The sequence below is a fragment of the Streptosporangium sp. NPDC002524 genome (genome assembly GCF_040295985.1).
Lineage (GTDB): Bacteria > Actinomycetota > Actinomycetes > Streptosporangiales > Streptosporangiaceae > Streptosporangium.
In genome coordinates this window covers 1-177,110 of sequence record NZ_JBEOWK010000019.1, presented here as the reverse complement: position 1 = coordinate 177,110, position 177,110 = coordinate 1, and the positions used below count along the sequence as shown (strand labels likewise).

Sequence of the window (177,110 nt, the reverse complement as noted above, 5' to 3'; positions counted from 1 at the left end):
GGTCGTCACGATCGCGCCGGCCTCCGGCAGCAGGGCGCGTCCGGCGTCGTCGAGGTTGTCGCCGTGGTGGGTGTGGGAGAGCAGGATGGCGTCGAGGGGTGGCAGGTCGGTGGCCGCGACGGCGGGGCCGGTGAGCTTGCGGGAGGAGGTCCCCCAGCCGAACGCGTAGGTCCGGCCGGGGGGATCGAAGGTCGGGTCCGTCAGCAGCCGCCAGCCGTCGAACTCGATGAGGACGGTGGGGCCGCCGATGTGGGTGAACCTGACGTCCGACATGGAACGCGCTCCTCTTCCGGGGGTGTGTCAGCTGTGCTGGAGGGCCCAGGCCAGGGCGTGGTCGGCGATCTCCTCCCAGCCCTCCTGGGCGGGCATCAGGTGGGAGCGTCCGGGATACTCGACGACCTCGGTGATGGTCTTCGCCGACTTGTAGTGCTTGGCGTTGGAGTGCTGGATCTTGGGGGGCATGAGGTTGTCGTTCTCACCGGCGACGAACAGCAGGGGTTTGCGCTGGTCGTTGTGGTAGTCGACCCAGTTGTCGTCCTTGCCGGGGTGGATGTTGGCCAGGGCGCTGCCCCAGAAGATGGAGCCGGAGGCGGGGATGTGGTAGCGCTCGTAGGCGGCGCGGGCCTGGTCCTCGGGGAAGGTGTTGGTGAAGGCGTACCTCCACTGTTCGTAGGTGAAACCGACCGCCTTGTGCCGGTTGGCGGGGTTCTTCAGCACGGGGAAGGTGGCGCGGATCTGTGACAGCGGGATGACCTGGACGCCCTCGGTGGGGGCGGAGTTGATCGCCACCCCGGCGGCGCCGTGGCCGTGGTCGAGCAGGATCTGGGTGAACACGCCGCCGGCGGAGTGGCCGATGAGGATCGGCGGGGTGTCCAGGCCCTTGATCAGGGTTTCCAGCGACTCGATGATCTGCGGGACGGTGACCCGCTCGATCGGGGCGGGGTCGGCGTTGAGCGCCTCGACCTCGACCTCGAAACCGGGGTAGGCGGGCGCGAGGACCGTGTAGCCCTGGGCCTGGTAGCGGGCGATCCAGTGCTCCCAGCTGCGGGGCGTCACCCAGAAGCCGTGGATGAGGACGATCGTGTCGGGTTTCATGAGGGGATTCCTTACCGGGGTGGCGTGACAGGTAGACAGGGCAGCCGCGACGGCGGCCGAGGGCACATCGTGACGACGAGGGGCGAGCGGACCTCACCGGCCTCGCGGACCTCCCGCCCGCGCGGGAAGGTCACGCAAACGCCCCTCGAGGTCTCGAGGTCTCGAGGTCTCGAGGCTTTCAGACCTACGGCTTTCAGGCCTTGAGGAAGGCGAGCAGGTCGGCGTTGAACTCGCGCTCGAAGGCACCGGCCAGCCCGTGCGGGGCGCCCTCGTAGATCTTGAGCGTGGAGCCCTTGACCAGCCTGGCGCTCTCCAGCGCCGAGGCGACGACGGGCACGATCTGGTCGTCGTCGCCGTGCGCGATCAGGGTGGGGACGTCGAAGCGCCTGAGGTCCTCGGTGAAGTCGGTCTCGGAGAAGGCCCTGACGCAGTCGAGCGCGCCCTTGAGGCCGACCTGCATGCTCCATCGCCAGAACGCGTCGACGACGCCCTGCGACACCTGGGCGCCGGGCCGGTCGTAGCCGTAGAAGGGTACGGCCAGCTCCCTGTAGAACTGCGAGCGGTCGGCTTCGACGCCGCCCCGGATGGTGTCGAAGACCTCGATCGGCAACCCGTTGGGGTTGGCCTCGGTCCTGAGCATCAGCGGCGGCACCGCGCCCAGCAACACGGCCCCGCTCACCCGGGAGGTGCCGTGGCGGCCGATGTAGCGGGTCACCTCGCCGCCCCCGGTGGAGTGCCCGACCAGGATCGCGTCGCGCAGGTCGAGCGCGTCCAGGAGGGCGGCCAGGTCGTCGGCGTAGGTGTCCATGTCGTTGCCGTGCCAGGGCTGGCCGGAGCGGCCGTGTCCGCGGCGGTCGTGCGCCACGGCGCGGAAGCCGTGGGAGGCGACCAGGTTGAGCTGGTTGTCCCAGGCGTCGGCGTTCAGCGGCCAGCCGTGGCTGAAGACGACGGGCCGGCCGCCGCCCCAGTTCTTGTAGAAGATCTGCGTGCCGTCGGCGGCGCTCACGTAGGGCATCTCGCGGCCTTTCGGATCGGTGGGAGTCGGTGGCGGATCGGTGGCGACGGGCTTGACGCTAGATCCGCGGACCCCGGCGGCAATCGGTCAGATGACTGCACCTGTACGGACCGGCGGGCCGCTCACGGTCTCGGTCAGGCTCCGGTGGCGGGTCTCCGGGGCGAACAGGATCGCGGTGAAGGCGATCATCGAGCAGACCGCCACCAGCAGGGCGATGGGCCAGGACCCGCCGCCGGAGCCCGCGACCAGGGCGGCCGCCACGAGCGGGGCGGGGCCGCTGACCAGCGCGGCCGTCCACTCGCGGGCGATCGCGACGCCGCTGTAGCGATGGCGGGTGTCGAACAGCTCGGTCAGCAGCGAGGCCAGCACGGCGAACATCCCGGCGACGCAGACGCCGTACCCCAGCGTGACCGCGAGGATCACCAGCTCGGGGCGGCCCGTGTCGACCAGCCAGAACATCGGGAAGGCGAACACGGCGAGCAGCAGCGAGGTGCCGAGGAAGACGGGACGGCGGCCGACGCGGTCGGCCAGCAGCCCGAACAGCGGCGTGACCGCGATCGCCACCGCGGAGGAGAGCAGTTTGGCGACCAGCCCCACCGTGGCCGGCAGGCCGAGAGTCCTGGTCACGTACGACAACACGAAAACACTCAGGATGTAGGCGATCGCGCCGAAGGGGGCGTTGGCCACGAAGGCGATCAGCAGGATCCGCGGCTGCCTCCTGGCGACCTCCAGCGCAGGGAAACGGCTCACGCCCCGCGCGCGCTCGCGCTCGAAGAGCTCCGACTCCCGCACCCGGAACCTGAGGAACAGCCCCACGCCCACGCCCACGAGGCTGAACAGGAACGGCAGCCGCCACCCCCAGGTCTCGAACGACGGCAGCGCCGTGGCCGCGGTGAAGACCAGCGTGGCGGTCAGTATCCCGATCTGGACGCCCACCCCGGGAAGCGAGGCCCACAGGCCCCTCCTGCGGGGGTCGCTGGTCTCGGCCATCATGACCAGGGCGCCCGCGTACTCGGCTCCCGCGCCGAACCCCTGCGCCAGCCGGAGCAGCACCAGCAGGACGGGCGCCGCCAGGCCCACCTGGTCGTAGGTGGGCAGCAGCCCGATGCCGGTCGTGGACAGCCCCATCAGCAGCAGCGTCACGACCAGCATGGGTTTGCGCCCGGCGCGGTCGCCGAAGTGGGCGAACACCACACCGCCGATCGGGCGGGCCAGGAACCCGACCGCGAACGCGGCGAAGGAGCCGAGGGTGCCCGCGAGGGGCATGCCGGCCGGGAAGAACTGTTCGTCGAAGACGATCGCCGCCCCGAGGCCGAAGAGGGCGTGGTCGTAGAACTCGAGCGCGGTGCCGATGACAGCTGCCTTGGTCACCGGTCTGCTTGTCATGTCTGCCTCCTGTTGTCAGGGCCGGGCGCTCGGGCCGGGAAGCGTCCGGCCGGGGGGTGAGCGGTGTCCGCCCCCCGTGAGGGCGGACGTCGTCAGGCGGCGGCCTCGCGGATGAGGTCGGCGACCGCGGCGGGCTGGGAGATGTGGACGGCGTGGCTGCCGATGACCTCGACGACCCTCGCTCCGGCGCGCTCGGCCATCACGCGCTGGGCGGGCGGCGGGATCATCCGGTCCTCGGTCGCGACGAGGTACCAGCTGGGCCTGTGCCGCCAGGCCGGTTCGGTGACCGGCCCGGAGAGGGCGTCCACCCCCCACGGGACCTGGGAGTCCGCCATGAACGCGGCCACCCGGCCGGGCAGGTCGGCGGCGAACGCGGCGGCGAACCCGTCGCGGTCGAGGAGGAGGAAGCCCTCCACGGGAGGAAGGAGGGGCGGCACCGGCGCGCCGGGCGGCGAGGCGGCGATGAGGGCGCCGGCCGATTCGCCCCTGTCGGGGGCGAACGCGGCGACGTACACCAGTGACGCGACGTTGGGATGGACGCCGGCCTCGCTGATGACGACCCCGCCGTAGGAGTGGCCGACCAGGACGGCCGGGCCGTCGAGGCCGTCCAGGATCCGGCGGGTCACCGCGACGTCGTCCGGCAGCGACAGCGTGGGGTTCTGCGCGACGTGGACGCGGAACCCGTTCCCGGTCAGCTCGTCGTGGACGTCCCGCCAGCCGGATCCGTCCACGAAACCACCGTGGACGAGCACGACGTTCCCGACGGTGGTCATAGCCGCTCCTGAGCTGGGTGGACGGGCCCGGCAGTCCGTCCCGGTGCACTCCATCAAAGGCGCGCGCGCACGGCCCGGCCACGCAGAACAGCACGCAGAAGTGGCACCGCAGCGGCACCGCAGTGGCACGGCAGTGGCACGGCAGTGGCGCAGAAGTGGCGCGGCAGTGGCGCAGAAGTGGCGCGGGAGCCGTCAGGGTGCGGGAGCCGTCAGGGCGTGACGTCCGCCAGGGCGCGGCAGCGGCCGCTCGCCTCGGCGTCGCCGACGGCCTCATACACCTCGGCCGCCCGCGCGTAGGCACGGCGGCTCTCGCCGGTCCGTTCCTCGCCGGCCAGCAGGGCCGCCAGCGTCTCCAGGGTGCGGGCCTGCGGGGCGGGCATCTGAGCCCGTTCCATGAGGCCGATCGCCTCGGTGAGCTTGACGATCGCCTCGGCCCGGTGGCCGAGCAGTCCCAGGCACTCGCCGACGCGGGCCAGCGCGATCGGCCGGGTGAACGCCGCGACGCCCGGCGTCACCCCCGACCGGTCGTCCTCCAGCAGGGCCCACAGGGCGAGGTAGCGCTCCAGCGCCTCGGCGTGCTGCCCGGCGTCGCGAAGACAGGTGCCGAGGGCGCCGAGACAGTGGCAGTACCGGTCGATGTCGCCTTCGGCCTTGAAGATCTCCGCCGCCCGGGTCTCCGACGCTATGGCCTCGTCGAGCCGTCCGAGCCGTCGAAGCGCGCCGCCCGCCTGGTGGTGGGCCAGAGCGACCTGCGCGGTGGCGCCGCTGCGCGTGGCCAGGTCCATCGCCTGGGCCGTGTGGCGCAGCGTGGCCTCCAGCTCCTCTCGCGGCACCAGGTGGACCCACGCCAGCAGGTTCAGCTGCCCGGCCTGGCGGGCCGGGTCGTCCAGGGCGGCGGCGGCCTCGGCGCCGAGGGTGAAGACCTCGTGCCAGTGCGGGGCGTGCATCCACCGGTCGGAGAACCAGTGCATCGACTCGGCGCAGTCGAGGACGGCGGCGAACCGGCCGGTGCCCGCCCCGTGGCGCAACGCGCCCAGCCAGTTGTCCACGTTCGCGCGCAGCCAGTGGTCGGCCTCCTCCGGGGAGGACAGGGCGGCGAGGCCGGGGCCGGACCGGTCGGAGGGGCCGTACGCGGGCTCGAACCAGCGCCCGGCGGTGGTGGCCGTCCGCAGCAGCCACGACGTCATCGTCACGGTGAGCGCGTCGCGTTCGGCCTCGGGTTCCTCCTCCCGGAGCCGGTCGCGGGCGAACAGCCGGACCAGGTCGTGGAAGCGGTGGCGTCCCGGCGCGCTGTCCTGCAGCAGGCCGAGGTCGACGAGCTCGTCGAGGGCGTCCCAGGCCCCCTCGATCGACGTGCCGCCCACCACGGCGGCGAGTGCGGCGTCGAAGGTGCGGCCCGGCACCAGGGCGAGCCGGCGGAAGACCCGCCGCGTCGAGTCGGCCAGCTGCTCGTACGACAGCCCGAACGCGGTGGCGATCCTGAGATCGCCGGCGCTGAGCTGGTCCAGGCGGCGCTCCTCGTTCGTCAGCCGGGCGGCGAGGTCGGCGGCGTTCCAGCCGGGCCGGCTGACCAGCCGGTTTCCGGCGATCCGGAGCGCGAGGGGCAGTCCGCCGCACATCTGCGCGAGCTGCCGGACGGCCGGTCCGTCGTCGGAGGTGCCGCGGTCCTTCAGGATCCCGGCCAGCAGGCCGGCGGCCTCCAGCGGGGGCAGGGGCCCGAGGCCGAGCCTGCGCACTCCCTCCAGGCCGGCCAGCAGCCGGCGGCTGGTCACCAGCGCCTTGCCCGCGCCCCCGCCGGGCAGCAGCGGCCGGACCTGCTCCTCGGAGGCGGCGTTGTCGAGGACGATCAGCACGCGCCGGGCGCGCAGCAGGGACCGGTACAGGGACGCGCGCCCGGCGACGTCGCCGGGGATCCGCTGGTCCGTGACGCCGAGCGCGCGAAGCAGCGTGCCCAGGGCCTCGTCGGCGGGCAGGGGCCGGGAGGACATGCCGAACAGGTCGAGGAAGAACACCCCGTCGGGGAAGTCCGGCCGCAGGGCGTGGGCGGCGCGGACGGTCAGCGTGGTCTTGCCCAGCCCGGCGGAGCCGGTGACGAGCCGCACGTCCGCGGCGCCCGGCGCGTCCTCGGCGCGCACCAGCTCACCGATCCAGGCCAGTTCCGCGGTCCGGCCGGTGAAGTCGTCGACGGAGCGCGGCAGCTCGCACAGCCCGGTCGGGCGGGCCCAGTGGTCGCGCAGACGGCCCTCGCGCGCCAGCTCGACGAGCTGCCTGCGGTCGGGACCGGTCAGGCCGAGGGCGTCGGCCAGCGCGGTGACGGTCCGGTGCTGGGGACCCCTGCTGTGCCCGCGTTCCATGTCCGACAGGGTCCGGGCGCTGACTCCCGAGGCTTCGGCGAGCCGCTCCAGCGTCAGGCGTGCCGCGTGCCGATGGCGACGCAGCACCTCCGCGAAGCCGGCCGGGGTGGTGATCGGGCGCTCCTTCTCCGCGACGTCTCCGCGACGTCTCCGCGATCCGGGATGTCCCGCGATCCAGGGTGTCTCCGTGATCCGGTGGAGATCACCTAAAGCTTACGCGGAAGGCCGCCGCATCCAAGATCCCCTGGGGGGCGGACGAGAGGTCCGGCGAGACGCCGCTGAGAGGTCCGGCGAGACGCCGCGCCGCCGTCCGGAGAAGTCAAGCCGCCCGCCATTCGTCACATGACGTACTTATGCGACAATTCGATCATCGGGCTCCGGGGGAGGTGTCACGTGCTCATGCTCTTCGGGCGCGACCGTGAGGTGGCCGGGCTCGAGGGCCTCGTCGACCGCGTTCACGAGGGCGGAAACGCCCTGGTCGTGTGCGGTGCGCCGGGTATCGGCAAGTCCGCCCTGCTGGCCGTCGCCGCCGCGCGGGCCGAGGCACGCGGTGTGACGGTGTCCGGCGTCTCCGGAGTGCAGAGCGAGACGCACCTGCCGTTCGCCGGGCTCCACCAGCTGCTGCGGCCGATGCTCGGCGCCGCCGACCGGCTGCCCGCCCGCCAGCGGGAGGCCCTGCTCGGCGCCTTCGGGATGGCCGAGGTGAGCGATCCCGAACCCTTCCTGGTGGCGCTGGCCGTGCTCAACCTGCTGGGGGAGGTGGCGGCCCGCCGGCCGCTGCTGATCGTGGTGGACGACCTCCAGTGGCTGGACCGGCCCACCATCGAGGTGCTGGGGTTCGTGGCCAGGCGCGTGCGCTCGGACCCGATCGTGCTGCTGATGGCCCTGCGCGACGGCTACCCCACCAGCCTGGACGACAGCGACGTACCCCGGCTGACGCTGACCGGCCTGGATCCCGCCGCGGCGGAGGCGCTCCTGGACGCCCGGTCCGCCGGGCTCGGCGCCGGCACGCGCCGCCGCGTGCTGAGCGAGGCGGCCGGCAACCCGCTCGCCCTGGTCGAGCTGCCGCTCACGCTGGACGCCGGGACGGCCACCGCCGAGGCGCGGTTGCCGCCGCTCACCGCGCGCCTGGAGCGGGCCTTCGCCGTACGGCTGGCCGAACTCCCGCCCGGCTCCCGGAGCCTGCTGCTGGTGGCCGCCGCCAACGACGGCCACGACCTGGCCGACGCCCTCGCGGGCGGCGCGATGGTGACGGGCACCGAGCTGACCGCCGAGGCGCTGGCCCCGGCCGTGGACGCGGGACTGGTGGAGCTGCACGAGCAGACCCTCCGCTTCCGGCACCCGCTGGTGCGCTCGGCCATCTACCAGAAGGCCGGCGGCGCCGACCGCCTGGCCGCCCACGCCGCGCTGGCCCTGGTGCACGAGCGCGACCCCGACCGCAGGGCCTGGCACCGCGCCGCGGCGATCACCCACCGGGACGAGTCCGTCGCCGCCGAGCTGGAGGAGCTGGCCGCCCGGGCCCGGCAGCGCGGCGCCGTCCCGGTGGCGGTGACCGCCCTGCGCCGCGCGGCGGAGGTGAGCGAGGAGCCCACGGCCGGCGCCGAGCGCCTGCTGGCCGCCGCCGAGCTCGCCTTCGACCTCGGCCGCGGCGACCAGGCCGCCGAACTGCTCGCGCTGGCCGAGCCGTCCGTCCGCGGGGAGCTGCCGCGCGCCAGGCTCGTCCTGCTGAGCGAGGTCCTGGGGGAGGAGCGCAACGAGAGCCCCGCACGGATCCGGCGGCTGGTCACGACCGCCGAGGCGGTGGCGGCGGCCGGTGACCGCGAGCTCGCGCTCGACTTCGTCCAGGCGGCGGCCGTCCGCTGCTGGTGGAACGACCCGGGCTGGGAGCAGCGCCGGCAGGTCATCGCCCTGGCCGAACGGCTCTCCGCCGGCGACGACGACCCCAGGCTGCTGATAACCATGGCCGCCGCCGGTTCGGTGGAACGCGGGGCGGACGTCGTCGAGCGCCTGGCCAAGGCGCGCGACGCCTGGCCGGACGGGGCCATGACCCGGCTGCTGGGCGTGGCGGCGAGCACGGTCGGCGCCTTCGACCTGGTCGGCGACTTCATGGACGCCTCGATCGCCGACCTGCGGACCCAGGGCAGGCTGGGCCTGCTCACGCGGGCGCTTAGCACCCAGATGTGGCGCCAGATCTTCTGCGGGGACTGGGCCGGGGCACTACTGGTCGCCGAGGAGGCCGGGCGCCTGGCCCGCGAGACCGCGCAGCCGCACCGGCAGGCCTCGTCCCTGGCCGCGCTGGCGTTGCTGGCCGGGCTGCGCGGCGAGGAGGCACGCGGCCTGGCGCTGGCCGCCGAGGGCGAGCGCGTGCTCGGCGCCGTCACCACCAGCTCGCCCGTGGCGGTGATGCTCCAGCACGCCAGGGGCGTGATCGCGCTGTGCGCCGGGCGGCACGAGGAGGCGTTCGGGCACCTGTGGCGGCTGTTCGAGCCGGGCGACGCCGCCCACCACCAGATCTGGCGGCAGTGGGTGATCGGCGAGCTGGCCGAGGCGGCCGTCGCGGCCGGCAGACGGGAGACGGCCAGGCGGGCGGTGGCGGAACTGGAGCCGGTGGCCACCCGGGCCGCCGCCCCGCTCCTGCACGTCGGGCTCCGGTACGCGCGCGCGGTGCTGGCCGACGACGCCGACGCCGAGGCGCTCTACCACGCCGCCCTGGACGCCGACCTGTCGTCCTGGCCCACCGCGCGGGCGCGCCTGCTGCTCGCCCACGGCATGTGGCTGCGCCGCCGGCGGCGGATCCAGGAGGCGCGCGGGCCGCTGCGGGCCGCCCGCGACGCCTTCGACGTGCTGGGGCTGCTCGCCTGGGGGGAGAAGGCCCGCCAGGAGCTGCGGGCCGCGGGAGAGGCCAGCGACCTGCGCGTCCCGCCGACCGCCGAACTCCTCACCTCACAGGAGCTGCACATCGCCCGGCTGGCCGCCGCCGGGCTGTCCAACCGCGAGATCGCCCAGCAGCTCTACCTGTCGCACCGCACCGTCAGCACCCACCTGTACCGGGCCTTCCCCAAGCTCGGCATCACCTCGCGCGCGCAACTGCGCGACGCCCTGGCGGATACGTCACGCGACTGATACCCGGGTCCGTCACGCGGAACGTACCGTCGCCACGTGCCGTCATCTCGCCGGGAACTCCAGCACGAGCCCGTTCCGCCGCTCGACGCGGGTGAGCGGGGCACCGTACGGCGCCGTTCACACCCGCCCGGTCGTGAGGGTGGCGTGGCCGTAGCCGTGCCACGGACGGCCGGGACACCCGCACAGCACGCCGCCGCCGGCATGCCCGGCGACCGGCCGGACGACCGCACCGAGGAGGCGAACCACATGGACATCATCGGACGCGCGAGAGAGCTGGCCGCGCTGCGGCGGGCGATCGACCGCGCCCCCGGCGCCCCGCCCGACGTCGTGCTGCACGGCGACTCCGGCGTGGGCAAGTCCGCGCTGCTGCGGGCCGCGATCGCCTACGCCGGGGAGCGGGGGATCCGGGTGCTGGGCGGCAGCGGCTTCGAGAGCGAGGCGCGGCTGGCCTTCGCCGGGTTGCACCAGCTGCTCGCGCCGGTGCTGGAGTACCTGGACCGGGTGGAGCCGTTCCACCGCGACACCCTGCGCCGGGCGCTGGGGATGCGGGACGGGCCGGCCCCCGACCGGCTGGCGATCTCGGTGGCGTCCCTGGCCGTGCTGGCGGCCGTGGCCGAGGACGGGCCGGTGCTGATCGCCGTGGAGGACGCGCACTGGGTGGACCGGCCCACGCGCGAGGTGATGACGTTCGTCCTGCTGCGGCTGCGGGCGTACGACCTGCGCGCCGTTCTCACCCGCAGGTCGCTCACCGCCACCGAGCACGTCACGCCCGGCGTCCACACGCTGGAGGTGGGGCCGCTCGACGACGAGGCGGCCGGGCGGCTGCTGGACCTGCTCCACCCGGGCCTGCCGCCGTCGGCGCGCGAGCGGGTCCTGGCCGAGGCCGCGGGCAACCCCCTGGCGATCACCGAACTGCCGCAGAGCTTCGTCGGCGTGGAGCCGCCCGCCGGGGCGTCCCTGCGCACCCGGCTGGAGACCGGGTTCGCGAACCGGCTGCTGGAGCTGCCGCCGCGCGTCCGCACGACGCTGCTGGTCGCCGCCCTCAACGGCGACCGGTCACACCACCGGGCCGAGCTGTCGCCGTACGAGCTGCTGGAGGCCGAGCGGGCCGGACTGGTCACCCGCGACTCGACCCCGGCCGGCCTGCGGTTCCGCCACCCGCTGGTGAGGTCGGCGATCGTCAAGACGGCCTCGCCGGAGGAGACGCGCGAGGCGCACGCCGTACTGGCCGACCGGCACAGGGCCGACCCCGAGCTGCGCGTCTGGCACCTGGCGGCGGCTGCGGCCGAACCGGACGAGCGGGTGGCCGCCGAGATCGAGAAGGCCGCCCGCGCGGTGAGCCTGCGGGGCGGCGGAGGGCCGGCGGTCAAGGCGCTGCGGCGGGCGGCGGAGCTCACCCCCGACTCGGCGGCGCGCGCCGCCCGGCTGGAGCGCGCGGCCGAGCTGGCGGGCGAGTCCGGGCAGCTGACCCTGGCCCAGGACCTGCTGGACCAGGCGCGCCACCACCTCGGCGACCCGGCCGGGGCCCTGGCCACCAGGGCGCGGATCCTCATGTTGCGCGACGGCGACCTGGACGCCGCGCGCCGCCTGCCGCGCGGCACCCCCGGGGCGGGACCCCTGGTCAGGGTGATCGCCGCGTCGTACGCGCAGGATCCGAAGGAGTGGGAGGAGGTGGGCGGCGTGGTCGCCGGCTGCGACGACGAGCTCGCCCGCCTGCTGCACGACGTCTTCACCGGCCGCGGATCGGCGGCGCTCGTGCGCGCCGCGCTCGACGCGCTGCCCGCCGACGCCCCGCCGGGCCGCGTGGCCGCGCTGTGCCGGGCCGCCGCCTGGATGGACCTGCTGCCCGGCTGCCGCGACCGCGTCCGCGCCCTGATCGACGGCGGGTCCGGGCGGGGCGCGGTGACGCACGCCGCCACCGGCCACTGGCTCGCCGCGCACGACCACTTCCTGGCCGGCCGGTGGGAGGCCGCCGAGAGCGCCGCCAATACCGGGCTCGACCTGTGCGTACGCCACGACCTGGGCCTGCTCGCCCACGACCTGCGCTGCAGCCTCGGCTGGATCGCCGCGGCCCGGGGCGACGCCGACGGCGCCCGCGAGTACGGCAGGACCGTCGAGCGGTGGGCCGCGCCGCGCGGCAGCGGCCTGCACCTGTCGCTGTCGGCCCGCAACCTGGCGCTCGCGGCGACGGCGCACGGCGACTACGACAGCGCCTACGCGTACTGGACGAGCATCAGCCCGCCGGGCGTCATCCCCCCGTACGTGACCTACACGCCGTGCGCGGTCTTCGAGCTGGTGGACTCGGCGGTGCGCACCGGCAGGACGGCCGAGGCGAGGGCGCACGCCGCCGCCGCGGCCGGGCTGGCCGAGCGGGCGGCGCCCCGGCTGCGGATGCACGTCCTGGCCGCCCAGGCGCTGGTGGCGCCGGAGGAGGAGGCGGTGCCGCTGTTCAGGGCCGCGCTCGCGCTGCCCGGGACCGAGCGCAGGCCGTTCGACCACGCCCGCGTACGCCTGGCCCTGGGCGAGCTGCAGCGCAGGCGCCTGCGGCCGGGCGAGGCGCGGCCCGAGCTGCGCAGGGCGGCCGACCTGTTCGCCGGGCTCGGCGCGACCGTATGGCGGCGGCGGGTCGAACAGGAGCTGCGCGCCACCGGCGTGGCCGTGACACGGCGGCCCGGCGCCGCGCACGGCCTGACCTCCCAGCAACTGGAGGTGGCCCGCCTGGCCGCCTCGGGACTGAGCAACAAGGACATCGGCGAACGGCTGTTCCTGTCCTCCAGGACCGTCGGCGCCCACCTCTACCGGATCTTCCCCAAGCTCGGCATCACCTCCCGGGCCGCCCTGCGCGACGCGCTGCGGGGCGATGCAGTCAACTGACCGATTCGCGGCGGCACCGCGGCGGCCGATGCTCGTGCCGTGACCGACGCCCTACCGGTACGACCCCGAGGAGACACCGCCATGACCGTCCGTTCCCAGCGTCGCGGCCTGAGACTGCTGCTCAGCACGCTGACCCTGACACTCGGCCTGACCGGCACGATCGCGCCCGCCTCGGCGGCGCCGTCCGCCGCGACGGGCACGACAGGCACGGCGACAGGCACGGCGACAGGCACGGCGACAGGCACGGCGACAGGCACGGCGTCCGGCACGGAGGCGGGCACGGAGGCGGGCACGACGGGGGACACGACGGCAAAACCCACGGTCGTGCTGGTGCACGGCGTGTTCGCCGACGCCTCCGGCTGGAACGCCACCATCGCCGCCCTGCAGGCGGCCGGCTTCCCGGTGATCGCCCCCGCCAACCCGCTGCGCGACCTAACCGGTGACGCGGCCTACATCTCCAGCGTCATCGACACCATCCCCGGCCCGGTCATCATGGTCGGCCACTCCTACGGCGGCGCGGCCATCACCAACGCCGCCCGCGGCCACGACAACGTCAAGGCCCTGGTCTACGTCGCCGCCTTCGCCCCCGACGAGGGCGAGAGCCCGCTGGAGCTGGCCGAGAAGTTCCCCGGCAGCAAACTGGAGGAGGCGCTCGTGATCCGGCCCTTCCCGGGCGGAGGCTACGACGGCTACATCGACCCGGCCAGGTTCCGCGACGTGTTCGCCGCCGACCTGCCCGCCTCCCAGGCCAGGCTGATGGCGGCCACCCAGCGTCCCGGCAGCGTGGGCGGCCTGTCCGGGCACAGCGGCGTCCCGGCCTGGAAGACCGTGCCGTCCTGGTTCGTCATCCCGAGCGGCGACAACGTCATCCCGCCCGCCGTGCAGCGCTTCATGGCCGAACGGGCCGGCGGCAGGGTCAAGCAGGTTCCCGGCGCCTCGCACGTGGTGATGATGTCCCGCCCCGACACGGTCGTCCGGCAGATCCTCACCGCCCACGCCGCCACCCGCTGAGCGCGCCCGCCGAGGCCCGGTCCCCTCGCGGACCGGTGCCTTTCCGGCCGTCCCGGCACCGTTTCGCGCGGCGAACGCCTTTGCGGGACAGGGCGTGCGCGCGGAGCGTCACCCGGCCCTGCCCGAGCGTCTACTCGGCAGCCCGGCGGGCTCCCGGGTTTTCGGGCTCACCGTGAGGATGCGGCGCCTCGCGACAGCCGAGAACAAGCGCGAAACCTTGACGAATTCGGCGTGTGATCCCTAGCCTCGCGAGGCGACCGGCCGGACGCGATATCCCCGGACGAGTGCTCCTCATCACCCCGGCCGAACGCCCCGGCGGCCGGGATCGCTCCACACCTGACCCCGCCGGGACCGGCGCCGAGACGAAGACCGGGGGCACGGCGCCGGCCCCGGCCCGTACGTGAGAGGTCGTGAGCGGGATGCGGGTCGGAATCTTCCTGGTCGCGGCGGGTTTCCCCGGCAGGCCGCAGGGACGGGTGCTGCGTGACTGCGTGGAGGCGATCGAGGTCGCGGAGGAGGCGGGCTTCGACGACGCGTGGATCGCCGAGCACCACTTCATGTCGTACGGCGTCTGCCCGTCGGCGGCGACGCTGGCGGCCGTGGCGCTCGGGCGTACGCGGACGATCGGGGTGGGGACGGCCGTGAGCGTGCTGTCCACGCAGCACCCGGTGGCGCTGGCGGAGCAGGCGGCGATGTTGCACCACCTGTCCGGCGGGCGTTTCACGCTGGGGGTCGGCAGGGGCGGGCCCTGGATCGACCTGGAGGTGTTCGGCACCGGCCTGGCGAGGTTCGAGCGCGGCTTCGCCGAGTCGCTCGACCTGCTGTGCCGGGCCCTGGAGCGGCGCACGGTGTCGGCCGAGGGGGAGTTCTTCCGTTTCCGCGAGGTCGCGATGGTCCCGGCGGCGTCGATGCGGCCCGTCGTGGCGTGCACCTCGCCGGAGACGACGCGGCTGGCGGCCGGGCGGGGGCTGCCGATGCTGCTCGGCATGCACCTGGACGACGCGGGCAAGGCCGCGATGCTCGCCGACTACGACGCGACACCTCCACCCGTGACGCCTCCACCCGTGACGCCTTCCCCCGCGATGTCTTCCCCCGCCCCGGAAACAGGCGCGGAAGCGGGTGCGGCCACGACCCGGCACGCGCCCCGGCACGTGGCCGCCGTCGTCGGGCACGTGGCCGACTCGACGAGGGCGGCCATACGGGAGCTGAAGGCCGCCATGCCCCGCTGGCTGGAGCCCGGCCTGGCGGGATACGTGCCGGTGGACGGCCGGAGGCGGCCCGTGCGGGACGTGGGGGAGTACGTCGACTTCCTGACCGGTGTCCATCCGGTGGGGGACGCCGGCCGCTGCGTGGAGACGATCCGGCGCACCCGCGAGGTGACCGGGCTCGAACACCTGATCCTCATGGTCGAGGGCGCGGGCGAGCACGCCCGCACCCTGGAGAACATCCGCCGGCTGGGCGCCGAGGTGCTGCCCGGCCTCGGCGGCTGACCTCCTGCCGACGGGAACACGGCGGATGTCCCGGGCCTCCGTTTTGATCTACATTGTAAAGGCGATCGGCGGGTTGTCCAAAAACCGTAACCCGCAAAACCAAAACAACTCTCCGGGTCCGCCGAAATTCGGCGCACAGGATTCCGTGCCCCATTCACCGGCTTTCTTATAACTGTATTGAAATATCCGCCACAAAGATTTCCCTGTCGATTATCGGGATGCACGTGAAATCGCAGCACATATGCCAACAAAACATTGCTTAACGATTTTAAATTTCTTGACACGACGGAATGGAAATGACACTTTTACTTACGCTTGGCGCGCCGATCGAGGTCAGCGCCGTGCACGTTCCCAACCGCCGTCAGGGGCGCGCCCGTCAGGGGGTGCGCGGAAACCCCTGATCCCGCTCGACTCAGCTCGGAGGTGCGGTCATGCGTAACCGTTTTCGTAGGATCTCCACAACGGCCGGCATCGTGGGTGCGATGCTTCTCGCGATGTCCCAGACCTCGGCGATCGCGGTTCCGGACAGGTCCGCCCCGCCGCCCGCGCCCGCCCCGGTTCCCTCGCCCGCCCCCGCGGGCGGCGAGGCGAACTCGAGAAACTCGGGTTCCCCGGAGAACGGCCGGGCGCCCGCCGCGGTGTGCGTCTTCCAGACCAGGGGCGACTACGTCCACATCTCCGGGTCCGCCTTCGAGGCCTCCGGGCACGGCTGGTGGGTCAACGGCAACTGCAACGCCACGCTGGCGATCGTCACGGTCCAGCTGCAGCAGTATTACGCCGACGGCAGCTGGAGGAACGCCGGTACGGCGGGCACCGCGACGGTGAGGTCCGGCGGCGGGGCGGGAAACCGCGCGACCGGGCGCGGGGTCTGCACCAGCGGCAGCCTGACGGGGTGGCGTAGCGTCGTCGACGTGGACCTGGTCGGCCTGGCCGACGACCCGGGCAAGCTCTACACACCGGGGCAGAACATCTACTGCAGGCGGTAACGCGAGAGGGGCGACGTGAGTATCAGACGACCCGGCAGCACCATGTTCGTGGCTCTGTACGGCGAGCTGGAGCCGCATCCGTGGCGGGATCCTCTCGTCGCCTCCTCCGACGCCTACAGCCTGTTCGTCGCGAGGTCGTCCGCGATGGGATGGCTCACCGAGGCCGAGGAGAACGCCTCGGGCGGTCTCTGGGGGATGAACGACGCCGGGCAGGACCCGGCTCCGGCCTCGGCCTCCGAGTCGCGGCCGGCCCGTGTCGCGTGGTTCCAGGTGTCGCCGACCGGGCCGGTCCCGGCCGGGGGGCCGTCGCCGGTGCGGGCTTTCCTGTCGTGCGTGGACGACGTCGTGGCCCGCATCGGCACCGTTCGCCTGCGGGCGGTGCGGCTCCTGCTGCCCCCCGTGCGGGACTTCGGCGCGCCGGAGGGCGCGTCGTCGCCCTGGGGTGCCGTGATGCCCCTGCTCCAGGAGGCCGGCTGGTTCGCCGACGGTGACCCGCGCCTGAGAGCGCGGGTGCGGGTGACGCTGGACGGCGGGCGGGATCCGTCCATCCGCGCGGCGGCGTCCGGGATGCTGCGGTGGATGCGGCAGTTCGACCAGGACGTCTTCTCGTGCGACGAGGTCTCCGTGACCGACGGCGACGATCCGGCCTCTTCGGCGGAGGACGACGACGTGGTCCTGGAGCCCGCCGTCATCGACGAGGTGTGGTCGGGGCCCGCTCGTCACCGGGCCGTCTTCCACGGCACCCTCACCGAGTGGTCGCTGGACGCTCTGGGGTGGCTGGCCGCCTTCCTCGCCGACGCGAGTTCCCAGCACGGGGTGGACGCTCCGCTGATGCTCACGGCGAGCCGTCTCGCGGAGCCCGGCCCGCGCACCGGCTGAGTCCGGCGCGGGCCCGTGCGGACGCGGGCTTGCCGAGCAGGCGGGCTCAGTCCTCGGAGGAACGGGTGGCCGGGCCCGGTCGACGCCACCCACCCTGGACGTCGGCGTCGTATCTCGTCCCGTTTCCGGTCGGGACGACGGTGGTCCGGCCGTTCATCCGGCGCCGGAGGTGGCGTGCAGGTGCATGCGCAACCGGACGTGGGAGCGGCCGCCGCTCTGGCAGATGGTGAACTCGTCGCAGAGCCGGCCCATCAGCCACAGCCCGAACCCGCGGACCGCGCCCGGCCCCGGCCGGCGGCGGTCGGCCTGGTCGGGGGCGAGGCGTCCGGCGTCGTCGACGACATCGACGACGAGGTCCGCCTCGTCGCGCCACACGCTCACGCTGCCGGCCGCGTCGCCGTGTTCCAGCACGTTGATGACGGCCTCGTTGGCCGCCAGCAGCAGGTCGTCGCGTCGTGTCCCGACCAGGCCCATCTGGCTCATGTAGCGGTACAGATGCCGGCGCAGGCCGATCAGGTCGGTGCTGATCGGCCAGTGGCCACGCTGATCGGTGTGCATACCCGTCCCCTTACGTGAGTACCGTCTGTGGCGTTCAGCGGGGGGCTGCCGACGTGTCCGCCATGATCAGAACGGTCGCTGTGGAAGTTGTGTATGGGAACTACCCGCTCTGACCTGCTCAATCATCGATCTTGGGTGGGAGCGCTCCCTCCCCAGGTGAAGTCGTCCGGATCGCGTCGCGCCCGCGGGGCCGCCGCCCTCCTGAGGCGGGGGGACGCCGGGCGTCCGAGGCCGAGGGCGGCCCGCCGCGGGTGGAGTCTCCCGCCCCTCGGGCGCCAATCCCCCCGGCGCTGATCCCTCTCGGTGTCGATCAGCACGGGCCGTTCCCGCGTTTCTCACGTTTCGCTGTCGCCGGACGTCTTCAAGGGTGAAGGGTGGGGGCCGAGGGGGGTTCCCGCAGGGCTGGAAGGGACGAAGTGAGATGGCCATGACCCACACCGTCATCGCGTCGCCGCTGGGTGACCTGACCGCGGTCGCCGAGGACGGCGTGCTGTGCGGGCTGTACTTCGAGCGGCACCTGCGCGGCCCCGGGCCGCAGGAGCGGGGCGTCCGCAGTGATTCGGGCTTCGAGGAGGTACGGCGCCAGCTGGGGGAGTACTTCGCCGGTGAGCGGACCCGCTTCGAGCTCCCGCTGGCGCCCCGGGGGGATGAGTTCCAGCAGCGGGTGTGGAAGCTGCTGATGGAGATCCCCTTCGGTGAGACGCGCTCGTACGGGGATCTGGCGCGGCGGCTGGGGAAGGTGTCGCTGGCCCAGGCGGTCGGCGCCGCGAACGCCCGCAACCCGGTGAGCGTGATCGTGCCGTGCCACCGGGTGGTGGGCGCGGACGGCGGCCTGACCGGTTACGCGGGGGGCCTGGAGCGCAAGCGGTTCCTGCTGGACCTGGAGGAGCCGGCCGCACTGAAGGAGGCGAGGCTGTTCTGAGCGGTTCTGTTCTGAGAAGGACCGCTCTGGGTGGGGGTGTTCTGAAACGCCCCGGCCCGCCCGGACGAGACGAGCCGCAGCTCCGAGCTAACCAGGACGAACTTCGCGAACCCGGGCGAAGGCGAAGCGGCGTCAAGAACGCGTATGGATCCGTATGATTTTCTAGGCGCCCGGCGGCCGGACCGGTAGGGAATATGGCGTGTCTCGTCTTCTCCTCCGGCGATCCCTCCCGGTTCCTCCCCTCCCGGCCTCTTTCCGGCGCCCCCTCCCGGCCGCGCCGTACCGTCCCGGGCGCCTCGCCGTTCCCTCGTCGGCCGGTGGCCACCGGCCGTGCCTCCCGTGCCTCCCGTGTCTCTCGTGCCTCCCGCGCGGTCGCCGGGCACCCATCGGCCGTCCGCTCCGGGCTCGCCGCCGCAGGACGTGACCGGCGGCAGGGCGGACAGCGGCACCTGGCGGCCGATGGCGCGACAGCGCGCCGTCCCCACCCGCCAGGGGCCGGGCAACGACGTGGAGCGCAGGGAGAGGGAGAAGGAAACAGTGGCAGTTACGTCGACACCGGCACCGGCGCGCTCGGGGCTGCGGGGGTGGTTGCTGAAGGGGCTGCAACGCTCCGACCCCAGGACCAGCGGCCCGCACCACGAGGAGCCGCCCGAGCGCCAGCACTCCTGGTGGCAGGTGATGTGCCTGACGGGAGTGGACTACTTCTCCACCCTGGGCTACCAGCCGGGCATCGCCGCGCTGGCGGCCGGGGCCCTCAGCCCGCTCGCGACGTTGCTGCTGGTGGCGCTGACCCTGTTCGGCGCGCTGCCGACCTACCGGGCGGTGGCCGGGCAGAGTCCCCACGGCCTGGGGTCGCTGTCGATGCTGGAGCGCCTGCTGCCCGGCTGGCGCGGCAAGCTGCTGGTGCTGTTCCTGCTGGGGTTCGTGGCCACCGCGTTCATCGTGACCATCACCCTGTCGGCGGCCGACGCCACCGCCCACATCCTGCACAACCCGTTCGTGCCGGAGTTCCTGTCGGGCTGGCAGGTCCCGGTCACCCTGGCGCTGATCGCCGCGCTGGGCGGGGTGTTCCTGGTCGGGTTCAGCGAGGCCATCTCGATCGCCGTCGTCCTGGTCGCCGTCTACCTGGTGCTGAACGTGGTCGTCCTGGGCACGGCCCTGCGGCAGGTCCTCGCCGACCCCGCGCTGGTCACCGGCTGGGGCGAGGCGCTGACGACCGAGCACTCCAGCCCGCTCGCGATGGTCGCCGTCTCGCTGTACGTGATGCCCAAGCTCGCCCTGGGCCTGTCGGGCTTCGAGACGGGCGTGGCGGTGATGCCGCTGGTCAAGGGGGACCTTCCCCGGCGGATCGGCGGCGCGAAAAAGCTGCTGACCACCGCGGCGGTCATCATGAGCGTCTTCCTGATCACCTCCAGCTTCGCCACCACCGTGCTCATCCCGGCCGAGGAGTTCGCCGAGGGCGGCGCGGCCAACGGGCGCGCCCTGGCCTACCTGGCGCACGAGTATCTGGGTGACGGGTTCGGCACCGTCTACGACCTGTCGACCATCGCGATCCTGTGGTTCGCCGGGGCCTCGGCGCTGGCGGGGCTGCTCAACATCGTGCCGCGCTACCTCCCCCGCTACGGCATGGCCCCCGACTGGTCGCGCGCCGCCCGGCCGATGGTGCTGGTCTTCACCGCCATCTCCTTCCTCATCACCCTGTTCTTCGGCGCCGACGTGGAGTCCCAGGGCGGCGCCTACGCCACCGGGGTGCTCGCGCTGATCCTGTCGGCCGCGGTCGCGGTCACCCTGGCCGCCTGGAACGAGGGCCGCCTCCGCGCGGCGGCCTCGTTCGGGGTCATCACGCTGATCTTCGCCTACGCCACCGTCGCCAACGTCATCGAACGCCCCGACGGCCTGGTGATCGCCCTGCTGTTCGTGCTGGCCATCGTGATCACCTCGCTGATCTCCCGGGCTACCCGCTCCACCGAGCTGCGCGTCACCAAGGTCACCCTGGACGACCTGGCCCGCCGCTACGTCAGCGAGTCGGGGGAGATCCGGCTGATCGCCAACGAGCCGCACGAGCGCGACTGCAAGGAGTACGTCGACAAGGCCCGCGAGGCCTGGGAGCTGCACCGGCTGCGTACCAAGGAGGGCCTGCTGTTTTTGGAGGTGAGCGTCTCCGACGCCTCGGAGTTCGCCGGTGAGCTGCACGTCGTGGGCGAGGAGCGCCACGGGTTCCGCATCCTGCGGATGGAGAGCCCCACCATCGCCAACGCCATCGCGGCCCTGCTTCTGTACCTGCGTGACCAGACCGGCAAGACGCCGCACGTCTACTTCCACTGGGCCGCCGAGGGCAACCCGGTGGGCGCGCTGCTGCGCTATCTCGTCTTCGGCGGGGGTGACATCCCGCCGCTCACCCGCGAGGTGTTGCGCCAGGCCGAGCAGGAGACCGCCCGCCGTCCCCTGGTCCACGTCGGCTGAGGCCGGCCCCGCTCCCCTGCGGCCCGCGAGGTCGTTTCCGGTTCCGGACGAGGGCGGTGAGGCGGGCCGCGGCGGGCTGCCCGAGGAGGATGCCGAGGAGGACCAGCGCCAGCCCGCAGACCTGTCGTGCGGTGAGGGCCTCCCCGGCGATCGTCGTGCCGAGCAGCACCCCGGTCACCGGGTTCAGCAGCCCGACGAGTCCCACCGTCGCCGCCGGCAGGTGGCGCAGTCCCGAGAACCAGGCGGCGAAGGCGAGGGCCGTCGCGACGACGGTGACGTAGCCGAACCCGAGGACCGCGGGCCCGTCCAGGGCCGGTGGCGGGCCCTCCAGCGCGACGGCGAAGGGCAGCAGGACCAGGCCCCCGGCGACGAGCTGCCACGAGGTCGACGCCAGCGTGCCGGCGCCGGTGGCCCATCTCCTGGCCAGTACGTAGCCGAACGACGACATCACCATCGCCGCGACGGAGGCGAGCACGCCGAGGGCGTCGGCGGCGCCCTCGCCGGTGAGCAGCATGAGGCACACCCCCGCGATGCCGGCGCCCGCTCCGGCCAGGTGCGGGAGGCGCGGCCGTTCGGCGAGCATCGACCAGGCCAGGCCCATCATCACCAGCGGCGACGTCGCCATGATCGTCGAGGCGACGCTCGTCGGCAGCAGCTGGGCCGCCAGGTAGACGAGCGCGAAGAACGCGCTCATGTTGAGCGTCCCGAGGACGAGGGATCTCCACCACCACGGCCCGTGCGGGAGCCTCCTGCTCAGCAGCAGGAGCAGGAGGCCCGCGGGCAGTGCCCTGATGGCCGCTCCGTACAGGGGGTAGCCGGAGGGGAGGAACTGGTGGGTGACGAAGTAGGTCGTCCCCCAGGCGATCGGTGCCGTCGCCGTGACCAGTGTCCAGCGAAAGGTAGCTTCCATGGAAGGAATATAGCTTCCCGGGAAGCTATGCTGGTGCCATGAGCGAACCCCTTGACCACGTCGCCCGCATCCAGCGTGAGTGGGCCCGCGAGCGACCGGACCTGGATGTGAGCCCGCAGGGGGTGATCGGGCGCCTGCACCGCCTCGCCGGGCACCTCACCGAGCGGCTCTGCGTGGTCTACCGGCGCTACGGGCTCGGGGAGGGGGAGTTCGACGTCCTGGCCACCCTGCGGCGCGGGGGAGCGCCCTTCGAGCGCGCGCCCGGGGAGCTGGCCGCCTTCACCATGGTCACCACGGGCGCGATGACCAAGCGCGTCGACCGGCTGGAGCGCGACGGGCTCGTCACCCGCCGTCCGAACGAGAGCGACGGCCGGGGGCGGGTGGTCGCGCTCACCGCCGCGGGCAGGGAGCTGATCGACCGGGCGTTCGCCGAGCACATGCGCAACGAGCGCCGCCTTCTCGACGACCTGTCCCCCGAGGAGGCGGCGCTGCTGGAGTCGCTCCTCACCACCTGGCTGGCCCGCTTCGAGGCGCCTCACTGAATAAATCTACATTGTAAAGGCGATCGGCCGGAGTTCAAGATCATTTACAGCGGACTAAAGACTCATCACCGAAAAACAAGGCCGCCCCGGTGCGGTACGGGGGCCGGGGCGCGCTGGGTGTGTTGTTATGTGGTTTTTTGGGGGCGGAGCGCTCCGGCGGTGGCGGTCATGAAGGCGGCGAGCAGGGCGGGGATGCCCAGGGCCGCGGGCAGGCCGACGAGTTCGGGCGGCACCGATGACGGCGGGCCCGGCGACGAGGCCGGCGTAGCCGGCGGTGGGGGGTGTCAGTGGACGGAGAAGCCGCCGTCGACGCAGATGGCCTGGCCGGTGATGTAGGCGCTGGCGTCGCTCGCGAGGAGGAGGGCGATGCCGGCGAAGTCGGCGGGGTGGCCGTTGCGGCCGGTCATGGTGCGGGCGGCGAGTGCTTCGACGCGGCCGGGGATGGCTTGGGCGGGTTCGGTGAGGGGGGTGAGGACGAAGCCGGGGATGATGGTGTTGGCGCAGACGCCGTGGGGGGACCAGGCTTCGGCCTGTGAGCGGGTGAGGCCGGTGATGGCGGCTTTGGAGATGCCGTAGGCGCCGCTGTCGCCGAAGGCCTTGTGGGATTGCTGGGAGCCGATGTTGATGATGCGGCCCCAGCCGCGCCGGGCCATGCGGGGGCCGAAGTGCTGGCCGAGGAGGTAGGGGGCGGTGATGTTGACGGCCATGGTCTTTTGGTAGTCGTCGGGGGTGAGGTCCGCCATGGGGGCGCGGATGTTGTTGGCGGCGTTGTTGACGAGGATGTCGATGTCGCCGAAGTGGGTGGGGGCCTGGTGGCAGAGGCGGGTGATGTCGTCGGGGTCGGCGAGGTCGGTGGTGATGGCGGCGGCGGTGATGTTCTGGTCGTGGAGTTGGGTGAGGGCGTGGGTGAGGTGGGTGGTGCGGCGGGCGGCGATGACAATGTTGGCGCCGGCGTGGCCGAGGGTGTGGGCGATGGCGTTTCCGATGCCGGAGCTGCCGCCGGTGACGAGGGCGGTGCGGCCGGTGAGGGAGAAGAGGGTGTCGGTGGGTGCTGTCACAGCGACAGAACCTATCATCCCACCTTTTTGTGGGGGTTGTGGTTCTGCAGGGTGAGGGCGGCCTGCTGGATCTTCTCCATGACGACGGACAGGTCGTGCAGGGTGGGGGTGTCGAGGTGTTGCAGGAGGCGCCGGAACTCGGTGAGGCCGGCGTCGGCGATCTGTTCGATGAGGGCGCGTCCGGCGGGGGTGAGGCGGGCGCGGCGGATGCGGCGGTCGTGGGGGTCTTCGCGGCGGGCGACGAGGCCGTGGGCGACGAGGCGGTCGACGATGCCGGTGACGGTGCCGAGGCCGACGTCGAGGTGGGTGGCGAGGTCTTGGCCGGAGGCGGACTCCTGGCCGGAGAGGATCATGACGACTTTGAGCTGGCGCATGGTCAGGTTGGAGTCGAAGAGGGGGGACGGGGCGCGGTGCTGGGCCATGAGGCGGCCCAGGTCGCGTTGCATGGCGCCGATCTGGTCGATCAGCTGTTCGCGGTCGTCGTTCACGCTCACCTCTCGCTTCCTGAGAAGGTTATCAGGATTGGTAAGCATCGTTAAATATTCGTATGAGGCGAAGTGTTAGTGTAGGGCGAATCTTGTTGTGATATCCCTCCTTGAGGAGCCCGCCCCCATGACCTCCCTGGCCAGGTTGAGCCTCGCCAACCGCAGCCTCGTCATAATGATCGCGCTGGTGTTGAGCGCGTTCGGCCTGTTCGCGATTCCCTCGCTGAAGCAGCAGCTGCTGCCCTCGCTGTCGTTCCCGGGGGCGTTCGTGGCGGCCTCCTACCCGGGTGCCTCTCCTGAGATCGTCGAGGAGCAGGTGACCGAGCCGATCGAGAACAGCTTCCAGGGGCTGGAGGGGGTCTCGGAGGTGACCTCGACGTCCCGGGAGGGGATGGCGCAGGTCCAGGTGGCGTTCGAGTACGGCACCGACATCGACGCGGCGGTCGCGGAGATGCAGCAGGCGATCTCGCGGATCGAGGCGCAGCTGCCCGAGGGGGTCGATCCGCAGGTGTTGTCGGGCGGGACCGACGACATTCCGGTGATGCAGCTGGCGGTGGGCGACGGCGGTGACCAGCGGGTCATGGCCGAGCGGCTGGGGCGGCTGGTGGTGCCGGAGCTGCAGGCCGTGGAGGGGGTGCGGTCGGCGACGGTGACGGGCACCCGTGACGAGGTGGTGACGATCACTCCGGACGTCCGCAAGCTGGCGTTGCTGGGGTTGTCGCCGACGGCGGTGGCCGAGGTGCTGCGGGCCAACGGGCAGCCGGTTCCGGCGGGCAGCGTGACCGAGGACAAGGTGTCGCTCACGGTTCAGGTGGGTGAGCGGGTCTCGACGCTGGAGGAGCTGAAGGGCCTGTACCTGACGCCCGCCGCCCCGGCGGCGGCGCCGCAGCAGCAGGTGCCCTCGCAGGCGCGGCAGGCGCCGGGTGGTGGTTCGGGTGGCGGTACGGCGCAGCAGATCCAGCAGGCGCAGCGGGCCCAGGCTCAGGCGCAGCGTCCTGCGGCGGCTCCCAAGCCGGTGCGGCTGGGGGACGTGGCGACGGTGGAGCGGACGCTGGCCGAGGGGACGTCGCTGACGCGGACCAACGGGCAGCCGAGCCTGGGGTTGTCGGTGACGATGACGCCGGACGGCAACGCGGTGACGATCTCGCACGCGGTGCGCGAGAAGCTGCCGGAGCTGGTGCGGGCGATCGGGGACTCCTCGGAGATGACGGTGATCTTCGATCAGGCGCCGTACGTGGAGCGGTCGATCGAGGACCTGACGACCGAGGGCCTGCTGGGCCTGGCGTTCGCGGTGCTGGTCATCCTGATCTTCCTGTTGTCGGTGCGTTCGACGCTGGTGACGGCGGCGTCGATCCCGCTGTCGGTGGTCATCGCGCTGATCGCCCTGTGGGTGGGGGACTACTCGCTGAACCTGCTGACGCTGGGCGCGCTGACGATCGCGGTGGGCCGGGTGGTCGACGACTCGATCGTGGTCTTGGAGAACATCAAGCGTCATCTGGGTTACGGGGAGGCCAAGCGCAAGGCGGTGCTGGCCGGGGTGCGCGAGGTGAGCGGCGCGGTGACGGCCTCGACGCTGACGACGGTGGCGGTGTTCCTGCCGATCGCGGTGGTGGGCGGCATGGTGGGGCAGCTGTTCGCGCCGTTCGCGATCACGGTGACGGTGGCGTTGCTGGCGTCGCTGCTGGTGTCGCTGACGGTGGTGCCGGTGCTGGCGTACTGGTTCCTGAAGGCGCCGGTTTTGTCGCCGGAGCAGGCGCGGGTGGTGCGTGAGGAGGCCGAGGCCAAGGAGATGCGCAGCCCGCTGCAGCGGGCGTACCTGCCGGTGCTGCGGTTCGCGACGCGGCGGCGGCTGGTGACGGTGCTGATCGGCGTGGTGGTGTTCGCCGCGACGATGGGCCTGGCCGGGCGGCTGGAGACCAACTTCATCGACTCCTCCGGCCAGGACACGGTGTCGATCAGCCAGCGGATGCCGGCCGGGACCGATCTGGCGACGACGGACGCGGCGGCCAAGAAGGTCGAGGAGGTCCTGGCGTCGCTGAAGGGCGTGCGCGACTACCAGGTGAACGTGGGCGGTGGCGGCGGTTTCCTGGGGACGGGCGGCGGTGGCGGTGACCGGGCCTCGTACTCGGTGACGATCGCCGAGGAGACCGACAGCGCGGCGCTGGAGGAGGAGCTGCGCGGGCGGCTGAAGGAGCTGCCCGAGGCGGAGATCGGCGAGGTCACCGTGGGCGGCGGCCAGGGTGGCCCCGGTGGCGGGGCGACCGACCAGCTGCAGGTGATCGTGCAGGCGCCGGATGTGGCGACGCTGCGGACGGCGACCGAGACGGTCCGCGCCGCGATGGCCGACATGGGCGGGCTGCGGGACGTGACCTCGAACCTGGCGGCCGGTGCCGAGCGGGTCGAGGTGCGGGTTGACCGGGAGAAGGCGGCGGCCAGGGGGCTGACGGAGACGCAGATCGGGCAGCTGGTGGCGCAGCAGTTCCGGGGGGCGCCGCTGGGTGAGCTGACGCTGGACGGCCGTTCGGGCGCGGTGGTGCTGCGGACGGCGGACGCGCCCGAGGACGTCAAGGCCGTGGGCGCGCTGAAGCTGCCGACGGCGACGGGCACGGTGAAGCTGTCGCAGGTGGCGGAGGTCTCCACGGTGGCCGGCCCCACGCAGGTGACGCGGATCGACGGTGAGCGCAGCGCGACGGTGTCGGGCACGGCGACCGGCAGCGACCTGGGCGCGGCGACGACGCAGCTGACGACGAAGCTGGAGGCGCTGGCGCTGCCGGCGGGGGCGAGTTTCACCATGGGCGGGGTGAGCGCGGACCAGGCCGAGGCGTTCGGGCAGCTGGGGCTGGCGATGCTGGCGGCGATCGCGATCGTCTTCATGATCATGGTGGCGGCGTTCCGGAGCTTCGTGCAGCCGCTGATCCTGCTGGTGTCGGTGCCGTTCGCGGCGACCGGCGCGATCGGGCTGCTGCTGGCGACGGGCACGCCGATGGGCGTTCCGGCCCTGATCGGCATGCTGATGCTGATCGGCATCGTGGTGACCAACGCGATCGTTTTGATCGACCTGATCAACCAGTACCGCGAGCAGGGCATGGGCGTGGTGGAGGCGGTGATCGAGGGTGGCCGCCGCAGGCTGCGGCCGATCCTGATGACCGCGGTGGCGACGATCTTCGCGTTGATCCCGATGGCGCTGGGGCTGACCGGCTCGGGCGGGTTCATCTCCCAGCCGCTGGCGATCGTGGTGATCGGCGGCCTGCTGTCGTCGACGCTGCTGACGCTGGTGTTGGTGCCGACCCTGTACGTGATGGTGGAGCGGCTCAAGGAGCGGCTGCGGCGCACGCCCAAGGACGGTGGTGAGCGGCCGCCGCTGAAGGTCTACGACAAGGACGAGCTGGCGCCGACGACGGCCCGGTAGCCGGTAGGCCGTAAGGAGCCAAGGAGCCTGCCACCCTTTCGTCGGGGGCGCGGGTGTGCGTGTGTGTGTCCGCGGGGCGCCCGCGCGGGCGACCGGCTCTCACGCTTCCCCGAGCGGCCGTCCCGGGCTTCCCTGGTCCGGCGGGGCTTCTTGGCGGGCGCCCCCTGGTCGGGGCGGGCGAGGGCGGCGGAATATACTGACGCAACGTGACTGCCAAGCCGCGTATCCCCAATGTCCTTGCCGCCCGCTACGCCTCCGCGCAGCTGGCCCGCCTGTGGTCCTCCGAGTACAAGGTGGTGGCCGAGCGGCGCCTGTGGCTCGCCGTGCTGGCCGCGCAGGCCCGCCTGGGGGTGGAGGTTCCCCCCGGGGCTCCGGCCGACTACGAGAAGGTGGTCGAGCACGTCGACCTGGAGTCGATCGCGGCCCGCGAGCGCGTCACCCGCCACGACGTCAAGGCCCGCATCGAGGAGTTCAACGCGCTGGCCGGCCACGAGCAGGTGCACAAGGGCATGACCTCGCGGGACCTGACCGAGAACGTCGAGCAGCTGCAGATCCGCGACAGCCTGGTGGTGGTCCGCGACCGGTGCGTGGCGCTGCTGGCCGCGCTGGCGCGCCTGGCGGCGCAGCATTCACACCTGGTGATGGCCGGGCGCTCGCACAACGTGGCCGCGCAGTCCACGACGCTGGGCAAGCGGTTCGCCTCGGCGGCCGACGAGCTGCTGGTGGCGTTCGCCCGGCTGGAGGAGCTGATCGCCCGCTACCCGCTGCGCGGGGTCAAGGGGCCGGTCGGCACCGCCCAGGACATGCTGGACCTGCTGGGCGGCGACGCGGCCAAGCTGGCGGCGCTGGAGGACGAGGTGGCCGCGCACCTGGGCTTCGCCCACCGGCTGACCAGCGTGGGGCAGGTGTACCCGCGGTCGCTGGACTACGAGGCGGTCACCGCGCTGGTGCAGCTGGCCGCGGCCCCCTCCTCCCTGGCCAGGACGATCCGGCTGATGGCCGGGCACGAGCTGGTCACCGAGGGCTTCGCCGAGGGACAGGTCGGCTCCTCGGCGATGCCGCACAAGATGAACACCCGCTCGTGCGAGCGGGTCAACGGGCTGGCGGTCATCCTGCGGGGGTACGCCTCGATGACCGGGGAGCTGGCCGGAGACCAGTGGAACGAGGGCGACGTGTCGTGCTCGGTGGTGCGCCGGGTGGCGCTGCCGGACGCGTTCTTCGCGTTCGACGGGCTGGTGGAGACCATGCTGACGGTGCTGGAGGAGTTCGGCGCCTTCCCCGCGGTGATCGCCGCCGAGCTGGACCGCTACCTGCCGTTCCTGGCCACGACGAAGATGCTGATGGCCGCGGTGCGGGCCGGGATGGGCCGCGAGAGCGCCCATGAGCTGATCAAGGAGCACGCGGTGGCGTCGGCGCTGGCGATGCGCGAGGGCGCGGGCGGCAACGAGCTGATCGCCCGCCTGGGGGCCGACGAGCGCTTCCCGCTGGACGAGGCGGCGCTGCGGGCCCTGCTGGGCGAGCCGCTCTCCTTCACCGGCGCGGCCTCGGCCCAGGTGGAGGCGGTCGTGGCGCGGGTGGCGCAGGTCGTGACCCGCTACCCGCAGGCGGCCGCCTACCGTCCCGGGGCGATCCTCTGAACGGCACGAACACCATGAACAGCGTGAACGGCGTGAACGGCGCGCCGGTGCGGCTGAAGGACGCCGCCGAGATCGCCGAGGCCTGCTCGGGCGACGCGCTCGTCCTGTGGGGGGCCCAGGCGATGGCCCCCGGGGTGCGGGCGTGGGCGCTGGGCGAGGCGGTCGCGGTGGCCTGCCCCGACCTCAACCGCCGCGACCGCCTCACGGTGTACGGCGAACCCGGCCCGGTGAGCACCCTCGTGCGGCAGGCGCTGCAGGAGACCGGCCCGTCCTACCGGGTGACGGGGGAGCGGGCACTGGTGGAGGAGGTGGCCGCCCGGGACGCGCGGCTGCGGGTGGTGGGCACGTTCGAGTGGATGGACACCCCCGCCGGCGCCCCGGGCCCCGCGCTCACCCCGCCCCTCCCAAACCCCCTCCCGGGACGGGCGGGGTGGCTGCGTACCGCCGAGGAGGGGGAGGTGGGCGACCTGCTCGCGCGGGCCGCCCCCACCTCCTGGGCGGTACCGGGCGTGCCGGGGGTACGGCGCTGGGCCGGGGTCCGCGACGACGACGGGAACCTGGTGGCGGTGGCCGCCGACGCCTGGTCCTGCCCGGCGGTGGGATTCGTCGCCGGGGTCGCCACCGCACCGGCCCTGCGCGGCCGCGGGTACGGCGAGCGGGTGTGCCGGTTCGCCCTGGGGGAGCTGGCGGCCGCCCATGAGCGGGTCGCGCTGATGGTCGACACCGCCAACCACGCCGCCGTCTCCCTGTACGAGCGGCTGGGGCTGCGCGGGCGCCCGCTGGCCGCCGCGGGACTGGACGGCACCTGACCCTCTGAAGGGGGCCGGCCCGGGGCGGGGGAAAACCTGGTGCGGGGCGCGGCCCCGGCAGGCAGAGTGGACGAAATGATGTCCAGTTTCATACCTGGCCTGGAGCTTTCGCGTGCTTTCTACGCCCAGGTCGTGCGGCCGATCGTGGCCGACGTGCCACACAGTGCCGCGCTGATCGGCGCCGGGTCGGAGGTGCTGGCGTTCGACACCGAACGCTCCACCGACCACGACTGGGGGCCCCGGGTGGTGGTGTTCGTCGCGGCGCACCGGGCCGAGCGGGTCCGGCGCGCCGTCGGCGACCACCTGCCCGGGGACTTCCGCGGATACCGCACCACCGTGACCGGGGAGCGCCACGGCGTGCAGGTGAGCGATCCGCAGAGCTGGTTCACCGAGCGGCTCGGCTTCGACCCGCTGGGCGGGGTGAGCGTGCTGGACTGGCTGTCGACCCCCTGGCAGCGCCTGGCCGAGGTCACCAGCGGGGAGGTCTTCCACGACGGCCTGGAGGTCCTGGAGCGGGCCCGCGCCGCGCTGCGCTGGTACCCACCCGACCTGGAACGCTACGTGCTGGCCGGGCAGTGGCGGCGCCTGGCCCGGCAGGAGGCCTTCCCCGGCCGGTGCGGGGAGGTCGGCGACGACCTGGGCTCGGCCCTGGTCACCGCGGAGCTGGCCCGTGACCTGATGCGGCTGGTGGTGCTGACGCGCCGCCGCTACCCGCCGTACGCCAAGTGGCTGGGCAGCGCCTTCGCCCGCCTGCCGGGCACGGCGGAGCTGGGGGACGCGCTGTCGGCGGCGGTGGCGGCCACCGGGTGGCGCCGCCGCGAGGAGCACCTGGGGGTGGTGTACCGGCGGGTGGCGGCCCTGCACAACCGGATGGGGGTGGCCCCGGCCCTGGAGGCGACCCTGCGCCCCTACCACCGCAGACCCTTCCAGGTCATCGACGCCGGCCGGTTCGCCGACGCCCTGGGCGGCGCCATCACCGACGCCCGGGTGCGGGCGCTGCCGCCGGTGGGCTCGATCGACCAGTTCGGCGACTGCGTCGACCTGCTGACCGACCCGCGGCGCTGCCGGGCCGCCGCCCGCGCCGTCCTGGACCTCTGATCGACCTCTTGACCTCTGATCCGAGGGGTGGGGCTCAGGCGGTGACCGGCTCGCGGTGGCGGGCGAGCATGCGCCGCTCGAACCACAAGGTGGCCAGCGGCGGCACCGAGCACACCAGGCCGACGATGATCGTGCCGAGGCTCCAGCGGGCCTGGCGGGCCGCGTACAGCACCGCGGCGAGGTAGAGCACGAACAGGGCGCCGTGCACCGGGCCGAAGATCTTCACGCCGAGGTCGCCGGTGGCGGCGACGTACTTGAAGTACATGCCGACGAGCAGGCCCGCCCACGAGCACGCTTCGGCGATCGCCACGTAACGGAACAGGCGGAGTGCGGTCGGCACGGCGGGTACACCTCTCCACAAGGGGACGGCCCGCCCGAGGGGGCGGGGGCGTCCGGACCGGGGGTCAAACGGCCTCCAGCCTAGGGGGGCGGGGCACCGCCCACCCAGCCGGGCCCCGGCCCCACCCCACCCCGCCCGGGCCCGGGGCCCTGGGTCCCGTCCGGCCCGAGGCCCGGCGGGGTGGGGGAGGCGATCGTGAACGGAGGGAGACCGTGAGAGACCACGGGGGAGACGGCGGGACGGCGAAGACGGCGAAGACGCCGTCCTTGACCTGAAGTTGACTTCAGCTTCTAGGGTCGTGAGGTGGCACCACCCGCGCGCCCTCGCCCGGCGCCGGCCGGCGCCGCGCAGGACGCACGGACCGGACAGACCGTGGGCCGCGAACGGCCCGGCCGGCGATCCCCCCGCATGACGAGCACAGGAAACACGGTGATGTGTGATGAGCATGGAAATGGCGGCCTGGAACTCGCTCTACACCACGATGCACGCCCAGGACGACCGGCGGCCCTTCTCGATGGCCACGCTGCGGCGCATCGCCGCCTTCGCCCGCCCCCACCGCACCCTGCTGGTGTGGTTCCTGCTGATGAGCGTGGTGTCGGCGGTGCTGGCGGTGGCCACCCCCGTCCTGGCCGGGCAGGTGATCGACGCGATCGTCGGCGGCGCCGCGGCGGGCGTCGTGGTCAGGCTGGCCGTCCTCATCGCGGTGATCGCGCTGGCCGAGGCGGCACTGGGCCTGGTGACCCGGTGGATGTCGGCGAGCATCGGCGAGGGGCTGATCCTGCGGTTGCGCGGCGCCGTCTTCGACCACGTGCAGCGCATGCCCATCGCCTTCTTCACCCGCACCCGTACCGGCGCGCTGGTCAGCCGGTTGAACAACGACGTCATCGGCGCCCAGCGGGCCTTCAGCGACACCCTCTCGGGGGTGGCGGGCAACCTGGTGACGCTCACCCTGACCCTGGTCGTCATGATCGGCATCTCCTGGCAGCTGACCGCGCTGGCACTGGTGCTGCTGCCGTTGTTCGTGCTGCCGGCCCGGCGCGTCGGCGCCCGGCTGGCCCGGATGGAACGCGAGGCCGCCGACCACAACGCGGCGATGAGCACCCAGATGACCGAACGCTTCTCCGCGCCCGGCGCCACCCTCGTCAAGCTGTTCGGCCGCCCCGCCCAGGAGTCGGCCGAGTTCCTGGCGCGGGCCCGGCGGGTGCGTGACATCGGGGTCCGCACCGCGATGGTGCAGTCGGTGTTCGTCACCGCCCTCACCCTGGTCTCGGCGCTGGCACTGGCCCTGGTGTACGGGGTCGGCGGCTTCTACGCGCTGAGCGGGCGCCTGGAGCCGGGCGCGCTGGTGGCGCTGGCACTACTGCTGACCCGCCTGTACGCGCCGCTGACCGCGCTGGCCGGGGCGCGGGTGGAGGTGATGAGCGCCCTGGTCAGCTTCGAGCGGGTCTTCGAGATCCTCGACCTGCGGCCGCTGATCACCGACCGGGCCGACGCCCGGCCGGTGCCCGAGGGGCCGGTGACGGTGGAGTTCGACCAGGTCGGCTTCGCCTACCCCTCGGCCGAGAAGGTCTCCCTGGCCTCCCTGGAGGAGGTCGCCACGCTGGACGCGCGCGGCGGCGCGACGGTGCTGCACGAGGTGTCCTTCCGCGCCGAGGCGGGACAGATGATCGCCCTGGTGGGCTCCTCGGGGGCGGGCAAGTCGACGATCGCGCAGCTGCTGGCCCGCCTGTACGACGTCGACAGCGGCGCGGTGCGGCTGTCGGGGGTGGACGTACGCGACCTGTCGGCGGCCTCGATCCGCCAGGCCCTGGGCGTGGTGACCCAGGACGGGCACCTGTTCCACGACACGATCCGCGCCAACCTGCTGCTGGCCCGCCCCGAGGCCGGCACCGAGGAGCTGTGGCAGGTGCTGCGGCGCGCCCGGCTGGCCGACCTGGTCCAGGCGCTGCCCGACGGGCTGGACACCGTGGTCGGCGAGCGCGGCTACCGCCTGTCGGGCGGGGAGCGCCAGCGGCTGACCATCGCCCGGCTGCTGCTGGCCCGCCCCCGGCTGGTCGTGCTGGACGAGGCCACCGCGCACCTGGACTCCACCTCCGAGGCCGCGGTCCAGGAGGCGCTGGCGGAGGCACTGGCCGGGCGGACGGCGCTGGTCATCGCCCACCGGCTGTCGACGGTGCGCGCCGCGGACCTGATCCTGGTGGTGGAGGAGGGGCGGATCGCCGAGCGGGGCACGCACGCCACGCTGCTGGCCGCCGGGGGCCGCTACGCGCAGCTGTACCGCACCCAGTTCGACCGCGGGGCCACCACGGCGGCGGGGACCGGGGCGGGGACCGGGGCGGGGGAGCCCGACGGCGTCGTGGCCGTCCGCTGACCGTCCCCTTCCCGGAGCCCGGCCCTGGAGGGGGCGGCGGAACCGCATCCCTCCTCCGCTCCTCCGCTCACCGCGCGGCGGGGACCGGGGCGGCAGTGACCTTGGCGGCCTCGGTGGTCTCGCGGGTCTCGTGCAGGGTCAGCAGGCCGGTGACGACCATCAGCACCGCGGTCAGGCCGTGGACGCCGAACGCGGCGGCGGCGGAGCCGTCGTGGGCGAGCACGTTGGTCATGTCGCCGAACGGGATGAGGGCCTCCACCAGCAGGACCCAGCCCAGGGCGCGGCGGTGACCGGTCAGCAGCAGGACACCCAGGACCAGGCCGCCCGCGATGTCGCGGATGCCCTTCAGGATCAGGAAGCCGCCGCCGTCGCCGGAGGGCCAGTCCGGCAGGCCGAAGCCCGGCGCGACGGTCTCGGGAGTCACGACGAAGGACACCCCGAAGTAGAGGATGAAGAGGACACCGGCGGTGGTCAGGGCGGTGTTGACGGTCTTGAGCGACATGGTCGTCTCCTTACGAGATCGGGATCGGGTCAGCGGGTCGCGTTCGCGTCCGTGCCGGGAAGGGCAGAGGCGAGGGCGGGGCGGGGTTTCGGACCGGGAAGGGCAGGGGGGCGGGGTCAGGCCGCGCGGACGCGGCGGATGTGGCGGGCGTAGCGGGGGCGGCCGATGACGTGCCAGACGCCGCGCACCGGTGCGGGAAGGCCGGACAGGAGCGTGGCGCGCTCGGCCGGGTTCGCGTCCTCCAGGACGAGGCCGAAGAGCGTGAGCAGGGTGAGCTTGGGGGTGTTGGCCACCAGGTGCTCGCCTAGGGAGGCCCATTCCCTTTCGGTGATGTGCTCGGCCGCGAGCGGGAGGAGAGTGGACTCCTCGTCGTCGAGGTGTTCGAGCAGGACCGCCCGGTGATCGGCGAGGACCGCCACGAGGGTGTCGCGCTCGTCGGCTCCGGCACCGGCCTCCCACGCCGGGACCGCGGCGTCCAGCCTGGTCAGCGTGGCCGCGATGCGCTCGTGCTGGGCCTGCATCCGCAGGACGACGTCCGCCTCCAGGTCGACCCGGGACAGCAGCGGCGGCCACAGCAGCTCGTCCTCGCCCTCGTGGTGGTTCTCCAGCCCCACCCGGTAGACGCGGAAGTGGCCGGCGATCACCTTGGCGCGGGCGGTGTCGCCGGGGGCGACCGCCGCGACGAGTTGTGTCAGCAGCCGCGACTCGCGGCGCAGGGCGCGGTGGACGATCTCCATGTCCCGGGTGTCGACGCTCATCTGTTCCCGCCTTTCGTTCGTTCTTCGCGTTCTTCGTTCGTTCGATGTGCTCAAGCCTGCCGACGGGGTTTGGAAGGCACTTGGAGCCGGCTTGGAGGGCGCGCGTGAGGTGGCCGCGCGTACGATGTGTCACGTCATGGTGTTGATCCGGGTGCTGGGCTCGTTCGCGGCCGAGGCCGGCGGCGGGCCCGTTCCCCTCGGCGGGCCGCGGCAGCGCGGCGTGCTGGCCCTGCTGGTGGCGGCGCGCGGGCAGGTCGTGTCGGTCGACCGGATGGTCGAGGACCTCTGGCGCGGCGAGCCGCCGTCGCGCGCCCTGGCGTCGCTGCAGGCGTACGTGTCGAACCTGCGCCGCCTGCTGGAGCCCGGCCGCCCGCCGCGGACCCCGGCCCGCCTGCTGGTGAGCGCCTCGCCGGGTTACGCGCTGCGGTTGCCGCCGGGGGCGGTGGACGCGTGGCGTTTCGAGGAGCTGCTCGAACAGGCCCGTACGCTCGCCGATCCCCGTGCCGCCCGCGAACGGCTGGAGGAGGCGCTGGCGCTGTGGCGCGGGCCCGCGTTCGCCGAGGTCGCCGACGAGCCGTGGGCCGCGGCCGAGACCGCGCGGCTGAACGAGCTGCGCCTGGTCGCCCGCGAACGGCACCTCGCGGCCGGGCTGCGGCTCGGCGACCCCGCGGCGGTCGTCGCCGAGGCGCAGGGTCTCACCCGCGACGAGCCCCTGCGCGAGGAGGGCTGGCGCATGTACGCCCTCGCGCTGTGGAGCAGTGGCCGCCAGGCCGACGCGCTGGCCGCGCTCCGCCGCGCCCGCGCCATCTTCGCCGACGAGCTGGGCCTGGACCCCGGCCCGGACCTGGTGGCCCTGGAGGAGGCGATCCTCGCCCAGCGCACGGACGTCCTGCGCGCCGCCGTCCCCCCGCCCCTCGCGGACACGCCCCGGGTCGCCGCGCCGCCCGCGGGCGACGGGCCCGACGCGACGTTCGTGGGGCGCGAGGGCGAGCTCGCGGCGCTGATGGCCGCCGCAGGGGAGGCCGCCGGCGGCGGGCCGCGTGTCGTGCTCGTCACCGGCGAGGCGGGGCTCGGCAAGTCGACGCTGCTGGAGCGTCTCGGCGGGCGGCTCGGACAGGCCGGGTGGCTCGTGGCCGCCGGGCGCTGTCCCGAGGTGGACGGCGCGCCGCCCGCGTGGGCGTGGGTCGAGGCGCTGCGCGAGGTGGCCGTGAGCGTTCCTCCGGGGGAGTTCGCGGCCGACCTGGCGCCGCTGCTGTCCGACTCCGCGCCCTCCGCGCCGGTGGGCGGTGACGCGGCGGCCGGGCGGTTCCGGCTGCGGCGGGCCGTGTGGAACTGGCTCGCGGCGGCCGCCGCCGACCGGCCGGTCGCCGTCGTCCTGGACGACCTGCACTGGGCCGACGCCGCCACCCTGCAACTGCTCGGCGGCGTCGGCGCGCGGGCTCCGATCCTGGTCGTCGCGGCGTACCGCGCGGACGAGAGCGAGCGCCTCACCGGGACGCTCGGCGTCCTCGCCCGCACCGCGCCCCTGCGGCTGGAGCTGCCCGGGCTGAAAGGCGACGCCGTCGCGGAACTCGTCCGCGCCGAGTGCGAGGCCGACGACGCGACCGTGGCCGGGATCGCCGAGCGCACCGGCGGCAACCCGTTCTACGTGCGCGAGAGCGCGCGGCTGCTGACCGGCGAGGGCGCGCTGGTCGCGCTCTCGGAGGTCCCCGAGGGCGTACGGGACGTGCTGCGGCGCCGGCTGGCGAGGCTCCCCGGCAGCGGCGTGTCCGTCCTGCGGCTGGCGGCGGTGGCCGGCCGGGAAAGCTCGGTGGAGGTGCTCGTGCGGGCCGCCGACTGCGACGAGGACGGCGTGCTGGACGCGCTGGACGCGGGCGTCATCGCCGGCCTGCTCGACGAGCCCGGCCCCGGCCGCGTCCGGTTCGTCCACACACTGGTCAGGGACACGCTGGTCGCCGACGTCACCCGGTTGCGGGCCGCCAGGATGCACGCCCGGATCGCCGCCGCCCTGGAAGGCGGCGGTGACGTCGCGGCGCTCGCCCACCACTACGCGCGCGCGGGATCACCGAAGGCCGTCGGCCACTGCGTACGGGCCGCCGAGCTGGCCGAGGCGCGCTACGCCCACGACGTGGCCGCCGCCCTCCTCACCGACGCGGTCGCCAACTCCGGCGAACCGGACGAGCGCGTCGGCCTGCTCGGCAGGCTGCTGCGCGCGCAGATCAGGGCCGGAGCCGTCGCCGCGGCCAGGCACACGCGCGAACAGGCCGTGGAGTACGCCGAGTCGATCGGCCGCGACGACCTGATGATCGCCGCGTTCACCGCCTGGACCGAGGCCACCCCCTGGCAGGCCCGCACGTACGGCACGGTCGACCGTCCCCTCGTCGGCCGCCTCGCCCGCCTGCTCAAGCGGGCCGGTCTCGCCCCCGAGGTGCGCTCCCGCCTGCTCACCGCGTACGCCAACGAGCTGGTGGGCGAGGACGACCCGACGGTCATGGCCGCGGCGCGGGAAGCACTCGGCCTCGCCACCGATGCCACCGATGCCACCGATGCCACCGATCCCCGCCTGCGGGCCGCGGCGCTCCTGGTCCTGGCCCGCGACCCCGGGCACGAGGAGTACGCCCGCGAGCTGGTGGAGATCGGCGTCGAGCACGACCTGCCCGTCTACCGCGTGACCGGGCTGCTCAACCAGGCCGCGAACGCCGCCGCGGCCAACGACCCGGCGACCATGCGCCGCGTGACCGGGGAGGCGCTCGGCCTCGCCCGCGCCTACCGGATGCCGGAGGCGATCAGCGCCGCCGAGATCGCGCTGGCGACCCTGGTGCTCATCGAGGGCCGGTTCGCCGACACCGAGCGCCTCTACCTCGAGGCCACCGCGCGCATGGAAGGCGCCGGATCGGTGCACACCGGCTTCGTCCGCCTGGCGCTGGCGGCGATCTGGCTGAACGACGGCACGCTCGGCGACCACCTGGAGGACGTGCGCGCCCTGCACGAGGCGCTCGGCCCGATGGCCGCCGACCTGCTCGTGCTCGCCCTGCACGCCGCCGGCCGCGGCGACGACGCGCGCCGGGCCCGCGTGTCACCGGCCCCGATCCGGCCCGACTTCTTCTTCACCTTCCTGACGAGCCTGCGCGCGATGGCGATCGTCGCGCTGGACGACCGTGAGGCCGCCGAGGAGGTCTACGCGGACCTGCTGCCCCACCGTGAAGGTCCTCCGGCCGGCGCGGAGAGCCTGTCGCTGGCACTGCGCCCGGTCGCCCACACCCTCGGCGAACTCGCTCTCCTCCTCGGCCGCGACGACGAGGCCGCGGCCCACTTCGCCCGGGCTGCCGCGATCGCCGACCGGTGGAACGCCCCCCACTGGTCCGCCGACGCCCGGACACGCGCCGATCTCGCCCTCGGCGTCCATGTCTCGCCCCCACGGGACCGCTGAACGCGAGAACGGGCGCCGGAGCGCCTCCGAGCGCCTCAGCAGCCGCGAAGCCGCTGCCGGGCAACGCTTGTCACGCGCTGCCCGCCGTGGGACTCATGGCCTTTCGGGGTGGAGTCAAGCCTCCGGGCCCGGGGCCGGGGTGATGTCGAGGACGGTCTTGCCGGTGACCTTCCGCTCGCGGACCACCCGTACCGCCTCCTCGGCCCGCTCCCAGGAGCCGCGCCAGCCGACCTGCGCCGACAGCGCCCCCGAGGCGAGCAGACCGGCCAGCAGGCCCAGGTCGGCGCCGACGGCGGCGGCGTCGCCGAAGGAGCTCAGCGTGCGCGCCGTACCGGGGAAGAAGGTCGAGCCGGGAGGGAAGACGGCGGGCTCGCCACCGGCCCAGCCGATGCTCTGCAGGGTGGCGCCGGGGGCGAGCAGCGCCCAGGCGGCCACCAGGTACGGGCCGCCGACGGTCTCCAGCACCACGTCGACCGGCTCGGCCAGCCCCTGCAGGCCGGTGAGGCCGACGACGACCTCGTGGGCGCCGAGCGCGGTCAGCGCGGGAGCGTGGGCGCCGTCGCGGACCGAGGCGACGACGTGGGCTCCGGCCCGGGCGGCCAGCTGCACGCCGTAGCGGCCCACGGCGCCGCTCGCCCCGGTGACCAGCACCCGCCGGCCCAGCACGGACCCGGCGGCGCGCAGGGTGCGCAGGACCGTGACGCCCGCCATGGGCAGCGCCGCGGCCTCGGCGAGGGCGGCTCCGCGCGGCAGGGGGGCGACGTCGGCGCCGGAGACCGCGAGCAGCTCGGCCCACGCGCCGGGGCCGAAGGCGAGCACCCGGGTGCCGGCCGCCGGTCCGGTGCCGTCGGCGGCGGGGCGTACGACGACCCCGGCGGCGTCGTAGCCGCCCACGTGGCCGGCGGGCAGCCCGGCGAGCATGCCCAGCTCGCCGGGGTTGAGGGAGGCGTGGCTCACCTGGACGAGCAGCTGGCCGGGGCCGGGTTCGGGGTCGGCGGCCACGCCCAGGCGCAGGCCGCAGGGAGCCGAGGGGTCGACGACGAGAGCGCGCATGGCGGAAGCTCCTGACCGGGAGGGCGGTGCGCGAGAACCCCGCACACCGAACAAAGCGGACCAATGGTCCGGTTATGTGTGGGCTAATATACGGACTCACGGTCCGGTTACGCAAAGGGGACGGCCAAACAGGCCTGTCGTCCGAACAGGCTTGTCATCCGATCCGGGACGGTGACACGAAGCCGGTCACATAAGCCGGTCGCGTGAAGCCGATGACACGTAGCCGGTCGCATGGAGCCGGTTTACGCGAAGGGGAGAGGGGGCGGGGGATGAGCGAACGCGCCGACGCCGCCCGCAACCGGCGGGCCATCCTGCGCGCCGCCGAGGACCTGCTGGCCACCCACGGCGCCGGCATCTCCCTGGACCAGGTCGCCGCGCACGCCCAGGTCGGCAAGGGCACCGTCTTCCGGCGCTTCGGCAGCCGTACCGGGCTGATGCAGGCCCTGCTGCAGGAACGGGCCGTGCAGCTGCGCGAGGCGCTGGAGTCGGGACCGGCGCCGCTGGGCCCCGGCGCACCGCCCGCCGAGCGCATCGTCGCCTTCCTCGACGCCCTCTCCCGGCTGGCCGCAGGCAACCTCTCCCTGCTCGCCGCCCACGAGCGCTCCTGCGCCACCGACCGCCACGCCGACCCCACCTACGTACGCTGGCACGCCCACCTGGAGAACCTGATCGCCCAGGCCCGCCCCGACCTGGACGCCGCCTTCGTGGCCCACGCCCTGCTGGGCATGTTCGACGCCGACATGGTGCGCCGCCTCACCCCGCAGGAGGACCCCGGCAGGTTCGCCCGCTCGCTGCGCCAGCTGGTGGGGGAGCTGCTGGCCTGAACCGGCTCAATCACCAGCCACCCCAACCGGCTCGGACACCGGGAGCGGGCCCGGCCGCGGCACCGGCCCCCGCCCGGCCTGCCTAGCGGACGGCGCGGCCAGCGTGGCCGACGCCGTCTCGTCCCCGCCGCGTGACACGCCACCGGCCGCCCAATACCTGTACCGGTATTGTTATCACGCTTGCTAGGATCGGGCACATGGTGCGACCCCCGCTGACCGAACTCGACCGCGAACGCGGCCACCGCCTGGGCGCGATCCTGCGCCAGGCGCGCGGCACGCGCAGCATGACCGAGGTGGCCGCCGCCGCCGGACTGTCCGCGGAGACCCTCCGCAAGATCGAGACAGGCCGCATCCCCACCCCCGCCTTCTTCACCGTCGCCGCCCTCGCCCACGCCCTCAACGTCTCCCTCGACGTCCTGGCCGAGGTGTGCGCCGAGGAACGCGCCGCCTGAACACCCGCCCCGCCCAGGGGAGCACCCCCGCCGGTGAGCCGGATCAGCCCGGCGCCGGGCCGCGCAGCAGCGGATGCGACCGCATCGCCACCTCCAGCTCCCCGGGCAGCTCGTCGCGGTAACGCCCCAGCGTCGCCAGGTCACTGTGCCCCAGCACCCGCCGCACCGCGTCCATGTCCACCGCGTCGGCCAGCAGATGCGTGGCCGTGGTGTGCCGCAACCCGTGCGGCGTCACCGAACGCCGGCTGTCGGGATCCACCCTGCGCTGCACCCGGTCGATCACCGCCTGCACGTCCCCCCGCGCCAGGCGCCGCCCCCGCCACGACAACAGCAACGCCTTGTCACCGGAGGCCATCCGCCCGTGCAGCAGATACGCCTCCAGCACCAGCGCGACATCACCGGGCAGCGGCACGTCCCGCGTCTTGCCGCCCTTGCCGAAGATCCGCCAGTAACGCACCCCGTCGTTGGTGTAGAAGTCCTCCACATTGGCCCGCACCAGCTCCGACACCCGCGGGCCCATCGTCGACAGCATCAACACGATCAGCCCGTCACGCAACTCGGTGTGCTGGTCACGCCGCCGCACCCGCCCCGCACCCGCCACCGGCGCCTCGGCCACCACCGCGCCACCGTCCGGCCCGCCCCCCAGCTCACGCGCCGCGCCGATCAGCCCCCGCGCCTGCTCACGGGTGAGCGCCCGCCGCTCGGGCCGCAACCCCCCGCGCTCCCTGGCCGTCACCGTCGCCATCGCCATCGGATTGACCTGCACCCACCCCGCCAGCACCGCGTGCTTGAACAACGCCGAGATCGACCGCCGAAACCGCGCCTGGGAGGAGGCCGACTGCGAGGCACCCGCCCGCTCACCGGGCTGCCCAGGCCGCGAGCGCCGCCGGCCGTCGGGCTTGCGGGCGAACGCCAGCAGGACGGCGTCCACGTCCTCACCGGTCAGGTCGTCCAGCACCACCTCCTCGCCCACCAGATCCACGAAGGTGGCCACATCACGCGCGTACACCTCCGCCGTCGACGTCGACAGCGCACCGGTCAGGGTCTTGGCCCGCACCAGCTCCACGTAACGATCGGCCGACTCGCCCACACTGAGACGATTCAGATCAGCTGGCCGCATGATCCCGGCGACACCCCTCCCGCATCCGGGCCGCCGTCAACGGCCGCTCACCCCGCACCAGTGCCACATCCCCGCCCGCCGAAACCCCGCCACCGGGAACGGGAGCGGCGGCGGGGTCCGCCCGCCACGCCGCCGTCACCGGCGACACCCCGGACGCCACCACCGGCCGCGACCACGGGGGAGTGGCACACCCGGCAGAGCACCGATCATGTACATCCCCCCACGGTAGACGAACGCCCACGCCCGCAGGGCCCGCGCGAGAAGTCCCGCCACCCCGCCCCGAAACAGCCCCGCCCCGCCCGAGACAGGGCCTTCTCATGCCGACACCCGGGCCAGGAGAGCGCGCACCTCCTCCACGACGACCCCGGGCGCCTCCACCGGCACCATGTGCCCGCTGCCCTCGGCCCACACATGCCTGCCCCGGGGAAGCGACCGGGCCAGCCGCAGGTGACTGGCGGCGATCCGCGCCCCCATGCCGCCGGAGCGCCTCCTGCCGGGGGCCGCAGAGATGAGCGTGACGGGCACGTCGGGCAACGGCCTGCTCGCGGCCACTTCCCGCAACGCGCGAAAGCCCTCCGCCAGGTGCCGTACCTCGGCCCGGTGGGCGCGCAGGGCGGCCGCGCCGAACTCCTCACCGCGCATCTCCGCGATCATCTCGGGCGGGAACCGCCCGTAAAGGCGGCGCCTGGCCAGGGCACCCATGATCCCGAGCCGGGCCAGGGGAGCGGTGAGGAGGTTGCCCACGGCACCGGCCACGGCGAAGGCCCTGCCGGAGTAGAAGTCACAGTCCTCCGCGGCCTGGTCCACCAGGACCAGACCCGCCACCAGGTCGGGACGACGGTAGGCGAGCAGGCGGCAGATCGGTCCTCCGAGACTGTGCCCGACAAGGACACACGGACCACGGGCGACGGAGCCGAGCAGATCCTCCAGGTCGTCGACGATCCGGCCCAGGACACGAGGCGCGCCATCCGGCCGGCTACGGCCGAACCCCGCGCGATCGTAGGCGAGCGTGGCGGTGATCCGGGCCGTCTGTGGCTGCACCAGCCCCCAGATCGTCCGGGAACCGCTGCCACCGGCCTCGAACACCACCAGCGGCCGGCCACTGCCCGCGGTGACGTGGTGCAGGGTACGGCCGTCACGCGTGGTGGCGTATCCCGGCCTCCCGAAAGCACTGGCCTCGACCACGATCAGGACCCCCTGGCCTCTCGACGGTGAGACCACACTAACGACAGGAACGGAGCCCTACGGGAGGTTCCTCTCACAAGGAACCGGTGCCGCCGGGCAGGTCAGGGGTAACAATGAACCCCGCGAACTACCCCAGTCGCAAACAACCCGAAACCGGGGTGAACAGTGTGTTACGGCCTGCACACACCTCTACCCGAACCGCCACACCAACAGGGAGGCTGACCTCATTCCCCACCCCCAGGGAACCCACGGAGGACGCCCATGCTCAGGCGCACACAACTGTTCGGCCGCAAAACCCGCGTCACCTTCGCCCTGCCCGCCGACCACCCCTCCGGCACCGTCAGCGTCGTCGGAGACTTCAACGACTGGCAACCCGGCCTGCACGAGATGCGCCGCCGCCGCAACGGCACCCGCACCGTCTCGGTCATCCTGCCCCCCGGAACCCACCGATTCCGCTACCTCGCCACCGGCGGCCTCTGGTTCGACGACGACAGCGCCGACCACATCGACCACCACAGCAGCGTCATGCGCCTGTGACCCCGGCACCGGCCCGCCCAGGTGCTCGCTTCACCCAGACGGCCATCTCAGCTCAGGCGGTTCTCGCTCAGCGCGCGTCTCCGGCGCCCTCCGCTGGAGCATAGTGCGAGGCGACCGGCCGGATCTCGTGGGGCACCGGGACCACGGCCGCCGCTCAGCCGACCCGTACCGGGGGAGAGGCACAGTGCCGGGGGAGCCTACCTGCCCTACCGCTTCGACGGGACAGTGCGGTGAACCGTGAGGCCGACGCGGCGCCTCACATTCCGGGGCGCTGCGCCGTCGGACCGATGAGACACCATCCAGCACGCGGGAGACCGCTCCGTGACGGGCCGCTTCATGGCGGTTCGGGAAGAGGTCCGTGATGGATGGTGTCTCGAACACCGCACCGTTCTCTCGGCCCCGAGGAGAAAACTCATGCCGGCAACCACGGCGACGCACAACAAGGCGACGTTCGGCCGCCTCCATGACGCCCTCAACAGCGGCGACGCGGAGGTCATCTTCAAGACGATCGACGAGGTCGTCGAGCCGGACGTGCTGTTTCACGCGCCGGTGCCGATGGACACGACGGGAGCGCGGGCACTCAAGCACGTGTGGGAGGTGCTCCTTCGCGCGTTCCCCGACATTCACGTCACGGTCGAGGACGCGGTCGCGGAGGGGGACAGGGTCGTTTTCAGGAACACGGTCACCGGAACCCACCAGGGCGAGTACAGGGGCCTGCCACCGACCGGCAAATCCGTCACCTACCAGGAGATCTTCATCGTCCGCTTCACGGGCGGCCGAATCGCCGAGATCTGGGGAGTCGTCGACGTTTTCTCGCAAATGCGACAAATTGGCGCAATTCCGGCTTAGGGGTATTAGGCATGTCTCTGATGCCTCAGCGTGCCGAAGTCGGGTGACAGCCGCCGGGCGGCGGCCGGGGGCCGAAGTGCGGCGGCGACGGTTTCGAAGGTGACGACTCCGAACGAGAAGATCATGAACGACCATGATCGCAAAGTGGGGTAGATGATCATGTCTGCGGAATGGATCAAGAGGGGAATGCGGGGCTCGCCGCGTCTACGCGAAGCGTCTTTACCGAACAGGCCGTGCGAGCCGGATCCGATGTCCGGGCAAGCCGCCCGAGGTGGATCGGTAAAAGGCTGGATTAGCGATGTTCATCCTATACCAGACAGAAGGTCAATTCTGTCTGGTATAGGATGTCGTGATTTATAGGGGTTCCCAGAGCGCTACGCCGCAGGGAACCTCACACTTCTCACTCGTCGACGGGCCGCTCGACGCCGGACGGTTTACGGTCCGGCGTGTCCGCCGGCATCTGGTCCACCTTGTGCTTCTTCGGGTCGCCGGTCGGCAGTTGCTCCACCTGGTCGGCGGGCGGGGCCGTGACCGTCACCGGGGTGCCGAAGTCCTCGAAGTCCAGGACGTTTCGCTGGCCGTCGTCGGCGAAGACGACCTCCAGCCGCCTGACCCGTCCCTGCTCGTCCACGTTCACCGCTCCGGTGATCTCCACCGGTCCGCCCATGGCCTCCTTGAGGCCGGGCTCGCCCTCGTCCTTCAGCGAGAACGTGAACCGCCGGCCGGTCCAGCCCGGGCCGGAGGCGGAGCCGTCCTCCCGGACGTCGGTGGCCGAACGGAGTCGCCGCAGGGCCGTCTGAGGGTCCAGGGGGGCGAGCTTGACCAGGGCGGTGACCTGCGGGGCGCTCTTCAGCTCCTCCTCGATGCGCGGGGAGACCGTCCACTTGCCCTCGCGGTGCTGGCGGACGTACATCAGGTCGCCGACGAAGCGGGTTTCGGCTCCGTCTCCGGCCCTGGTGATGACGCCCACGCGCTGGGCGGGGTCGAAGGCGCCGTCGAAGGTCTTGGCGCCGCTGGTGCTGTGGATCCGGTAGCTCTCTCGGCTGGTGTTCTCGGCCGCGGCGGCCACCTGGGCCTGTGCCGAGGGCTGGGCCGCCGGCAGGAACAGCGCGGCCACCCCCACCGCGGCCGCGACGCCCATCGAGGCGATCGGGACCAGGATCCGGGCCGGCCCCCGCCTCGGCCCCGGCTTCGGTGTCGTTGGTGCCGGGGTCGCGGGCATGAGGTCGATGTCCGCGGGGCGGTCCTCGGTGGCTCTGACGAGCAGTGCGCGGATTTCCTTCTCGTTCATGAACGGCTCCTCGTGGTGGTGTCTCACCGGATTCCACTCCCCTGGGTCTCGGTTCGGTTGACCGTCGTGTCCGGTGTGATCATCCGGCGCATGGCCCGCAGGCCGCGGTGTGTGTGGGTTTTGACCGTCCCGGTCGAGCAGCCCATCAGGTCGGCGACCTCGGTCTCCGGTAGGTCCACGAAGAAGCGCAGCACCAGGGCCGTTCGCTGTCTGGCCGGCAGCCTGGCCAGGGCGTTGCGGACCTCCTCGGCCACCGCCCGGGCCTCTCCCCCGTCCCCGAGACCGTCCCCGGGGGCGGGCAGGTCGGGCAGGTCGGCGCGCGGGATCTCGCGGCGCCATCGGGCGCGCCACCAGGATCGGTGGGTGTTGACCAGGATGCGGCGCAGGTAGGCGTCCGGTTCGCTGCTGGTGTCCAGCTGGTGCCATACCCGGTACAGCTTGCCGAGGCAGGACTGCAGCAGGTCTTCGGCCGTGTGCCAGTTTCCGGTGAGCAGGACGGCCGTTCTCAGGTGGTGGTCGCCCCGGTGCCGTACGAAGTCCGCGAAGTCCGCGTCCACCCGGTCTCCTCTCGTCGATGAAGTCTCGTCGGTGAAAGTCACCCCTGACACTCTTCGGGCCGCTCCCGGGGTTGACCGGAAGAAGAGGAAGTATCGGGAATTTTCCGCTGTGCCGGTCCGGTCCCCTGACGTCTCGGGTCGGATCAGAGGACGGGCCCGCCGATGACGAGCCGGGGCCCGGCCGTCGGCGGGTGCTCCCCCGCCGGGCAAACTATGCATCGGGTAGCTCTTTGAACTGCGCAAACCTGTCGATCGGCCTGGGTGGCGGTGGGCATACGACGGTTGTCGGCCGGAGGGGTGTGCCCTGCGGCCTGGCTGCCGGGGCGGGGCCGGTCTTGCCGGTGGCGAGCCGGGTGGGCCGGGAACGGTGAGGGGGCGGGGCGATGGAGATCCGGCAGTCCGACACCGCGGTGGTGTTCATCGACCCGCAGAACGACGTGCTGAGCGAGACCGGGACGAGCTGGGAGGCCGTCGGCGCGAGTGTCACCGAGAACGGCACGGTCGAGAACATGGAGCGTATCTTCAGGGCCGCCAAGGAGCGGGGGTACGACGTCTTCATCTCGCCGCACTACTTCTACCCCACCGACGGCGGCTGGACGTTCAACGGGCCGCTGGAGGCCGACGAGCTCCGGACCGGCACCTTCGCGCGGAGCGGCCCGCTGGATCTGACCGGTTTCCGTGGCTCCGGCGCGGACTGGCTGGATCGCTTCAGGCCCTACATCGAAGACGGCGCGACGATCGTCGCCGGTCCGCACAAGGTGTTCGGGCCGCAGACCAACGACCTGGTCCTGCAGATGCGCAAGCGGGGAATCGGCAAGGTCGTCCTCGGTGGGATGCTGGCGAACCTGTGCGTCGAGTCCCACCTGCGGGAGTTCCTTGAGCAGGGTTTCGAGGTGGCGGTGGTCAGGGACGCGACGGCCGGCCCGCGGCATCCGGACCGGGGCGACGGTTACGAGGCGGCGATCGTCAACTACCGGTTCCTCGCTCACGAGGTGCCGTCGACCGAGGAAGTGGTCGCTCGCATGCTCCGGTAGGTCTTGTTCGTCTGCTCGCCTGTTCGTCCTGCGCCGTGAGGTCGGCGTGTGCGGAAGAGACTCGCAGCGGTTCACCACGGTGCACGGTGCACAGGCGTGGCTACCGCTGCGAGACGGATCTCCGGCACGGGCCGGCGACGCGCCGGGGCCGGGGGTCGCGTGTCCTGGTTATGCGCCGGTTTCGGGTGTGGGGTGGTGGACGGCGCGTCGTACGTTGATCTCGCGGTCGTGGCCGAAGGGCAGTCCTTCGAGGTTGAAGCTCCACGACACGTCCGGGGTGATCTTCATGTAGGTGCCGGGTCCGAACTGCCCGTGGTGCTGGACGAGTTCGGCCTCGCCGTAGATGCGCAGGTAGCGGGGTATCCAGGGGTCGGTGGAGGGCAGGTCGTCGACGACGATCGCGATCTTGGTGTTTCCGGCCTGTACGTTGCGGAACTTGCGGGTCTTGACCGGGTCTCTGCCGCCGACGTACATGTGTGTCCCGTCGAACTCGAATCCCACCGGCGCCACGTCCGGCTGGTCGTCGTCGGAGATGGTGGCGATGCGGGCCAGGGGCTGGGAGCGCAGGTAGGCGATCTCTTCCTCGGTGAACGACACTTCGGGTCTCCTCGCGTTCCGGGTGCGCGCAGCCGCCGTGATTCGTGAAGCGTACTGTACGCGTCGTTAACTATATTTGCCGGGTACCATAATGCCCATGACCACAACGGGGCAACCGATCGCGGCCACGGCGCCGGGGCGAGAGGCCGCGCCGGAGAGCCGGTGTGCCGGCGCCCACCTGGACATCGCCGTCGGCCTGGTTCAGCTCACCGGCCTCGTGCAGGGCATGTACGCGCGTGTCTCCGAACGTCACGGCCTGACGCCCGTCCAGGCCAAGCTGCTGTGCGTCCTGCTCGACGGCCCCCGGGGCATGGCCGAGCTGGCGCACTGCTTCGGTGTGGAGAAGGCCGCCCTCACCGGTCTCACCGACCGGGCCGAGCGGCGCGGCCTGGCCCGGCGCTCGGCCGTGCCGGGAGACCGGCGCGCGCTGCAGGTGACGCTGACCGACACCGGCCACCAGGCCGCGCTCGCCTTCCACGCCGAGGTCACCGCGGAGCTCACCCGCCTTCTCTCGCCGCTCTCCCCCGGCGGCCGCGAGCACTTCCGCGCCGCGATGGCCGAGATCATCACCGAGCACCGTGCGGCCTCGTCGCGGGACGAGTAACCGACGACGAGTGGCCGACACCCTGACTCCCCGCTCCCCCGTGGCCCGCGACGCTCAAGCCGGGTGGGCGGGTCAGAGGTCCAGGCCGGAGCCGCCGAACCGGTCCTGGAGGAACCTGCCCTGGTCGCGCAGGGCTTGTTCGTCGCCGTGGTAGACCGACTCGGCGACTTTGCGCAGCTGGGTGTCGAGCAGGTCGAGCTGGGCGAGCAGTTCCTCGTGCGCGCTGCGCTCGCGCTCGGCGCGCCGGGTGAGCGCGTGGGAGCGGGGCAGGTTCGCGTACGTCTCCAGGCTGGAGGGCAGGTAGTCCCTGATCGTCTGGGACACGATGTGCAGGTGGTCGGGTGAGGAGGTGAGGGTGTCGGCGCGCCGCAGGATGTCGCGCAGCACGCCGGCGAGCGCGGTGACCCGCGTCGTCACGTCGTCGGGGAACCGGTTTCCGGCGACGTTGGCCAGCAGGGTGTCCAGGTCGGCGAGCAGGTGCCGGGATTCGACCTCGGCGTGGGAGATGGTGAGCCTGACCCGGTCGGCCGGGGCGAGCAGTGCCCCGACGCCGTACAGGCCGGCGACCACGACGGGCCAGTAGGTTCCGGCGAGGCCGAGGAAGACCAGGGCCACCCCGGCGAGGGCGAGGGCGCATCCGGCGATGTTCCTGGTCGATCCGGCGTAGGCGAGGATCCGCCTTCCCGCGTCACTGGTAGCCACGGATCTCCTTGAAGGCCGTGGCCAGTGAGCCCTGGCGGGCGTCGAAGGTCGCGCCGCCGGTGAGTTCGGCGATTCGCCGCATCTCCTGGACGTCGCTGTCGCCGAAGAGCACGACGAACGTCCTGGCCTTCACGGGGAGGGAGGCGTAGTAGGTGGCGAAGTCGTCGTAGGAGCTGCCGTCGGTGTTCTCGCCGTCCGTCATCAGCACGACGGAGGTGAGGTCCTGCGAGGGGGTGGAGCGGATCTGCTCGTAGGCGGCGCGCAGGCTGTCGAAGATCGCGGTGCCGCCGTCGACGCTCAGGCCCTCACTGTAGGAGCGGATCCGCTGCAGGACCGGTCCGGCGTCGTGGTCGGGCAGGGTGAAGGTCCGCGGGGTGCCGGGGCCGGTGTTGAACGGGATCATCGTGACCGTCTCGCGGTCGCGGAAGCGGGAGAACGTCCCGCTGACGGAGGTGTCGGCGCCGGACAGGGCGGTCAGTGCCTGCTTGAGCGCGGCGATCCGTTCTCCGTTCATCGAGCCGGAGGTGTCGAGCACGAACAGGGTCCGCGACGGCCTGCGCACCTGGTTGAGGTAGACGCCGATCAGTGTGTCGGCCGCGTCGCGCCGGTTGGGGAAGGGCAGTTCCACCAGGGAGGCGGTCCCGAAGCGCGGGTCGGGGGCGACCGCGGGGACGATGGGCCTGCGGTGGGTGGTGGTCATGATCTCCCGCTGGATCTCCGGGGTGCGCAGCCAGGTGGCGAGCTTGCCGTAGAGCTCTTTCTTGTCCGGGGGCGCGGAGCTCAGGAGGGTGAGCGGGTAGTCGGCGGTCACCACCCCGTCGCCCGGGTAGATCAGGGTGAGCGGTTCGGGGAGGTTCGCGGAGGCGTTGAGGCCGAGCAGCACGGACTCGTAGTTGACGAGCCCGTCGACGGTGCCCTCCTTGGTGTAGGCGTCGGCGAGCCAGCCGGAGGAGCCGGAGGTGAGCGTCTGCGCGGAGAAGAACTCCTTGAGCCGGGGGGTCGCCGCGGTGATCTGGGTCTCCTCCAGGGCCTCTCCGGCGTCGGAGAGCGCCGCGGTCACGCCGACCAGTGCCGAGAATCCGGAGTTGGAGGCCGCGGGGCTGGTCATGCCGAAGGTGAACCTCTTGGCGCGCGCGGCCGAGGCGATGTCGTTCCAGGTCACGGTTTTGGTGGTCCAGCCGAGTTCGCGGGCCTTGGAGGTCTTGAGGCCGAGCAGCACGGGCGAGGCCATGATCTTGGTCTGGGTGGAGAGCCGTGCGGCGGCTCCGTCGATCAGTGACAGGTAGCGGTTGGAGGAGAACCAGGTCGCGTCGTGGTGTCCGTCCGCGCCGCCGCTCGCCACCTGGTCGGCTCCGTCGAGGGTTCCGGCGTACGACAGCGCGACGCGGACGCCGGTGTCGTCCTGGGCCCGCCTGAGCAGGGGTTCCAGGTCGGCGATCTCGCTTCCGGCGAGGACGCGGAGCACGTCGGGCCCGTCGGCGGGGGTGGCTGGGGTGGTGGTGGGTTCGGCTCCGCCGCACGCGGCCGCCGCCAGCAGGGCCAGCAGAGTGAGCAGGGTGAGCAGGGCCGGTGCCCGTCTGGCCGTGCGGGGCGTGCCGGCTCGTGCGCGGGGTGGCGGCCCGCTCACGGGGTGTTTTCCCGGTCGTCGTCTCGCCGTGAGCGCTCCAGGTAGGTGCGCGCGTGGTCCAGTTCGACGGTGAGGCTGTCCACGGTGATCGCCATGTTCTCCACGGCCTTGGCCTTGAACGTGTCGATCATGTCCATGGTGGAGTAGATGTCGTCGAACGCGGTGCGCAGCGCGTCCATGCCGACCGTGGTCGAGGCCGCCTGGGTCTGGATGTCGGCGGCCTGGGTGCGCAGCATCCGGCCGGTCGCCACGATCAGGTCGGAGGTGGTGGTGTTCAGCGCGGTGATCTGGTCGAGCACGAGTTTCTGGTTGGCGAGGGCCTGGGCCACGGTCACGGCCGTGCGCAGGGCCGCGACCGTCGTGGTGGTCGCCCGGTCCACGCCTTTGATCAGTTCGAGGTTGTTCCTGCGGATCAGGTCCAGTGCGAGGTACCCCTGGGCGGAGACCGCGAGCTGGGTGAGCAGGTCCTGGTGTTTCTGCCGGATGCCGAACAGCGCGTCCGAGCGCAGGGCGGTGGCCTTCTCCGGTTCGGCCGCCTCGGCGTGCAGGATCTTTTCCTCGACCGCGGTGTCGAGGGCGGCGGCGAGCAGGGCGTACTCCTGCAGGCGCTTCATCGACTCCCACAGGTTGGTCTTCTCCCCCTCGATGGCGGCGTTGTCCTTGCGTAGTTCGTCCTGCCCGGACTTGAGGGCGCGGATGATGTCGTCGAGGTGTTTCTGCGCCGACCGGTATTTCGCGAAGTAGTCGCGCAGCCTGTCGCCGAACGGGATCAGTCCCAGCAGTTTCCTGGCCGGGCCGGAGGTCTGCCGGGGGTCGAGGTCGACGATCGTGCGGCGCAGCGCGACCAGTCGCCCGGCCACCGCCGCCTGCGCGTCCCGGCCTTCGCCCCTGGCGGAGGCCAGTGCGGCCACCGGGCGTTTCAGCATGCGGTTGGCCACCTGGGAGGTGGCGCGGATCTCCGCGTCGCCCATGGAGGTGATGTCGTGCACCTTGCGGGTGAACTCCGGTGACCTGGGGTCCAGGGCGCTCAGCTCCTCGGCGAAGTCTGCGGCCTTGCGGGCCAGTTCCGCCTCCCGCCCTTCGGGGACCGGCAGCATGGTGGCCGCCTTCTCCGTGGGCACCTTGGCCACGGGTTCGGGCGGGCTGAGCACGAGATCGCTCACGGTGGTCTCTCCTCCAAGCGCTGCGAAGGGTGAGTCAGGGGGTGGGTGAGGGGGCCGTGCCGGACCGGTAGAGCGTCTCGACCGCGGAGATCATGCCTTCCAGCCGGTCGTGGTCGGGGGGCTCCACCACGTCGACCAGGCCGGGCGGCAGCGGGGCTCCGGCTTTCGCGACGAGGTCGTCGAACGCCTTGGCGGCGGCGGTGCGGAAGCCGTGCAGGGCCGCGAGGCGCCCGAGTTCGGGGTCCTCCTGCAGGAGCCTGCCGACCTCGGCGCCTTGAGTGCTCAGCGGTACGAGCGTGTGCTTGCTCAGGACCGTGGGTGAGGGGTAGAGCAGGCGCATGCCGGGGCGGATCGAGCCGTCTCCGGAGAACAGGCGTGAGGCGTACTGCGCCTCGTAGATCATGACCATGGGTGTCTTCCCCATCCCCAGGGACAGGTAGTCCTCGAACGGCGCCTCGGTGGAGGTCTCGGAGTATCCCTGGTCGAGGAAGAGGGGGGCGACGGTCCGGGCGACCTCGGCGCCCTGCTCTTCGGAGGTGACCACGTCGTCGCCGTTGGCCACGTATCCGGCGATCGACAGGTACATCGCCGCGGAGTTGGAGGTGCGGATGTCGGTGGTGGTGAGCAGCACCCGCTTACGCGCCGGGTAAACAGTATTTCCCGGTAATTTGTCCCACCGGGTGCCTTTCGCCACCATATCCAGATATTTCTGGATATCGAGTACCTGGTAGCCCTGGCCGGAGTCCCGTACGACGCCCGCCGTGGTGAGCACGTCCACGATCGGGGTGAACGTCGCGATCGCCATGGGCGAGGAGAACGGCGCGAACGTGCGGGCGGCGCCCCGGTCACGCCTGATCTTCTCGGCCGCCGGGGCGCTGGAGGGGAACGCGAAGCCGTATTTCCCCAGATCCACCGAGGTCGCGATCTGGCGCGACCCGGCGGTGTCGACCTCCACCCGCAGGCCGTGCCCGGCGAAGACCGCCCGCACCCTCGGATCGTCGAAGAACGGTTTCTTCTCCGAACCGATCACCCCGCGGACCAGGGCGGGCTCCCGCGTCCCCGCGCCGTCACGGTTGCCCGCCACGATCGCCGCCACCACGGCGGCGCCGAGGAGCAGCGCCAGCCCGACACCGATCCAACGCCTCATGTGATTCCTCGAAAGCTTGCCCCGTGTCGCTATGAATAGCGGCCGTAATTGAATTATGGGAGCGACGGCGACAATGCGGAGCGAGGTGCTCACAACGTATGGACAATTCATTTTCCGTTCACCGATGCGCCGTTCGGCGGGTGCTCGCCGTCGCCGTACCGGGCGCGCGGGACACGGGCCGGGGGCCCGTCCGGGGCGTCCGCGTGCGCTCAGGCGGGTTTCCGGATGAGCCGGGCCAGCTCGGCGACCGTGGGGTTGTCGAGGATGAAGCGCAGCGGCACCTTCAGGCCCGCGGTGTCGCGCAGGCGAGAGGCCATCCGGATCGCGAGCAGGGAGTGACCGCCGAGCTCGTAGAAGTCGTCGTGCCGGCCGACCCGCTCCAGTTTGAACACGTCGCACCAGATCGCGGCGACCAGTTCCTCGGCCTCCCCGCGCGGCAGGGCGTCGGGCGCGTCGCTCATCTCGCCGTCCGTCCCGGGGCGGCACACCCTCGGTGTGCGCGTACGACAGGGGTCGTAAGGGTCGTGGAGGTCGTCATGGTTGGCTCCAGTGGTCGTAGAGGCTGCCGGAAGGGCCGGAAGGGGCGGCGGCGCCGCTGATGAGGAAGTCGAGACCGGTGCCGCGCAGCCAGGTGTCGCCGAGTGTCGCCGGGTCGGTTTCGGCTCCCGAGCGGCCGGTCTCGCGGGCGAGCTGCGACCAGAGCCCGTCCAGCCGGTGCTCGCACGCCGCGCAGGCGACGTCGGCCAGGTCGAGCACCGCCGTGTTGCCCTGTTCGGCTTCGGCGAGGTCGGCCGAACGGGCGAGCACCACCGACAGGCCAAACAGCTCGGCCGCGATCCTGCCGACGAGCGCGAGGGAACGCTGCCTGGTCAGCAGTTCGTCCATCGGGACGTCACCGGTCATGACCCGGCAGTGTCCGGCGAGCCTGTCGACCTGGGCGGTGAGACGGCGCAGGTGATCGCGGTACCTCGGCGGAAAGGGAAAGGGGCCGGCCGTCCCCGCTCCTCCCCCGGGCGGCGCGCCGGGCCCGGATGGTCGCGGGTCCGTCTCCGGTTCCGCTCCCCCCTCGGACGGCCCGCCAGGCTCACCGGGCTCGTGGCGCGGCCACCCCGCTCCCCTCTCGAGCGGCCCGCCGGGCCGGGACGGCCTCGGGTTCGCCCCCGGTTCCGGCTCCGGGGCAGGCTCCGCTCCTCCCCCGGGTTCGTAGTACGGGCGCAGGTTCGCCTCCGCCGACCACAGGTCGAGCATGAACTCGACGCCGCCCGCCACCCGCAGCCCGCGGGCGTCGCGGAAGCAGCGTTCCACCGGCAGCGGCGGAGCTCCCCTCGCCGCCTTGCTGCGGGCGGTCTCGTACCCCTCCCCTCCCAGCAGCGCCATCGTCCCGTCCACCGCGCGCCAGCTCGCCAGCGCCACGAGGTTCTTCGCGGCGGTCAGGTCGGGACGGGTGTCCGCGCGCTCCCTGCCGAGCAGGCACCAGACGAGCAGGCTCTCGATGAGGAAGACCTCGGCGGCGTTCTCCGCCACGCGCCGCCGGATCTCCTCGTACTCGCCGAGCGCGCGGTCGTTGATCCTCCGCCTGTTGACGAAGTCGCGCGACCACAGCAGCGACGCGCGCGCGACGGCGAGGGCGGGGGGCGCGATGACGAGGTGGCGTCCGAAGAGGGCGAGCTCCCCGAGGTCTACAAGATCATCGACGAGATCGCCAGCCGTCTTACCGGCCGCCGCGCCGGCCGCCGCGCCCGATGCTTCACCGGGCGCCTCCCCCGCGACGGTCCCGCCCCCGGAAGCAGCCTCCCCGATGGCGTTCTCACCCTCGGAAGCGACCCCGCCGGTGGCGCTCTCACCGGCAGCGGTCTCGCTCCCGGAGGATCCGGAGGACCCGGAGGGTTCCGGCCGCATGCGCCAGCCGCCGGACTCCTCCGGCATGAGCTGCTCGGCCGGTACGCGCACCCGGTCGAGGCGCAGCATGCCGAAGGCCGCGCCGCGCAGTCCCATGAACTCGTGCGTGCTGACGACCTCGAAGCCGGGGCTGCGGGTGTCGACGAAGAAGAGCCTGACCTCCTCGGTGCCGTCGTCGCCGACGACCGTCGCGGAGACGTCGACCAGCTCCGCGACGGAGCCGTTGCCGATGAACACCTTCTCGCCGCTGATCAGGTACGCGTCGCCCCCGTCGACGGGTACGGCGACCGTGGTGCGGCCCCGGTTCCCGGCACCGGCGACCTCGGCGTCGGCTGTGCCGGAGACGACGCCCGCGGCGATCCGCTCGGAGATGAGGTCGCGGAGCGGGCCCGGCGGGAGCGCCCGCAGGTAGACGCCGGAGCCGAACCCGTTGTGGACGGCGAGGGCGAACGCCACGGGCATGGACCAGCTCGCCGCCGTCTCGACGACCCGGCAGGCGTTCAGCCACGAGAGGCCGAGCCCGCCGAGCGAGGGATCGATCATCAGGCTGAGCAGGCCGGAGTCCTGGAGGGCGCCGAGGAACCCCTCGGGCAGGCGCCCGTCGGTCTCGACCGCCGCCGGGTCGACGCGGTCGAGCAGGAGACGGCTGAGGCGGGCGACGGCCTCGTCCCCGGCGCGGCGGTCCTCCGGGTCCTGCTCAGGGAAGGGGCGCAGCAGGTCCCAGCGCACGCGGCCCAGGTACAGCTCCTGCAGAAAGCTCGTCGAGGCCGGTGGCGAGGTGTCGGAGGAAGTCATCGGTCCGCTCCCGGAAGTAGAAGTGGTCGCCTGGGAAGATCCGCACGTCGCACGGCCCGGTGGTGTAGTTGCTCCACGCGGTCAGTGCCTCGCCGCTCTCCTCGTCCCGGTCGCCGCCGAGGACCGTGAGCGGGCAGGTCAGCGGCTCGCCGCGCACGGGCCGGTAGGTGGCGACGATCGTCAGGTCGGCGCGGACGACCTCCAGCGCCGCCGCCAGGACATCGGGGTCGGCCTTGACCTCCCCGGGGAGGGGGCCGTGCTCGCTCTCGATCACGGCGACCAGGTCCCGGTCGCGGAGCGCGGCGGGGTCCGGTCCGGGTTCGTGCAGGTGAGGGGCCCGGTAGCCGGAGAGGTACAGCGCGGCCGGGCCGGGCGAGCCCTGTTCGCGCAGTGCCAGGGCGGTCTCGTACGCGACGAGCGCGCCCAGGCTGTGCCCAAACAGGACGTACGGGGCGACGAAGTCCACCTCGGACACCACAGCCTCGACCAGCTCCGCCATGCTCGTCGCCGGTGGCTCCTCCCGCCGGCTGCCGCGCCCGGCGAGCTGCACCGCCCAGACCTCGACGTCCGGCAGCGCGTCGGACCATCGCATGTACTCGCCCGGGGAGCCGCCGCTGTGCGGGAAGCAGTACATCCGCAGGCGGGCCTGCGGGCGGCGTTCCCGGCACAGCAGCCAGCGGGGGCGGGGTCGGGGACCGGTCACGGCCGCTCCTGTTCGTCGGGAGGTGAGCCGGGAAGCGAGTCGGGAAGCGAATCGCGGGACAGGTCGCCGGAGGAGTCGCGGAGGGGGCGGCGGGATTCGCGGGGAGGTTCGGGTTCGAGAGGGGCGCCGGGGGGACCGCCGAGGGGGGAACCGCCGGGGTCACCGGGTTCGCCAGGTTCACCAGGTTCACCGGGGTCACCAGGTTCGCCGGGTTCGCCGGTGAGGGATTCGTCGACGAGGGAGGCGAGCGCGGCCACGGTGGGTGCGCGGAAGAACGCGCGGACGCCGAGTTCGACGTCCAGCTCCGCCCGGATCCCCGCCACCAGGCGGGTCGCGATCAGGGAGTCGCCGCCCAGGTCGAAGAAGTTGTCGTGCACGCCCAGCGACGCCAGGCCGAGCGCCTCGCGGAAGGCGGCGGCGATGATCTTCTCTGTGCGGGTCTCCGCCTGGACGTAGTCGGCGTCGAGCTCCGGCCGGTCGGACCCGGCGGGCTCCTCCGCCGAGGCGGCCTCGCGCGCCGGATCCGGCCCGTCGAGCCGGAAGCGCCGGCGCTGGAACGGGTAGGCCGGAAGCGCGGTGCGCCGGGGCCGACGCCCGTGGTGGAGCGCGGACCACTCGACGGGCACGCCCGCCTGCCACAGCAGGCCGGTGGCGTGCAGGAACTCCGCGGCCCCTCCCCCGGCGTCGGCGGCGTGCGGGAGGCTCTGCGCCACCGGGCGGTCGGCCCGGTAATCGGGGTGCCGGCGGGCCAGGCCGCTGAGGGTGCGGCCGGGGCCCAGCTCCAGCAGCGCGTGCTCGCCGCCGGTGAGCAGCGTCCCCAGCGCGTCGGAGAACCGCACGGTGTGGCGCAGGTGAGCCGCCCAGGAGGCCGGGTCGCACGCCTCCCGGGCGCTGACGGGTGCTCCGGTCCTGTCGGAGATCCAGCGGATCGCCGGTGGCCGCAGGGTGATTCCCCCGACCAGTTCGGCGTATCCGGCGAGGGCGGGTTCGACGAGGGGGGAGTGCGCGGCCGCGCTGATGCGCAGGAGGCGCGCGTCCACGCCCTCGGCGGCGAGGCGCTCTCGCAGGCGGTCCACGGCGGCGGCGGGGCCGGTGACGACGCACTGCGCCGGGCCGTTGATCGCGGCGATCGACAGGCCGTCCTCCAGCGAGGGAAGGAGTGCCGCCTCGCCGAGCGGTACGGCCAGCATCGCGCCGGAGGGCAGGGCGTCGAGGATCCGTCCCCGCGCGAGCACCAGCGTCAGCGCGTCGGCGGGTGAGAGCACCCCGGCGGTGGTGGCGGCGGCGTACGCGCCGAGGCTGTGGCCGAGCACGACCTGGGGGGTGACGCCGCGTGCCCGCCACAGCAGGGCGAGCCCGTGCTGGATCGCGAACAGCGCCGGCTGGCACACCGTCATCGTGGCGAGCCGCGTCTGCGCCCAGGACTCGGTGCCCGCGCCCGGGTACAGCACCTGCCGCAGGTCCAGGCCCAGCTGCGGCGCGGCCAGGTCGGCGCAGGTGTCGACCGCCTCGCGGAACACCGGTTCGCGCTCGTACAGGTCGCGTGCCATCCCCAGGTGCTGGCCGCCCTGCCCGGGAAACAGGAAGGCGACGCCGCTCGCGCGGGCGGTGGTGCGGCCGGTCACCAGGCGGTGCGGCTGGGCGCCGGTGAGCACGCTCACCGCGTCCTCGCCGTCGGCGCAGACCGCGAAGGCCCGGTGCGTGAAGCCCCTGCGGCCGCTCTGGAGCGTCCAGGCGACGTCCGCGAGCGGCGCGTCGGCGCGCTTGAGGTGCTCGCCCAGGCGGGTCGCCGCCTGGGCGAGCGCGCCGCCGGTGCGGGCCGACAGCACCAGCAGCTGGGGCCCGCCGGAGGGGGCCGGGGAGTCCGGGAAGTTTGGGGGCGCGGGGTCGCGCCATTCCTCGACGACGACGTGGGCGTTGGTGCCGCCGATTCCCAGGGAGTTGACGCCCGCCCTGCGGGGGGTGGCCGTCTTCGGCCAGGGGGTCGCCTCCGCCCGCACCACGAAGGGGCCGGCGTCGAGGTCGATCTCGGGGTTGGCGCGGCGGAAGTGCACCGTGCCGGGGACGAGCTCGTGCCGCAGCGACAGGACGACCTTGATCAGCCCGATCACCCCGGCGGCGGCGTCGGTGTGGCCGATGTTCGACTTGACGGAGCCCAGCAGGCAGAACCCCTTCTCGCCGGTGCCGAGCCCGAACGCCTTCGACAGCGCCCGCACCTCGATGGGGTCGCCGACCGGGGTGGCGGTGCCGTGCGCCTCGACGTAGCCGATGGTGGCCGGGGACACCTCGGCGAGCAGGTGTGCCGCGCGTACGGCCGCGGCCTGCCCGTCGACGCTCGGCGCGGTGAACCCCACCTTGCCCGCGCCGTCGTTGTTGACCGCGGACCCGCGGATCACCGCGTGGACGGCGTCGCCGTCGGCGAGCGCGTCCTCCAGCCGCTTGAGCACGACGATCCCCGCGCCGTCACCGGACACGGTGCCGCTCGCCCCGGCGTCGAACGGGCGGCAGCGCCCGTCGGCGGCGAGGACGTCGTCGTCGCCCTGGCCCTCCATCGGGTGCGGGACCCGGATCGTCGCCCCGCCGGCGAGGGCGACGTCGCACTCCCCGGCCAGCAGCGCCTGCGTGGCCTGGTGGACGGCGACGAGCGAGGTGGAACACGCCGTCTGCACGGTCACGGCCGGGCCGTTCAGGTCCAGCTTGTACGCCACCCGGCTGGTCAGGAAGTCCACCCCGCAGGCGAGCCGGAACTGCCAGTCCGTGACACCGGGGAACAGGTCCCGGTGCTCGCGCAGCAGGGCCAGGTGGTCGGTGTCCCCGCAGCCGCCGTACACGCCGATCACGCCGGGGTAGGCGCCCGGGTCGCAGCCGGCGTTCTCCAGGGCCTCCCACGCGCACTCCAGGAAGATCCGCTGCTGGGGGTCGAGCATCAGGGCCTCGCGCGGCGAGAAGCCGAAGAAGGCCGCGTCGAAGAGGTCGGCGTCCGGCACGACGCCGTAGGCGAAGGCCCTGCCGGTGCCCTCCTCCTCGGGGGATCGCGTGATGAACTCGGTTCCGGCGGCGAGCCCCTCCCAGAACGCGTCGGCGTCCGGCGCGCCGGGGAAGCGGCCCGCCATCCCGATGATCGCGATGAACGTCTGCAACGTCTGTTCGGCGTACGGCGTCGTCTGTGCGGCGTGCGGCGCGGTCATGCGAGGTCTCCCGTCCGCGCGCGCTCCGCGCCGTCCCCTGGTCCGGCACCGTCCCCGGTTCCGGCACCGTCCCCGGTTCCGGCACTGTCCGCGGGTGCGGTGCTGTCGCCGGGGCCGTCCGGGGCCTGGCCGTCGCGCAGCCTGCGTACCGGGGAGAAGAGGGGAGGCAGCATCGACAGGACGGTGAGGACCGCGGCGATCCAGAACACCCCGCGCAGCCCGACCGGGGCCACGAGCAGTCCCCCGACGGTGGCGCCGAGGGGGATCATGCCCCAGGTGACGAAGCGGAAGACGGAGTTCATCCGGCCCAGCAGCTGCGGGGGCGTCACGATCTGGCACAGGCTGACCTGCAGCACGTTGAAGATGTACGCGCCCACGTAGATGACGAACAGGCCGGCGGCGAAGAGCACCGGGCCGGTCGACAGCGGCAGCAGGATCGTGCCGCCGCTGAACAGGACGATCGACGTGATGAAGGCGGCGCCGGTGCCGAAGCGCCTGGAGAAGGGTTCGGCCGCGAGCGCGCCGACGAGGCCGCCGGCGTTGCCGACCGCGAGGACGATGCCGATCACACCGGCGCTCAGGCGCAGCTCGTCCGCCGCGTAGACGATCTGGAGGGCGAGCACGGCCGCGAACGCGAGTTCGGCGAGGGTGGCGCAGAGGATCAGCGGGCGCAGCAGCGGGTGGGAGAACACGAAGCGGACGCCTTCGGCGATCTCCCGGCGCAGGCCGAGCTGTTCGGCCGGAGCGGGCTTTCGCTCCTCGACCTTGATGAAGAGCAGGAAGACCGCCGAGACCAGGTAGGTGATCGCGTCGGCCAGGAGCGCCAGGGGCGCGGTGAGCACCTCGACGAGGAAACCGCCGACCCCCGGGCCGCCGAGCTGCGCGACCGAACGCGACAGCTCCAGCTTGCCGTTGGCGTCGACGAGCTTGTTCTCCTCGACCAGCTCGGGAAGGTAGGACAGCTGCGCCACGTCGAAGAAGAGCGTGCCCAGCCCGATGGCGAACGCCACGGCGTAGATCAGCGGCATGCTGAGCACGTCCAGCCACACGGCGACCGGCACGGCCAGCAGTGCCGCACCCCGCAGGAGGTCGGTGAGGATGAGCACCGGCCTCCGGGGAAGCCGTTCGAGCCACACCCCGGCGGGCAGGCCGACGAGGAGGATGGGCACGTACTCCACCGCCCACACCAGGCTGACCTCGAGCGCCGAGGCGTCGAGCAGGAGCAGCGCCGCGAGCGGCAGGGCCAGCAGGGTGATCTGCGTGCCGAACAGGCTGACGGTCTGGGCGGCCCAGAGGTTCCGGAAACCGGCGACGCGCCAGAGGCTCTTTGCCGTCACCTCATGCCTCCGTGTCGCGCGGGCCCGACGGCCGGACGCCGGACCGGGTTCTCCCGGCGCCGGTGCCCCCGGTGGTGCTCCCGGTGGTGGTGCTCCCGGCACCGAGGTTCCTGGCGGTTCTTCCAGCGCGGGTTCTTCCGGCGGCGGTTTTCCCGGCGACGGCGACGGAGTGTCGCCGTTCGGCGTTGTCATGGAAATGGAAGGTGTCGTGGAACACGGGTGGTCTCTTTCCTCACGAGGTGGCGCGGTGGTCGTCGGTGCGGCGGCGCTGAAGCCCGAGGCGGGCCCGGCCCGCCGCCCGCCTGCTCGCCTGCTCGTCGCCGGAGCCGGAGCCGTCGTTGCCGTTGCCGTTGTCCTGGAGGGCCGGCGGGGCACCGGTGGCGGGTACGGGGCCGGTGGCCGGAGCGTGGCCGGTGGCCGGTGCGGCCCGTTCGTCGAGGTGCCGGGCGAGGGCCGCGATCGTGGGGAACTCGAACAACGTCACCATCGGCATCCGCCGGCCCAGGGCCTCGGTGAGCCGGGCGTGGACGGTGGCGAGGCTGAACGAGTTGCCGCCGAGGTCGAAGAAGTTGTCGTGCGGGCCGATGTGGTCCAGCTCCAAGACCTCCTGCCAGATCCGCCGCAGCGTGAGCTCCCGTTCACCGCCGCCGGACACCGGGAAGCCGGTGGACACCGGGGAGTCTTCGGATGTCAGGGAGCCCTCTGACGTCAGGGCACCCCCGGGGTCCGGGGAGCCGGTGGAGGCCGGGAGCGCGCCGGGGGCCTGGGGGTCGCCGGGGGTGCCGCCCGTGGGGAGCGGCCACGGGAGGGCGTCCCTGTCGACCTTGCCCGACGTCCGGATCGGCAGGTCGGCGACGACCGCGAGGCGTGGCACGAGCGCGGCGGGCATCGTCTGGCGCAGCCGGGCCCGCGCGCTTCCCTCGTCGAAGCCGGAACCGGAGCCGGAGCCGGAGGCGGAATCGGAGGCGGAATCGGAGGCGGGCACGATGTAGCCGACGAGGATCTGGTGGCCCAGGCGCGTCGTACGGACCGCGGCCGCGGCGGCGCCGACGCCCGGCAGCCGCCGCAGGGCCGCCTCCACCTCGCCGAGCTCGACGCGCCGGCCCCCGAGCTTGACCTGCTCGTCGATCCGCCCCACGAAGACCAGGCCCTCCGGCTCGGCCCTGACCAGGTCCCCGCTGCGGTAGGCCCGCTCCCAGCCCAGGGACGGCAGCGGGGCGTACTTCTCGGCGTCCTTCGCGGGGTCCAGGTAGCGGGCCAGGCCGACCCCGCCGATCACGAGCTCGCCGCTCTCCCCCATGCCCACGGGGTCGCCGTCCGGGCCCACCACGGCCAGGTCCCACCCGTCCAGGGGGAGCCCGATCCGCACCGGGTCCCCGGGCGAGAAGAGGGTCGCCGACGAGGTGACGGTCGCCTCGGTGGGGCCGTAGCTGTTCCACACCTCCCGGCCGGGGGCGGTGAGCCGCTCGATCAGCTCCTGGGAGCACGTCTCGCCCCCCAGGATGAGCAGCCGTACGCCGTCGAACACCTCGGCCGGCCAGCGTGAGGCCAGCGTGGGCAACGTCGAGATGACGGTGATGCCGTTCGCCCTCATCCACGGCCCGAGGTCGGTGCCGGTACGGACGAGGGCGCGCGGGGCGGGCACCAGGCAGGCGCCGTTGCGCCAGGCCAGCCACATCTCCTCGCAGGAGGCGTCGAAGGCCGCCGACAGCAGGGCCTGCACCCGGTCGCCCGGCCCGATCGGGCTGTCCCTGAGGAACAGCCGGGCCTCGGCGTCCACGAACGCCGCCGCGCCGCGATGGGTGGCCACGACGCCCTTGGGAGTCCCCGACGAGCCGGAGGTGAAGATGATCCAGGCGTCGTCGTCCACGCCGGGCCGGGTGCTCTCCCCCGGTTCCGCCTCCACCGGCTCCCGCGGTTCGCCCGGGGCGCGCGCCGCGGAGGTGAGCGTGATGTGGCGGCTCTCCCCCACGACGACGCGGACCCCGGCCTCGCCGAAGACGAGCTCCCTGCGTTCGGCGGGATCGTCGACGTCGACCGGTACGTAGGCCGCGCCCGCGGCGAGGACGGCGAGGATCGAGACGTACAGGTCGGCGGTGCCGGAGGGCACGCACACCCCCACCCGGTCACCGCGCCGCACGCCGGCCGCCCGCAGCCTCCCGGCCAGGGCCTCGACCTCGGCCCGCAGGGAGGCGTAGTCGAGCCGTACGCGCCCGTCGTCGAGCGCGGCGGCTGCGGGGAAGCGGGCGGTCGTCTCGTCGAGCACGTCGAGCAGGGTTCGGGGAGCGGGTGCCCGGCCCGCCGAAGCGAAGATCGCCGGCGCTGCCGGCGCCCCCGGTGTCGCCGGTCCTCCCGCGACGCTTCCGGCCGGTTGCCCCGCGCTGCTCCCGGCCGGTCCTGCCGTGACGCTTCCTCCCGCGACGCCCGCTGTGACGTCGGCCCTGTCAGCGGTCATGTCACCGGCCGCGTGCCGCGGTCCGGGGACGGTGAGCGGCGGCAGGGTCCACAGGGGAGCCTCGGGGTCGGCCACCGCCGCGGCGAGCAGCGCGGGGAACCGGTCGCCGATCGACCGGATCGTGCCGGATCCGAACAGGCCGGTGTTGTAGGTGATCGTCAGATCGAAGGCGTCACCGGCGGACCGGAAGATCGTGAAGTCGAGGCCGGCCTTGGCGCCGGTGGGCATGAGGTCGATCAGCGACGCGGTGAGGTCACCGAACCGAGGCTCGGCCATCGGGGTCGGCTCGAAGCTGAACAGGGCCTGCACCAGCGGGTCCCGGCCGGGGTCGCGCCGCGGCGCCAGTTCCTCCACCAGCTTCTGGAACGGAACCCGCTGGTGGCCGAGCATGTCCATCACGGTCTCCCGGGTCCGCCGCACGACCTCGGCGAACGAGGGCTCACCGGACAGGTCGAACCGCACCGGCAGCGTGTTTACGAAGAAGCCGATCACGGGTTCGAGCTCCGAGGACAGCCGGTCGTTGGCCGGGGTGCCGATCAGCAGGTCGCGTGCGCCGGTGAGGTGACTCAACAGTGCCGCGTAGGCCGCGATCATCGGCACGAACGGCGTCACGCGCATCCGCCGGGCCAGGGCGAGGACCTCCACCATGAGCGGTCCGGGAAGGGTGACGTGGTGGTTGGCGCCGCCCCTCCGGCGGGGCCGGTCAGGCCCGTCGACCCCGCCCGCACCGTTCACACCGTCCGTGCCGCCCGCGCCGTACGCGGCATCCGCGCCGTTCGCACTGCTTGTGCCGCTTGTGGTGTTCGCGTCGTCCCGCGCCGGGTGGGGGCGGTCGGCGGGGAACTCCAGCGTCGTCGGGGCGCCCGCCAGCCGCTCGTGCCACCAGGCGAGGTCGGCGGCGTCCACGGGCTGCCGCCGCTGCCGGGCCGCGTAGTCGCCGAACTGGACGGGGAGCGGCGGGGGCTCGGGGGCGCCCGCGTACCCGTCGGCGAGTTCGTCGAAGAGGAGATGGAGCGACGGCCCGTCGCAGACCAGCTGGTGCAGGAACACGCCGAGTATGTGCCGGTCGGTATCGAGGCGGATCAGCCGTTTGCGGATGAGCGGCCCGGTCGTCACGTCGAAGGGCTCGTCGGCCCACCGCCGCAGCAACGCCTCGGCGAGGTCGTCGCGACGCTCGGGCGGCTCCGTCGTCAGGTCGACCAGCCGCGGGCCGAACGGCGGCGACGGCGCGACCCGCTGGTACGGCTCGTCCCTCCCGGCCGGGAACGCCGTGCGCAGGATGTCGTGCCGGGCCAGGACCCGTTCGATCGCGCGCTTCAGCGCTCCGAGGTCGAGCGGCCCGTCCAGGCGTACGGCCACGGGCACGTTGTAGGCGGAGTCGCCGGGGTGAACCTGCTCGATGATCCACAGCGCTCGCTGCGCGACGGTGAGCGGGACCGGTTCTCCGGCGCCTTCGCCGGACGGTATCGCCTGCCGTCGCACGGGCATGATCTTTCTGTCCATGCTGTGGATCCACCGCCTCGCGGTCGTGGGTGGGGGCTGGGGGGGTAACCGGGGTCCTGCACGGGATGGATCGGCCGCCGGCGCCGGGCGCGCAGGCCGTCGCCAATCACAAAACCGATCTCAAAACCGATCTCGGAGCCGACCCCGAAGCCGATCATGGAAACGGACCTGGAAACGGGGCCGGAAACGAGCCGGTCCGTTTCCGCGGGTTTCGTATGTCTCAGGTGTCCCCGCCCGATACCGGCGCAGGGTGAGAACGACGCGCGGAAATTGTTCGGGCCGGGTCGTGCCCGCCCCTGCTCAACGGCGAAAAAATGGCCCGGTAAACAGGGGTGAGAAAACATCGAGGATGCGGCTGGAAAGCCGGGGATTCTCATCGCATTTCATACGACGATGAGAGAAAAAGAAGGCCGGATCGTTCCGATGCCTGTTCGGGGAGGCATTCGGTCACGGGCTGATGTCACACGGAGTCCTCCGGCGGCGCCCCCGCCGGCGCGGATTTCCCGCACGGCGGTGAGTCATCGACATTACGGGCCATCGGTGAGTTGCGGACGGTAGTCAAGGGGGCGGTACAGATGTTCTCGCAGGTGATGAGCATCTGTCACATTTCCCGGACGTGCGCTCGTTCGCCCCAATGCTGAGTTGGTCAGGTTAACGAAGGGTTACCGAAGAAGGTGTGAACGGGAACGCAGTGGTGGCCATTTCGCGAGTGAGGTGCCGTGTACATTACTCTGCGTCAATATTTCAGTTAGGCCCGCAAAAGCCGTCGGGTGCCGTTATCCCGGCGTGTTGCCACCGGCCGAACCGGTATGTATTGTCCGTTCGGGCGAAGCCACAACTCATGCGGTCGACCAGCCGGCACCTTTCCGGCCGCCCCCGTCCCGTAGGCCGAAACGTGCCGAAGACGACGCGTTTTCCCGCGATCCTCTCCCCCGTTTATCACGCCCTTTAAGGCTGCCCATCCCAGCCTCGCCATTCGGTGTGTAGACCCTGTACCAGTGAAGGAGCGTTCCCCCATGCCCGGAATCCAGGAGACAACCGAGGTTGAGCAGACGGTCAGGTCGATTCTGGTGACGGACCTGTTCGTCGAGGTGCCGGAGATAGGGCTCGACGACGGCCTGCGGGGCATCGTCGGGCTCGACTCGCTGGGCTTCGTCGAACTGCGCGTCCAGTGCGAGGACAGGTTCGGCATCCGCATCTCCGAGGACGAGTTCAGCCCGGAGAACTTCGCCAGCATCCGCTCGATCTCCGAGCTGGTCCGCAGGCTGCAGGCCACCGGACCGGCCGCGCCCGGCGACGGCGACGGCGACGTGAGCGCGGATCGGACGGCGGACCGGACGCCGGGCGGGGAGCGCTCCGATGCCGGCTGAGAACGGCACCGGCCCCGCCCCGTACGGGCCCGGCGACGTCTGGTTCGACCGGACGATGCACATGAACCACTACGGGAAGAAGCTGCCGTTCGGCTGCGTGGGGGCCAAGGGGATCGTCCAGCGGTTCGTCGAGCTCGACGGCCCGCGGGCGGGGCGGACGCTGGAGGTGCTGGACGCCAGCGGGGGCTACGCCTCCGCGTGCCTCGGGGCGGGGTCGCCGGTGGTCGTCCCGGCCCTGGCGCGCGCCGTCGCGGAGAGCGGCTACGTGACCGACGAGATCGCGTCGCTGGAACGGGCCCGGCTGCTGGAGCGCCTGTTCGGCACCGGCGGGCTGTGGGCGGAGAGGTTCCCCGCCGCCGACTACCACGTCACCGGCCGCAACTCCGGCTCCGAGGGGATGGAGCTGGCGCTGCGCCTGGCGCTGGAGTCCCGCTTCGACCGCCGTAACCTGCGCGCCACGAAGGGCGGGCAGGGACGCGACGTCGTCCTCGCCTTCGAGGGGGCCTGGCACGGCTGGACCGGCGGGCTGCTCCCGCTGCTGAACAGGCGGCACTACCGGGCGGGGCTGCCCGCCGTGGCGGCGGAGCCGTTCGGCTTCACGGCCGAGCACATCCCGTTCGGCGAGCTCGAGATCGCCCGGGAGTACTTCGCCCGCAACGGGCACCGGGTGCTGGCCGTGGTGATCGAACCCGTCCAAGGGGACGCCGGCATCCTGACCCCGCCCCCCGGCTATCTCCGCGAGGTGGCGCGCCTGTGCCGGGAGAGCGGCGCGCTGCTCGTGGCGGACGAGGTCCTCACCTTCGCCAAGACCGGCGGCTTCTTCGGGATGACCGACGCCGAGGGCCCGATCCCCACCGACGTCACCGTGCTGGGCAAGAGCCTCGGCATGGGCGTGCTGTCCACGTCCATGGTCGTCGCCCGCCGGAGCCTGAGCGTACGGGAGTCCGGTGCGGTCGCCACGTCGGACCTGCGCCCGATCACCTGCGCCGTGATGGGAGCGGGCATCGAACACGTCCACGCCGAAGGCCTGCTCGAACGGTCGCGGACGCTGGGCGAGCACCTGGGGACGTCGCTGCGGCGCGACCTGGTGGAACAGTTCCCCGCCCTCTACCGGGAGGCCAGGGGGGTGGGCGTCATGCACGGCGTGGAACTCACCGAGGCCGCGGCCGCGCACCTCGGCGCGTTCCGGGAATGCATGATCCGAAGCGGCGTGTACGTGGAGTTCATGGCCGGTGCCGGGCGGCGCTCGCACGGCCTGCGCTACGTCTTCCCCACGATGCGGGTCGCCCCGCCGCTCGTCGTCACCGTCGCTGAGGTGGACTCGATGGTGGAGCGGCTGGTCGACGGCTCGCGCGCGTTCCGCAAGGAAGCGCTGTGAGCACCGCTGCGACCGCCGCCGCTTCGACCACCGCTTCGACCACGGCTGCTGTGACCGCTGCCGCGACGACCGGCCGCCCCTTGCTCACCCGCGTCCGGCGCCGGGTCGAGCACGTCGACACCGACGCCTCCGGCGTGGTGCACTTCGCGCGCTACCCGTCCCTGCTCGAGACCGCGGCCCTGGAGAACCTGGACCGTCTCGGCGTCGGGATCGACGCCCTGGCACGCGAGGGCCTCGACCTCGTCGTGACGGAGATGAGCATGCGCTATCACGCCTCCGCCCGCTTCCTCGACCGGCTGGACCTGGAGATCTCCGTCCTACACGTCGGGGCCGCGAGCTTCCGGCTCTCCGGCACGGTGCTGCGCGCGCTGCCCGAGCCCGACTCCGCGACCGGGTCCGTGTCCGGGTCCCGCTCCGAGCGCGAGCCCAGGGCCGGGTCCGGGGCTGGATCCGGGGCCGGGCGCGAGGAGGAGCCGACGCGGCTGTCCACCGGCGTCCTCGTCTTCTGCGTGGTCGGCAGGACGACGGGCGCGGTGCGCGCGCTTCCCGAACAACTCAGGAAATCGCTGAAGGAGTGCCGCCACGATGCAGACATCTGAGCCGATCACCGCGACCCCGAACGGCACCACCCCGGCCACCCCGGCCACCGCGACCCCCGGCGTCACCACCGCGAACGGCGCGCCGACCGCCGCGGGTGACAGGACCCTCGGATTCACCGAGATCAAGCAGTGGCTCCGCCACCGGCACCCCATGATCTACATCGATCGCGTGCTGGACCACGAACCGGGCTCACACCTCACCAGCACCCTTCTGGTCTCCGGCACGATGGACGTCATCGCCGGCCACTTCCCGGAACGCGCGATCTTCCCCGCGAGCCACCTCACCCAGGCCTTCGCCCAGTCGGGGATCATCCTCTACCAGCTCAGCACGTCACCCGTCGCCGACGACGAGCTGACGCTCATCGGCTCGATGAAGTCGAGGTTCACCCGCATCGTGGTCCCCGGCGACCAGGTGGTCTTCACGGTGAAGAGCGAGCTGATCCAGGACTCCACCTTCTTCTTCTCCGGCCGCGCGACGGTCGAGGGCCGCACCGTGGCCGCGTTCAAGGGCACCCTCGTGCGCGTCAAGGTCGCCGACATGGGGCGGATGCTGTGGTGAACGGCCCGGACACCACGAACGCGCCCTTGAACGCGCCGGACGGGACGCCGGAGGTCTGGATCACCGGAATGGCGTGGTCCACCCCGCTCGGCACCGGTCTCGACGACGTGTGGCGCTCCCTGCTGGACGGGCACGGCGGCATCCGGCCCGTCCCCTCGGCGCACCCCCTGCGCAACGACAGGGCCGCCGTCCTCCCGCACCTGTCGCTGGACAAGGACCCGGGCGAGCGGCTGCACATCCTGAGCCGCGACACCCTGGCGGAGGCGGTGGCGGACGCCGGGCTCGACGTCACCGACCCGCGCCTGCGGACGGTCTTCGGAACCAGCTACGGCCCCCACCTGGACGATGCGGGCGTCACCGCCCTGGACGACTGGTGCGCGGAGGTGACCCGCGAGCTGGGCATGCCCCAGGCCCCGGTGTCGCTCACCACCGCGTGCTCCTCGGGGTCGGACAGCCTCCTGGTCGGTGCCGAGCTGATCGGGAACGGCGACGCGGAGATCTGCGTCTGCGGCGCGGCGGACGTCCTCACCCCCGCCAAGCGGCTGGGCCACTCGGCGCTGGGCACCATGTCGCCGACCTCGCTGCGCGCGTTCGACGAGGCCCACGACGGGACGATCCTCGGCGAGGGGGCCGCCTTCCTCGTCCTGGAGTCCGCCCGCTCGGCGACGGCGCGCGGCGCGCGGCCCCACGGCTACCTGCTGGGCGCCGGCTCGGCGAACGACGCGGTGAACACCGCGGCCCCCGACCTGTCCGGCGACAGCGTCGTACGCGCCGTGGGCAGGGCGCTGCTGGCGGCCGGCCGGCACGCCGAGGACGTGGCCGTGGTGAACGCGCACGGATCCGGTACGCCGGTCAACGACCTGGTGGAGCGCAGCGGCTACGAACGCGTGTTCTCCACGGCGGGCTCCACCGCGACCTCCCCCGCCACCTCCCCCACGGTCTTCGCGACCAAGGGCGCGTTCGGCCACACGCTCGGCGCCACCGGCGCCCTGGAGGCGGTCGCCGTCCTGCTGGCCCTGCGCGACGGGGTGGTGCCACCGATCCGCGGCCTGACGACCGTCATGCCCGGCTTCCCGCTCCCCCTGCCGATGGGAGGCCCGGCGGCGTTCGACGGTCGGGTCGACCGGATGGAACGGATCGGGCTGAGCGTGACGCTCGGGTTCGGCGGGTTCAACACCTGCCTGGCGTTCGAGGGAGCGAGATGACCGGCGCGACCGGTACTTCCGCTGGATGGTCCGGGGGTCCCGGGGAGGTCGCGGGCGAGGGCGTCGTCGTGGTGGCGCGGGGCGAGGCCGCCCGCGCGGAACTGGGCCCGGTGCGCAGCAGGATCCCCTCCCTCTACGCCGACCCCCTCTCCTGGCTCGTCGTCGACGCGGTCGACGACGCCCTGTCCACCTGCGCCGAGGACCTGGACGCGGTACGCGACGAGGTCGCCGTCATCCTGGTCAGCGCGCTGTGCACGCTCCAGACGATGGAGGCGGTCGCGCGGTCCGCGCGGAGCGGCCGGGTGTCCCCGCTGCGGTTCGCCGGGGCCAGCCCGGGCGGCGCGGGAAGCCTCGCCTGCGTCGTGCGGGGGTTCAAGGGCCCCTCGCTGACCCTGGCGACCGGCCCCGGGCGAGGGGTCCCCGTGGCCCGTACCCTGGCCCGCTCGTGGCTGCGCTCCGGGGCGGCCGAGTACGTCGTGGTGAGCGTCCACCACGCGGAGGGGGACGGCCGGCACCGGGTGCGTACCACGGTGGTCGGGGCCGGGCCGGATCTCCGCCGCGCCCTCCCGGTGCCGGGCCGGTGAGCGCGATGAGCACCGGAAACCCGGGGAGTGCCGGGAGCGCGGACGGCGTCCCCGGCCAGGACGTGATCGACGCCTTTTTGGCGAACGTGACCGACGCCGACCGGCCCGGCCGGCCCGGCTCCGGCGTGTCGCTGGCCGCCGTCGTCGACGAGCTGGCGGGCCTCGGGGTGAAGCCCGGCGCGGCGGTCGTGATCGCGATGCCCAACGGAAGGCCGCTGCTGCTCCTGTTCTTCGCGGTGCTGCTCGCCGGAGGGGTCCCGGTCCTGGTCCCCCCGTCGGCGAGCGCGGCGCGCGTCGCCGCGATCGGCCGCCGGTTCGGCGCCGACGCCCTGATCGCGCCCATGGTGAACGCCGAACGCCACGGCGCGCCGGCCAAGCACCCGGTCGGGGACGCCGAGATCGTGTTCTTCCCCTGGCCGGAGCGGCGGCACTACGCCGCCGGCGAGGTGATCCTGATGACGTCCGGAACGTCGGGCATCTTCAGCGGCTGCCTGCACGACACCGGCTCCCTGCTGCGCAACGCCGCCATGCACGCGCACGCCGTCGGCCAGCGCGACACCGACACGGTGCTGCTCAACCTCCCCCTCCACTACTCCTACGGTCTCGTCGCCCAGGCGCTCGCGTCGCTGGTCACCGGCTCGCGCCTGGTCGTCTGCGGGCCGCCGTTCACCCCCTCGGCGTACGCGGGGACGCTGCGCGAGCACCGCGTCACGCTCTCGTCGCTGACACCGGCGCTGGTCGCCCGGCTGGCGGCGGGCGACGCCTCCTGGTCGCGGCCCCTGCGGGTCCTCACCGTCGGCGGCGACCACCTGCGCCCCCGGTACGTCGAGGCCCTGCTCGCCGGGCACCCGGAGCTGGAGCTGTACCTGACGTACGGCCTCACCGAGGCGGGTCCCCGGGTCTCCACCCTGGCCGCCCACCTGGAGCCGCCCCGCAGGCACGCCTCGGTGGGACTGCCGCTGCCGGGCGTCCGCACCAGCCTGCGCCCGTCCGCCCTGGGCGACGGCTCCCGGGAGCTGCTGGTGGAGTCCGGCACGGTGCTGCGCCGCCGGGTGCCCGACGACCGTCCCGACCCGCTGGTGGCACCCCGCACGATCGCCACCGGCGACCTCTTCGAGATCGACGACGACGGCTACCACTACTACCGGGGACGGCTGTCGGACTCGGTGGTCGTCAACGACGAGAAGGTGTGGCTGCCCTCGGTCCGGGAGATCGCGGCGTCGATTCCCGGCGTGCTGCGGGCGACCACCCGGGTGTACCAGAGCGACGACGAGCGCCGCTACGACCTCGACGTCTACGTGGACCACCCGGACCAGGCGCAGGCCACCGAGATCGAACGGACTCTCGGGCGCCTGCTGCTGAGGGCGGAGAGACCCGCCCGGATCACGCTGCGCCCGATCTCGGACGCGGGCTGGCACAAGTGAGCGCCGTATCGAGCACGGCACCGAGAACGGCACCGAGAACGGCACCGAGCGCCGTACCGAGTGCCGCGCCGCGTGCCGCACCGGCCGGACCGGCTGGACCGGCCGCGACCCCCTCGACCCCCTCGACCCCTTCGACCCCCTCGACCATCGCGGCCCTCACGACTCTCGCGGCGAGGAAGGCAGGAAGAGACGATGAACGACCTTGAGCGGACGGCCGGGACGGACCGGCCGCCACCCGTGCTGCGGGCCGTCGCGGATCGGGTCCGCCTCGCCCCCGGCGCCGAGGCGGTCACGTTCCACGGGGACTCCGTGACGTACCGCGAGCTCTGGACCAGATCGGAGCTCGTGGCCCGCAGGCTCGCGGGCCTCGGCGCCGGGGCCGGCACCCGGGTCGGGCTCCACCTCGACCGGTCGATCGACCTGGTGGTGGCCCTCGTCGGCGTCATGCGGGCCGGCGGCGTCGCCGTCCCGCTCGACCCGGCCTACCCGGTGGACCGGCTGCGGTACATGTGCGCGGACGCCGGCGCCGGCCTGGTGGTCGGGCACGCGGGCCACCTCGACCGGCTGGGCGGCCTCCGGCCGCTCGTCACGGACGGCCCGCTGGTCTACGCCACCCGGCACGCGGACGACGGCGATACGAAACACCACCCAGCACGGACCGCCGGACCGGACGACGACGGTACGGGACACCGCCCGCCGCGAGCCGCGGCCCAGCCGGACGCCCCGCTCCCGCAGGTCTCCGGTGAGGACCTCGCCTACGTCATGTACACCTCCGGCTCGACCGGACGGCCCAAGGGCGTCCTGTTCGAGCACCGGAACCTGGCCAACCTCATCGCCTGGCAGATCGCCGCGAGCGGCTGCGGTGAGGGCGACCGGACGCTGCAGTTCTCTCCGGCGGCCTTCGACGTCGTCTACCAGGAGGTTCTCACCACGCTCGGAGAGGGCGGCACCGTCGTGTGCTGCACCGAGGACGAGCGGCTCGACCCGCAGTTCCTGTGGGAGCTGATCGCCCGCGAGCGGGTCAACCGGCTGTTCGTGCCGTTCGCCATGCTGCGCTCGCTCGCGCTCTTCGCCGACGACGTCACCCCCGGCACGCACCCGCTCCGCGAGATCTACTCGACGGGCGAGCAGATGCAGTGCGACGGCAGGCTCCGCGCCCTGTTCGCCCGGCTGCCCGGCTGCCGCCTGGCCAACCAGTGGGGGACGACGGAGACACACGTCGCGACCTGCGGGTGGTTGCCCGAGGACGTGACGGTGTGGCCGCGGCTCCCGTCGATCGGGACGCCGATCGACGGGACGCGGATCCACGTGTGCGACGAGGACGGCAGGCCGCTGCCCCCGGGCCGGACCGGAGAGCTGTGGATCGCCGGAGAGGGCGTCGGGCCGGGGTTCGTGAACCTGCCCGACCGCACCGCGCGGAGCTACGTGCCCGACCCCCTGGACCCGGCCGTCCGCGCCTACCGCACCGGAGACCTCGGACGGGTGGGCGGGGACGGGGAGCTCGAATGCCTCGGCCGGCGCGACGGCCAGGTCAAGCTGCGCGGCTTCCGGGTCGAGCTGGGGGAGATCGAGACCCTGCTCACCTCCTCGCCCTCCGTCGCCGAGGCGGTGGTCGCGGTGGTGGGAGAGGACGCCGAGGAGCAGAGCCTGCGGGCGTTCGTGGTGGCCACGTCGCTGCCGTTCGACCGCGCCGGGGTGCTGGCCATGCTCCGCGACAAGGTTCCCGCCCACATGGTGCCCTCGCGGATCGAGGTGGTCTCCTCCTTCCCCAGGACCCCGAGCGGCAAGCTGGACCGGCTCGCCGTCGCCACCTCGGCGGCCGCGGCCGCGTGTCCGGCCGGGCCGACGCACCAGTGCCACGACAGCAGCGAACAGGGATCCGGGTGAGTGCCATGAACCATCAGTTGGAGAACCTCAAGAAGGTGTACCTGCCCCCCGCCGAAGGACAGCCGAGCCTTTTCCAGATCTGGGAGGAGGGCGGCGCGCGCGACGACTCGGTGACCCCGTCCACTTATTCGGCGGAGTACCGGTCCTGGATGACGGAGAAGTTGACGGCCGAGCTCGGGCGCGGTGAGGGCGGCGGCCTGCTCAGCCTGGGCTGCGGCAACGCGGCGGTCGAGTCCGAGATCGCGCGCAAGGGACACCGGGTGCTCGGGGTCGACGCGATGGAGGAGGCCGTCGTCCTCGCCAAGGCCAAGGGCGTGGACGCGGTGTGCGCCGACATCGGCCAGTGGTCCCCCGACGAGCCCTGGTCGGTGATCTACATGGACGGCGTGCTCGGGCACCTCTACGACCCGGGAAAGGGCCTGCGACCGGCCCTGGAGCGGATCCGCGCCTGGCTCGCACCCGCCCGCGACGCGGGTGTCGCGACGTTCGTCGCCTCCAACGACGCCACCAACAACGGGGCGCCCGCGCAGCCGGCGCCCGGCATCGCCGGCTTCCACTGGCTGTCGGCGGAGTACATGCGCGAGGAGGCGATCGCGGCCGGCTACGACGACGTGGCGGTGGAGGAGATCCACTACAAGCGCCCCCGGTCCGGGGACCGGGTCCGGTCGATCATCGTCGCGCACGTGTACCCGTGACCGTGGAACTCGATTCAACAGGGAGTCACCCATGCCCATGAGCCCCGCCTTCGAGAACCGCCTCAAGGCCGCGCTGCCCCGGATCGTCGAAACCTTCGGCACGCCCTTCCACATCTACGACGCCGAAGGCCTGCACCGCACCTGCGAGCTGTTCGAGCGCGCCTTCCAGGAGATCGACTGCCGGGAGTACTTCGCGGTCAAGGCGCTTCCCAACCCCGCGGTGATGCGCCTGCTGGCCGGGCACGGCTTCGGCTTCGACACCAGCTCGATCTCCGAGCTGACCCTGGCGCGGACGGCCGGGGCGCGCGGCGAGGACATGTGTTTCACCTCCTCCAACACCAGCGTGGCCGAGCTGGAGGCCGCGCTGGAGGCCGGCGCCATGATCACCGTGGACGACGAGGCGATCCTGGACACGCTGGCCGGCCGGCTCACGGTCCCCGGAGCGCTCGCCTTCCGGGTGAACCCGGGACGCTCCCTCGAAGGGCAGGGCAACCACCTGTTCGGCGAGCCGGAGACGACCAAGTTCGGGGTGCCCGCCGACCGTCTGGTGAAGGTGTGCGCCCGGGCCCGCGACCTGGGCGTCCGCGAGATCGGCCTGCACATGATGACGACCTCCAACGTGCTGCGGCCCGAACCGCTGCTGCTCACTCTGGACCTGCTGCTGGAGCGGGCCCGCGAGATCGAGCACGAGGTGGGCCTGCCGGTGACGTCGATCAACCTCGGCGGGGGCATCGGCATCCCCTACCGCCCGCAGGAGGAGCCCTTCGACCTGATCGCGTTCGGCGCGGCCGTCGGCGAACGCCTGGCCGGCTGGAGCTCGCCGCACGGTCGCGGCCGGCCGGCGATCCGGTTCGAGTGCGGGCGCTACATCACCGGGCCGCACGGGGCGCTGGTGACGCGCGTGGTCAACCGGATGGACAAGTGGCAGCCCTTCGTCGGGGTGGACGCGAGCATGGTCTCCCTGATGAGACCCGCGCTGTACTCGTGGGCCTACCACCACATCACGGCGCCGTTCGCCGAGGGCCGCCCGCGGGAGGTGGTCGACGTCGTCGGCTCGCTGCCCGAGAACAACGACCGGCTCGGCAGGGAGCGGGACCTGCCCGTCCTGGCGGAGGGGGACGTCCTCGTCGTCCACGACACCGGCGCGCACGGGCACGCCATGGGCTTCAACTACACCGGGCGCTCCCGCCCGCAGGAGCTGCTTCTGCACCCGGACGGGTCCGTCGAGCTGATCCGGCGCGCCGAGACCGAGCGGGACCTGTTCGCCACCCTCGACTTCACCCCGCGCCTGCTGGAATCCCCCGCCGTTCAGGGGGACCCGGTGTGAGCGGAGCCGACACCGGCAGCACCCGGAGCACCCGGAACGCCGGGAACGCCGGGAATGTCGGCGGCGCCGGGAACGCCGACAGCTCCGGCGGCTCCGGGAGCGTCTGGAGCAGGGAACGGGCGTGGGAGCTGGCGGCGGCGTCGGGATGGCCGCCGCTGGACCTCTCGCTGGGCGTTCCCGCCGAACCCGCGCCCGCGATCTCCTCCCCCGGCCCCCGCGAGAGCCGCGCCCCGGCGGCCTACCCGCCCAGCGCGGGCACCGGATCACTGCGCACGGCCGCCGCCGGATACCTGGAGCGCCGCTTCGGTGTCACGGTGCCCGCGTCGGCGGTGGCGGCCTGCGCGGGGGCGAAGGAGTTCATCTCCACGGTGCCGTCGCTGCTGCGGCTCGCCCGGCGCGACCGGTCACCGCGACGCGACGTCGCCCTGATCCCCGCGCTGGGGTACCCGCCGTACGCGTTCGGCGCGCGGCTGGCGGGACTGGACGTCCACCGCGTCCCCGTCGACGCGGCCGGCCGGATGGACCTCGGCCGCGTCCCGGACCACCTGGCCGCCCGCGCGCTGTACCTGTGGGTGAACAGCCCCGCCAACCCGGCCGGGACCGTCGAGCCCCGGCCGGACGAGATCGTCGGATGGGGACGCGAGCACGGCGTCGTCGTCCTCTCCGACGAGGTGTACGCCGAGCTGACCTGGGACGGCGCTCCCCGGACCGCGCTGGCCGCCGGGCTCGACGGCGTGCTGGCCGTGCACGGCGTGGCCAAGCGGTCGAACGCGCCCGGGCTGCGGGTCGGCTTCTACGCCGGGGATCCGGCGCTGGTGTCCGAGCTGCTGCCCTCGCGCCGCGACGCCGGGCTCATCGCCGCCGGCGACTCCCAGCGGGCGGCGGCGGACCTGCTCGGCGACGACGCCCACGCGGCGGGCCTGCGCGCCCGTACCGCTCACCGGCTCGCCGGGCTGGTCGAGGCGTTGAACGACTGCGGCCTGCGATGCGCTCACCCCGAGGGCGGCCCGTTCGTGTGGCTCGCCGCCCCGGGGGGCGACGGCGTGGAGTTCGCCTACCGGGTCGCGGCCCGCGCCGGGCTCGTGATCGCGCCCGGGATCGCGTACGGCCCCTCGGGAGGCGGCCACGTCCGCGTCGCCGCCGTCCACGATCCGCAACTCCTGCGGCCCCGGCTCGCCGCGCTCGGCCTCCGGACGCGTGAGCGGTCCGGCGACAGAAAGGACCGCGTCCCATGACGCCGAGTACGTTACCGGCCGAGATCGACGAGCTGTGGGACAGGCGGACCGGCCTCACCCCGGCCGACGCCGCCGCCCGCGACACGGTCGTGGCCGCCGTCGGCATGCTCGACCGCGGCGAGGCGAGGGTGGCCCGGGTCGATCCGCAGACGGACCGGGTCCTGGTGGACGAACGGGCGAAGCGGGCGATCCTGCTGTCGTTCCGCCTCCTGGGCATGGTGGAGGGGCAGGTCGGCCCGTTCCGGCACCACGACCGGATCCCTCTCAAACGCTTCGGCCCGGGGGTGCGGGTCGTCCCCGGAGCCGTCGCGCGCTGGGGCAGCCACCACGCGCCGGGCGTGACCCTCATGCCCTCGTTCACCAACATCGGCGGTTTCGTGGACGCCGGAACGATGGTCGACACCTGGGCCACCGTCGGATCGTGCGCCCAGATCGGACGCAACGTGCACCTGTCCGGCGGGGTCGGCATCGGCGGGGTGCTCGAACCGCCCACGGCGGTGCCGGTGGTCGTGGAGGACGAGAGCTTCGTCGGCTCGCGATCGCTCGTCGTCGAGGGAGCCCGGGTACGCACCGGCGCGAAACTGGGCGCCGGGGTGGTGCTGACCGGGAGCACCCGTGTCTACGACGCGGAGACCGGGGAGCGATTGCCGAGCGGGGAGGCGCCGCCCTGGTCCGTCTGTGTCAACGCGACCCGGCCCAGGACGTTCGGGGGCGGCACCTTCGGCCTGTCCTGCCTGCTGGTGATCAAGCGGCTCGAAGAGGGCGAGGTCCACGACAAGCTGGCCCTGGACACGCTGTTCCGCGAGCACGGGCTCGGAGGGTGAGGCCCGATGCGCGCGTCCCGTCCACCGGCGAGAAGGCTCCCCCGGTGAGCGGTAAGGCTCCCCCGGCGAAGGTCAAGGTCCCACAGGTCCCGTCGTTGAGTGGCGAGGCTCGGACGACGGGCGGCGAGGTCCCGCCGGGGAGCGCGAGGACTCCGCGCGCGGGCGAGAAGACTCCCCCGGCGGACGCGAAGGCCTCAGCGCCGAGCGCGAAGGCCTCAGCGGTGAGTGAGAAGACTTCACGGGCGAGCGAGAAGGCGGGAAACCCATGACGGACACCCTCCGGCTGTGGATGCGGCACGAGGCCCATCCGACCGAGGCCCGGGCACCGATCGCGCCCGCCGACGCCCGGATCCTGACGGCGGACGGGATCGCGGTGACGGTGGAGGACTCCCCGCAGCGGATCTTCCCCACATCGGACTACGCGCGGGCCGGCTGCCGCATCGCCGAGCCGGGCACCTGGCCGGACGCCCCGGACGACCACCACGTCATCGGGGTGAAGGAACCGGAGGAGAAGCCGTTCCCGCTGCGGCATCGGCACCTGTTCTTCGGCCACGCCTACAAGGGGCAGGAGGGCGCGGGCAGGCTGCTGCGCCGGTTCGCCGAGGGCGGCGGCAGTCTGCTCGACCTCGAGTACGTGACGGACGCCGACGGCACCCGCGTGGCGGCGTTCGGCTACTGGGCCGGGTACATGGCCGCCACCCTCGCCGTCCTGCACAGCAGGGGGCGGCTGGAGCGGCCCCTGCGCCCCCTGCCCGAGCGGGCCCTGGCCGCGGTGCTGGCACAACGGGGAGAACAGCGGGAACAGCAGGAACAGCGGGGAGGACCGCGGGAAGGACCGCGGGGAGAGGGAGCGCCGACGGCGCTGGTCATCGGCGCGCTCGGCCGGAGCGGGCGCGGGGCGCGCAGCGCACTGGCCGCCGCCGGCGTCGCGACGACCTGCTGGGACGTCGAGGAGACCCGCGACCTGGACAAGAAGGCCCTGCTCGCCCACGACATCCTGGTCAACGCGGTGGCCACGACCGAACCGGCACCCGCCTTCCTCACGCGCGCCGACCTCGACGCCCCCGGCCGGAGGCTGAGCGTCATCAGCGACGTGACCTGCGACTTCACCTCCGACCGCAATCTCCTGCCCGTCTACGACCGTCCTACCGACTGGCACCGACCCGTACGGCGCTTACGCGAGGGGCCGCCGCCGGTGGACGTCATCGCGATCGACAACCTGCCCTCCCTGGTGCCGCGAGAGGCGAGCGAGGACTTCTCCGCGGACCTGCTGCCCCACCTGAGACTGCTGGGCGTCCGGACACCCGCCTGGCAGCGCTGCCTGGAGATGTTCCACGCCGCCCGCCCGCACGCGGCCCTCACGAAGGAGACCGATGTCTGAGCAGATCACCCCCACCGGACGCGTCCACTGGGTGGGAACCGGCCTGTCGACCGGCAGCGGACTCGGAATCGTCTGCGACCTCGCCTCCCGCACCGTGCTGTGGGGCCGGACCCGGCGCAAGGCCGAGGACTGCCTGGCGCGCCTGGGCCAGGGAGGCCGCGCGGAGACCCGGGCGTTCGGCCTGGACGCGCTGGCCGCCGAGCTCGCCGCCGGTGACGTCGTCGTCTCGATGCTCCCGGCCGCGCACCACGCCGCCCTGCTGCGGCTCTGCCTGGAGCGCGGCGCGCACTTCGCCGCCTCCAGCTACGTCTCCCCCGAGATCTCCTCGCTGGCGGCCGGGGCCGCCCGGGCCGGCATCGTGGTGCTGACCGAGGCGGGCCTCGACCCCGGCATCGACCACCTGCTCGCCCACCGGCTGGTCGCCCAGGCCAGGGCCGCCACGGGCGACGGCGGCGCCTCGGCCACGTTCACCTCTTATTGCGGCAGCAACCCCGCCGAGCCGAACGAGTTCCGCTACCGGTTCAGCTGGGCGCCGCGAGGCGTGCTGACCGCGCTGCTGACCCCGGCCCGATACGTCGACCAGGGCACGGAACGCGTCGTGGACCGTCCCTGGGAGGCCGTCCGCGAGCACGCGCTCGGGGACGAGAAGGTCGAGGTCTACCCCAACCGCGACAGCGTCCCCTTCGTCGAGCAGTACGGCCTGCCCGCCTCCTGGCGGCTGGACACCTTCGTCCGCGGCACCATCCGCCTGGACGGCTGGAGCGAGGCGTGGGCGCCCGTCTTCGCGGAACTGCGCGAAGGCGACGACGACCGCATCGGCGCCCTGGCCCAGGAGCTCGCCCTCCGTTACCCGACCACGGCAACGGACCGCGATCGCGTCCTGCTCTCCGTCGCGCTCGCCGTACAGGCGGACAACGGGTCCACCTGGTCGGGTGAGTACGTGCTCGACGTCGAGGGCGACGAGAAGGAGAGCGCGACGCCGCGCCTGGTGTCGGTGGCGCTGGCCTGCGGGATCGGCGACATCCTCGCCGGCCTGACCCCCGCCGGCCTGCACAGGGCCGCCGAGGAACCGCAGGCGGTGCGGCGGTGGCTGGGCTTCCTCGAGGACCACGGCGTCGTCTGCGAGTTCCGGGGCTGACCACCTCACGAGATCCGCCCGCGATCCCGTACGACGCCACGAGCGAAGCCCGTACGACGCCGTGAGCGGGGCGAGTCCCGCACACCGGCGCCGGTGGCACAGCACCGAACCAACCTGGGAGTTTCACCATGATATTTCGTAACATCGCCGATGTTCTCGGCACCGACAGGGACGTCAGCAACGAGAACTACCGCAGCACGCGGCTGCTCCTGGCCGAGGACGAGGCAGGCGTCGGCCTCACCGACACCGTCCTCAGCCCCGGGGTCAAGGGCACCTACGGCTATCCCGACCGCACCGAGATCGCCTACTGCATCAGCGGTGCCGCCACGGCCGTCGACCTCGGCACCGGCGAGGAGCACGCCATCACGCCGGGCGTGCTGTGGGTCGCCCCCGCCGGGTCGGCGTTCACCCTCGTGGCCACCGAGCCCCTGCGGCTCATCTGCGTGTTCGACCCGCCGCTGGAAGGAACGGAGACGGGGATCCTGGACCAGTGAATCGACCGGTGAGCCAACCGGTGCGTCGACCGGTGCGTCGACCGTGATCGGCGGCCACGGGTCACCGGCCGGTGTCCCGTGACCGCCCCGCGCGGGACGCCTGCCGGCCGGGGGCTCGGAGAGATGTCTTCCGCCGTTCATCCCGGCCGGGTGACGGCGGTGGCCGCCCCGTTGGCAGCATGGCGGGCGAAACGGCAGGCCACGACTCTGGAGCACGCACGGTGAGACCGACCAGCCCCGCCGCCGACCCGTCCGGCGGCACCTACCTGCTCCGCGAGTTCCTCCGGTCCCCGCTGCTGACCGCCACGGTCGCCCCGAGCTCGCGACGGCTCGCCGCGCACATGGTCGTGCCGATCCCCGAACGCGGGGAGCCGACGATCGTCGAGCTGGGACCGGGAACCGGCGCCTTCACCCGGGTCATCCAGGACCGCCTGGGCGGCAGGGGCCACCATCTGGCCGTCGAGCTCAACCCGCGCCTGGCCGGGCCCCTGGCCCGTCGCTTCCCCGGGGTCGAGGTCGTGCACGCCAGCGCGGCCGAGCTGCCCCGGTTGATGGCCGAGCGCGGCCTGAGCGCCGACGTCGTGGTCAGCGGCCTGCCCTGGGTCGCCTTCCGGCCGGTGGCGGGCGTGCGGCTGCTGCCGCTGGTGGCCGCCTCCCTGTCCCCCGAGGGGGTGTTCACCCAGTTCGCCTACCGCTGGACGCGATGGGCGCCCCCCGCGCGAGAACACCTCCGTGATCTTCGTACGACCTTCGAGGAGGTACTGCTCAGCAGGACGGTGTGGCGCAACCTGCCCCCCGCCCTGGTGTACCTCGCCCGCCGCCCCCGGTGACGGTCACGGCCGGTTCCCGGTGGCCGCCGGCGCCTAGCGGGTGGCGGCCTGGTGGTCCTGCTCCAGACGGGTGCGGAAGAAGTCCCGGACGTCCCCGGCGAGCAGGTCCGGCACCTCCATCGCGGCGAAGTGGCCGCCGCGCTCGAACTCCGACCAGTGCGTGACGTCGTACAGCCGCTCGGCCAGCGGCCGCACCGACTGCGTGATGTCGTGCGCGAACACCGCCACGCCGACCGGCACCCGGCACGGCACGGGCCGCCCGCGCGGGACGTCGTGGTGCAGCCGCGCCGAGGAGGCCGCGGTGGCGGTCAGCCAGTACAGCGAGACGCCGGTGAGCAGCCGGTCGTCGTCGATCGGCGAGCGGGGGTCGGTCCAGTGCGCGAAGCGCTCGGCGATCCAGACCAGCTGGCCGACCGGCGAGTCGGTCAGCGCGTAGCCGACGGTCTGCGGGGTGAGGGCCTGCAGCGCCTGGTACGGCGGGCGGTTCGCCATCAACCGCCTGACCTTGTCCAGCCGGGCCTCGTCCGTCGCGGACAGGTGGATCCCGGCGTCCGGGTCGGGGCGGGTCGGCAGGTAGTTGACGTGCACCCCGGCGACCCGCTCCGGTGCCAGCGCGCCGAGCGCCAGGGAGATGCCCGCGCCGAAGTCGCCGCCCTGCGCGCCGTAGCGCTCGTACCCGAGACGGCGCATCAGCTCGGCCCAGGCCCGCGCGATCCGGGCGGTGTCCCAGCCGCGCTCGTGGGTCGGCCCGGAGAAGCCGTAGCCCGGGATGGACGGGATCACCAGGTGGAACTCCTGCGACAAAGGCTCGACGACGTCGAGGAACTCCAGGAACGAGCCGGGCCAGCCGTGGGTGAGGATCAGCGCGAGCGCGTCCGGGTTCGCGGACCGGACGTGGACGAAGTGGATGTTCTGGCCGTCGATCTCGGTGGTGAAGTGCGGGAGCTCGTTGAGCCCGGCCTCGTGCTCGCGCCAGTCATAGCGGGTGCGCCAGTGTTCGGCGAGCTCCTTCAGCCGCGCCAGCGGGAAGCCGTAGTCCCACCCGGCGCCGGCGACCTCGTTGGGCCAGCGGGTGCGGGCGAGCCGGTCGGCCAGGTCGTCGAGGTCGGCCTGGGGGATGTCGATGCGGAACGGCTTGATCATGGTCTCGCCTCCGGGGAGATTCGTTCGGCGGCTTAATGTTTATACGCCTAACGTTTACTCCGCGAACGATAACACAATCATTAGTAGGCCGAACGACTTGCTAGGCTCCTCACATGAAGAACCCGCCCGAGGAGACGCCCGCCCGGTGGGAGAGCCTGCCCACCTGGCTGCTCAGCCGGACCGCCGGCCACGCGCACCGCCTGGTGGGCGACGGGTTCTCCTCCGTCGGCGCCCGCGGCTACCACTACCGCCTGCTGGCGACGCTGGAGAGGTCCGGCCCGGCGAGCCAGGCCGCGCTGGGCCGCGGCAGTGGCATCCACCTCAGCGACATGGTCGCGACGGTCAACGAGCTCGCCGAACACGGGATGGTCGAGCGTGCCCCGGACCCCTCCGACCGGCGGCGCAACATCATCTCGCTGACCTCGGCGGGCGAGCGGCGGCTGCGGCGGCTGGAGGAGCGGCTGGCCCAATGCCAGGAGGAACTGCTCGCCCCGCTGTCGCCCGAGGAGCGGCAGGGGCTGACCGGGCTGCTGTCCAAGCTGCTGGACCACCACGACCGGCGCGCCGCCCCCTCGGAGGAACCCTGGCGCTGACCGGGCCCCGGCGCCGGTCGCTCTGTGGTACGGAGCCGGGTGCGGTACGACCCGGCTGCGCGATCGGTGCCGGGCGCCGATCGTCTCGGTGACGGACGAGAGGACGGCCGGTGGCAGCGACGAGTTCCCGGGGGCCCTCCCGGGGGCCGTCGTGAGCCGGTGTCGGAACCGGAGGTGCCCGTTCTCGCGGGGTGCCTCTCGCGTCGTCCGCGCGATCACCGCTCGATCATGAGTGCCAGCCGTTCGAGGGTCTTCTCCATCGAGGCCCTGTTCTTGGCGGGGAAGCGGAACAGCGGGAAGAACGCGCCGCCCTTGGCCGTCGACCAGTCGAAGGTCTCGGTCACCCGGGTGGTGTGCTCGCCGACGGGTTCGAGCCGCCAGCGCCACCGGTGGCCGCCGCTGTGCTGCCAGGCGATCAGCCGCCCCTCCTCGAACTCCACCACCTGGTTGTGGACCCGGTAGCCCAGGCCCATCCTCATGTTCATGCCGAAGCGGGCGCCCAGGCTCAGCCGGTCCGGCGCGCCGGCCTGCGGGGCCAGCACGGTTCCCGATCCGTCGATCAGGGCGTGCTTGCGCGGGTCGGCCAGCAGGCCGAAGATCGTGTCGCTGCTCGCGTGGATGATCTGCGTGACCGAGACCTGTCGTTCGTTCATTCGTCCTCTCCTGGTGGTCGGGCTTGCCCGGCGACGGTGGCAGCGCCGGGTCGTCCGGCCGGTCGGCGGAAGCGGAGTGCGGGTCACGGTCCCGGCCGGAACGGCCCGGGGTCGCTCGGGGTCATGTCGGCGATCGGCGGACGTGGCGCGGGAAGGAGTCTTCCACGGGCGCTGTGAGGATCCTGCCATTCCCGTGGCGAGCCGGCCAGCCGGTCGTCCGATACGAGGCGCTCGCCATGATATGAGGCAAAAGCGCAGTTCGGGGGGTATGCGGCAGTCCCGCCGGGTACGGCCCGGCCGTCCGGAACCGGGTACCCCGGGGGTGGCGGCCGAGCCGTGCGCGACGGCGGTCGCGGGGGTTCCGCGTGGGACGGGCGGACCCGTCCCACGCGGTGCGGCCCCGAGCGGTCAGCCGGCCGCAGTCAGTCAGCCGCGGTCAGCTGGCTGCGGTCAGCCGCGGTCAGTCGGCCACGGTCAGGACCGTGCCCGCGCCGACCGTGAGCCCGCCCTCGCGGATCGCGAAGCCGAGGCCCGGTTCGGCCGCCACCGCCCTGCCCAGCTCCACCGACACCTCCACGGTGTCGCCGGGCCGGGCGGGCGCGGGCAGCGTCAGCTCACCCGGCACGTCGGTGGTGCGCAGGTAGAACTGCGGCCGGTACCCCGAGGCGATCGGCCGGCGCCGGCCGCCCTCCTCGGCCGTGAGGAGGTACAGCCTGGCGGTGAACGACCGGCGGGCGCGCTGGCTGCCCGGGGCCGCCAGCACCATCCCGCGCCGCACCTGCTCGCGCCTGACCCCGCGCAGCAGGACGGCGGCGTTGTCACCCGCCTCGCCCCGCTCCATCGTCTTGCCGAACGTCTCCACCCCGGTCACCACCGCGCCGAACCCGTCGCCGAGCCCGACGACCTCCACCGTGTCGCCCACGCGCACGGTGCCCCGCTCGATGGCGCCGGTGACGACCGTGCCCCGGCCGCTCACCGTGAGCACGTTCTCCACCGGCATCAGGAACGGCGCGTCGACGTATCGGACCGGCACGGGGATGTGCTCGTCCACCGCCCGCAGCAGCGCCTGGATCGACGCCGCCCACCCGGGGTCGCCCTCCAGCGCCCGCAGCCCGGACACCCGCACCATCGGCACGTCGTGGTAGCCGTGCTCGGCGAGCAGGTCCTGCAGCTCCAGCTCGACCAGATCGGTCAGCTCGGGGTCGGCGCCGTCGGCCTTGTTGACCGCGACGACCAGGTGCTCGACGCCCACCCGGCGGGCGAGCAGGACGTGCTCCCTGGTCTGGGGCATGATGCCGTCGCGGGCGGACACGACGAGGATCGCGCCGTCGAGCTGCGCCGCCCCCGTGATCATGTTCTTCACGTAGTCGGCGTGGCCCGGCATGTCCACGTGGGCGTAGTGCCTGGTGGCGGTCTCGTACTCGACGTGCGAGATGTTGATCGTGATCCCCCGCTGGTGCTCCTCGGGGGTACGGTCGATCCGCTCGAACGGCGTGTAGGTGGCCTGCCCGCGCTCGGCGAGCACCTTGGTGATCGCGGCGGTCAGCGTGGTCTTGCCGTGGTCGACGTGTCCCATCGTGCCGATGTTGAGGTGCGGCTTGTTGCGCACGTAGGCCTGCTTGGCCATGATCTTCTTCCTTCGCACTGCCTGGATCCGGGGTGACCCGTCACGGGCCGGCTACCTCCCCCCGCCGGGTCACCTCGGGACTCACGGGAAGAGGTCAGCGCTCCAGGCCGTCGCGGACACGCTCGAAGGCACCCGCGGCGGCGGGTGTCACGAGGCGAGCGTTCCGGAACATGGCGACCATGATGACCGCCTCAGCAGCAGCGCACAACGGATTATTCCCACCGCCCGCTCGCCCGCCCGTCCGTCAACCTGCCTGTCTGCCGGTTCGCGGTCACGGTCGTGGCGGGACACGTCGGTGCCCGATTCCTCCCGCTTCTCCCGCGCCTCGGCGTGGCGGCCCGGCGAGGCTTCCCGCCGGGCCTCGACGGTGGTGAGAGATTGCCGGAGTAGCCGCCGCGCGGTTTCCGGGGGAATGGCAAGGATCATGCGGGTCATCGGGGCAGGTTTCGGCCGTACGGGAACGCTCTCGCTCAAGACGGCCCTGGAGCGGCTGGGGTACGGGCCGTGTCACCACATGAAGGAGGTGATCGAGCGGCCGGAGCAGATCCGCCGGTGGCTCGCCCTCGCCGAGGGGCGGCCGGTGAGCTGGGACGAACTCCTGGAGGGGTACCACTCCTGCGTGGACTGGCCCTCGGCCGCCTACTGGCGTGAGCTCGCCGAGCACTTCCCCGAGGCGAAGGTCGTGCTCACCGTACGGGATCCGCGGCGCTGGCTGGACAGCATGAACGCCACCGTCCTGGAGCAGCGCAGACGCGGGCACGGGCTTCGCGGCAGGGCGGTGCGCGGCCTCTCCTCGGTGCTGGGCACCGACTTCGCCGCGTTCGTGAAGATGACCAGGCTCACCGTCGACGAACGGGTCTTCCACGGGCACTGCGAGGATTCCGCGTCGCTGCTGCGGGCGTTCCAGGCGCACATCGACGACGTCGTGGCGGCGATCCCGCCCGGCAGGCTGCTGCGGTTCGAGGTCGGCCAGGGCTGGGAGCCGCTGTGCGGGTTTCTCGGGGTGGCGGTGCCCGAGGGCCCGTTCCCCCGGGTCAACGACAGCGCGGACTTCGACAGGAACGCCCGCGCGAACATCGGCGCCATGCTGCTGCGGCGGAGCGGCTAAAGGTCACTCCCCCGTCCGGGCTCGGGCCCGGCGCGGACGATCCCGGTGACGGAACCGGTGACGGTCCCGCTGACGGTATGGCCCGGCCACGGTGGGGGCCGGGTCCGGCACGGCTCGCCGCCTCCGGCCGGTGCCGGGGGTCGGTACGGTGCTCATGGGCGACTTTCCCGCATAAATATATACACTGTGTACATATGCGTTCCCGGGAGGTAGACCGTGACCCACCCCAGCCCGCCCGCCCGACGCGGGCGTGGGCGCCGCCCGGCCGACCAGGTGCGCCAGGAGGTCCTGCGGGCGGCCGGTGAGCTCCTGCTGGCCGAGGGCATGGCCGGTTTCACCGTCGAGAAGGTCGCCAGCCTGGCGGGCGCGAGCCGGGTCACGCTGCACAAGTGGTGGCCCTCCAAGGGGGCGCTCGCGCTGGAGGGCTACTTCGGCGTGGTCGGCCCCGTCCTGGCCTTCCCCGACACCGGCGACATCGCCGCCGACCTCACCGCGCAGCTGAAGGCGTTCGTCCGCCTGATGCGCGACACCCGGGCCGGGACCGTCGTGCCGCAGCTCATCGGGCAGGCCCAGACCGATCCCGACCTGGCGGCCGTCTACCGGGAGAGCTACTCGGGCCCGCGCCGGGCCCTGGCCGTACAGGCCCTGGAGAGGGCGAAGCGGCGCGGCCAGCTGCGGCCCGGCCTGGATCCCGAGGTGGCCGTCGACCAGCTGTGGGGCGCCTGCTACCACCGGCTCCTCATCCCCGACCGGCCGCTGGACGAGGAGTTCGCCGAGGCCCTGGTCGCCAACCTGCTGGGCGGCATCGGCTCGTCCGCCCCGGCCGCCCCGGCCGCTTCGGCCGCTCCGGCCGCCCCGGCCGCCCCGGCCGCTTCGGCCGCTCCGGTCTCTTCGGCCTCCGAGGAGGACGGGCGCGGGAGCCGGCCCTAGAGAGCGGTGGCCGACGGCAGGGACGTCGGACCGCGACGTCACGAGGCCCACCGCCCGTCCCCGCAGGCGTCGGTGGCCGGGCGTCGGTGGCCGGGGACGTCCGCCGTGCCGGGGCGCTCACGCGGCGGTGCTGCCCCGGCGCGCGGCGGCGAGGGCCGCGTCGGTGTCGGCGGCCACCAGGTCGGCGTTGATGCGCGCACCCGCCAGGGCACCGGCCGCCGCGGCGGCGCCGACCTGCGCGAACAGGTCGGTGGCGTTGCCCGCCACCCACACACCCGGCACGGAGGTGCTTCCCGCGAGGCCGGTGGCGAAGTGACGGCCCATGCCCTGGGGCATGTCCTCCATCGGCAGGCCCAGGCCGGTGATGCCCTCGGTGCGGGCCCGCAGGACGGTGGCCACCGCGATCACGCGGCGGGGCACGAGCCGCCCGTCGGCCAGCCGTACGCCCGTGACGCCGTTCCCGGTGGATTCGACCTCCGCCACCGGGGTGTCCACGACGCGGACGCCACGGGCGGCGAAACGCGCGCGGGTGTCCTCGTCCAGGCCGGTGCCGTGGGTGAAGTACACCAGGTCGTCGGTGAGCTGCCGGAACAGCAGCGCGTGGTGGACGGAGGCCGGGCCCGTGGCCAGGATCCCGATGGGCTCGTCGCGCACCTCCCAGCCGTGGCAGTACGGGCAGTGCACCACGCCGCGCCCCCAGTGCCGGGCCAGCCCCGCGACGTCGGGCAGCTGATCGCGCAGCCCGGTGGCGACCAGCAGCCGTCGCGCGTGCAGGATGCCGCCCCCGGCCAGGGTGACGGTGAAGCGGGGGTCGTTCCCGGCGGAGGGGGCGGCCGGGACGGCGGAGGTCACCTCACCGGCCACGATCCGCCCGCCGTAGCGGCTCACCTCCTCGCGGCCGGTGCGCAGCAGCTCCGCCGGCGAGACGCCGTCCAGGCCGAGCAGGCCGTGCACGCCCTCGGCGGGCGCGTTGCGGGGCGTGCCGCCGTCGATCACGACGACCGAGCGGCGGGAGCGGGCGAGCATCAGGGCGCCGTTCAGCCCGGCGGCGCCGCCGCCGATCACCACGGCGTCGACGGTCTCGTGGGGCGGCTTCCCGGTCGCGTACCCGGTGGGTGTGAGGGGCATGAGCGTGGCCTTTCTCGCGGCTGGCGGGACCCCGGGCGGGGTCCCCTGGAGCCGACACTAGGCACGCTTTGCGCTTCACGCATACAATCTTGCCTATGACGCAAGACGATGGCGAGTTCGACAGCCTGGTGCGCAAGCGGATCCGTGCCCTGCGGGTGGCGCAGGGCTGGTCCCTGGACGATCTGGCCGCCCGGGCCAGGCTCAGTCCCTCCACGCTCAGCCGGATCGAGAACGGCCGGCGCCGCCTCGCCCTGGACCAGCTCGTCACGCTCGCCCGCGCCCTGGACACCTCCATCGACCAGCTGGTCGAGACGGCCACCGACGACGTCGTCGGCAACCCGGCGCACGACGCGGCCCGCCAGCAGATGCGGTGGACGGTGCGCGCCGACCCCGGCATCACCGTCGTGCGCCAGCGCGTGGTGGGCCCGCCGCCGGACGATCTCTCGCGCCTGCGCGCCCACCCGGGCCGGGAGTGGCTCGTCGTCCTGTCCGGCACCGTGGTCCTGATCCTGGGCAACCACCGCTTTCGCGTGGAGACCAACCAGTCCGCGGAGTTCCCCACGATGCTCCCGCACGCCATCGGCGCCGTCGGCGGTCCGGCCGACATCCTCGGGATCTTCGACCGCGACGCCCGCCGTGGTCACCAGACCCGCGAGGACACCTCCGAGGCGAGCCACTTGCCGCGGTGACAGGTCCCTCACGACCGCTCTTTCCCGTTCAGGACGGTCCGCGTCCTTCCCGGTCAGGACGGTCCGCGCTCGGATCCGGTTGCGCGCCACGCGGCCCGGCGGGTCATCGTCTTGCCTTATACGCAAGGTTCTTCGCCTCTGGCGCATGATGCCCCTAACGTGGTCACCATGACATCAACAGCCCCGCACGCGGCGCACCACCACGGCGCGCAGCACGATCATTCGCACGGACAGGACCATCCGCACGGACAGGATCACGACGCCGAGCACGAGATGGGCCAGTTGCTCGACCTGGACGCGGAGGTGCTCGCCGAGCACATCGCGTCCATCATCGCGTGGCTGCCCGTCACGGCCGCCCCCCGGCGGATCGTGGACCTGGGGTGCGGTACCGGCACGGGCACCTTCGCGCTCCTGGAGCGCTTCCCCGAGGCCGAGGTGACCGCCGTCGACACCTCGCCCCACCATCTGCGCCGCCTGCGCGACAGGGCGGCCTCGGAGGGCGTCGCCGGCCGGGTCCACCCCGTGGAGGCCGACCTCGACGGCGCCTGGCCCGACCTCGGCGCGCCCGAACTGGTCTGGGCGTCGGCCTCGTTGCACCACATGGCCGACCCCGACCGCACCCTGCGCCAGGTCCACGACGCGCTCGCGCCGGGCGGGCTGCTCGCCGTCGTCGAACTGGCCGGCTTCCCGCGGTTCCTGCCGGAAGACGCCCCGCAGGACCGGCCCGGCCTCGAGGAACGCTGCCATGCCGCGCTCGCCGACCAGCATGCCGAGCGGCTGCCGCACCGCGGCGCCGACTGGGGCCCCCGGCTGGCCGCCGCCGGCCTCACCGTCGAGGGTGAGCGTACGATCACCGTGAACCTGGAGCCGCCCCACTCCGAGGCCGTCGGCCGCTACGCGCTGAGCAGCCTCCGGCGCATCCGCGACGGCGTCGCCCACGCGCTCCAGGCCGAGGACCTCGCCGCTCTCGACCGGCTGCTCGACACCGACGGTCCCCATTCCATCCTGCGCAGGGACGACCTGACGGTGCGCACCGAACGCACGGTGTGGGCGGCACGACGGACCTGAGCGGACACACGCCAAGGCCGGGAACGCCGCCTCCCCCGGGCCACGGTAATCCGGTGAGCGGTGCGGCGCTGAGGGCTCGTTCCTATCGCCGCGACGCGTCCAGGGCGGCGCGGGCGCGGGCCGAGCGGATGGCCGAGGAGAGCCCGTCGAGGTCGAAGGCGCCGTGGTGGCGCCGCCCGTTGATGAAGAACGTCGGCGTGCCGGACACGCCGCTGACGTCGGCGGAGTCGACGTCGGCGGCGATCCGCGCGGCGGCGGCGTGGTCGTGGAGATCGGCGCGGAACCGTTCGACGTCGAGGCCGAGGTCGCGGGCGTGGCCGACGAGGTCGGCGGGACGCAGGCGGTCCTGGTGGGCGAGCAGGCGGTCGTGCATCTGCCAGAACGCTCCCTGCGCGGCGGCGGCCTCCCCGGCCTGGGCGGCGAGCTGGGCGAAGGGGTGGACGTCGGTGAGCGGCAGGTGCCTCCAGACGTAGCGGACGTCGCCGAGGTCGGCCAGGACGCGGCGCACGACCGGTTCGGCCTGGCCGCAGTAGGGGCACTCGAAGTCGCCGTACTCCACGACGGTCACCGGCGCGTCGGCGGGGCCGCGAAGGTGGTCGCGGCCGGGATCGACGGGAGCGGCCAGGTCGACGATGGTCTCGGCGGTGCCCAGCAGGGCGCGGATGCGCAGCCGTACCGGGAGCAGCGCGGTCGCCCGGGAGACGGCCCAGGTGACGACGGGCGCGCACACCGCCGCGGCGAGGATGCCGAACTTGGCCTCCTGGAGTCGCGTGCCGTCGAAGGCGAGGGTGGCGATCAGCAGGGAGACGGTGAAGCCGATACCGGCGATCGCGCCCCCGGCCGTCACGGCGGCCCAGCCGACCGGCGGGCGGACGCGGCCCCGGCCCAGCAGGGTGACCAGCCAGGAGGAGGTGATGATCCCGAGAGGTTTGCCGACCGTGTAGGCCAGCAGGATGCCCAGGGTGATCGGGGAGACGAGGGCCCGCGCCAGGAAGTCGCCGCCGAGGGGTATCCCGGCGTTCGCCAGGGCGAACAGGGGGACGACGACGTAGCTCGTCCAGGGGTGGTAGAGCTGCTGCAGCCGCTCGTTGGGGGAGATCGCCGAGGTGAGGCCGCCCTGGGCCGAACGGGCCAGCTCGGGGGTCGGCTGCTCGCGGAAGAGGCGGAACAGGTCGGTGGCGCGTTCCAGGTCGCCGCGCGAGGCCGGGGAGGCGTAGGTCAGCAGTCCCATCGCCAGGCCGATGATCACCGGTTCGACGCCGGAGCGCAGCAGCGCGAGCCACGCAGCGGCGCCCAGCAGGGCGTAGACGAACCCGTGGCGCACCCCGGCGGCGCGGACCGCCAGGATCACGGCGAGGACGGCCGCCACGGCCAGCAGCGGCATCGGGGTGACGTGCTCGCTGTAGAAGATCGCGATGACCACGAGGGCGAGCAGGTCGTCGACGACGGTGACGGTGAGCAGGTAGGTGCGCAGCCGGGCGGGCAGGCGGGAGCCGAACAGGGCGAGCATGCCGAGCGCGAACGCGGTGTCGGTGGACATGGCGGCGCCCCAGCCGTGGACGGCCGGGGTGCCCGCGTTCAGAGCGAGGTAGATCGCAACGGGGACGATCATGCCGCCGGCACCGGCGGCGAGGGGCAGGGCGAGCCGCCTGCGGTCGCGCAGCTCCCCCATGTCGAACTCCCGGCGCGCCTCCAGCCCCACGACGAAGAAGAAGAACGTCATCAGGCCGGTGTTGATCCACTGGCGCAGGTCCTGCGAGACACCCGAGTCCCCGGCGGCGACCGACAGCGGGATGCGCCAGAACCGCTCGTAGGCGGCGGGGGCGACGTTTGCCCAGGCCAGGGCGGCCAGCGTCGCGGCGAGCAGGACGACGGCGCTGCCGGTCTCGGTGCGCAGGAAGTCGCGCAGCGGGGTGGCGGAGGTCTGCGCCCACACGGTCCGCGCGGGCGGCGGGGTGGCCTCCTGGCGGGGGGCCGTCATCGTCGGGTCCTCGTCGGGCGCATCGTGGTCTCCCCCGTGCCTGGCGGTCTCGCGTCGCGCGGGACGCGGACCGGTGGATCACGTGTTGTCCGGCCGGTTCGTGCCGTCCGTGGCCTTGCGGGCGGGGGGTGGCGCTCTCGCGCCGGCGCGTTCTCGTGTTCAGGTGCCGCCGCCCGTGTCTCGCGCCGTCGTGGTGACGGAGGCGGGTGCGGGTCCGATCGTACGGCGGGTGGTGCTCGCCGAGGTCGCCCCCAGGGTACCCAAGGGTCCGCACCGGTTCTCGCCGGCGCGGGCCGGGGAGGCGGGCCAGGCGGTACGGGGCGAGGCGGAGGGGGCCGGGACGGAACGGGAGGGGGTGGAACGGGCCGGGCGGGCGCGGTGGCCGTTTCGGCCGGCGCGCCCGCCCGGGACGGGAGACGAGGTGGGGGGTGGGAGGTCAGGGGGCGGGTGAGGGTGACGACCTGAGTTTCCTGACGAAGCGGGCGGCGGCGCGGTGGCTCATGCCGGTCTCGCCGCGGACCAGGAAGACGGCCTGGTCGAACTGGTCGGAGGCCTTGAGTTCCAGGAGCCTTTCGACGAGCTCGGGGCCGATTCCCCCGCCGACCAGGGCGTTTCTGGGGCGCTGTGCCGCCCGTACCGCGAAGACGATCAGGGCGATGACCGCCGCCACGACGACCGCCGTCAGGAGGAGGAGGACGATCGGGTTCGACATGGGCTGAGCGTACCGCCGCGAGACCGTCAGTTGGAGGGGGTGATCACCATATTCGGCGTGAATGCGGTGATCTCAATCGGTTTTCGGCTTCTGAGCCGAAAACGGCGGCTTCGGACTTGAAAACGGCGGCGGGGCCGGTCCCTCAGGGCGCCCCGCGCAGCAGGAGCATGGCGTAGGCGGCGATCGAGTTGCTGTCGGTGATGGCGCCGTCCAGGATCATCCGCTCGAACTCGGCGCGCGACACCCAGTCCTGGCGCATGTCCTGCTCGGTGTGCTCGCGCTCGTGGGCGCCCGGGGTCAGGCCGGTGGCGAGGAAGATGTCGTAGTTCTGGCCCGTCGTGCCGTGCGCGTTGTCCAGGCGTCCCAGGTGGGTCATCGAGGTGGCGCGCAGGCCGGTCTCCTGGGTGAGCTCGGTGTGGGCGGTGACCAGGGGCGAGGGGCTGTCCTTGACCCCGCCCTGGGGGAAGTTCCAGGTGCGGCGCCCCACCGGGTAGCGGTACTCCTCCACGAGGTGGAACCCGTCGTTCTCCATGGGCATGACGATGGCGAAGTCCGGCACGTCCACGACGCCGTAGATGCCGTGCGAGCCGTCGGGGCGCTCGATGCGGTCCTCGCGCACGCTGATCCACGGGTTGGTGTAGACGACCAGGGAGTCGAGGGTGCGGATCGTTGGTCCGGATCCGGATACGTCGGTCATGCGCGGAGCCTACTGAGCGGGCCGGGGCCGGGCGGGGTGAACGGCTGGACGGCGGTCACCGCGCTGACCGGCAGCGGCCCGTAGATGTGCGGGAACGCCTCGGGCGAGTCACCGGGCACCTCCTCCATGCGGACGTCGAGCCCGGAGGGGTCGACGCTGAGCAGCACGAGGGGGTCGGTGACGTCGCCGTAGAAGCGCTCCACGACCCCGCGCAGCTGCTCGTGGTCGGCGCAGGCGTGGATGAAGCCGACGTCGTCGAGGGAGTGGCCGATCGTGGAGACGCGGTACTCCCCCGCCTGACGGGCGGCGTCCCAGTCGGAGGCCAGGGCGAGATGCAGAATGGTCATCGGATGACATGGTGCCCTGCGCGCGCCCGTCGTTCAACCGGAGGTTCGTCGTCGGGGACTCGATCGGGTGCGCGGCCGGGCCGGTGCCGCGAGGTTCACCAGCGGTCCCCGGGTTCGCCGCCCGTCCGGTCCGGCCGTACGGTCCGCTCGTCCGGTCCTCCCGTACGGTCCACTCGTCCGGTCCGGCCGTATGTCTCAGCGGTACGGCTCAGCGGTACGGTTCAGCGCCGGGCGTGCCACTCGCGTCGCAGGATGGCGTAGACGAGCTCGCTGGTCCACTCGCCCTTGACGATCTCGTTGTCGACGAAGCGGGCCTCGCGGCGCATGCCGAGTTTCTCCAGCACCCGGGCCGAGGCCTCGTTGCGGGCGTCCAGGCGTCCGGTGACGCGATGCAGGTCCAGGCCGTCGAAGGCGAGCCCCAGCATGACACGGGCGGCCTCGGTGGCGTATCCCCTGCCGTGGTGGCCGGGGTGGAAGACGTAGCCGATCTCGCCGGAGCGGTGCGCGCGGCTGTGCCAGACGAGGAGGACGTCGCCGAGCAGCTCGCCGGTGGCGGCCAGTTCCACCGCCAGGGTGAGGGACTGTCCCTCCTCCAGCAGCGCCGTCTCGCCGATCTTCCTTTCCAGCGCCTCGCGGGTCTGCTCGCGGTCGCGCGGCTCCCAGTACAGGTAACGGGCGACCTGGGGCAGGCGGTGGATGGCGTACAGGGCGTCGAGATCGGCCGGGGTGTACGGGCGCAGGATCAGGCGTTCGGTCCGGATGGGATAGGAAGGCTTCAGCACCGGCCCAGATTAGGACGAACGCCGCGTGATGGGCGAAGTGTTTTATCGGGGGCGGGGCTCAGTGGGCGCTCCCGGCCAGGTTGAGCACCACGACGCCGCCGATGATCAGGACGATGCCCGCGATCTTGGCGAGGCTGATCGTCTCTCCGAGGAAGAGCACGCCGATGACGGCGATGGCGGCGGTGCCCGCCCCGGCCCAGACCGCGTAGGCGACGCCGACCTCCATCTGCATCTTGAGCGCCTGGGCCAGCAGGACGAACGCGGCGACGTAGCCGACGACGACGAGGACCGACCAGCCCTTGTGGGCGAATCCGTCGCTCAGCTTGAGCGCGGTGGTCGCCACGAGCTCCGCGATGATCGCCCCGGCCAGGATCAGCCACGCCATGATTCCCCCACTCCCCAGAAAACGGGCATAAACCTACCATTTCCCTTGATCGGGGACGGTCCGGCCCTCCCGGAGCGGGGCCGTCCGGCGCCACGACCTGCCCGGCTTGCGAGCGGTGTCGAAAGCGTGTTCCACTGGGCCGCATGCCATGGGACGCGCCCGCCCTGCTCGACGCGCCGCCCGACGTCAGGCCGCGCATCGAGCGCTCCGCGCTGACCAGGGTCCACGGGGCTCTGACCTGCTACGAGGTGCAGGCGCGCACCGCGCTGGACCGCACCCCCGAGGGGTGGGCGGTCAGCCCCTACCGGGGATGCGCCCAGGCCTGCCGTTACTGCTCGGTGCGCCGGGGGCACCGCTACCTGGGGCTGAACGCCGAGGGCGACTTCGACTCCCGGATCGTGGTGCGCACCAACATCGTACGGAAACTGCGCGGGGAGCTGAGGTCGCGCTGGGACGGCGAGCACGTCACCGTGGGGGTGGGGGGCGACTGCTACCAGGGCGCCGAGGACGTCTACCGGCTGATGCCGGGCCTGGTCGCCGCGTTGCGCGAGGCCGGGGCGCCGTTCACCGTGTTCACCAAGAGCCGGTTGATCCTGCGTGACGCCGACCTGCTGGCAGCCACCCCGGGGGCCGGGGTGGTGGTCTCGATCGCCTTCGTCGACGACCGGATCCGCCGCAGCGTGGAGCCCGGCGCCCCCAGCGCGCAGAAACGCCTGGAGCTGGTCGCCGAGCTGAACGAGCGGGGGGTGGCGTGCGGGGTGGCGATGGCGCCGATCCTGCCGCTGCTGACCGACTCCCCCGACCAGCTCGCGGCCACCGTGCGCCGCGTCGCCGACGCCGGGGCCGTCAGCCTCGTCCCGCACGTGCTGCGCCTGCCCCCCGGCGCCCGCGAGTGGTACCTCGCCTGGCTGGGTGAGCACCATCCGGCGCTGGCGCCTCGCTACGCCGAGCTGTACGGCAAGGGCTCCGACGCCGAGCCCGGCTACGTGCGCGGCCTGACGGGCCAGGTGTCGCGGCTGGCGGCCCGCTACGGGATGGGCCCGGCGCGGCCCGAGCAACCCCTGCCCCTCGCCCTGCCCCGTCAGGCCCAGCTCTCCCTCCTCTGAGCCCCTCTGAATCCACGTGAGTCCCTCCGAGTCCCCTGAGCCCCAAAAGGGGCATTTCTCTAAAAAGGTGCAGTGAGCGGCAAAGGGAATCTTTGTTCTGATTGTGGCGTTCGCCGGTGCGCCCTGGGGAGGGCATAGCGCGTACGGGCCCGCACACCGGGCGGCCGGACGACGGCGACGAACGGGGACGACCATGGGCAGTGCGATGGCGCCGGGCAGGAGACGGCGGGCCACTCGGACGCGCCGGGGCTTCGTGGAGAACCCCGACGGAAGCTACGCCACCTCCGGGCGCGGCCTGGAGGTCCTGGACAACCCGCTGCTGAACAAGGGCACGGCCTTCACCCCGGCCGAACGCGAGGAACTGGGCCTGGACGGGCTCCTGCCCGCGGCGGTCGAGACGCTGGAGGAGCAGGCGCTGCGCGCGTACACGCAGTATCTGGCGCAACCGGACGACCTGCGCAGGAACATCTACCTGACGGCGCTGCAGGACCGCAACGAGGTGCTGTTCTACCGGCTGCTGAGCGATCACCTGTCGGAGATGCTGCCGGTCGTCTACGACCCGACGATCGCTCAGGCGATCGAGGGATACAGCCACGAGTACCGCCGCCCCCAGGGCCTCTACCTGTCGGTCGACGACGTGGCGGGCATCGAGCGGGCCTTCTCCAACCTGGGCCTGGGAGCGGGCGACGTCGACCTGGTCGTCGCCTCCGACGCCGAGGAGATCCTCGGCATCGGCGACTGGGGGGTGGGCGGCGGCGCGGGCATCGCCGCCGGAAAGCTCGCCGTCTACACCGCCGCCGCCGGGATCGACCCCGCCCGGGCCGTCGCCGTGGCGCTGGACGTCGGCACCGACAACGAGAAACTGCTCGACGACCCCCTCTACGTCGGCAACCGGTACCCGCGGGTGCGGGGGCGGCGCTACGACGACTTCGTCGACGCCTACGTCTCCGAAGCCACCGGCCGCTTCCCCGGCGCGATGCTGCACTGGGAGGACTTCGGCCCCTCCAACGCCCGGCGCATCCTGGAGCGTTATACCGGCCGCCTGCCCACCTTCAACGACGACATGCAGGGCACCGGCGCGATCGTGCTGGCGGCCATGCTGGGCGCCGCCCGCGTCTCGGGCACGCCCATGCGCGACCAGCGGATCGTCGTCTTCGGCGCCGGTACGGCGGGCATCGGCATCGCCGACCAGCTGCGCGACGCGATGACGCGCGACGGCCTGGAGGCCCGGGAGGCCGTCCGCCGGATCTGGGCGGTCGACCGGCAGGGCCTGCTGACCGACGACATGTCGGGCCTGCGCGACTTCCAGACCCCCTACGCCCGCCCGGCCCCGGAGGTCGCCGGCTGGCTCAGGGACGCCAAGGAGAACGGGATCGGGCTGGCCGAGGTCGTCGGCCGCGTCCACCCGACCATGCTGCTGGGCACCTCCACCGCGCACGGCGCCTTCACCGAGGAGATCGTCCGCGCCATGGCCGCCGCCGTCGAGCGGCCCGTCGTCTTCCCCATCTCCAACCCGACCAGCCGCGTCGAGGCGATGCCCGAGGACCTGATCCGCTGGACCGGAGGCCGGGCCCTGGTCGCCACCGGCATCCCGGTCGCCCCCGTCACCCACGACGGCGTCACCCACGTCATCGGCCAGGCCAACAACGCCCTGCTGTATCCGGGGCTGGGACTGGGGGTGATCGTCTCGCGCGCCCGGCGGGTCAGCGACGGCATGCTCCAGGCCGCGGCCGAGGCGGTCGGCTCGCTGGCCGACGTCTCGGCTCCCGGAGCCTCCCTGCTGCCCCCGGTCGGCGACCTGCGGGAGGTCTCGGCCACCGTCGCCGTCGCGGTCGCCCGCCGGGCCGCCGCCGAGGGACTGGCCCGTGTGGACCTGCCCGATCCCGTCCGGCAGGTGCGGGACGCGATGTGGCAGCCGTGCTACCGGCCGGTCAGGAGAGCCTGACGGCGGCCGCCCGCCACCGTCAGCGGCGAGGCCCTCCACGACGAGCCCCTCCACGACAGGGGCGTCGACCCCGACGCCTCACCCTGCCCGGGGTCACCCGAGGCCGCCGTCCCTCAGAAGTGGTCCAGCAGCTCGGGGAACCTGTCCAGCCGCAGCACCCGCTCGTCGCCGGGGTCGAGGTCGCTCTGCTCCAGCGCCCAGGTGTGGTCGTTGGGGATGAACACGGCGTTCATCCCCGCCTGCCGGGCCGGAAGGATGTCCGACTTCGGGGAGTTGCCGATCATCCAGGTCGTCGCGGGCGCCAGCGCGTGCTCGCGGGCCAGCCACCGGTAGGTGCCGACGTCCTTCTCCGCCACGATGTGCACGTCGCGGAAGTGGTGGGCCAGCTGTGAGGCCTCCAGCTTGCGCCGCTGCTCGTCCAGGTCGCCCTTGGTGAGCAGGAGCAGCTCGTGGCGCCCGCCCAGGGCCGTGAGCGTCTCGGCGACGCCCTCGACCAGCTCCACCCGGCGCTCCACGAGGGCGAGGGCGAGCTCGTCGATGCGGCGGCGCTCGGCCGGGGTCGCCGGGCGCTCGCTCAGCCGCTCGAAGCACTCGCCGAGGCTGCGCAGGAACATCGTGCTGCCGTAGCCGTGGGTGACGGCGTTGGCCGCCTGGATGTCGTCGAGGACGGCGCGGATCTGGGCCCGCTCCAGGGTCGGATGCGCCAGCCAGTCGAGGAAGTCCTCGACGACCCGCTCGAACAGCACGTTGTTCTCCCACAACGTGTCGTCGGCGTCGAAGATGAGCACCTGCTCCCGCAGCCTCACGCGGTCCTCCCCCGAGAACGTCCTCACCGGCCGCGCCCACCGCGCCCGCCGTCGTGTCCGCCGCACACGGTACCGCGCCCGGTGGGGCGGGCGCGGCCCCTTTTTCCGCGCCTTTCCCGCCGTCGGGAAACGGTGACGAACGGCGGACGGCGCGCGCACATCCGGCGCCGATCGTGGTTCGTCATGAACGAGCCACGCACGATCCCCCCTCGGCCCCGCGACCGGCTGTACGCCGCGGTCACGCTGGTGCTCGCCGTGTTCCTGCTGCCCGTGGCGTTCGCCCGCCGTCCCGGCCGTGCCCGCGAGCTGGCCTGCCGCTGGGCGTTGCGCACGCGGTTCCCCGCCGAGGACCTCACCGGGCTCAGCGACGGCGCCCTGGCGGCGTTCACCGCGGCGCGCACCCGGGCGCTCTGGCGTCACGGACAGCTCGTCGGCCTCACCTCGGGATACCGCGACCCCCACGTCCAGCAACGGATGTTCGACGAGGAGGTGCGCCGCTGCGGCTCCCCGGCGCTGGCGCGCATGCTCGTGCTGCCACCGGCGGAATCCGGCCACGTCAAGGGCATCGCGCTGGACGTACGCCCCCACGAGGGCGCGCGCTGGCTGGAGGAACACGGCGCCCGCCACGACCTGTACCGCATCTACGACAACGAGTGGTGGCACTTCGAGTACCGCCCGGACCGCGGCGGCAGGCCACCGCGACGGCGGCCCCACCCCGGCGTGGACCACGTCGGTGAGTACACGGACCGGCTGTAGCCCGGCGAGGACGACCGGCTCGCCCCGCGTCCGGGCTACAAGACCGCCGAGCCGAGCCGAGCCGAGCCGGGACGAGACGAGACGACGGCGGGCGGCGCGACCGTGACACGACCATGACACGGCGCGGACCGGGCGAGGACACGGCCGGTCGACAGTGGACGAGGCCGACCGGCGCCTGTTCCCCCGCGGCGGGCCCGGCCGTCTCCGTACCCCCGAGGAAGGCAGAGCGATCGTGACCGAACGCTTACGCGTGGCCGTGCTGGCCGGTGGGCCGTCCGCCGAGCACGAGGTGTCGCTGCAGTCGGCGCGGGCCGTGCTCGACGCCCTGCCGAGGGATCTGTACGAGCCCGTCCCCGTCATCATCGACCGGCGGGGCAGGTGGCCGGTGGACCTGCGGCACGATCCGCCGGACGTGGTCTTCCCCGCGCTGCACGGGCCGTTCGGCGAGGACGGCGTCCTCCAGGGACACCTGGAGACGCTGGGCGTCCCGTACGTGGGCTGCGGCGTCATGGCCTCCGCCGTGGCCATGAACAAGGTCGCGATGCGGCGCGCGTTCCTGGCGGAGGACATCCCGGTCACCCCACATGTGTGGTTCACCGAGCACGAATGGCGCACCACCACCGACCACTGGGCCCTGGTGAAGTCGCTCGACTGGCCGATGTACGTCAAGCCCGCCGGCATGGGCTCCTCCATCGGCATCTCACGCGTCACCTCCATGGAGGAGCTGCGCGCGGGCGTGGACCTGGCGCTGACCTACGACCGGGTGGTCGTCGTCGAGCGGGGCGTGACCGCGCGCGAGATCATCTGCGGCGTGCTCGGCGACCACGACACCCCGGACGCCTCGGTGCCCGGCGAGCTCATCGTGCCCGGCGACTGGCTCGACTACGAGGCCAAGTACCTCAGCCGGGCCGAGATCGCCGCCATCCCCGCCACGCTGCCGGAACGGGTGGCCGAGGACGCGCGCGAGCTGGCCCTGCGCGCCTTCCGGGCGATCGGCGGCTACGGCCTGTCCCGTGTCGACTTCCTCTACGAGGAGGACACCGGACGCCTGTACGTGCTGGAGATCAACACCATGCCCGGCTTCACCTCCCGTTCCGTATACGCCAGGGCCTGGGCCGCGAGCGGTGTCCCCTACCCGGACCTGCTGCGCCGCCTCATCGACCTCGCGTTCGCCAGGAGCGCCTCGTGATCCCCATGACGCTGGACGAGATCGCGCGGGTCGTCGGCGCGCGCCTGCACGACGTACGCGACCCGGAAGCACTGGTGACGGCGCCCTCGGCGGTCGACTCCCGCGAGGTGGTGCCCGGCGGCCTCTTCGCCGCGACGGCCGGCGCCCGCGCCGACGGTCACGACTACGCGGCCGGGGCCGTCGCGGACGGCGCCGTCGCCGTGCTGGCGTCCAGGCCCGTCGGCGTGCCCGCCCTCGTGGCCGAGGACGTCCAGCTCGCGCTCGGCCTGCTCGCCGGGCACCTGCTCGGCCGCATCGGCCCGGCCGTGATCGGCCTGACCGGCTCGGTGGGCAAGACCACGACCAAGGACCTGCTGGCCCAGGTGCTCGAACGGCACGCCGCGACGGTCGCCACCGACAGGTCGTTCAACAACGAGCTCGGGCTGCCGCTCACCGTGCTGCGCGCCGACGCCACCACCCGGTACCTGGTGCTGGAGATGGGCGCGGGCCGCAAGGGCGACCTGACGTACCTGACCGGGATCGCACCGCCCCGGGTCGGGCTGGTGCTCAATGTCGGCACCGCGCACGTGGAGCGCATGGGAACCGGGCCCGCCGACGTGGCCGAGGCCAAGGGCGAGCTGGTCGAGGCCCTCCCGGCGGACGGGTTCGCCGTGCTCAACGCCGACGACCCGTACGTCCTGGGCATGGCCGCTCGCACCAGGGCCCGGGTCCTGCTGTACGGCCGGTCGGCGGAGGCGCGGGTGCGGGCCGAGGACGTGCGGACGACCGGCCGCGCGCGGGCCGCGTTCGAGCTGGTCACGCCCTCCGGCCGCGCCCCGGTCGAGCTCGGCCTCATCGGCGAGCACCAGGTGGGCAACGCCCTGGCCGCCGCGGCCGCCGCCACCGCGCTCGGCCTGGGCGCCGCCGAGATCGCCGACGGGCTGAACGCCGCGCGGCGGCGCTCGGCGGGCAGGCTGGAGATCGTCGAACGGCCCGACGGCGTCACCGTCGTCGACGACGCCTACAACGCCAGCCCCGAATCCATGCGGGCCGGGCTGCGGGCGGTGCGGGCCCTGGCCGGCACCCGCCGTACCGTCGCCGTGCTCGGCGCGATGGGACAGCAGGCCGACGCCTCCCGCGCCCGGCACGCGGAGATGGGCCGGCTCGTCGCCGACCTCGGCTTCGACGTGCTGATCGCGGTCGGGGCGGGAGATCCGCTCGCGATGGCGGAGGCGGCGGAGTCCGCGGGCCGGGACGTGGCCGTCCACACCGCCGAGGACGTGGCCGAGGCCCTCAGGCTGGCCACCGCGCTCCTCGAACCGGGAGACGTGGTGTTCGTCAAGGCCTCCAGCGAGATCGGGCTCGGCGCCTGCGCCCGCGCGCTGGCCGGCACCTGACCGCCGACACGCCATCGAGGGCCGAGGGGATCGGGTGGATCGGCCGGACCCGGCCGGGCCGGTGGCGGCACCGTGGCCGGCACAGGCCGCCGAAACGTAAGAACATCGAAACGTCGGAACGGGGTTCCATGCGCACCATCGGTCTCATCGGCGGGCTGAGCTGGGAATCGACGATGATCTACTACCAGGTCATCAACCAGCGGGTACGAGAGCGACTCGGCGGCAGCCACTCCGCCAACAGCCTCATCTGGTCGGTCGACTACACGACCGTCGAGGACCTCGTCTTCGCCGGCCGCTGGGACGAGGTGAGTACGCTGCTGGCCGACGCGGGCGGGAAACTGGAGGGTCTCGGCGCCGAGGTCCTGCTCGTCTGCAGCAATACCTTCAGCCGGGTGAGCGACGACGTGGCGCGGGCCGCGAGCGTGCCCGTGCTGCACATCGCCGACGCCGTGGGCGCGGAGGTCCGCGCCAGGGGGATGCGCAAGGTCGGCCTGCTGGGCACCCGCTTCACCATGGAGCAGCCCTTCTACCGGGACCGGCTGGCCGCCCACGGCTTCGACGTGGTCGTCCCGGGGCGCGAGCGGCGGGAGCTGGTCCATCGCGTGATCTTCGACGAGCTGGTGCGCGGGGTGCTCCGGGAATCCTCCAGGGACGCGTACGCCCAGATCATCGCCGATCTCGCGGCCGACGGGGCCGAGGGCGTCATCCTCGGCTGCACGGAGATCGAGCTCCTGATCACCGAGAAGGACACCGCGATCCCGCTGCTGCCGAGCGCCCGGCTGCACGCGGAGGCGGCGGCCGGTTTCGCACTGACCGGCTGACCGGCCTCGCACTGACGGCCTGACGGCCTGACCGGCCTCGTACTGACGGGCCGACCGGCCGGCGCGCCCTCGGTCGCGCTCTTTCGGGGCTTTCGGGGCTTTCGCGGCGTGCGGTCGCCGCTCCGGGCGTCACCCGTGTCCGGTGCCCCCCGCTCCCCGCGCGGCCACCCCGCCTCGCCACCGCCGGCGGTCGTACGTTCCACCTGATCCGCCCGGGGTGACCGTCACCCCGGGCAGGTCCGGGGGCCGACGCTCTGCCCGGCACCGACGACGGTGACCTGGACCCTGCTTTCCGGCACCGTGGCGGCGGCCGTGCACACGATCTGCCGGACGGCCAGTGCGGACAGCTCGCCGGCCGGGATGGACAGGGTCACCACCACGTGGCCGGCCGGTCCGGCGGTCACCGAGAACGGGCCGGCCTCGGGCGGGACGTCGGTGCCGAATCCGTTCGCCCGTTCCCCGGCGGTGGGTCCGTCGGCCAGCAGCGCGAGCGTGCCCGCAGGGAGCATCGGAAGATCGGTGGGCCGCGTCACCGCGCTGAGCCGGTCGTTCCTCACCAGGTAGAGGGTGATCGTCGTGGGTGGCGCGACGCGTCCGCTCGGCGGGTCGCCCGCGAGGATGACGTCGCTGGGCCGCACGCCGCAGCCGGTCACGGCGACGAGCGACACGAGGCCCGCGGCGAGCGCGCGGCAGGCGGGTCCGGTCCTCATTCGAGGCCTCCGTCCGGATCGGGTGACCGGGGTGGCGTGAACACAGCGCCTCCGTCCGGATCGGGTGAGTGGGGTGGCGTGAACACAGCGCCGTCGTCCGGATCGGGTGACCGGCGCGGCAGGCGCAGCGTGAACACGGCGCCGCCGTCCGGGGCGTTGGTGACGGTGAGGTCGCCTCCGTGCAGGCGCGCGTTCTCCCGCGCGATGGCGAGGCCCAGGCCGCTGCCCTCGGACCTGGCCCTGGCCGCGCTGGCCTTGTAGAACCGGTCGAACACGTGCGGCAGCACCGCCTCGTCCAGCCCCGGTCCGTGGTCGCGGACCTCGAGAGAGATCCGGTGCGGGTCGGCGCGAAGCCGTACCGACACCGGTGGCTCGCCGTGCCGCAGGGCGTTGCCGACCAGGTTCGCGAGGATGACGTCCACCCGGCGCGGGTCCAGCCGCGCCGTCACCCCGGACGGGACCTCGGTGCGCACCCGCTCCGACCAGCCCCGGACGCGCAGGGTCGCGCGCACCAGTTCGGCCACGTCGATCTCGTTCGGCGCGAGGGCCGCGGCGCCGGAGTCGAACCTGCTGATCTCGATGAGGTCGTTCACCAGAGCGGTGAGGTTGAGCGTCTCCCGGCTGACCAGCCTGGCGGCCCTGCCGGCGGGCTCGGGCATCCGGGCCGCCTCCCCGTCGAGGACGTCGGCGACCGCGGTGAGCGCGGCCAGCGGGGTGCGCAGCTCGTGGGACACGTCGGCCACGAACCGGCGGGCGTCGGCCTCCATCTCGCGCAGCTGCCCGACGAGCCGTTCCAGCTCCGCGGCGGTGTCGTTGAACGTGCGCGCCACGTCGGCCAGCTCGTCGGAGCCGCGCACCGCGATCCTGGTCCGCAGCTCGCCCTCGCCCAGCAGGCGTGCCGCCCGGCCGAGCTCGCGCACCGGGCCCAGCACGCCACGGGTGGCGAGCAACGCCAGGAGGACCGCGAACGCCAGGGCCACCCCGCCGATGGCCCAGGCGCGGGCGGCGAGCGCGTCGATGCTGCGCTGTTCGGGAAGCAGGCTGCGCACGCTGTAGACCTCGATGCCGGACACCCGCGTCGTCCGGTCCTCCTTTATGATCATCAACGGCATGCCGATGATCAGGCCGGGCTCGCCCTGCCACACCACCCGCTGCCACGCGGTACGGCCGCCGGCCACCGCCTTCCGCATCTCCGGTGAGATCACCCCGAGGTCGGGGATCCGGGCCCTCCCGCCCAGCCTCAGGCGGCCCGGCGACGGGGGCGGGGGCGGAGGGAGCGGCGAGTGCGTCTCGCCGTGGAGGGCGACCGCGAGGCTGTTCTGGTCGGCCGCCGCGGCGGCGATCTCGCCGAGCTCGTCCGGGCCCGGCGTCGCGCTCCGCAACGGGTAGACCGCCCGCAGGCGGCCGGTCATCGCCTCCACCGCGGCGTCCTGGGTCCTCTGCAGGATGGCGTTGCGGGCCTCGACGTAGAGCCCGCCGGTCACCGCCGCCGCGGTGACCACGCACAGCAGCGCGAAGGCGAACAGCAGCCTGGCACGCAGCCCCAGGGCCGGCCGAGGCGTCACCGGCGGTTCACACCGGCCCGAACCGGTACCCGAACCCACGGACCGTCTGCACGTAGACGGGCGCCGCGGAGTCGTCCTCGATCTTCGCGCGCAACCGCTGCACGCACGCGTCCACCAGGCGCGAGTCGCCGAAGTACCCGTGCTCCCACACCGACTCCAGCAGCTGCTGGCGGCTGTGCACCCGGCCCGGCGTGCCGGAGAGTTCGAGCAGCAGGCGCAGCTCGGTCGGGGCGAGGTCCACCGGCACGCCGTGTTTGGCGACCACGATCCCGGCCCGGTCGACGGTCAGGTCCCCGTGCCGCTCCAGCTCCGCCTGGTCCCGGCCGATCCGCCGGAGCACGGCGCCGATGCGCGCCTCGAGCACCCTGGGCCGCACCGGCTTGACCACGTAGTCGTCGGCGCCCGCCTCCAGCCCGGCCACCACGTCCACGTCGTCGCCGCGCGCGGTCAGCATGATGATCGGCAGCTGGCCGGCGGCCCGGATGCGGCGGCAGACCTCGAACCCGTCCATACCGGGCAGCATCAGATCGAGCACGACGACGTCGGGAGGGTCCGTGCGCAGCCGCTCCAGCCCCTGCTCGCCGGACTCCACCGCGCGCACCCGGTACCCGTGCAGGGTCAGGGCCAGCTCAAGGCCCTCCCGTACGGCCGGGTCGTCCTCGATCAGCAACACCCGCGACACGCCCCCGAGCTTCACAACGCACCCCCGTAACTCCGCCCGTAACCCGTCCGCCGGCCGGCTCCGTCCACTGTCGGCCGGTCGTGTGCCCGCCTCGTCTTCGTCATGTCATGGTTGTGTCACGGTCTCGCCGTCGGCGGCGGACTGGTCACGGGCGGAGGCCGGCACCGGCACGGCGGCGGACGGGACGCCGGGGGACCGCGGGGGGGGACGCGACGGGACGCGGGGTCAGGCCTTGGGCAGGGCGCTGCCCTTGCTCCATTCCTTGAACGACAGCTGCCAGAAGCCCCAGCCGTTGTTCCACTCCATCTCGCGGTCGGTCCCCCTGATGGTGATCACGTCGCCGCGCTGGACCTGGTTGTAGTACCACCTGGCCTGGTCCGGGCGGGAGTTGATGCACCCGTGGCTGACGTTCTGGCGTCCCTGGGCCCACACGTTGTTCAGCGCGTGCACGTACTCGCCGCTGTTGGAGAACCGGACCGCGTGGTTGATCATCAGGTCGTAGTAGCCGGGGTCGCCCTTCTTGCGGCCCGGGGAGATCATGCGCTCGGGGTTGGCCTTGCCCATCGCCAGGTGGACGCCGCTGGTGGTGGTGTACTCACGCGTGCTGGCGTTGCCCGCGCTGATCAGCATGGTCTGCACGACCTTGCCGTCCCGCTTGACGATCATCTTGTGCTTGCGGGTGTCGATCGTGGCGATCTGGGCCGCGCCGATCTGGATGACCTTGGTCATGTCCTTCACGCCGTACATGTCCTTGCCGCCCTGCACGCCCTTGAGCCGGGCGGTGAAGGTCACCTTCTGGTGCGGCTGCCAGAACTTCGCGGTCCGGTAGATCACGGTTGTGTCGTTGATCCACCGCCACGCGCCCTGGACGGGCTTTTGCGCCTTTACCTCCAGGGCCTTCTCCACCCCGGCCTTGTTGGCGATCTGCTGGTTGAAGGTGACGATGATCGGCGCCCCCACGCCGACCTTCTCCCCCTTGATCGCCGGGGTGACGTCCGCCACCTCGAGCTCGTGCTCGGGCTTGAGCGTCTTGAAGGAGCTGGTGGCCGTCGTGCCGTCCACCGCCCGGGCCGACACGGTGTAATCACTGTCCGGCATCATCGGCGTGGAGGAGCTCCACTTCGTGCGCTCGGCGTCGAAGTCGCCTTCCAGCTCCCGGCCGCCGCTCTCCACGGTGACCTCCTCCAACGCGCCGTTGGAGGCCGCGACGACGACCTTCTTGTTCGGGCGCACGGTCTTGCTGCCCTTGGCCGGGCTGATCTTTATCTCCGTCGCGGCCGGGGCGGTGGCCGAAACGGCTCCCGATCCGGCGCCGGGGCCGGGGTCGGCGGAAGCCTGCGGGTCCGCCCCTCCGGAGCAGGCGGTGACCAGCACCGCCGAGGTCGCCAGGGCCAGACCGGCCAGCGGCGTCCTGAGGCGTCGGCTTTCCACGATCAGCACAATTTCTCTCCCCCACTACAGCAAACTGCTCTTAAAACACTAATAGGAGATGCATGGTGACTGAACATGGTTGCGCCTGATTTGGTAACGTTTCGGTCTCTTCCTAAAGTCGAAAAAAGTCAACCGAGAGTCATGAAAAGGCAAAGTGCCCACCTCGTGAGACCGGGCGTAAAAGAGCCGCTCCGGTGAGGCGGGCGCCCGTACGGGCACCGGGCACATGGGCCGCAAGTCGTCGCGCCCCGGCCGCATCAACGGCTCCCCGGGGGTAGGGACGGCCGAAGACCTCGCGGCGTCGCCGTGCCGGATCCCCTGGCCGTCTCGACGGCGAGAGAAGATAATCTGATCAATCCTTCTCCACACGAAAGCCTCGGGTGATGACAAGACCTCCCTCCCCGCGCGGCCCCGGCCCTGCGCTCACCGCCGACCTGGACGATGACCTCGGCCGTGAGGCGGTGGGGCGCGACCTCCCACGCGTACCGGGCGAAGAGCTGTTGCGCGCCATCGTGGAGGCCAGCGGCGAGGGGGTCGTGCTGTGCGGCACCGACGGCGTCGTGGTGATGCTGAACGCCGCCGCGGCCGGGATGGCACCCGAGATCGTCCCCGGCCGCCCCCTGTGCTCGGGCCCGGCCGCGCACCTGTTCGAGGGTGACCACCCCGAGGGCGAGGACCGCGAGAGCGATCACGGGCGGCGGCGGCTCCGGGTGCGCCGCGAAAGCTTCGGCCTCGGCCACCGAGCCTGGTACCTGCGTGACGTCACCGCGGAGTCCGCCAGGACCGACGCGCTGCTGGCCGAGCGCCGACGCACCGACTTCCTCATCGAGGCGGGCCGCAGGCTGTCGGCCTCGCTCAACATGCGCCGTTGCGCCCGCACCGCGATCGAGCTGGCCACCCCCTTCCTGGCCGACGCCGCCATGGTCGTGCTGCCTCCCTCGGGGCGCCGCCACGCCGGATGGCTCCGCCTGACCAGCGCCGAGCGCTCCCCGCAGGAGGGCAACGTCGCCGTCACCGACACCGCGCAGGTGCCCGGCCTGGCCGAGGCGCTGGCGGGTTTCCCGCCCGTGCCCAGCCGCTGGCTGGATCCGGGCCAGGTGCCCGGCTGGCTGCTGCCCGACAGGTTCGGGGCGGCCGGGCACCTCCTCGTCACCCCGCTGCCCGGCAACGGGGTGCCCGCCGGAGCGCTCGTGCTCGCCCGGCACGAGGACGGCCCGCCCTTCGACGAGGACGCCGAGACCCTGGTGCGGATCTTCGCCGCCCGAGCCGGGGCGGCCATCTCCGCCGCGGCCCTCTACCAGGAGCAGAGCGCCACCAACGCGATCCTCAGCAGCGACCTGCTGCCCCCGCCGCTGCCCGTTCTGCCCGGCCTGGAGCTGGCCGGATCGCTGCGCGCCGCCCGCCAGGCCGGGCTCATCGGCGGCGACTTCTACGACGTCTACCTGCCCGAGACCGGCGGTCCCGGCGAGCCGCTGGTGGTGCTGGGCGACGTCTGCGGCAAGGGCGCCCGCGCCGCCGTCCTGGCCGGGCACATCCGCCATTGCCTGCGCACGCTGCTGCTGCTTGAGGAGCGCCCCGAGCGGCTGGTGGCCCTGCTCAACCGCTCCCTGCGAGGCTCGCCCACGCCCAACTCCTACGCCACCCTCGTGCTCGGCACGCTCGGCACCGCCCCGGACGGGCACGTACGCCTGAACCTGGCGGTCGCCGGGCACCCGGCGCCGCTGATCCTGCGCCTCGACGGCACCGTGCAGGAGAGCACGGCCCGCGGCTCCATGCTCGGCGCGTTCGCCGACACCGTCCTGGACCCCACCGGGGTCGACCTGGCCCCCGGCGAGGTGTGCCTGCTCTACAGCGACGGCATCACCGAGGCGTTCGGCGGCCCCACCGGCAGGGAGATGTACGGCGCCCAGCGGCTGAAGGCCGCCCTGGCCGGCTGCGCGGGCATGCCGGTCGCGGCACTGGTCGAGCGGCTGGAGCAGATCAGCACCGAATGGCTGGGCGGCGAGGTCCAGGACGACCGGGCACTGCTGGCGGTGCAGGCGAGGCCGGCCCGATGAGCACGCTGAGCACCTCACCGGGCATCGGGAACACCGGGAACACCGGGAGCATCGGGGGTACGGCGGGCGTGGCCGCGCCGCCGGTCGCGAGCCCGCACGAGGCCGTCGGGCGATACCTGGAGCACATCGGGCGAGGCGACGAGTTCGCGGCCATCGACCTGGTGCTCGGCCTGCTGGAGGAGGGGGTGGACGCCGAGCGGCTGCTGCTGGACCTCGTCGCCCCCGCCCAGCGGCGCATCGGCGAGCTGTGGGCGGCCAACGAGTGGTCCGTCGCCCGCGAACACGGCGCCACCGCCGTCAGCGAGCGCGCTGTCGCCGCGATCGCCGCTCGCGTCCGGCCCGAGCCCACCCGAGGGCGCCTCACCGTCGCCTGCACCGACGGCGAGTACCACGCGCTGCCCACCCGCCTGCTGGCCGAGGTCCTGCGCCTGCGCGGCTGGCGGGTCGACTTCCTGGGCGCCAGCGTGCCCGGCCCGCACCTGATCACCCATCTGCACCAGACCGGGCCTGACGCGGTCGCGCTGGGCTGCGCGCTGGCCACCCGCCTGCCCCGGGCGCACGCCACGCTCACCGCCTGCCAGGCCGTCGGCGTGCCGGTCCTGGCCGGCGGGGCCGGCTTCGGCGCCGACGGCCGCTACGCCCGCCTGCTGGGCGCCGACGCCTGGGCGCCCACCGCCGACGTCGCGGCCGACCGGCTGGAGCGCGGCGACCTGGCCGGGCCGCCTCGACCGGCCGACGCTCCGGCCCACTTCGCCGACGAGGAGTACACCCACCTGACGCGCCGGCGCGCCGAGCTGCTCACCCGGGCGATGGAGACCCTGGCCCGCGCCTACCCGCCCATGGCGGCCTACGATCTGCACCAGGTCGACGCCACCGCCGCCGACCTGGGCCACCTGCTCGACTTCCTGGCCACGGCCCTGTACGTCGACGACGCGCCGCTGTTCACCGGCTTCATCGGCTGGACCGGAGCCGTGCTCGCGGCACGCGGTGTCCCCGTCGAGGCCCTGACGGTGGGATTGCGCGTTTTCCACGACGAGCTGCGAGACTTCCCCCGTGCCCGCCACATGCTGGTCCAGGGGATCGAGGCGGCCTCTCTCCCCGGCACCGATCAGGAGACCTGACGATTGATGTTCGACAAGACCCCGTTCCGTACCGAGGTGCGTGTCACCGCTCCGGACACCACTCTGCTCGTCCTCAGCGGTGACCTCGACTACGACACGGCCCCCGAGCTCTTCGGCTTCGCGCGAGAGTTGCTGCCCGGGGAGGTGCGCAACCTCGACCTGGACCTGTCGGGCCTGGAGTTCATCGACTCCTCGGGGGTGGCGGCCCTGATCAACGTCTACAACTGCGCCGCCGAGCACGACATCACCATGCGGGTCGTCGCCCTCACCCCCTACCTGCGCCACCTGCTGCAGGTGACCGCCCTCGACCGGATCTTCCGGCTTCCCCAGGAGCAGGAGTGAGCGCCACCGCCCGGCGGCGGGGACGCTTCGGCCGACGCCGAACCGTTCCCGGCCGATGATGGAGGCATGACGCCGACCACCCCGGTCCCGCTCGCGGCGCTGGCCGCCCTGCTCGCCGACGGCACCCGCGCCGCGTTCTGCCTCGCCCTGCTGGACGGGCGGGCCTGGAGCGCCGGGGAGCTGGCCCGGCACGCGGGGGTCGCGGCCTCGACCGCCAGCGAGCACCTGTCCCAGCTCGTCGACGGCGGGCTGCTGGCCGAGGAGCGCCAGGGACGCCACCGGTACGTGCGCCTGGCCGGGCCCGTGGCCCAGCTCGTCGAGGACCTGGCCGCCCACGCCGACCTCGGGGCCGCCGCCCGGCCCGCCACGCTGCGCGCCGCGAGCGCGGCCCGCGCGCTGGCCGGGGCCCGGACCTGCTACGACCACCTGGCCGGACGGCTCGGCGTGACGATCACCGACGCGCTCACCGCCCGCGGCCTGCTGCGCCAGGACGCCGGGTTCGCGCTCAGCGACGAGGGACTGTCGTGGTTCGCCGTCGAGCTGGGGGCCCGCCTGCCCACCGGCGGGCGCCGCCCGCTGGCCCGGCCCTGCCTGGACTGGACCGAACGCCGCCACCACCTGGCCGGCACCGCCGGGGCCGTGCTGTGCGCGACCGCGCTGGAACGCGGCTGGGTCGGCCGGATCGGCTCGGGACGCGCCCTGAACGTCACCCGCGCCGGGCACGAGGCCCTGGCCCGCCTGCTGGGCCTCACCGGCCTGGAAACCAGCTTGAAGACCGGCACGAGAACCGGCCTGGAGACCGGCTTCCGCAGACCGGCATGAGAACCGGCCTGGAGACCGATATGAGAACCGGCCCGAAGACGGACCCGGGAACCGGCCCGGAAACCGGTTCGGAGAACAGGGCACCTGGGACTATCCGGCCGGAATTAAACGCTAAGCCTCCCGCCGCAGGTCAGGCAGGGTTACGGAAGGGTGTGGGTGGATAGGGGGTGTCCACCTACGGTGTGACATGTCTGCCCTATCTGTAGGTCATAGGTCGGATACGGCCGGTACGATCGGGAGGAGATCACGAGCTGGCGTGCGGGCGTGGCACGAGGAGACTGGTTGAGCGACAGCGTGTCCGCCGATGCTGAGAGTGAGGCCGATGAGGTGGCTGTGCCGCCTCCGTTCGAGCCGGTGCGAGTGGTGCCGACTCGGCCGGATGGCTGGCCGGACTGGCTCGGCCGCAGGCCGATCAGCTCGGTCGACCGGGACAGGATCCTGAAGAATCTGAGTGCCGATCAAGAAGAGTTGGACGCTGCCAAGCGACGGGACGGCCTGCGCCTCGCACCGCTGTTCTCGTCCGTGACGATCGAAGGTTTCGGCGGGCAGGGTGATCCACGGAAAGTGGCCCGGCTGCGAGCCGCCATCAACGCGGCGTGCCGGGTCGCGGCGGGCGATCGGCGGACCAGTTATCACGCGACCGATGAGCGCATCACGATCGGGATCGCTGGGCCGGAAGCGCGTGAGCGGATCGCGGTGCTGCGCCGGCAGCTCGCCACGATCGGCGGTAGCCGCGGCTGGACGATCACCGAAGATCTGAACTGACTCAGCTCTTACGGTGAGCGAGGGTGGCGACTGTGATCCCAGAAACGACCGTCTATGAGATGAAGCGGCTGGGCCGAGACGCCGCCGAACTCACCGCCTTGGCCGACCACCTCACCGCCCACGGCCTGATCCTGGAGATGCTCGCCGGCCCGCTGCCCGGCATCTACGACCCCAGCGGTCCCGGCCGCATGCTCTTCGGCTTCTTCGCCGCCATGGCCGAAACCGAGCGCGAAGCCATCCGCGAAGCCCCCCTGGAAGGACTCGACGCCGCCGCCCGCAAGGGCAGGCACGGCGGTCGGCCGCCCGTCATCACCGAGGACATGCTGCACACCGTGCTCCGCCGCCGGGCAGGCGGCGAGTCCGTCGACCAGATCCGCCCCGACCTGATCATCCCCACCGGTAAGCGCAAGGGGCAAAACCCCGGCCTGGCCAGCATCTACCAGGCACTCGCCGAGCACGAGAAGACCCAGGCCTACCCCGAAGCCGTCGCCCAAGCACGGGCCGACTTCGCCGAGCTCAAGGTAGACGCCTAACTACATCACTGCAGATCAGACCCATATCTGTTGGATTTTCAGCCCAGGAGATTTGTCCTTACGCCGTGAGGTCGAGGAAATCCCGGACCGTCGGCACGTCTCGATGCGCGGTGAGTTTGTCCCTCAAGTCGTCCAAGGTCGCCGTCGACCGCGCCGAGTCGACGCCGCCGAGGCAACGGACGGCGTGTTCGGCGACGGCGACCGCCTGGTCCAGGTCGCGCAGCGCCAGGTGGGCGTCCGCGGCGCGCGCCAGGTAGATGGCGTGCGTGCGCGGGTACTGGTCGTCTCCGGCGTAGTTGGCGTCGATCGCGGCGTCGAACCGGCGGATCGCTTCTCGGGGGTCGCCGAGTTGGAGGGCGGACGATCCGGCGATCATCTCGACCTCTCCGAAATCGACCCAGTACAGGTAGGGCGGGTCGTCGTCGTGGAGCCCGGCGGCGAGCAGGTCGCGGGCCTGGTGCAGCGCGCGGGCGCAGGCGCGCCGGTCGCCGGCCTTGGAGTGCGAGCGGGCCAAACGGGCTGCGAGCATCGCGTGGAAGCGGGGAGTGGCCTTGTTCTTCGTCTGGACCTGGGCGGCTTCGATGAGGGCAACAGCGTCGAGAGGATCTCCGGCGGTGTAGTGCTGGATCGCCCGGAACGACAGAGCGTAGGCGCCGGTGAGCGGGTCGCCGGCGGTGGCCGAGGCGCGCAGCGCGGCGTCGAAGAACCGCTCGGCTTGGGCGTGGAAACCGTCGTCGAAGTGGACCCAGGCGCAGCAGCGGGCGGCCTCGGCGGCGGCCGCGTACAGCCGGCGACCGGTGTGCTGGTCGAAGCGGGCCTCCTTGACCAGGCCGACGATGAACGCGAACTCGGCCATCCCCAGCTCGCGTAGTTGGGCGCTGCCCAGGGCGTCGTCGAGATGGCGTAGGCGGTCCAACCGGGCCTCCACGTGCTCGACCATCGGCGCTGTGATCTGTCGGCGGCCGGTTGGGGAGGGGCTGGTCAAAGAGGCGAAGGCGTCTTGCCAGCCGGTGATCGAGGCGCTGAGCGCGGCCGACGTCATGATCAGGAACTCACGCCGGTCCACGGGGCCTCCCACTGCGAGATCGGTCAGCAGTTCTACGGTAGCTGCTTGATCGCCGTAGGTGGGAGTCCTCTTTGTCCGTTCACATGCGGTGGCCAGCCAGTCCGGCCACGGCAAGGTTCTCAGGAGGTCGGCTGGGATGCCGTGGAGGGCGGCCATCGCCTGCTGCGCCGACGGTTCGGGCACGACCTGCCCATGTTCCCACCGGTAGATCTTCTGTCGTTCGTGCGCCAGGCCTCCCAGCCCGAGCCGTCGATGGACGGCATCCAGTTCGCGGGCGTAGGCCGACTGTGACCAGCCGAGTTCGCCGCGCAAGACGGTCAACGGGTGCGGCTGTTCGAGCGGGGCCGTCATAGGGCTGCTCCTGGTGCGGGGGCCAGTACCTCCACCATCTCGCAGCCGCTGTCCGGCTGCAGCCCCGCCAGGCGCAAGAGACTACGGCCGCGCAGCGGAAGACTACAGATGATCACTGGCGGGCCGCCGGGCATCGGGTTTTCATGGCCTTCAGCACAGCAGAACCGCAGTAGGACAGCGCCCCGCTCTCCCTCGTCCTGCTGCTGACTCGTCCTGATCACCTGCCCGTGAAGGGGGCCTGTTTCCGCATGCCCAGACTCGCGCTCTACGGCTTGCCCGGCGTCGGCAAGTCCACCTTCGCCCATCTGCTGACCAAGCAGCTGGAGGCGGCCGGCGTTTCGTCCGCCGTCGTCAAGATCGGCGCTCCCTTGTACGAGCTGCAGACGCTCATCCACACCGTCGCCGGTCGGCCCCTGCTGACGCCGACCGTGCAGGACGGGCTGCTGCTGGGCGATCTGGCCGAGCACTTGCGCCGTATCAACCCCGCCTCGCTGACGGACCTGTTCGCCGCCAAGGTGTCCGCGGCCCCGGCCGAGACCGTGCTGGTGTGCGACGACATGCGCGCGCCCGATGTCGACGCGCTGGAACGGCTCGGGTTCCTGCTGGTCGAGATCCACGCTCCGCAGGAGGTGCGCCAGGGGCGCGGGCAAGCCCGCGGCGACCTCACCGCGGGCCGGGAGGATCAGCCCAGCGAGGCGCCCATCCACCGCACCCCCTACCACCGGGTGGCCAACCACGGCGGCCTGGCCGCGCTGCGCGGCCAGGCCGCGGCGCTCATCGAGCGGCTGGAGGTGAAGGCGTGATCCTCACCGGGCCGGCGATCGCCGGCGAACACCACAGCGGCCGGATCACGATCGACCCGTTCACCCCCGATCTGATCAACCCCAACAGCGTCAACTACCGGCTCGGGCCCACGCTGCGCGTGCACCGCAGCGCGGTGATCGACTCGCTCGGCGATCACCCCACCGACGAGATCGTCATCCCCACGAGCGGGATCGTGCTGCGGCCGCGCCGGGTCTACCTCGGCACCACGCTGGAACGGATCGGCAGCGACCACTACGTGCCGTCCCTGATCGGCCGCTCGTCCCTCGGCAGGCTCGGCGTGTTCCTGCAGGTGTCGGCCGATCTGGGCAATCTGGGCGCGATCCACCGCTGGACGCTGGAGATCGTGGTCGTCCAGCCCATCCGGCTGTACGCCGCGATGATCGTCGGCCAGGTGTCGTTCTGGGTGCCCGACGGCACGGTTCACGCCTACGACGGCCACTTCGGCCGCTTCTCCACCGCCGTCACCCCGCCACCGCGACTGCTGGCGCCCGCCTGAGCAGCATCTCTCCAAGGAGATTCGATGATCTTGACTGGTGCGGAGATCGCCCGCCAGCACGAACGGGGCCGGATCACGATCGACCCGTTCACCCCCGACCAGGTCAATCCCAACAGCTACAACTTCCAGCTCGGCCCGACGATCAAAACCTACACCGGCCAGGTCCTGGACGTCGCCCGGCCCAACCCCGCCCGTGATCTCACCATCGGCGAGCAGGGGCTGGTGCTGGAGCCCGACCGCATCTACCTCGGCCACACCCTGGAGGTGATGGGCAGCGACCACTACGTCCCCATCATCCGGGCCCGCTCGTCCATCGCCCGGCTCGGCCTGTTCGTGCACGTGACCGCCGATCTGATCGACATCGGCTCACACAACCAGTGGACGCTGCAACTACACGCCGTGCAGCCGGTGCGCGTGTATGCGGGCCTGCTCATCGGCCAGGTCACCTTCTGGCGCGTGCAGGGCGACATCGTCTTGTACGACGGCAAGTACCAAGGCGCGCGCGGGCCCCGCGAGTCGGAGATCTACCGCGATTTCCCCGCTGGTGCCGGAGTCGGCGCGTGAGCGCCCGGCCGGGCCGGGATCCGTCCACCGACTGCACCGATCCGACCAGCCGTCGGGTGGTGGCCACCGCCTTCGCGCTGATCTCCTCCCGGTACGTGCTGGCCCGCCACCAGATCGGCGCCGCCATCCTCGACCGCGAGGGCGGCCTCCACCTGGGCCTGCACGTGGATGCCATGGTCGGCCGCGCCGCGGTGTGCGCCGAGGCCGTCGCACTCGGCGTGGCCCGCATGGCCACCTCCGCGCCGCTGGTCCTGGTGGCCGCTGTCCGGCACCCCAAACCGGATGAGCGCACCCCTGCCCGGCTGGTGCCGCCCTGCGGGCTGTGCCGCGAGCTTCTGCTGGATCACGCCCCCGATCTGGCCGCCGTCATCGGCGGCCCCCTCGGTCCGCGCACCGCGGCGCTGGCCGAGCTGCTGCCGCACAAGTACGTCGGCACCAAGTGGGCCCCCACCGGCCCCTGACCTTGCATCCGGAGGAACTACGCGCATGGACTTCCGCACGCCCGAACTCGACCAGCTGACCGCCACCATCCCCGACGCCTACTTCGAGCTGAGCGCCGAAGACGCCCGCGACCGCTACTTCGCCGACACGCGCATGCTGGACGGCAAGCAGCTGGCCCACAACCGCTTCCGCACCAATCCGCGCACCATGGTCGACCACCTGCTCGACCAGCTGGCCCTGACCGGCAGCGAAGGTTGGCTGGACCTGGGCTGCGGCAACGGGTTCGTCGCCGAGCAGATCCGCCCCCACCTGGCAGACGGGCGCATCGTCGGCCTCGACATCGCCCCCGGCGTGCTGAACGCCGCCCGAACGCGGATGGCCGGCGTGGCCACTTCGTGCGAGTGGATCGAAGGCAGCGCCGAGGAGTTGTCCATGTTCGCCGACGGCGACTTCGACCGCGTCACGGCGATCTACATGATGCACTACGTTCCCGACATTGACGCCTGCCTGCGCGAGGTCGCCCGCGTGCTGGCCCCCGGTGGCCGGTTCATCCTGACCACTGACCGGCCCGACTCGATGGTGGAGATGTTCGACGTCCACTTCACCGTCATGAAGCAGATGGACGCCCCTCGGCATCTGTTCAAGGCCACGCCCAAGGCCCGCATCTCGCTGACCAACGGCCACGATCAACTCGCCGCCCACTTCACACAGGTCGACCTGCGCACATGGCAGGACCAGCTGCGCTTTTCCGCCGTCGGCCCGTTCCTCGACTTCTACGCCGCGCACAACTACTGCTGCGCCGCCTCCCAGCCGGGTGACGGCCTGGAGCCCGGCTTTTTCACCGAGCTGCGTGAACGCGTCGGCGAGCACGTGCAGACGGTGATCGACCGCGACGGCTACTTCGCGGTCACGAAGTTCACCGGCTCCTTCATCTGCCAGTAACCCCCTGTGGCGTCCCGGACAGGGCCGCGAGCTCTGTGACCTGGGCTCTGCCCGGGGAGTTGCCACCCTTCGCACACCGATCAGGAAGGAACCCTTCACGATGCTCACCGAGCTGGCCGAACTCGCCGGAGCACGCGTGCTCATCACTGGCGGAGCCGGCCTCATCGGCGCCGCCATCGCCCGGCAGTTGCGGGCCCTGGGCGCGACCACGACCGTCCTGGACGACCTGTCCGGCTACGACCGCGACACCTACGCTCTGCTCGGTGCCACCCCCGACGCCCCCGGCCTGATCGTTGGCGACATCAACGACCGGCCGCTCATCGACCGGCTCACCCGCGGCAGCGACTTCGTCATCCACGCCGCCGCGTTCTCCACCGTGGCCGGATGCGTACGCGACCCCGACGCCGCCTTCCACGCCAACATCGCCGGAACCCACCAGGTGCTGCGTGCTGCCGCCAAGGCCGCCACCCTGCGGCGGCTGGTGTTCATCTCTTCGGCCCAGGTGTACGGGCACGGCGTCGCCGGCCTGGACAAGGTACAGATCTTCACCGAAGACCAGCCCATGAGTCCGCTCAACCCCTACGCCACGGCCAAGCTCTGGGCCGAGACGCACACCAGGCACCTGCTGGAGTCGGCTGGGGTCGACTACGCGATCGTCCGGCCGTTCTCCGTCTACGGCGAGGGGCAGATCCCCAAGCCAGGCGCCTGGTCCTGGGTGGTGGCCCAATTCTGCATGTACGCCAGCCTCGGCCAGCCGCTGCCGCTCAACAACAGCGGCCGCCAGGTCCGCGACTTCGTCCACGTCGACGACGCCGCGCACGCCATCATCCGCACATTGATCGCCCCGCAGGCCAGCGGCGCCACGTTCAACATCGGCACCGGCCAGACCACCAGCATTTTGCAGATCGCCGAACTTGTCCGCTCCCACCTGGCCGCCACCCAGTTCGAAGCAGCTCCCAGGCCCGCGGGCGACCCGCTCGGCGGCCGCGCCGACATCACTCGTATGACCGGCGTGCTCGGCTGGCAACCGACCATCGCGGTGGCCGACGGCGTCACCCGCTACCTGGCCTGGCTGCAAGCCACCCCGCAGGCCATCCCCGCCTGGCTGCCCGGCGAACGCGACCGGGTCGCCGCCTGGAACACCAGCCGCTAACCGGATCTTCCCCGGGCCAAGCAGCACCTCGCGAACGACACAACCCTGTGCCCCTACCTCTGGAGGCGGTCGCGCATGAGCAGATCCCTTCGCGCTGCAGTCATCGGCCTGGGCTGGGCCGGCACCGTCCACGCCCGGGCACTCGCCCACATGGACGGCGTGAATCTGGTCGCCGTGGCCGATACCGACCCCGTTCGGCGAGTCGCCTATCCGGCGCAGCGCCAGGCGATCGACGTCAACGAACTTCTCACCCTCGACCTGGACTACTGCGTGGTGGCCACGCCGACCGCCACCCACGAAGAGGTCGGGCTCACCCTGGCCGACGCCGGGATCAACGCCCTCATCGAAAAGCCGCTCGCTCCCACCCTGGAGGCATCCTTGCGCCTGGTCGACGCCTTTGACAGGCGCGCACTCATCGCGGCCGTGGGCCACACCGAACGGCGTAACCCAGCCATCGGCGAACTGGCCGCCCGGCTGCGCACCGGCGAGTTCGGCACCCTCTACGCACTGGCCACCCGCCGCCATAGTCCGTTTCCGGACCGGATTCGCGACGTGGGCGTGGTGACCGACATCGGCATCCACGACGTCGACCTGGTGGCCTACCTCACCGGCCGGCACATCACCTCCGTCGCCGCCCGTACCGCCCACATCTCCGGCCGCGCCCACGAAGACCTGGCCACCGCCACCTGCGTCCTGGACGGCGCAGGGCTGGCCACCATCGAGCTCAGCCGCATCGCGCCGCTCAAGGAACGCCTGGTCACCGTCTACACCGCCGCCGGAAGGGTGAGCGTGGACGCGCTGACGTGCACCATCACCCACCACACCAACGCCAGCCTCCAAGCAGGAGAGCGGGCCGACAGGTTTCCCGGCATGACCACCGGGCCGATCATCAGCCGCCACATCGACGGACCGGAACCGTTCTACGCCCAAAACGCGGCCTTCCGCGACGCGCTGCAGGGCCGCCCACACGACATCGTGACCCTGCGCGAAGGAGCCGCCGCGGTCGCGGCCACCGAGGCCATCCTCACCGCCGCCCGCACCAATGCCAGCACGCCGGTACCCGCGCCGGTACCCACTGCGCTGCCCGGCCCGCAGGCCGCAAGCCACGACGCGCCTGCCGCCGCCTTCACCTCTCGCACCTCCTTGGAAGGAAGTCCGCTGTGAAGCTCACCATCGACACCGCCGTCCAGTTCTTCCCGCGCGGCGGCTCAGCCCAGGTCATCCGCTACCTGGCCACCGACCTGACCGGCCGAGGCCACACCTGCCGCATCCTGTGCGGCTCGCTCGGCGAGCCCGGCCAGTTCAGCCACGCCGCCACCTTCTATGAGAACCTGCACATCGCGGCGATGGACTACACGCCGGCCGCCGAGGTCTACGCCCGGGGCGGCAGCAGCGTGGAAGGCCAGCAAGCACCTTTCCACCCCTCCTACGAAGACCGCGGCCCGCGAGCGCCCGATCACATGTTCACCGCCGTTCCTCCCCGCGCAACGGCACACCTGATCGACGCCTGGAGGCGGCATCTGAGCGCCCACCGCAGTAGCCGCCCCGACGTCGTTCACGTCCATCACCTCAGCCACCTGCAAACAGCCGTCGCCCGCGCCTATCCGGCCGTGCCGACCGTGACCACCTTCCACGGCACGGACCTCAAGCTGCTCGACCAGGCCCGGCAGCACATCCGGCTGGCCGGCCAGATCGGGGTACCCCTGGCGCAGCTGGCGAACGCAGGCCGCCACCCCGACGTCGGCGCCCGCCGCGACGCCATCGCCCGGCTGCTGCCCCGCAGCCTCGCCCTCGCGCTGCGCGAGCGCGCCCACGCGATCGACTGGCGGCACTGGAGCCACGCCGATGTCTGGGCCGCGCGGATGCGCCACCATGTCCGCCAGGCCGGTCGGCTCGTCACGGTCTCGGCCGGCGACCAGGCCGAGGTCGAGCGGCTGCTCGATGTCCCCACCCACCAGATCACCATCATCGGCAACGGGGTCGAGACCACGCGGTTCACCCCACAACACCTGACCATTGGCCAGAAACTGGCGCTGCTGCGCCGCTGGCTCGTCGACGACCCCCAAGGCTGGGCGCCCGCCCAGGCGCCCGGCAGCGTCCGCTACACCGACGCCGACCTGGCCGCCCTGCTCACCCCTGAGGGCAGGCTGCGGCCCATCGTGCTGTGGATCGGCCGCTACCAGCAGGTCAAACGCCTCAACGTGCTGCTGGAGGCCTTCGCCGCCGCCCTCAAAGAGATCTCACCCGCGCCGGTCCTGCTGCTGTGGGGCGGCTACCCCGGCGAGAACGAGGGCGAGCACCCCTTCGAAGCCGCACGCAGGCTGGGCATCGAACGCCACGTCCACCTGATCGGCTGGCGCGGCCACGACGAACTGCCCGCCGGGCTGGCCTGCGCCGACCTCATGGCAGCTCCCGCGGTCAACGAGAGCTTCGGCATGGTCTACATTGAGGCGGCCGCGTGCGGCGTGCCCCCGATCGCCACCCGCACGGGCGGCCCCGCCGCCCTCATCACCAGTGACGGAGCAGATGCCGACGGCTGGCTGGTACGGCCCGACGATGCCGACGATCTGGCCGCCACCTTGATCGCGGCGCTCACCGACCCGGCCGAGCGCGCCCGCCGCGCGGCCAACGGGCTGGAGCGCGTGCGCCGGCAGTACGCCTGGCCCCGCGTGGCTGACCGCTACCAGCAGCTTTATGAACAGGAGGCGCACCGATAGCCACCGTCCCGATCAGCCGCCCCAACCTCAGCCGTGAGCTGCGATAGCCTCGATGCCCTACCCTCCACCCCCTCCGTGAGGGCGCGCCTGGAGGCCCTCACCGGGGATCGGCAGAAAAGCGGGGCACGCGCGTGACGATCGGCCAATCCACCACCCACGACCTCGACATCGGCGACGACATCGTGATCAAGAGATATCGCTCGTGGGACCGGCGAGAGCCCCATCGCGAATGGGCGGCGCTGACACTTTTGGCCGAGCACGCGCCCGGCCTGGCGCCCGCGCCCGTCCGGGCCGACCTCGACACCGATCCGCCCACCGTGGTGATGAGCCGGCTACCCGGCCGCGTCCTGCGCGGTGAGCACGTCAGCGCCGAACAGGCCTCCGCGATGGCCGCCGCCCTGACCCGGCTGCACCAGGCGATCCCCACACCGGTGGTCGAAGCGGTCGAGCCTGCCGCGTGGGGGGCCGCTGCGGCCGTGACCGAGGTCCGCACCTGGGCCGACAAGCAGCCCAACCTCGGCGACACACCCGCCGCGCACCAGGCATACCGGGCGGGAGCGGCGTGGCTGGCCACCACCGCTCCCGACAAGCTCACCACCGATCCACTGCCGCCGGTTCTCGGCCTGTCCGACGGCAATCATGCCAACTACCTGTGGGACGACCACGATCGCCAGGTGCGCATCATCGACTGGGAAGACTCCGGCCGCAGCGACCGCGCCTTCGAGCTCGCCGAAGTCTGCGAGCACATCTCACGCGTCGACGGCACCCTCGACGCAGAGCACCTGCTGGCCGCCATGGAGCTGACCAGGCAGGAGCGCGAACGCGTACGGGACTTTCGCCGGCTGCTCGCGCTGGGCTGGTTCCTCATGCTCGGCCCAGACGGGCCGTTCGCCGCCCGCAATCCCGCAGGGACCCTGGAACGGCAGGCCCAGCGGGTCCTTCACCTGCTCACCTGACACCTGCCCAGCGGCACATCCTCCCTACGCATCGAGCCCTTCCGGTGATGGCCGGCCAAGGCCTGCGAGAAGTCCCAGACCCCAGCCCCGGACACCAGCGCCACTGCTGTGCGCATCCACTCCAGCGGCGACACCTTCTTGCTCGCCGGCACGACCAGGGTCTCCAGCAGTTCCCGCCGCATCTGCACCGGCGTCTGCTTCACCAGATGGTCGTTGACCGCAGCCGGCTGCTCCGCCCGCACGTTCGTGACCAGCGGCGCCAGCGTCGTGATCCCCGGCAGCAACGCCCGGTTCTCGATCAGTCACACCATCGCCCGGTCGAACAGCTCCCGCCGCGAATCCCGCGTCTGCGCCGCCGGCGACGCCACGAACACCCGTAGCTGCGCCTCCGCGTCCGCGAACTCCCGCAACTCCAACAGCTCGCGGATCTCCCGCGCGTGCTCATGCTGGGTCGGGAGCTGCTCTGCGTAATTCTTGATGCACGAAGGGTCCGCCACCCCAACCTGCTCGGCGACGTAGTCGACCGCCACCTGCGGGACATCGCCCGGGTCGGCCAGGAACGTGCCGAGCATCCGAGCCGTCCCCCACTGCAGACCCCAGCCGAGCCGGTTGTGCGGACCGCGCTTCTTCGCCACCTCCGCCAACGCGTCCAACGCGTCCGCGTCCAGGTAGAAGAACCGCTCCGGATCCTCCGGCGACGGATCAGTTAAGAACCGCCGGTAGCGAGCCCTCTACTCCTCAGACAAATACTGAAACGACATGAACCGTGACGGTATGAGATCAATGACCATATACCAGCCGGTAAACCCAAACCGAGATCAACCCGTCCGCGATACCTCAGCCCGCAACCCGCTGACCTGCGGCGGGAGGCTTAGCGTTCAATTCCGGCCGGATAGTCCCAGGACCCCGAACAGCCCGCGGACCGGCCCGGCACCGCGTCCCTCGGCGGCGGCGCGGTCCGTACGGTCCCTCAGTGGCCGCGCAGGCGGTGGGTGAGGCTGGTGTGGCGGCGCCCGGCCCCCCGGGTGCGCACCGCCTGGGCGAGCGCGCGGCGCGAGCCGACGATGACGACGAGCTTCTTGGCCCGGGTGATCCCGGTGTAGAGCAGGTTGCGCTGCAGCATCATCCACGCGCTGGTGGACAGCGGGATCACCACCGCCGGGTACTCGCTGCCCTGGGAGCGGTGGATCGACACCGCGTAGGCGTGGGCCAGCTCGTCCAGCTCGTCGAAGGCGTACTCGACGTTCTCGTCCTCGTCGGTCAGCACGATCAGTTTCTGGTCGTCGGGCTTGATGTCGACCACCGTGCCCACGGTGCCGTTGAAGACCCCCGCCGCGCCCTTCTCGTAGTTGTTGCGCAGCTGGGTGACCTTGTCGCCGACCCGGAAGACCCGCCCGCCGTAGCGGCGCTCGGGCATGCCCTCCCTGGAGGGGGTGAGCGCCTCCTGCAGCGCGTTGTTGAGGTTGCCGGCCCCGGCCGGGCCCCGGTGCATCGGCGAGAGGACCTGTACGTCGCGGCGCGGGTTGAGGCCGAACTTGCGCGGGATACGGTTGGCGACCACGTCCACGGTCAGCGCCGCGATCTCCTCGGGCTCCTCGCAGGGGAACAGGAAGAAGTCGGTCATGCCCTCCAGCGCCGGGGGCAGGCCGGTGTTGACCCGGTGGGCGTTGACGACCACCCCCGACTCCTGCGCCTGGCGGAAGATGTGGGTCAGCCGCACCCGGGGAATCTCCTCCTCGGCGGCGAGCAGGTCGCGCAATACCTCGCCCGCGCCGACCGAGGGCAGCTGGTCGACGTCTCCCACGAAGAGCAGGTGCGTGCCCGGGGCGACGGCCTTGACCAGCTTGTTGGCGAGCAGCAGGTCCAGCATCGAGGCCTCGTCGACGACGACCAGGTCGGCGTCCAGCGGGTTGTCGCGGTCGAAGGTGGCGTCCCCGCCGGGCCGCAGCTGCAGCAGCCGGTGCACGGTGGTGGCCTCGTGGCCGGTCAGCTCCGCCAGGCGCTTGGCCGCCCTGCCGGTGGGCGCGGCCAGGATCACCTTCGCCTTCTTGGCGCGGGCCAGGGTGACGATGGAGCGCACGGTGAAGCTCTTGCCGCAGCCGGGGCCGCCGGTCAGCACCGCGACCTTCTCCGTCAGCGCCAGCCGTACCGAGTGGGCCTGCTCCTCGGCGAGATCGGCGCCGGTCCTGGTACGCAACCATTTCAGCGCCGCGTCCCAGTCGACGGAGGCGAAGGCGCCCAGCCGGTCGTGCTCGCAGGCCAGCAGGGAGCGCAGCGCTCCCGCCAGGGACAGCTCGGCGCGGTGGAAGGGCACCAGGTAGACCGCCGGGACGCTGCCGTCGCCGACCGGGACGTCCTCGCGGACCACGCCCTCCTCGGCGACCAGCTCCTCCAGGCACCGCGCGGTCAGCTCGGCGGGAACCTCCAGGATCTTCACCGCGTCGCCGACGAGGTTGGGCGCGGGAAGGTAGCAGTGGCCGTCGTCGGCGGCCTGCGACAGGGTGTAGCGCAGGCCCGCCTTGACGCGCTCGGGGCTGTCGTGCGGGATGCCCACGGCCTGGGCGATGGTGTCGGCGGTCTTGAAACCGATGCCCCACACGTCGTCGGCCAGCCGGTACGGCTCGCTCCTGACGACCGTGATGGATTTGTCACCGTACTGCTTGAAGATGCGGACCGCGATCGAGGTGGACACGCCCACCCCCTGCAGGAAGATCATCACCTCTTTGATGATCTTCTGCTCCTCCCAGGCGACGCCGATCATCTTGGTCCGCTTGGGGCCGAGCCCGGGGACCTCGACCAGCCGCTCGGGGGTGTTCTCGATGACCTCCAGGGTGTCGACGCCGAAGTGGTCGACGATCCGCTCGGCCATCTTCGGCCCGATGCCCTTGATCAGCCCGGAGCCCAGATAGCGCCGGATGCCCTGGATGGTGGCGGGCAGCACGGTGGCGTACGACCACACCTCGAACTGCTTGCCGTACTTGGGATGGGAGGCCCAGCGCCCGGTCAGCCGCAGCGACTCGCCGGGCTGGGCTCCCAGCAGCGGCCCGACCACGGTCAGCAGGTCGGCGCCGGAGCGGTCGGTGGCCACCCGGGCGATGGTGTAGCCCGTCTCCTCATTCGCGTACGTGATGCGTTCGAGAACACAAGAGATCGCGACGCCGGTAACCCCGCGTTGCTCCGGCTGCACGCCACCTCCTCCGCCCCGAACCCGCTCGCGCAAGTGTAGGACAGCGGCGGAAACCCCGGACGCGCGTTCTCCCCCTCCTCCCCCGGCTCACGGGATCCCTTCTCCCGGCTCACGAGACCCCCTTCTCCCGGCTCGCGGGATCCTCGTCCTCCGGTTCGCGGAATCCTTCTCTCCCGGTTCGCGGAATCACGGAGGGCGCGTCCGCCCGTGACGCGACGGCGGGGTTTCGCCGGTTTCGCCAAGCTCCATCCGGATGCGAGCGGCCCGGGTCCCCCGTCTTTCCCGGACACGCCGACGCCCCGCCCCACTTTCACGGGCCTCGCCGTCACTTTCTGTGATGGAGTATTCGCTGTTTGTGACGGCCCTGACGCCGGAGTACGGGTGCGACGACACCCGGCCACAAAGCACACGAAGCACATGAAGAGCACAAAGCACATGAAGAGCACAAAGCACATGAAAAGCACGAAGAGCACGAAGGATACGAAGGAGCGGCACATGCGAAGGACACTCATCGCCACCGTGATGGCACTGAGCACGGTGACGGCCGGTGCGACGAGCAGCGCGGCGGACAACGCGGCGGAGAGAACGGCGGACGGCGCGGTGAGGAGCGCGGTACCGGCGGCGGCCGTGCCCGGCTTCGACGCCATCGGGCTCACCGGCAACCAGCACCTGGTGGGCTTCGAGATCCGCTCCCCCGGCCGCGCCCGCGACCTCGGCGCGGTCAACGGCCTCGCCGGAGACACCGCGCTCGTCGGCATCGACTACCGCGTGCAGAACGGCAAGCTGTACGGCGTAGGCAACCAGGGAGGCGTCTACACGCTCAGCGGACCGTCCACCGCGCTCAAGGTCTCGCAGCTGACCGTGCCGCTGAGCGGCACCGGCTTCGGCGTCGACTTCAACCCCGCCGCCAACCGGCTGCGCGTGATCAGCGACACCGGGCAGAACCTGCGCCACAACATCGACGACCCGGTGGGCACCCCGGCCGTGGGGCAGACCGTCGCCGACGGCCCGCTGGCCGGCCCGGCCCCGTCGCCGGTCGTGACCGGCGTGATCGGCGCCGGATACACCAACAACGACCTCAACCCGGCCACCGGCACGACGCTCTTCGACCTGGACACCACGTCCGCCCGGGTGCTCCTGCAGTCGCCCGCCAACGCGGGCGTGGTGGTGCCGACCGGCAACCTGCGGGTGGCCGCGACCGGCGCGGCGGGCTTCGACGTCTACAGCTCGCTGAACAACGGCATCACCGTCTCCAACAGCGCCTTCGCCACGCTGAAGGTCGGCGGACGCTACCGGCTCTACGGCGTCAACCTGCTCACCGGCTCCGTCAACTACAACTACGGCGCCTTCCCCGCCGGCCGGCAGGTGGTCGACATCGCCCTCCGGCTCGACCGCGGCTGAGACGGACCCGTAGTAAAAGGGCGGCCCCGAGCCCCCGGCCCGGTTCCCGTCACCTGACCGCCGGCCGGCGGAGGCGTCGAATACCCTGGGGCGCCGGCGACCCGCGATCCCGGTCGCGGACCGATGTCCGGTGGAGGCCCCCGGCTCCGACGTCTCCGGTGCCGGGCGCCACGGCGGCGCCGGCGGAGAGGAAGACACCGTGAAGTACATGATCTTGATGTACGGCTCGCAGCGCGACTACGACGCCATGGCGGGCAAGGACGGCGACCGGCCGGCCCTGTCCCCCGAGGACTTCGCACCGATGCACGCGTTCATGGAGGCGTTCTCCAGGGACCTGGAGGAGTCCGGCGAGTTCGTCGAGACGCGGGGGCTGGCCGCCCCGGTCCACACCCGCAGGGTGGGGACGAAGTACGGCGTCCCGGTCGTGACCGACGGCCCGTACGCCGAGACCCAGGAGGTCCTGGCCGGCTACTGGATCGTGGAGTGCGAGAGCTTCGACCGGGCGACCGAGATCGCCGCCCGGCTGGGCGAGTGCCCCGCCCCCGGCGACATCGCCGCCAACTCCTACGCCGACGTGCGGCCGGTCGAGGAGTACCGGGGCGAGCTGGCGATCTAGATCGTCCCCGGATCCGGCACCGTGCCCGGCATCGAGTTCGAGGACCTGCTGCGCCGCCTGGCGCCGCAGGTCCTCGGCGCGGTGGTACGGCGCTACGGGCGGTTCGACGCCGCCGACGACGCGACGCAGGAGGCGCTCCTCGCCGCCGCCACGCAGTGGCCCGGGGAGGGGCTTCCGGACAACCCGCTGGGCTGGCTGATCACGGTCGCCTCGCGCAGGCTGACCGACCTGCTGCGCGCCGAGCAGGCGCGCCGGCGCCGCGAGGACACCGTCGCCCGGTGGACACCGCCCGGCCGGTGGCACGCGCCCGCCGCCGACCGGCCCGCCTCCGAGTCCGACGACACGCTCATCCTGCTGTTCATGTGCTGTCACCCCTCGCTGTCGGCGGCCTCGCAGATCGCCCTCACCCTGCGGGCGGTCGGCGGCCTGACCACCGCGGAGATCGCGCGGGCGTTCCTCGTGCCGGAGGCGACCATGACCCGGCGCATCACCCGGGCCAAGAGCAGCGTCAAGGACAGCGGCGTCCCGTTCGGCATGCCCTCGGGCGCGGAGCGCGCCGAACGGCTCCGCGTGGTCCTGCACGTGCTCTACCTGATCTTCAACGAGGGCTACGCCAGCACCTCGGGGCCGCACCTGCAGCGCGTCGAGCTGTCGGCGGAGGCGATCCGGCTGGCCCGCCTGGTCCACCGGCTGCTGCCCGACGACGGCGAGGTGACGGGGCTGCTCGCGCTCATGGTGCTCACCGACGCGCGCCGCCCGGCGCGCACCGGGCCGGACGGCTCGCTGATCCCGATGGCCGAGCAGGACCGGAGCCGGTGGGACGCGGCCGCCGTCGCCGAGGGCGTGGCGCTCATCACCGGCGCGCTCCCCCGGGGGACAGCGGGCCCGTACCAGCTCCAGGCGGCGATCGCCGCGATCCACGACGAGGCGCCGAGCGCCGAGGCGACCGACTGGCCGCAGATCACCGCGCTGTACGAGCTGCTGATGCGGATCTCCGACAACCCGATGGTGGCGCTGAACCACGCGGTGGCGGTGGCCATGGCCCGCGGCCCGCACGCCGGGCTCGCCCTGCTCGGCCCGCTCGCGGCCGACGGCCGGATCGCCGGGGACCACCGGCTGCACGCGGTCCGCGCGCACCTGCTGGAGATGGCCGGTGACCACGCGGCGGCGCGCGACGGCTACCGGGAGGCGGCCCGGCGCGCGACCAGCCTCCCCCAGCAGCGCTACCTGCACGCCAGGGCGGCCCGCCTGGCGGACGGGCGGCCCGGTTCCTGAGCGGGGCCACCGGGAAAACCGGCGCGCCCGCAACGGGACCGCCGGAAAAGCCGGCATGGTCACACCGAGGCCGCCGGGAAACCCGGCATGGTCACAACGGGGCCGCCGGGAAAACCGGCGCGGCCGCGGGCGCCGTCCCCGCGCGGCCGGCCCCCGACGTCAGGGACGGTCCGGACGAGAGGCGTGCGCGAACCGCACGGTGATGGACAGGCCACCCTCGGGGCGCGCTTCGGCGGTGAGGGTGGCCTGGTGGGCCCGCGTGACGGCGTCGACGATGGCGAGCCCGAGGCCGTAGCCGTCGCGGGGGCCGTACCGTTCGGGCGCCAGTTTCTGGAAGGGGTGGAAGAGGCGCTGGACCTGGTCGCGGGGGACGACCGGCCCGCTGTTGGTGACCGTGAGGGCCACGTGCGCGCCGGAGGCCCGGGTGGTGACCCGCACGTGCCCGTCCGCGTGGTTGTGGCGGACGGCGTTGTCGACGAGGTTGGCGACGAGGCTCTCGATCAGTCCCGGGTCCCCGGCCGTCACCGCGGGCGTCAGGTCTCCGGCGAGGTCGACGCCCGCCTCCGCCGCCCGGTCGCGGCGCGAGTCGAGCACCCCGCCGACGACGGGGGCGAGGTCGAGGGTGTCCCAGCGGGCGACGCCGCGTTCGCTGGTGGCCAGGGCGAGCAGCGCCCGCACCAGCCGCTCCTGGTACCCGCCCAGGGCGAGGGCCTCCCGGCAGGCCGAGCGCAGGGTCTCGGCGTCGGCGTCCGGGTCGGCGAGGGCGACTTCGAGGAGGGTACGCAGACCGGCGAGCGGGGTGCGCAGCTCGTGGGAGGCGTTGGCGACGAAGTGGCGCTGGGCGTCGAAGGAGGCGTGCAGGCGGGCGAACAGGTCGTCGAGGGTGTGGCCGAGCTCGGTCAGCTCGTCCGTGGGCTCGCCGAGGTCGAGGCGCCGGTGGAGGTTTCCGGCGGAGATGATCCGGGCGGTGGCGGTGATGGCGCGCAGCGGGCGCAGGAACCGGCCGGCGACGAACCAGCCCAGGGCCAGGGCGACGGGAATCAGGAGGACCAGCGCGACGGCGGACCCTGTGAGGAGCTGGGGCAGGCCGATCCCGGGCCCGGTCCCGGTGGTCACGGGGGACGGGGGGGACGGGGGGCGGCCCTCGGGGATGGCCGCGTCGACGCTGGCGAGCGGGACGGCGACGAACACGACCACCAGGACCCCGGCGGCGTAGATGCCCGCCGCGTAGGCGAGCGCGAGCCGCGCCCGCAGGGACCTCCTGGCGAGCGTCCGCGAGGTCATGACGGCCCGATGCGGTAGCCGCCCTCGCGGACGGTCTCGATCACGGGCGGGTCGCCGAGCTTGGCCCGCAACCGGTGCACGGTGTGCTTGACGGCACTGCTGAAGGGGTCGGCGGCCTCGTCCCAGACGCGTTCGAGCAGCTCCTCGGCGGAGACGACCAGGCCGGGCACGGCGAGCAGGCATTCGAGCAGGGCGAACTCCCTGGGGCTCAGGCCGAGGCGCCGGCCGGCCCGCGAGGCGACCCGGCGGGCCGGATCGAGGGTGATGTCCCCGCAGGCCAGGATGGGCGGCAGCGGCGGGGTGGCGCGGCGCGCCAGGGCGCGGACGCGGGCGACCAGCTCGGCGAACGCGAACGGCTTGGGCAGGTAGTCGTCGGCGCCGAGCCCGAGCCCGTCGACGCGGTCCTCGATCGTGCCGGAGGCGGTGAGCATCAGCACGCGGGTCTCGCAGCGGCCGTGGGCGAGCCGCCGGCAGATCTCGTCCCCGTGGACGCCGGGCAGGTCGCGGTCGAGGATCACCACCTCGTAGCGGGTGACGGCGAGGCGGTCGAGGGCGGCGGTCCCGTCCAGGACGACGTCGACGGCCATGCCCTCGCGGCGCAGGCCGGTTCCGATGGAGCGGGCGAGGACCTCGAAGTCCTCGACGACGAGGACCCTCACCGCCGCTCACCGCCGGTCGTCGTGCGCGCGGGACGGCCGGACCGGCCGCCGGATCGAGGTGCCATGGCCCAACGATGGCAGACCCCCGGTTCCAGCCGGGTCGCGGCCGACGCGACCCGGCCGGAACCGGGCGCCGCGTACAACCGTCGGCATGAGTTCATTCACGCCGCACCGACCCGGCCGGCGGGCCGGACGGGACGGCTTCCCCCGACTGCTGCGCGCCGAGTGGGCCGGGTTCCGCTCCGCGCGGGGCCTGGTGCTCGCCATGGCGGCCTCGGTGCTGGTCACCGTGTCGCTCGGACTGCTGATCGCCGGAGGCGCCCGCAGCACCTGCGTGACCTCGAAGGGCGAGGGCCCCTGCCCCGCACCCCTGGTGGGCCCCGACGGCACGGCGGTGCAGGACAAGTACTACTTCGTGCACCAGCCGCTCAAGGGGAACGGCGACATCACCGCCCGCGTGTCGGGCATGACCGGGCAGATGCGGCTGCCGGACGCCGTACCCGGGGTGCGCAACGTCAAGGAGGGGGCGGTGCCCTGGGCGAAGGCCGGTCTCCTCGTCAGGCAGAGCCTCACGCGGGGCATGCCGTACGCCGCCGTCATGACCACCGGCGGGCACGGCGTGCGGATGCAGCACGACTTCGTCCACGACGTGGCCGGAGGTCCCGCGCGGGAGCCGCTGTGGCTGCGGCTGACCAGGTCGGGCGACACCGTCACCGGCTACGAGTCGGGCGACGGCGAGACGTGGACCGAGGTCGGCACCGTCACGCTGCCCGGCCTGCCGGAGACGGTCGAGATCGGGCTGTTCGCCGCCTCGCCGGGCGTGCTGTGGGAGACGGCGAAGGCCTTCGCCGAGGCCACCGCCACCTTCGACCAGATAGGGCTGCGAGGCGCGAACGGTCCGTGGCGGCACGACGACGTCGGCGTCTCCCTGGGGCCCGACGGCAGGACCCCGCACCACCCGGGCGGGGTCGTCGAGTCCGGCGACAGGCTCATCGTGACCGGGAGCGGTGACATCGGGCCCGCCACGGTGGAGGGCGGCATGCGCGCCGACCTCATGCTGACCGGCGGGGCCGTGGGGCTGATCCCGGTGCTCGTGGCGGCGGTCTCGTTCCTCACGGCGGGACACCGGCGGAGGCCGTCCGGGACCGGCCCGCCGAACGAACCGGACGAACCGGACGCTCCGGACGAGCCGGATGAGCCGCGTCCGGAGCGTCCGGTACGCCGGCTGGTGGCCAAGGCCGTGGTGGTCGGCGCGGTCGCGTTCGTGACGGGGCTGGTGACCTCGGGGGTCGTGGTCCCCGCAGGTCTGGCGCTGTTGCGCGCCAACCAGAACCCGATCCAGCCGATCACCCTGGGGACCGGGCTGCGGGTGGTCGTCGGCCACGCGGCGCTGACCGCGGCCGCCGCCGTGCTGGCGCTGGGCCTGGCCGTGCTGGTCGGGCGGCGCGTCGTCGCCGCCGTGCTGGCCGTCGCGCTGGTCGTCGTGCCCTCCCTGGCCGTGCCCTTCCTGCCGTCGGGCGCGGGCCTGGCGCCGTGGCTGCTGACGGCCACCCCCGCCGCCGGGTTCGCGATCACGCAGAGCGTCCCCACGTTCGCGCACGTGGACGTGGGCTGGTCACCGCTCGGCGGCTACCACCCGCTCCCGCCCTGGGCGGGCCTGGCCGTGATCTTCGGGTACGCCGCCCTCGCCCTCGGGGCGGCGGCGGCCGTACACCGGGAAAACCGCGCGAAGGTGCCGCGTTAGGTTCCGCGCCCCCGGAGGCGCGGGTCCGGGGGCCGCCGGGCAGGGGGTTCCTCAGGCGGACCGGTCGCGGCGCTCGGGGCCGTGGCCGGGGTGGCGGCGCGGTACCAGCGTCGGGTTGACGGTGCCGAGCACGGTGTCGCGGTCGATCACGACGCGGGCCACGTCCTCGCGGCCCGGCACCTCGTACATCACGTTGAGCAGGATCTCCTCCAGGATCGCGCGGGTCGCGCGGGCGCCGGTGCGCCGCAGCAGCGCCTGGTCGGCGATCGCGCCGACGGCCCCCTCGGTGAACTCCAGCTCGACGCCGTCCATCTCGAAGAGCCTGCGGTACTGCTTGATCAGGGCGTCGCGCGGTTCGGTGAGGATCCGCGTCAGCGCCGCGTGGTCCAGCGGCCGGAAGGTCGCCACCACCGGAAGCCGGCCGACCAGCTCGGGGATGAGCCCGAACCTCAGCAGGTCCTCGGGCATGACCCCGGCCAGGACGTCCCGCTCGTCCCGCTCCCGCCCGGCGCTGGCCGGGCGGGCCGGGGTGCCGAACCCGGCGCCGCCCCGGCCGGTCCGGGCCTCGATGATCTGCTCCAGGCCGGAGAACGCGCCCCCGGCGATGAACAGCACGTTGGTGGTGTCGATCTGGATGAACTCCTGCTGCGGGTGCTTGCGGCCCCCCTGCGGCGGCACGCTCGCGACCGTGCCCTCCAGGATCTTCAGCAGGGCCTGCTGCACGCCCTCGCCGGAGACGTCACGGGTGATCGACGGGTTCTCGCCCCGGCGGGCGATCTTGTCGATCTCGTCGATGTAGACGATGCCGGTCTCGGCCCTCCTGACGTCGTGGTCGGCGGCCTGGATCAGCTTGAGCAGGATGTTCTCGACGTCCTCGCCCACGTAGCCCGCCTCCGTCAGGGCGGTGGCGTCGGCGATCGCGAACGGGACGTCGAGCATCCGGGCGAGGGTCTGCACGAGGTGGGTCTTGCCGCAGCCGGTCGGGCCGACCAGCAGGATGTTGGACTTGCCCAGCTCGACCGGCTCCCCGCCCGAGGCGTGCCGCGCGTCGGCGCGCACGCGCTTGTAGTGGTTGTGGACCGCCACCGCGAGCGACCTCTTGGCGTCCTCCTGCCCGACGACGTACCGCCCGAGGAACTCGTGGATCTCCCGCGGCTTCGGCGGCCCGCCGGGCCCGCCGGGCCCGCTCCCGGAGGGGGCGGGGGTCTCCCCGAACTCCTCCTCGATGAGCTCGTTGCACAGCCCGACGCACTCGTCGCAGATGTACACGCCGCCGGGGCCCGCGATGAGCCGCATGACCTGCCGCTGGCTCTTCCCGCAGAACGTGCATCTCAGCGGGTCGCCGCGGTCACCGGTGCGTGCCATGGGAAACGTCTCCTCGACGGTCGTACGGGTGGATCACGGGTGGATAGGGTCAGATCGTCACGAGCAGGGACGCCAGGCGCCAGGTGCCCGGGTCGGGCGCGCGTCCCGCGTTCTCCGGGGCGAGGGCCAGGTCGGGGAAGCGGCGCAGCAGCGCCGTGAGCGCGACCTCGGTCTGCACGCGGGCCAGCGAGGCCCCCAGGCAGAAGTGCGGCCCGTGGGCGAACCCGAGGTGGCCCGCCGTCGCGGTGGCCCGGCCCAGGTCGAGCAGGTCGGGGTCGGCGAACGCGCGCGGGTCGCGGTTGGCGGCGGCGATCGCGGCGGTGACGGGCTCCCCCTTGCGCACCCGCGTACCGTACAGCTCCACGTCCTCGCGCGCGTAGCGGGGGATCGACAGCAGCGTCGGGCCGCACCAGCGCGTCAGCTCCTCCACGGCGCGCGGCATGAGCCCGGCGTCCCGGCGCAGCGCGGCGAGGTGGCCGGGGTGGGTGAGCAGGACCTCCACGGCGTTGGCGATGAGGTTCGTGGGTGTCTGCCCCGCCATGACCAGGTGCCAGACCATGGTGACCAGCTCGGTGTCGCTGAGCCGGTCGCCGTCGTCGGCCTGGGCGCGGATGAGGTCCGACAGCAGGTCGTCGCCGGGTTCGGCGCGGCGGCGCGCGACCGCGGCCTTGGCGCCCTCCATGATGCCCGGGATGGCCTCGGCGAACCGCTGCCCGCCGCCTCCCACGACGGTGGCGCCGTACTCGCGCCAGCGCGGGCGGTCGGCGCCGGGAATGCCGACGAGCTCGCAGATGACGTCCATCGGCAGCGGCCTGGCGAAGTGCCCCAGCAGGTCCACCACGCCGTTCGCGGCCCGCTCGGCCACGCCGGGCAGGGTGTCGAGCAGGGCGTCGACGATGGGCTCGATCCGCGGCCGGAACTCGGCGGCGCGGCGCGCGCTGAACGCCGGCGACACCAGCCGGCGCAGCCGCAGGTGCTCGGGGCCGTCCATCTCGCTCATGGTCCGCATGTAGGGCAGGCAGTCCTCGGGCACGTCGGGCCGCATGAAGCTGGCGGCGTTGATCTCGAACCGCGGGTCGCTCAGCATCGCCCTGACGTCCTCGTACCGGGTGAGGGCCAGCATCGGGCCGAAGCCCGGGGCCACCAGCCGGGCCAGCGGCGAGATCTCCCTGGCGCGGCCGTACGCGGCGAAGGGGTCGCGCAGCACCTCGGCGTCGGTGAGGTGGATCTCGGGAACCTCGGGGACGCCGCCCACGGCCTGGTCGGCAACGGTCATGGATCCTCCTGAATTTCAGATGATATAAACAGATGATCCCGTCATCCGAGTGGTCACGGTATCTTGGATCGGGACCGACGGCAACGCGGCGACGAGGAGGACGATGACCCGGCTCAGCAGGGCGCAGCTGCAGGAGCGCAACCGCGCCAGGGTGCTGGCCGCGGCCCTGGAGGAGTTCGCCGAGCGCGGTTTCCGCGACGCGAAGATCGACGCCATCGCCGAGCGCGCCGAGCTCACCCGCGGCGCGGTCTACTCCAACTTCCCCGGCAAGCGGGCCCTGTACTTCACGGTCCTGGCCGACCTCGCCGAGCGCGCCCCCGAGCCGCCGGACCCGGACTCGAACCCGGGCCCGAACCCGGAGCCGAGCCTCACCCCCCGCGAGGCGCTCGGCGCGCTCGCCCGCGCCTGGCTGGCCCGGCTCCCCCTGACCACCGACGGGCGGCACGGCCTGGCCAGGATCGGCGTGGACCTGATGCCGGAGATCCTCGCCGACGAACGGACCCGGCGGCCGTTCGCGCAGCTGACGAAGCTGAACGCGCTCCTGCTCGGGCTCGCCCTGGAGCGCCTGCGCCCGCCCGCCACCCCCGGCGACCGCCTGGTGCGCGTGGCCGAGGCCGCGCTCACGACCTTGCACGGCGCGAGCCGGCTGGCCGCCGCCGCCCCCGGCTTCACCGATCCCTTCACCATCGTCGGCGCCTGCGAGCGGCTCGCCGGCCTCGACCTCGACGACGGCTGGCCGGCCACGCCGTGGATCCAGCGCGCCAGGCCCGCCGACGAGGCGTGGTCCCCGCCCCCGGTGCCGGACGCGGTACGCGCCGAACCCGTGCGGCTCACCGACGACGGCGACGGCGTGGTGGCGATCCTCGGGCTGCATCGCCTGGAGGCCGTCGAGGAGGCGGTACGCGCCGCGCCGCCGGGTGCCGCGATCACCGCCGTCCTGGTCACCGGCGACCCCGACGAGCTGGCACCGCTCGCCCGGCTGGCCCTCGCCGACTTCTGCGGCTGCCTGCGCCAGGCCTTCCCGCCCTCGGCGTGGCCCCGCCTGCGGGTGGTGCTCGACGGCTCGGGCACCCTGGCCGCGTCGGCCGGCGTCCCGGCCGTCAGCGACGCGACCGAGGTCGCCGTCCGCGTCGAGGCGGGCCGGATCGTCGTGCGCGCCGACGGCCGCGGCGCGTGCCACACGGCCGCCTCGACACCGGGCCGGGCCGTCGCAGACGAGGCCGGACGGCCCGCGCCGACCCGCTCCTCGGCGCCGGCCCCCGGGCGATGAGGCCGCGGGCACCGGATCCGGCCCGCCCGATCCGGCGTGACCGGAAAACGCGTGACCGGGAAACGCGCCCCCGGCCCCCGGGCGACGAGGCCGCCTGCCCGGGACGATGAGGCCGCCGGTGCCGGGTCCGGCCCGCCCGGCCCGGCGTGACCGGGAAATACGACACCGGCCTTACCGGCCTCGGACAGCGGTGCCGGCGCGCCCGCCGGAGAGCCTCGGGCGCCCGGCCAGGCGGTTCGTCGGCTGACGCATCATGTACGGTCACCTGTGACCTTTTCTCCCCCTTCCTCCCGCCGGGGAGGCTGATGCCCTCCCTCGACGCCGTCCAGTGGGTCATCCTGCTGGCCGCCCTGTTCCTGGTGGGCTTCTCCAAGACCGGCGTCTCCGGCACCGGGACGGTGGCGGTCGCCCTGTTCGCACTCGTGCTGCCGACCAAGGAGTCCACCGGCACGCTGCTGCCGCTCCTGCTCGTCGGCGACCTGGTCGCCGTCGCCTCCTACCGGCGCCACGCCGACTGGCCGAGGCTGATCAGGCTGTTCCCCTGGGTCGCCCTGGGCGTGGTCGCCGGGGCGGTGGTGGTGCGCTGGGTCGACGACGCGCAGATGAGGCGGCTCATCGGGGCGATCCTGCTGGCGATCATCGCCGTTCACCTGTGGAACCGGCACCGGGCGCCGGAGGACTCGCTCGCCCACCGCCGCCCGGTGGCCGCCCTCGCGGGCGCCTTCGCCGGCTTCGCCACCATGACGGCGAACGCGGCCGGCCCCATCATGGCCGTCTACCTCCTGGCGGCGGGCCTGCCGATACTGGGCCTCCTGGGCACCAGCGCCTGGTTCTTCCTCACGATCAACGCCTTCAAGGTGCCGTTCAGCGTCGCGCTGGGCCTCATCACCCCCGCCACCCTCGTCTTCGCCGCGCTGGGCGCCCCGGCGGTCCTCGCCGGGGCCGCGACCGGGCGCGCCGTCATCGGCCGCATCGACCGCACGCTCTTCGAACGGATCACGCTGACCCTCACGCTGCTCGCCGCCGTACGCCTCCTGCTGTGACGTCCCGCCCCGGTCACCCCTCGGGATCGCGGGCCAGCACCGTCCGGCCGCCGTCGACGGGCACGGTCGCGCCGGTGATGAAGGCCGCGTCGTCGGAGAGCAGGTGGGCGATCGCGGACGCGACCTCCTCGGCCCGCGCCACCCTGCCGATCGGATGCAGCATGGCCATCTCCCGCTCCACCCGGGCGGCCTCGTCCGGCCCGCGCGAGCCGAGGAACTCCGCGTAGCGCTCGGTGGCGACCGAGCCCGGCGCCACGGCGTTGACCCGGATCCCCCGCGACCCGTACTCGACCGCGAGCGCGCGGGTCATCCCCTCCACCGCGGCCTTGGCCGTCACGTACGGCAGGCAGCCCACCACCGCCTGCCGGGCCTGGTGCGAGGTGACGTTCACGATCGCCCCCGGGGTCGCGGCGGCGAGGAAGCGGCGGACGGCGGTGGAGCATCCCACGACGGCCCCGTCGAGATTCAGCGCGATCAGGTCGAGCACCTCCCGCGCGGTGGAGGAGTGGATCGAGGCGTCCCTGAAGACGGCGGCGTTGTTGACCCACCCGGCGAGCGGGGCGAGGTCCTGGGCGACGTCGGCGGCGCGGTCGGCGACGGCCTCGTCGGCGGCGTCCCCCACCACGGCGGCCAGGCGCGGCCCCGCCGGGTGACCGGCCGTCCAGTCCAGGGCCGCCGGATCGAGCTCGACGGCGACGACGGCACCGCCGTCGCCGAGCAGCCGCTCGACCACCGCCCTGCCGATGCCCCGGCCGCCACCCGTCACCACGTAGGAACCGTTCACGCTCTCCCCTCTCCGCGGACCGCCGTGGATCCGCGCTCGCGCCGGTCACGGCGACCGGCGAGGAACCCGGGGGCCTTCCCCGTCATCTGTCACGCGCGGGCCCCCGAGGACGCGTCTCGCTGCGGTCGCGGTGCCCGCGGGTGCCCCCGCGCAAGATCGCGACTTCCCCGGGCCGGGACCTCTACACGCCTCTCCACGCGCCGGGCCGGTGGGCCGCGCGCCGCCGGGTCACGGGCGGGCACCCCGCGGGCGGCCCGGCGGAACTGCGGAACCGTGGAACCGCGGAACGGCCGGACGCTCCGGGGATCCGGGGATCCGGGTGATCAGCCCCGATGGGACTCAGCGGCTCAGGACGACCACCCGGACGTCCCGCGCGCGGTGGAGGCGGGGTCGCGTTCGAGGCGGGCGAGGAAGTGGCCGAAGCCGTCCGGTGCCCTGGGGTCGCGGCGCGCCGAGGTCACCACGCTCACCCCGGTGGTGCGCAGGACCCGCCTGCCGGCCGATTCCAGGGCTCGGACCAGGGCGTCGTCCTCACCGGTCGGCAGCGCGCTGAACCCGCCGACCGCCAGGTAGGCCGCGGCGGTGAGGCCCAGGTTGGCGCCGTGCACGTGCGAATGCCATCGCGCGCCCTCGTCCGTCTCGGTGCCGTCCGCGTTCCCGCCGGTCGCGTTTCCACCGTCCGTGTTTCCACCGTCCGTGTTTCCGCCGTCCGTGTTTCCGCCGTCCGTGTTTCCGCCGTCCGCCTTCATGCCGGTCGCCTCGGGGTCGCCCGTCTCCGTGCTGTCCGCGTACCCCTCGGTGTAGGCGGTCTGGCACCACGACGGGTAGCCGGACCAGTCGGTGACCGTCACCGTGCCGACGACGGCCTCCCACCCCTGGGCGGCGTGCCTGAGCTGGCGGCCGAGCCAGCAGGGCGGCACCAGGGTGTCGGCGTCGGTGGTGGCGACCCAGACGGTGGCGGGGTCCAGGCCCCGGGTCCGCCGCAGGAGCACCTGCGCGCCCGCCCGCCGCGCCCGCCCGACGTTGGTCATGGTGCCCTCGACGACGGTCGCCCCGGCCCGCGCGGCGACGGACGCCGTACGGTCGCCGCAGGCGTCGGCGACGACGACCAGGTGGACCGCCACCCCGGGGACCAGGCGCCCGGCCAGGTCCAGCGAGGCCAGGCAGGCGGGGAGCAGCTCCTCCTCGTCGCGGGCGGGCACCACGACTCCGACGGCCTGGATCACACGATTCCCTCGGACTCGGCCACCGAGGGAGCCCCGCGACCGCGCAGGTAGACCTCGGCGAGGAAGTCCGGCTCGCGGTGGTCGACGAGGCGGGTCAGCTCGTCACGCCCGGCCAGGGCCCGGTGCACCTCCTCGCCGCCGCGCGGGTACTCCGCGACGGGATGCCTCCAGTGCACCGCGAGCAGGGTGCCCCCGGGGGCCAGCGAGGCGGTCGCCAGGTCCAGCATCCGCTCCAGGTCAGCCCCGCCGAAGTAGTAGAGCACCTCCGACAGCACGACGAGGTCGAACCCTCCCTCCCGCTCGGGCCACTCGCCGGGCAGGACGAGCCGCCGCACCCGCGTCCCCGGGTGGCCCGCGGTGCGCTCCGCCGCCGCCGCGACCGCGACGGAGGACAGGTCGCAGGCGAGCAGCCGGTCGCAGCGCGGGGCGAGCAGGGCGGTGAACACCCCGATGGAGCAGCCCGCCTCGAAGGCGTCACAGTAGCGGCGCGCGGGCAGCAGCGCGGCGCTGATGGCGTACTTGCGCTCCTCGTACCAGCGGGAGGTGAAGCCCCACGGGTCGGAGGAGGCCGCGTACATGTCCTCGAAGTACTCCGGTCCGAGTGTCGCCGGATGAGTCGTCATCGGATACCTCCAGCGTGGATGCCCCGGGCCCCGGTTCCGGGGGCCGTGGGGAGGGTGGTCAACGGAAGAGCACCTCGTGGTCGCGGGTGAAGTGGGCGACGACGCCGGGCGGGAGCACCGCCTCCAGGCCGGCGCCGCGAGGCTCCAGCTGGCTGGCGAAACAGCCGATCGCCGCCCGTTTGCGGGCCAGGACCGCCGGGGGCAGCGGGATCCGCAGCGCCCGATCCCAGGGCAGCCGCGCGTCGCCGGGCCTGGCCCAGTGCCAGGCCCAGATCGGGTAGAAGTAGGGGCGCAGCCCCGCCGAGACCGCGGCCCTGCCCGCCGCCTCGTGATCGGAGTGCACGTCCGCCTCCCACGGGGCCAGGCACACCTCGAACCCGGAGGCCGCCCGCCCCAGCGCCCGGACGAGCTCGCCCTCGCGCTCCGCCAGCCCGGTGTCGGGCATGCCCAGCCGCACGATCTCGACGCCGCCGGCCCCCAGTGCCTCCAGCGCGGACGCGGTCTCCCCCACCCTCCGCGCCACCAGGCCCGGCACGTCGGCGATCCCCGGATGGGAGGCCTCGCCGTCGGTGACGGCGATTAGGCGCAGCCGCACGCCCGAGGCCGCCAGCAGCGCCAGCAGGCCGCCGAGCCCCAGCACCTCGTCGTCGGGGTGGGCGGCGATCACCACCGCGCTGCGCCAGCCGCCGTAGGCGAGCTCCGGGAGGGCGCCGAGGCCCGGCCAGGCGCGCCACTCGGCCTCGAGGGTTCCGGGGGCGTCGATGGGGTTGGGGGCCGGATCGAGCCGGCCGTCCCAGTCGCCCCAATCCACCCTGTCGGCCCTGTCGGCCCGCTCGATACCGCCTGTCCTGTCAGTTCTGTCAGTTCTGTCAGCCCTGTCGGCCCGCTCGGTGCCGCCCGTTATGTCGGCTCGTTCGGTGCTCACCAGCCGGCTCCCTGCTCGGCGACGATGGCCCCCAGCGCGGCGAGGTCGCGTTCGGCGTGATGCTGGCGCAGGTAGACCGTGAGGTCGGCGACCCGGCGCCCGTGCGCGGCGTCGTGGCCAAGCGGCCCGGCGCCCAGCGCCCTGCCCACCCGCGCCATGACGTCGGTGGCCACGGTCTCCACCAGCGCCTTGAGACGCAGGGACCGCGTCCCTCCGGCGTTCTTGAGGTCGTACGGGTCGGCGTCGATCTCGTCGGCCGCCTCCTCCAGGGCGGCCCTGGCGGTCCGCAGCGCGACGTCGACCGCGCCCAGGTGGGCCAGGGCGTGCGGGCCGACGTCCCGCTCGGCCGCGGCGGCCAGCAACGTCTCGGCCACGCCTCTAGCCCCTCCGTACCAGCACGCTGCGACGCCCGCGCCGCCGTGGTGGAAACCGGGCCGCTTCACGTATCCGTCCACCGGTCCCACCGGTTCGCCGGGGATGTCGTCGAAGCGGACGTCCAGGGTGTCGCTGGCCGCCATTCCCGTCGCGGGCCAGCTGCCGGCCACCGGCCGCAGGTTCTCGACCGGTACGGCGAACAGCCGGGGGCCGTCCGGCGCGTCCGCGGTCACCAGGGCGTGGGTGCACACCCGGGCTCCCGAGCAGTACTGCTTGGTCCCGCTCAGCAGCCACCCGTCCCCCTCGGGACGCGCCGAGAGGGACGGGCCGGGAGGCCGCGCCGCCCACACGCCCCACCGGCTGCCGGCCGCCGGTACCGGACCGGAGAGCTCGGCGAGGATCGCGACGGCGTCGGTGTGCCCCTCGCACAGCCGCGCCAGCGACAGATCCCGCCGGGCCAGCGAGCTCAACGTCTCCCATCGCCGCCTGGTCCGCCCCGCGCCGGGCAGCGGGAGGTCCAGCCGCCCCGACTCCACCTCGGCGGCGAACCCTCTTTCGATCTCACCGCGCCAGGCGGTGGCACCGGTGACACCCTGCTGTTCCCCGTCCATGGACGGGGGCCTACCCGGCAAGGGGTGTCCATATCATTCCCGGTAAAAGGCTTAGTTCTCCTCCGGCAAGATCTTCGCTGGACTTCCGGAAAACGAAATCCGTGAACCCTTCGATGTTTTCGTTTACCTCCTCCGGCAAGTATTCGCGGCGATGAGGGGAGAATCGATGTTACGAGGACTTACCACCGTCAGGTTTCACGCCGCCGACCTGGACGCGGCCAAGAAGTGGTACACCGAGGTGCTGGGTGTCGAGCCGTACTTCGACAAGCCCGGGTATGTCGAGTTCCGGTTCGGCGACTACCAGCACGAGCTGGGCCTGCTCGACAGCGGCTACGCCCAGCAGCTCGCCGACGACGTGGAGACCGGCCCGGCCGGCGTCGTCACGTACTGGCACGTCGACGACGTGCAGGAGTCTCTCGACCGGCTGCTGTCCCTGGGAGCCGAGGAGCACGAGCCGCCCCGCGAGTTCGGCCAGGGATTCGTCGGCGCCTCCGTGGTCGACCCCTTCGGGAACATCCTCGGCATCATGTACAACCGGCATTATCTGGATGTTCTCCACTCGATCGAGAAGGCCTGACGCGGAATCCGGCCGCGCGACGGTTTCCTGTCGAGGTGAAACCGGCGGCCGGAACGACACACGGCACCGGAGAAGCCGGACGCCGCGCTCGACGGCGTCAGCCGGTCGCGTGCCACGGTGACGGCGGGGCCGGCCGAGGCCGGGCCCAAAGCCGGGCTCGAAGTCGGTCCAGCGGGCGGTCGCCGTGGGCGGTGGGCGCGGGCGGTCGGCGCTTCATCGTGCTGCGGGACGACCACCACGGCCCCGGAGCCGGCACCCTGTAGCCGCCCATGTGGTGGCCGATCATCGTCGAGCTCCTTCCCGACGCCCGGGAAGGAGCTCGAAGCGCGTCCGAGAACGGCGACCGTTCGGTCCCGCCGCCGATCTCTCCGCGTCGCCGCGGGCGGCGAGTGATTACCGGCGTCGGCCGGGGACGCCGCGGGACGACACCCTGCCGCGACCGTCGTACTCCCGCCGGGCGGGCCGGGTGGTTACGGGATCAGGAGGAAGAACGGCTCGTCGGTGGCGGTGCCGTTGACCCCGGTCAGCACCGCGACGGTGGAGGCGTTGACGACCTTGGCGTAGATCTCGCTGTTCCAGTCGGCCGACTGGTTCAGCGTCGCCTGCGGGACCGATTCCAGCGCGTTGACGTGCGGCTCCAGGGTGACGGTGTAGCGGCCGGCGCCGGTGCGCTGCAGCGAGACGATGCCCTTGGCGCGGGCGAGGGAGCCGTCCTTGGCCGCCACGGCCGCGGCCTGGGCGTAGGGGGCGGTGAGCTTGTCGGTCATGCTGTTCGTCCAATCGTGGTCAGAGCGATCGCGGCCGGTGACGCGGGGGCGCCACCGGACCGCGGATACGGCTGACTGGTTCTTGAGGGCCGGGGGTGGGTTGGTTGATCAGCCCTTCAACCAGCCATTACTACGCAGCGTATCTTATCAGTAGCTCTGCGTAATCATGACTTGACGGTGACGCCATCCTTACCCGGCCCAGCTTGGCCCGGCCCGGCCCGTCGGCGTAGGTCTCCCGCGTCGAACGGAGGCTCGCCGGCGCGGGAGCCTGTCCGCACCGCACCACACCACACCTCTTCCGCGGACGTCGGCGCGGTTTGGGGCCGACCGCTCGGCCGTACCGCTCACTGCGGCTCACTGCCGGTCGTGGCGGTTGTCGAGCAGGTGGGTGAGCAGGCCCATGGTGGCGGCGCCGGCGGCGCCGCCGCTGAGCAGGGCGGTGGGCCAGGTGGCGCCGGTGGCCAGCGTGAGCGCGCAGGCGATGGTGGTCACCAGCGTGGTGGTGGTCAGAATGAGCAGCACGGGTACGGAAAACATCGAGGTCACTCCTGAGGGGGCGTCGCCGGGGATCCGGCGGTCTGGTCATCGGCCCAGAACGCGATGAGCTCGGTGACGGTGAGCTCGTCGCTGGGGCGGCGGGGCGGGACGCGGCCGGTGGTCAGCGACCACACGGTCACCAGCAAGGTCAGCAGCTGGTCGTCGTTGTGCACCCACGGCGGGGGTGGGGAGCCCGGCCGGGTGGCGGTGACACGGAGAAAGGCCGGGGAGGCCAGGGCGTGCGCCACGGCTTTCTCCTTCGTCGTCGGCATCGGATGGCGCGATCAACGATGGGGCGCCGCCCGGGTGGCCGCCACCGGTTCAAACATGTCCGGAAAAGACCGGACAAAAGGTCATTTTTTAATTACGAAAAAAATTCACGTTTCGCTTTTGACGAGCATTCGGCCCGGCTGGACGCGACGAGATTCCGACGTCCTTCGAGGTGATCCGGCACCATCCGATTCCATCCACTTTCGTCCGGAGCTATCCGGACTCGTCCGGACTCATCCGCACTTGGCCGGACTCGTCCGTTGCCAACGAGCCCCGTCCTGAAGTCGACCCAGTTGTGTTAGTACAGGTCAACCGCCAGTTAATTCCGGATGAAGCAGAATGTGTGATCTCCCTCAGATTGACCGTCGGTGGTGTCAATATGACTTCCACAACCACATATAGATCATGGATCACTTCATTTCGGCTAAGGGCGATGGCTGAACAACACCCCGTTGCGGCGCTACGCGTTTTCGTCGATCAGCTCAACGAGCTGCACGGCCTGGCCGGCTCCCCGACGCTGGCCCACCTGCGCACGCTGTCGCTGCGCGTCCCCGAGGACAACCTGAAGAGGGGGCTGGCGACGAGCACCACGCACGACATCCTGAGCGGGAAACGCAAGCGCGTACCGCCTTGGGCGTGGGTGGCGTGCTTCGTGGCCACCTGCGCGCTGGCCGCCCAGGAGACCGGCCTGAACGTCCAGGCCATGGGCGACGCGCAGGCCTGGCACCGGCGATGGCGGGCCGCCCGCGACGCACGCCCTCCCGACCCGCCGGCCGCGCTCCCCTCACCCGCGCCCCTCTCGCCCGCGCTCCCCTCACCCGTGCAGCGGCCCGCGGTCCGGCACACGCCACCCACCCCGCCCACCTCGCCCACGCCGCCCACGCCGCCGCCCACCCGGCCGCCGGACGACGGCGCGGCCTGCCCGCCGACCGGCAAGATCGAATTCCCGCCGCTGTCCCCGGCCCGCCAGCGGCTGCTGCAGATCTACGGCAGGACCGGCGCCCGCCTGCTGACCCGAAGCGAGACCGGCGACGGCCGGCGCTGCATGCACCTGGCCGTCATCGCCCTGCTGAGGGGCTATTCCAACGAGGCGCGGCCGGAGCTGCGCCAGGCCCGCGCCGCCGATCACCCCGACGTGTCGAGACTGCTCGACGACTCCGGCCGGCTGCGGGCCGATCACCGACGGGCCGCGGCCGACCTCGCCTACGCCTACGGCCGTGACTACGAGCGGGCCGGCCCGGCCAAGCTCAGCGTCGCGATGTTCCTCTACCGGCTGGCCGGCGACCACGGTCACGCCGCGGCCACCTACCGGCTCGCGACGATCCACCAGGACAAGGGAGAGGACTGGGCGGCCGCGAGCCTGTTCAGCCGGGCCGCGGGCTTCGGCCACCCCCGGGCTGCCGCGAAGTTCAACGGCGCCTCCCACCAGCTCACCCAGGCCCCGTGGAACGTCGCCGGGGTCATGCCTCCGGGCCTGATCGAAGACGAGCCCGCCGGGGAACCCCCCTCGCCGGCGGGGGGCCGGCCGTGAGCTCGGCCAGGCCCGCGCGGGCGAAGCCGAGTACGCGGTCGACGAGGGGAAGGAGTTCCTCGGTGGTGGTGTCGGGGTGGTGGGCCTCGTGGGTCATGTACAGCTCGCGCAGGCCGCCCACCACGGTGTAGGCGGTCAGGCGCGGGGCCAGCGCGTCGGGCGCCAGGCCCATGTCCTCCCCGATGGCGGCGGCGATCAGGCGTTCCAGCTCGTAGTAGCCCGCGCGGCCGCGGCCGCGCAGGTCCTCGTCCTCGGCTATCAGGGTGGCGCGTTTGACGCGCAGGGACCAGGTCTCGCCCGGCTTGCGGCCCTGGTCGGCGTCGCGTTCGTCGAGGGCGTGCATCGTGTCGCGCATCCACTCGCCGACGACGTCGAGGACGGGGCCGGGCCGGGTGTCGAGGCGGGCGGCCAGCGACCGCGGATCGAAGGGGTCGTCGGCGAACAGCAGGTCTTCCTTGCTAGGGAAGTGCAGCGTGACGGTCCGCGTCGCGACGTCCGCGTGTTCGGCGATCGCCGCGATGGTCGTGTTGCGGTAACCGTGCGAGGTGAACAGCTCCAGCGCCGAGGCACGGATCTGCTCGCGGGTCTGCCGCTTCTTCCTGTCTCGCCGACCTTCCATGCGGTAACGGTACCATCTACTCAATTAATACACTCCATGCTACTGTTGCCATCGAAGGTACCGATTGGGGAGAGGTGAGGACGTTGTCCAAGACGTGGTTCATTACCGGGACGTCGAAGGGGTTCGGCCGCGAGTGGGCGGAGGCCGCCCTGGAGCGGGGCGACCGGGTCGCCGCCACCGCACGCGACCTCGGCCCCCTGCGTCCCCTCGCCGAGCGGTACGGCGACGCCGTGCTGCCCCTGCGGCTCGACATCACCGACCGCGCGGACGTGTTCGCCGCCGTGCGGCGGGCGGCCGGGCACTTCGGCACGCTGGACGTGGTGGTCAACAACGCGGGCTACGGCCACTTCGGCATGGTCGAGGAGCTGACCGAGCCCGAGATCCGCGCCGAGATGGAGACCAACTTCTTCGGCACGCTGTGGGTGACGCAGGCGGTCCTGCCCGTGCTGCGCGCGCAGGGTCACGGCCGGATCATCCAGGTCACCAGCGAGGGCGGGGTCCGGGCCTTCCCCGGCATCGGCGGCTACCACGCGTCGAAGTGGGCGGTGGAAGGGCTGTCTGAGTCACTGCGCCAGGAGGTCGCGCACTTCGGCGTCGACGTCGTCTGCCTGGAGCCCGGCCCGTACGCGACCGACTTCGGTGGCGGCAGCGTGCGCGCCAGCGCCGAGCACCCCGACTACGCCGGGGTCCGCGCGGCCACCGAGATCGCGTGGGACCTCGGCGATCCCAAGGCGACGCGCGGGCCGATCCTGGAGCTGGCCGACACCGACGACCCGCCGGCCCGGGTCTTCTTCGGCGCGTCGTTCGAGCCCGTCGCGGCCGAGTACGAGGAACGGCTCGCCACGTGGCGCAAGTGGCAGCCGCTCGCGCTGGCCGCGTTCCGTTGATCCATCTGATCCATCTGATCCATCTGATCCATCGCGTCCGACGGCCCGCGCCGGTCGCCGGTGACAAGATCAGGCTGGCCAGGAGTTCCCGGCTCCGGCCGGCCGTCAGGGAGTCCGCTGGAGGAGGACCGGTTCGGTGGCGCCGCGCTTGGTCACCACCAGGAAGCGCCGCCGGTCCCGGTCCGCGTTCGCCGGGGTCAGCGGCTCCCGCAGCAGGCCGATCGCCTGCACGACCTGCGCGCCGGCGATGTTCGCCGTGAAGTCGGCGAGCGCCTCCCGGCTGCCGTACGGCGCGTTCCTCGTGTCCGTCAGCCAGAGCGTGTAGGTCTCGCCGGGTCTCAGGCCGGACACCGCCATCTCCAGCAGGTCGAGCGGGCCCAGCGAGTTCACCGAGACCGTGGCGTGTCCCTTGCGCCGGTCGCCGCCGGGCGCGATCAGGGCGATGTGCCCGTTGCGGCCGGCGACACCGAGCGGGACCAGGCCCGAGGTGCCGGGCCCGGACGGTACGGCCCGGGGAACGTAGACGAGCGCCTGCGGCTGCTGGCCGACGGGGATCGTCGCGATGACCCGGTTGGCGAGCGCGTCGATCGCCAGGACCGCGTCCTGGTTCTCCAGCCCGACGTAGACCCGGGTGCCGTCCCCCGACCCCCACACGCCGTGCGGCAGGTCCCCGGTGGGGATCGTGGCGACCGGCCGGGGGTTCGCGCCGTCGCGGCGGTAGACCTTGACGACGTTCTCCTCCCCGACCGTCACGTAGGCGAACGCGCCGTTGACGTTGTCCACCAGGGTCACGTGGTTGGTGATGGGCCCGGTGTCCAAGGTGGTGAGGACGCGAAACGGCGGGGTGCCGCTCATCACCTGCGTCGTGCCGGAGTCCTTGAGGGTGAACCACACCTCCCGGCCGTCGCGGCTCACCGACAGGTTCGGGGAGAAGGGGCTGGCCTGGGGAAGGCGGGCCACCACCCGGTAGGTGCGGGTGTCGACCACGTCCACCTCGGGGGTGAAGCTGGAGGGCACGTAGGCGTAGCGCCCGCCGGGGTGGAACAGCACCATGCCGGGCCCGTTGGCGGTCCGCACCCGGCGGATCTCCCGCATCCCGACCGGGTCGATCACCGAGACGTAGTCCTGGCCGCGTACGGTCGCCCAGACCTGCTTGCCGTCGGGGGTGAAGAACGCCTCGTGCGGCGAGCGCCCGATGTAGACGACGCCCTTGACCCGGTTGGTGGCCGTGTCGATGAGGGTGACCGAGTTGGAGGCGATGGAGACGACCGCGAGCGTGCGCAGGTCCCGGGAGAACCCCAGGCCGTGGACGAGCAGCTGACCCTTGTACAGCGGGTTGAGCGAGGCGGGCACCGGGTCGCCCAGGCGGATGACGCCCAGCAGCCGGTTGGTGGACGGGTCGATCACCGAGACGGTGTTGGAGGTCTGGTCGGCGGTGTAGACGCGGTCGCGGCCGGAGACCGCCACCGTGGGCCCCGTCGCCGCCCCTCCCGGGCCGGGTCCCCGCGCCCGGCCGGTCCCGGTCCCGGACGGCGTCGCGGTGGCGGACGGCGTCGCGGTCCCGGACGGTGTCGTGGTGGCGGGCGCCGGTGTCGCCGGAGCGGGCGTGGGCGTGGGCGCCGTCCCCAGGTGACGGCGCATGACGTCGATCTCCTGCCGCTGGATGACGACGATCTCCTGGGCCAGCCGCCGCAGGACGGGGTCGCGCCCGTGGAGCAGCACGGCCCTGGCCATGTCGACGGCGCCCAGATGGTGCGGGATCATCATGGCCGCGAAGTCCCGGTCCGGGTCGCCGGTCACGGGCGCGGCCGCCATGTCCCGGTGCATCCGCCGCATGCTCTCCGACACCTCCGCGCCGAACGCCGACCCGCTCATCTGCGGTACGGCGCCGTGGTGCGGGCGCCCCTGACCCGCGCAGGCGGCGGCCAGGACGCAGAACGCCGCCGCGCCGAGCACGCCCAGCCGCCGCGGGCCTCCCCCGCCCCGGCGCGCGCCGATGTCCCTCATCCGCATCCCCGTCCGCCATGACCGCGACCCGGGGAGATACGCGGGGCCGGTGTCCGTCCGCCGGAACGGCCCCATTCGCTGGACGTCACATTCCCCGGCGACCGGCCCCGCAACCGCGCCCCGACCTCCGGCGATCGCCCCCGCCGGGCGCGGGCGGGGTCCCGGGCGGGCGGGCGTCGATGACGAGGGTACGGAGGCGCATAAGGAATCTCTCCTCAGGTCGGCCTTGCGTGGACGCGTCGACGGCATCCGCAGTTTCGCCGCGAAACGGATAAAAGATCGTTAAGCCCTTGCTAGGAACGGCCCGCCTCTTCCGGCGATCGGGGGTCTCCCGCTCGGGACGAGCACCGCCCGGGACGAGCACCGGCCGGAGGGCGGGCGGGCCGCGGGGGTTGGTTCGGGCGGGCGTCGCGACCCGCGCCGGGCGCCTCACCGGCCGCCCCTCCCCCGGCGGCCACCCCGCCAGACCAGGCGGTCGGTCACGCCGCTGGGTCAGGCGGTGAGTGACCCAGCCAGGCCAGACGGTGAGTCACGCCGCCAGGCAGGCGGTGAGTCACCCTTCCAGGCCAGGCGGTGGGTCACGCCGCCGGGTCAGGAAGTGGGTCACGCCGGGTGACGCGTCACCGCGCTCCGGCCGTACGGCGCGAGAGCAGGTCCCGGAGGGCCCCGGCGACCTCGGCGGGGGCCTCTTCCGCCATGAAGTGGCCGAAGGTGACGGGGATGTGCCGCAGGTCGGGCGCCCAGGCGCCCCACAGTGCCGCCGCGTCGAAGCCGAGGGCGGCGCCCCAGTCCTGCTGGAGCACGGTGACCGGCATCCGCAGCCGGTTGCCCGCGTCCCGGTCGGCCCGGTCGTGGGCGACGTCGACACCGGCGGAGGCGCGGTAGTCGGCCACGATCGAGGGCACCGCCGCGCGGGAGGCGTCCAGGTAGGCGGCGCGGACATCGGCGGGGATCGCCCGCGGGTCCTTGGTCCAGATGTCCAGGAAATATCCGAAGAAGGCGTCGGAACTGGCGGCGATCATCTGCTCGGGCAGGCCGGGAGGCTGGGCCATCAAATACAGATGGAAGCCGACGGCGGCGGTGACACCGTGCATCACCTCCCACATGTCCAGCGTGGGCAGCACGTCGAGGCTCGCCAGGTGGGTGATCGTCCCGGGGTGGTCCAGGCCGGCGCGGATGGCGACCAGGGCGCCCCGGTCGTGCCCGGCCAGCGCGAAGCGCTCATGCCCCAGCGCGCGGGCCAGGGCGACGACGTCGGCGGCCATGGTGCGCTTGGCGTAGGTGGTGCCGTCGGTCTCGGCCGGTTTGTCGCTGGCGCCGTAGCCGCGCAGGTCGGGGCAGATCACGGTGTGGTCGGCCGCCAGGTCGGCGGCGACGTGCCGCCACATCAGGTGGGTCTGGGGGAAGCCGTGCAGCAGCACGATCGGGCTGCCCGTCCCCGCGACGGCCGCGTTCAGGGACACGCCGTCGGCGACGGGGACGCGCCGGTAGTCGAATCCGGGGATGACAGGCGCCATGGTCGCGCTCTTTTCTCTGAGTGGTTCTCCAGGTGGCCGGACACCTTCAGCCTGCCGGGCGCGAATGAGCATCCGGTCAGCGCGCTACCGTGGCCAGGGGGGATGTCCAGGGAAGGGACGGGCCGAGGGGTGCGGGTCGTGTTCGGGGTGCTGGGGCCGGTGACGGCCTGGGACGCCGCCGGAGGCGCGATCGCCCTCAGGGGGCCGAGGCACCGCGAGGTGCTGGCCCGGCTGATCGTCGCCCGCCGCCGCGTCGTCCCGATCACCGCCCTGGTCGGGGACCTGTGGGACGACCCGCCTCCCGGCGCGGTGGGCGCGGTGCGCACCTTCGTGGCCGCGCTGCGCCGCGCGCTGGAGCCCGGACGCCCGCCCAGGACCCCGGCCCGGCTGCTGGTCACCGAGGGGCCGGGGTACGCCCTGCGCGCGGAGCCGGGCGCGGTGGACGCCTGGCGCTTCGAACGGGCGGTGTCGGCCGCCGCGACGCTGCCGCCCCAGGACGGGCTCGCGGGGCTGGACGAGGCGCTGGGGTGGTGGCGCGGGCCCGCCTACGCCGAGTTCGCCGGCCAGGACTGGGCCCGGACCGAGCGCGCCCGCCTGGCCGAGCTGCGGCTGCAGGCCGTCGAGCGCCGGGCCGGGATCCGGCTCGCCCTCGGCCTGGCCGCCGAGGCGGTGCCCGACCTGGACGCGCACGTGACCGAGCACCCCTGGCGCGAGGACGCCTGGCGGCTGCTCGCGCTCGCGCTGTACCGCACCGGCCGCCAGGGCGACGCGCTCGCCGTGCTGCGCCGGGCACGGACGACGCTGGTCGAGCAGCTGGGGGTGGACCCGGGCCCGCCCCTGCGCCGCCTGGAGACCGACATCCTCCGGCACGCCGACCACCTCGACCTCGCGCCCGGTCCCGGCGGGGCCGCGGCCCGGGTGTGGGCGCAGACCGCCGCCGTCTACGACCGCACCGTGACCTCCGGCCCCCGGGCCCGGCTGGAGTCGACGGTGGGCCTGCTGCGCAGCCTCGCGGTGACCGGGGGCGCCGGGCTGGAGGCGGCCCGCAAGCACCGCCTGGCGGCCGTCGACGCCGCCGAGGAGCTGGGCGACGTGGAGCTGACCGCCCGGGTGATCGGCGCCTACGACGTCCCGGCGATCTGGACCCGTTCCGACGACCCCGTACAGGCGGCGCGGGTCGTGGCGGCGGCCGAACGCACCCTGGCCGGCATCCCGCCCGGGGAGCACGAGGCGGCGCGGGCCGGCCTGCTGGCCACGATCGCCGTGGAGTCGCGCGGCACCCGCTCGGCGCGCGGGCCCCGGGCCGCCCGCGAGGCCGAGGAGATCGCCCGCCGCCTGGACGATCCCGCGCTGCTGGCGTTCGCCCTCAACGGGGTGTTCATGCAGACCTTCCACCGTACGGGCCTGGCCCCGCGCCGGGACGAGGTCGGCGCCGAGCTGGTCGCCCTGTCCACCCGGCACGGCCTGGTGGCCTTCCAGATCCTCGGGCATCTCATCCGCGTCCAGGCTCGTGCCGCGCTCGCCGACTTCGCCGGGGCCGACCGGCACGCGGCGGCCGCGGACCGGCTCGCCGAGCGCCACGAGCGGCCGCTGGCGGGCGTGTTCACCCGGTGGTACCGGGCCCTGCGGCTCGCCGAGGCCGGGCGGGCACCCGCGGCCGAGGCCGAGGCGGCCTACCGCGACGCCGCCGCGCGGCTGGACGGCGCGGGCATGCCCGGCCTGGAGCACGGCCTGCTGCCGCTCGCGCTGCTGTGCCTGCGCCTGCGGCACGGGCCGCCCTCCCCCTCCCCCTCCCCCTCCGGCGAAGGCGACGGCGAAGGTGACGGTGACGGCGAGCACGTCGACTGGGGTCCCTACGAGCCGTGGGCCCGTCCCCTGGTGCTGCTGGCCCGGGATCGCCCCGCCGAGGCCGCCGAGGCGTTGCGCGCCGCCCCCGCCCCGCCCCGCGACCTGATGTCCGAGGCCCTGTGGTGCCTCCTCGCGCGGGCCGCGATCGCCGTCGGCGACAGGGAGCTGATGGAACGCGCGTACGGCGAGCTCGCTCCCGCGGCGGCGGAGCTGGCCGGGGCGGGCAGCGGCCTGCTCACCCTGGGGCCGGTCTCCCGGCACCTCGAAGACCTCGCCGCCGCCCTCGCCCGCCACGACACCCCGAGCCGCCCCCGCCGGACGCGGTGAGGCCAGAGGGAGAGGGTCACAGCCGGGCGGCCGTGCGGATCAGCCCGGCGAGGGCGAGGGAACGGCTGTGCGCGGGCCAGGCGATGTGGGTGACGACGGGGGGCGCGTCGGCCAGGGGGACGGCGGCGTGCTCGGCCCACAGCCAGGCGCGGGCGGAGTCGGGCACGACGCCCACGGTGCGTCCGAGGGCGATCAGCTGGGCCAGCTGTGTCAGGTCGCGGATCTCGGGTCCCGGGCCGGGCGGGTAGGTGCCGTGGCGGGGCCAGCGGGCGAGCGGAAGACCGGGGATGTCGCCGACCTCGGCCAGGGACAACGTCCCGCGCGCCGCGAGGGGGTGCCTGGCGGGCAGGACGGCGATCTGCCCCTCGGTCATCAGCTCCTCGCTGTCGAACCCGGCCAGGGAGTTGAACGGCGCGTGCATGAGCGCCACGTCGGCGCGGCCGTCGCGCAGCAGCTCCTCCTGCTCGCAGATGCCGCACGGCAGCACCTCGATCTCGGCGGCGCCGGGCTCGGCCGCGTGGGCGTCGAGGAGTTTCCGCAGCAGCTCGTGGGAGCCTGCGGCCTTCACCGCCAGCACCAGGCGGCCGCGGGAACCACCCTGGCCGTCGGCGCCACCGGCGCGGCGGGTGCGGCGGGCGGCGGCGGTGGCCGCGTCGAGGGCCGCGCGGCCCTCGTGCAGCAGCACCTCTCCGGCGCCGGTCAGGGAGACGCCTCGGCGGTTACGTTCCAGCAGGCGGACGCCGAGGCGCCGTTCGAGCTGCTGGATCGCCCGCGACAGCGGTGGCTGGGCCATGCCGAGGCGCTCGGCGGCGCGGCCGAAGTGCAGCTCCTCGGCGACGGCCGTGAAGTATCTCAGCTCGCGGGTCTCCAGGGTGTCCACGACCACAGCGTACGCGGTGATACCCGCCGGGTATGACAGGGCATCGCATCGGTGTTGGATGCGCCGCCCGTCCGCGGGCGAACATCGACGGCATGAGAGAGACGAAGATCGCGCTGGTCACCGGCGCGAACAAGGGGATCGGGTACGAGATCGCGGCCGGGCTGGGCGCCCTCGGGTACCGCGTGGGCGTGGGGGCCCGCGACGAGGCCCGGCGCGAGACCGCCGTCGGGAAGCTGCGCGCCGCCGGGGCGGACGCGTTCGGGGTGCCGCTGGACGTGACCGGCGACCGGAGCGTCACCGACGCCGCGGACCTGGTCGAACGGCGGGCCGGGCGCCTGGACGTCCTGGTCAACAACGCCGGGATCTCGGGTGAGATGGGTCCGGGGTGGACGCAGGACCCGACCGCGCTCGACCTCGACGTGGTCCGCGCGGTCGTGGAGACCAACGTCATCGGCGTCATCCGGGTGACGAACGCGATGCTGCCGCTGCTGCGGCGCTCGGCGTCGCCGCGCGTCGTCAACGTCTCCAGTTCCGTCGCCTCCCTGACCCGGCAGGCGGACCCGGACGTCGAGATCGGCCCCGTCATGGCGGCCTACTCGCCGTCGAAGTCGTTCCTCAACGCGGTCACCGTGCAGTACGCCCGGCAGCTCGCCGGTACGAACATCCTGGTCAACGCCGCCTGCCCCGGCCTGGTCGCGACCGACTTCACCGGCTTCCAGGGGCCTCGCACCCCCGAACAGGGCGCGGCCACGGCGATCCGGCTCGCCACGCTGCCCGACGGCGGCCCGACCGGCTCGTTCTTCGAGGACGACGGCGTCATCCCCTGGTGACCCCGCCGACCCCGTCGTGATCACGCTGTGGGCCCGCGGCTCGTCCGGCCCGGCCGGGCTCGGCATTGATCAGCACATCCGGTCGACCGGCCGTCGAACGATAGATCCACGGCCACGGTTCCTCCATGGTGCTTTTGTCCAGTTTTCTGGATGTTTGGCCGGGTACGTAGCTGGAGACCTGCGCCGATCCGTGGAGGGACGATGAGCGCACACGAGCACGTGCGTCGGCCCGGGGAGCCGGAGCCGTCCGGTGGCCTGTCGAGGCGGCGGTTCTCCATGTTGGGAGCCGCGGTACTGGGCGGCGCGAGCCTGCCGCCGCCCGTCACCCGGCCGGACTCACCTTCGCCCCCCCCCCCCCCCCCCCCCTCGTCCTCACCGAGCCCGGGCGGGACCGGGCCGGCCGCGGTCCCGGCCGGTTTCGTGCTGAGTCACGAGCAGTTCCGCACCCCGGACCTGCTGCGCTTCGCCGAGCTGGCCCAGCGGGCCGGGTTCAGCCAGGTCTGGACGAGCGACCACTCCCAGCCGTGGCAGGACAACGAGGGCCACGCCATGTTCCCCTGGCTCACGCTGGCCCTGGTCGGCGAGCGCGCGCCACGGTTGACGTACGGCACCGGCGTCACCTGCCCCCTCTACCGCCACCACCCCTCCCAGGTGGCGCAGGCCTTCGCCTCCCTCGGCGTGCTGAACCCCGGCAGGGTCTTCCTCGGCGTCGGCACCGGCGAGGCACTCAACGAACTGGCCTCGACCGGCCGGTTCGGCCGCTACCCCGAGCGCCACGACCGGCTCGTCGAGGCCATCGGGCTGATCCGCAGACTCTGGACGGGCGAGCGGGTCACCTTCAAGGGGCGCTTCTACCAGACCAGGGAGTTCAGGCTCTACGACGTGCCCTCCCCGCGAGTACCGATCTACGTCGCGGCCAGCGGGCCGAAGAGCGCGTACCTGGCGGGACGCCACGGCGACGGCTGGGTCGCCCAGACGAAGGACATCGCCGACCCCCGGTTGCGCGACGCGTTCGCCCAGGGCGCCCGCGCCGCCGGCAAGAACCCCGACACCATGCCGAAACTCGTCGAGACCTGGGTCGTGGTGGGCGGCCGGGCCGAGGCCGACCAGGCCGCGCGGACGTGGCGGTTCACCGTGCACGGCTTCGGCGACCTGCTCTACCAGCCCAACCCGGTGACCATCCAGCGGCTGGCCGAGCAGCGCTGGAAACTCCAGCAGGTGTACGCCGGCTGGCCCGTCGGCACCGATCCGGAGGTGCACGTCAAGGCCGTCCAGCGGATCGTCGACCTCGGCGGCACACCGTTCGTCCACTCCGGCCAGACCGACCAGCGGCGCGTGATCGAGTTCTACGGCCGGGAGGTCCTCCCGCACGTGCACCGCTGACGGCCGGGGCGTCACCCCGCCGCCCCCTTCGCGCCGGGATCGCCGCGGACCGTCCCCCGGCGATGCCGTCGCGGCGCCGAAGACGATTCGCCGGGCCGTCACCCCGTGGCCTGTGGGTGCGCGGATGTCGTGACGGAGGACCACGTCGTCTCCCCGCCCTGATCCCGTGCGGACGGCGAGGCGACCCACGGACCGTTTCTCGGAACATTCCGGTCGTGAGAGGAGTTCCGCGAACGGCGACTTGGCGTTTGTGTCCGTTCCCGAGGTGCGTCTTATTCCCATAATGTTTGTCCGCGAAAATTTCTGGTCGCCCGTATTGCGTATGTGTGCCATGCGCGGGAGTATGCGACTGGCAAGGGGTCGATCTTGGTTTCGACGGGAGGGGTTGGCGGGTGGGTCCTGCCGATGTCCTGGCGGAGGAATGTTCACCTGATTTCGCGGACGATGATCCGTCCGGCCGGAGAATCCGCCCGAGCGCGGAACACCCCTGGGACCGGAACGGTCCCGCCGGTTCCGGTGGCCGAAATCTCACATGTGTCGATATCGGGAATTCGGTGCGGTCGCATTCCGGAAAACCGCAACGCCGTTTTGGAACGTTCCCGTCGGCCGCCGGTCCGGAAGAGGGGCGGTGAGCTGTGGAGGAGCGGGAATCCGAGGGCGGCAAGAGTGTCGATCTCGACGCGCTGCGCGCTCACCTTCTGAGTCTGGGTGACCGTCCGACGCTGAGCGCCACGGACACCGCGCTTCCGGAGCGGTTGCGCGACATGCTCGGCACGTTCCCCGACGGGGCCTGTCACGGTGAGGCCGGGTCCGGGCAGCCGCAGACGGACGCCGGTCGCACGACACTGACCCTCGCTTTGACGTGCGCGTCCTTCGCCTGGCCCGCCGGGGCGAGCGCGGGCGTCACGGCGACGGGGGTGACGGTGGCGGTGACGGCCGAGGGCGTGGTCACCCTCACGCTCGCTGGAACGTTCGAAACGGTCGAGGTGACCGCGGTGGTGTCCGCGGCCGGTTCCGTGCGGCTCGCCGCCGCCGTGCGGCCGATCCGGCCGGGCGCCTTCGCCGACGCGCTGGAGGGCCTGGGCAGGCGTCTGGGCGGGGACGCCGGATGGCGGAGCGCTCAGGAGGGGCTGCGGGGGTTCGGGTTCGACCCCGGGAACGTCGCCGGGTTCGACTACCGCCTGGCGAGGCGGCAGGGGCCAGGACCGGCGGCCGGCTACGACGTGACGTCCGTGGCGGTGGTGGCCGACCTGGACGTCGGTGCGCTGCCCCTCCAGGTCTCCGTGTGGTTTCCCGATCTGCGCGTCACCGGCCGGGTGCGCGGCGAGACGCCGATCGCCGCCGGGGCGCTGCTGCAGTCGTTCGGCATACCCGCCGGTGAGCTGCCCGCCGAACTCGCCGTCGGCGACCTGTCGTTCGCCGCCGCGCTCGGAGACGCCTACATCGTGCGGATGGGGATCACCGGCCCGTGGCGGATCGAGCCTTTCGCGCTCTCCTCGTTGTCGCTGGTCCTGGCCTACGACGGGGGTGCGTTCGCCGCCACCGTCGCGGGCACCGTGGAGATCGGGCCGTCTCTCGGCATCGACGTGCTCGCGGCCAGGAACGGCGGTGCGAAGGGAGGCTGGACGTTCCGGGGCGGCCTGGTGACCGGCGGGGACATCGGGATGGCGGAGGTGATCGCGGCGCTGGGCCTGACGGACGTGCCCGAGCCGGTCAGGAGCCTGGAGCTGACCAGCCTGTGGCTCTCCCACACCACGGGGCCGGGCGCCGGGGTCTACGAGTACCTGTTCCAGGGCGAGACGGTGATCGCGGACGGGGTGCGCGCCTCGCTCGGCGTGACGGCCACCCGGGACGGGTCGGGAACGCGCTACGCCGGGACGCTGGACATCGCCGGCTACGACCTCGAGATCGTCTTCGGTAAGGACGGGTCCGGCACCGAGGTGCTCGCCGCCGTCTTCCACGGGGCGGGCGGTGGCGTCGAGGTCGCGCTGCGGGACTGGGTCGCGGACCTGTCCGCCGATCTGGCGGCCGGGATTCCCGATGGTTTGCGGATCGAGGCGAAGGACGTCAAGTTCGTCCGGGTCAGGCCCGCGAACGGCCCGGCGTGGTTCTGCCTGGGCGTCGACCTGTCGGCGGCCGTCGACCTCTCCCGGCTGCCCCTGGTCGGCGGGTTCCTGTCGCGGGCGGGGACGCTGAGCGTCGACAACCTGCAGGTCCTCTACGGCTCCGGTGACATCGACGCCCAGGCGGCCGGTGTGGTCAACGGGTTGCCGGACGGGGTGGTGCCGCTCCCGGCGGCCGGGCCGAAGGCGGGCGTGACGGTCCTGGCGGAGCTGCGGGCCGGGGACACGACCACACCGGTCACCCTCGGCGTGCCGTCCGCGAACGCCCCCGCGCCCCCCGCGCCGCCGGCCCCCGGCTCCCCCGCGCCGCCCGGCGCGCAGGCGGGCGCCGTCCAGTGGGTATCGGTGCAGAGGAAGATCGGACCCGTACAGATCAACCGGGTGGGCGCGCGGTACCAGCACGACGTGTTGTCCTTCGAGCTGGACGCCGCGATCGCGCTGGGGCCGTTGTCCATGCGGCTTCGCGGGCTCGCGGCGGGCTCGCCCCTGGACGGGTTCGCCCCGACGTTCAACCTGGACGGCCTCGGCGTCGCCTACGGCGTCCCGCCGGTGGAGCTCTCCGGTGCCCTGCTGCGCCTGCCCGACGACCGGCTCGCCCCCGATGTGGCGTTCCAGTACGACGGCACCGCGACGCTCGCCCTGCCGGACTTCTGCCTGGCGGCCGTCGGCTCCTACGCGCAGTTCAAGGACGGTGATCCCTCGCTGTTCGTCTTCGCCCGGCTGGAGGGGGCTCTGCTGGAGCTGCCGCCGATCCTGGTCACCGGGCTGATGGCCGGTTTCGGGTTCAACCGGGAGCTGACCTTGCCGTCCTCGGCCGCGGAGGTGCCCGATTTCCCGCTGCTGGCCCTGCGCGAGCAGGGACCGGACCCGGGCGAGGACGATCCCCTCCAGGTGCTGGATGTCCTGGAGGGGCGGCGGCCGGTCGTCGCCGGTGGCCCGGCGCGGGCCTGGATCGCCCCGCGGCAGGGTTCGTACTGGCTCGCGCTGGGAGTGGAGTTCAGCGCGGCCGGGGTGGTGAACGCGAAGGTGTTGCTGGCGGCGGAGTTCGGCCAGGAACTGGTGCTGGCCCTGCTCGGGACGGCGGTCCTTCGGCTGCCGCTGCCGGCCGAGTCGGCCACCCGCACCTACGTCTACGCCGAACTGGGCCTGGAGGCCGCCCTGCGGCCCGGCCAGGGCAGTGTCGAGATAACCGCGCAACTGTCGGCGGCCTCGTACGTGCTGACCGGTGACTGCCATCTCACCGGGGGGTTCGCCTGCGCGGTGTGGTACGGGCCGAATCCGAACGCCGGACAGTTCGTGGTCACCCTCGGCGGCTATCACCCGGCCTTCCGGCCACCCGCCTCCTACCCGAGAGTGCCGAGGCTGAGCGTCGACTGGGCGGCCGGCGGCGGCGTGTCGATCAAGGCGGAGGCCTATCTGGCGGTGACGCCGTCGTGTGCGATGACGGGCGGGCGGCTGGAGATCCGCTACCAGGGCGGTCCCGTCCGGGCGTGGTTCACGGCCCAGACGAACCTGCTGGTGTCGTGGCGGCCGTTCCGGTTCACCGCGGAGATCTCGGTGAGCATCGGCGCCTCGTGCCGGATCGACGTCGCCTTCCTCCACAAGACCATCACGGCCTCGGTCGGCGCCGATCTGAAACTGTGGGGGCCGCCGACGGGCGGTTCGGTCAGCGTCCACATCGTGTGTTTTACCGTGACGATCCACTTCGGGCCCGAGCCGTCCGGGTCCGGCTCCACGACGCTGGACTGGCCGGAGTTCGCCGGCCTGCTGCCCGAACCCGACCACATGGTCAGCATCGCCCCGGTCAGCGGCCTGGACAAGACCGTCGGCGGCGGCGACAGCGGCGGCGGCGACAGCGGTGGCGGCGACAGCGGTGGCGGCGACAGCGGTGGCGGCGACAGCGGTGGCGGTGACAGCGGTGGTGGCGGCGGCGGGGCCAAGAGGTGGCTGGTTCGCTCCCGCGACCTGCGTTTCTTCACCCAGGCCGCGATTCCGGCCAGTCACCTGCGCACCGGCGACGCCCCGCTCGCCGTGCCCGCGCCGGGTGACGGCCCCCTGGTCGACGTGCGTCCCATGGGACGCGGTGGCCTGATCGGCGAGCATCGGCTGAGGCTGTATTTCCAGGACACGCTCACCTCTGCCGACGGGTGGACGCTGACGGCCCGTACCCGCAACCTGCCCGCGTCGCTGTGGGGCTCCTCGCCCACCTCCTCGCCCACCTCGTCGCCCACCTCGTCGTCCGGCGCGGCGGGCCCGTCCGGCTCAGCCGGTTCGGCGGGAAACGTGTTCCAGGAGGCGCCGGGAGAGGCCGAGGCCCGGCCCACCGCCGAGGTGGTCCCCGACCGGCCGGTCGGTTTCGATGTCCAGGCGCCGCGGCCCGAGCTGGCCGCCTCGCGGGGGGTGTTCCCGCTGAGCGAGTACGGCGAGGACGAGCTCACGCCCGGTCTTTCGCCGCTGCCCCGCTCCCCCGCCGCCAACGGTGACTTCGTCTCGGTTGCCGATCCGTCGTGCGTGGACCTGATCGGCCGCGCCGACCGAGGGGAGGCCAGGAGCGGGCGCGATCAGGTGTACGCGGCACTGGCCGAGGCCATGGTGTTCACCGGCCCCAACGACTCCCTGGCCGGGCTGGCGGGCGGCGCGGGCCACCTGTTCGGCCAGGCCCCCATGACCCAGAACACGACCCGTGAGGCGGGGAGCAGCAGGTGAGCCCGAGTCCGCGACACCCCGCCCGTGACACGATCCCCCTCGGGGACGTCGAGTTGCACGACGACTACCTGCCGGCTCTGCCCGCCGGTGACTATCGCGTCGAGGTCACCCACACGTTGCAGACCGGCCCCGAGGAGGGCGCCTCCCCCCTGCGAGAGGTCTTCACCGCCCGGCAGGACTTCACCGTCCGGGGTCCGCAGGTGGCGATCGACCCGGGCGCGGTGGTCGCCGTGCAACCGCCGGACGCCTCGAGCGGCCGGTTCGCCGAGGTGCTGCCGCACGTGGTGCTCGGCGATCCCATGCTGCCGTGGGAACGCGCGCTGCGCGGGACGTCCCGCCAGACTCCGTGGCTGGCGTTGCTGGTGCTCACCGACGACCAGTTCGTCGGCGGCGCGGCCTCCCCGACCCGGACGATCTCCGGTACGGTCGGGGGCTTCCTGGCCGACGACCCGGCCGTGCTCAAGCCCGACCTGGACAGGGAGAGCGACCTCGGCGACGCCGATCCCTGCGCGTACGTCCAGGTCGCGGCCGTCGAGTTCCACGCGGTGGCGCCCCGGCTGGAGGAGACGCGGTTCTGGGCGCACTGCCGGGGCGCCAACACCGGCGACCGGGCCGTCCTGGGCCTCCAGGAGGACGGGCTGTTCGCCGTCGTCGTCGCGAACCGTTTCCCGGAGACGGGCCCGCCCGGCTCCGCCGCCGCGACGAGGAACATCGCGCACCTGGTCTCGCTGGAGGGCCACGAGAGGATCCTCGTGGACGACCCGGATTTCCAGGGCCGGGGTTCGGTGGCGCTGCTGTCCCTCGCGAGCTGGTCGTTCTGGGCCTGTCCCGGCCCGCGGGACGACTTCGCCGACCTGGCCGACGGGCTCACCCGCACCCCGGACGGCGCCCGGGCCGGTCGCGGGGACATGTGGTTGCGGCTGGCCTCGCCGTACCAGGACGTCGAGGGCACCCCCGCCCCGCGACGGCAGGTGGCCCGGCGCCTTGACGACGGCTACGTGCCGCTGCCGTACCTGACCCGCTCGGGCGAGGCCACCTACGGCTGGTACCGGGGGCCGCTCACCCCCGTCGTGCCCGTGGCCGGCGAGTGGGCGGCGCAGGCCGTCACCGCTGACGCGCTGATTGGCTACGACCCCGTCTGGGGCGGTTTCGACATGTCCCTGGCCACCGCGTTCGAGACCGGCCGGGCGCTCGCCGTGGCCGACGCCGCCTTCGCCCAGCACCTGCTGGCGTTCAAACACGCCACCCGTCATCTGGCCGACACCCTCTATCACCAGGCGACCAGCGATCACCTGCCGTCCGGCGACGCGGAGCCGCAGGGGCCGCGGACCGCGCGGGCGGCGTTCGCCTCGCTTCTCGACGGCGGCCTGCTCGCCGCCGTCGGCACGGCGCCGGGCAGGCCGGACACCCCGTGGTCGCCGCCCGCACCGGCCGGCCCGCCCCGGAGGCTGGAGGACTTCCTGCGGTCCGACGCCGCCCGCGCCGCCCTCACCGGGGCACTGGCCGACGGCGACGGGCTCAGGGAACACCTCGATCCGCTGGCGCGGTGGCTCGGCATGCTCATGCTGCTCCACCCCGTGCCGTTCACCCACCTGGTGGCGGACGAGCGGATGTTGCCGCGGGAGTCGTTGCGCTTCTTCCACCTCGACCCGACCTGGGTGGAGGCGCTGGTCTCCGGCGCCCTCGGCATCGGCGCCCAGTCCAGCCGGGAGATCCTCCAGGACCAGATCATGGCCGCCGCCGTCCGGTCGGCGGCCGTCCGGGCGGCGGTGGCGCACCGCGACACGCTGCGCGGCACCGGCACCGGCACCGGCACCGAAGCCGAAGCCGGAGCCAGCCCCGGAGCCGGAGCCGCCGAGGCCCCCGGGACCGCCGGGGCCGGTCGGGAGCGTCTGGGCGGTGCGGAGCGGCCCGTCTGCGGCCTGCTGCTGCGGTCGGCGCTGGTCTCGGGCTGGCCGAACCTGGCCGTGCGCGCCGACGGCCCGGACGGTGTGCCGCTGCCGATCCTGCGCATGGACCACCTCTCCCCCACCGTGCTGCTGTGCCTGTTCGACGGCCTGCCCGCGACGGTCGAGCTGCGCGAACCCCAGGAGGGCTTCCGGTTCGGCGTCGAGGACCACGGCCTGATCCCGCTGCGGAACATGCTGCCGCCGACCTCGGCCACCGGCCCGCGGCTGGGCGAACGACTCGGCGCCGACGTCACCTTCCCCGTCCTGGAGCACCTCAGGAAGGGGACCGGCGGCCGGGTGGTGGACATCGGCTCGCTCGTCCCCGCGCTGACGGCCGCGCTGGAGAGCGCGCACGGTACCGGCGTCGGCCCGGTCGGTCCCGCCGACCTGGCGATGCAGATGGTCAAGGTCCCCGAGGCCGTCCGCTTCACCGGCCCGGACGGAGATCCCCGATGACCCCCCGCCCCACCCTCGTCGTCCCCGTCGGCCTGGACGCCCTCGTGATCAATACCGCGCTGCGGGACCGGGACGTGTTCCGCACCTGGCAGCGCGACTACCGGGCGCTGGACGACTACATGAGCCCGGAGCCGGACGAGGGCGACCGGCGGAGCGACCGGCACGCCCGCGACCACACCGGCGTGCACCTGCACTGGACACTGCCGAGGGGGCTGCGCCACGGCGTCCAGGATCCGCGGAGCGGGCAGGTCCGCTATCCGCTGGTGCCCAACCGGTGGCTGGTGGCGCGGTTCAGCGGCACCGACCACCGGAGCGTCAAGGCGTGGGTGGTCGAGAGCGACTGTCCCTACGGTACCGCCGCCTACCGTGGCGGTCACCCCAGCGACAGGTCCAGCGCCTATCTGGTCTCCGACGCCACCCTGCGCGCCTGGCGCTCCAGCACCGATCCCTATCGCAACACCATGACCTCCGACTCCCACCAGGTCCTCCTCGGGCTCGCCTTCCCGCTGACCGACAGCGCCTCCTGGTCGGAACGAGCCGCGGACGTCCCGCCGTTCGTCACCGCGATGGCCGTCGGCGACCCGTACTTCACCGCCTACACCCCGCACAACGGCAACGTCTTCTCCTTCCTGGACGACCTGTCCGACCTCACCGGCGGCGGCACGCTCGGCTACCAGGTCATCGGCTGGTACTCCGACCCCGGCGCCGACGTGCTGGCCTCCCCGGCGCCCGGCGTCTCCTACGCCGACCACCTCGGCCACCTCGGCTGGCAGGACCCCCGCCTGGTCGGCGACCCGGCCCGGGACGCCACGGTCGTCCCCGCCACCCGCAGCCTGTACTCGGGCACAGCCCTGTCCATCCCCTGGGATCCGGACGCCACCACCGCGCCCGCCCCGGATCCCCTGGACACCGTCCGGGACAGCGGCGCGCTCGACGTCGCCATCGGCGACACCTCCGAAGACGCCTTCACCGCGCTGGCCGGCCGTACGCTGCACGCCGCCGGAGCCTCCTCCGGAGCGGACCTGCACCTGCTGCGCGCGTTCCTGCACGACCTCCTCGACGTGGCCGACGACAAGGGCGGTGACGCGCGGGTGCGCCGCCGCATCCGCGACGCCTCGTTCGCCGCGTCCACCGGGGGGCATCACTGGACGGTGACGCCGCCTCCCGCCGACGGCGCGACCCCGGTGACCCCGGCGACCCCGGCGGGCCCGGACATCGCCGCCGCCGACATGGCCGGTCCCGCCTCGGCGCCCGTTCCTCCTCCGCCTTTCACCGCGCCGCCCTGGCTGGCCGTCTTGAACGACAATCAGCGTCGGCTGGACGAACAACTCGGTGAGCTGGGAGTCCATCAGTGGCGGCTGAACGCCCTGTGGCTGAAATACGGGCTGGCCGACGCGCTGTCCCCGCGTCCCGGCGACGCCCCGGACCGCGACCGGATGCGGCAGGAGCTGGACCCCGACCGGGAGGGTTCGCTCGCCCACACGGTGCGCGCCATGACCGCCAGGGTGCGGGAGCAGGCCGCGAGGGTCCCCCAGCCCGACCAGAGCCGGGCGTACGCGAGTGAGCACGACGCGTTCCTCGCCGGGATCCACGCCTTCGCCCAGGCCCGGGGGCTCGCCGAGGGCGCGAGGCTCAAGGCCGTTCCCGGCCAGCCGTACTGGCAGGCGAACGATCCCGTGGTCAGCCTGTCGGGTCTCCTCGCTCCGGCCGACGCCACCGTCTCCGACCGGCCGCTGCCCTCGCGGCCGCTCACCGGCGACGGCGTCTCACCGCTGGTCAGCGCCCTCACGGTCGCGGGCACGACGGTCACCGCGGCCTCCGGCGGTGCGGGCCAGGGGCCGATGCCCGCCGTCGCGGGCCTTTCCGCGCTCCCGCCGGAGGTGCCCGCGCTGCTCGCGGAGTGCTTCCTGCTCGACGGGGGCAGCGCGCCCGCGCTGGCCGCCGCCACCGGCCTGCCGCCCGACGCCGTCGCCGCCGTCATCGCCGCCCGCCGTCCCGGCGACCACACCGGCACCCTGCCCGCTCTGGGCCTGGAGCCCTGGACCCAGCCCTGGGAACCGTTGATCATGGAGTGGAGGGTCTCCTACCGTCACATCCCCTACGCCGTGGGCGAGCGGCGCTGCTGGACCTTCGACGGCACCGACTACCGCTACACTCCCGGCGCGGCCGGTGTCGAGGCCGAGCCGGTCACCGTCACGGGCGTCTGCGGCCTCGATCCGCATCCTCGCTCCCTGTTCGCCGCCCGGCTGAAGGAGTTCGTCGCCCACCACGGCACCGGCGACCAACGCGATCGTCTCGACGCCTGGGTGTCGGCGATCGGCGGGTGGGCGTTCCTCGCCCAGGAGCTCAGCGGGTTCAACCAGCGGCTGGCCGCCCGCGACGTCCGCGCCTTCCGGCGTCCCACCGGTGCCGACACCGAACACCCGCACATCGCCGCCCTGGCCGGCTATCCCGACGCCGCCGTCGGCGACGGCCCGCCTCCCCGCTACCGGGGGCACGTCACCAGCGTCCCCTACCTTCCCGGGGGCGCCGACGCCCCCTTCCACGAGATGCGTCAAGGACAGATCCACATCGAGGAGCTCCTCCTCTACGACAAGTTCGGTCGCGTCCTGGACGTCGTCAGTTCCGGCACCGGGAGCGGCGGACTGCACGACTACCGCGACTTCCCTCTCGTCGTCGACCGTCCCCTCGCCGCCGAGACCTCGCTCACCCCCGCCGTCGCGGCCGTCGCCCAGCTGCCGCCCCGCCCCCTGCAACCCGCCCGGCTCGACTTCGACCTCCTCGACGCCCGAACCGGCACCCGCGTCGTGCGGACCGCGGCCGACCCGAGCCCCGTCGGCGGCTGGATCCTGCCCAACCACCTCGACCGCAGCCTGCTGCTGTACGACCCGGCGGGCCGCCTGCTCGGCACCTACCGGCTGCTCACCGGCCCCCAGGGGCGGCGCGGCCGGTGGGAGCCGCCGCCCGACGGCACCGTCCCCACCCCGGATCACCTGGCGCGGCTCGCTCCCCTGGTCGCGGGGCTGGCCGGTTCCCCGGCCTTGGCCGTGGAGGCCAGCTTCACCGCCTTCCTCGACGTCATCGACTCCGCCCTGTGGACCTCCGAGCCCCTCGGCCGGCGCGCCGACCAGAACCTGCCCCTTCTCGTCGGGCGTCCCCTGGCCCTCGTGCCCGCGCGGCTCCGGCTGACCCTCGAAGGCCCGCCCCTGGGCGATCCCGGCTGGGCCGCGACCCTCGGCCCGCCGCCCGCCGCCTTCACCGCTCACCGGTTCGCGGTCCGCCTCGGCGACCAGGAGGCCCGCGACGACGGCCTCGTCGGCTATTACGGTGCCGACGGCGAGGCCTCCTACCGCTACGACAGGTTCCACAGCCTCACCGCGCCCGGCGACGGGCAGGACTACGCCCGACAGATCGGGCCCCTCGGCCCCGCCGACACCCCGGAGGACGGCGACTATCCCCAGCTGACCTTCGGCGATCCCTCCCCCACCCGGCTGCTCCTGCTCCTCGACCCGCGTGCCGCCGTACACGCCACCAGCGGCATCGCCCCCACCGCCACCGTCGCCGTGCCTCCCCGGCACGTCGACGACGCGCTGCGCCACCTGCAGGCGCTCTTCCGTTTCGGCCCCGTCCTCACCACCGAGGACGCCCGGACCCTCGCCTTCCCCCGGCCGGGCGGGAAACGCGGCACCTGGTCCTGGCTGCGGCCCGCACCGGGGCAGGCTCCCTGGACACCGTACGAGCTGACCCCCGCGCCGCCGGACGCGCGGTTTCCCGGCAGCCCCGCCACCCTCGAAGACGGCGTGCTTCGCCTGCTGACCGAACCCGAACAGGAACGCTAGCCCCCCGTCACTTTCCAGGAGGTCCTGATGCCCTGCCGCGCCACGGCACCACCGGCCCGGCCCCCTTGAGGCGGGCGGTCCCGCCAACCGCCTCGACCTGACCGCGCGGAAGGTCGTACGGGGTCTGCCGACCCCCGGAGCCCCCATCGGGAACCCCGGGACGCGCCGCCTCGATCGTGTCGTGAAAATGCGAGTTCTCACCGGGTCATCGGTGACGTTGGAGGGTGTGACCGCCAACGTATCGGCCCTCAGTCGTGACGGAAGGGGTTGGCGGATGGTCTTCGCCGAAGCCGATGTCCTCACAGGACACGCTTCGCTCTCCTTCGCCGAGGGGGAGGTTCCCAGCCGGGAACGTTTCCAGGCCGTGGTGACGTTTCTGCGGGCCAGGTTCGTCACCTACGCGGCGCGTTTCGACGACAGCGACTACATGTGCGTCGACATCGGGCTGCCCGACGAGCGGTCCGTGCAGGTGTATTTCAAGAAAGAGGACCTCTATCTCGTCGGATGGACGATCGACGGCGATTACCGCAAATACATCGGGGTGGGGCCCGCCGGCACCCCCTGCCCCCCGTCGGTGACCCGGATCAACCTCGGAGAGGTCGTCGGTCTGCGCTACGGCGACGCCACCAAGAACGTGTGGTTGTGCGCGAGCGTGATGCAGAAAGCGCTGGAAGGGCTTTACGCGCATCTGCAGTACAAGCGGGGCGGTCACGCGGACAAGCCGGAGTCGCTGCAGAGGGACTTCGACGTGCTGGCCAGGATGACCGCCGAGATGGCCCGCTTCGACGGCTACTGCCAGTCCTTCAAGGAGGAGTGGCACGGTGCCTGGAACCAGTCGGCCCCGAGGACGATAGGCGGCCACGAGCTCGGGTGCTTCAACGACGTGGTCACCAAATGGGACAAGTTCGCGAAGAAGGCGGAGGGTGGCGGCGAGATGCTGACCTGGCCCGGGACGACCCGGCCGGTGACCACGGACGAGGCCAGGGCGGCCATCGGCGAGGGGGTGACCCTGCGCAGGGGCGCCGCGATCGGCCCGGCGGGCGGGAGGTGAGTCAGGTCCGGGCCCGGGACGCCGCCGGTGCCGACTCACCGCCCGCCACAGCCCGCCACCGCCCGCCACCGCCCGCGGCCGGACCGGCCGAGGTCATCGGCCCCCTGGCGCCGGTGGCTGTTCCGCCGTTCACCGAGGCCGGAAACGTGACGCGGGCGGAGGAGGCGCCGCGCCGGCCGGGTGCGGCCCGTCGCGGTGGTGTCCCGGCGGGCCGCACCCGGGGGCGTCACGGGGACGTCACGGGGTCAGCCGGTGGAGGTCGCGGGGGAACAGGGTGGCGCGGCGGATGTTGTCGGCCCCGGTCAGCCGGGCGGTCCACCGTTCCAGGCCGAGGGCGAAGCCACCGTGCGGGGGCATCCCGTGCCGGAAGGCGGCGAGATAGCCGGCGTACGGCTCCGGCGACTCCCCGCGAGCCGCCAGGGCCGCGAGATAGTCGTCGTGGCGGTGCAGGCGCTGGCCGCCGGTGACGAGTTCCAGGCCGCGAAAGAGCAGGTCGAAGCTGTTGGAGTACTCCGGCCTGCCGGGCTCGGGGTGGGTGTAGAAGGGGCGTTTGGACATGGGGTAGCCGGTGACGAACAGGAACTCGCTGCCGTGCTCGCGCAGCGCCCACCGGGACAGCCAGCGTTCGTGGGCCGGGGCGAGGTCCGGCTCACCCCGGGGGTCCTCGCCGGTGTGGGCGGCCAGGAGTTCCTGGGCATCGGCGAAGTGGATCTCCGGGATCCGTTCCGGGACCTCGGGCAGCGAGACGTCCAGCAGCGCGCACGCCTCCCCGGCGTGCCGTTCGACGGCGGCCGTCATGCCCGCGATCACCTCGCGCAGCACGGCCATCACGTCCCGGTGGTCGGTGACGAAGCCGAGCTCGGCGTCCAGCGAGGTGTACTGGGCCAGGTGCCGCGCGGTGTCGTGGGGCTCGGCCCGGAAGACCGGGCCGGTCTCGTAGACGCGCTCGAAGACGCCGACCATGGCCTGCTTGAAGAACTGCGGCGACTGGGCCAGGTAGGCGCGGGTGCCGAACCAGTCGATCCCGAAGACGTTGGCCCCGGACTCCGTCGCCGAGGCCACCACCTTGGGGGTGTGGATCTCGGTGAAGCCGAGCGCGTTTAGCGTCGTACGGAAACCCGCCACCGAGACCGCGGAGATGGTGTGGGGTGCCCGCAGCAGCGGGTGGCGCAGGGTGACCGGCGCGTGGTCGAGGATGGTCGGCAGGGTGGCGGGCACCGAGGGACGGTAGAGGTCGAACGGCGGGGCCTCGGCCGGTCCCGACAGGGCGGTCACCACCGGGGAGGTCACCTCGGCCCCGCCGGGGGCCTGGGGGCTGGCGGTCACGGTCCCGGTGATCTGCAGGACCGTCTCCTCGGGGTGGCCGCCGGCCGCGGCCATGGCCTCGGGGCCGGTGACCACCGCCTGGACCAGGCCGGAGCGGTCGCGCAGGATGAGGAAGACCACGGATTTCAGGGTTCTCCTGCGATGGAGCCAGCCCTGGACGGTCACCCGCCGGCCGATTCGCCGCGGAAGCTCCGCGGCCAGGGTCCTGCCGGTGGGCGGGACAGTCGTGGATGAGGAGATCATCACAAACCTCTTGGCAGTGAGTGGTGATCCCTTGGGAGTGCGGGCGAGAAGGGAACTCGCGGTGCCACCGCACTTTCACCGCCGTGACGACGGCGGCCTCGAGGGGCCCGGTGACGGGGGCCGGCCGGCGGGGCATTGGGCGCGGACGCCGTTTCTCCCCGCACTCGGGAGGGTCTTCGTCACCGGGGGCAGGGCCGCCTTCGCAGCTGCCGGCGGCTCTCTCCTGCCTGCCCTGATCCCGTGACTACTCGTCTCCGTCAATGCGTTGCCGGAAGAGTACGCGTGCGCCGTCGCGTGTCGCAACCACAATCGCCGCGCGTCGCGGAGCACGGCGGGAAAGCCCCCGGCCTTCGGGAAAGCCGGGCGCGGCGCCGGGCGCGCCGGGCGAGGGGGACGCCCGGCGCGGCGTGCGTCAGGGAACGCGGTCGTAGGTGTGGTCCGGTGGCTGGGGCGGCCAGGCGAGCGGGTCGTCCTTCGCCCAGATCTGCTGGCACGAGCCGGTGTTCGCGCACTGGGCCGCCCGGGTGCGCCAGCCGGCCATGTTCATCAGGCCGGCCTTGTCGCCGGGGGTCCACACGTCGTTCCAGCTGGAGACGTCGTCGGCGACGCGTACGGACGACATCAGCGTGTTGTAGCCGCGGAACGGCGTGTTGTAGTGGGCCAGGCCGAGCGTGTGGCCGATCTCGTGCATGACCGGGATCGCCATCGCGTACCGGGCCCAGCGCTTGCCGTCCTCGCTGTCGTCGACCAGTTTGGTCCAGGCGTCGGAGGCGGTGAGGCGGATCAGCCCGCCGTCGTAGATCGCCCCCCGGTCGTCCAGGTGGGAGGACGGCGAGGCGATGCCCGTGGCGGGGATGTCGGCGAACACGATGGCGATCTCCCGGTCGCCGTGGCTGCCGGGCCACGTCTCGCCGTCGTAGCTGTCGTACTCCAGCCGGCCGCCGACCCACTTGTTGGTCTCCAGGACCATCGTCGACATGACGTCGTCGAGCCCCTGGATCCAGTGCCGCTCCTTGTCCTTCGTCGCGGGGTCGGTGGAGCCGCGGTAGTTGAAGTAGAGCCGCACGGTGTAGCTGTCCCGCAGCTCGTAGTAGGCCGGGTTGTTGAGGCCCCCCACCCTGACCAGGTTGAAGCCGTAGGAGTTGGCGATGTGCCCCCCGGCGCCCGGGTTCACCAGCATGGGACCGGGCTGGTACGGCCTGCGGTCGATGTCGGGATCGAACGGGGGCTCGGCGGCGGCGGCCGGCAGCGTTCCAGCCAGCAGGGTCGTCGTCAGGGCGGCCAGAACCGCGAGGCGGGCGCGCCGACGCCGGGGGGTGTCCGTGGAGGTGCTCATCCTTCTCCGTCCGCGAGGGCGCGCGTCGCCACGGCGGGCGTGCGCGCCGGCCAGCAGTTCAGTGGAGCAATGGAGCAGAATCACTGTAGACGTGATGGAACGGTGCAAGCAGTGTGTTCACCGCACTCGGTACCTCCCTGTGACCGTCGGCCTCGACCGGCCTCCCGGCCCGGTCCGCGGCACCGCCTACCGTTCGCGCCGGTTCGGGGACGGGCTGGGGGGCGCGAGTGGTCGAGGCGGAGTGTCACGTTGAGTCGTGAGGTGCCCGGTCAGTTTCTCCCAGTTGCCGGACCCGATCGCGGCCTTCTCCTCGTAGGTGAAGGGTGCCTGTTCGAGGAACGAGCGGGCGACCCCGTTGGCGGTGTCGAGGAAGGGGAATCCGCCGGGCCGGGTCCCGAAGGTGTAGGGGTAGTCGGTTGAGTACATCATGCGGCCGGTCCCGACGACCTCCGACGTCCACCTCATGTAGCGCTCGCTGACCGTGCCGCTGCCGCAGACCCAGAAGTTGCGCGTGAAGTAGTCGGCGAGGGGGCGTTCCAGCCCGGCGTTGTGCGCCATGACCCCGGTGTGGTCGAGGTAGAACAGGACGACCTCGCCCCAGTGTCCCGCGATCACCTGCAATCCGGGGTGCCGGTCGAACACGCCGGAGAAGATCATCCGTAGATACTGGACGCCCAGGTCGTAGTACCAGCCCAGGCCCGCCGTCGCGAGCCCCATCCCGGTGCCGCGCGCCGGCCCGGCTCCGTCGCCGAGGCCCGAGTAGTAGGCCTTGAGAACCTCGGGGACCGGCGTCTGGGGATGGAAGTGCAGCGGCACCCGCAGGCGCTCGGCCGTGGCGTACAGGTCGTCGAACTCCGGGGCGTCGGCCAGCCTGTCCCCCGTGCGTCCGTACAGCATCGCACCGGGGAGGCCGAGCCGGGTCACCGCGCGTTCCAGCTCGGCCGCGGCGGCCTCGGGCGCCGCGGTGGGGACGGCGGCGAAGGCCTGGAAGCGGTCGGGGCGTCCGGTGACGATCTCGGCCAGCGTGTCGTTGACCTCGCGGGCCACGCCGACGGCGTCTTCGGGCGCGAGGTTGTGCACGCCCGGTGAGGCCAGGGACAGGACCGCGACGTCGATGCCCTGGTCGTCCATGTCGGCGAGACGGGCCTCTCCGAAGTCGCGCAGCCGCCGCGCGAAGGGCTCGTCGCCGAAGCCGAGCTGCGGGATCGGCGGCACACCCGCCCTGGCCCACGCGTCGAGCAGCGAGGGCGGGGCGATGTGTTCCTCAAGTGCCACGATCTTGATCCTGTCCGGCATGCCGTACTCCCTCACCCTGCTGTTTCCAGTGGAATCATTTTCAGCGTATCACTGGAACTATCGATGGAAACGCGGGCACGGTATCGTTGGAACATGGCATCAAGCTCACCCGGCGGGGACGGCGTTCCCGCCGTCGAATCCGACACCGCGGCCCTGGGCCGTGAGCGGCTCCGGCAGCGGATCGTCGAGGCCGCCGCCGCCCTGCTGGCGCGCGAGGGCCGCGACGCGGTCACCACCCGCGCGGTCGCGGTCGCGGCGGGAGTGCAACCACCGGCCATCTACCGCCTCTTCGGCGACAAGGACGGGCTGCTCGACGCGGTGGCCGAGCACGGCTTCGCGAGGTTTCTCGAGAACAAGCACATCGCCCCCGGCCCGCGGCATCCCGTCGAGGACCTGAGGGCCGGCTGGGACCTGGCGGTCGAGTTCGGCCTCGCCAATCCCGCGCTGTACACGCTGATGTACAGCGAGCCCGCGAAAGAGACGTCGACCGCCTTCAAGGCCGGCATGGAGATCATGATGAGCCGCATCCGACGCCTCGCCGTCGGCGGCTGGCTCCGCGTCGACGAGGAACTCGCGGTCACACTCATCCACGCCACGGCGCGCGGTGCCGTGCTCACCTGGCTGACCCTGCCCGAGGACCGGCGCGACCCTGCCCTGCTGACCACCCTCCGGGAATCCATGATCGCCGCCGTGACCGGCCAGGAGCCCGCCGTACGGGACTCGGGCCCGGCCGGCGCGGCCCGCGCCCTGCGCGCCGCGCTGCCCGAACAGACGACCCTCAGCGGCGCGGAACAGCGTCTGCTGACGGAGTGGCTGGACCGCCTCGCCGCCGACGGCTGAGAACATCGTTCCCAGCAGGACGGTCTTCGGACGCGTCAGATCACCGGGACCGCCCCCGAGGCCGTCGCCCGCAGGCCCGCGCCGGCCTCGCCGATTCCAAGCCAGACGCCGGACCGCATCGCCGCAGGTCAGGGTTGTATCCGTTGAATTTTCCGCCAGGACTCCGGGAACCCCCATGCGCCGTCCGACCCTTGACGACATCGACCTGCCCATACGTCAGACCCGACTCAGTGACCATCGCAAGAAGCTGTCCGAGTTCGTGCACCAGACCCTCGTCGACTGGTTGCACGATCGCCACCGCAAGTGGCCACATACGCTCAACCGCCATGTTCTGATCTCATGGAAGTCCGCTGCCGGCACCGAGCCCGTCGGCGACTATTACCTGACCTGGCGTCTGCTGTTGCTCGGCGCCCAGCTTGAACAGATTCGTGGCGACCGCGTTCTCCAGGAAGCACTCATGGTCGACGCGGATCCGCTGCACCTGGAACTGGTCTTCAACCTCGGTTCGCAGACCACCATCGAGTACGCGGACATCGCCCGAAGCTTGTTGGAGCGTCCCATCGAGGCCGATGGTGGGCGGAACTCAACGTAATCTCGATCGGGCTGCTGAAGCCCTATTGAGCGTCGGGAGAACGGCAGCGCCTAATTTCCCTCCGATGAGCAGATGGTCAAACTAGGTCGGTATGCAGATTGACGCGGTCTTAGTAGCGATCTTGAGCATGGTGGCCTCCTTGGCAGGGGTGGGCCTTGGCGGCATAGTGACGCGTCGCACATATGTACGGCAGTGGTCGCGCGAGCGGCTAACGAGCGCGCGCCTGGTGGTTGTGAGCGAGTCCTCCCGCCTTTAGATCGCATTGAACAGATACCGCCAGGGAAGCGACCGGCCTGACTGGATCGTGTGGAACGAGGCGCTGGCGACCCTCACCTTGACGGCGAAAGCCGATCTCGTCCACGCTGCGCTATCAATCGACGAAACCTTTTGGCGGACAACACACGCGATCGAAACAGGCCAGGTCAGGTCAGGTCAGCCGATGCCTGGGACAGCGAGCGCTCTTCCATCGAGCACGCCCGTCTGATGTTCATCAACCTGGCGCGGCGGGAACTCGCCGACAGGTCTGACGTCATAACGCGGATCGCTTCGCGTCCTACCCTGCCCGCGGCGCACGAAGATGACGCACGGCACCGCGACACCTCTGCGGCCAAGCCGACCAAGAGCTGAAACGACCGGCCGTCGACGACGTCGAAGCCTGCCGACGGATCACCCTGCGGCACGCCCGTGACCACATTCACCTCGTTGCCACCCTCGCCCGGCAAGACGGGCACGGTCCGCCGCCGGGAGCAGCGCGCCGCCGCGAACCCGGCCGCCGCCATCGAGGAGGACCAGGACGACGACAAGGAGGACGACGAGGAGCCGGACACCGGGGCGGTCGACGTCGTGGAGTTCGAGGAGTGGTACGAGCCGTGACAAGCGCCGAACGAGAGATCACCATCAGGAAGGAGACGACATCACGAAGGGAACACGACCACCAACGAGACAATGACCATGAACCACAGACCACAGCACCAGAGATCGAGAAGACCGAACAGCGACACCATCACCATCAAGATCACAAATGGCGGTGCCAAGACATCCGATCTGCCTAAGCCGTCAGGTCGTGTCGATGCCGGAGCTCGGACTCTCCTCTCATCTTGTCTTGTTTCCTGCGCTGAAATCCGTTCGCGGATGGATGGTTGCCGCCGTCATGATGTGCCGATGCCTCCGAAGAACGCCTACCACGACGCGCTCGGTGACTACTTCGCTGAGCACGCCGGCATCAGCCCTTACAACGCCTATACCGATCGGCCCGCGATGCTGGAACTCGCCGGTGACATCGCCGGCGCGAGGATCCTTGACGTTGGCTGCGGAGCCGGACACTACGCGGCCGACCTGCTGGCACGCGGCGCGGAGGTAGTCGGCGTCGATGGCAGCGCCACGCTGCTGGAGCACGCGCGGGCACGGGTGGGTGATCGGGCTGAGTTGCGACTGCACGATTTGGAGGAGCCGCTGGGCTTCGCCGATGACGCGTCGTTCGATGGGGCGGTGTGCGCGTTGGTGTTCCACCACCTCGCCCGTCGCACGCAACTGCTGGGTGAGTTGCGTCGTGTGCTGCGGCCCGGTGGGTGGCTGCTGGTCTCGACGACCCATCCGGCGGCCGACTGGCGCCACTTCGGCGGCTCGTACTACGCCGACGACTGGGTCGAACTTTCTCTCGAAAGCAGCCCGTTCTCCATCTGTTTCCAGCGCATGCCGTTGGAGACGTTCCTGGGTGAGCTGCTGTCGGCTGGGTTCGTCTTGGAGCGGCTCATCGAGCCGCGACCGGTACCCGGCCTGCTAGAGATCGACGAGGCCGCCTACGGCAAGCTGCACCAAGCACCTTGCTTTCTCTCCGTCAGGCTGGCGCGTCCTTGATCGCGGAGTGGAAAAGGCTCAGGCCGCACGGTTCTTCGCCGAGTTAGGACATGCCGATCCCAGGCGTGGCGAGAAGGTCACGAGCTCGTTGTAGGTCTTGTTGTTCCGCAGGCAGTGATACAGGCATCCGATCATCCGGTTGAAGGTGTCGCGTAGCGCGCTGGAGTGCCGGTCGCCTTCGGCGCGCCGGTGGTCGTAGCGGGCTCTGGGGCCTGGTGCTCGCAGGGAGGCGAAGGACCACACGTAGCCGACGGCGGCCAGGCGCTGGTTCTTCACGTTGCGGTGGACGACCAAGCTCTTGCCTGAAGCGCGCCTGAAGCGCGGGTGATGAGCGCCGATCCGGCGTAGGCCTTGAGCGCGCGCGGGCGTCGGCGAAGCGGCTGCGGTCATCGCCCCTGTCTCTCAGCGGAGGGAAGATGAGTGCGTGAAGGCCGTTGCCCGGTGGGGCAACGGCCTTCACCGTTCCGATGCGGGTGGAGGTGTTGTGACCTGCAAGCGATGGCCGTCACCTGGATGTGGTTAGCACAGCGATCTCTTGGGCGGGGTCCTGGTCGGCCTGGTCGGCGGGGTCGGCTTTCGGGCGCGTGTTGCGCAGTGCGGTCTCGACGCGGCGGTTGCTGGTCATGGTCGCGGTGACGGCG

At 72.8% G+C, this 177,110-nt stretch carries 152 protein-coding genes and 1 pseudogene; 84 read left to right on the top strand and 69 right to left on the bottom strand.

The annotated features are described in order from the left end of the window. The 6 genes from ABT053_RS30080 to ABT053_RS30055 all read right to left on the bottom strand — a co-directional run. Window positions 1-273: MBL fold metallo-hydrolase (locus tag ABT053_RS30080; RefSeq protein ID WP_502991892.1), on the bottom strand; the 273-nt coding region annotated here is incomplete at its 3' end. A 27-nt stretch (window positions 274-300) separates the two neighbouring features. Beyond that, window positions 301-1,095 (bottom strand): alpha/beta hydrolase, encoded by a 795-nt coding sequence (locus ABT053_RS30075; RefSeq protein ID WP_350973454.1) that lies wholly within the window; start codon window positions 1,093-1,095, stop codon window positions 301-303. A gap of 193 nt (window positions 1,096-1,288) precedes the next feature. Beyond that, window positions 1,289-2,110: an alpha/beta fold hydrolase gene (locus ABT053_RS30070; RefSeq protein ID WP_350973453.1), complete on the bottom strand. Its 822-nt coding sequence runs from the start codon at window positions 2,108-2,110 to the stop codon at window positions 1,289-1,291. A gap of 87 nt (window positions 2,111-2,197) precedes the next feature. Then, window positions 2,198-3,496, bottom strand: coding sequence for an MFS transporter (locus ABT053_RS30065; RefSeq protein WP_350973451.1), 1,299 nt, complete (start codon window positions 3,494-3,496; stop codon window positions 2,198-2,200). Between the two features lie 92 nt (window positions 3,497-3,588). Beyond that, complete coding sequence (locus tag ABT053_RS30060; protein WP_350973450.1) at window positions 3,589-4,269, bottom strand: alpha/beta fold hydrolase; 681 nt, start codon at window positions 4,267-4,269, stop codon at window positions 3,589-3,591. A gap of 209 nt (window positions 4,270-4,478) precedes the next feature. Further along, window positions 4,479-6,710 carry an ATP-binding protein gene (locus ABT053_RS30055; protein ID WP_350973448.1) on the bottom strand — a complete coding sequence of 744 codons (2,232 nt, stop codon included), beginning with the start codon at window positions 6,708-6,710 and terminating at the stop codon, window positions 4,479-4,481. A gap of 312 nt (window positions 6,711-7,022) precedes the next feature. Between ABT053_RS30055 and ABT053_RS30050 the strand changes: the two genes are divergently transcribed. From ABT053_RS30050 to ABT053_RS30025, 6 genes are all read left to right on the top strand, one after another. Continuing rightward, a complete protein-coding gene (locus tag ABT053_RS30050) occupies window positions 7,023-9,746 on the top strand; it encodes an ATP-binding protein (protein ID WP_350973462.1) in 2,724 nt (907 codons plus the stop codon). A 36-nt stretch (window positions 9,747-9,782) separates the two neighbouring features. Then, complete coding sequence (locus ABT053_RS30045; protein WP_350973446.1) at window positions 9,783-12,620, top strand: AAA family ATPase; 2,838 nt, start codon at window positions 9,783-9,785, stop codon at window positions 12,618-12,620. Window positions 12,621-12,701: 81 nt separating this feature from the next. Then, window positions 12,702-13,631 (top strand): alpha/beta fold hydrolase, encoded by a 930-nt coding sequence (locus ABT053_RS30040; protein WP_350973444.1) that lies wholly within the window; start codon window positions 12,702-12,704, stop codon window positions 13,629-13,631. Between the two features lie 419 nt (window positions 13,632-14,050). Further along, entirely contained in the window at window positions 14,051-15,121 is a 1,071-nt protein-coding gene (locus ABT053_RS30035; RefSeq protein WP_350973442.1) for an LLM class flavin-dependent oxidoreductase, read from the top strand. 482 nt (window positions 15,122-15,603) lie between these two features. Beyond that, window positions 15,604-16,107, top strand: a complete 504-nt coding sequence (locus ABT053_RS30030; RefSeq protein WP_350973441.1) for a hypothetical protein — start codon at window positions 15,604-15,606, stop codon at window positions 16,105-16,107. A gap of 15 nt (window positions 16,108-16,122) precedes the next feature. Then, window positions 16,123-16,986: a hypothetical protein gene (locus ABT053_RS30025; RefSeq protein ID WP_350973439.1), complete on the top strand. Its 864-nt coding sequence runs from the start codon at window positions 16,123-16,125 to the stop codon at window positions 16,984-16,986. 153 nt (window positions 16,987-17,139) lie between these two features. Here the strand turns inward: ABT053_RS30025 and ABT053_RS30020 are convergent, their stop codons facing one another. Continuing rightward, window positions 17,140-17,544, bottom strand: a complete 405-nt coding sequence (locus tag ABT053_RS30020) for an ATP-binding protein (protein ID WP_350973438.1) — start codon at window positions 17,542-17,544, stop codon at window positions 17,140-17,142. Window positions 17,545-17,971: 427 nt separating this feature from the next. On the opposite strand from ABT053_RS30020, the gene ABT053_RS30015 reads away from it, so the two are divergent. Together ABT053_RS30015 and ABT053_RS30010 are read left to right on the top strand one after the other, a co-directional pair. Further along, window positions 17,972-18,466, top strand: a complete 495-nt coding sequence (locus ABT053_RS30015) for a methylated-DNA--[protein]-cysteine S-methyltransferase (protein ID WP_502991891.1) — start codon at window positions 17,972-17,974, stop codon at window positions 18,464-18,466. A gap of 348 nt (window positions 18,467-18,814) precedes the next feature. Next, on the top strand, window positions 18,815-20,929 hold the full coding sequence (locus tag ABT053_RS30010) for an APC family permease (protein WP_350973436.1): 2,115 nt from the start codon (window positions 18,815-18,817) through the stop codon (window positions 20,927-20,929). Here the strand turns inward: ABT053_RS30010 and ABT053_RS30005 are convergent. Next, window positions 20,862-21,839, bottom strand: coding sequence for an EamA family transporter (locus ABT053_RS30005; protein WP_350973434.1), 978 nt, complete (start codon window positions 21,837-21,839; stop codon window positions 20,862-20,864). The genes ABT053_RS30010 and ABT053_RS30005 overlap by 68 nt on opposite strands. Window positions 21,840-21,877: 38 nt before the next feature. On the opposite strand from ABT053_RS30005, the gene ABT053_RS30000 reads away from it, so the two are divergent. Continuing rightward, the gene (locus tag ABT053_RS30000) at window positions 21,878-22,381 is read left to right on the top strand and encodes a MarR family winged helix-turn-helix transcriptional regulator (RefSeq protein WP_350973432.1); all 504 of its coding nucleotides are present in this window, start codon (window positions 21,878-21,880) and stop codon (window positions 22,379-22,381) included. Between the two features lie 284 nt (window positions 22,382-22,665). On the opposite strand, the gene ABT053_RS29995 is transcribed toward ABT053_RS30000, so the two are convergent. After that, complete coding sequence (locus ABT053_RS29995) at window positions 22,666-23,439, bottom strand: SDR family NAD(P)-dependent oxidoreductase (RefSeq protein WP_350973430.1); 774 nt, start codon at window positions 23,437-23,439, stop codon at window positions 22,666-22,668. Between the two features lie 14 nt (window positions 23,440-23,453). Beyond that, window positions 23,454-23,933, bottom strand: a complete 480-nt coding sequence (locus ABT053_RS29990; protein WP_350973428.1) for a MarR family winged helix-turn-helix transcriptional regulator — start codon at window positions 23,931-23,933, stop codon at window positions 23,454-23,456. Window positions 23,934-24,051: 118 nt separating this feature from the next. Between ABT053_RS29990 and ABT053_RS29985 the strand changes: the two genes are divergently transcribed. From ABT053_RS29985 to ABT053_RS29970, 4 genes are all read left to right on the top strand, one after another. Next, window positions 24,052-27,333, top strand: a complete 3,282-nt coding sequence (locus ABT053_RS29985) for an efflux RND transporter permease subunit (RefSeq protein ID WP_350973427.1) — start codon at window positions 24,052-24,054, stop codon at window positions 27,331-27,333. A 206-nt stretch (window positions 27,334-27,539) separates the two neighbouring features. Further along, window positions 27,540-28,970 carry an adenylosuccinate lyase gene (purB, locus tag ABT053_RS29980; protein WP_350973425.1) on the top strand — a complete coding sequence of 477 codons (1,431 nt, stop codon included), beginning with the start codon at window positions 27,540-27,542 and terminating at the stop codon, window positions 28,968-28,970. A 23-nt stretch (window positions 28,971-28,993) separates the two neighbouring features. Beyond that, on the top strand, window positions 28,994-29,779 hold the full coding sequence (locus tag ABT053_RS29975) for a GNAT family N-acetyltransferase (RefSeq protein ID WP_350973423.1): 786 nt from the start codon (window positions 28,994-28,996) through the stop codon (window positions 29,777-29,779). A 75-nt stretch (window positions 29,780-29,854) separates the two neighbouring features. Next, window positions 29,855-30,877, top strand: a complete 1,023-nt coding sequence (locus ABT053_RS29970; RefSeq protein ID WP_350973422.1) for a DUF4037 domain-containing protein — start codon at window positions 29,855-29,857, stop codon at window positions 30,875-30,877. Window positions 30,878-30,911: 34 nt separating this feature from the next. Here the strand turns inward: ABT053_RS29970 and ABT053_RS29965 are convergent, their stop codons facing one another. Then, the gene (locus tag ABT053_RS29965) at window positions 30,912-31,217 is read right to left on the bottom strand and encodes a DUF3817 domain-containing protein (RefSeq protein WP_350973420.1); all 306 of its coding nucleotides are present in this window, start codon (window positions 31,215-31,217) and stop codon (window positions 30,912-30,914) included. A 439-nt stretch (window positions 31,218-31,656) separates the two neighbouring features. Here ABT053_RS29965 and ABT053_RS29960 point away from each other — a divergent pair, with 439 nt between their 5' ends. Continuing rightward, a complete protein-coding gene (locus ABT053_RS29960; RefSeq protein ID WP_350973418.1) occupies window positions 31,657-33,588 on the top strand; it encodes an ABC transporter ATP-binding protein in 1,932 nt (643 codons plus the stop codon). A 67-nt stretch (window positions 33,589-33,655) separates the two neighbouring features. On the opposite strand, the gene ABT053_RS29955 is transcribed toward ABT053_RS29960, so the two are convergent. Next, a complete protein-coding gene (locus ABT053_RS29955) occupies window positions 33,656-34,090 on the bottom strand; it encodes a DUF4267 domain-containing protein (protein ID WP_350973416.1) in 435 nt (144 codons plus the stop codon). Between the two features lie 116 nt (window positions 34,091-34,206). Next, window positions 34,207-34,848 (bottom strand): hemerythrin domain-containing protein, encoded by a 642-nt coding sequence (locus ABT053_RS29950; protein ID WP_350973414.1) that lies wholly within the window; start codon window positions 34,846-34,848, stop codon window positions 34,207-34,209. A 136-nt stretch (window positions 34,849-34,984) separates the two neighbouring features. Between ABT053_RS29950 and ABT053_RS29945 the strand changes: the two genes are divergently transcribed. Continuing rightward, the gene (locus ABT053_RS29945; RefSeq protein ID WP_350973412.1) at window positions 34,985-38,278 is read left to right on the top strand and encodes an ATP-binding protein; all 3,294 of its coding nucleotides are present in this window, start codon (window positions 34,985-34,987) and stop codon (window positions 38,276-38,278) included. A gap of 114 nt (window positions 38,279-38,392) precedes the next feature. Here ABT053_RS29945 and ABT053_RS29940 read toward each other — a convergent pair whose 3' ends face one another. Next, the gene (locus ABT053_RS29940) at window positions 38,393-39,331 is read right to left on the bottom strand and encodes a zinc-binding dehydrogenase (protein WP_350973410.1); all 939 of its coding nucleotides are present in this window, start codon (window positions 39,329-39,331) and stop codon (window positions 38,393-38,395) included. 269 nt (window positions 39,332-39,600) lie between these two features. Between ABT053_RS29940 and ABT053_RS29935 the strand changes: the two genes are divergently transcribed. Next, window positions 39,601-40,155, top strand: coding sequence for a TetR/AcrR family transcriptional regulator (locus tag ABT053_RS29935; protein WP_350973408.1), 555 nt, complete (start codon window positions 39,601-39,603; stop codon window positions 40,153-40,155). A gap of 197 nt (window positions 40,156-40,352) precedes the next feature. Further along, window positions 40,353-40,607, top strand: a complete 255-nt coding sequence (locus ABT053_RS29930; protein WP_350973406.1) for a helix-turn-helix domain-containing protein — start codon at window positions 40,353-40,355, stop codon at window positions 40,605-40,607. A 43-nt stretch (window positions 40,608-40,650) separates the two neighbouring features. On the opposite strand, the gene ABT053_RS29925 is transcribed toward ABT053_RS29930, so the two are convergent. Together ABT053_RS29925 and ABT053_RS29920 are read right to left on the bottom strand one after the other, a co-directional pair. Beyond that, window positions 40,651-41,727, bottom strand: coding sequence for a tyrosine-type recombinase/integrase (locus ABT053_RS29925; protein ID WP_502991890.1), 1,077 nt, complete (start codon window positions 41,725-41,727; stop codon window positions 40,651-40,653). Window positions 41,728-42,042: 315 nt separating this feature from the next. Beyond that, window positions 42,043-42,948 (bottom strand): alpha/beta fold hydrolase, encoded by a 906-nt coding sequence (locus ABT053_RS29920; protein WP_350973402.1) that lies wholly within the window; start codon window positions 42,946-42,948, stop codon window positions 42,043-42,045. A 225-nt stretch (window positions 42,949-43,173) separates the two neighbouring features. On the opposite strand from ABT053_RS29920, the gene ABT053_RS29915 reads away from it, so the two are divergent. After that, entirely contained in the window at window positions 43,174-43,449 is a 276-nt protein-coding gene (locus tag ABT053_RS29915) for an isoamylase early set domain-containing protein (RefSeq protein ID WP_350973400.1), read from the top strand. A gap of 321 nt (window positions 43,450-43,770) precedes the next feature. After that, a complete protein-coding gene (locus tag ABT053_RS29910) occupies window positions 43,771-44,298 on the top strand; it encodes an ester cyclase (protein WP_350973399.1) in 528 nt (175 codons plus the stop codon). A gap of 400 nt (window positions 44,299-44,698) precedes the next feature. Here ABT053_RS29910 and ABT053_RS29905 read toward each other — a convergent pair whose 3' ends face one another. Both ABT053_RS29905 and ABT053_RS29900 read right to left on the bottom strand, forming a co-directional pair. Then, on the bottom strand, window positions 44,699-45,589 hold the full coding sequence (locus ABT053_RS29905) for a hypothetical protein (protein ID WP_350973397.1): 891 nt from the start codon (window positions 45,587-45,589) through the stop codon (window positions 44,699-44,701). 23 nt (window positions 45,590-45,612) lie between these two features. Continuing rightward, complete coding sequence (locus ABT053_RS29900) at window positions 45,613-46,146, bottom strand: SigE family RNA polymerase sigma factor (RefSeq protein WP_350973395.1); 534 nt, start codon at window positions 46,144-46,146, stop codon at window positions 45,613-45,615. Window positions 46,147-46,529: 383 nt separating this feature from the next. Between ABT053_RS29900 and ABT053_RS29895 the strand changes: the two genes are divergently transcribed. Further along, the gene (locus ABT053_RS29895) at window positions 46,530-47,180 is read left to right on the top strand and encodes a cysteine hydrolase family protein (protein WP_350973393.1); all 651 of its coding nucleotides are present in this window, start codon (window positions 46,530-46,532) and stop codon (window positions 47,178-47,180) included. 168 nt (window positions 47,181-47,348) lie between these two features. Here ABT053_RS29895 and ABT053_RS29890 read toward each other — a convergent pair whose 3' ends face one another. Further along, a complete protein-coding gene (locus ABT053_RS29890) occupies window positions 47,349-47,777 on the bottom strand; it encodes a PPOX class F420-dependent oxidoreductase (RefSeq protein ID WP_350973391.1) in 429 nt (142 codons plus the stop codon). A 97-nt stretch (window positions 47,778-47,874) separates the two neighbouring features. Here ABT053_RS29890 and ABT053_RS29885 point away from each other — a divergent pair, with 97 nt between their 5' ends. Continuing rightward, window positions 47,875-48,381: a MarR family winged helix-turn-helix transcriptional regulator gene (locus tag ABT053_RS29885; RefSeq protein ID WP_350973389.1), complete on the top strand. Its 507-nt coding sequence runs from the start codon at window positions 47,875-47,877 to the stop codon at window positions 48,379-48,381. 72 nt (window positions 48,382-48,453) lie between these two features. Here ABT053_RS29885 and ABT053_RS29880 read toward each other — a convergent pair whose 3' ends face one another. From ABT053_RS29880 to ABT053_RS29835, 10 genes are all read right to left on the bottom strand, one after another. Then, on the bottom strand, window positions 48,454-49,083 hold the full coding sequence (locus tag ABT053_RS29880) for a hypothetical protein (RefSeq protein ID WP_350973388.1): 630 nt from the start codon (window positions 49,081-49,083) through the stop codon (window positions 48,454-48,456). Further along, on the bottom strand, window positions 49,070-50,710 hold the full coding sequence (locus ABT053_RS29875) for a VWA domain-containing protein (RefSeq protein WP_350973386.1): 1,641 nt from the start codon (window positions 50,708-50,710) through the stop codon (window positions 49,070-49,072). Before ABT053_RS29875 ends, ABT053_RS29880 begins: the two co-directional genes overlap by 14 nt. Next, on the bottom strand, window positions 50,707-51,873 hold the full coding sequence (locus tag ABT053_RS29870; RefSeq protein ID WP_350973384.1) for a toxic anion resistance protein: 1,167 nt from the start codon (window positions 51,871-51,873) through the stop codon (window positions 50,707-50,709). The genes ABT053_RS29875 and ABT053_RS29870 overlap by 4 nt, the downstream gene beginning before the upstream one ends. 34 nt (window positions 51,874-51,907) lie before the next feature. Continuing rightward, the gene (locus ABT053_RS29865) at window positions 51,908-53,020 is read right to left on the bottom strand and encodes a hypothetical protein (RefSeq protein WP_350973383.1); all 1,113 of its coding nucleotides are present in this window, start codon (window positions 53,018-53,020) and stop codon (window positions 51,908-51,910) included. A gap of 209 nt (window positions 53,021-53,229) precedes the next feature. Further along, window positions 53,230-53,481 (bottom strand): phosphopantetheine-binding protein, encoded by a 252-nt coding sequence (locus ABT053_RS29860; protein WP_350973382.1) that lies wholly within the window; start codon window positions 53,479-53,481, stop codon window positions 53,230-53,232. Window positions 53,482-53,554: 73 nt separating this feature from the next. Beyond that, a complete protein-coding gene (locus ABT053_RS29855) occupies window positions 53,555-55,714 on the bottom strand; it encodes an acyl-CoA dehydrogenase family protein (protein ID WP_350973380.1) in 2,160 nt (719 codons plus the stop codon). Further along, the gene (locus ABT053_RS29850; protein WP_350973378.1) at window positions 55,617-56,417 is read right to left on the bottom strand and encodes a thioesterase II family protein; all 801 of its coding nucleotides are present in this window, start codon (window positions 56,415-56,417) and stop codon (window positions 55,617-55,619) included. Before ABT053_RS29850 ends, ABT053_RS29855 begins: the two co-directional genes overlap by 98 nt. Beyond that, a complete protein-coding gene (locus tag ABT053_RS29845) occupies window positions 56,414-59,605 on the bottom strand; it encodes a type I polyketide synthase (protein WP_350973377.1) in 3,192 nt (1,063 codons plus the stop codon). Before ABT053_RS29845 ends, ABT053_RS29850 begins: the two co-directional genes overlap by 4 nt. Then, complete coding sequence (locus ABT053_RS29840) at window positions 59,602-60,942, bottom strand: MFS transporter (RefSeq protein WP_350973376.1); 1,341 nt, start codon at window positions 60,940-60,942, stop codon at window positions 59,602-59,604. The genes ABT053_RS29845 and ABT053_RS29840 overlap by 4 nt, the downstream gene beginning before the upstream one ends. 232 nt (window positions 60,943-61,174) lie before the next feature. Beyond that, window positions 61,175-64,900, bottom strand: a complete 3,726-nt coding sequence (locus ABT053_RS29835) for a non-ribosomal peptide synthetase (RefSeq protein ID WP_350973375.1) — start codon at window positions 64,898-64,900, stop codon at window positions 61,175-61,177. A 1,016-nt stretch (window positions 64,901-65,916) separates the two neighbouring features. Here ABT053_RS29835 and amcB point away from each other — a divergent pair. From amcB to ABT053_RS29755, 16 genes are all read left to right on the top strand, one after another. After that, window positions 65,917-66,270, top strand: a complete 354-nt coding sequence (gene amcB / locus ABT053_RS29830; protein ID WP_350973374.1) for a cispentacin biosynthesis acyl carrier protein AmcB — start codon at window positions 65,917-65,919, stop codon at window positions 66,268-66,270. Next, entirely contained in the window at window positions 66,260-67,648 is a 1,389-nt protein-coding gene (gene amcC / locus ABT053_RS29825; protein WP_350973372.1) for an amipurimycin biosynthesis protein AmcC, read from the top strand. Before amcB ends, amcC begins: the two co-directional genes overlap by 11 nt. Beyond that, window positions 67,645-68,247: an acyl-CoA thioesterase gene (locus tag ABT053_RS29820; RefSeq protein ID WP_350973371.1), complete on the top strand. Its 603-nt coding sequence runs from the start codon at window positions 67,645-67,647 to the stop codon at window positions 68,245-68,247. Before amcC ends, ABT053_RS29820 begins: the two co-directional genes overlap by 4 nt. Next, complete coding sequence (amcE, locus tag ABT053_RS29815) at window positions 68,234-68,806, top strand: cispentacin biosynthesis cyclizing decarboxylase AmcE (RefSeq protein WP_350973370.1); 573 nt, start codon at window positions 68,234-68,236, stop codon at window positions 68,804-68,806. The genes ABT053_RS29820 and amcE overlap by 14 nt, the downstream gene beginning before the upstream one ends. Beyond that, on the top strand, window positions 68,803-70,011 hold the full coding sequence (gene amcF, locus ABT053_RS29810) for a cispentacin biosynthesis acyltransferase subunit AmcF (RefSeq protein WP_350973368.1): 1,209 nt from the start codon (window positions 68,803-68,805) through the stop codon (window positions 70,009-70,011). Before amcE ends, amcF begins: the two co-directional genes overlap by 4 nt. Next, window positions 70,008-70,595, top strand: a complete 588-nt coding sequence (gene amcG, locus ABT053_RS29805) for a cispentacin moiety biosynthesis protein AmcG (RefSeq protein WP_350973367.1) — start codon at window positions 70,008-70,010, stop codon at window positions 70,593-70,595. The genes amcF and amcG overlap by 4 nt, the downstream gene beginning before the upstream one ends. 5 nt (window positions 70,596-70,600) lie before the next feature. After that, window positions 70,601-72,019, top strand: coding sequence for an adenylate-forming 2-oxoglutaryl-ACP ligase AmcH (amcH, locus tag ABT053_RS29800; RefSeq protein WP_350973366.1), 1,419 nt, complete (start codon window positions 70,601-70,603; stop codon window positions 72,017-72,019). A gap of 192 nt (window positions 72,020-72,211) precedes the next feature. Beyond that, complete coding sequence (locus ABT053_RS29795; protein ID WP_350973364.1) at window positions 72,212-73,906, top strand: amino acid adenylation domain-containing protein; 1,695 nt, start codon at window positions 72,212-72,214, stop codon at window positions 73,904-73,906. A 5-nt stretch (window positions 73,907-73,911) separates the two neighbouring features. Next, complete coding sequence (locus ABT053_RS29790; RefSeq protein WP_350973363.1) at window positions 73,912-74,601, top strand: class I SAM-dependent methyltransferase; 690 nt, start codon at window positions 73,912-73,914, stop codon at window positions 74,599-74,601. 31 nt (window positions 74,602-74,632) lie between these two features. Further along, window positions 74,633-75,928 (top strand): diaminopimelate decarboxylase family protein, encoded by a 1,296-nt coding sequence (locus tag ABT053_RS29785; protein ID WP_350973362.1) that lies wholly within the window; start codon window positions 74,633-74,635, stop codon window positions 75,926-75,928. Then, entirely contained in the window at window positions 75,925-77,163 is a 1,239-nt protein-coding gene (locus ABT053_RS29780; protein ID WP_350973360.1) for a pyridoxal phosphate-dependent aminotransferase, read from the top strand. Before ABT053_RS29785 ends, ABT053_RS29780 begins: the two co-directional genes overlap by 4 nt. Then, window positions 77,160-77,987 (top strand): 2,3,4,5-tetrahydropyridine-2,6-dicarboxylate N-succinyltransferase, encoded by an 828-nt coding sequence (locus ABT053_RS29775; protein WP_350973358.1) that lies wholly within the window; start codon window positions 77,160-77,162, stop codon window positions 77,985-77,987. The genes ABT053_RS29780 and ABT053_RS29775 overlap by 4 nt, the downstream gene beginning before the upstream one ends. A 265-nt stretch (window positions 77,988-78,252) precedes the next feature. After that, window positions 78,253-79,368 (top strand): saccharopine dehydrogenase, encoded by a 1,116-nt coding sequence (locus ABT053_RS29770; RefSeq protein ID WP_350973356.1) that lies wholly within the window; start codon window positions 78,253-78,255, stop codon window positions 79,366-79,368. Next, the gene (locus ABT053_RS29765; protein ID WP_350973354.1) at window positions 79,361-80,506 is read left to right on the top strand and encodes a saccharopine dehydrogenase C-terminal domain-containing protein; all 1,146 of its coding nucleotides are present in this window, start codon (window positions 79,361-79,363) and stop codon (window positions 80,504-80,506) included. The genes ABT053_RS29770 and ABT053_RS29765 overlap by 8 nt, the downstream gene beginning before the upstream one ends. Before the next feature lie 128 nt (window positions 80,507-80,634). Beyond that, window positions 80,635-81,000, top strand: coding sequence for an ectoine synthase (locus ABT053_RS29760; protein ID WP_350973352.1), 366 nt, complete (start codon window positions 80,635-80,637; stop codon window positions 80,998-81,000). Between the two features lie 221 nt (window positions 81,001-81,221). Continuing rightward, the gene (locus ABT053_RS29755) at window positions 81,222-81,830 is read left to right on the top strand and encodes a class I SAM-dependent methyltransferase (RefSeq protein ID WP_350973350.1); all 609 of its coding nucleotides are present in this window, start codon (window positions 81,222-81,224) and stop codon (window positions 81,828-81,830) included. 33 nt (window positions 81,831-81,863) lie between these two features. Here the strand turns inward: ABT053_RS29755 and ABT053_RS29750 are convergent, their stop codons facing one another. Beyond that, window positions 81,864-82,973 (bottom strand): epoxide hydrolase family protein, encoded by a 1,110-nt coding sequence (locus ABT053_RS29750; protein WP_350973348.1) that lies wholly within the window; start codon window positions 82,971-82,973, stop codon window positions 81,864-81,866. 113 nt (window positions 82,974-83,086) lie between these two features. On the opposite strand from ABT053_RS29750, the gene ABT053_RS29745 reads away from it, so the two are divergent. Then, a complete protein-coding gene (locus ABT053_RS29745) occupies window positions 83,087-83,566 on the top strand; it encodes a MarR family winged helix-turn-helix transcriptional regulator (protein WP_350973345.1) in 480 nt (159 codons plus the stop codon). 215 nt (window positions 83,567-83,781) lie between these two features. On the opposite strand, the gene ABT053_RS29740 is transcribed toward ABT053_RS29745, so the two are convergent. The 3 genes from ABT053_RS29740 to ABT053_RS29730 all read right to left on the bottom strand — a co-directional run bounded on the left by ABT053_RS29740 (window position 83,782) and on the right by ABT053_RS29730 (window position 86,281). Continuing rightward, window positions 83,782-84,219: an SRPBCC family protein gene (locus tag ABT053_RS29740; protein WP_350973342.1), complete on the bottom strand. Its 438-nt coding sequence runs from the start codon at window positions 84,217-84,219 to the stop codon at window positions 83,782-83,784. Window positions 84,220-84,679: 460 nt separating this feature from the next. After that, on the bottom strand, window positions 84,680-85,846 hold the full coding sequence (gene tuf, locus ABT053_RS29735; protein ID WP_350973341.1) for an elongation factor Tu: 1,167 nt from the start codon (window positions 85,844-85,846) through the stop codon (window positions 84,680-84,682). Window positions 85,847-85,993: 147 nt separating this feature from the next. Beyond that, complete coding sequence (locus ABT053_RS29730; RefSeq protein WP_350973339.1) at window positions 85,994-86,281, bottom strand: hypothetical protein; 288 nt, start codon at window positions 86,279-86,281, stop codon at window positions 85,994-85,996. Here ABT053_RS29730 and ABT053_RS29725 point away from each other — a divergent pair. Both ABT053_RS29725 and ABT053_RS29720 read left to right on the top strand, forming a co-directional pair. Next, on the top strand, window positions 86,271-86,954 hold the full coding sequence (locus ABT053_RS29725; protein WP_350973337.1) for a sulfotransferase family protein: 684 nt from the start codon (window positions 86,271-86,273) through the stop codon (window positions 86,952-86,954). The genes ABT053_RS29730 and ABT053_RS29725 overlap by 11 nt on opposite strands. Before the next feature lie 216 nt (window positions 86,955-87,170). After that, complete coding sequence (locus tag ABT053_RS29720) at window positions 87,171-87,884, top strand: TetR/AcrR family transcriptional regulator (protein ID WP_350973336.1); 714 nt, start codon at window positions 87,171-87,173, stop codon at window positions 87,882-87,884. A gap of 117 nt (window positions 87,885-88,001) precedes the next feature. Here ABT053_RS29720 and ABT053_RS29715 read toward each other — a convergent pair whose 3' ends face one another. After that, window positions 88,002-89,012: an NAD(P)/FAD-dependent oxidoreductase gene (locus ABT053_RS29715; protein WP_350973334.1), complete on the bottom strand. Its 1,011-nt coding sequence runs from the start codon at window positions 89,010-89,012 to the stop codon at window positions 88,002-88,004. A 95-nt stretch (window positions 89,013-89,107) separates the two neighbouring features. Here ABT053_RS29715 and ABT053_RS29710 point away from each other — a divergent pair, with 95 nt between their 5' ends. After that, on the top strand, window positions 89,108-89,701 hold the full coding sequence (locus ABT053_RS29710; protein ID WP_350973333.1) for a helix-turn-helix domain-containing protein: 594 nt from the start codon (window positions 89,108-89,110) through the stop codon (window positions 89,699-89,701). A 168-nt stretch (window positions 89,702-89,869) separates the two neighbouring features. Then, on the top strand, window positions 89,870-90,769 hold the full coding sequence (locus tag ABT053_RS29705) for a class I SAM-dependent methyltransferase (protein ID WP_350973331.1): 900 nt from the start codon (window positions 89,870-89,872) through the stop codon (window positions 90,767-90,769). 82 nt (window positions 90,770-90,851) lie between these two features. Here the strand turns inward: ABT053_RS29705 and nhaA are convergent, their stop codons facing one another. The 6 genes from nhaA to ABT053_RS29675 form a co-directional block, all read right to left on the bottom strand. Next, entirely contained in the window at window positions 90,852-92,750 is a 1,899-nt protein-coding gene (nhaA, locus tag ABT053_RS29700) for a Na+/H+ antiporter NhaA (RefSeq protein ID WP_350973330.1), read from the bottom strand. A gap of 436 nt (window positions 92,751-93,186) precedes the next feature. Continuing rightward, window positions 93,187-93,462, bottom strand: coding sequence for a hypothetical protein (locus ABT053_RS29695; protein WP_350973328.1), 276 nt, complete (start codon window positions 93,460-93,462; stop codon window positions 93,187-93,189). 142 nt (window positions 93,463-93,604) lie between these two features. After that, window positions 93,605-94,159: an NUDIX domain-containing protein gene (locus ABT053_RS29690; protein ID WP_350973326.1), complete on the bottom strand. Its 555-nt coding sequence runs from the start codon at window positions 94,157-94,159 to the stop codon at window positions 93,605-93,607. Continuing rightward, window positions 94,156-94,506, bottom strand: coding sequence for a DUF952 domain-containing protein (locus ABT053_RS29685; RefSeq protein WP_350973324.1), 351 nt, complete (start codon window positions 94,504-94,506; stop codon window positions 94,156-94,158). The genes ABT053_RS29690 and ABT053_RS29685 overlap by 4 nt, the downstream gene beginning before the upstream one ends. Window positions 94,507-94,727: 221 nt before the next feature. Then, the gene (locus tag ABT053_RS29680; protein ID WP_350973323.1) at window positions 94,728-95,288 is read right to left on the bottom strand and encodes a GNAT family N-acetyltransferase; all 561 of its coding nucleotides are present in this window, start codon (window positions 95,286-95,288) and stop codon (window positions 94,728-94,730) included. 58 nt (window positions 95,289-95,346) lie between these two features. After that, a complete protein-coding gene (locus tag ABT053_RS29675) occupies window positions 95,347-95,673 on the bottom strand; it encodes a DMT family transporter (protein WP_350973321.1) in 327 nt (108 codons plus the stop codon). Window positions 95,674-95,816: 143 nt separating this feature from the next. Here ABT053_RS29675 and ABT053_RS29670 point away from each other — a divergent pair, with 143 nt between their 5' ends. Both ABT053_RS29670 and ABT053_RS29665 read left to right on the top strand, forming a co-directional pair. After that, window positions 95,817-96,779 (top strand): radical SAM protein, encoded by a 963-nt coding sequence (locus ABT053_RS29670; RefSeq protein ID WP_350973320.1) that lies wholly within the window; start codon window positions 95,817-95,819, stop codon window positions 96,777-96,779. A gap of 193 nt (window positions 96,780-96,972) precedes the next feature. Then, entirely contained in the window at window positions 96,973-98,724 is a 1,752-nt protein-coding gene (locus ABT053_RS29665; protein ID WP_350973318.1) for an NAD-dependent malic enzyme, read from the top strand. A 113-nt stretch (window positions 98,725-98,837) separates the two neighbouring features. Here ABT053_RS29665 and ABT053_RS29660 read toward each other — a convergent pair whose 3' ends face one another. Next, a complete protein-coding gene (locus tag ABT053_RS29660; RefSeq protein WP_350973316.1) occupies window positions 98,838-99,530 on the bottom strand; it encodes an HAD family hydrolase in 693 nt (230 codons plus the stop codon). Between the two features lie 183 nt (window positions 99,531-99,713). On the opposite strand from ABT053_RS29660, the gene vanY-N reads away from it, so the two are divergent. The 4 genes from vanY-N to ABT053_RS29640 all read left to right on the top strand — a co-directional run bounded on the left by vanY-N (window position 99,714) and on the right by ABT053_RS29640 (window position 103,672). Further along, window positions 99,714-100,286 carry a D,D-peptidase/D,D-carboxypeptidase VanY-N gene (gene vanY-N / locus ABT053_RS29655; RefSeq protein WP_350973314.1) on the top strand — a complete coding sequence of 191 codons (573 nt, stop codon included), beginning with the start codon at window positions 99,714-99,716 and terminating at the stop codon, window positions 100,284-100,286. Window positions 100,287-100,518: 232 nt separating this feature from the next. After that, window positions 100,519-101,475, top strand: coding sequence for a D-alanine--D-alanine ligase family protein (locus ABT053_RS29650; protein ID WP_350973312.1), 957 nt, complete (start codon window positions 100,519-100,521; stop codon window positions 101,473-101,475). Then, complete coding sequence (locus tag ABT053_RS29645; protein WP_502991886.1) at window positions 101,472-102,851, top strand: UDP-N-acetylmuramoyl-tripeptide--D-alanyl-D-alanine ligase; 1,380 nt, start codon at window positions 101,472-101,474, stop codon at window positions 102,849-102,851. Before ABT053_RS29650 ends, ABT053_RS29645 begins: the two co-directional genes overlap by 4 nt. 128 nt (window positions 102,852-102,979) lie before the next feature. Beyond that, complete coding sequence (locus ABT053_RS29640) at window positions 102,980-103,672, top strand: aspartate/glutamate racemase family protein (RefSeq protein WP_350973311.1); 693 nt, start codon at window positions 102,980-102,982, stop codon at window positions 103,670-103,672. A 224-nt stretch (window positions 103,673-103,896) separates the two neighbouring features. Here the strand turns inward: ABT053_RS29640 and ABT053_RS29635 are convergent, their stop codons facing one another. From ABT053_RS29635 to ABT053_RS29620, 4 genes are all read right to left on the bottom strand, one after another. Beyond that, window positions 103,897-104,382: a GerMN domain-containing protein gene (locus ABT053_RS29635; RefSeq protein WP_350973310.1), complete on the bottom strand. Its 486-nt coding sequence runs from the start codon at window positions 104,380-104,382 to the stop codon at window positions 103,897-103,899. Further along, window positions 104,379-105,947, bottom strand: coding sequence for an ATP-binding protein (locus tag ABT053_RS29630; protein WP_350973309.1), 1,569 nt, complete (start codon window positions 105,945-105,947; stop codon window positions 104,379-104,381). The genes ABT053_RS29635 and ABT053_RS29630 overlap by 4 nt, the downstream gene beginning before the upstream one ends. Before the next feature lie 7 nt (window positions 105,948-105,954). Then, a complete protein-coding gene (locus ABT053_RS29625; RefSeq protein ID WP_350973306.1) occupies window positions 105,955-106,629 on the bottom strand; it encodes a response regulator in 675 nt (224 codons plus the stop codon). Window positions 106,630-106,854: 225 nt separating this feature from the next. After that, window positions 106,855-108,060, bottom strand: a complete 1,206-nt coding sequence (locus tag ABT053_RS29620; RefSeq protein ID WP_350973304.1) for a L,D-transpeptidase — start codon at window positions 108,058-108,060, stop codon at window positions 106,855-106,857. A 383-nt stretch (window positions 108,061-108,443) separates the two neighbouring features. Here ABT053_RS29620 and ABT053_RS29615 point away from each other — a divergent pair, with 383 nt between their 5' ends. The 6 genes from ABT053_RS29615 (at window position 108,444) to ABT053_RS29590 (ending at window position 113,700) form a co-directional block, all read left to right on the top strand. After that, window positions 108,444-110,117, top strand: coding sequence for a PP2C family protein-serine/threonine phosphatase (locus ABT053_RS29615; protein WP_350973302.1), 1,674 nt, complete (start codon window positions 108,444-108,446; stop codon window positions 110,115-110,117). After that, window positions 110,114-111,238 (top strand): cobalamin B12-binding domain-containing protein, encoded by a 1,125-nt coding sequence (locus ABT053_RS29610; RefSeq protein WP_350973300.1) that lies wholly within the window; start codon window positions 110,114-110,116, stop codon window positions 111,236-111,238. Before ABT053_RS29615 ends, ABT053_RS29610 begins: the two co-directional genes overlap by 4 nt. A 6-nt stretch (window positions 111,239-111,244) precedes the next feature. Continuing rightward, window positions 111,245-111,580, top strand: a complete 336-nt coding sequence (locus tag ABT053_RS29605; protein WP_350973298.1) for an STAS domain-containing protein — start codon at window positions 111,245-111,247, stop codon at window positions 111,578-111,580. Window positions 111,581-111,646: 66 nt separating this feature from the next. Next, window positions 111,647-112,402 carry an ArsR/SmtB family transcription factor gene (locus tag ABT053_RS29600; protein WP_350973295.1) on the top strand — a complete coding sequence of 252 codons (756 nt, stop codon included), beginning with the start codon at window positions 111,647-111,649 and terminating at the stop codon, window positions 112,400-112,402. Between the two features lie 282 nt (window positions 112,403-112,684). After that, complete coding sequence (locus tag ABT053_RS29595) at window positions 112,685-113,167, top strand: hypothetical protein (protein ID WP_350973292.1); 483 nt, start codon at window positions 112,685-112,687, stop codon at window positions 113,165-113,167. A gap of 59 nt (window positions 113,168-113,226) precedes the next feature. Further along, window positions 113,227-113,700 (top strand): recombinase family protein, encoded by a 474-nt coding sequence (locus ABT053_RS29590; protein ID WP_350973290.1) that lies wholly within the window; start codon window positions 113,227-113,229, stop codon window positions 113,698-113,700. Window positions 113,701-113,758: 58 nt separating this feature from the next. Here ABT053_RS29590 and ABT053_RS29585 read toward each other — a convergent pair whose 3' ends face one another. Further along, on the bottom strand, window positions 113,759-115,117 hold the full coding sequence (locus ABT053_RS29585; RefSeq protein WP_502991885.1) for an NsdA family TPR-like regulatory protein: 1,359 nt from the start codon (window positions 115,115-115,117) through the stop codon (window positions 113,759-113,761). 248 nt (window positions 115,118-115,365) lie between these two features. Between ABT053_RS29585 and ABT053_RS29580 the strand changes: the two genes are divergently transcribed. The 9 genes from ABT053_RS29580 (at window position 115,366) to ABT053_RS29540 (ending at window position 123,211) form a co-directional block, all read left to right on the top strand. After that, window positions 115,366-115,920 carry a P-loop NTPase family protein gene (locus ABT053_RS29580; protein WP_350973287.1) on the top strand — a complete coding sequence of 185 codons (555 nt, stop codon included), beginning with the start codon at window positions 115,366-115,368 and terminating at the stop codon, window positions 115,918-115,920. Next, a complete protein-coding gene (locus tag ABT053_RS29575; RefSeq protein ID WP_350973285.1) occupies window positions 115,917-116,438 on the top strand; it encodes a dCTP deaminase in 522 nt (173 codons plus the stop codon). Before ABT053_RS29580 ends, ABT053_RS29575 begins: the two co-directional genes overlap by 4 nt. A 24-nt stretch (window positions 116,439-116,462) precedes the next feature. Further along, complete coding sequence (locus tag ABT053_RS29570; protein ID WP_350973284.1) at window positions 116,463-117,002, top strand: dCTP deaminase; 540 nt, start codon at window positions 116,463-116,465, stop codon at window positions 117,000-117,002. Further along, the gene (locus tag ABT053_RS29565) at window positions 116,999-117,463 is read left to right on the top strand and encodes a cytidine/deoxycytidylate deaminase family protein (protein WP_350973282.1); all 465 of its coding nucleotides are present in this window, start codon (window positions 116,999-117,001) and stop codon (window positions 117,461-117,463) included. Before ABT053_RS29570 ends, ABT053_RS29565 begins: the two co-directional genes overlap by 4 nt. A 25-nt stretch (window positions 117,464-117,488) precedes the next feature. Then, window positions 117,489-118,385, top strand: a complete 897-nt coding sequence (locus ABT053_RS29560) for a class I SAM-dependent methyltransferase (RefSeq protein WP_350973280.1) — start codon at window positions 117,489-117,491, stop codon at window positions 118,383-118,385. Between the two features lie 100 nt (window positions 118,386-118,485). Then, entirely contained in the window at window positions 118,486-119,538 is a 1,053-nt protein-coding gene (locus ABT053_RS29555) for an NAD-dependent epimerase/dehydratase family protein (RefSeq protein ID WP_350973277.1), read from the top strand. Between the two features lie 75 nt (window positions 119,539-119,613). Continuing rightward, window positions 119,614-120,702: a Gfo/Idh/MocA family protein gene (locus ABT053_RS29550; protein ID WP_350973274.1), complete on the top strand. Its 1,089-nt coding sequence runs from the start codon at window positions 119,614-119,616 to the stop codon at window positions 120,700-120,702. Further along, on the top strand, window positions 120,699-122,255 hold the full coding sequence (locus ABT053_RS29545; RefSeq protein ID WP_350973271.1) for a glycosyltransferase family 4 protein: 1,557 nt from the start codon (window positions 120,699-120,701) through the stop codon (window positions 122,253-122,255). Before ABT053_RS29550 ends, ABT053_RS29545 begins: the two co-directional genes overlap by 4 nt. A gap of 131 nt (window positions 122,256-122,386) precedes the next feature. Further along, on the top strand, window positions 122,387-123,211 hold the full coding sequence (locus tag ABT053_RS29540) for a phosphotransferase family protein (protein ID WP_350973268.1): 825 nt from the start codon (window positions 122,387-122,389) through the stop codon (window positions 123,209-123,211). Here the strand turns inward: ABT053_RS29540 and ABT053_RS29535 are convergent. The 3 genes and pseudogenes from ABT053_RS29535 to recD2 form a co-directional block, all read right to left on the bottom strand. After that, window positions 123,196-123,495, bottom strand: coding sequence for a hypothetical protein (locus ABT053_RS29535; RefSeq protein ID WP_350973267.1), 300 nt, complete (start codon window positions 123,493-123,495; stop codon window positions 123,196-123,198). The genes ABT053_RS29540 and ABT053_RS29535 overlap by 16 nt on opposite strands. An 18-nt stretch (window positions 123,496-123,513) precedes the next feature. After that, window positions 123,514-123,930: pseudogene (locus tag ABT053_RS29530) on the bottom strand (DUF4158 domain-containing protein); the annotation flags it as partial. Between the two features lie 251 nt (window positions 123,931-124,181). Next, window positions 124,182-126,398 carry an SF1B family DNA helicase RecD2 gene (gene recD2, locus ABT053_RS29525; protein WP_350973265.1) on the bottom strand — a complete coding sequence of 739 codons (2,217 nt, stop codon included), beginning with the start codon at window positions 126,396-126,398 and terminating at the stop codon, window positions 124,182-124,184. 495 nt (window positions 126,399-126,893) lie between these two features. Between recD2 and ABT053_RS29520 the strand changes: the two genes are divergently transcribed. From ABT053_RS29520 to ABT053_RS29510, 3 genes are all read left to right on the top strand, one after another. Then, window positions 126,894-127,799 carry a DUF4394 domain-containing protein gene (locus ABT053_RS29520; protein ID WP_350973264.1) on the top strand — a complete coding sequence of 302 codons (906 nt, stop codon included), beginning with the start codon at window positions 126,894-126,896 and terminating at the stop codon, window positions 127,797-127,799. 208 nt (window positions 127,800-128,007) lie between these two features. Next, the gene (locus ABT053_RS29515; protein ID WP_350973459.1) at window positions 128,008-128,415 is read left to right on the top strand and encodes a YciI family protein; all 408 of its coding nucleotides are present in this window, start codon (window positions 128,008-128,010) and stop codon (window positions 128,413-128,415) included. Between the two features lie 21 nt (window positions 128,416-128,436). Then, window positions 128,437-129,690, top strand: a complete 1,254-nt coding sequence (locus ABT053_RS29510; RefSeq protein WP_502991884.1) for an RNA polymerase sigma factor — start codon at window positions 128,437-128,439, stop codon at window positions 129,688-129,690. A 159-nt stretch (window positions 129,691-129,849) separates the two neighbouring features. Here the strand turns inward: ABT053_RS29510 and ABT053_RS29505 are convergent, their stop codons facing one another. Then, window positions 129,850-130,974: a sensor histidine kinase gene (locus tag ABT053_RS29505; RefSeq protein ID WP_350973263.1), complete on the bottom strand. Its 1,125-nt coding sequence runs from the start codon at window positions 130,972-130,974 to the stop codon at window positions 129,850-129,852. Continuing rightward, a complete protein-coding gene (locus ABT053_RS29500) occupies window positions 130,971-131,633 on the bottom strand; it encodes a response regulator transcription factor (RefSeq protein WP_350973262.1) in 663 nt (220 codons plus the stop codon). The genes ABT053_RS29505 and ABT053_RS29500 overlap by 4 nt, the downstream gene beginning before the upstream one ends. A gap of 151 nt (window positions 131,634-131,784) precedes the next feature. Here ABT053_RS29500 and ABT053_RS29495 point away from each other — a divergent pair, with 151 nt between their 5' ends. Then, complete coding sequence (locus ABT053_RS29495) at window positions 131,785-133,377, top strand: DUF1349 domain-containing protein (RefSeq protein ID WP_350973260.1); 1,593 nt, start codon at window positions 131,785-131,787, stop codon at window positions 133,375-133,377. Window positions 133,378-133,428: 51 nt separating this feature from the next. Here the strand turns inward: ABT053_RS29495 and clpX are convergent, their stop codons facing one another. Next, the gene (gene clpX / locus ABT053_RS29490; RefSeq protein WP_350973258.1) at window positions 133,429-134,742 is read right to left on the bottom strand and encodes an ATP-dependent Clp protease ATP-binding subunit ClpX; all 1,314 of its coding nucleotides are present in this window, start codon (window positions 134,740-134,742) and stop codon (window positions 133,429-133,431) included. Window positions 134,743-134,791: 49 nt separating this feature from the next. Beyond that, window positions 134,792-136,018: a cytochrome P450 family protein gene (locus tag ABT053_RS29485; RefSeq protein WP_350973257.1), complete on the bottom strand. Its 1,227-nt coding sequence runs from the start codon at window positions 136,016-136,018 to the stop codon at window positions 134,792-134,794. Between the two features lie 103 nt (window positions 136,019-136,121). Here ABT053_RS29485 and ABT053_RS29480 point away from each other — a divergent pair, with 103 nt between their 5' ends. Continuing rightward, window positions 136,122-137,288, top strand: coding sequence for a TetR/AcrR family transcriptional regulator (locus ABT053_RS29480; protein WP_350973456.1), 1,167 nt, complete (start codon window positions 136,122-136,124; stop codon window positions 137,286-137,288). 305 nt (window positions 137,289-137,593) lie between these two features. After that, window positions 137,594-138,331 carry a sulfite exporter TauE/SafE family protein gene (locus tag ABT053_RS29475; RefSeq protein WP_350973256.1) on the top strand — a complete coding sequence of 246 codons (738 nt, stop codon included), beginning with the start codon at window positions 137,594-137,596 and terminating at the stop codon, window positions 138,329-138,331. A 13-nt stretch (window positions 138,332-138,344) separates the two neighbouring features. On the opposite strand, the gene ABT053_RS29470 is transcribed toward ABT053_RS29475, so the two are convergent. The 5 genes from ABT053_RS29470 to ABT053_RS29450 form a co-directional block, all read right to left on the bottom strand. Then, complete coding sequence (locus ABT053_RS29470) at window positions 138,345-139,115, bottom strand: SDR family NAD(P)-dependent oxidoreductase (protein WP_350973255.1); 771 nt, start codon at window positions 139,113-139,115, stop codon at window positions 138,345-138,347. Between the two features lie 347 nt (window positions 139,116-139,462). After that, window positions 139,463-140,341: a glycosyltransferase gene (locus tag ABT053_RS29465; protein ID WP_350973254.1), complete on the bottom strand. Its 879-nt coding sequence runs from the start codon at window positions 140,339-140,341 to the stop codon at window positions 139,463-139,465. Continuing rightward, entirely contained in the window at window positions 140,338-140,964 is a 627-nt protein-coding gene (locus ABT053_RS29460) for a methyltransferase (RefSeq protein ID WP_350973253.1), read from the bottom strand. The genes ABT053_RS29465 and ABT053_RS29460 overlap by 4 nt, the downstream gene beginning before the upstream one ends. Window positions 140,965-141,022: 58 nt before the next feature. Next, window positions 141,023-141,889, bottom strand: a complete 867-nt coding sequence (locus ABT053_RS29455) for a PIG-L deacetylase family protein (RefSeq protein ID WP_350973252.1) — start codon at window positions 141,887-141,889, stop codon at window positions 141,023-141,025. After that, window positions 141,886-142,875 (bottom strand): acyl-CoA dehydrogenase family protein, encoded by a 990-nt coding sequence (locus ABT053_RS29450; protein ID WP_350973250.1) that lies wholly within the window; start codon window positions 142,873-142,875, stop codon window positions 141,886-141,888. The genes ABT053_RS29455 and ABT053_RS29450 overlap by 4 nt, the downstream gene beginning before the upstream one ends. A gap of 166 nt (window positions 142,876-143,041) precedes the next feature. On the opposite strand from ABT053_RS29450, the gene ABT053_RS29445 reads away from it, so the two are divergent. Then, entirely contained in the window at window positions 143,042-143,452 is a 411-nt protein-coding gene (locus tag ABT053_RS29445) for a VOC family protein (RefSeq protein WP_350973249.1), read from the top strand. 470 nt (window positions 143,453-143,922) lie between these two features. On the opposite strand, the gene ABT053_RS29440 is transcribed toward ABT053_RS29445, so the two are convergent. The 3 genes from ABT053_RS29440 to ABT053_RS29430 form a co-directional block, all read right to left on the bottom strand. Next, the gene (locus tag ABT053_RS29440) at window positions 143,923-144,219 is read right to left on the bottom strand and encodes a hypothetical protein (protein ID WP_350973247.1); all 297 of its coding nucleotides are present in this window, start codon (window positions 144,217-144,219) and stop codon (window positions 143,923-143,925) included. 354 nt (window positions 144,220-144,573) lie between these two features. Then, window positions 144,574-144,756, bottom strand: a complete 183-nt coding sequence (locus ABT053_RS29435) for a hypothetical protein (protein ID WP_350973244.1) — start codon at window positions 144,754-144,756, stop codon at window positions 144,574-144,576. A gap of 5 nt (window positions 144,757-144,761) precedes the next feature. Beyond that, window positions 144,762-145,004, bottom strand: coding sequence for a hypothetical protein (locus tag ABT053_RS29430; protein ID WP_350973243.1), 243 nt, complete (start codon window positions 145,002-145,004; stop codon window positions 144,762-144,764). 455 nt (window positions 145,005-145,459) lie between these two features. Between ABT053_RS29430 and ABT053_RS29425 the strand changes: the two genes are divergently transcribed. Then, window positions 145,460-146,557, top strand: coding sequence for an SEL1-like repeat protein (locus ABT053_RS29425; protein WP_350973242.1), 1,098 nt, complete (start codon window positions 145,460-145,462; stop codon window positions 146,555-146,557). On the opposite strand, the gene ABT053_RS29420 is transcribed toward ABT053_RS29425, so the two are convergent. Further along, window positions 146,487-147,176 (bottom strand): TetR/AcrR family transcriptional regulator, encoded by a 690-nt coding sequence (locus tag ABT053_RS29420; RefSeq protein WP_350973241.1) that lies wholly within the window; start codon window positions 147,174-147,176, stop codon window positions 146,487-146,489. The genes ABT053_RS29425 and ABT053_RS29420 overlap by 71 nt on opposite strands. Before the next feature lie 83 nt (window positions 147,177-147,259). Here ABT053_RS29420 and ABT053_RS29415 point away from each other — a divergent pair, with 83 nt between their 5' ends. Continuing rightward, window positions 147,260-148,063, top strand: coding sequence for an SDR family NAD(P)-dependent oxidoreductase (locus ABT053_RS29415; protein ID WP_350973239.1), 804 nt, complete (start codon window positions 147,260-147,262; stop codon window positions 148,061-148,063). Between the two features lie 105 nt (window positions 148,064-148,168). Here the strand turns inward: ABT053_RS29415 and ABT053_RS29410 are convergent, their stop codons facing one another. Beyond that, window positions 148,169-150,070 carry a DUF305 domain-containing protein gene (locus ABT053_RS29410; protein WP_350973238.1) on the bottom strand — a complete coding sequence of 634 codons (1,902 nt, stop codon included), beginning with the start codon at window positions 150,068-150,070 and terminating at the stop codon, window positions 148,169-148,171. A gap of 620 nt (window positions 150,071-150,690) precedes the next feature. Beyond that, window positions 150,691-151,587 (bottom strand): alpha/beta fold hydrolase, encoded by an 897-nt coding sequence (locus ABT053_RS29405; RefSeq protein ID WP_350973237.1) that lies wholly within the window; start codon window positions 151,585-151,587, stop codon window positions 150,691-150,693. A 129-nt stretch (window positions 151,588-151,716) separates the two neighbouring features. Between ABT053_RS29405 and ABT053_RS29400 the strand changes: the two genes are divergently transcribed. After that, window positions 151,717-153,762 carry an AfsR/SARP family transcriptional regulator gene (locus ABT053_RS29400; RefSeq protein ID WP_502991882.1) on the top strand — a complete coding sequence of 682 codons (2,046 nt, stop codon included), beginning with the start codon at window positions 151,717-151,719 and terminating at the stop codon, window positions 153,760-153,762. A gap of 16 nt (window positions 153,763-153,778) precedes the next feature. Here the strand turns inward: ABT053_RS29400 and ABT053_RS29395 are convergent, their stop codons facing one another. Next, window positions 153,779-154,642, bottom strand: coding sequence for a LysR family transcriptional regulator (locus tag ABT053_RS29395; RefSeq protein ID WP_350973232.1), 864 nt, complete (start codon window positions 154,640-154,642; stop codon window positions 153,779-153,781). 92 nt (window positions 154,643-154,734) lie between these two features. Here ABT053_RS29395 and ABT053_RS29390 point away from each other — a divergent pair, with 92 nt between their 5' ends. From ABT053_RS29390 to ABT053_RS29365, 6 genes are all read left to right on the top strand, one after another. Further along, entirely contained in the window at window positions 154,735-155,472 is a 738-nt protein-coding gene (locus tag ABT053_RS29390; protein ID WP_350973229.1) for an SDR family NAD(P)-dependent oxidoreductase, read from the top strand. 150 nt (window positions 155,473-155,622) lie between these two features. Further along, window positions 155,623-156,855 (top strand): F420-dependent hydroxymycolic acid dehydrogenase, encoded by a 1,233-nt coding sequence (locus ABT053_RS29385; RefSeq protein WP_350973227.1) that lies wholly within the window; start codon window positions 155,623-155,625, stop codon window positions 156,853-156,855. Window positions 156,856-157,490: 635 nt separating this feature from the next. After that, window positions 157,491-161,684: a DUF6603 domain-containing protein gene (locus ABT053_RS29380; protein ID WP_350973225.1), complete on the top strand. Its 4,194-nt coding sequence runs from the start codon at window positions 157,491-157,493 to the stop codon at window positions 161,682-161,684. Next, on the top strand, window positions 161,681-164,089 hold the full coding sequence (locus tag ABT053_RS29375) for a hypothetical protein (protein ID WP_350973223.1): 2,409 nt from the start codon (window positions 161,681-161,683) through the stop codon (window positions 164,087-164,089). The genes ABT053_RS29380 and ABT053_RS29375 overlap by 4 nt, the downstream gene beginning before the upstream one ends. After that, window positions 164,086-167,928 carry a hypothetical protein gene (locus tag ABT053_RS29370; RefSeq protein ID WP_350973221.1) on the top strand — a complete coding sequence of 1,281 codons (3,843 nt, stop codon included), beginning with the start codon at window positions 164,086-164,088 and terminating at the stop codon, window positions 167,926-167,928. Before ABT053_RS29375 ends, ABT053_RS29370 begins: the two co-directional genes overlap by 4 nt. A 274-nt stretch (window positions 167,929-168,202) precedes the next feature. After that, entirely contained in the window at window positions 168,203-168,979 is a 777-nt protein-coding gene (locus tag ABT053_RS29365) for a ribosome-inactivating family protein (RefSeq protein ID WP_350973219.1), read from the top strand. A 237-nt stretch (window positions 168,980-169,216) separates the two neighbouring features. Here the strand turns inward: ABT053_RS29365 and aspS are convergent, their stop codons facing one another. The 3 genes from aspS to ABT053_RS29350 all read right to left on the bottom strand — a co-directional run bounded on the left by aspS (window position 169,217) and on the right by ABT053_RS29350 (window position 173,180). Further along, window positions 169,217-170,548: an aspartate--tRNA(Asn) ligase gene (aspS, locus tag ABT053_RS29360; RefSeq protein WP_350973218.1), complete on the bottom strand. Its 1,332-nt coding sequence runs from the start codon at window positions 170,546-170,548 to the stop codon at window positions 169,217-169,219. A gap of 412 nt (window positions 170,549-170,960) precedes the next feature. Continuing rightward, the gene (locus ABT053_RS29355; RefSeq protein WP_350973216.1) at window positions 170,961-171,884 is read right to left on the bottom strand and encodes a hypothetical protein; all 924 of its coding nucleotides are present in this window, start codon (window positions 171,882-171,884) and stop codon (window positions 170,961-170,963) included. Window positions 171,885-172,070: 186 nt separating this feature from the next. Beyond that, on the bottom strand, window positions 172,071-173,180 hold the full coding sequence (locus ABT053_RS29350; protein WP_350973213.1) for an amidohydrolase family protein: 1,110 nt from the start codon (window positions 173,178-173,180) through the stop codon (window positions 172,071-172,073). Window positions 173,181-173,273: 93 nt separating this feature from the next. Between ABT053_RS29350 and ABT053_RS29345 the strand changes: the two genes are divergently transcribed. The 5 genes from ABT053_RS29345 (at window position 173,274) to ABT053_RS29325 (ending at window position 176,469) form a co-directional block, all read left to right on the top strand. Beyond that, complete coding sequence (locus tag ABT053_RS29345) at window positions 173,274-174,020, top strand: TetR/AcrR family transcriptional regulator (protein ID WP_350973211.1); 747 nt, start codon at window positions 173,274-173,276, stop codon at window positions 174,018-174,020. 175 nt (window positions 174,021-174,195) lie between these two features. Next, window positions 174,196-174,612, top strand: a complete 417-nt coding sequence (locus tag ABT053_RS29340; RefSeq protein WP_350973209.1) for a hypothetical protein — start codon at window positions 174,196-174,198, stop codon at window positions 174,610-174,612. Between the two features lie 483 nt (window positions 174,613-175,095). Further along, window positions 175,096-175,239 (top strand): hypothetical protein, encoded by a 144-nt coding sequence (locus ABT053_RS29335; RefSeq protein WP_350973207.1) that lies wholly within the window; start codon window positions 175,096-175,098, stop codon window positions 175,237-175,239. A gap of 75 nt (window positions 175,240-175,314) precedes the next feature. Next, window positions 175,315-175,485: a hypothetical protein gene (locus tag ABT053_RS29330; RefSeq protein ID WP_350973205.1), complete on the top strand. Its 171-nt coding sequence runs from the start codon at window positions 175,315-175,317 to the stop codon at window positions 175,483-175,485. A gap of 288 nt (window positions 175,486-175,773) precedes the next feature. Continuing rightward, the gene (locus tag ABT053_RS29325; protein WP_350973203.1) at window positions 175,774-176,469 is read left to right on the top strand and encodes a class I SAM-dependent methyltransferase; all 696 of its coding nucleotides are present in this window, start codon (window positions 175,774-175,776) and stop codon (window positions 176,467-176,469) included. 18 nt (window positions 176,470-176,487) lie between these two features. Here the strand turns inward: ABT053_RS29325 and ABT053_RS29320 are convergent, their stop codons facing one another. Next, the gene (locus ABT053_RS29320; protein ID WP_350973201.1) at window positions 176,488-176,763 is read right to left on the bottom strand and encodes a hypothetical protein; all 276 of its coding nucleotides are present in this window, start codon (window positions 176,761-176,763) and stop codon (window positions 176,488-176,490) included. Window positions 176,764-177,110 lie beyond the last annotated feature (347 nt).

What these genes read in the sequence shown, in the direction of transcription:
- ABT053_RS30075 (WP_350973454.1), bottom strand. Translation starts at nt 1,095, where the DNA reads ATGAAACCCGACACGATCGTCCTCATCCACGGCTTCTGGGTGACGCCC.
- ABT053_RS30070 (WP_350973453.1), bottom strand. Translation starts at nt 2,110, where the DNA reads ATGCCCTACGTGAGCGCCGCCGACGGCACGCAGATCTTCTACAAGAAC.
- ABT053_RS30065 (WP_350973451.1), bottom strand. Translation starts at nt 3,496, where the DNA reads ATGACAAGCAGACCGGTGACCAAGGCAGCTGTCATCGGCACCGCGCTC.
- ABT053_RS30060 (WP_350973450.1), bottom strand. Translation starts at nt 4,269, where the DNA reads ATGACCACCGTCGGGAACGTCGTGCTCGTCCACGGTGGTTTCGTGGAC.
- ABT053_RS30050 (WP_350973462.1), top strand. Translation starts at nt 7,023, where the DNA reads ATGCTCTTCGGGCGCGACCGTGAGGTGGCCGGGCTCGAGGGCCTCGTC.
- ABT053_RS30040 (WP_350973444.1), top strand. Translation starts at nt 12,702, where the DNA reads ATGACCGTCCGTTCCCAGCGTCGCGGCCTGAGACTGCTGCTCAGCACG.
- ABT053_RS30035 (WP_350973442.1), top strand. Translation starts at nt 14,051, where the DNA reads ATGCGGGTCGGAATCTTCCTGGTCGCGGCGGGTTTCCCCGGCAGGCCG.
- ABT053_RS30030 (WP_350973441.1), top strand. Translation starts at nt 15,604, where the DNA reads ATGCTTCTCGCGATGTCCCAGACCTCGGCGATCGCGGTTCCGGACAGG.
- ABT053_RS30020 (WP_350973438.1), bottom strand. Translation starts at nt 17,544, where the DNA reads ATGCACACCGATCAGCGTGGCCACTGGCCGATCAGCACCGACCTGATC.
- ABT053_RS30015 (WP_502991891.1), top strand. Translation starts at nt 17,972, where the DNA reads ATGACCCACACCGTCATCGCGTCGCCGCTGGGTGACCTGACCGCGGTC.
- ABT053_RS30005 (WP_350973434.1), bottom strand. Translation starts at nt 21,839, where the DNA reads ATGGAAGCTACCTTTCGCTGGACACTGGTCACGGCGACGGCACCGATC.
- ABT053_RS30000 (WP_350973432.1), top strand. Translation starts at nt 21,878, where the DNA reads ATGAGCGAACCCCTTGACCACGTCGCCCGCATCCAGCGTGAGTGGGCC.
- ABT053_RS29985 (WP_350973427.1), top strand. Translation starts at nt 24,052, where the DNA reads ATGACCTCCCTGGCCAGGTTGAGCCTCGCCAACCGCAGCCTCGTCATA.
- ABT053_RS29970 (WP_350973422.1), top strand. Translation starts at nt 29,855, where the DNA reads ATGATGTCCAGTTTCATACCTGGCCTGGAGCTTTCGCGTGCTTTCTAC.
- ABT053_RS29960 (WP_350973418.1), top strand. Translation starts at nt 31,657, where the DNA reads ATGAGCATGGAAATGGCGGCCTGGAACTCGCTCTACACCACGATGCAC.
- ABT053_RS29955 (WP_350973416.1), bottom strand. Translation starts at nt 34,090, where the DNA reads ATGTCGCTCAAGACCGTCAACACCGCCCTGACCACCGCCGGTGTCCTC.
- ABT053_RS29950 (WP_350973414.1), bottom strand. Translation starts at nt 34,848, where the DNA reads ATGAGCGTCGACACCCGGGACATGGAGATCGTCCACCGCGCCCTGCGC.
- ABT053_RS29945 (WP_350973412.1), top strand. Translation starts at nt 34,985, where the DNA reads ATGGTGTTGATCCGGGTGCTGGGCTCGTTCGCGGCCGAGGCCGGCGGC.
- ABT053_RS29940 (WP_350973410.1), bottom strand. Translation starts at nt 39,331, where the DNA reads ATGCGCGCTCTCGTCGTCGACCCCTCGGCTCCCTGCGGCCTGCGCCTG.
- ABT053_RS29935 (WP_350973408.1), top strand. Translation starts at nt 39,601, where the DNA reads ATGAGCGAACGCGCCGACGCCGCCCGCAACCGGCGGGCCATCCTGCGC.
- ABT053_RS29930 (WP_350973406.1), top strand. Translation starts at nt 40,353, where the DNA reads ATGGTGCGACCCCCGCTGACCGAACTCGACCGCGAACGCGGCCACCGC.
- ABT053_RS29925 (WP_502991890.1), bottom strand. Translation starts at nt 41,727, where the DNA reads ATGCGGCCAGCTGATCTGAATCGTCTCAGTGTGGGCGAGTCGGCCGAT.
- ABT053_RS29915 (WP_350973400.1), top strand. Translation starts at nt 43,174, where the DNA reads ATGCTCAGGCGCACACAACTGTTCGGCCGCAAAACCCGCGTCACCTTC.
- ABT053_RS29905 (WP_350973397.1), bottom strand. Translation starts at nt 45,589, where the DNA reads ATGAACGAGAAGGAAATCCGCGCACTGCTCGTCAGAGCCACCGAGGAC.
- ABT053_RS29895 (WP_350973393.1), top strand. Translation starts at nt 46,530, where the DNA reads ATGGAGATCCGGCAGTCCGACACCGCGGTGGTGTTCATCGACCCGCAG.
- ABT053_RS29885 (WP_350973389.1), top strand. Translation starts at nt 47,875, where the DNA reads ATGACCACAACGGGGCAACCGATCGCGGCCACGGCGCCGGGGCGAGAG.
- ABT053_RS29865 (WP_350973383.1), bottom strand. Translation starts at nt 53,020, where the DNA reads ATGAGGCGTTGGATCGGTGTCGGGCTGGCGCTGCTCCTCGGCGCCGCC.
- ABT053_RS29860 (WP_350973382.1), bottom strand. Translation starts at nt 53,481, where the DNA reads ATGAGCGACGCGCCCGACGCCCTGCCGCGCGGGGAGGCCGAGGAACTG.
- ABT053_RS29855 (WP_350973380.1), bottom strand. Translation starts at nt 55,714, where the DNA reads ATGACTTCCTCCGACACCTCGCCACCGGCCTCGACGAGCTTTCTGCAG.
- ABT053_RS29845 (WP_350973377.1), bottom strand. Translation starts at nt 59,605, where the DNA reads ATGACCGCGCCGCACGCCGCACAGACGACGCCGTACGCCGAACAGACG.
- ABT053_RS29835 (WP_350973375.1), bottom strand. Translation starts at nt 64,900, where the DNA reads ATGGACAGAAAGATCATGCCCGTGCGACGGCAGGCGATACCGTCCGGC.
- amcB (WP_350973374.1), top strand. Translation starts at nt 65,917, where the DNA reads ATGCCCGGAATCCAGGAGACAACCGAGGTTGAGCAGACGGTCAGGTCG.
- amcC (WP_350973372.1), top strand. Translation starts at nt 66,260, where the DNA reads ATGCCGGCTGAGAACGGCACCGGCCCCGCCCCGTACGGGCCCGGCGAC.
- amcE (WP_350973370.1), top strand. Translation starts at nt 68,234, where the DNA reads ATGCAGACATCTGAGCCGATCACCGCGACCCCGAACGGCACCACCCCG.
- amcG (WP_350973367.1), top strand. Translation starts at nt 70,008, where the DNA reads ATGACCGGCGCGACCGGTACTTCCGCTGGATGGTCCGGGGGTCCCGGG.
- amcH (WP_350973366.1), top strand. Translation starts at nt 70,601, where the DNA reads ATGAGCACCGGAAACCCGGGGAGTGCCGGGAGCGCGGACGGCGTCCCC.
- ABT053_RS29795 (WP_350973364.1), top strand. Translation starts at nt 72,212, where the DNA reads ATGAACGACCTTGAGCGGACGGCCGGGACGGACCGGCCGCCACCCGTG.
- ABT053_RS29790 (WP_350973363.1), top strand. Translation starts at nt 73,912, where the DNA reads ATGAACCATCAGTTGGAGAACCTCAAGAAGGTGTACCTGCCCCCCGCC.
- ABT053_RS29785 (WP_350973362.1), top strand. Translation starts at nt 74,633, where the DNA reads ATGCCCATGAGCCCCGCCTTCGAGAACCGCCTCAAGGCCGCGCTGCCC.
- ABT053_RS29775 (WP_350973358.1), top strand. Translation starts at nt 77,160, where the DNA reads ATGACGCCGAGTACGTTACCGGCCGAGATCGACGAGCTGTGGGACAGG.
- ABT053_RS29770 (WP_350973356.1), top strand. Translation starts at nt 78,253, where the DNA reads ATGACGGACACCCTCCGGCTGTGGATGCGGCACGAGGCCCATCCGACC.
- ABT053_RS29765 (WP_350973354.1), top strand. Translation starts at nt 79,361, where the DNA reads ATGTCTGAGCAGATCACCCCCACCGGACGCGTCCACTGGGTGGGAACC.
- ABT053_RS29760 (WP_350973352.1), top strand. Translation starts at nt 80,635, where the DNA reads ATGATATTTCGTAACATCGCCGATGTTCTCGGCACCGACAGGGACGTC.
- ABT053_RS29750 (WP_350973348.1), bottom strand. Translation starts at nt 82,973, where the DNA reads ATGATCAAGCCGTTCCGCATCGACATCCCCCAGGCCGACCTCGACGAC.
- ABT053_RS29745 (WP_350973345.1), top strand. Translation starts at nt 83,087, where the DNA reads ATGAAGAACCCGCCCGAGGAGACGCCCGCCCGGTGGGAGAGCCTGCCC.
- ABT053_RS29740 (WP_350973342.1), bottom strand. Translation starts at nt 84,219, where the DNA reads ATGAACGAACGACAGGTCTCGGTCACGCAGATCATCCACGCGAGCAGC.
- tuf (WP_350973341.1), bottom strand. Translation starts at nt 85,846, where the DNA reads ATGGCCAAGCAGGCCTACGTGCGCAACAAGCCGCACCTCAACATCGGC.
- ABT053_RS29725 (WP_350973337.1), top strand. Translation starts at nt 86,271, where the DNA reads ATGCGGGTCATCGGGGCAGGTTTCGGCCGTACGGGAACGCTCTCGCTC.
- ABT053_RS29730 (WP_350973339.1), bottom strand. Translation starts at nt 86,281, where the DNA reads ATGACCCGCATGATCCTTGCCATTCCCCCGGAAACCGCGCGGCGGCTA.
- ABT053_RS29715 (WP_350973334.1), bottom strand. Translation starts at nt 89,012, where the DNA reads ATGCCCCTCACACCCACCGGGTACGCGACCGGGAAGCCGCCCCACGAG.
- ABT053_RS29710 (WP_350973333.1), top strand. Translation starts at nt 89,108, where the DNA reads ATGACGCAAGACGATGGCGAGTTCGACAGCCTGGTGCGCAAGCGGATC.
- ABT053_RS29705 (WP_350973331.1), top strand. Translation starts at nt 89,870, where the DNA reads ATGACATCAACAGCCCCGCACGCGGCGCACCACCACGGCGCGCAGCAC.
- nhaA (WP_350973330.1), bottom strand. Translation starts at nt 92,750, where the DNA reads ATGACGGCCCCCCGCCAGGAGGCCACCCCGCCGCCCGCGCGGACCGTG.
- ABT053_RS29695 (WP_350973328.1), bottom strand. Translation starts at nt 93,462, where the DNA reads ATGTCGAACCCGATCGTCCTCCTCCTCCTGACGGCGGTCGTCGTGGCG.
- ABT053_RS29690 (WP_350973326.1), bottom strand. Translation starts at nt 94,159, where the DNA reads ATGACCGACGTATCCGGATCCGGACCAACGATCCGCACCCTCGACTCC.
- ABT053_RS29685 (WP_350973324.1), bottom strand. Translation starts at nt 94,506, where the DNA reads ATGACCATTCTGCATCTCGCCCTGGCCTCCGACTGGGACGCCGCCCGT.
- ABT053_RS29675 (WP_350973321.1), bottom strand. Translation starts at nt 95,673, where the DNA reads ATGGCGTGGCTGATCCTGGCCGGGGCGATCATCGCGGAGCTCGTGGCG.
- ABT053_RS29670 (WP_350973320.1), top strand. Translation starts at nt 95,817, where the DNA reads ATGCCATGGGACGCGCCCGCCCTGCTCGACGCGCCGCCCGACGTCAGG.
- ABT053_RS29665 (WP_350973318.1), top strand. Translation starts at nt 96,973, where the DNA reads ATGGGCAGTGCGATGGCGCCGGGCAGGAGACGGCGGGCCACTCGGACG.
- vanY-N (WP_350973314.1), top strand. Translation starts at nt 99,714, where the DNA reads ATGAACGAGCCACGCACGATCCCCCCTCGGCCCCGCGACCGGCTGTAC.
- ABT053_RS29640 (WP_350973311.1), top strand. Translation starts at nt 102,980, where the DNA reads ATGCGCACCATCGGTCTCATCGGCGGGCTGAGCTGGGAATCGACGATG.
- ABT053_RS29635 (WP_350973310.1), bottom strand. Translation starts at nt 104,382, where the DNA reads ATGAGGACCGGACCCGCCTGCCGCGCGCTCGCCGCGGGCCTCGTGTCG.
- ABT053_RS29615 (WP_350973302.1), top strand. Translation starts at nt 108,444, where the DNA reads ATGACAAGACCTCCCTCCCCGCGCGGCCCCGGCCCTGCGCTCACCGCC.
- ABT053_RS29610 (WP_350973300.1), top strand. Translation starts at nt 110,114, where the DNA reads ATGAGCACGCTGAGCACCTCACCGGGCATCGGGAACACCGGGAACACC.
- ABT053_RS29605 (WP_350973298.1), top strand. Translation starts at nt 111,245, where the DNA reads ATGTTCGACAAGACCCCGTTCCGTACCGAGGTGCGTGTCACCGCTCCG.
- ABT053_RS29600 (WP_350973295.1), top strand. Translation starts at nt 111,647, where the DNA reads ATGACGCCGACCACCCCGGTCCCGCTCGCGGCGCTGGCCGCCCTGCTC.
- ABT053_RS29590 (WP_350973290.1), top strand. Translation starts at nt 113,227, where the DNA reads ATGAAGCGGCTGGGCCGAGACGCCGCCGAACTCACCGCCTTGGCCGAC.
- ABT053_RS29585 (WP_502991885.1), bottom strand. Translation starts at nt 115,117, where the DNA reads ATGACGGCCCCGCTCGAACAGCCGCACCCGTTGACCGTCTTGCGCGGC.
- ABT053_RS29580 (WP_350973287.1), top strand. Translation starts at nt 115,366, where the DNA reads ATGCCCAGACTCGCGCTCTACGGCTTGCCCGGCGTCGGCAAGTCCACC.
- ABT053_RS29570 (WP_350973284.1), top strand. Translation starts at nt 116,463, where the DNA reads ATGATCTTGACTGGTGCGGAGATCGCCCGCCAGCACGAACGGGGCCGG.
- ABT053_RS29560 (WP_350973280.1), top strand. Translation starts at nt 117,489, where the DNA reads ATGGACTTCCGCACGCCCGAACTCGACCAGCTGACCGCCACCATCCCC.
- ABT053_RS29555 (WP_350973277.1), top strand. Translation starts at nt 118,486, where the DNA reads ATGCTCACCGAGCTGGCCGAACTCGCCGGAGCACGCGTGCTCATCACT.
- ABT053_RS29550 (WP_350973274.1), top strand. Translation starts at nt 119,614, where the DNA reads ATGAGCAGATCCCTTCGCGCTGCAGTCATCGGCCTGGGCTGGGCCGGC.
- ABT053_RS29520 (WP_350973264.1), top strand. Translation starts at nt 126,894, where the DNA reads ATGCGAAGGACACTCATCGCCACCGTGATGGCACTGAGCACGGTGACG.
- ABT053_RS29515 (WP_350973459.1), top strand. Translation starts at nt 128,008, where the DNA reads ATGATCTTGATGTACGGCTCGCAGCGCGACTACGACGCCATGGCGGGC.
- ABT053_RS29505 (WP_350973263.1), bottom strand. Translation starts at nt 130,974, where the DNA reads ATGACCTCGCGGACGCTCGCCAGGAGGTCCCTGCGGGCGCGGCTCGCG.
- ABT053_RS29495 (WP_350973260.1), top strand. Translation starts at nt 131,785, where the DNA reads ATGAGTTCATTCACGCCGCACCGACCCGGCCGGCGGGCCGGACGGGAC.
- clpX (WP_350973258.1), bottom strand. Translation starts at nt 134,742, where the DNA reads ATGGCACGCACCGGTGACCGCGGCGACCCGCTGAGATGCACGTTCTGC.
- ABT053_RS29485 (WP_350973257.1), bottom strand. Translation starts at nt 136,018, where the DNA reads ATGACCGTTGCCGACCAGGCCGTGGGCGGCGTCCCCGAGGTTCCCGAG.
- ABT053_RS29480 (WP_350973456.1), top strand. Translation starts at nt 136,122, where the DNA reads ATGACCCGGCTCAGCAGGGCGCAGCTGCAGGAGCGCAACCGCGCCAGG.
- ABT053_RS29475 (WP_350973256.1), top strand. Translation starts at nt 137,594, where the DNA reads ATGCCCTCCCTCGACGCCGTCCAGTGGGTCATCCTGCTGGCCGCCCTG.
- ABT053_RS29460 (WP_350973253.1), bottom strand. Translation starts at nt 140,964, where the DNA reads ATGACGACTCATCCGGCGACACTCGGACCGGAGTACTTCGAGGACATG.
- ABT053_RS29450 (WP_350973250.1), bottom strand. Translation starts at nt 142,875, where the DNA reads ATGGACGGGGAACAGCAGGGTGTCACCGGTGCCACCGCCTGGCGCGGT.
- ABT053_RS29445 (WP_350973249.1), top strand. Translation starts at nt 143,042, where the DNA reads ATGTTACGAGGACTTACCACCGTCAGGTTTCACGCCGCCGACCTGGAC.
- ABT053_RS29440 (WP_350973247.1), bottom strand. Translation starts at nt 144,219, where the DNA reads ATGACCGACAAGCTCACCGCCCCCTACGCCCAGGCCGCGGCCGTGGCG.
- ABT053_RS29435 (WP_350973244.1), bottom strand. Translation starts at nt 144,756, where the DNA reads ATGTTTTCCGTACCCGTGCTGCTCATTCTGACCACCACCACGCTGGTG.
- ABT053_RS29425 (WP_350973242.1), top strand. Translation starts at nt 145,460, where the DNA reads ATGGCTGAACAACACCCCGTTGCGGCGCTACGCGTTTTCGTCGATCAG.
- ABT053_RS29420 (WP_350973241.1), bottom strand. Translation starts at nt 147,176, where the DNA reads ATGGAAGGTCGGCGAGACAGGAAGAAGCGGCAGACCCGCGAGCAGATC.
- ABT053_RS29410 (WP_350973238.1), bottom strand. Translation starts at nt 150,070, where the DNA reads ATGAGGGACATCGGCGCGCGCCGGGGCGGGGGAGGCCCGCGGCGGCTG.
- ABT053_RS29405 (WP_350973237.1), bottom strand. Translation starts at nt 151,587, where the DNA reads ATGGCGCCTGTCATCCCCGGATTCGACTACCGGCGCGTCCCCGTCGCC.
- ABT053_RS29390 (WP_350973229.1), top strand. Translation starts at nt 154,735, where the DNA reads ATGAGAGAGACGAAGATCGCGCTGGTCACCGGCGCGAACAAGGGGATC.
- ABT053_RS29385 (WP_350973227.1), top strand. Translation starts at nt 155,623, where the DNA reads ATGTTTGGCCGGGTACGTAGCTGGAGACCTGCGCCGATCCGTGGAGGG.
- ABT053_RS29370 (WP_350973221.1), top strand. Translation starts at nt 164,086, where the DNA reads ATGACCCCCCGCCCCACCCTCGTCGTCCCCGTCGGCCTGGACGCCCTC.
- ABT053_RS29365 (WP_350973219.1), top strand. Translation starts at nt 168,203, where the DNA reads ATGGTCTTCGCCGAAGCCGATGTCCTCACAGGACACGCTTCGCTCTCC.
- aspS (WP_350973218.1), bottom strand. Translation starts at nt 170,548, where the DNA reads ATGATCTCCTCATCCACGACTGTCCCGCCCACCGGCAGGACCCTGGCC.
- ABT053_RS29355 (WP_350973216.1), bottom strand. Translation starts at nt 171,884, where the DNA reads ATGAGCACCTCCACGGACACCCCCCGGCGTCGGCGCGCCCGCCTCGCG.
- ABT053_RS29350 (WP_350973213.1), bottom strand. Translation starts at nt 173,180, where the DNA reads ATGCCGGACAGGATCAAGATCGTGGCACTTGAGGAACACATCGCCCCG.
- ABT053_RS29345 (WP_350973211.1), top strand. Translation starts at nt 173,274, where the DNA reads ATGGCATCAAGCTCACCCGGCGGGGACGGCGTTCCCGCCGTCGAATCC.
- ABT053_RS29340 (WP_350973209.1), top strand. Translation starts at nt 174,196, where the DNA reads ATGCGCCGTCCGACCCTTGACGACATCGACCTGCCCATACGTCAGACC.
- ABT053_RS29335 (WP_350973207.1), top strand. Translation starts at nt 175,096, where the DNA reads ATGTTCATCAACCTGGCGCGGCGGGAACTCGCCGACAGGTCTGACGTC.
- ABT053_RS29325 (WP_350973203.1), top strand. Translation starts at nt 175,774, where the DNA reads ATGCCTCCGAAGAACGCCTACCACGACGCGCTCGGTGACTACTTCGCT.